207 protein-coding genes and 3 pseudogenes (1 of these 210 cut by a window edge) are annotated in these 223,033 nt (G+C 74.8%); 94 read left to right on the forward strand and 116 right to left on the reverse strand.

Features of this window, described 5'->3' with window-relative positions:
• Both ACWDD9_RS11905 and ACWDD9_RS11910 read right to left on the reverse strand, forming a co-directional pair.
• A pseudogene (locus tag ACWDD9_RS11905) lies at positions 1-186 on the reverse strand (NmrA family transcriptional regulator); the annotation flags it as partial.
• 336 nt (positions 187-522) lie between these two features.
• A complete protein-coding gene (locus ACWDD9_RS11910) occupies positions 523-1,356 on the reverse strand; it encodes an NAD(P)H-binding protein (protein WP_449811503.1) in 834 nt (277 codons plus the stop codon).
• Between the two features lie 222 nt (positions 1,357-1,578).
• Here ACWDD9_RS11910 and ACWDD9_RS11915 point away from each other — a divergent pair, with 222 nt between their 5' ends.
• Positions 1,579-2,061, forward strand: coding sequence for a DUF7919 family protein (locus ACWDD9_RS11915; protein ID WP_117493066.1), 483 nt, complete (start codon positions 1,579-1,581; stop codon positions 2,059-2,061).
• A gap of 56 nt (positions 2,062-2,117) precedes the next feature.
• Here the strand turns inward: ACWDD9_RS11915 and ACWDD9_RS11920 are convergent, their stop codons facing one another.
• The 8 genes from ACWDD9_RS11920 to ACWDD9_RS11955 all read right to left on the reverse strand — a co-directional run bounded on the left by ACWDD9_RS11920 (position 2,118) and on the right by ACWDD9_RS11955 (position 17,429).
• Complete coding sequence (locus ACWDD9_RS11920) at positions 2,118-4,952, reverse strand: condensation domain-containing protein (RefSeq protein WP_449811504.1); 2,835 nt, start codon at positions 4,950-4,952, stop codon at positions 2,118-2,120.
• Entirely contained in the window at positions 4,949-6,874 is a 1,926-nt protein-coding gene (locus tag ACWDD9_RS11925) for a non-ribosomal peptide synthetase (RefSeq protein WP_449811646.1), read from the reverse strand. Before ACWDD9_RS11925 ends, ACWDD9_RS11920 begins: the two co-directional genes overlap by 4 nt.
• 76 nt (positions 6,875-6,950) lie before the next feature.
• Complete coding sequence (locus ACWDD9_RS11930; RefSeq protein ID WP_449811505.1) at positions 6,951-8,801, reverse strand: amino acid adenylation domain-containing protein; 1,851 nt, start codon at positions 8,799-8,801, stop codon at positions 6,951-6,953.
• Between the two features lie 54 nt (positions 8,802-8,855).
• Positions 8,856-11,948, reverse strand: a complete 3,093-nt coding sequence (locus ACWDD9_RS11935; RefSeq protein WP_449811506.1) for a non-ribosomal peptide synthetase — start codon at positions 11,946-11,948, stop codon at positions 8,856-8,858.
• A gap of 328 nt (positions 11,949-12,276) precedes the next feature.
• Positions 12,277-13,614 (reverse strand): non-ribosomal peptide synthetase, encoded by a 1,338-nt coding sequence (locus ACWDD9_RS11940; protein WP_449811507.1) that lies wholly within the window; start codon positions 13,612-13,614, stop codon positions 12,277-12,279.
• Positions 13,615-13,738: 124 nt separating this feature from the next.
• Positions 13,739-15,064 carry an MFS transporter gene (locus ACWDD9_RS11945; RefSeq protein WP_380778027.1) on the reverse strand — a complete coding sequence of 442 codons (1,326 nt, stop codon included), beginning with the start codon at positions 15,062-15,064 and terminating at the stop codon, positions 13,739-13,741.
• Positions 15,065-15,475: 411 nt separating this feature from the next.
• Entirely contained in the window at positions 15,476-16,600 is a 1,125-nt protein-coding gene (locus ACWDD9_RS11950) for a PP2C family protein-serine/threonine phosphatase (RefSeq protein WP_449811508.1), read from the reverse strand.
• Between the two features lie 163 nt (positions 16,601-16,763).
• Complete coding sequence (locus tag ACWDD9_RS11955; RefSeq protein ID WP_449811509.1) at positions 16,764-17,429, reverse strand: maleylpyruvate isomerase family mycothiol-dependent enzyme; 666 nt, start codon at positions 17,427-17,429, stop codon at positions 16,764-16,766.
• A gap of 71 nt (positions 17,430-17,500) precedes the next feature.
• On the opposite strand from ACWDD9_RS11955, the gene ACWDD9_RS11960 reads away from it, so the two are divergent.
• Positions 17,501-18,622, forward strand: coding sequence for a LysR family transcriptional regulator (locus ACWDD9_RS11960; protein ID WP_449811510.1), 1,122 nt, complete (start codon positions 17,501-17,503; stop codon positions 18,620-18,622).
• Here the strand turns inward: ACWDD9_RS11960 and ACWDD9_RS11965 are convergent.
• Positions 18,535-19,689, reverse strand: coding sequence for an erythromycin esterase family protein (locus ACWDD9_RS11965; protein WP_049654184.1), 1,155 nt, complete (start codon positions 19,687-19,689; stop codon positions 18,535-18,537). The two genes, ACWDD9_RS11960 and ACWDD9_RS11965, sit on opposite strands and share 88 nt — an antisense overlap.
• Before the next feature lie 146 nt (positions 19,690-19,835).
• Between ACWDD9_RS11965 and ACWDD9_RS11970 the strand changes: the two genes are divergently transcribed.
• Complete coding sequence (locus ACWDD9_RS11970) at positions 19,836-20,555, forward strand: TioE family transcriptional regulator (RefSeq protein ID WP_449811511.1); 720 nt, start codon at positions 19,836-19,838, stop codon at positions 20,553-20,555.
• Between the two features lie 25 nt (positions 20,556-20,580).
• Complete coding sequence (locus ACWDD9_RS11975) at positions 20,581-21,084, forward strand: SgcJ/EcaC family oxidoreductase (protein ID WP_449811512.1); 504 nt, start codon at positions 20,581-20,583, stop codon at positions 21,082-21,084.
• A gap of 125 nt (positions 21,085-21,209) precedes the next feature.
• On the opposite strand, the gene ACWDD9_RS11980 is transcribed toward ACWDD9_RS11975, so the two are convergent.
• Both ACWDD9_RS11980 and ACWDD9_RS11985 read right to left on the reverse strand, forming a co-directional pair.
• A complete protein-coding gene (locus tag ACWDD9_RS11980; RefSeq protein WP_449811513.1) occupies positions 21,210-22,064 on the reverse strand; it encodes an AfsR/SARP family transcriptional regulator in 855 nt (284 codons plus the stop codon).
• A gap of 292 nt (positions 22,065-22,356) precedes the next feature.
• The gene (locus tag ACWDD9_RS11985; protein WP_449811514.1) at positions 22,357-23,046 is read right to left on the reverse strand and encodes a ScbR family autoregulator-binding transcription factor; all 690 of its coding nucleotides are present in this window, start codon (positions 23,044-23,046) and stop codon (positions 22,357-22,359) included.
• 461 nt (positions 23,047-23,507) lie between these two features.
• Between ACWDD9_RS11985 and ACWDD9_RS11990 the strand changes: the two genes are divergently transcribed.
• Both ACWDD9_RS11990 and ACWDD9_RS11995 read left to right on the forward strand, forming a co-directional pair.
• Complete coding sequence (locus tag ACWDD9_RS11990; protein WP_375873844.1) at positions 23,508-24,503, forward strand: ScbA/BarX family gamma-butyrolactone biosynthesis protein; 996 nt, start codon at positions 23,508-23,510, stop codon at positions 24,501-24,503.
• A 264-nt stretch (positions 24,504-24,767) separates the two neighbouring features.
• Positions 24,768-25,298 carry a DUF5959 family protein gene (locus tag ACWDD9_RS11995; protein WP_449811515.1) on the forward strand — a complete coding sequence of 177 codons (531 nt, stop codon included), beginning with the start codon at positions 24,768-24,770 and terminating at the stop codon, positions 25,296-25,298.
• A 362-nt stretch (positions 25,299-25,660) separates the two neighbouring features.
• Here ACWDD9_RS11995 and ACWDD9_RS12000 read toward each other — a convergent pair whose 3' ends face one another.
• Together ACWDD9_RS12000 and ACWDD9_RS12005 are read right to left on the reverse strand one after the other, a co-directional pair.
• On the reverse strand, positions 25,661-27,106 hold the full coding sequence (locus tag ACWDD9_RS12000; protein ID WP_449811516.1) for an MFS transporter: 1,446 nt from the start codon (positions 27,104-27,106) through the stop codon (positions 25,661-25,663).
• Complete coding sequence (locus ACWDD9_RS12005; protein WP_449811647.1) at positions 27,106-27,534, reverse strand: MarR family winged helix-turn-helix transcriptional regulator; 429 nt, start codon at positions 27,532-27,534, stop codon at positions 27,106-27,108. Before ACWDD9_RS12005 ends, ACWDD9_RS12000 begins: the two co-directional genes overlap by 1 nt.
• Positions 27,535-27,722: 188 nt before the next feature.
• On the opposite strand from ACWDD9_RS12005, the gene ACWDD9_RS12010 reads away from it, so the two are divergent.
• Positions 27,723-28,391, forward strand: a complete 669-nt coding sequence (locus ACWDD9_RS12010; protein ID WP_380737742.1) for a response regulator — start codon at positions 27,723-27,725, stop codon at positions 28,389-28,391.
• A gap of 51 nt (positions 28,392-28,442) precedes the next feature.
• Here the strand turns inward: ACWDD9_RS12010 and ACWDD9_RS12015 are convergent, their stop codons facing one another.
• The 4 genes from ACWDD9_RS12015 to ACWDD9_RS12030 all read right to left on the reverse strand — a co-directional run bounded on the left by ACWDD9_RS12015 (position 28,443) and on the right by ACWDD9_RS12030 (position 33,101).
• Positions 28,443-29,717 carry a sensor histidine kinase gene (locus ACWDD9_RS12015; RefSeq protein ID WP_449811517.1) on the reverse strand — a complete coding sequence of 425 codons (1,275 nt, stop codon included), beginning with the start codon at positions 29,715-29,717 and terminating at the stop codon, positions 28,443-28,445.
• A gap of 231 nt (positions 29,718-29,948) precedes the next feature.
• Entirely contained in the window at positions 29,949-31,340 is a 1,392-nt protein-coding gene (locus ACWDD9_RS12020; protein ID WP_449811518.1) for an FtsX-like permease family protein, read from the reverse strand.
• 5 nt (positions 31,341-31,345) lie between these two features.
• Positions 31,346-32,110, reverse strand: a complete 765-nt coding sequence (locus ACWDD9_RS12025; RefSeq protein ID WP_074004966.1) for an ABC transporter ATP-binding protein — start codon at positions 32,108-32,110, stop codon at positions 31,346-31,348.
• Between the two features lie 97 nt (positions 32,111-32,207).
• Positions 32,208-33,101, reverse strand: a complete 894-nt coding sequence (locus ACWDD9_RS12030; protein WP_449811519.1) for a hypothetical protein — start codon at positions 33,099-33,101, stop codon at positions 32,208-32,210.
• A 254-nt stretch (positions 33,102-33,355) separates the two neighbouring features.
• On the opposite strand from ACWDD9_RS12030, the gene ACWDD9_RS12035 reads away from it, so the two are divergent.
• The 4 genes from ACWDD9_RS12035 (at position 33,356) to ACWDD9_RS12050 (ending at position 35,898) form a co-directional block, all read left to right on the forward strand.
• Entirely contained in the window at positions 33,356-33,598 is a 243-nt protein-coding gene (locus ACWDD9_RS12035; protein ID WP_449811520.1) for a hypothetical protein, read from the forward strand.
• Positions 33,595-34,500, forward strand: coding sequence for a ketopantoate reductase family protein (locus tag ACWDD9_RS12040; RefSeq protein WP_449811521.1), 906 nt, complete (start codon positions 33,595-33,597; stop codon positions 34,498-34,500). Before ACWDD9_RS12035 ends, ACWDD9_RS12040 begins: the two co-directional genes overlap by 4 nt.
• A gap of 180 nt (positions 34,501-34,680) precedes the next feature.
• A complete protein-coding gene (locus ACWDD9_RS12045; RefSeq protein WP_049658815.1) occupies positions 34,681-35,076 on the forward strand; it encodes a hypothetical protein in 396 nt (131 codons plus the stop codon).
• Between the two features lie 162 nt (positions 35,077-35,238).
• On the forward strand, positions 35,239-35,898 hold the full coding sequence (locus tag ACWDD9_RS12050) for a thiaminase II/PqqC family protein (protein ID WP_220450154.1): 660 nt from the start codon (positions 35,239-35,241) through the stop codon (positions 35,896-35,898).
• Positions 35,899-35,933: 35 nt separating this feature from the next.
• Here ACWDD9_RS12050 and ACWDD9_RS12055 read toward each other — a convergent pair whose 3' ends face one another.
• Both ACWDD9_RS12055 and ACWDD9_RS12060 read right to left on the reverse strand, forming a co-directional pair.
• Positions 35,934-36,476, reverse strand: a complete 543-nt coding sequence (locus ACWDD9_RS12055) for a hypothetical protein (RefSeq protein WP_449811522.1) — start codon at positions 36,474-36,476, stop codon at positions 35,934-35,936.
• A 229-nt stretch (positions 36,477-36,705) separates the two neighbouring features.
• Positions 36,706-37,929: an ROK family protein gene (locus tag ACWDD9_RS12060; RefSeq protein WP_449811523.1), complete on the reverse strand. Its 1,224-nt coding sequence runs from the start codon at positions 37,927-37,929 to the stop codon at positions 36,706-36,708.
• 321 nt (positions 37,930-38,250) lie between these two features.
• On the opposite strand from ACWDD9_RS12060, the gene ACWDD9_RS12065 reads away from it, so the two are divergent.
• Positions 38,251-40,023 (forward strand): SpoIIE family protein phosphatase, encoded by a 1,773-nt coding sequence (locus tag ACWDD9_RS12065; protein ID WP_449811524.1) that lies wholly within the window; start codon positions 38,251-38,253, stop codon positions 40,021-40,023.
• An 89-nt stretch (positions 40,024-40,112) separates the two neighbouring features.
• On the opposite strand, the gene ACWDD9_RS12070 is transcribed toward ACWDD9_RS12065, so the two are convergent.
• Together ACWDD9_RS12070 and ACWDD9_RS12075 are read right to left on the reverse strand one after the other, a co-directional pair.
• Entirely contained in the window at positions 40,113-41,321 is a 1,209-nt protein-coding gene (locus tag ACWDD9_RS12070; RefSeq protein WP_449811525.1) for a trans-sulfuration enzyme family protein, read from the reverse strand.
• A 214-nt stretch (positions 41,322-41,535) separates the two neighbouring features.
• On the reverse strand, positions 41,536-41,919 hold the full coding sequence (locus ACWDD9_RS12075; RefSeq protein WP_049659163.1) for a hypothetical protein: 384 nt from the start codon (positions 41,917-41,919) through the stop codon (positions 41,536-41,538).
• Positions 41,920-42,167: 248 nt separating this feature from the next.
• Here ACWDD9_RS12075 and ACWDD9_RS12080 point away from each other — a divergent pair, with 248 nt between their 5' ends.
• On the forward strand, positions 42,168-43,853 hold the full coding sequence (locus ACWDD9_RS12080) for an LCP family protein (protein ID WP_449811526.1): 1,686 nt from the start codon (positions 42,168-42,170) through the stop codon (positions 43,851-43,853).
• Between the two features lie 96 nt (positions 43,854-43,949).
• On the opposite strand, the gene ACWDD9_RS12085 is transcribed toward ACWDD9_RS12080, so the two are convergent.
• From ACWDD9_RS12085 to ACWDD9_RS12100, 4 genes are all read right to left on the reverse strand, one after another.
• Positions 43,950-44,609: a double zinc ribbon domain-containing protein gene (locus ACWDD9_RS12085; RefSeq protein ID WP_375873830.1), complete on the reverse strand. Its 660-nt coding sequence runs from the start codon at positions 44,607-44,609 to the stop codon at positions 43,950-43,952.
• Between the two features lie 95 nt (positions 44,610-44,704).
• Positions 44,705-44,926: a hypothetical protein gene (locus tag ACWDD9_RS12090; protein WP_375873829.1), complete on the reverse strand. Its 222-nt coding sequence runs from the start codon at positions 44,924-44,926 to the stop codon at positions 44,705-44,707.
• 210 nt (positions 44,927-45,136) lie between these two features.
• Positions 45,137-46,150, reverse strand: a complete 1,014-nt coding sequence (gene lepB / locus ACWDD9_RS12095; RefSeq protein ID WP_380737771.1) for a signal peptidase I — start codon at positions 46,148-46,150, stop codon at positions 45,137-45,139.
• A gap of 62 nt (positions 46,151-46,212) precedes the next feature.
• Positions 46,213-46,809 carry a helix-turn-helix domain-containing protein gene (locus ACWDD9_RS12100; protein ID WP_049654612.1) on the reverse strand — a complete coding sequence of 199 codons (597 nt, stop codon included), beginning with the start codon at positions 46,807-46,809 and terminating at the stop codon, positions 46,213-46,215.
• Positions 46,810-46,932: 123 nt separating this feature from the next.
• Between ACWDD9_RS12100 and ACWDD9_RS12105 the strand changes: the two genes are divergently transcribed.
• Positions 46,933-47,289 (forward strand): hypothetical protein, encoded by a 357-nt coding sequence (locus ACWDD9_RS12105; protein WP_449811527.1) that lies wholly within the window; start codon positions 46,933-46,935, stop codon positions 47,287-47,289.
• A gap of 19 nt (positions 47,290-47,308) precedes the next feature.
• Here ACWDD9_RS12105 and ACWDD9_RS12110 read toward each other — a convergent pair whose 3' ends face one another.
• The 4 genes from ACWDD9_RS12110 to ACWDD9_RS12125 form a co-directional block, all read right to left on the reverse strand.
• Positions 47,309-47,470 carry a hypothetical protein gene (locus ACWDD9_RS12110; RefSeq protein WP_158077757.1) on the reverse strand — a complete coding sequence of 54 codons (162 nt, stop codon included), beginning with the start codon at positions 47,468-47,470 and terminating at the stop codon, positions 47,309-47,311.
• A 133-nt stretch (positions 47,471-47,603) separates the two neighbouring features.
• Positions 47,604-49,169, reverse strand: coding sequence for a hypothetical protein (locus tag ACWDD9_RS12115; RefSeq protein WP_449811528.1), 1,566 nt, complete (start codon positions 49,167-49,169; stop codon positions 47,604-47,606).
• A 336-nt stretch (positions 49,170-49,505) separates the two neighbouring features.
• Positions 49,506-50,366 carry an SDR family NAD(P)-dependent oxidoreductase gene (locus tag ACWDD9_RS12120; protein ID WP_449811529.1) on the reverse strand — a complete coding sequence of 287 codons (861 nt, stop codon included), beginning with the start codon at positions 50,364-50,366 and terminating at the stop codon, positions 49,506-49,508.
• Between the two features lie 426 nt (positions 50,367-50,792).
• On the reverse strand, positions 50,793-51,956 hold the full coding sequence (locus ACWDD9_RS12125) for a magnesium and cobalt transport protein CorA (RefSeq protein WP_049654602.1): 1,164 nt from the start codon (positions 51,954-51,956) through the stop codon (positions 50,793-50,795).
• A gap of 473 nt (positions 51,957-52,429) precedes the next feature.
• On the opposite strand from ACWDD9_RS12125, the gene ACWDD9_RS12130 reads away from it, so the two are divergent.
• Positions 52,430-53,764: an NAD(P)/FAD-dependent oxidoreductase gene (locus ACWDD9_RS12130; RefSeq protein WP_049654604.1), complete on the forward strand. Its 1,335-nt coding sequence runs from the start codon at positions 52,430-52,432 to the stop codon at positions 53,762-53,764.
• 141 nt (positions 53,765-53,905) lie between these two features.
• Here the strand turns inward: ACWDD9_RS12130 and ACWDD9_RS12135 are convergent, their stop codons facing one another.
• Positions 53,906-54,820, reverse strand: coding sequence for an ATP-grasp domain-containing protein (locus tag ACWDD9_RS12135; RefSeq protein WP_449811530.1), 915 nt, complete (start codon positions 54,818-54,820; stop codon positions 53,906-53,908).
• A gap of 258 nt (positions 54,821-55,078) precedes the next feature.
• Between ACWDD9_RS12135 and ACWDD9_RS12140 the strand changes: the two genes are divergently transcribed.
• Entirely contained in the window at positions 55,079-56,680 is a 1,602-nt protein-coding gene (locus ACWDD9_RS12140) for an ABC-F family ATP-binding cassette domain-containing protein (protein ID WP_449811531.1), read from the forward strand.
• 50 nt (positions 56,681-56,730) lie between these two features.
• Here the strand turns inward: ACWDD9_RS12140 and ACWDD9_RS12145 are convergent, their stop codons facing one another.
• On the reverse strand, positions 56,731-57,492 hold the full coding sequence (locus ACWDD9_RS12145; RefSeq protein WP_449811532.1) for a class I SAM-dependent methyltransferase: 762 nt from the start codon (positions 57,490-57,492) through the stop codon (positions 56,731-56,733).
• Positions 57,493-57,756: 264 nt separating this feature from the next.
• On the opposite strand from ACWDD9_RS12145, the gene ACWDD9_RS12150 reads away from it, so the two are divergent.
• From ACWDD9_RS12150 to ACWDD9_RS12160, 3 genes are all read left to right on the forward strand, one after another.
• Positions 57,757-58,119: a hypothetical protein gene (locus ACWDD9_RS12150; RefSeq protein WP_049653423.1), complete on the forward strand. Its 363-nt coding sequence runs from the start codon at positions 57,757-57,759 to the stop codon at positions 58,117-58,119.
• Positions 58,120-58,318: 199 nt separating this feature from the next.
• Positions 58,319-58,921, forward strand: coding sequence for a carbonic anhydrase (locus ACWDD9_RS12155; protein ID WP_449811533.1), 603 nt, complete (start codon positions 58,319-58,321; stop codon positions 58,919-58,921).
• Positions 58,918-60,489 carry a SulP family inorganic anion transporter gene (locus ACWDD9_RS12160; protein WP_449811534.1) on the forward strand — a complete coding sequence of 524 codons (1,572 nt, stop codon included), beginning with the start codon at positions 58,918-58,920 and terminating at the stop codon, positions 60,487-60,489. The genes ACWDD9_RS12155 and ACWDD9_RS12160 overlap by 4 nt, the downstream gene beginning before the upstream one ends.
• Before the next feature lie 141 nt (positions 60,490-60,630).
• Here the strand turns inward: ACWDD9_RS12160 and ACWDD9_RS12165 are convergent, their stop codons facing one another.
• Both ACWDD9_RS12165 and ACWDD9_RS12170 read right to left on the reverse strand, forming a co-directional pair.
• Positions 60,631-61,020: a DUF4259 domain-containing protein gene (locus ACWDD9_RS12165; RefSeq protein WP_380737130.1), complete on the reverse strand. Its 390-nt coding sequence runs from the start codon at positions 61,018-61,020 to the stop codon at positions 60,631-60,633.
• A gap of 188 nt (positions 61,021-61,208) precedes the next feature.
• Entirely contained in the window at positions 61,209-62,138 is a 930-nt protein-coding gene (locus ACWDD9_RS12170; RefSeq protein ID WP_449811535.1) for a LysR family transcriptional regulator, read from the reverse strand.
• 98 nt (positions 62,139-62,236) lie between these two features.
• On the opposite strand from ACWDD9_RS12170, the gene ACWDD9_RS12175 reads away from it, so the two are divergent.
• Both ACWDD9_RS12175 and ACWDD9_RS12180 read left to right on the forward strand, forming a co-directional pair.
• Complete coding sequence (locus tag ACWDD9_RS12175) at positions 62,237-62,728, forward strand: GNAT family N-acetyltransferase (protein WP_449811536.1); 492 nt, start codon at positions 62,237-62,239, stop codon at positions 62,726-62,728.
• Positions 62,729-63,013: 285 nt separating this feature from the next.
• A complete protein-coding gene (locus ACWDD9_RS12180; RefSeq protein ID WP_449811537.1) occupies positions 63,014-63,460 on the forward strand; it encodes a tetratricopeptide repeat protein in 447 nt (148 codons plus the stop codon).
• A gap of 269 nt (positions 63,461-63,729) precedes the next feature.
• Here the strand turns inward: ACWDD9_RS12180 and ACWDD9_RS12185 are convergent, their stop codons facing one another.
• Positions 63,730-64,044 carry a hypothetical protein gene (locus ACWDD9_RS12185; RefSeq protein WP_449811538.1) on the reverse strand — a complete coding sequence of 105 codons (315 nt, stop codon included), beginning with the start codon at positions 64,042-64,044 and terminating at the stop codon, positions 63,730-63,732.
• A 190-nt stretch (positions 64,045-64,234) separates the two neighbouring features.
• On the opposite strand from ACWDD9_RS12185, the gene ACWDD9_RS12190 reads away from it, so the two are divergent.
• The 3 genes from ACWDD9_RS12190 to ACWDD9_RS12200 all read left to right on the forward strand — a co-directional run bounded on the left by ACWDD9_RS12190 (position 64,235) and on the right by ACWDD9_RS12200 (position 66,384).
• On the forward strand, positions 64,235-65,008 hold the full coding sequence (locus ACWDD9_RS12190) for a class I SAM-dependent methyltransferase (protein ID WP_449811539.1): 774 nt from the start codon (positions 64,235-64,237) through the stop codon (positions 65,006-65,008).
• Positions 65,009-65,086: 78 nt separating this feature from the next.
• Entirely contained in the window at positions 65,087-65,749 is a 663-nt protein-coding gene (locus tag ACWDD9_RS12195) for a TetR/AcrR family transcriptional regulator (protein WP_449811540.1), read from the forward strand.
• Positions 65,746-66,384 carry a VC0807 family protein gene (locus ACWDD9_RS12200; RefSeq protein ID WP_449811541.1) on the forward strand — a complete coding sequence of 213 codons (639 nt, stop codon included), beginning with the start codon at positions 65,746-65,748 and terminating at the stop codon, positions 66,382-66,384. The genes ACWDD9_RS12195 and ACWDD9_RS12200 overlap by 4 nt, the downstream gene beginning before the upstream one ends.
• A gap of 34 nt (positions 66,385-66,418) precedes the next feature.
• On the opposite strand, the gene ACWDD9_RS12205 is transcribed toward ACWDD9_RS12200, so the two are convergent.
• The 4 genes from ACWDD9_RS12205 to ACWDD9_RS12220 all read right to left on the reverse strand — a co-directional run bounded on the left by ACWDD9_RS12205 (position 66,419) and on the right by ACWDD9_RS12220 (position 70,116).
• Positions 66,419-67,636: a glycosyltransferase gene (locus tag ACWDD9_RS12205; protein ID WP_449811542.1), complete on the reverse strand. Its 1,218-nt coding sequence runs from the start codon at positions 67,634-67,636 to the stop codon at positions 66,419-66,421.
• Positions 67,633-68,430, reverse strand: a complete 798-nt coding sequence (locus tag ACWDD9_RS12210) for a MerR family transcriptional regulator (protein ID WP_375873813.1) — start codon at positions 68,428-68,430, stop codon at positions 67,633-67,635. Before ACWDD9_RS12210 ends, ACWDD9_RS12205 begins: the two co-directional genes overlap by 4 nt.
• Before the next feature lie 115 nt (positions 68,431-68,545).
• Complete coding sequence (locus ACWDD9_RS12215) at positions 68,546-69,661, reverse strand: DUF6745 domain-containing protein (protein WP_259317017.1); 1,116 nt, start codon at positions 69,659-69,661, stop codon at positions 68,546-68,548.
• A gap of 128 nt (positions 69,662-69,789) precedes the next feature.
• On the reverse strand, positions 69,790-70,116 hold the full coding sequence (locus ACWDD9_RS12220) for a hypothetical protein (protein ID WP_049652826.1): 327 nt from the start codon (positions 70,114-70,116) through the stop codon (positions 69,790-69,792).
• Between the two features lie 201 nt (positions 70,117-70,317).
• On the opposite strand from ACWDD9_RS12220, the gene ACWDD9_RS12225 reads away from it, so the two are divergent.
• From ACWDD9_RS12225 to ACWDD9_RS12265, 9 genes are all read left to right on the forward strand, one after another.
• Positions 70,318-71,295 carry an STM4015 family protein gene (locus ACWDD9_RS12225; protein ID WP_388046565.1) on the forward strand — a complete coding sequence of 326 codons (978 nt, stop codon included), beginning with the start codon at positions 70,318-70,320 and terminating at the stop codon, positions 71,293-71,295.
• Between the two features lie 82 nt (positions 71,296-71,377).
• Positions 71,378-72,319, forward strand: a complete 942-nt coding sequence (locus ACWDD9_RS12230; RefSeq protein ID WP_049652830.1) for an STM4015 family protein — start codon at positions 71,378-71,380, stop codon at positions 72,317-72,319.
• A gap of 16 nt (positions 72,320-72,335) precedes the next feature.
• Positions 72,336-73,460, forward strand: coding sequence for an STM4014 family protein (locus ACWDD9_RS12235; RefSeq protein ID WP_449811543.1), 1,125 nt, complete (start codon positions 72,336-72,338; stop codon positions 73,458-73,460).
• A 29-nt stretch (positions 73,461-73,489) separates the two neighbouring features.
• Positions 73,490-74,332 carry an STM4013/SEN3800 family hydrolase gene (locus tag ACWDD9_RS12240; protein WP_449811648.1) on the forward strand — a complete coding sequence of 281 codons (843 nt, stop codon included), beginning with the start codon at positions 73,490-73,492 and terminating at the stop codon, positions 74,330-74,332.
• Positions 74,329-75,663 carry an STM4012 family radical SAM protein gene (locus tag ACWDD9_RS12245; protein ID WP_449811544.1) on the forward strand — a complete coding sequence of 445 codons (1,335 nt, stop codon included), beginning with the start codon at positions 74,329-74,331 and terminating at the stop codon, positions 75,661-75,663. Before ACWDD9_RS12240 ends, ACWDD9_RS12245 begins: the two co-directional genes overlap by 4 nt.
• A gap of 11 nt (positions 75,664-75,674) precedes the next feature.
• Complete coding sequence (locus tag ACWDD9_RS12250; protein WP_449811545.1) at positions 75,675-76,577, forward strand: STM4011 family radical SAM protein; 903 nt, start codon at positions 75,675-75,677, stop codon at positions 76,575-76,577.
• A gap of 284 nt (positions 76,578-76,861) precedes the next feature.
• The gene (locus ACWDD9_RS12255) at positions 76,862-78,019 is read left to right on the forward strand and encodes a methyltransferase (protein ID WP_449811546.1); all 1,158 of its coding nucleotides are present in this window, start codon (positions 76,862-76,864) and stop codon (positions 78,017-78,019) included.
• A gap of 101 nt (positions 78,020-78,120) precedes the next feature.
• Entirely contained in the window at positions 78,121-78,501 is a 381-nt protein-coding gene (locus ACWDD9_RS12260; RefSeq protein ID WP_380737163.1) for a VOC family protein, read from the forward strand.
• A gap of 274 nt (positions 78,502-78,775) precedes the next feature.
• Positions 78,776-79,663 carry a YhjD/YihY/BrkB family envelope integrity protein gene (locus ACWDD9_RS12265; RefSeq protein ID WP_079272594.1) on the forward strand — a complete coding sequence of 296 codons (888 nt, stop codon included), beginning with the start codon at positions 78,776-78,778 and terminating at the stop codon, positions 79,661-79,663.
• Here ACWDD9_RS12265 and ACWDD9_RS12270 read toward each other — a convergent pair.
• Positions 79,624-80,463 (reverse strand): rhomboid-like protein, encoded by an 840-nt coding sequence (locus ACWDD9_RS12270; RefSeq protein ID WP_449811547.1) that lies wholly within the window; start codon positions 80,461-80,463, stop codon positions 79,624-79,626. The genes ACWDD9_RS12265 and ACWDD9_RS12270 overlap by 40 nt on opposite strands.
• Positions 80,464-80,704: 241 nt before the next feature.
• On the opposite strand from ACWDD9_RS12270, the gene ACWDD9_RS12275 reads away from it, so the two are divergent.
• From ACWDD9_RS12275 to ACWDD9_RS12285, 3 genes are all read left to right on the forward strand, one after another.
• The gene (locus tag ACWDD9_RS12275; RefSeq protein ID WP_241853085.1) at positions 80,705-81,364 is read left to right on the forward strand and encodes a rhomboid-like protein; all 660 of its coding nucleotides are present in this window, start codon (positions 80,705-80,707) and stop codon (positions 81,362-81,364) included.
• A 212-nt stretch (positions 81,365-81,576) separates the two neighbouring features.
• The gene (argG, locus tag ACWDD9_RS12280) at positions 81,577-82,989 is read left to right on the forward strand and encodes an argininosuccinate synthase (RefSeq protein WP_049652841.1); all 1,413 of its coding nucleotides are present in this window, start codon (positions 81,577-81,579) and stop codon (positions 82,987-82,989) included.
• A gap of 210 nt (positions 82,990-83,199) precedes the next feature.
• Positions 83,200-83,868: a GAP family protein gene (locus ACWDD9_RS12285; RefSeq protein ID WP_449811548.1), complete on the forward strand. Its 669-nt coding sequence runs from the start codon at positions 83,200-83,202 to the stop codon at positions 83,866-83,868.
• A 69-nt stretch (positions 83,869-83,937) separates the two neighbouring features.
• Here ACWDD9_RS12285 and ACWDD9_RS12290 read toward each other — a convergent pair whose 3' ends face one another.
• The 3 genes from ACWDD9_RS12290 to ACWDD9_RS12300 all read right to left on the reverse strand — a co-directional run bounded on the left by ACWDD9_RS12290 (position 83,938) and on the right by ACWDD9_RS12300 (position 86,145).
• Positions 83,938-84,450, reverse strand: coding sequence for a hypothetical protein (locus tag ACWDD9_RS12290; protein ID WP_449811549.1), 513 nt, complete (start codon positions 84,448-84,450; stop codon positions 83,938-83,940).
• A gap of 323 nt (positions 84,451-84,773) precedes the next feature.
• Complete coding sequence (locus ACWDD9_RS12295) at positions 84,774-85,346, reverse strand: RNA polymerase sigma factor (RefSeq protein ID WP_049658113.1); 573 nt, start codon at positions 85,344-85,346, stop codon at positions 84,774-84,776.
• Positions 85,347-85,671: 325 nt separating this feature from the next.
• A complete protein-coding gene (locus ACWDD9_RS12300; RefSeq protein ID WP_049658111.1) occupies positions 85,672-86,145 on the reverse strand; it encodes a MarR family winged helix-turn-helix transcriptional regulator in 474 nt (157 codons plus the stop codon).
• Positions 86,146-86,379: 234 nt separating this feature from the next.
• Between ACWDD9_RS12300 and ACWDD9_RS12305 the strand changes: the two genes are divergently transcribed.
• Positions 86,380-86,790, forward strand: a complete 411-nt coding sequence (locus ACWDD9_RS12305) for an organic hydroperoxide resistance protein (RefSeq protein WP_049658109.1) — start codon at positions 86,380-86,382, stop codon at positions 86,788-86,790.
• Positions 86,791-86,910: 120 nt separating this feature from the next.
• Here the strand turns inward: ACWDD9_RS12305 and ACWDD9_RS12310 are convergent, their stop codons facing one another.
• Positions 86,911-87,282 carry an SHOCT domain-containing protein gene (locus ACWDD9_RS12310; protein ID WP_449811550.1) on the reverse strand — a complete coding sequence of 124 codons (372 nt, stop codon included), beginning with the start codon at positions 87,280-87,282 and terminating at the stop codon, positions 86,911-86,913.
• A gap of 152 nt (positions 87,283-87,434) precedes the next feature.
• On the opposite strand from ACWDD9_RS12310, the gene ACWDD9_RS12315 reads away from it, so the two are divergent.
• A complete protein-coding gene (locus ACWDD9_RS12315) occupies positions 87,435-87,974 on the forward strand; it encodes a hypothetical protein (RefSeq protein WP_388046547.1) in 540 nt (179 codons plus the stop codon).
• Positions 87,975-88,024: 50 nt separating this feature from the next.
• On the opposite strand, the gene ACWDD9_RS12320 is transcribed toward ACWDD9_RS12315, so the two are convergent.
• The 3 genes from ACWDD9_RS12320 to ACWDD9_RS12330 form a co-directional block, all read right to left on the reverse strand.
• A complete protein-coding gene (locus ACWDD9_RS12320) occupies positions 88,025-88,675 on the reverse strand; it encodes a beta-glucanase (protein ID WP_449811551.1) in 651 nt (216 codons plus the stop codon).
• Positions 88,676-88,837: 162 nt separating this feature from the next.
• Positions 88,838-89,464, reverse strand: a complete 627-nt coding sequence (locus ACWDD9_RS12325) for a CBS domain-containing protein (protein WP_241853098.1) — start codon at positions 89,462-89,464, stop codon at positions 88,838-88,840.
• 313 nt (positions 89,465-89,777) lie between these two features.
• Positions 89,778-90,719, reverse strand: coding sequence for a substrate-binding domain-containing protein (locus ACWDD9_RS12330; protein ID WP_449811552.1), 942 nt, complete (start codon positions 90,717-90,719; stop codon positions 89,778-89,780).
• Between the two features lie 140 nt (positions 90,720-90,859).
• Between ACWDD9_RS12330 and ACWDD9_RS12335 the strand changes: the two genes are divergently transcribed.
• The gene (locus ACWDD9_RS12335; protein WP_449811553.1) at positions 90,860-92,869 is read left to right on the forward strand and encodes a hypothetical protein; all 2,010 of its coding nucleotides are present in this window, start codon (positions 90,860-90,862) and stop codon (positions 92,867-92,869) included.
• Between the two features lie 40 nt (positions 92,870-92,909).
• Here the strand turns inward: ACWDD9_RS12335 and ACWDD9_RS12340 are convergent, their stop codons facing one another.
• Complete coding sequence (locus ACWDD9_RS12340) at positions 92,910-94,109, reverse strand: FAD-dependent monooxygenase (protein WP_117493018.1); 1,200 nt, start codon at positions 94,107-94,109, stop codon at positions 92,910-92,912.
• A gap of 137 nt (positions 94,110-94,246) precedes the next feature.
• Here ACWDD9_RS12340 and ACWDD9_RS12345 point away from each other — a divergent pair, with 137 nt between their 5' ends.
• Positions 94,247-94,960, forward strand: coding sequence for a TetR/AcrR family transcriptional regulator (locus ACWDD9_RS12345; RefSeq protein ID WP_449811554.1), 714 nt, complete (start codon positions 94,247-94,249; stop codon positions 94,958-94,960).
• Between the two features lie 96 nt (positions 94,961-95,056).
• Positions 95,057-95,857: a HEAT repeat domain-containing protein gene (locus ACWDD9_RS12350; RefSeq protein ID WP_449811555.1), complete on the forward strand. Its 801-nt coding sequence runs from the start codon at positions 95,057-95,059 to the stop codon at positions 95,855-95,857.
• Positions 95,858-95,917: 60 nt separating this feature from the next.
• On the opposite strand, the gene ACWDD9_RS12355 is transcribed toward ACWDD9_RS12350, so the two are convergent.
• On the reverse strand, positions 95,918-96,283 hold the full coding sequence (locus ACWDD9_RS12355) for a hypothetical protein (RefSeq protein WP_049651510.1): 366 nt from the start codon (positions 96,281-96,283) through the stop codon (positions 95,918-95,920).
• A 271-nt stretch (positions 96,284-96,554) separates the two neighbouring features.
• On the opposite strand from ACWDD9_RS12355, the gene ACWDD9_RS12360 reads away from it, so the two are divergent.
• Positions 96,555-96,824, forward strand: coding sequence for a GlsB/YeaQ/YmgE family stress response membrane protein (locus tag ACWDD9_RS12360; protein WP_049651509.1), 270 nt, complete (start codon positions 96,555-96,557; stop codon positions 96,822-96,824).
• Positions 96,825-96,888: 64 nt separating this feature from the next.
• On the opposite strand, the gene ACWDD9_RS12365 is transcribed toward ACWDD9_RS12360, so the two are convergent.
• The gene (locus tag ACWDD9_RS12365) at positions 96,889-98,790 is read right to left on the reverse strand and encodes an APC family permease (protein WP_387826484.1); all 1,902 of its coding nucleotides are present in this window, start codon (positions 98,788-98,790) and stop codon (positions 96,889-96,891) included.
• A 406-nt stretch (positions 98,791-99,196) separates the two neighbouring features.
• Here ACWDD9_RS12365 and ACWDD9_RS12370 point away from each other — a divergent pair, with 406 nt between their 5' ends.
• Positions 99,197-100,792, forward strand: coding sequence for a N,N-dimethylformamidase beta subunit family domain-containing protein (locus tag ACWDD9_RS12370; protein WP_449811556.1), 1,596 nt, complete (start codon positions 99,197-99,199; stop codon positions 100,790-100,792).
• 10 nt (positions 100,793-100,802) lie between these two features.
• Here ACWDD9_RS12370 and ACWDD9_RS12375 read toward each other — a convergent pair whose 3' ends face one another.
• Positions 100,803-101,639: a hypothetical protein gene (locus ACWDD9_RS12375; RefSeq protein ID WP_449811557.1), complete on the reverse strand. Its 837-nt coding sequence runs from the start codon at positions 101,637-101,639 to the stop codon at positions 100,803-100,805.
• A gap of 158 nt (positions 101,640-101,797) precedes the next feature.
• Between ACWDD9_RS12375 and ACWDD9_RS12380 the strand changes: the two genes are divergently transcribed.
• Together ACWDD9_RS12380 and ACWDD9_RS12385 are read left to right on the forward strand one after the other, a co-directional pair.
• Positions 101,798-102,532 (forward strand): polyprenol monophosphomannose synthase, encoded by a 735-nt coding sequence (locus tag ACWDD9_RS12380; protein ID WP_074004851.1) that lies wholly within the window; start codon positions 101,798-101,800, stop codon positions 102,530-102,532.
• Between the two features lie 131 nt (positions 102,533-102,663).
• Positions 102,664-103,917, forward strand: a complete 1,254-nt coding sequence (locus ACWDD9_RS12385) for an FUSC family protein (RefSeq protein ID WP_074004852.1) — start codon at positions 102,664-102,666, stop codon at positions 103,915-103,917.
• Between the two features lie 37 nt (positions 103,918-103,954).
• On the opposite strand, the gene ACWDD9_RS12390 is transcribed toward ACWDD9_RS12385, so the two are convergent.
• The 6 genes from ACWDD9_RS12390 to ACWDD9_RS12415 all read right to left on the reverse strand — a co-directional run bounded on the left by ACWDD9_RS12390 (position 103,955) and on the right by ACWDD9_RS12415 (position 109,536).
• Positions 103,955-104,404: an SRPBCC domain-containing protein gene (locus ACWDD9_RS12390; protein ID WP_049651504.1), complete on the reverse strand. Its 450-nt coding sequence runs from the start codon at positions 104,402-104,404 to the stop codon at positions 103,955-103,957.
• A gap of 4 nt (positions 104,405-104,408) precedes the next feature.
• Entirely contained in the window at positions 104,409-104,882 is a 474-nt protein-coding gene (locus tag ACWDD9_RS12395; protein ID WP_049651503.1) for a VOC family protein, read from the reverse strand.
• Between the two features lie 85 nt (positions 104,883-104,967).
• On the reverse strand, positions 104,968-106,971 hold the full coding sequence (locus ACWDD9_RS12400) for a phosphocholine-specific phospholipase C (protein WP_380737197.1): 2,004 nt from the start codon (positions 106,969-106,971) through the stop codon (positions 104,968-104,970).
• A gap of 44 nt (positions 106,972-107,015) precedes the next feature.
• Positions 107,016-108,452 (reverse strand): endonuclease/exonuclease/phosphatase family protein, encoded by a 1,437-nt coding sequence (locus ACWDD9_RS12405; RefSeq protein ID WP_449811558.1) that lies wholly within the window; start codon positions 108,450-108,452, stop codon positions 107,016-107,018.
• A 363-nt stretch (positions 108,453-108,815) separates the two neighbouring features.
• Positions 108,816-109,082, reverse strand: a complete 267-nt coding sequence (locus tag ACWDD9_RS12410; protein ID WP_049651499.1) for a metal-sensitive transcriptional regulator — start codon at positions 109,080-109,082, stop codon at positions 108,816-108,818.
• A 106-nt stretch (positions 109,083-109,188) separates the two neighbouring features.
• A complete protein-coding gene (locus tag ACWDD9_RS12415; protein ID WP_449811649.1) occupies positions 109,189-109,536 on the reverse strand; it encodes a PRC-barrel domain-containing protein in 348 nt (115 codons plus the stop codon).
• A gap of 254 nt (positions 109,537-109,790) precedes the next feature.
• Between ACWDD9_RS12415 and ACWDD9_RS12420 the strand changes: the two genes are divergently transcribed.
• Entirely contained in the window at positions 109,791-110,606 is an 816-nt protein-coding gene (locus tag ACWDD9_RS12420; RefSeq protein ID WP_416873962.1) for an SAM-dependent methyltransferase, read from the forward strand.
• 39 nt (positions 110,607-110,645) lie between these two features.
• Here ACWDD9_RS12420 and ACWDD9_RS12425 read toward each other — a convergent pair whose 3' ends face one another.
• From ACWDD9_RS12425 to ACWDD9_RS12435, 3 genes are all read right to left on the reverse strand, one after another.
• A complete protein-coding gene (locus ACWDD9_RS12425; protein ID WP_117493012.1) occupies positions 110,646-111,323 on the reverse strand; it encodes a response regulator transcription factor in 678 nt (225 codons plus the stop codon).
• Entirely contained in the window at positions 111,320-112,699 is a 1,380-nt protein-coding gene (locus ACWDD9_RS12430) for a sensor histidine kinase (RefSeq protein ID WP_449811559.1), read from the reverse strand. The genes ACWDD9_RS12425 and ACWDD9_RS12430 overlap by 4 nt, the downstream gene beginning before the upstream one ends.
• 255 nt (positions 112,700-112,954) lie before the next feature.
• On the reverse strand, positions 112,955-115,156 hold the full coding sequence (locus tag ACWDD9_RS12435; RefSeq protein ID WP_049658035.1) for an MMPL family transporter: 2,202 nt from the start codon (positions 115,154-115,156) through the stop codon (positions 112,955-112,957).
• Between the two features lie 380 nt (positions 115,157-115,536).
• Here ACWDD9_RS12435 and ACWDD9_RS12440 point away from each other — a divergent pair, with 380 nt between their 5' ends.
• The 3 genes from ACWDD9_RS12440 to ACWDD9_RS12450 are packed head-to-tail and all read left to right on the forward strand — an operon-like array spanning position 115,537 to position 118,733.
• On the forward strand, positions 115,537-116,661 hold the full coding sequence (locus ACWDD9_RS12440; RefSeq protein ID WP_449811560.1) for a DegT/DnrJ/EryC1/StrS family aminotransferase: 1,125 nt from the start codon (positions 115,537-115,539) through the stop codon (positions 116,659-116,661).
• 22 nt (positions 116,662-116,683) lie between these two features.
• Positions 116,684-117,628, forward strand: coding sequence for an NAD-dependent epimerase/dehydratase family protein (locus ACWDD9_RS12445; RefSeq protein ID WP_049658039.1), 945 nt, complete (start codon positions 116,684-116,686; stop codon positions 117,626-117,628).
• A gap of 13 nt (positions 117,629-117,641) precedes the next feature.
• A complete protein-coding gene (locus ACWDD9_RS12450; protein ID WP_449811561.1) occupies positions 117,642-118,733 on the forward strand; it encodes an MGDG synthase family glycosyltransferase in 1,092 nt (363 codons plus the stop codon).
• A gap of 48 nt (positions 118,734-118,781) precedes the next feature.
• On the opposite strand, the gene ACWDD9_RS12455 is transcribed toward ACWDD9_RS12450, so the two are convergent.
• From ACWDD9_RS12455 to ACWDD9_RS12465, 3 genes are all read right to left on the reverse strand, one after another.
• A complete protein-coding gene (locus ACWDD9_RS12455) occupies positions 118,782-119,537 on the reverse strand; it encodes a polysaccharide deacetylase family protein (protein ID WP_449811562.1) in 756 nt (251 codons plus the stop codon).
• Positions 119,538-119,545: 8 nt separating this feature from the next.
• Complete coding sequence (locus ACWDD9_RS12460) at positions 119,546-120,397, reverse strand: SDR family NAD(P)-dependent oxidoreductase (protein ID WP_449811563.1); 852 nt, start codon at positions 120,395-120,397, stop codon at positions 119,546-119,548.
• 78 nt (positions 120,398-120,475) lie between these two features.
• Positions 120,476-121,363, reverse strand: coding sequence for a DMT family transporter (locus tag ACWDD9_RS12465; protein ID WP_449811564.1), 888 nt, complete (start codon positions 121,361-121,363; stop codon positions 120,476-120,478).
• Between the two features lie 194 nt (positions 121,364-121,557).
• On the opposite strand from ACWDD9_RS12465, the gene ACWDD9_RS12470 reads away from it, so the two are divergent.
• Positions 121,558-122,265 (forward strand): DUF981 domain-containing protein, encoded by a 708-nt coding sequence (locus ACWDD9_RS12470; protein WP_375873785.1) that lies wholly within the window; start codon positions 121,558-121,560, stop codon positions 122,263-122,265.
• 29 nt (positions 122,266-122,294) lie between these two features.
• Here ACWDD9_RS12470 and ACWDD9_RS12475 read toward each other — a convergent pair whose 3' ends face one another.
• Complete coding sequence (locus tag ACWDD9_RS12475) at positions 122,295-123,098, reverse strand: SAM-dependent methyltransferase (protein WP_449811565.1); 804 nt, start codon at positions 123,096-123,098, stop codon at positions 122,295-122,297.
• 235 nt (positions 123,099-123,333) lie between these two features.
• Here ACWDD9_RS12475 and ACWDD9_RS12480 point away from each other — a divergent pair, with 235 nt between their 5' ends.
• Both ACWDD9_RS12480 and ACWDD9_RS12485 read left to right on the forward strand, forming a co-directional pair.
• Positions 123,334-123,984 carry an RNA polymerase sigma factor gene (locus ACWDD9_RS12480; RefSeq protein ID WP_449811566.1) on the forward strand — a complete coding sequence of 217 codons (651 nt, stop codon included), beginning with the start codon at positions 123,334-123,336 and terminating at the stop codon, positions 123,982-123,984.
• The gene (locus ACWDD9_RS12485) at positions 123,981-124,712 is read left to right on the forward strand and encodes a hypothetical protein (protein WP_449811567.1); all 732 of its coding nucleotides are present in this window, start codon (positions 123,981-123,983) and stop codon (positions 124,710-124,712) included. Before ACWDD9_RS12480 ends, ACWDD9_RS12485 begins: the two co-directional genes overlap by 4 nt.
• A 29-nt stretch (positions 124,713-124,741) precedes the next feature.
• On the opposite strand, the gene ACWDD9_RS12490 is transcribed toward ACWDD9_RS12485, so the two are convergent.
• From ACWDD9_RS12490 to ACWDD9_RS12510, 5 genes are all read right to left on the reverse strand, one after another.
• Positions 124,742-126,496 (reverse strand): condensation domain-containing protein, encoded by a 1,755-nt coding sequence (locus ACWDD9_RS12490; protein WP_449811568.1) that lies wholly within the window; start codon positions 126,494-126,496, stop codon positions 124,742-124,744.
• Positions 126,497-126,619: 123 nt separating this feature from the next.
• The gene (locus ACWDD9_RS12495; RefSeq protein WP_449811569.1) at positions 126,620-127,297 is read right to left on the reverse strand and encodes a 4'-phosphopantetheinyl transferase family protein; all 678 of its coding nucleotides are present in this window, start codon (positions 127,295-127,297) and stop codon (positions 126,620-126,622) included.
• The gene (locus ACWDD9_RS12500; protein ID WP_449811570.1) at positions 127,294-128,079 is read right to left on the reverse strand and encodes a hypothetical protein; all 786 of its coding nucleotides are present in this window, start codon (positions 128,077-128,079) and stop codon (positions 127,294-127,296) included. The genes ACWDD9_RS12495 and ACWDD9_RS12500 overlap by 4 nt, the downstream gene beginning before the upstream one ends.
• 4 nt (positions 128,080-128,083) lie before the next feature.
• Positions 128,084-128,374, reverse strand: a complete 291-nt coding sequence (locus ACWDD9_RS12505; RefSeq protein ID WP_049653836.1) for a phosphopantetheine-binding protein — start codon at positions 128,372-128,374, stop codon at positions 128,084-128,086.
• Positions 128,375-128,501: 127 nt separating this feature from the next.
• Positions 128,502-129,434, reverse strand: coding sequence for a 3-oxoacyl-[acyl-carrier-protein] synthase III C-terminal domain-containing protein (locus tag ACWDD9_RS12510; protein ID WP_049653834.1), 933 nt, complete (start codon positions 129,432-129,434; stop codon positions 128,502-128,504).
• 142 nt (positions 129,435-129,576) lie between these two features.
• Here ACWDD9_RS12510 and ACWDD9_RS12515 point away from each other — a divergent pair, with 142 nt between their 5' ends.
• The 4 genes from ACWDD9_RS12515 (at position 129,577) to ACWDD9_RS12530 (ending at position 133,052) form a co-directional block, all read left to right on the forward strand.
• Positions 129,577-129,876, forward strand: a complete 300-nt coding sequence (locus ACWDD9_RS12515) for a hypothetical protein (RefSeq protein ID WP_449811572.1) — start codon at positions 129,577-129,579, stop codon at positions 129,874-129,876.
• Positions 129,873-131,075 carry a glycosyltransferase gene (locus ACWDD9_RS12520; protein WP_449811573.1) on the forward strand — a complete coding sequence of 401 codons (1,203 nt, stop codon included), beginning with the start codon at positions 129,873-129,875 and terminating at the stop codon, positions 131,073-131,075. Before ACWDD9_RS12515 ends, ACWDD9_RS12520 begins: the two co-directional genes overlap by 4 nt.
• Positions 131,076-131,192: 117 nt before the next feature.
• Positions 131,193-132,167: an ATP-binding cassette domain-containing protein gene (locus ACWDD9_RS12525; protein WP_049653828.1), complete on the forward strand. Its 975-nt coding sequence runs from the start codon at positions 131,193-131,195 to the stop codon at positions 132,165-132,167.
• A gap of 120 nt (positions 132,168-132,287) precedes the next feature.
• The gene (locus ACWDD9_RS12530) at positions 132,288-133,052 is read left to right on the forward strand and encodes an ABC transporter permease (protein WP_074004870.1); all 765 of its coding nucleotides are present in this window, start codon (positions 132,288-132,290) and stop codon (positions 133,050-133,052) included.
• A 63-nt stretch (positions 133,053-133,115) separates the two neighbouring features.
• On the opposite strand, the gene ACWDD9_RS12535 is transcribed toward ACWDD9_RS12530, so the two are convergent.
• The 4 genes from ACWDD9_RS12535 to ACWDD9_RS12550 form a co-directional block, all read right to left on the reverse strand.
• Positions 133,116-134,435 carry an aminotransferase-like domain-containing protein gene (locus ACWDD9_RS12535; RefSeq protein ID WP_449811574.1) on the reverse strand — a complete coding sequence of 440 codons (1,320 nt, stop codon included), beginning with the start codon at positions 134,433-134,435 and terminating at the stop codon, positions 133,116-133,118.
• Positions 134,432-135,367, reverse strand: coding sequence for an alpha/beta hydrolase (locus ACWDD9_RS12540; RefSeq protein ID WP_074004872.1), 936 nt, complete (start codon positions 135,365-135,367; stop codon positions 134,432-134,434). The genes ACWDD9_RS12535 and ACWDD9_RS12540 overlap by 4 nt, the downstream gene beginning before the upstream one ends.
• A 38-nt stretch (positions 135,368-135,405) precedes the next feature.
• On the reverse strand, positions 135,406-136,182 hold the full coding sequence (locus ACWDD9_RS12545; protein ID WP_074004873.1) for a class I SAM-dependent methyltransferase: 777 nt from the start codon (positions 136,180-136,182) through the stop codon (positions 135,406-135,408).
• 186 nt (positions 136,183-136,368) lie between these two features.
• The gene (locus tag ACWDD9_RS12550) at positions 136,369-137,469 is read right to left on the reverse strand and encodes an alpha-hydroxy acid oxidase (RefSeq protein ID WP_449811575.1); all 1,101 of its coding nucleotides are present in this window, start codon (positions 137,467-137,469) and stop codon (positions 136,369-136,371) included.
• Positions 137,470-137,649: 180 nt separating this feature from the next.
• Between ACWDD9_RS12550 and ACWDD9_RS12555 the strand changes: the two genes are divergently transcribed.
• The 11 genes from ACWDD9_RS12555 (at position 137,650) to ACWDD9_RS12605 (ending at position 149,649) form a co-directional block, all read left to right on the forward strand.
• Positions 137,650-139,074 carry a class I adenylate-forming enzyme family protein gene (locus ACWDD9_RS12555; protein ID WP_449811576.1) on the forward strand — a complete coding sequence of 475 codons (1,425 nt, stop codon included), beginning with the start codon at positions 137,650-137,652 and terminating at the stop codon, positions 139,072-139,074.
• Between the two features lie 93 nt (positions 139,075-139,167).
• Positions 139,168-139,443 (forward strand): acyl carrier protein, encoded by a 276-nt coding sequence (locus tag ACWDD9_RS12560; RefSeq protein ID WP_049653814.1) that lies wholly within the window; start codon positions 139,168-139,170, stop codon positions 139,441-139,443.
• On the forward strand, positions 139,440-139,706 hold the full coding sequence (locus ACWDD9_RS12565) for a hypothetical protein (RefSeq protein WP_074004875.1): 267 nt from the start codon (positions 139,440-139,442) through the stop codon (positions 139,704-139,706). Before ACWDD9_RS12560 ends, ACWDD9_RS12565 begins: the two co-directional genes overlap by 4 nt.
• The gene (locus ACWDD9_RS12570) at positions 139,703-140,860 is read left to right on the forward strand and encodes a beta-ketoacyl synthase N-terminal-like domain-containing protein (protein WP_449811577.1); all 1,158 of its coding nucleotides are present in this window, start codon (positions 139,703-139,705) and stop codon (positions 140,858-140,860) included. Before ACWDD9_RS12565 ends, ACWDD9_RS12570 begins: the two co-directional genes overlap by 4 nt.
• Positions 140,857-141,426 carry a beta-ketoacyl synthase N-terminal-like domain-containing protein gene (locus ACWDD9_RS12575; protein ID WP_449811578.1) on the forward strand — a complete coding sequence of 190 codons (570 nt, stop codon included), beginning with the start codon at positions 140,857-140,859 and terminating at the stop codon, positions 141,424-141,426. The genes ACWDD9_RS12570 and ACWDD9_RS12575 overlap by 4 nt, the downstream gene beginning before the upstream one ends.
• 329 nt (positions 141,427-141,755) lie before the next feature.
• Positions 141,756-143,372, forward strand: a complete 1,617-nt coding sequence (locus ACWDD9_RS12580) for a class I adenylate-forming enzyme family protein (protein ID WP_449811579.1) — start codon at positions 141,756-141,758, stop codon at positions 143,370-143,372.
• Positions 143,369-144,667: a beta-ketoacyl-[acyl-carrier-protein] synthase family protein gene (locus ACWDD9_RS12585; RefSeq protein WP_449811580.1), complete on the forward strand. Its 1,299-nt coding sequence runs from the start codon at positions 143,369-143,371 to the stop codon at positions 144,665-144,667. Before ACWDD9_RS12580 ends, ACWDD9_RS12585 begins: the two co-directional genes overlap by 4 nt.
• Before the next feature lie 123 nt (positions 144,668-144,790).
• Positions 144,791-146,725, forward strand: coding sequence for a 4-hydroxyphenylpyruvate dioxygenase (gene hppD / locus ACWDD9_RS12590; RefSeq protein ID WP_449811581.1), 1,935 nt, complete (start codon positions 144,791-144,793; stop codon positions 146,723-146,725).
• Entirely contained in the window at positions 146,722-147,810 is a 1,089-nt protein-coding gene (locus ACWDD9_RS12595) for a thiamine pyrophosphate-dependent dehydrogenase E1 component subunit alpha (RefSeq protein WP_449811582.1), read from the forward strand. Before hppD ends, ACWDD9_RS12595 begins: the two co-directional genes overlap by 4 nt.
• Complete coding sequence (locus ACWDD9_RS12600) at positions 147,807-148,775, forward strand: alpha-ketoacid dehydrogenase subunit beta (RefSeq protein ID WP_416873816.1); 969 nt, start codon at positions 147,807-147,809, stop codon at positions 148,773-148,775. The genes ACWDD9_RS12595 and ACWDD9_RS12600 overlap by 4 nt, the downstream gene beginning before the upstream one ends.
• A gap of 88 nt (positions 148,776-148,863) precedes the next feature.
• A complete protein-coding gene (locus ACWDD9_RS12605; RefSeq protein ID WP_074004880.1) occupies positions 148,864-149,649 on the forward strand; it encodes a DUF3050 domain-containing protein in 786 nt (261 codons plus the stop codon).
• Between the two features lie 116 nt (positions 149,650-149,765).
• Here ACWDD9_RS12605 and ACWDD9_RS12610 read toward each other — a convergent pair whose 3' ends face one another.
• Positions 149,766-151,115, reverse strand: coding sequence for an acyltransferase (locus tag ACWDD9_RS12610; protein ID WP_074004881.1), 1,350 nt, complete (start codon positions 151,113-151,115; stop codon positions 149,766-149,768).
• 179 nt (positions 151,116-151,294) lie between these two features.
• On the opposite strand from ACWDD9_RS12610, the gene ACWDD9_RS12615 reads away from it, so the two are divergent.
• The 5 genes from ACWDD9_RS12615 (at position 151,295) to ACWDD9_RS12635 (ending at position 156,282) form a co-directional block, all read left to right on the forward strand.
• Complete coding sequence (locus ACWDD9_RS12615; RefSeq protein ID WP_449811583.1) at positions 151,295-153,700, forward strand: FHA domain-containing protein; 2,406 nt, start codon at positions 151,295-151,297, stop codon at positions 153,698-153,700.
• 18 nt (positions 153,701-153,718) lie between these two features.
• A complete protein-coding gene (locus tag ACWDD9_RS12620) occupies positions 153,719-154,294 on the forward strand; it encodes a hypothetical protein (RefSeq protein ID WP_449811584.1) in 576 nt (191 codons plus the stop codon).
• The gene (locus ACWDD9_RS12625) at positions 154,291-155,334 is read left to right on the forward strand and encodes a serine/threonine-protein kinase (protein WP_449811585.1); all 1,044 of its coding nucleotides are present in this window, start codon (positions 154,291-154,293) and stop codon (positions 155,332-155,334) included. The genes ACWDD9_RS12620 and ACWDD9_RS12625 overlap by 4 nt, the downstream gene beginning before the upstream one ends.
• Positions 155,331-155,705: a DUF1304 domain-containing protein gene (locus ACWDD9_RS12630; protein WP_449811586.1), complete on the forward strand. Its 375-nt coding sequence runs from the start codon at positions 155,331-155,333 to the stop codon at positions 155,703-155,705. Before ACWDD9_RS12625 ends, ACWDD9_RS12630 begins: the two co-directional genes overlap by 4 nt.
• Before the next feature lie 70 nt (positions 155,706-155,775).
• Entirely contained in the window at positions 155,776-156,282 is a 507-nt protein-coding gene (locus ACWDD9_RS12635) for a hypothetical protein (protein WP_449811587.1), read from the forward strand.
• Positions 156,283-156,306: 24 nt separating this feature from the next.
• Here the strand turns inward: ACWDD9_RS12635 and ACWDD9_RS12640 are convergent, their stop codons facing one another.
• A complete protein-coding gene (locus tag ACWDD9_RS12640) occupies positions 156,307-157,647 on the reverse strand; it encodes a streptophobe family protein (protein ID WP_449811588.1) in 1,341 nt (446 codons plus the stop codon).
• Positions 157,648-158,280: 633 nt separating this feature from the next.
• On the opposite strand from ACWDD9_RS12640, the gene ACWDD9_RS12645 reads away from it, so the two are divergent.
• A complete protein-coding gene (locus ACWDD9_RS12645) occupies positions 158,281-159,555 on the forward strand; it encodes a DUF6777 domain-containing protein (protein WP_449811589.1) in 1,275 nt (424 codons plus the stop codon).
• Between the two features lie 66 nt (positions 159,556-159,621).
• Here the strand turns inward: ACWDD9_RS12645 and ACWDD9_RS12650 are convergent, their stop codons facing one another.
• Positions 159,622-160,065, reverse strand: a complete 444-nt coding sequence (locus tag ACWDD9_RS12650) for a winged helix-turn-helix transcriptional regulator (protein ID WP_049658043.1) — start codon at positions 160,063-160,065, stop codon at positions 159,622-159,624.
• Between the two features lie 135 nt (positions 160,066-160,200).
• Here ACWDD9_RS12650 and ACWDD9_RS12655 point away from each other — a divergent pair, with 135 nt between their 5' ends.
• Positions 160,201-161,481 (forward strand): MFS transporter, encoded by a 1,281-nt coding sequence (locus ACWDD9_RS12655; protein ID WP_449811590.1) that lies wholly within the window; start codon positions 160,201-160,203, stop codon positions 161,479-161,481.
• Between the two features lie 42 nt (positions 161,482-161,523).
• On the opposite strand, the gene ACWDD9_RS12660 is transcribed toward ACWDD9_RS12655, so the two are convergent.
• Positions 161,524-161,958: a DUF4259 domain-containing protein gene (locus ACWDD9_RS12660; protein ID WP_049658045.1), complete on the reverse strand. Its 435-nt coding sequence runs from the start codon at positions 161,956-161,958 to the stop codon at positions 161,524-161,526.
• 121 nt (positions 161,959-162,079) lie between these two features.
• On the opposite strand from ACWDD9_RS12660, the gene ACWDD9_RS12665 reads away from it, so the two are divergent.
• Positions 162,080-162,889 (forward strand): nucleotidyltransferase domain-containing protein, encoded by an 810-nt coding sequence (locus tag ACWDD9_RS12665; protein ID WP_449811591.1) that lies wholly within the window; start codon positions 162,080-162,082, stop codon positions 162,887-162,889.
• 204 nt (positions 162,890-163,093) lie between these two features.
• On the opposite strand, the gene ACWDD9_RS12670 is transcribed toward ACWDD9_RS12665, so the two are convergent.
• The gene (locus tag ACWDD9_RS12670; protein ID WP_449811592.1) at positions 163,094-164,743 is read right to left on the reverse strand and encodes an LCP family protein; all 1,650 of its coding nucleotides are present in this window, start codon (positions 164,741-164,743) and stop codon (positions 163,094-163,096) included.
• Complete coding sequence (locus tag ACWDD9_RS12675; RefSeq protein ID WP_074004891.1) at positions 164,736-165,359, reverse strand: DUF6542 domain-containing protein; 624 nt, start codon at positions 165,357-165,359, stop codon at positions 164,736-164,738. Before ACWDD9_RS12675 ends, ACWDD9_RS12670 begins: the two co-directional genes overlap by 8 nt.
• Before the next feature lie 290 nt (positions 165,360-165,649).
• Between ACWDD9_RS12675 and ACWDD9_RS12680 the strand changes: the two genes are divergently transcribed.
• Positions 165,650-165,856: an antitoxin gene (locus ACWDD9_RS12680; RefSeq protein ID WP_049660325.1), complete on the forward strand. Its 207-nt coding sequence runs from the start codon at positions 165,650-165,652 to the stop codon at positions 165,854-165,856.
• Positions 165,857-165,927: 71 nt separating this feature from the next.
• Complete coding sequence (locus ACWDD9_RS12685) at positions 165,928-166,617, forward strand: transglycosylase SLT domain-containing protein (RefSeq protein ID WP_074004892.1); 690 nt, start codon at positions 165,928-165,930, stop codon at positions 166,615-166,617.
• Between the two features lie 13 nt (positions 166,618-166,630).
• Here the strand turns inward: ACWDD9_RS12685 and galE are convergent, their stop codons facing one another.
• From galE to ACWDD9_RS12705, 4 genes are all read right to left on the reverse strand, one after another.
• Positions 166,631-167,647 (reverse strand): UDP-glucose 4-epimerase GalE, encoded by a 1,017-nt coding sequence (galE, locus tag ACWDD9_RS12690; protein WP_449811593.1) that lies wholly within the window; start codon positions 167,645-167,647, stop codon positions 166,631-166,633.
• A gap of 130 nt (positions 167,648-167,777) precedes the next feature.
• Positions 167,778-168,428, reverse strand: coding sequence for a hypothetical protein (locus tag ACWDD9_RS12695; RefSeq protein WP_449811594.1), 651 nt, complete (start codon positions 168,426-168,428; stop codon positions 167,778-167,780).
• A gap of 1,044 nt (positions 168,429-169,472) precedes the next feature.
• Positions 169,473-169,934: a hypothetical protein gene (locus ACWDD9_RS12700; protein ID WP_117492977.1), complete on the reverse strand. Its 462-nt coding sequence runs from the start codon at positions 169,932-169,934 to the stop codon at positions 169,473-169,475.
• A gap of 52 nt (positions 169,935-169,986) precedes the next feature.
• Positions 169,987-170,751, reverse strand: coding sequence for a sigma 54 modulation/S30EA ribosomal C-terminal domain-containing protein (locus tag ACWDD9_RS12705; protein ID WP_449811595.1), 765 nt, complete (start codon positions 170,749-170,751; stop codon positions 169,987-169,989).
• Positions 170,752-171,092: 341 nt separating this feature from the next.
• On the opposite strand from ACWDD9_RS12705, the gene ACWDD9_RS12710 reads away from it, so the two are divergent.
• Positions 171,093-173,585 carry a cytochrome P450 gene (locus ACWDD9_RS12710; protein ID WP_416873806.1) on the forward strand — a complete coding sequence of 831 codons (2,493 nt, stop codon included), beginning with the start codon at positions 171,093-171,095 and terminating at the stop codon, positions 173,583-173,585.
• Between the two features lie 19 nt (positions 173,586-173,604).
• Here ACWDD9_RS12710 and ACWDD9_RS12715 read toward each other — a convergent pair whose 3' ends face one another.
• The 5 genes from ACWDD9_RS12715 to pdxR (ACWDD9_RS12735) form a co-directional block, all read right to left on the reverse strand.
• On the reverse strand, positions 173,605-173,796 hold the full coding sequence (locus tag ACWDD9_RS12715) for a DUF6126 family protein (RefSeq protein ID WP_049656767.1): 192 nt from the start codon (positions 173,794-173,796) through the stop codon (positions 173,605-173,607).
• A gap of 43 nt (positions 173,797-173,839) precedes the next feature.
• Positions 173,840-174,181 carry an ArsR/SmtB family transcription factor gene (locus ACWDD9_RS12720; protein WP_049656769.1) on the reverse strand — a complete coding sequence of 114 codons (342 nt, stop codon included), beginning with the start codon at positions 174,179-174,181 and terminating at the stop codon, positions 173,840-173,842.
• A 250-nt stretch (positions 174,182-174,431) separates the two neighbouring features.
• On the reverse strand, positions 174,432-174,899 hold the full coding sequence (locus tag ACWDD9_RS12725) for a hypothetical protein (RefSeq protein WP_449811596.1): 468 nt from the start codon (positions 174,897-174,899) through the stop codon (positions 174,432-174,434).
• 301 nt (positions 174,900-175,200) lie between these two features.
• Positions 175,201-176,376: a glycoside hydrolase family 3 N-terminal domain-containing protein gene (locus tag ACWDD9_RS12730; protein WP_449811597.1), complete on the reverse strand. Its 1,176-nt coding sequence runs from the start codon at positions 176,374-176,376 to the stop codon at positions 175,201-175,203.
• Positions 176,377-176,472: 96 nt separating this feature from the next.
• Positions 176,473-177,996 (reverse strand): MocR-like pyridoxine biosynthesis transcription factor PdxR, encoded by a 1,524-nt coding sequence (gene pdxR, locus ACWDD9_RS12735; RefSeq protein WP_449811598.1) that lies wholly within the window; start codon positions 177,994-177,996, stop codon positions 176,473-176,475.
• A gap of 29 nt (positions 177,997-178,025) precedes the next feature.
• Between pdxR (ACWDD9_RS12735) and ACWDD9_RS12740 the strand changes: the two genes are divergently transcribed.
• Positions 178,026-178,892: a methyltransferase domain-containing protein gene (locus ACWDD9_RS12740; protein WP_449811599.1), complete on the forward strand. Its 867-nt coding sequence runs from the start codon at positions 178,026-178,028 to the stop codon at positions 178,890-178,892.
• 114 nt (positions 178,893-179,006) lie between these two features.
• On the opposite strand, the gene ACWDD9_RS12745 is transcribed toward ACWDD9_RS12740, so the two are convergent.
• Positions 179,007-179,504, reverse strand: coding sequence for a MarR family winged helix-turn-helix transcriptional regulator (locus ACWDD9_RS12745; RefSeq protein WP_074004989.1), 498 nt, complete (start codon positions 179,502-179,504; stop codon positions 179,007-179,009).
• A gap of 111 nt (positions 179,505-179,615) precedes the next feature.
• On the opposite strand from ACWDD9_RS12745, the gene ACWDD9_RS12750 reads away from it, so the two are divergent.
• The 3 genes from ACWDD9_RS12750 to ACWDD9_RS12760 all read left to right on the forward strand — a co-directional run bounded on the left by ACWDD9_RS12750 (position 179,616) and on the right by ACWDD9_RS12760 (position 182,986).
• Entirely contained in the window at positions 179,616-180,539 is a 924-nt protein-coding gene (locus tag ACWDD9_RS12750; protein ID WP_387826352.1) for an EamA family transporter, read from the forward strand.
• Between the two features lie 55 nt (positions 180,540-180,594).
• Positions 180,595-181,236 carry an NAD(P)-dependent oxidoreductase gene (locus ACWDD9_RS12755; RefSeq protein WP_387826349.1) on the forward strand — a complete coding sequence of 214 codons (642 nt, stop codon included), beginning with the start codon at positions 180,595-180,597 and terminating at the stop codon, positions 181,234-181,236.
• Between the two features lie 130 nt (positions 181,237-181,366).
• Positions 181,367-182,986 (forward strand): alpha/beta hydrolase, encoded by a 1,620-nt coding sequence (locus ACWDD9_RS12760; protein ID WP_449811600.1) that lies wholly within the window; start codon positions 181,367-181,369, stop codon positions 182,984-182,986.
• 13 nt (positions 182,987-182,999) lie between these two features.
• Here the strand turns inward: ACWDD9_RS12760 and ACWDD9_RS12765 are convergent, their stop codons facing one another.
• Both ACWDD9_RS12765 and ACWDD9_RS12770 read right to left on the reverse strand, forming a co-directional pair.
• Complete coding sequence (locus ACWDD9_RS12765; protein ID WP_380777468.1) at positions 183,000-183,308, reverse strand: hypothetical protein; 309 nt, start codon at positions 183,306-183,308, stop codon at positions 183,000-183,002.
• An 18-nt stretch (positions 183,309-183,326) separates the two neighbouring features.
• On the reverse strand, positions 183,327-183,737 hold the full coding sequence (locus ACWDD9_RS12770; RefSeq protein WP_143204668.1) for a hypothetical protein: 411 nt from the start codon (positions 183,735-183,737) through the stop codon (positions 183,327-183,329).
• A 547-nt stretch (positions 183,738-184,284) separates the two neighbouring features.
• Here ACWDD9_RS12770 and ACWDD9_RS12775 point away from each other — a divergent pair.
• On the forward strand, positions 184,285-185,688 hold the full coding sequence (locus ACWDD9_RS12775; RefSeq protein WP_416873800.1) for a lytic transglycosylase domain-containing protein: 1,404 nt from the start codon (positions 184,285-184,287) through the stop codon (positions 185,686-185,688).
• A 188-nt stretch (positions 185,689-185,876) separates the two neighbouring features.
• On the opposite strand, the gene ACWDD9_RS12780 is transcribed toward ACWDD9_RS12775, so the two are convergent.
• Entirely contained in the window at positions 185,877-186,464 is a 588-nt protein-coding gene (locus ACWDD9_RS12780; protein WP_049656177.1) for a TerD family protein, read from the reverse strand.
• 379 nt (positions 186,465-186,843) lie between these two features.
• Here ACWDD9_RS12780 and ACWDD9_RS12785 point away from each other — a divergent pair, with 379 nt between their 5' ends.
• Entirely contained in the window at positions 186,844-189,087 is a 2,244-nt protein-coding gene (locus ACWDD9_RS12785) for a hypothetical protein (RefSeq protein WP_449811601.1), read from the forward strand.
• On the opposite strand, the gene ACWDD9_RS12790 is transcribed toward ACWDD9_RS12785, so the two are convergent.
• Positions 189,084-190,184, reverse strand: a complete 1,101-nt coding sequence (locus tag ACWDD9_RS12790) for a TolB family protein (protein WP_449811602.1) — start codon at positions 190,182-190,184, stop codon at positions 189,084-189,086. The two genes, ACWDD9_RS12785 and ACWDD9_RS12790, sit on opposite strands and share 4 nt — an antisense overlap.
• A gap of 95 nt (positions 190,185-190,279) precedes the next feature.
• Positions 190,280-190,963, reverse strand: a complete 684-nt coding sequence (locus tag ACWDD9_RS12795; RefSeq protein WP_449811603.1) for a class I SAM-dependent methyltransferase — start codon at positions 190,961-190,963, stop codon at positions 190,280-190,282.
• Positions 190,964-191,265: 302 nt separating this feature from the next.
• On the opposite strand from ACWDD9_RS12795, the gene ACWDD9_RS12800 reads away from it, so the two are divergent.
• Positions 191,266-193,620, forward strand: coding sequence for a glycosyl hydrolase family 18 protein (locus ACWDD9_RS12800; RefSeq protein WP_449811604.1), 2,355 nt, complete (start codon positions 191,266-191,268; stop codon positions 193,618-193,620).
• A 112-nt stretch (positions 193,621-193,732) separates the two neighbouring features.
• Here ACWDD9_RS12800 and yidD read toward each other — a convergent pair whose 3' ends face one another.
• Complete coding sequence (gene yidD, locus ACWDD9_RS12805; protein WP_449811605.1) at positions 193,733-194,290, reverse strand: membrane protein insertion efficiency factor YidD; 558 nt, start codon at positions 194,288-194,290, stop codon at positions 193,733-193,735.
• Positions 194,291-194,438: 148 nt separating this feature from the next.
• The gene (locus ACWDD9_RS12810) at positions 194,439-195,206 is read right to left on the reverse strand and encodes a bestrophin-like domain (RefSeq protein WP_049660896.1); all 768 of its coding nucleotides are present in this window, start codon (positions 195,204-195,206) and stop codon (positions 194,439-194,441) included.
• Positions 195,207-195,446: 240 nt separating this feature from the next.
• Between ACWDD9_RS12810 and ACWDD9_RS12815 the strand changes: the two genes are divergently transcribed.
• Positions 195,447-196,124 (forward strand): hypothetical protein, encoded by a 678-nt coding sequence (locus tag ACWDD9_RS12815; protein ID WP_449811606.1) that lies wholly within the window; start codon positions 195,447-195,449, stop codon positions 196,122-196,124.
• Between the two features lie 899 nt (positions 196,125-197,023).
• Here ACWDD9_RS12815 and ACWDD9_RS12820 read toward each other — a convergent pair.
• The 4 genes from ACWDD9_RS12820 to ACWDD9_RS12835 form a co-directional block, all read right to left on the reverse strand.
• Positions 197,024-198,430, reverse strand: coding sequence for a family 2B encapsulin nanocompartment shell protein (locus ACWDD9_RS12820; protein ID WP_074004908.1), 1,407 nt, complete (start codon positions 198,428-198,430; stop codon positions 197,024-197,026).
• 648 nt (positions 198,431-199,078) lie between these two features.
• Entirely contained in the window at positions 199,079-199,594 is a 516-nt protein-coding gene (locus ACWDD9_RS12825; RefSeq protein ID WP_063780349.1) for a hypothetical protein, read from the reverse strand.
• 162 nt (positions 199,595-199,756) lie between these two features.
• A complete protein-coding gene (pdxR, locus tag ACWDD9_RS12830) occupies positions 199,757-201,211 on the reverse strand; it encodes a MocR-like pyridoxine biosynthesis transcription factor PdxR (protein ID WP_049658329.1) in 1,455 nt (484 codons plus the stop codon).
• Between the two features lie 139 nt (positions 201,212-201,350).
• Positions 201,351-201,944: a universal stress protein gene (locus ACWDD9_RS12835; protein ID WP_449811607.1), complete on the reverse strand. Its 594-nt coding sequence runs from the start codon at positions 201,942-201,944 to the stop codon at positions 201,351-201,353.
• A gap of 483 nt (positions 201,945-202,427) precedes the next feature.
• On the opposite strand from ACWDD9_RS12835, the pseudogene ACWDD9_RS12840 reads away from it, so the two are divergent.
• Positions 202,428-202,814: pseudogene (locus ACWDD9_RS12840) on the forward strand (transglycosylase family protein); the annotation flags it as partial.
• 142 nt (positions 202,815-202,956) lie between these two features.
• On the opposite strand, the gene ACWDD9_RS12845 reads toward ACWDD9_RS12840, so the two are convergent.
• Positions 202,957-203,541: a pyridoxamine 5'-phosphate oxidase family protein gene (locus ACWDD9_RS12845; RefSeq protein ID WP_380670690.1), complete on the reverse strand. Its 585-nt coding sequence runs from the start codon at positions 203,539-203,541 to the stop codon at positions 202,957-202,959.
• Between the two features lie 151 nt (positions 203,542-203,692).
• On the opposite strand from ACWDD9_RS12845, the gene ACWDD9_RS12850 reads away from it, so the two are divergent.
• Entirely contained in the window at positions 203,693-204,640 is a 948-nt protein-coding gene (locus ACWDD9_RS12850) for a hypothetical protein (RefSeq protein ID WP_449811608.1), read from the forward strand.
• Positions 204,641-204,793: 153 nt separating this feature from the next.
• Here ACWDD9_RS12850 and ACWDD9_RS12855 read toward each other — a convergent pair whose 3' ends face one another.
• The gene (locus ACWDD9_RS12855; RefSeq protein WP_375873736.1) at positions 204,794-205,228 is read right to left on the reverse strand and encodes a CBS domain-containing protein; all 435 of its coding nucleotides are present in this window, start codon (positions 205,226-205,228) and stop codon (positions 204,794-204,796) included.
• Positions 205,229-205,497: 269 nt separating this feature from the next.
• Here ACWDD9_RS12855 and ACWDD9_RS12860 point away from each other — a divergent pair, with 269 nt between their 5' ends.
• The 3 genes and pseudogenes from ACWDD9_RS12860 to ACWDD9_RS12870 all read left to right on the forward strand — a co-directional run bounded on the left by ACWDD9_RS12860 (position 205,498) and on the right by ACWDD9_RS12870 (position 207,920).
• A complete protein-coding gene (locus ACWDD9_RS12860) occupies positions 205,498-205,932 on the forward strand; it encodes a VOC family protein (RefSeq protein WP_388046455.1) in 435 nt (144 codons plus the stop codon).
• A 137-nt stretch (positions 205,933-206,069) separates the two neighbouring features.
• Positions 206,070-206,939, forward strand: a pseudogene (gene ligD, locus ACWDD9_RS12865) (non-homologous end-joining DNA ligase); the annotation flags it as partial.
• Positions 206,940-207,065: 126 nt separating this feature from the next.
• Positions 207,066-207,920 (forward strand): ATP-dependent DNA ligase, encoded by an 855-nt coding sequence (locus ACWDD9_RS12870; RefSeq protein ID WP_449811650.1) that lies wholly within the window; start codon positions 207,066-207,068, stop codon positions 207,918-207,920.
• A gap of 21 nt (positions 207,921-207,941) precedes the next feature.
• On the opposite strand, the gene ACWDD9_RS12875 is transcribed toward ACWDD9_RS12870, so the two are convergent.
• The 4 genes from ACWDD9_RS12875 to ACWDD9_RS12890 form a co-directional block, all read right to left on the reverse strand.
• Positions 207,942-208,526, reverse strand: a complete 585-nt coding sequence (locus ACWDD9_RS12875) for a type 1 glutamine amidotransferase domain-containing protein (protein ID WP_449811609.1) — start codon at positions 208,524-208,526, stop codon at positions 207,942-207,944.
• An 11-nt stretch (positions 208,527-208,537) separates the two neighbouring features.
• Positions 208,538-208,834, reverse strand: coding sequence for a hypothetical protein (locus tag ACWDD9_RS12880; protein ID WP_049660555.1), 297 nt, complete (start codon positions 208,832-208,834; stop codon positions 208,538-208,540).
• A gap of 4 nt (positions 208,835-208,838) precedes the next feature.
• Positions 208,839-209,255 carry a DUF3040 domain-containing protein gene (locus tag ACWDD9_RS12885; protein ID WP_159028706.1) on the reverse strand — a complete coding sequence of 139 codons (417 nt, stop codon included), beginning with the start codon at positions 209,253-209,255 and terminating at the stop codon, positions 208,839-208,841.
• A 66-nt stretch (positions 209,256-209,321) separates the two neighbouring features.
• Positions 209,322-209,798 carry an HAD family hydrolase gene (locus tag ACWDD9_RS12890; RefSeq protein WP_143204671.1) on the reverse strand — a complete coding sequence of 159 codons (477 nt, stop codon included), beginning with the start codon at positions 209,796-209,798 and terminating at the stop codon, positions 209,322-209,324.
• A 310-nt stretch (positions 209,799-210,108) separates the two neighbouring features.
• Here ACWDD9_RS12890 and ACWDD9_RS12895 point away from each other — a divergent pair, with 310 nt between their 5' ends.
• Positions 210,109-210,810: a DUF4328 domain-containing protein gene (locus tag ACWDD9_RS12895; protein WP_053112414.1), complete on the forward strand. Its 702-nt coding sequence runs from the start codon at positions 210,109-210,111 to the stop codon at positions 210,808-210,810.
• A 35-nt stretch (positions 210,811-210,845) separates the two neighbouring features.
• On the opposite strand, the gene ACWDD9_RS12900 is transcribed toward ACWDD9_RS12895, so the two are convergent.
• The 6 genes from ACWDD9_RS12900 to ACWDD9_RS12925 all read right to left on the reverse strand — a co-directional run bounded on the left by ACWDD9_RS12900 (position 210,846) and on the right by ACWDD9_RS12925 (position 217,835).
• Positions 210,846-211,445, reverse strand: a complete 600-nt coding sequence (locus ACWDD9_RS12900) for a GNAT family N-acetyltransferase (protein ID WP_053112412.1) — start codon at positions 211,443-211,445, stop codon at positions 210,846-210,848.
• A 111-nt stretch (positions 211,446-211,556) separates the two neighbouring features.
• Positions 211,557-212,213 carry a TNT domain-containing protein gene (locus tag ACWDD9_RS12905; RefSeq protein ID WP_074004920.1) on the reverse strand — a complete coding sequence of 219 codons (657 nt, stop codon included), beginning with the start codon at positions 212,211-212,213 and terminating at the stop codon, positions 211,557-211,559.
• Between the two features lie 212 nt (positions 212,214-212,425).
• Positions 212,426-213,751 (reverse strand): geranylgeranyl reductase family protein, encoded by a 1,326-nt coding sequence (locus ACWDD9_RS12910; RefSeq protein WP_449811610.1) that lies wholly within the window; start codon positions 213,749-213,751, stop codon positions 212,426-212,428.
• Positions 213,752-214,246: 495 nt separating this feature from the next.
• The gene (locus ACWDD9_RS12915) at positions 214,247-215,347 is read right to left on the reverse strand and encodes a calcium:proton antiporter (RefSeq protein ID WP_449811611.1); all 1,101 of its coding nucleotides are present in this window, start codon (positions 215,345-215,347) and stop codon (positions 214,247-214,249) included.
• 89 nt (positions 215,348-215,436) lie between these two features.
• Entirely contained in the window at positions 215,437-217,077 is a 1,641-nt protein-coding gene (locus ACWDD9_RS12920; RefSeq protein WP_449811612.1) for a protein kinase domain-containing protein, read from the reverse strand.
• On the reverse strand, positions 217,074-217,835 hold the full coding sequence (locus ACWDD9_RS12925; RefSeq protein ID WP_449811613.1) for a serine/threonine protein kinase: 762 nt from the start codon (positions 217,833-217,835) through the stop codon (positions 217,074-217,076). Before ACWDD9_RS12925 ends, ACWDD9_RS12920 begins: the two co-directional genes overlap by 4 nt.
• A gap of 299 nt (positions 217,836-218,134) precedes the next feature.
• Here ACWDD9_RS12925 and ACWDD9_RS12930 point away from each other — a divergent pair, with 299 nt between their 5' ends.
• Together ACWDD9_RS12930 and nagB are read left to right on the forward strand one after the other, a co-directional pair.
• A complete protein-coding gene (locus tag ACWDD9_RS12930) occupies positions 218,135-218,542 on the forward strand; it encodes a hypothetical protein (RefSeq protein WP_449811614.1) in 408 nt (135 codons plus the stop codon).
• A gap of 311 nt (positions 218,543-218,853) precedes the next feature.
• Complete coding sequence (nagB, locus tag ACWDD9_RS12935; RefSeq protein ID WP_049652442.1) at positions 218,854-219,636, forward strand: glucosamine-6-phosphate deaminase; 783 nt, start codon at positions 218,854-218,856, stop codon at positions 219,634-219,636.
• 199 nt (positions 219,637-219,835) lie between these two features.
• On the opposite strand, the gene ACWDD9_RS12940 is transcribed toward nagB, so the two are convergent.
• The 3 genes from ACWDD9_RS12940 to ACWDD9_RS12950 all read right to left on the reverse strand — a co-directional run.
• A complete protein-coding gene (locus tag ACWDD9_RS12940; RefSeq protein WP_449811615.1) occupies positions 219,836-220,966 on the reverse strand; it encodes an aminotransferase class I/II-fold pyridoxal phosphate-dependent enzyme in 1,131 nt (376 codons plus the stop codon).
• Positions 220,963-221,619 carry a helix-turn-helix transcriptional regulator gene (locus ACWDD9_RS12945; protein ID WP_380782912.1) on the reverse strand — a complete coding sequence of 219 codons (657 nt, stop codon included), beginning with the start codon at positions 221,617-221,619 and terminating at the stop codon, positions 220,963-220,965. The genes ACWDD9_RS12940 and ACWDD9_RS12945 overlap by 4 nt, the downstream gene beginning before the upstream one ends.
• A 100-nt stretch (positions 221,620-221,719) precedes the next feature.
• Positions 221,720-223,033: the 3' portion of a beta-propeller fold lactonase family protein gene (locus ACWDD9_RS12950; RefSeq protein ID WP_449811616.1), read on the reverse strand. It continues 297 nt past the right edge of the window; the window shows 1,314 of its 1,611 coding nt (coding positions 298-1,611); its start codon lies beyond the right edge, outside the window; the stop codon is at positions 221,720-221,722.

Raw genomic sequence — 223,033 nt, forward strand, 5'->3', positions numbered from 1 at the left:
CTCCAACGCCCCCTCCCACGTCCCCTCGTCGTGCCAGTCGAACGGCACCGCACCCGAACGCGACCCCACCCGCACCCCGTACCCCAGGGCCGTCAACCGGTCCGCCACCCGACGACCCGTCTTCCCCGTCCCACCGACCACCAGCACGACACCGGACTCGACCGCGAGATCCACCACACCAGCCATCACACACACCCTCACTCGGAGTAGGAGCCTGTTCGGATCGGCGGACCCGCCGGTGTTCGTGAACCCTGCGCGTCCGTCCTTGTGCTCACCAGTCAAGGCCACTCCGGGCCGGCGAACCATAGCCTCCGCACTCAGTTCCATGCGCGAGCGTCTACACCCCCGCCGCGCCCCCTCCGCCCTCCACCAGAACACACCCAAGCCCCCACGAACCACCCGTCTCGACCCCTCCTCCAGCAGCCCTTGAGCATCCGGCCGGACACTCCGCCGGAGTGGGCCCGGGTGGTGGCCATGGGTTGAGCACCCGGTGCCGGGCAGGGGCGAGGCCGGGGAGGCGGCTCAGCGGAAGGCGGCGATGTTCTCGGAGACCCAGCGGTGGAAGGGCCTGGCGGGGGATCCGGTGACCGTTTCGACGGTGTCGCGCACCTCCAGCAGCTCGTCGTTGACGTCGCCGCCCGTCACGTCCAGCACCGCGTCCGCGGCCTCGGCCCCCAGGAGCGCGGACAGTTCCCGGTGGGCCTCCGCGCGGCCGGTCTCCGCGACGGGCACCTCCCGCCCCAGGGCCGCCGCGACGGCCTCCAGCTGCTGCCGGGCAGTCACCAGCCGCGGGCCGGTCAGCGCGTAGGTCCGTCCCCGGTGGCCGGGTTCGGTGAGCGCCACGCGCGCCACCGCCGCGATGTCCGCGGGGTGGACGGTAGGCAGCCCCGTGTCCGCGTACGGCACGCGGACCGTCCGGCGCTCGCGGATCGCCGGCGCCCACCACAGGGCGTTCGAGGCGAACTGCGTCGGCCGGAGCACCGTCCACGCCATGCCGCTGTCCGTGAGCAACCGCTCGACGGCGGCGTTCTCACGGGCGGGGCCCAGGTGCGGATGCGTCTGGACGGTGATGGACGACACCAGCACCACGTGCTCGACACCCGCCCGGCGGGCGGCGGCGAGGATCTCGGCGTCGGAGCCGATCCGCGACACCAGGAACAGCGAGCGCACCCCGTCGAGGGCGGACGCCAGGGCGTCCGGGTCGGCGAAGTCGCCTTCGCGCACCTCCACCCCCTCGGGGAACCCGGCCCGGGCGGCGTCACGGGTGAGGGCTCGGAGGGGACCCGCTCCGTGCGCCCGCAGGTCCTCCAGCAGGGCGCGTCCGATGTTCCCGGTGGCTCCGGTCACAAGAATCATCCGCCTTCTCCTGTCATCTGACGACTGGTCGGAGGGAAGGCTAGGAATTCAAGCGGGCTTGAGGTCAAGCAGATCGCCGAGGAGGCACCCGGCAGCAGCCGTGCGAGGTCCTGAGCCTGCCCACCGAACGCGACCGCGCACGGCGCACCCGCGATGTCGCCACGGCCCGGCTACGGCAGGTCCGGTAGGGGGCGGACGAGACCGGTCGGGCATGATGCCTCGGTGTTCTACGAAGATCTGACCGAGTACACCTACAACGCCAAGGACTATTTCGACGAGCCGGAGCCCGGGTTCCGCGCCCTCTGGTACCGCCCCGCCTACACCCGGTTGAACGTCGGCTGGCTGGAGGCCGGCCAGCCCTATCCGACCGGGACGGTGCCCGCCGAGTTCACGGCGAAGCTGAGGGCCGTCCAACAGGTGCAGTGGATGAACGTCTGCCTCGGGCTGCACGACTGCGACCTGTGCCCGCCGGGCGACGAGTACCCGGAGGGCAACGGCGAGATCCGGATCCCGGGCGCGCCGCCGATCGCCTATGCGGCACCGTTCCTGATCACCCACTACATCACCGCGCACGACTACCGGCCGCCGACCGAGTTCATCGACGCCGTCATGGCGGTCGACCTCGACGCCTGGGCGGCGGCACAGTGGCCCGAGGTGCCCTTCCCGTGGGTGCCGGAGGAAGGGGTCGAGTGGCTGCTGGAGTAGCAGCGCCGCGGGCGGAGGAGGCCGGATTGCCGGACTCCTCCGCCCGCGGCGGGGGCTCAGCGGACCATGGCCGCCAGGACGCTGCGCCAGTCCTCGCCGGGTTCGGGGGCGAGGGGAGCGGCCAGGGTGTCCGCGCGGTAGTGCCAGGGGCGGCGGAGGTCCTCGTCGGCGTCGGGGGCGGTGGTGATGGGGCTGTCGGAGCCGAGCAGGCGGACCAGTTCGGCGGTGAACTCGGGCCAGGAGACGTGTCCGCTGACCGCGTTGACGACCCGGCCGGCGGCGGGGTGGTCGGGGGTGAGGCAGGCGGTGAGGGCGCGGGCCAGGGCTGCGGCGTGCACCCAGGACGCGCCGTACCACTCGTCGTCGGAGGGGAGGCCGATCGGGTGTCCGGCCAGGGCGGCCTGGTAGAGGGCGCCGGTGGAGCCCCAGCGGAGCTGGTCGCGCAGGCGGTGGTGCGGGCCCCAGACGATCGGGGCGCGGACGGCGACGGCCTGGCCGCGGCCGGTGGCGGCCTCGAAGAGGATCCGCTCGCTGTCCAGCTTGGCCTGCCCGTACGGGGTGACCGGCGCACCGCTGGGGCCGCCCTCGGGGACCTCGGTGCCCGGCGGGCGGCCGTACGCGTCGATGCTGCTGACGAAGACGAACGGGCCGCCCCGCCAGCCGTCGACCAGCGCGCGCATCGCGGCGAGGTCGGTGGCGTGGTCGGTGAAGGTGCAGGCGGAGTGGATGACGGCGTCGACGCCTTCGACGGCCCGGCGCAGGCTGTCGAGGTCGCCGAGGTCTCCCTCCGCGACCTCGGCGCCGTTCAGCGCGGGCAGGTGCGCGGACTCGGGCCGGACCAGCACCCGGACCGGCCGGCCCTGGGCCATCAGCTCCTGGAGCACGGCCGCGCCGACCCCTCCGGTGGCGCCGGTGAGCAGGACGGTGCCGGTGCGGGCACCGGTGGTCCGCGGGCGGGCGCCGGCCTGGGCGAGGGCGGCGCTGCGCTCGTCCGCGCGGGTGGCGAGCAGGGCGGCGAGGGCGCGCGGGGTGCGCTGCTCCAGGATGTCGAGGCCGGTGAGCGGCAGCCCGGTGCGGGTGCGCAGGCGTTCGGCGAGCTGGACGGCGATGAGGGAGTGGCCGCCGAGGGCGAAGAAGTCGCCGTCGGCGGTCGGGGTCGCGCTGAGCAGTTCGCCGAACGCCTGCCGGACGACGTCCAGCGGGCCGCCCTCCAGCGGGTCGCCCTTCAGCAGGGCGGTGCCGGGCAGCGGGCCCGCGCCGGGCAGCCGGTCGCGGTCCGGGGTGCCGTCGGGGAGGCGGGGCAGCCGGTCCACCAGGGTGACCGCGCGCGGCAGTTCGGCGGCCGGCAGGCGCCCGCGCAGGGCGGCCCGCAGGGCGCTGCCGGTCGGCGCGACGGGCCCGCGCACCACCGCGTAGGCGAGCGGCGGGCCGTCGGGGTGCTCGACGACGGCCGCCTCGACCACCGCGGGATCGGCCGTGAGGGCAGCCACCACCGGGTGTTCGGCGGCGGCCAGCCGCTCGCCGGGCAGTGCGGACAGCGCCAGGTCCGGGTTGCCGGCCACGGCGGTGAGCAGCACGGCGAAGGCGTCGGTGAGCCGGGCGGCGGTGGTCGCGTCCAGCGCGTCCCGGTCGTGCTGGACCAGGACGCGCGGCCGCGGGCCGTCCTCCAGCAGCAGGGTGAGGCCGAACTTGGCCAGTCCCAGGTCGAGTTCGACGTTCTCGGTGTCGAGGCCGGGCAGCACCAGCGGGTCGGCGATCCGGAGCAGGTCGCAGCTGACCGAGAGCAGCGGGGTGCCGTCCGCCCCGCGCGAGGCCGCGCCGAGCCGCTCGACCACGAGGTCGAACGGCACCTCGTGGTGCTGCTGGGCGTCGAGCAGGGCGGTGCGGACGAGACCGAGCAGTTCGGCGAACGACGGGTCTCCGGACGGATTCGTCCGCACGGCGAGGGTGTTGACGGCGAGGCCGACGGTCCGGCGGAACTCGGGCCGCGCGCGGTGGCCGCTGGCGCAGCCGAGGACGAGGTCGTCCTGCCCGGAGGCGGTGCGCAGCACGGCGAACGCGGCGGCCAGCACGACGGTGTACAGCGTGGCGCCGTGCCGCGCGCCGAGGACGCGCAGCCCTTCCACCACGGCGGGGTCCACCGGGGCGGTGTGCAGGGCGGCGCGGCGCTCGCGGGCGCCGGGTGGGACGGGCCGCAGCAGCGACAGCGGTCGGGCTCCGGACAGGCCGGCCGCGAGGGTGTCGGCGGCGGCCGTCAACTCGGCCTCCCGGGCTCGCTCCTGGCGGGCGTAGTCGGCGTACGAGGGGGCCACCGACGGGAGTTGGGCCGGAACCCCCTCGCATTCGGCGCGGTACAGCGCGGCGATGTCCGAGGCGATGAACGGCAGCGAGCCGCCGTCCACCGCGATGTGATGGATCGTCAGCAGCAGTGTGTGGTCCTCGGGACGGTGCCGCAGCAGCAGGGCGCGCAGCACCGGGCCGGCGGCGAGGTCGAACGGGCGGGCGGCCTCGGCGAGGAGCTGCTCGGGGCCGGTGGCGTCCAGCACCGGCAGCGGCACCGGGGCGACCGGGTCGGTCTGCTGGTAGGGCTGGTCGCCCCGGCGCGGGTAGCGGGTGCGCAGGACGGCGTGCCGCTCGGTCAGGCCGGTGATCGCGGCGGCGAGGGCGGCCTGGTCGAGCGGGCCGCGCAGCCGGGTGGCGATCGGCACGTTGTAGAGGGCGCCGCCCTGGCCGAGGTGGTCCATCAGCCACATCCGCTGCTGGGCGTGCGAGAGCGGGGCCGGCTCGGCGGGTACGGCCGGGCCGCCGGGCGCGACGGGTCGGGCGGGGGCGGTGGCGGTGCGGCGGTCGCGGGCGCGGCGCAGCAGGTCGGTCTGGTCGACGGTGCTCATCGGTCGGCTCCGGGGGTGTCGTCGGCGGCCCGCAGGGCGCGTTCCAGCAGGTCGGCCTGGGCGGCGACGGTCGGGTGGGCGAGGAAGTCGGCGAGCGACAGCTCGACCCCGAGGTCCTCGCGCAGGTCGTCCACCACCCACATGGCGAGCAGCGAGTGGCCGCCCTCGGCGAGGAAGTCGGCGGCCGGGTCGGTGATCGGGCGTTCCAGGGCCCGGCTCCACGCCTCGGCGACGACCTGCTGGATCGGGCCGAGCCCGGCGCCGGTGGCCGGGTGTGCCCCGGTCGGCCCGCCTCCGGCCGGGTGCGCGTCGGCTCCCTCGTTCACAGGCGGGTGCGTGTCGGCCGCCCCGTCGACGGCCGTCTCGTCCCCGGCCGGGTGCGCCCCGGTCCGCTCGTCGGCGGCCAGTGCCCGCCGGTCCACCTTCCCGCTGCCGGTCAGCGGCAGCGCGGCGAGCACGGTCCAGGCGGTGGGCACCAGGTGGGCGGGCAGCTGCTCGGCCAGCCGGGCGCGCAGCGCCTCGACGGCCGGGCGGGCGCCCTCGGCGAGCACCAGGCAGGCGGTGAGCGCGGCGTCGGGCTGCCCGGCCCGGCGGACCACGACCGCCGCCTCGGCGACCTCGGGCAGCTGGAGCAGCGCGTGCTCGACCTCGCCGGGTTCGATCCGGTAGCCCCGTACCTTGACCTGGTCGTCGGTGCGCCCGTGGTACTCCAGGGAGCCGTCCGGCAGTTGGGCGACCCGGTCGCCGCTGCGGTAGGCGCGTCCGATGCCCGGCAGTTCACGGAAGCGCTCGGCGGTCAGCTCCGGCCGGTCGAGGTAGCCGAGGGCCAGCCGGTCGCCGGCGATCCACAGTTCGCCGACGGCGCCCGGCGCCACCGGCGCGAGGCCCTCGTCCAGGACGTAGGCGCGGGCGCCTCCGAAGGTCCGGCCGATCGGGACGGCGCCGGCGCAGTCGGCCGGGGTGACCCGGTGGACGGTGGTGAAGGTGGTGGCCTCGGTCGGCCCGTACCCGTTGACCAGTTCGAGCCAGGGGAAGGCCCGCAGCACGGCGCCCGCGTGCTCGGCGGAGATCGCCTCGCCGCCGACGACCAGGGTGCGCAGCACGCCGAAGATCCGGGAGCGCCGGGCGACCAGGTGGTGGAAGAGCGCGGTGGTGAGGAAGACGGTGGTGACGCCGAAGCTCTCGACGTCGCGGACCAGGTCCTCGGCGCTGGGCCGCTCGCTCGGGGAGACGGCCACGGCGGCGCCGCGGGCGAGCGGGGCCCACAGTTCGAAGGTGGCGCCGTCGAAGGAGACGGTGGAGTGGAAGAGCACCCGGTCGCGCGGGCCGAGGACGACCGCGTCCTCGGCGGTGACCAGGTCGGCGACGGCGCGGTGCGGGACGAGGACGCCCTTGGGGCGGCCGGTGGAGCCGGAGGTGTAGTAGAGCAGGGCGGGCGCGGCCGGGTCGGCGGCGTCGGGCGCCGTGCCGTCGGTGGCCTCGGTGCCGCGCTCGGTCAGCACCAGGGTGAGCTCCTCGGGGAGCCCGGCCTCGGCGAGCAGCCCCTTGTCGCCGAGGACGAGCCGGAGGTCCGCGTCGGCGGTCAGTTCGGCGATCCGCGGGCGCGGGTAGGCCGGGTCGATCGGGACGGCCAGGGCGCCGGCCCGCCAGACGGCGAGCTGGGCGACGACGTACCGGGTCGAGCGGGCGCACAGCAGGCCGACGGCGCTGCCGGGGCCGATCCCCCGGGCGGCCAGGACGGCGGCCAACCGGCCTGCGGCGTCGACGAGTTCGCGGTAGGTGAGGACGGTGGAGCCGTCGGTCACGGCGAGCGCGTCGGGGCGGCTCTCGGCCTGCCGGGCGACCAGGGCGGGCAGATCGGTCAGGGTGGGCAGGGCCGGCGGGTCGGTCACAGCAGACCGGGCCGCGGCGGGCGAGGACATGGTGGTCACGGTGGTTCCCTTCCGGGCGCCCCGGCCGGGTGGGCCGGGGCGCCCCGCTGAGGAGGTTCGGACGGGGTCAGGCGGTCGCGGCCAGATCGGCCACCCGTTCCTCGATCAGCCGGGCGACGGCCCGCAGGTCGGGCTGGCGCAGCACCAGGGGGGCGCGCAGCCGGACGCCGTACTCGTTCTCCAGGGCCTCCAGCAGTCTCGCGGCGGCGAGCGAATTGCCGCCCGCGGCCAGGAAGTTGTCCTCGGGACCGAGGTCGGCGCGGCCGATCAGCTCGCGGCAGAGCTTCAGCACGGTCTGCTCGACCGGGCCGCACCCTTCCTCCACCGCGTCCGCCACGACCGCGTCCGGCACCGCCACGTCGGCCAGCAGGGCCTGGCGGTCCACCTTGCCGTTGGCGTCCAGCGGGAAGCGCTCCACCAGGTGGACGGCGGAGGGCACGGCCTGCTCGGGCAGCCAGGGCCGGACGGAGTCGAGCAGCGCCGCCGGGTCGGCGCCGTCCTCGGCGTGGACGAAGGCCAGCAGTCGGACCCCGCCGGTCGGCGCCTGTTCGGCGGCGACCACCGCCCGGCGCACCTGCGGGTCGCGCTCGAAGGCGGCCTCGACCTCGGCGGGTTCGATCCGCACGCCGCTGACCTTGACCTGGTCGTCGAGGCGGCCGTGGAACTCCAGTACGCCGTCCGGCCGCATCACCACCCGGTCGCCGGTGCGGTAGACCCGGTCGGTGCCGACCACGCCGGCGGGCGCGTCGACGAAGCGGCGGGCGGTCAGCTCGGGGTCGAGGTACCCGGCGGCCAGGCCGCGGCCGCCGATCCGCAGCTCGCCGGCCGTGCCGCGCGGTACCGGGCGGCCGTCCTCGTCGGTGACCAGGACGACGACGCCGTCGATCGGCAGGCCGATCGGCGGGGCGCCGGCGCCGTGGTCCCCGCCGGGGGCCATGGTGTGCATGGTGGTGGTGACGGTGGCCTCGGCGGGGCCGTAGGCGTTGTGGACGGTCGCGGTGACGTCGGGCCCGGGGGCGCGGCGCAGCCGGTCGCCGCCGATCACCAGGTGGCGCAGCGCCAGCCCGGCGGGCCAGGGCCGGCCGAGGACGGGCTCGGCCAGCGGGGTGGGCAGGATGGACACGGTGATGCCGGCCTCGCGCCACCAGTCGGTGAGCGCGCCGGTGTCCCAGCGGACCGCCTCGGGGGCGACGACCAGGGCTGCGCCGGAGGTGAGGCCGGCCCACAGCTCCTGCACGTGCGGGTCGAAGGCGACGCCGATCAGCAGGCTGTGCCGCTCCCCGGGGCCGAGGCCGGTCGCCCCGCGGTACCACTGCAGCAGCGCGCCGAGCGCGGGCTCGGTGACGGCGACGGCCTTCGGGGTGCCGGTGGAACCGGAGGTGAGCACCGCGTAGTGGGTGCCGACCGGGACGCGCACCTGCCCGCCGGTGGTCAGGGCGGCCACCACGCCGGCGGTGGGCAGGTCCAGCGGCAGCCGCTCGCCGCCGGGCGGCAGCAGGTCCGGCTCGCCGACCAGGCAGGCCGGGCGCAGCTGCTCGGCGACGGCGCGCAGCCGGCGCTCGCCGGGGCGCGGGCCGAGCGGCAGGTGGACGGCGCCCAGCTTGGCGGCGGCCAGGGTGACGGCGACCAGCGAGACCGAGTGGGCGAGGCAGACGCCGAGCAGGTCGCCGGGGCCGACCCTGCCGCGCAGCGCCTCGGCCACGGTGTCGGCGAGGCGGTCGAGTTCGGCGTAGCTGTAGACCTGCTCGCCGTCGATCAGGGCGGGGGCGTCGGGGGTGCGGTGCGCCCAGGCGGTGAACAGGTCGAGCACCGCGCCGTCCTGGTGCGGGCGGCCGCAGCCGATGCTCAGACTGCCCGTACCCGGGTCGTCCGCGCTCAGAGTGTCCGTGCTCCGGAGTTCCGTGCCAAGGTGTTCCATCATCATCTCCACAGAAAGTGACGGGCCGTCAGTTCGATGCCTTGGAAGGCGCGTTCACTTGGCATCCGCGGCGAGGGCGCGGGCCTGGTCGGCCAGCACGGCGTGGCGGAACAGGGTGCGCAGCGGCGGGCGGCTGCCGAGGTGGGGCTCCAGGTACGCGGCGAGTTGGGCGGCGAGCAGCGAGTGGCCGCCGACCTCGAAGAAGTGCGAGTCCGCGGTGAACCGGTCGTGGCCGAGCACCTCGCGCCAGGCGGCGGCGATCAGCTGCTGGCCGGGGTCGGCGAACTCGCCCGGCGCGTCCTCCTGCGGCTCCGGGGCGTGCTCCACCAGGCGGGCGAGGGCGGCGCGGTCGGGCTTGCCGCCGGGCAGGGTCGGCATCGCGGCGACGGCCGTCCAGCTGGCCGGGACGAGTCCGCCGGGCAGCCGGCGGGCGAGCGCCTCGTGCAGGGCGGCCTGGTCGGGGCGGTCGGCGCCCTCCAGGAAGCCGACCAGGCGGGGGCCGGTCCGCGGGTCGGTGTGCAGCAGCACCGCGCAGGAGCGGCCGCCGAGTTCGGCGGAGGCGGCGGCCTCGATCTCCTCCAGCTCGATCCGGTGGCCGCGCAGCTTGACCTGGTTGTCGGCGCGGCCGAGGAAGCACAGCCGCCCGTCCAGGTCGCGGTAGCCGCGGTCGCCGGTGCGGTACACCCGGGCGCCGCCAAGCGCGGGGACGGTCGTGAAGCGGGCCGCGGTGGGCTCCGGCAGGCCGAGGTAGCCCTCGGCCAACAGACCGCCACTGACGACGAGTTCGCCGACGCAGCCGGGGGCGAGCGGGCGCAGGGTGTCGTCCAGGACGTGGACGCTCACGCCGTCGAGTTCGGCGCCGAGCGGGATCTCGCCGTCCTCGGCGACGTCGGCGTCGGTGATCTCGTACACGGTGGAGGTGACGGTGGCCTCGGTGACGCCGTAGGCGTTCAGCACGGTGGTGGCCCCGGTCAGGCCGGTCAGCGCCCGGGCGGGCAGCCGCTCGCCGCCGAGCACCAGCAGCCGGGGCGCCCAGCGGCCGTCGTCCAGCGCCGCACGCAGGTCCTCGCGGACGGCGAGCAGGTAGCTGGTCGGCAGGTTGGCGACGGTCACGCCGCGGGCGGCCAGCACGGCGACCAGCTCGGGCCCGGTGGGCACCTCGCGCTGCGGCACGACGAGGGCGGCGCCGGCCGCGAGGGCGGGCAGCACCTCCTCCAGGGCCACGTCGAAGGACGGCCGGGCGAACAGCAGCGCCCGGTCGGCGGAGGTGAGGCGGTAGCGGTCGACGATCGCGGCGACGTACCCGGCGAGGGCCTCGCGGCCGACCAGGACGGGCTTGGGGACGCCGGTGGAGCCGGAGGTGTGGATCACGTACGCGGCGCCGTCCAGCACGGCGGCGGGCTCGGCCTTCGGGAATTCGGGACCGTCCAGCAGCGCCGGGGTGACGCCCTCCTCCGGCAGTGCCGACGCGCTCTGCCGGGTGGTGAGGACGAGCGCCGGGCTCAGCCGCTCCAGCAGCAGCCCGAGCCGGGCGGCCGGGTCCTCGGTGGACAGCGGCGCGTACACGGCGCCGTGGCGCAGGCAGGCGAGCAGCGCGACCACGCTGTCCGCGCCGCGCGGCAGCACGGCGGCGACCGGCTGGCCGGGGGTGACGCCGGCGGCGCTCATTCGCTCGACCAACTCGGCGACCCGGCGGTCGAGTTCGCCGTAGCTGATCCGCTCGGTGCCGGCCAGCAGGGCGAGCGATGCCGGGTCGTGGGCGGCGGCCGGGTCGAGCACGGCGGGGGTGACCGCGGCGACCGGGGCGGCCTGCGCGGCCTCGGGTGCGGGGGCCAGGTCGGCGATCGGCGTCTGCGGGCGGTCCAGGTAGCAGCGCAGCAGCTCCAGCAGCCGCTCGGACAGCAGCACCGCGTCGGACTCGCGGAACAGGTCGGCGTCGTAGTCCCAGACCAGGGTCATCCCGGCGGCGCCGTGCTTCTCGCCGACCACCCGGCGGTCGTCGGGCAGCAGCACCAGGTCGAGGTCGAAGCGGGTGGTGCCGGTGTTGAAGCCCTCGTACAGCGAGACCTCGAGACCGGGTGCCTGGACGTCGGGCAGCGCCGCGTCGTGCGCGCTGAACATCACGTTGAACAGCGGGTTGTCGGCGCCGCTGGTGTGCAGTCCGAGCCGGCGGGTCAGCTCCTGGACCGGCAGGTCCTGGTAGGGCAGCGCGCGCAGCAGGACGTCGGTCACCTCGTCGACGGCCTCGGTGCCGGGGACCGTCGGGTCGAGCCGCAGGCGCAGCGGGACGGTGTTGACGAACATGCCGACGGTGCCCTCGAAGCCCTCCGGGCGGTTGCCGACGGCGGTGCCGATCACCAGCTCGCGGTGGCCGCTGTGCCGGCGCAGCAGTTCGGCGAGCAGGGCGAGCAGGGTGCTGAACGGGGTGTGGCCGTCCGCCTTGCTGCGCTCGCGCAGCCGCCCGGCCAGGTCGGCGCCGATCGACTGGCGCAACTGGCCGCCGTGGTGGCGCCGTTCGGCGCGCGGCCGGGCCAACCCGGGCAGGGTGACCTCGCGCGGCGCGTCGGCCAGCTCCCTGGTCCAGAAGTCGAGGCTGCGGTCCCGGGGGAGGTCGGCGGCGGCGCGGGCGTGGTCCTCGTACGAGGGGGCGACGGGCAGTTGGTACGGCTCGCCGAGGACGGTGGCGCGGTAGACGGTGAACAGGTCGCGCAGCAGGATCGCGAAGGAGTGGCCGTCGTGGACGAGGTGGTGCTCGACGTGGATCAGCCGGTGGTGGTCCTCGCCGAGCCGGACCAGGTGCCAGCGCAGCACCGGCGCCCGGCCGGTGTCCAGCGGCTCCTCGGCCTCGGCGGCGAGCAGCCGCTGGAAGGCGGCCTCCGGGTCCTGCTCGGCGGCGAAGTCGCTGTGGCGCAGCTCCGGTTCGCAGTCCTCGGCGACCCGCTGGCCGGGCAGGCCCTCCGGGCTGGGCACCAACTCCAGCCGCAGGCCCGGGTGGTGGGCCAGCACGGCCGCCAGGCCGGTGTGCAGCGCGTCCCGGTCGAGAGCGCCCCACAGGTCGAGGACGGCGGTGAAGTTGTAGGCGCGGCTGCCCGGCAGCATCTGCTCGTGCAGCCAGACGATCTCCTGTGACGGAGAGAGTGCGAACATCGTCGATTCCCTTGTGTGGTGGGCTGTGTCGGCACTGCGGTGGCCGGAAGCGGGCGTGGGGTGTTCCCGTACCGGCCGGTGGCCGGGCCGCACCGGGGTGAGGTGCGGCCCGGGGCCCGGGGGTCCCGTCCGGGGGCGTGTCGGACGCGGACGGGCATGGCGGATCCGCCGTTCGGGATCCTGGGTGGGAGTTCGGCGCCCGCGGTCTCGGGCGTACGGTCCCGGGCGGGTGGTTCCGGGCGTACGGTCTCGGGCGGGCGGCGTCGGAAGTACGGTCTCGGACGTACGGTCTCGGACGTGCGGTGTCGGGCCTGCGGGGCAGGCGGGTTCAGGCCTGCGGTGCCGGGCTCGGCCGGGCGGGCAGGTGGTGCCGCAGCACGGCAAGCAGGTCGTCGAAGGCCGCGTGGGCGTCGGCCTCGGGGAAGCGGTCGCGGTCCCAGGCCAGCCGGATCAGCAGGTCGTCGCCGTGCGAGGCGGAGACGGCCATCGGCGCGGCGAGCGGGCGCCCGTCCAGGGGGGTCTCCCGGCCGGGGGTGCCGCCGAGCACCAGCGGCGGGCGGCGGTGCAGGTCGTCCAGGGTGAGCAGGCCGTCCAGGGCGCCCGACCACGGGGCCCCGGCGGTGCGGGCGGCGCGGACCACCTCGTCGAAGGGGGTGCCGGCCTGGTCCAGGTCGTCCCACCAGGCGTCCGCGAGCGCGTCCAGGTCCGCGACCGGCCCCGGAGTCGCCGGGTGCACCAGGGTGTTGAGGAAGCAGCCGAGTGCGGCGGGAGCGCCCGCCGGCCGTCCGCCCCACGGGTAGCCGAGCGCGAGCGCCCCTCCCCCGGTCTCCGGCCGGGAGGGCCCCTCCGTCCGGTGCAGCCGGTGCAGGGCCGAGCCGACCGCGTCCAGCAGGGCCGGGAAGACGGCGCCGCGGGCGGCGCCCTCGGCGGCGGGCAGCCGCTCGGTGAGCATGCCGGTGGACGTGGCCGCGCTGCCGCCCGCCCCGGTCAGGCCGCCCAGCCGGCGGCCCCAGTAGGCCTGGGCGGCGGGGCCGCCGGCGGCGTCCTCGGCGTCCAACTGCAGCTCGACGGCCTGCCGGTAGTCGGCCAGCGCCTGGGGGGTGGGCCCGGCCGCGGGAGTCTCGTCCTGCTCGTACGCGGTGCTGAGCTCGGCGGTGAGCACCCCGAGCGACTGCTCGTCGCAGGCGGCGTGGTCCAGTGCGACGACGAGCAGTTCCTCGGCCCCGGACGGGTCCGCGGACGGCTCCCCGTCCGGGTCCGCGGCCACCAGCAGGCGCAGCGCGGGCCCGTCGGCGGGCCAATCCAGCAGGGCCTCGCGCAGCGCGGCGCGGGCGGTGCCGCCGGGGGCGACGGGGATCCGGGCGGCCTCGGCGGAGGGGCCGCCGGCGCGCAGCACGGGTGTGCCGCGCACGGTGGCGAAGCCTCCGCACAGCGCCGGGTGGTGGGCGGCCACCGCGGTGGCGGCGCGGGCCAGCCGCTCCAGGTCGAGGGTGCCGCGCGGGTAGGCGAACATCAGCGGGACGATGTCGCTGCGGCTCTGCGGCGTGAGCCGGCGGGTGATCAGGAACCGTCGCTGGGCGCCGGTCAGCGGGAGCAGCTCCACCGGGGATTCGGCGGCGGCGGAGCGGTACCGGGCGAGGTAGGCGGCTGTGATGCTGGCGTGCACGGGAACGGTCTCCGGTTTCCGGTCGCGGCTCGGGTCGGGGATCGGTCGGGATCGGTCGAGGTGATCGATCGGGGCGTTGCTCAGGTCCGGTTGCTACGGGCAGGCGGGCAGACGGGCAGGCGGGTCAGGACACCCCCGGGCTCACGGCGCTCTCCTCCTCGCTGACGTCCGCGCCCTCGCCCGCGCCCGGCCCCGCCGTACGGTCCGGGTCCGGCAGCTCGCGCATCCGCCGCAGCGGGGAGAGCAGCAGCGGCAGCGGCACCAGCAGGAAGCCGACGGCGCAGACCCAGAGCGCGGCGCGCGGCCCGGCCGCGTCGGCGACCACGCCGCCGACCAGGGCGCCGATCGGCAAGGTGCCCCACACCAGGAAGCGCATGGTGGCGTTCATCCGGCCGAGCAGCTCCGGCGGGCAGAGGCTCTGCCGGAAGCTGACCTGGGCGACGTTGTAGGCGACCGCGCCGAACAGCACCACCCCGGAGGCCAGGCCGAACAGCACCACGCCCGCGCCGCCGCCGGACAGCGGCCACAGCATCGCGAACGGTGCCGTCACCAGCGTGGAGAGCCAGATCAGCCGGGCCTGCCCGATCCACCGGGCGAGCTGCCCGGCGCACAGCGCGCCGGCCAGTCCGCCGAGGGCGGAGACCGACAGCAGCACGCCGATGGCGCCCGGCGACAGGTCGAGCACCCGTACCCAGAACACCGTCTGCACGGCGGTCAGCACGGCGGAGAACAGGTTGGACGTGGCGGTGGCGGTCGCGATCGCCCGCAGCAGCGGGTGGCCGAGCACGAACCGGACGCCCTCCCCGACCTCGGCGCGCAGCGAGCGCCCCGGCTCGGGTTCCGGTCGCTGCTCCTCGACCTTGATCCGGCCGAGCAGCAGCGCGGAGACGAGGTAGCCGCAGGCGTCGGCCACGATGGCGAGCGGCGCCCCGAGCAGTTGGACCAGCCCGCCGCCGAGGCCCGGCCCGGCGATCTGCGCCGAGGAGCGGACCGTCTCCAACGCTCCGTTGCCGCCGACCAGTTGCTCGCGCGGCAGGACGGCGGGCAGGAAGGACTGGTGGGCGACGTCGAAGAACACCGTCGCCACCCCGGTGACCAGTGCCACGAGGTAGAGCTGCGGCATGGTCAGCACGCCGAGCGCGGCGGCCGGCGGGATCGACCCCACGGCCAGGCAGCGCACCACGTCGGCCCTGATCAGCACCGGCAGCTTGCGCATCCGGTCCAGCCAGGCGCCCGCAGGGAGGCCGATGAGCAGGAAGGCGGCGGTCTCGGCGGCGGTCAGCAGGCCGACTTCGAACGGCGTGGCGTCGAGCACCATCACCGCCACCAAGGGAAGGGCCACCAGGGTGACCTGAGTGCCCGTCTGGGCCGCCGCGGCTCCGGTCAGCAGGAGCCGGAAATCGCGGTGGCCGAGCAGACGGGCCTGGCGGGAGCTGGGCTTCTCGTTCATTGGTGCGACTCTCGGTCACCCCTTCGACACCGGGCAAGCACCGGGTCCGTTTCCGGACGGACCGCAGGTCGGCCGAATCCCGCCACTCGCCCGCCGGACCCTTGCGCGCTCCTTATGGACGCGTCCCGCGCGGCCGCGCCGCCGACGGCGCCCCTCGGCCAAGGCGGCGCGGCCCGACGGGCACCTTGATCACCCCGGGGCCCGCCGGTCCATTTCGACGTCCGCTATTCGGACGGGACCTTTCCGGCCACCGGACGGAGGCGCTCAACTTGGCCGGATTCCATGGAGTGCAGCCCTACCGTCACCTCATCGTGATACCGGCGTGACCGAAGCGAGCCGTAGAAGGGGATCACAGGGCGGATACGAGCCGCCCCCGGCGCGAACCGGTCCACCGGCCGCCGCCCTCGACCCTCAGCGCCGACTGTCCGCCCCCGGCTCCGCACGGCGGGTGATCGCCAGCACCGCCATGTCGTCGTCCCGGGGCCCGCCCGTCCACCGCTCGACGTCCGCCACCAGCGCGTTCAGCACCTCCCCCGGCCCGGTGAACGGCCCCAGCGGGGCCAGGCCGAGCACCGGGTCGTAGAACTCCCCCGCCGCGTCCCGGGCCTCGGTGACCCCGTCGGTCACCAGCAGCAGCGTGCACCCGGCCGGGAACGGCCGCCCCTCCGGCAGCGGACGCGCCACGCCCAGCCCGCCCATCCCCAGCGGCAGCCCCGGGTCCGCCGCGTCCAGCCGGCGCACCCGGGGCGCGGCCCCGCCCGGCGGGTAGGGGCCCAGCAGGTACGGGCCGGGGTGCCCGCAGTCGAGCGTGCGCACGCTCTCCTCCCCCGGCGGGAACTCCACCAGCAGCGCGGTGATGAACCCCTCCAAGCGCAGCTCCTCGCTCATCCGCTCGCTCTCCCGCAGCAGCGATTCCTCCAGGGCGTCCGCGAGCGCGACCAGGTCCGGCAGCCGGTGCGAGCCCTCCCGGAAGGCGCCCAGCAGCACCGACACGGCGCCGACCGCGTGCAGCCCCTTGCCCCGCACATCGGCGATCAGCCCGCGCACGCCGTACGGGGTGACCTGCAGCGCGTACGCGTCCCCGCCGATCAGCGCCTCGTCCTGGGCGGCCCGGTAACAGGCCGCGACCGACAGCCGCCCCACCCGCGCGGGCGGCTCCGGCAGCACCGCCCGCTGCGCCGCCTCGGCCACCGAACGCACCCGCTCCAACCGCCGCCCGTGCCGGGCCACCACCCGGTTCACCGCGATCCCGAGCAGCGCCGCGAACACCGTGTTCCCCAGCTCCAGGAAGCCGGCCCGGGTCCCGAGCGACCCGTCCCGGGCCGACAGCACCAGGATGCCCAGCGCGTTGGCCGCCCCCACCGCGACGGTGTCCCCCAGCACCAGCAGCGCCCCCGCCAGCACGGCGGCCGCCGCCAGCATCGGATCGCCCCAGTAGTCAGTCGGGTCCAGCGCGTTCCACACCAGCCCGCCGACGGTCAGCAACCACGGCGCGACCCGCACGTACGGCGGCCACTGCACGGACCTCGGGGCCATCGGCGACCTGGCTTCCGTCTCGCCACCATCCGGAAGTACTCCTTCCGATCGTAGCCACGGGCCCCGGAGGCCCGCATGACGGCCGCCCTCGCCGGTGGCCGAGAAACACCTCCCGCCGATGGGGCACCGCTCACGTGCCCGCTACGCACCGCTCAGGTGCCCGCTACGCACCGCCCGCCGTGAACCGTCCCGCGCCGGACCCGGCCAGCAGCCCCTCCGGCACCCGGCGCCCGTACGCCACCAGCAGCAGGTGCTCCGCCCGCCCCTCCACGGCGAGCCGACCGTGCCCGTAGGACCACTCCGCGTCCGTCGCCTCCAGCCGGACCCCGTCCACCCGCGCCCCGAAGAACCGCAGGGTGCGGGGTGAGACACCGGCCAACAGGGCGGTCGTACGCGTCACCGGCAGCCGGGCCGGCAGCCCGAGCGCCACGGTGATGTCGAGACCGTGGACGGCGTCGTGGGCGAGCGCCGCGATCCGGCCGCCGACCGGCGGGCGCCAGGGGTGGTCGGCGTGATCGGCCATGGCGGCGACGAGTTCGCGCTCGCTCAGGGCGGCGGCGTCACGGCGGGCGATCCGGTCGGCCATCCGGTGGACGTTGCCGCCGGAGCGGGCGAGTTCGAGGAGCGTGCGCACCGTCGAGTGCCGGAAGCCGGTGCTCAGGTGCGCGGCCACCTCGCGGACCCGCCAACCCGCGCACAGCGAGGGCGAGTTCCACTGCTCCCGGGTGAAGGCGGCGAACACGGCGGCGAGTTCGCGGCGCTCGGCCGCGATCTGCGCACGGATCCACCGGATCTGCCCGGCGTCCTGGTCCTGCGGCACGGTTTCCATGCGTCCAGCCTGCGGCCGGAACCGTACGCCCGTCCAAGACCGGGAAGTTCTGGCACCTATGATCAGGAGTTATGGAACTGCGGCAGCTCCAGTACTTCGTCACCGTCGCCCAGCACGGCAGCTTCACCCGGGCCGCGCAGCTGCTGCACCTGAGCCAGCCCGGGGTGAGCTCCCAGATCCGGCAGCTGGAACGGGAGCTGGGCCACCCGCTGTTCGACCGCTCGGGGCGCACCGTGCGGCTCACCCCGGTCGGCGAGGCGGTACTGCCGCACGCCCGGGCGGCGCTGGCCGCCGCGGCCGCGGCCCGCCGCACGGCCCAGGAGTTCGGCGGGCTGCGGCGCGGGCACGTGCGCCTGGGCATGGTCGCCGGGGCGGCCCTGACCCCGCCGGCCGAGCTGGGGACCTTCCCCGGACTCGCCACCACGCTCGCGGCGTTCCGCCAGGAGCACCCCGGCATCGACTTCTCGCTCACCGAGGACACCACCGCGCGGATGCTCGACGCCCTGCGCGACGGCCGGCTGGACCTCGCCGTCGTCGGCCTGCCCGCCCCGGCGAGCGGGCGGGAGGGCGACGACGGCTGGTCGGCGCTGACCGGGCTCGCGCTGCACACCGTGCTGGAGGTCCCGCTGGTCGCGGCCTGCGCGTCGGAGCACCCGCTCGCGGCGGGTACGGGCCCGGGTTCCGCCGATAGTCCGGGCTCTGGCTCTGACTCTGGCGCCGGTGTCCCCGGTGCGGGCGGGAGCGCGCTCCCGGTCGCCGAGCTGGCCGGGCACGCCCTGGTCAGCACCCCGCGCGGCACCGGTCTGCGCACCGCGCTGGAGTGCGCCCTGGCCGAGGCCGGTGTCGATCCGGCGGTCGGCGTCGAGGCGGCCGCGCCACCGCAGCTGGCCGAACTCGCCGCACACGGGCTGGGCGTCGCCGTCCTGCCGGACCCGGGCCCGCTGCCCGGTCTGCGGGTGCGCCCGCTCACCGGACCCGTCCCCCGGGTCCGGATCGCGCTCACCTGGCCGACCGGGCAGCCCGCCTCACCGCCGACCGCCGCCCTGGTGGCCCACCTGCGGCGGGCCTACCCGGGGCCGGCCGCCGCTCAGGCTCCGGCCCCCGTTCAGGCTCCGGCCGGTACCGCCGCGCCGTCGGCGATGTGCAGCAGCGCGGCCGCGCCGTCGAGCACCTCCCGGTCGAGCGGGAAGTAGCCCTGCCGCGGGACGGTGTCGGTGCGCGTCCGGACCCCGGCCGGCAGCGCCGTGTCCGTCAACTCCCAGGCCGCGCCCCGCCCCTGTAGGTGGGCCTCGTACGTCCCCGGCGCCGGCTCGGCCAGCCCGATCGCCTCGCTGCGCCCCAGGCTCCCGGCGACGAAGGCGTACCGGTCGCCCAGCAGCGTGCCCACGATGTGGCCCGCGCCGATCCAGCGGCAGTCCAGCTCGCCCGACGACCAGGCGCTCGGGTTCCGCCGCAGGTGCAGGTTGTGGGAGAAGACCAGGGTCGGTCCGCGCTCGGCCTCGATCGCGCGGATGTCGAGGAGGTTCTGCGCCATCAGCGCGTCCCGCACGCCGGACAGGGCGCTGATCCGGGCGCTCTGATCGAGGCCCCGGACCGCCGACTGCGCGTGGTAGCGCAGCAGTCCGATCCCGGCGGTCAGCCGGGTGCGGGCCGCGTACCACTCGGCGGACGAGGTCTTGGCGATCAATGCCGGTGCCCGCATGTGGAGTTGGAGGAGGAGGTCGTCGGCGAGGCAGCGCAGCCGCACGGCCTCGGCACTGTCACCCGGCGACCGGGCCGGATCCGTCACCGCCTCCGTGCGGCTCCAGCGCTCGTCCTCGCCCGCCACCCCGGCGAGGTCGAGGTCGAGCCCCAGGTAGTCGCGGGCGTGTTCGAGGTAGCGGCGCGGGCTGGGGGCGCTGGTGTTCTCGGTCGGGATGTCGAAGCCATGGAAGGACAGCTGCGCACCGGACGCCCGGTCCCGGTTGAACTCCCGTATCCAGGCGACGAGTCGGCGATTTGGCTCGAGCTCCCCGAAGCCGTGGGTGAAGCCCTCCTCCAGCGCCGAGTCGAGGGTGCCGACACCCTCCCGGACGTAGGCGTCCACGGCGAACGCGGCCACCCGGTCGGTCTCCAGGGCGATCGACCGGAAACCCCGGTCGACCAGCCGGGCGAACAGTTCGTTGCGGACCCGCCCGAACGCCGGCTCCTGGTGCGTCGGCTCACCGAGGCCCAGAAGCTCGCACGCCGGGGGGACGAAATCGTTGATGTCCTGGTTCATGAACCTCAAGCGTATCCTTGAAAGAACGGTTGAAACTTTTCCCTCCAGCGCCGCCCAGGCATTGCCCAACTGTGGCCGAAAGCCTCAAACGGCCCTGAACCATCGGCCGACTCCGAACGCCCGCCCGACCCCGAACGGAGACGACCATGCGACCCGCCGACCTCGCTCGCGAGCACGGCATCTCGACCCAGGCCATCCGCAACTACGAACGCGACGGCTACCTCCCGCCCGCCGACCGCACACCCACCGGGTACCGGATCTACACCGAGCCGCACGCGGCCGCCCTGCGCGCCTACCTCGCCCTCGTCCCGGCGTACGGGCACGCGACCGCCGGCTCGGTCATGACCGCCGTCCACGCCGACCGGCTCGGCGACGCCCTCGCCGAACTCGACCGGGGCCACGCCCAGTTGCTGCGCGACCGGGAGACCCTCGCCGCCGTCCGCGCGGCCGTCGGCCACCTGACCGACGGCGCCACGCCCGGCCCCGCCCTTCCCGCGCTGCCCGGCCCCCGCTCCGTCGGCGAGGTCGCGCACCGGCTCGGCGTCACCCCCGCGACCCTGCGGACCTGGGAGGCCGCCGGCATCCTGACCCCCGCCCGGGACCGCGCCACCGGCCACCGCCGCTACCTCCCGGCCGACGTCCGCGACGCCGAGCTCGCCCACCTGCTCCGCCGGGGCGGCTACCTGCTGGACCGCATCGCCACCGTGCTGCGGCAGATCCGCACGGCGGGCGGCACCGGCGAACTGGCCGCCGCCCTCGACGGCTGGCAACAGCGCCTCACCACCCGGGGGCTCGCGATGCTCACCGCCTCGGCCCGCCTCGACACCTACCTGGCGCTGCGCCCGGAGGTGCCCCGACGGGCTTGACCTCAAGGGAACTTGAGGTCCCAGAGTGATCCTCATGAACACCGAATCCGCAACGCCCGCGCCCGCCGACACCGCCCTTTCTGGCAGCGCCCCCTCCGACGCCGCCCTGTCCGATGCCGCTCCCTCCGACACCGAGCTCGCGGAGATCGCGGCCATCGAGCAGGTCGTGGCCGCCGTCGAGCGCGCCCAACGCGCCAAGGACCCGGACGCCTTCCTCGCCCTCTTCCACCCCGAGGCGCTCTGGACCACCGCGCACGGCAAGGTCCTCCTCGGCCTGGACGCGATCGCCGAGTTCACCCGAGCCGTCCTGCCCGCCGCGACCTGGGACGGCCGGGTCACGTACGAGCCGGTGCACATCCAGTTCCTCCGCCCCGACGTGGCCGCCGTCAAGGTCCGCCAGGTCTACCACTCGGCGAGCGGCGACGCGGACGGCGGCTCGGAGGGTGCACCGCTGTACGTCATGACCAGGCAGGACGACGGGCGGTGGCTGCTGCACGCCTGCCAGAACACCGGCGTGCTCACCGACTGACCGACGCCGCCCGCCGGCCGGCCACCGGTTCCACCGCCACCCCGCGCCGCCCGTCACTGCCCGTCGCTGCCCGTCGCCGCCCGGTGTGGTCGGGAGCGGTCGGGCGGCGACGTCGCGGGCCGGGCTCAGCCGACCCGGGTGAGGCGGGCGGTTCGGGCGACTGCTCCCTCGGCGAGCGCGCCCGGCTGCTCCTGGTCCGGGCGTTCCGGGCTGGCGAGCAGGATGGAGCGCTGGAGTCGCCGCAGTGTCGCGGACGGCTCCATGCCCAACTCCCGTACCAGGGTGTTCCGCAGGCGCTGGTAGGCCTCCAACGCCTCGCCCCGGCGGCCGGAGCGGTGCAGCGCGATCATGTACTGGCCGTGCAGGCTCTCGTGGGTGCGGTAGCGGTCGACCAGGACGGTGAGTTCGGCGAGCAGTACGCGGTGCCGGCCGAGGCGCAGGTCGGCCTCGATCCGCTGGTCCAGCGCGCAGAGCCGGGTCTCCTCCAACCGCCTGACCTCGACGGCGAGTTGGCCGCCGACCGGGACGTCCGCGAAGGCCGGGCCGCGCCACAGCGCGAGCGCCTCGCCCAACTGGCGGGCGGCGAGCGGGAAGTCGCCGCCGTCCATGGCGCGGTAGCCGTGCCCGGCGAGGCGGTCGAACTCCTGGAGGTCGACCAGCCCGCCACCGCTGTTCAGCATGTAGCCGCCGGCCGAGGTGACCAGGACGTCCTTCGCGCAGGAGGCTCCCGGGCCGCCGTCCCCCTGGGCGAGCGCCCGGTCGATGAGGTCGCGCAGTTGGAGCACATAGGTCTGCACGGTGGTGCGGGCGCTGCGCGGCGGACGGCCGGACCACAGCTCCTCGGCGAGGACGCTCGCCGGGACGACCTGGTCGGCCCGTAACGCCAGCAGGGCGAGCACCTGTCGAGGCTTCGGCGCCGAGGGCACCACCGAAACCCCGCACAGTCGGACCCCCAAGACCCCCAGCACGCGGATCTCCACGACGACCACCCCACATCCAGACGGATCGGCGGCCCCGACGGCCGCCGGTCGGGCGGGCGCTCCGCTGCTCACCGTCCGCGCAGGTCCGCTGGAAGGTCGGTCGAGCACCCGACACCTATCCAAAAACAGGACAGACGGTTTGTCAATACAAAACCGAACGCGCTGTTTGTTTCTGGGCGGAGCAAGCCCGTGGGAGTAGGACACCGGACCGCCGGTCCGGCCTCGAACGGCTTCGCCCGAGACCCCCGCGGACCACTCGGACCCGCCCGGAACCCGCCCGGATCACCCCGGCTCAGGCCGGACCGGCCCCGCCCGCAGCCGCCCCGGCCTCCGCCTCGGCCGCCCGGGCCGCCGCCAGCTCCGCGACCACCCGGCCGCCCCGGTCCGCCGCGAGGTCGAGCGTGGCCAGCACCCCGGGCACCGCGATGCTGGGCATCACATGCTGGTACAGCGAGGCGACCCGGCGCTCCAGGTCCGACCGGCCGGACATCTTCTGGGACTGTATCTGCACGCCCGTCCAGGCCCCGGTGACCAGCCACGCCGTCTCGGCGGGCACCACCTGGGGCAGCAGTTCGCCGCGCCGGCCGGCCGTCTCCAGCACGGTCTCGGCCCGCTGGATCCAGCCGGGCGCCGCGCCGCCGCTGAAGTCGCCGAACACGTCCTGGCCGAGGGAGAGCCGCGCGCCGGCGCTCAACACCGGGTCGCGCGGCATGAGATGGGCGACCACCATCCCGAGGTCCACGAACTCCTGGAGCTTGCAGTGCCGTTCGGGAATCTCGTCCCGGCCGAACTGCTCCTCGACGACCCCCTGGGCGAGCTCCCGCTTGGAGGCGAAGTGGAAGTACACCGCGCCCCGGGTCACTCCGGCGCGAGCCACGACCGCACCGATCGTCGCCCCCTCGTACCCGTACTCGTCGAAGACCGACGCCGCCGCCTCCAGGATCAGCCGACGCGTCCGGACCGCCCGTTCCTGTCGCACCACCGCAACCACCCCACCCGAAACGCTCGGCAAACAAAACCAAACACCCCGTATCTTACCCGCCGAGGTCGGCGGGGATCCCTGCGTCCCAGGTCACATAGGGCCGTTCTCGAGCGGACTAAAACCGCGTAGACGGTATGAGACGAACAGATGGCCGACATCTCACCGCCAGCCCCCTTAACCGGAACACCAGCTCTCACTTGTGGCCGGGATGGCAACGAACGACCACATAATGGCCATGAACCTGTCAAGCCCATGCGTCGATATCCCCACAGGTCAAGGAGGTTCACCCGCCGGAGCCGATCTCCGGGCAGTGATCGACACCCACCCACCGTGCCCGTCCGACCACGCTCGGCCGCCGACGAACCTTTGTTCTGGCTCCTTGAAAACCAAACCGGTAGGTACGTATCTTACGAGCCCTGAGCAGCCCACCCCGCCCGTCACGGCCTTTCGGAGCGCTCCCCATGACTCTGCTTGCCTTCCGTACGCCCGCATCCGTCCTCACCACCGGCACGGACTCCGGAACGATCCCCGGCCCGGCCGCAGCAGCCCCGGCGCCTCGCCTGACCAGCACCGTCGCCAAGGAGTACGTCCACCGGGCCTGCCACGCCGAGGTCTTCCTCACCGGCAGCGAACAGCTCACGGACACCACCTTCGCCGTCACCGCGCAGTGGCCGCGGGCGCACACCTTCTTCAGCACCCCGGACGGCACCCGGCACGACCCGATCCAAGCTGCTGAAACGATCCGCCAAGCCGGGCTCTACCTCGCCCACACCCGGTTCGGCGTACCGCTCGACCACAAGTTCATGATGTGGAACCTCGACTACACCACCCGGTCGCGGCAGTTGCTGATCGGTGCGGCGCCGACCGACCTCACCCTGGAGGTCCAGCTCCTCGCCCAGCCGCGCCGCTCCGGCACCACCGTCGACTTCACGCTGGAGACCGTCGTCCGACGGGGCGCCCAGCTGGCCGCCACCGGCTACGCCCGCTTCACCACCGTTCCGGACTCCACCTACCAGCGGCTGCGCCGGGGCCGCCACTCCGCCGAGCTCCCGGCGGCGCCGATCGTGACCGCCGAGCCGCTCCCGCCGGCCCGGGTCGGCCGGCTCCGCCCGTGCGACGTCCTGCTGGCCCCGGCGGACGCCCCCGGCACCTGGCACCTCACCCCCGACTTCTGGCACCCGATCCTCTTCGACCACGCCAACGACCACATCCCGGGCATGGTGCTGCTGGAGGCGGCCCGGCAGGCGGCCAACGCGCTGAGCAGCCCGGCCACCGTCACACCGACCGCCGCGGCCACCACCTTCCACCGGTACGCCGAGCACGACGCGCCCACCACGATCACCGCCCAGCACACCCCCGGCGGGGACCCGGACGCCCTCACCACCACCGTGACCGGCCACCAGCACGGCGAACCGATCTTCACCACCGTGCTCACCGGCCACCCGGACCACCGCTGACCCGACGACCGCCGCCGCACCGGCCGCACCATCCTCCGCGACACCCTTCGCAGCACCCGAACGGCCCGCCCGACCCTCCCGGTCCGGCGGGCCGTCCGCGTGCCGACGACGCCCGCGGGGGCTGCGGCCACGGGCACCAGCCGATTCCCGGGGGCCCACCACGGGCCGGCCCCGGCCGGAACGCCCCGCTCCCGGACTGGCACCGGGGCGAACACCTGCGCGAGGATGTCACCCCCTGGATCCCGCTGCCAACAGGAGTCCGCCGTGAGTGAAGTCCCTTCGCAGCAGAACGAGTTGATAAGACTCGCCGACCGCCCCGGCACCGACGACGCCCCCGGCTGCGACGGACGGACCGGCGGCCGGAACGTCCGCGTACGCGTCCTCGGACGGCACGCGCCGGGCTCACTGCTCGGACACGACTGGCTGGACTGCGAGATCACCGTCACCGCGGACTCGGTACGCGGGCAGTTCGTCACCCTGGTGACCGACCGCCACCTCAGGCAGTGGGAAACCGCCCTGGACCGACTCGGCCGCGGCTCCGCGGTCCGCTGGCTGGACGAGGAACACGGACCGGAGCTACGCATCGAACCCGGCCGCCCCGGCGGCCTCTGGGTGACCGTCTCCGACGCGGAGGAATCCGGCGTCACCCTCCGGGTCGTACTCTCCCCCGCACCGAACTGGCTGGCCGAGCAACGCACCCTGCTCCACCTCGTCCGCAGCGCCTACCCGGCCGAGGTGGTCGAACTCTCCCCGGGCATCCGCGCCTGGCGCGGAAACCTGCCCGACGAGAGTTGATCGATCGTCACCTCTTACTACTGCACCAGCGTTCCAAGCCGCACGGACGATCAGTCGGGAACAGCGAGAAGGAAGACCAGGGCCGCACCGCCGACCATGACCAGCGCGAGCTGGTGCAACCCGACCGTCTCACCCGGTGCGGCGCGTTCGTAGCGCCGCACCGGGTGGCCGGTGGCGCGGTCCGGGCGTGGGAGGTCGGCAAGGCGGCAGCGTCCGGTGAAGGTCAGCGGTGGTCACGGTGTGGCGTGAGGGCCTTCCGGGTGCCGGTGCGGGTGTCACAGTCCGCACCGAGCCGGAAAGGCCCTCACTGAACCCCGTCACCCACCGTCGCGGTCAGTACGTCCAGGCGAACGGATCGGCCGTCACTTCTGCTGCCGCGGAGGCGTTCCCAGTCGCCCCAGCGAACGGTCGGGCACGGTGAGGAGGAAGAGCAGGGCCGCGCCGCCGAGCATGAACAAGGCGAGGTGGTGCAGCCCGGCCGTGGTGGCGCCGTGCGGGAAGAAGGCGGCGTTCGCGGCGGAGGCCGCCATGGCGCCGAGGTACATGAAGGTGCGCAGCAGCCCGGCCGCCGAGGCGATGGCGGCGGGGTCCGCCTGGTGGTAGAGGGCGGTCTGGGTGCCGAGCCCGATCAGCCCCTGTGAGACACCCGCCAACACGCCGACTCCGATCAGCAGGGCGCCCGGGCTGTGCGCGTGGACCAGCAGCAGGGCGGCGCAGGCCGCGATCTGGCAGGCGGAGCCGACCAGCAGTTTGCCGCGGACGCCCGGGCTGCGGCCGCTGGCCCCGGCGGCCGCGAGCGCGGTCAGCGAGAGCGGCAGCAGCACCAGTCCGGCGGTGGCGGCGGACAGGCCGCGCCCCTCCTCCAGCCACTGGGTGTAGCCGTAGAGGAAGGCGTAGATGGCGGTGTAGCCGAGCACCTGGCGCAGGTAGGTGGCGATCAGCGGGCGGTTGCCGGCGAGCGCCCGCAGGTCGATGAAGGGGGCACGGGCCCGCCGCTCGCGGAGGGCGAAGGCGACGGCTGCCAGGAGGGCGAGCACCGGCAGGTACCAGCGAGCAGGGCCGGGCTTCATCAGGAACAGCATCAGGGCGAGCAGGAGGACCGCGAACAGCGCGATTCCGAGATGATCGAGGCGTTCCGGACGCCCGGGGCGCTCCCCGCCGTCGGCAGGGTCCGGGCGGCGGGCGGTGACGGGCAGCCGGGCCGCACCGAGTGCCAGGCAGGCCAGTGACAGTGGGACGTTGACGGCGAAGACCGTCCGCCAGCCGCCCGCGCCAATCAGCAGACCACCGAGGGTGGGGCCGACCACCGCGACGGTCTGGTTGGCGACGACCAATACCGTCAGCACCCCGGTGGGGCTGGACCGCCCGGTCCGCTCGGCCTCGCTGCGGGTCAGGTGCATCGCGGCGGGGTAGGCCGCGGAGGTGCCCAGTCCGAGCAGCACCCGGGCGGTGATCAGCAGCCCGAGCGACGGGGCGAGCGCACCGAGCAGTCCGGCGAGGCCGACCAGGGCCGTCCCGGCGAGGTAGAGCCGGCGCGGGCCGTGGGTGTCCACCAGCCGCCCGATCACCGGCTGGCCGATGGCGGTGGCCAGGTAGAGCCCGGTGACCAGCCAGGCGGTCTCGGCGGGCGGCGCGCCGAAGGCGGCGCCGACAGGCACCAGGGCCACCGCGATCATCGACGAGTTGATCGGGTTGAGCACCGAGCCGAGCACCATCGGCGCGATCAGCCGGCGGTTGAACCCGTCGTCCGGAGCGGGCTGCCGGCGGCGCGGCCGGAGTCGGGCGAGCAGGGCGGCCGGGCCGGTCATCACCGGTTCAGCCGGTCTATCAGGGCCAGCGCCTCCAGCACGGTGGCGCGCTCGGCCTCGGTGTAGTGCTCCGCCATGGCCCGGGTCAGCCACTCCTCACGGGCCTGGCGGCTGTCCGCGACCCGGGCCAGGCCGACCTCGGTGAGGCTGACCACCTGACGGCGGCCGTCCTCGGGGTCGGGGCGGCGCCCGAGCAGTCCGTGCTGTTCCAGCGCGGCGAGGGTGGCGGCCATCGACTGCGGACGGACCCGCTCGGCGGCGGCCAGCGCGCTGGCCGAGGCCGGACCGTCGTTGATCAGCCGGCTGAGCACGGCGGTCTGGGAGGGCGTCAGGTCGCTGGTGCCGCTCGCCTCCCGGAGGGTGCGGCGCAGCCGGCTGAAGACGGCGCGCAGTTCACGGGCGGCCAGCGCCGCGCTGTCGGGAACCACGGTTTCGGCGGACCCGGCGGGCCCGGCGGGGTCGGCCGGGGCGGTACGGGCGGTTCGCTTCTCGGTCACGGTTCCACGGTAATTTCATCAGTCTGGACTGTCCAGTCTGAACTGAAGATTTCCTGAGAGCGGACCGGGCCCTCCACCACCCGTGCCCCGGCCCGGCGGCGGGCCCGGATAATGACGGCATGATCGACAAGCAGCTCCGCGTCGTCCTCGCCGAGGACTCGGTGATCCTCCGGGACGGCATGGTCGAACTCCTCACCGCCCGGGGGTGCGCGGTGGTCGCCACCGCCGGGACGGCACCCGAGCTGATCGCCGCCGTCACCGGGCACCGGCCCGACGTGGCCGTGGTGGACATCCGGATGCCGCCCACCCACACCGACGAGGGCATCCGAGCAGCCGTGGAGATCCGGGCCACCCTGCCCGAGGTGGGCATCCTGGTCTTCTCCCAGCACGTCGAGACCGCCTGGGCGGCCCGGCTGCTGGCCGACGGCGCCTCCGGCATCGGCTACCTCCTCAAGGAGCGGGTGGCCCGCACCTCCGAGTTCGTCGACGCGCTGCACCGGGTCGCCGCAGGCGGCACGGCCCTCGACCCGGAGATCGTCAACGGTCTGCTGCACGGCGGACGGCGCAGCCGGGTGGACGCGCTCACCCCGCGCGAGCGGGAGGTGCTGGAGCTGATGGCGCAGGGGCACTCCAACCGCTCGATCGCCACGCTGCTGGTGGTCTCGGAGCGGGCGGTGGAGAAGCACGTGGCCGCCGTGTTCGGCAAGTTCGACCTGCCCGCGACCGAGGCCGACAACCGGCGGGTCAAGGCCGTGCTCGCCTACCTCGCGGAGAGCGGCGCCTCCTGAGGTAGCACCTCCCGGGACGGCGACCCCGACCGCCCGGGCCGTGGCCGCCCGTCAGAGCCGGCCGGGCAGTTCGGCGCTGACCGCCGTCGGCCCGCCGGGCGGACTGTCCACCCGCAGCGTCCCGTCCAGCACCGCGAGCCGCTCGGCCAGGCCGGTGAGCCCGGTACCCGCACCGATCACGGCGCCGCCGTGCCCGTCGTCGCGCACGGTCAGCCGGACCCTCCCCTCGGCGGCGCTCACGCTCAGCTCCACCGACCGCGCGCCACTGTGCTTGGCCACGTTGGTCAGCAGTTCGGCCGCACAGAAGTAGACGGCCCGCTCGATCACCTCCTCCGGACGCTCCCGAAGGTCCAGCCGAACGTCGACCGGCACCGGCGAGGTGGCGGTCAGCCCCGGCAGCGCCTCGGCCAACCCGCCCTCCAGCGCCACCGGGTGGATGCCCCTGGTCAGCCGGCGCAGACCGGTGATGGTGTCCTCGGCCTGCCCACGGGCCCGGTCCACCAGGGTCCGCAGCCGCCCGAGGTCGAGCCCGTCCGAGCCACCCTCGGCCGGAAGGCCCACCGGCGGAAGGCCCACCGGCGGCGCGCCCGCCCCCAGCACGTCGTCGGCCAGCGACAGCGTGATGGCGAGCGCGACCAGCTGCGCCTGGGTGCCGTCGTGCAGGTCGCGTTCCAGGCGCCGCAGTCGGTCGGTGCCCTCGGCCAGCAGGATGGACCGGGCCTTCTCCAGCTGACGCACCCGCTGGTCCGAGCGCACCGGCCCGAGCAGCGTACGGGCCAGCGTGCGGTTCGCCCCTCCGAGCGCCTGCACCGCCGCTGGTACGGCGACCAGCACCGCGAGGCCGATCGGGATCGCGCCCAGGTCCAGCAGGCCGATCGACCTCGGGCCCGGCTCCATCATCCGCACCCAGAGCGGGAAGCCCACCAGCCAGACGCTTCCGAGCGGGAGCCCGACCACGGCCAGGAAGCCGAGCACGCCCAGCGGCAGCCGCAGGAAGAGGTAGAGCAGCGCCCGCCAGGCCACCGGATCGGTCAGCACCACCCGGCCGCGCGCTATCACTCCGGCCGGGCGCGCCCGTGGCCGCGGTGCGGGCACCTCCTCCCCGAGCAGCCGCCCGACCAGCCACCGGTGCAACCCGCCGAGCCTCCTCGCCCCGAGCAGCGCGGCCGCCACGAACGGCAGGCCCAGCACGGTGAGCGAGAGCAAGGCCCCCGCGTAGAGGACGGCGACGGCGTACACGCCTCCGAGCACCCCGAGCGGCAACCCGAGCACCGCGAAGGCCAGTTCACCACCGCGCACCGACCGGTACCGCCGCCGCTCAGCCACCGTCCACCTCACCACTCGCCCACCGACACCCACCGACAATCACTGACCAGCACTCACCGACCGGCATTCAGCCGCCGACCGGCCCCCAGCATCCACCAGGACCCGCCCGGACCACCGCATCCACCTGCCCTTCCGTCCGCACGGCCCCTCGGACAGCCATGGCACCGACCCCGCGCCCACCCGCCGTGGACGCCGGCCTCCGCCTCCTCCGCCTCCTCCGCCTCCTCCGCCTCACCCCCGTTCCCCGCCCGTCGTCTCCACCGCCGAACCGCCGACCGCCCACAGCCCCGTGCCCACGATCCCCGGCACCGTGAGCACCACCGCCCCCAGCACCACCCAGGCGCACGCCGCGCCCGGCACCACCGGCACCACCGAGCCCGTCACCGCCAGGCTGAACGCGCCCGAGGCCGCGGCCGCCACCGCCGCACCCAGCAGCACACCGATCGCCGTGGTCAGGACCGCCTCCACTCCGAGCATCCGCAGCAGCTGCCGCCGCGTCGCCCCGACCAGGCGCAGCAGCGCGAACTCGCGGCGCCGGTCAGCGGTCAGCGCCACCAGGGTGTTGACCGTGGAGACCGCCGCGAAGCAGACCAGCATCCCGAGCTCCGCCTCGCGCAGCCAGATGTCGCTCTGCTTGGTGACGCTGGTCGCGGCGCCCGTCGCCCGGACGACGTGCTCGGCGGTGCCGGTCAGGACCAGCAGGGTGCCGGAGAGCCCGACGAGCAGCGCGACCGGCACCACCGCCGAGGAGAGCCGGGCCGCGTAGCCGCGCAGGTTGGCGTCCGCCAGCCAGCCCGCCCGGGGCGCGAGCACCCGCGCCGGGGCGCCGAGCACCGCTGCCAGGACCCGCGCCGCCACCGGCCCCAGTAGTCCGACCGCGACCAGCAGCACCAGCGAGCCGAGCAGCGCGGCCTGCCCCGCCTTGTCCAGCTCTCCGGCCGGCCGGCTCGCCGCCAGTCGCAGCAGCAGCCCACCACCCGCGAGCACCGCCAGCCCGGCGAGCACCCGCGGCACGGGCGTCCGCCGTGGCCCGCCCGCGCCCTCGGTCAGTGCGGCGGCCGGGGCGGGCCGGGTGATCCGGCGGGCCGCCACGGCACTGGCCGCCAGGCCCACCAGCAGCGCCACCGCGAGCCCGATCAGCGCCGGCACCGGCGCCCCGGCTATGCGCAGCCCGGGTGCGGCCATGCCGCGCCGCTGGAGTGCGGCGAGGAAGGCCCGGGCGGCGAGGAAGCCCACCAGGCCGCCCGGCCCGGACACCAGCAGGGTGGTCGCCACCACCTGCGCGCGCACCACCCGCCGGACCTGACGGGGTGTCGCCGCGACGGTGCGCAGCAGCGCCAGGTCGCGGTGCTGCTGGCGCAGGGTGAAGCCGAGGGCGTTGACCACGACGAACAGCGCGACCAGGACGGCGATCTCGCCGAAGGCCCCGGCGATCAGCACCAGGCCGGGCCCGGACACCGCCGTGCGCGCCACCGCGGCCGGTGCCGTGACCTGTGCGGCGACCAGCGACCCGAACAGCGTCACCGCCGCCACCGCCAGGAACAGCGCCGTCCCCAGCCCGGCGAAGGAGGCCGGGCGGCGGCGGATCTGCCCCGCCGAGAGGCTCAGTACGGGACTGCTCATCGTGCTCACCCGCCCAACCGGCTCAGCCGCTCGGCGACCTGCGCGGCCGTCGGCGCGGTCAGCTCGTCCACCAGCAGGCCGTCGGCCAGCAGCAGCACCCGGTCCGCGTACCCGGCGGCGACCGGGTCGTGGGTGACCATCACGCAGGTCCGTCCGTCGGTGTCGACGCCCGAACGCAGCAGGCCGAGGACCTCCTGCCCGGTGGCCCGGTCCAGCGCGCCGGTCGGCTCGTCGGCGAACAGCACCTCCGGCCGGGAGACCAGCGCCCTGGCTATCGCCACCCGCTGCTGCTGACCGCCCGACAGCTGCCCGGGCCGGTGCCGCTCCCGCCCGGCCAGCCCGACCCGGGCCAGCGCCTCCCGCACCGCGGCCCGCTCCGGCGGCCGCCCGGCGAGCCGGCCGGGCAGCTCGACGTTCTGCCCGACCGTCATCGCGGGCATCAGGTTGAAGGCCTGGAACACGAACCCCACCCGGGTGCGGCGCAGCTCCGCCAGCCGCCGCTCGGGCAGCCCGGACACCTCCGTGCGGCCCCACCGCACGGTGCCCCCGGTCGGACGGTCCATCCCGGCCAGGCAGTGCAGCAGGGTGGTCTTGCCGGAGCCCGACGGCCCCATCACCGCCGTGAACGTCCCCGGCGCGAAGGCCACCGAGACCCCGCGCAGCGCCTGTACGGCCGCCGTGCCCCGCCCGTACTGCCGGTGCAGCCCCACCGCGCTCAGGGCCGCGTCCGTCACCCCGTCGTGCGCCGCCGTGGCGGCGGCTGTCGTCATCCCGTTCATGCCCTCCATCGTGGGCGTCCGGGGCCGGGAGATCGATTGTGCTGGCACCCGAATCCGGGGTTCGGAAAACCGAACCCCGCAGGTGGTGCTACGTCCCCTCGGGCGGGTTGCGGGCCTCCCAGGCCCGGGGGGCGAGGCCGTCGGTCGCCTCCAGGCGCACCAGCCGGTCGTCCACGTCCAGCAGTGCCGCCAGGGCGTCGGCGACCTCGGGCGTCCGGTCGGCGGACGGGGCCAGGACGGACGCGGCGGCGCGCCGCACCCCGACGGCCTCCTCCTCCGGGCACTCACGACCGCCCAGGGCCCGGAGGACCTCGGCGAGCACCCCGCCGTCCTGCTCGGCCGACGCCCAGGCGACGAGCAGCTCCGTCTCCTCCGCCTCGTACTCGACCGCGTGCCCCATCCGCAGGAGCGGGGCGTCGCACAGGAAGGCCGCGACGAAGCGGCGGTGCGCGGGGTCGGGGTGCCGGTGGTGGGCCGTCAGGGCCGACCACGTCTCCCGACTTCGGCGTTCCCCGAGCACGAACCGGACGGCCTGCTGCCCGACGTGCCCCGGCTCCCGGTGCCGGACGGCCCTGGCCACCAACTCGTCGACCGGGGTGAGGACGCGGAACCGCCACTCCAGCCCGGTCAGCACGGCCCCGTGCCCGGCGCGCACGGTCAGCCCGCCGAGGGAGACCTGCTCGACGTCCGCGTACTGCTCGGTCACCCACACCCGCTCCGCCGGCCCCACGGCCCCGGTCCGTCGCCGCAGCTCCTCCTCCGTCCCCGTCTCGTGCCAGGCCCTGGCCAGGGCGAGCAGGTGCTCACGGGCGTCGGCGGGCAACCGCAGCGCCGGGTCCTTCCCCAGCACCGCCCCGACCAGCGCCGACGAACCGAGGTCCACCGCGCGCAGCAGCGGGGTCGTCCCGTCGGGCAGCGGACGGTCCGGATCGGCACCGTGGTCGACCAGGACACCGGCGACCTCGTGGTCGAACCCGTTCACGGCCGCCCACAGCAGGGGCGGCCCCGTCCGCATCGCGGGCGTTCGGATCCGCGCCCGCGGCGAGTGCCTCCCACACGCCGTCGACATCCCGCGCCCGTACCGCCGCCACCAGCCGCCCGTCCGTCGTCATCCGCCGACTCCCCCTCGCCGCACAGCCTCCACCGGCGCACCCTAAGCCCGCCGGAGCCGGGCACGCCCTCCCCTTTTACGCCCCCGCCTCCCGCCGGGCCCGCCCGACCGGGAATCATGATCCGGTGACCACCGACCTGCTGCCCGAGCCGCGCTTCGGCCCCACCGAGGCGGAGGTGTGCGGGCTGCCGGCCCCGGCACGGCGGGCTGCTGCCCGGCGGGGTGCGCGGCACCTTCGTCCGCGGCTGCTCCCGGGCGACGGCCTGCTCCTCCAGCCGGGCGGGCGCATCCCGCCGCTCGCCGTAACCGCACCCGGCCCCCGCTTCCCCATCCCTCACCACGCCACCCACCCACAGGAGTCACCATGACCACCACCCCCCTGACCGTCGCCGTCCTCGGCCCCGGAGGCGTCGGCGGACTGATCGGCGGGCTGCTCGCCCGCGACGGCCACCGGGTCGTCTGCCTGGCCGGCGAGGCGACCGCGGCCGCGATCGCGCGGGACGGACTGCGGGTCCGCAGCGCCGAGTTCGGCGAGTTCACCGCCCGGGTGGAGGCGGCGACCGAGCTGCGCGAGCCGGTCGACGCCGTCTTCGTGACGGTCAAGGAGACGGCGCTGGCCGCCGCGCTGGACCGGTTGCCCGCGGAGGTGCTCGGCACCGGGATCGTGGTGCCGCTGCTCAACGGTCTGGACCACATGGCCGTGCTGCGCGAGCGCTACCCGGCCGCACGGGTGGTGGCCGGCACGATCCGGGTCGAGGCCGCCCGGACGGCGCCCGGGCTGATCGAGCACACCAGCCCGTTCGCCGCCATCGAGCTGGGTGCGAACGCCGAACCCGACTCCCCCGTGGCCGAGTTCGCCGAGCAGCTGCGGCACACCGGTCTGGACGTCGCACTGCGCGAGAATGAGACGGCGATGCTGTGGAGCAAGCTCTCCTTCCTCGCCCCGTTCGCCCTGCTGACCACCCGCCACGCGAGCGGGATCGGCACCGTACGCACCGAGCACCGGGCCGAACTCCTCGCCGTGCTGGACGAGATCACCGCCGTCACCCGGGCGGTCGGCGCGCCGGCGGACGCGCAGACGCTGCTCGCCTCCTTCGACCGCATCCCCGGGACGATGAGGTCCTCGATGCAGCGCGACGTGGAGGCCGGACGGCCGACCGAGTTGGACGCCATCGGCGGCGCCGTGCTGCGGGCGGCCGACGCGCACGCGGTGGCGGTGCCGACCATCGCCCGCCTGGTGCACGACCTGACCGAATCCGCCAACCGGTAGCGCCTGCCCGGGCGTTCACCCCGCGGACGGCACCGCGGGGTGAACGCCCGGATCCTTCCCGCACAAAACTGACGGAACATCACATTCCGCTGGAAGCAAAGACTTTCCCAACGGTTCACGCAGTCTTCCGGAACCTCCGCACGACGGACCGGCGTTGATAGGGGCGGGAGGGATAGAGACATGACAAGGAAGCCGTACCGTCTGGCCGCCACCACGCTCGCACTGCTGCTCGCGGCCCCGTTGTTCACCGCGTGCGACGCCGACCAGGCCCTGGACTGTGGAAAGCGGGCGATCAGCCTCACCGGCGACGTCCAAGACCTCGCGGATTCGGCGATCAACGTCGGGCAGATCACCGACGAGAGCCGCCGCAACCACACCGTCGAGGCCTTGCGGAAGGTCGCCGACGACACCAAGAAGATCCGCGAGGGCAACGGGGACAAGATCGACGCGGCCGCCGACCGGCTCTCCAAGGCCGTCAACGACGCCATCGACCGGGTCTCCAAGGGCAAGCAGCCCGACTTCAAGCCGATCACCGACGCTGCCGGCGAGATCGGGAAGGCCTGCGCCGACTCCTGACGCACGGGGGGCACCCCCCGTCTCCCCACGCCATCAGCTCCCGGCCCGGCGCCGCCCCGGCCGGGAGCTGGTCCCCGCCTCGGGCCCCGGCCTGTCGCCGCCGCACCGGCACCGCCAGGCGGTAGGAATGGCACCGGACCGAACCGCACCTCGGAGGCACCGGTGAACCACCCGATCCTCGACCAGATCCAGCACCTGCGGGCCGAATTGGCACCCGGCGACACCGCCCCCGCGCTGGTCACCGCGCTCGCCGACGGCACCGCGCCGCGCTCGGCACTGGCCGAACTCGCCGCTCAGCAGCACCGGATCATCCGCTCCGACCGCCGCAGCCTGCTGCTGCTCGCCGGCCGCACCGCGGACCGGCCGGTCAGCGCCTGGTTCGCCACCCTGGCCGAGGGCGAGAGCGCCGCGCTGCGCACCCTGCCCGCGCTCGGTGCCGCCGTCGGACTCGACCACGGCGCGCTGGAGGCCCACCCGCCGCTGCCCGGGTGCCAGGCCTATCCGCACTACCTCGCCTGGCTCGCCCTGAACGGCGAGCCCGCCGCCGCAGCCGCCGCGCTCGTCGCCAACTTCGCGGCCTGGGGCGGCTACTGCGCCACGATCGCGCAGGCGCTGCGCCGCCAGTACGGCTTCTCCGACGAGTCCTGCGCGTTCTTCGACTTCTTCGCCCAGCCCGCGCCCGAGCTGGAGCAGCAGGCCGCCGACGCCCTGGGCCCGGACCGGCTGGACGAGCCGACCCTGGCCACCGCACACGAGTACGGGCTGCTGCTCCAGGCCTACGAGCACCTGTTCTGGGACACCCTGGGCGTCATCGACGCCTGAGGGCGAACCGTCCCGCCCTCAAGCATCGGGAGGCCTCAGGCCTGCCAGTGCGGCTTCCCGCTGACCATCCGGCAGTAGATCACCCGGCCGCCGGCCTCGTGGGTGCTCTTGCCCAGGTCGGCGTTGCGGCAGAACTGGCCCGCCTCGTAGCAGTTGCCCGCGTTCGAACGGATCTCGCATCCGGCGCCGGCACCGGCCGCCGCCGCGGGGGGCTCCGGGTCCTTCGGCGGCTGGGCCGTGGTCACCTTCGGCTGCGGCGCCTTGGTGGCGGGCGGCTGCGCGGGGGCGCTGGGCTGGCCCGGAGGGGCCGCGGGCGGGGGCGTGGCCACCGGTGCCGCGGGTGCCGGCTGGGCCGGCGGGGTGCCGGCCGGGGCCGCCGGCGGGACCGTCGCGGCGGGCGTCGCCGGCGGGGTGGTCGCCGCGGGGGTGGTGGCGGCGGCGGTCGGCGTGGCCGAGGCCGTGGCACCGCCGTCGGCCGCCGACGGGTCGCAACCCGTCAGCGCCAGGCCGACGGTGAGCACGAGTCCGGCGAATCCGGCCAGGCCGGCCCGACGGCGACCGGGTATCCGTGAAGGCATGGGAGGAGAACGCTCCGTTCCGTTTGGATGAGTCGTGCGATTGAAGCAGGAATCGCACACGTACCGTCCACCGAATCCCCACTCGTTGGCAGATCGAGACCTTCCGGTCACCGACCGTCGCCACCCCGCCCGAACCCCGCCCGAATCGCGTCCGCCGACCGGCCGCCCACCGGCCGCTCCCGCCCTGTTCGACCGTCCGACCAGACCGGCCGTCAGCGCGGCCCCGCCGTCAGCGCAGCCCCGCCGTCCGGCGCTCGAACACCGCGGGGCGGGCGGTCTCCAACGCCGTGGAGACCGCGCCGAGGAGCACCGCCTCCTCCCCCAGGAGGCTCGGCGCGAGCGTCGGCCGCATCGGGGCGAGCCCGTGCAGGGCCCGCTCCAGCGGCTCCAGGAGCAGGTCCGCGCTACTGCCGATCCCGCCGCCCAGCACCACCAGGTCCGGGTCCAGGACGGCCGAGAGCACGGCCACCGCGTAGGCGAGCCGCTCGGCCTCCCGCTCCACCGCCCGGACCGCCGCGGGCTCCCCGGCCCGGGCCCGCTCGAAGACCTGCTTCGCCGTCAGCTGCCGCGCCGCGGACTCCCCGTCCAGCCCGAAGTCCCGGGCGGCGCGCACCACGGCGTCCGCGGCGGCGTCCTGCTCGATGGTCGCGGGCGGCTCGCCGGGCCGCCCGGACAGCGGCACCAGGCCGATCTCGCCCAGCCCGCCATGTGCGCCGAGCAGCAGTTCGCCGTCCTTCACCACGCCCAGCCCGAGCCCGGTGCCGACCAACAGGTAGGCGAACATCCGGCTGCCCCGCCCGGCGCCCAGGGTGTACTCGCCGAGCGCCGCCAGGTTGGCGTCGTTGGCCACCGAGACGGCCGTCCCCAGGCCCTCGCCTATCCGGTCGAACAGTCCCGGCCTGTCCCAGCCCGGCAGGCTGTTGGCGTAGCGCACCCCGCGCCGCTGCTCGTCCCACACCCCCGGGGTGCCGATCACGGCGTGCACGATGTCCCCGGCCGCCAGGTCCGCCTCGGCGATCGCCTCGTGCGCGGCGGCGACCACGGCGTCGGCGACGGCGTTCGCCGAGCGGCCCCGGTTGGCCACGTCCCGGCGGGCGACCACCGTGCCGGCCAGGTCCGCCACCGCCACCCGCAGCCGGGCCCGGCCGATGTCCACGCCGAGCACGTGCCCGGCCGTCGGGTCGACCTCGTACAGCACGGCGGTGCGGCCGCGCTCGGGGGCCAGCCGCCCGGCCTCCCGGACCAGTCCGGCCCGCTCCAGCTCGGCCAGCGCGGCCGAGACGGTCGGCTTGGACAGACCGGTGTCCCGGGCCAGCTGGGCGCGCGTGGAGCCGCCGCCGGTGCGCAGCAGCTCCAGCAGCAGCCACTCGTTGTTGCTGCGCAGCCGCTGCCGGTTCCACGGCACCCCGGGGGCCCCGGCCGCCGGGCGACTGGTCGGCTGGTGGGGGCTCATCGGGTTCCTCCGGTCTGGATCTTCGGGCGCGGGTCGGTACGGCCGGGTCGTACGTCCGGGCCGGTACGGCCGGGTGGGCCCGGCCCGGGCCGCGGCGTCCGGGGCGGGCGCCGCCGCCCAAGTATGACCGGTGATCATCCGGTGTTCGCCTGCCGTATCCCCCGGTCCCACCCACGCCTACCCACCACCTCCCCACTCCCCCACGGCCTCGCCGCCGGCTCCGCGCGGAGCCGGCCGCACCCCGTTACAGCACCGTCTCCGACCGGTCAACGTTTCACCCACTTGTGGGCGTGCCGCGCCCGGGCGCGTGATCATGGGCGTATGCACTTCCGGCACGGCAACCGAGCAGAGGGGCCGCGGCCCGCGTCACCGGACTCCCGGTCCCTGGCGGCGACCGCGGCGGCCCTCGCCGCACGGCTCGGCGCCTTCACCAGTGGTGACAGCGCCGGCGGTGGCAGCGCCGGCGGCGAGGGCCCGGGCGACGATCCGGAGCGGCTCCGCGAGGTCCTCGCCGCCGCCCCGGTCGGCGTCGCGCTGCTCGACGAGCGGCTGCGCTGGCAGTACCTGAACGCGGCCTTCACCACCGCCACCGGGCTGCGCCGCGCCGACCTGCTCGGCCGCGCCGCCGGGACCACCGCCTTCGCCGGGGCCCTCGGCATCCTGCGCCGGGTCCTCGCCGACGGGCTCGCCCGCGAGCACGCCACCGGCGGGCCGGACGGCGCGGGCGCCCCCGTACCGCCCGGCCTGCGGGTGCGCTATCGGGCCCTGCGGCACTCCGGGCGGACCACCGGCGTGATCGTCGTCGTGCTGGACGACCCCGACCCGGCCCGCGAGCAGCTGCGCGAGCTGGAGCGGGCCCGCGCCCGGCTCGCCCTGCTGGACGCCGCCACCGAACGGATCGGCACCACCCTCGACGTCGGCACCACCGGCACCGAGCTCGCCGCCTTCGCCGTCCCCCGGCTCGCCGATCTCGCCACCGTGGACGTGCTGCCGCCCGCGGTCGAGCCGGCCCGGGTCGGCCACGGCGCGTCCCAGCGGCTGCACCGCGTCGGTGCCCGGGCCGTACCCGCGCTGGCCGACGCCCTCGCCGAGCTGCCCCGGCCCGGCGAATCGATCCGCCACCGGGAGGGCTCGGCCGCCGCGCGCAGCCTGGCGGGCGGCGTCGCCGTGCTCACCGAGCCCGGGCCCGAGGACTCCTGCCCGGCCGGGACCGCCTCACTGCTGGTCCTCCCGCTGGCCGCCCGGGGCCGCCTGATCGGGCTGCTCACCCTCGGCCGCACCGCCGCCGGCCCGGCCTTCACCCCCGACGAGGCCGCCCTGCTCGGAGATCTCGCCGCCCGCGCCGCCACCGCCCTCGACAACGCCCGCAGCTTCGCCCGGTCCCAGGGCATCGCCCTGGAGCTCCAGCGGGCGCTGCTGAGCGAGCCCGGCAACCCCCACCAGAACCTCTCCCTCGCCTCCCGGTACCTTCCGTCCGGGAGCTCCTCGGTGGTCGGCGGCGACTGGTTCGAGACGGTCCGCCTGCCGTTCGGGCGCACCCTGCTGGCGATGGGCGACGTCATGGGGCACGGCGTCGAGGCCGCCGTCGACATGAGCCATTACCGCTCCGCGCTGCGCGACCTCGCCGGGATGGACCTGCCCCCGCACCGGATCCTGCGCCAGCTCGACAACGTCATCTCCGCCGACGACTCCGCCCGCCCGGCGACCTGCCTGCTGGCCCTCGCCGACCCGGGCCGGGGCCGCTGGACCCTCTCCAGCGCGGGCCACCTGCCGCCCGCCCTGATCGCCCCCGGCCGTCCGACCGAGCTGCTGCGCGTCCCCACCGGGCCGCCGCTCGGCACCGGCCTCGGCGGCTACGAGCAGACCGCCCACCCGCTCCTGCCGGGCCAGACCCTGCTGCTCTACACCGACGGCCTGGTCGAGCGGCGGGACGAGGACATCGACGCCTCCCTGGAGCGGCTCGCGGCCCTGCGCCTGCCCGCCACCGGGAACCTCGACGAGCTGCTCGACGCCGTCCTCCACTCCCTCGCCCCGCCCCCGGCCGCCGCCGAGGACGACATCGCCCTGCTGGTGGCGCGCCCCCGGCAGCGCTGACGGGCCGCCGCGCGCCGGTCCTCACCGCGACAGCCGCCCGGCCCTGACGGCCCCTCGGCCCACATCTCCCCCCGCCCCCGCACCTCCGCTCACACCTTCGCCAGCGCCCGCCGGACGTCCGCCCAGATGTCCTCGGGGTGCTCGATGCCCACCGACACCCGCACCGTCCCCGGGCCGATGCCCGCCGCCGCCAACTCCTCGTCCGACAGCTGCCGGTGGGAGGTGCTGGCGGGGTGCAGCACCAGGGTGTGCACGTCGCCCAGCGACGGGGCCAGTGAGGCGAGCCGGACGGACTCGGTGAACGTCGCGGCCGCTTCCCGGCCGCCGGCCAGGTCGAAGGCCAGGACTCCGCCGTGGCCGTCGGGCAGCAGGCGGCGGGCGAGGTCGTGGTCGGGGTGGGTGGGCAGCCCCGGGTAGTGGACGGCGGTGACCGCGGGGTGGGCGGCGAGCCGGCCGGCCAGGTCGAGCGCGGTCTCGCACTGGCGGCGGACCCGCAGGGCGAGGGTCTGCATCCCGCGCAGGGTCAGCCAGGCGGCGAACGGGTCGGCGGCGGCGCCGAGTTCGAGCGAGCGCCGCCAGACCCGGTGGTGCAGCGCCGGGTCGGCGAAGACGGCGATCCCGCCGAGGACGTCCGAGTGTCCGCCGAGGTACTTGGTCACGGAGTGGATCACGATGTCCGCGCCGTGCTCGATCGGGCGGCACAGCAGCGGGGTCGCGAAGGTGTTGTCCACCACGCTCACCACCCCGGCCCGCTTGGCGACGGCGATCAGCCCGGGCAGGTCGGTGACCCGGGTGGTGGGGTTGGAGACGCTCTCCAGGAACAGCACCCGGGTGTTGGGGCGCAGTGCGGCCGCCACTCCGGCCGGGTCGTCGCCGTTCACGTAGCCGACCTCGACGCCCCAGCGCTCGGTGAGGTCGGTCAGCGCGCCGACGGTGCCGCCGTACAGGCTGCGCTGGGCGATCACGTGGTCGCCGGCGCGCAGCAGGGCGAGCAGCGCGGTGTTGATCGCCCCCATGCCGGAGGCGGTGGCGAGGGCTCCGGTGCCGCCCTCGAGTCCGGCGACGGCCTGCTCCAGCGAGCGGACGGTGGGGTTGCCGAAGCGGTTGTAGAAGAAGGCGCCGTCCGGTCCCCCGTGGGCTCCGGCGAGCGCGTCGCCGGTGTCGAAGGCGAACAGGTGGCCCTGGTGCAGCGGGACGCCCAGCGGACGGCTGCCGGTGACCTCGGTGAGCGGCGGGTGGACGACCCGGCTCTCGGGGCGCAGCTCGTCGGGGGCCTCGTGGGAGTGGTGGTCGCTCATGGCGTTCATCCTCGGGCGGTCCCGGCGCCCGGGCCATGGCCAATCGCCGTCGAGTGGCCTGCCCGGGCGGTCGTTCCGGCCCACCGCCCGGAGGCGGTGGCGACGCCCGGGTCGCGGCGGCGGGTGGTTCCCCTCTACGACGGGTGGCTGCCGACCACGGCGGGTGGCTCCCGGCGGCGGCGAGAGACTCCCGACGCCTCGCGGCTACTTGCGGCTACTTGCGGCGGCTGAAGATCCGCTTGGCCGCGTAGACGATCCCGACGATCAGCAGCACCACGAACAGGATGATCAGGATCACCACGACCAGCAGGAACTTGCCCAGCTTGGCGAAGAAGCCCGACTTCTTCTTCTCCTCCTTGGCGAGGTTCGCGGCCTCGGCGGTGGAGGCGCCGGAGGCGACCGTGGTGACGGAGGCACCGGAGGCGGCGCTCGCCCCGGTACGGACCTCCGTACCGGCGTCCGCGGCGGAGGCCCCCACGGCCGCCCCCGGGTTCGCGGCGGCGGCCGCGACGGTTCGGGGTGCGGCCACCGCCGCCGCGCCCGATGCCACGGCGGTGAGGCCGGTGGCGGCCAGCAGGGCCACCAGGGCGCCAGCCATCGAACGTATGATCCGACTAGTCATCGTGCTCCTCAAAGCGGTTCCGGAGCAGCGCGGACCCCGCCGATCTGACCAATTTCTCATGGTCTGACCAGCTGGTTTTCCCATCCGCGCCTAGTATGCTCCACTGAAGTTCTACAGCGGTGTAAAAGTTTAGCGACGGGCCCTGCCCGGATCGGCTCCGGCCCCCGGCCACGCGAACCCGCCGCTTCGACGGGGGGCGCGTGGCAACTGTGGAGGATGACGACGTGTCTGGCCGCAAGGGTTCCCCCGGAGCCGAGAATTCGCCGCACCGGGCGGGCGGGCGCCGGAGCACCGGCCGGAGGGCCGACCGGACCGGAACCGGTCAGAACCCGGACAGCTCGGACATAGCGGAGGGCCCGGCGGAGGGCCGCGCGGCAGGCCGGGCGAAGAAGAAGCCCAAGCGCAGCACCAAGGAGAAGGTGCTCTGGGCGACCGCCGGCTGCACCGCCCTCGCCGTCCTCGGCGGCGCCGCCCTCTACTACCGGCTCAACAGCAACATCAGCACCTTCGACGGCGACGCCCTCAGCAAGGACCGCCCGGAGGCCGCGGCCCCGGACTCCCAGGGCCGCACCCCGGTCAACGTGCTGATGATCGGCTCGGACAGCCGCGGCAACGGCAACAGCGACCTGGGCGGCGGCGGGGACGGCGGCGCCCGCTCGGACACCGCGATCCTGCTGCACGTCTACGCCGACCACAAGCACGCCGTCGGCATCTCCATCCCCCGTGACTCCCTGGTCACCATCCCGCCGTGCAAGCTCCCCAACGGCAAGTGGACCAAGGAACAGACCAATGTGATGTTCAACAGCGCCTTCTCGGTCGGCGACAGCGACCAGGGCAACCCGGCCTGCACCCAGAACGCCGTCGAGAAGCTCACCAACCTGCGCGTCGACCACACCATCGTGGTGGACTTCAACGGCTTCGCGTCGATGACCAAGGCGGTCGGCGGCGTCGAGGTCTGCCTGCCGAACGACATCCACGAGGGGGACCTCAACCCCAACCTCGGCCGCAAGGGGAAGCTGCTCTTCGCCAAGGGCAAGCAGAAGGTCGAGGGCCAGAGCGCGCTGGACTACGTCCGGGTGCGGCACGGCATCGGCGACGGCTCCGACATCGGCCGCACCAAGCGCCAGCAGGCCTTCCTCTCCTCCCTCATCAAGGAGGTGAAGTCCCACGGCATGGACCCGACCACGCTGCTGCCGCTCGCCGACGCGGCCACGAAGTCGCTGACCGTCGACCCCGGCCTCGGCTCCGCCGCCAAGCTGCTCTCCTTCGCCATGGAACTCAAGGACGTGGACCTGCACGACATCAAGTTCCTGACCGTGCCGTGGCGTTACGAGGGCCCGCGGGTCGCCCTGGTCCACCCGGACGTGGACCAGCTGTGGGCCGCGCTCAAGGCCGACCGCACCATCGACGGCCAGGACGCGAGCGCCCCGGCCGAAGCCGGCTCCGCCTCCCCCGCCGCGGATCCCGCCACCACCCCCGCGGCCGCTCCGGCCCCGACGGCCGCCCCGGACGCCAAGGCCGCCGAGGTGAAGGTCTCCGTGCTCAACAGCACCGGCGAGACCGGGCTCGGCGGCCGGGCCGCGGAGACCGTCAAGGGCGCCGGCTACACCGTCACCGGCGTCGGCAACGCGGTCGGCAAGCCGCGCAGCACCACCGTCGTCGAGTACGGCACCGGCGAGCGCACCGCCGCCGAGTCGGTCGCCAAGCTCTTCCCCGGCGCGACCGTGCAGCCCGGCGGCCGGGGCGTCAGCGTCGTCCTCGGCCACGACTTCGCCGCCGCCAACCCGGCGGGCCCCGCCACGCCGGCCCCCGGCGGCGCCGCCACCGCACCGGCCCCGCTGCCCACCAGCATCAGCGGCGCCGCCCGCTCGGCCGACGACGACCCCTGCGCCAACCTCTCGTACGGCTGAGCCCGGCCCGCTCGCACAGCGGTCCCCCCGTACGACGGCGGGGCGCCCCCGGATCATCGCCCCGGGAGCGCCCCGCCGTCGTGCGTCCGAGGGGTGTCAGCGCCTCGTCCCGCAGGACGGACAGAACGCGGCGCCGTCCGGGACGTCCTGGCGGCAGCCCGTGCACTGGACGGGCTGCGCCAGCCGGAAGCCGCAGCCCGGGCAGAACGGCGTGCCGTGGGTCTCGGTGTGGCACTGCGGGCAGACCAGCTGCCGCGGCGTGTTGACGTCGTACCCGGCCCCGGACTGCTGCCCGGCCTTGAACGCGCGCTCGGTGACCGCGTCGTTGAGACCGCGGTGCTGCGCCGCCACCGCCTCGGCCGCGGTGTCCGGGGCGCAGTTGTGGCACAGGCCCTGGGCCGGGTCGAAGCAGCGCCCGCAGGTGTATTGGGTGCACCGGGCGCAACGGTTGAAGTGGGACTGGGCGTTGGTGATGGCCCGCTGGAACGCGGCGTCCCGCGAGGTGCCCCAGGTCTGCCCGGCCAGCCCGTCGGCGGCGTTGCTGATGGTGTTGGCGTTGCCGCCGATCAGGTTCCAGGCCGCACTGACGCCCTTGCCTATCCAGCCGGCCATCTGGCCGGTCCGGAACGGTTCGAACGTCGAACGCCAGGTGTCCGAGCAGCGGTAGCAGTAGAACTCGAACTGGAAGCCCGCGCCGGTGCCGTGCTGCTCGCACATGTCGCGGTAGTTGCTGCTGAAGTAGATCTCCGAACTCACGTCGTCCCCGGTCGCTCAATGGCCTGTCAGCGGTCGCTCCCAGGGACGATAGGGCCCATCGAACGGTTCCGCCAACAACGTTCGACCGTCCCCGATCAGAGCCCGGTGGCCGGCAGCAGCAGCACCCGTGCCGGATCGAACGGCTGCCAGCGCGCGGGCTGCCCGCTGCGGCCGATCCGCAGCCGGCACCAGCGCTGCCCGGCCGCGTCCTGCCACCACCCGCTGATCCGGCCGAGCGCCCAGGCACCGCCCCCGAGGTCCACCTCGACCGGCTGGTAGACCCACTGGACGTCCCGGTCCGCCGGTTCCGTTCCCACCGGACCTCCGGCGCCCACGGGACTGCACTGACTCTCCATCACGGCTCCGTCTCCCGACCCGGACCCGGCCGCCGGACGCCCCGCTCGGGGGCGGCCGACGGCCGGGGTGCAGCTCACCTCCTGAACTCTACAGGCGTGTAGAGGTCAGCGGGAGGAGTTCCGTCGAAGACGATCGACCCGGCCGGGTCGGGGTGCCGGGGCGAGCCGGCCTCAGCGGTCCTTCCGCATCGAGGACTCCTGCACCGACGGCGTGCGCGCCGACGACCTGCGCGCCGACCGCCGCCGCTGCCACAGGGCCAGCGGCACGATCCCGGCCAGCGCGGCGGCCTCCGGCGCCGGCGGCGCCTCGAACGGCGCGCCGGCCGCGCCCGCCGCCCCGGCCGGCACCTTGTCGAAGGTGTCCGGGACCGGCAGGGTGGACCAGTCGGACAGCGGCCAGGCGACCACGAAGGCCCGGCCGACCACGTTGTCCACCGGCACGAAGCCGTCGCCGGTCTCGTTGTGGTGCCAGCGGGAGTCCCGCGAGTTGTTGCGGTGGTCGCCCATCACCCACAGCTTGCCCTTGGGCACGGTGACGGTGCCCACCGGGTCGTTGTCGCAGGGCGTCGCACCGGGGAACAGGTACGGCTCGTCCAGCGCGACGCCGTTCACCCTCAGCGGCGCGCCCGCCTCGCAGTCGACGGTGTCCCCGCCGACCGCGATCACCCGCTTGATCAGGTCCTTCTCGTCCGCCGAGGGCATCAGGCCGACGGTGCTGAGCACCTTCTGGACACTGCCCATGACGGAGTCGCCGGAGCTCGCCGGCGTGCCCTCCAGCCAGCCGCCCGGATCGCGGAACACCACCACCTCGCCGCGCTCGGGCTTGGCGCCGAACCACGGGGTGAACTTGTCGACCAGCACCCGGTCGCCGATCGCGAGGGTCTGCTCCATCGAGCCGGAGGGGATGGAGAAGGCCTGCACGAAGAAGGTCTTGATGCCGAGCGAGAGCAGCAGCGCGATCACCAGCAGGATCGGCAGCTCCTGCCAGAACGGGCGCTTCTTCCGGGGGCGCTCGGCCTCCTCGTCGGCCTTCCCGGGAGCGTCGGCGCCCGCGTTCACCGCGTCCGCCCCCTCCGCCACCGCGGTGCCCGTACCCGCCTCCGCCCCCGCCCGGCCGTCCCCGGCCCCCTCGCGCTCCGCGGCTCCGCCGCTCTCGCCGGACTCCGCGCTCTGCTGCACAGTCATTTCCTCGGCCCCTCCGACGGCCTGGCGGGAGCCGGTAGGAAGACCCCCTGTCAGGAACGAACCTACCGAACAGAGGTTCCCGGGCGCGCCCTGACGTGGATGCGCTCGCCCTGCGGACCGAACAGGCTGAGGAACTCCACCGGCTGCGGGCCCGCGTTGCCGAAGGCGTGCGGGGTGCGGGTGTCGAACTCGGCGGCCTCACCGGCCGCCAGCACCAGGTCGTGGGTGCCGAGCACCAGCCGCAGCCGACCGGACAGCACGTACAGCCACTCGTACCCCTCGTGGACCTTCAGCTCCAGGTCCGGCCCGGCGTTCCGGCCGGGCGGCACGATGTGCTTGTAGGCGTGCAGGCCTCCCAGGTGGCGGGTGAGCGGGACGATGGTCTGGCCGTTCCTGGTCACCGGGCGCGGGTGGATCCGCGGGTCTCCGGTGGCCGGGGCGCCGACCAGTTCGTCCAGCGGAACCCGGTACTCCCGGGCCAGCGGCAGCAGCAGCTCCAGCGTCGGCTTGCGCTGCCCGGACTCCAGCCGGGACAGCGTGCTGAGCGAAATGCCGGTGGCGGCCGCCAGTTTGGCGAGCGTGGTGCCGCGCTCCCTGCGCAGCGCCCGCAGCCGCGGGCCCACCGTGGTGAGGACGTTCTCGAACTCTTCGTCGGCCATGCCTGCCATTTGCCGGTACGGCAAGGACCCTTGTCAATCCGGCACACGGGTGAGGACCCCTCCGCCACCCCTGCGGGTCACGCCCCGGGGCGCGTCCACGGCCCCGACGCCTATCCTCGCGTCATGCGCATCCACCTCACCCGGGACAGCGTCGCGGCCGGCGACGACGCCGACGCCCCGCACGCCGGGACCGCCACGCTCCCCGACGGCCTGGACGCCCCGGCGGCGCTCACCGCCCTCGGGCTCCCCCGGCCCCGGCTCCCGCTGATCGGGGGCGGCCTCGCCACCTGGGTGGTGCGCGCCGCCGACGGCACCCCGCTGGCCGTCCTCGCCCAGCAGTGGCCGCGGCCCCGCCCGCTGCCGGCCTGGCAGGGCCCGCTCGACCGCCTGGCCGGAGCGGACGGCACCGTCCGGCTGCACGTCGAGTACCGGCGCCAACTGGACCCGGAGGCCGAGTACCAGCGGCTGCTGCCCGGCTGAGGCCCACGGGTCCGAACAGCTACGGCGTGCCGAGGAACCAGAAGAACGGCCCCTGCTCGTACAGCGACCGCACGATCGGCTCGGACCAGTCCGTGACGACGAACAGCACCAGGCCCACCGCCCCGCCCAACAGCAGCCCGGCCGCCACGGCCGCCGTCATCATCCCCGCGATCGCCCGCATCCGGGCCTCCTCCCCCGTCGCCGGGGAGACTCCCCCGCCGGCCCCGCACCGGCACCGAACGTCCTTGGACCGAGGCCGAGTTGTCACCGAGCAGTGAGCAACGGTGAGCAACGGGGGTGGGAAGCGCGGCCCGCTACCGGTACTCGCGCAGCCTGGCCCGCACCCCGAACGCGGTGAGGCCGAGCGCCAGCAGCAGCGCCCCGCCGGCCAGCGCCGCCGTGGTGCCGTCGAGGTCGTCGTCGGTCGCGGCGACCGCCCGGTCCATCGCACCCGCGTTGATCGCGATGGTGTCCCCGATCGCGGTGCCCAACTGCCCGAAGTCGTAGTCGGACTGGCCCTTCGACAGCCCGGTGTTGAGCGTGACCGCCTCCTTCAGCCTCCCGGCGTCGCGCAGCTCGCGGATCCCGCGGTCGGTCCGCTGGTACTGCTGGAAGGCGTCCAGCACCCGCTCAGCGGCGTCCTGCTCGCCCGCGAAGGTGATGTTGTGCAGCTCGCTCCCCAGGTAGCCGCCGAAGGGGACCGCCGTGCGGTCCGCGCGGTGCCGGGCGGCGGCGTCGGCCAGCCGGGCGCCGTAGTCCGGCAGTGCCGCCCCGTCGAGGCGGACGATCGCCTGCGCCTTGTCGAGGAAGCCCTGCTCGTAGGCGGCGGCGCGGCTCGGGTCGGTGAGGTAGCGGCTCTCGTCGGCGTTCATGTCGTACGCCACGGCGCGGGCCCGGCTGAGCGCGATCACCGAGTCGTAGGCGTTGCTCTTGGCCGTCACCAGGCGGTCGTCCGCACGGCCCGCCAGGGCGAGCGCGGTCACCAGCGCCACGCCGGTCAGCACGGTGACGGCGGCCAACGCCGGGCTGAGGACCCGCCGGTAGCGCACGGCGAGGGCGCGCTGGAGGCCCAGCAGCGCGGCCAGCGCGAGCAGGCCGACGGCGAGCAGCCACCACCAGCCGCCGCCGAGCGCCCGGCGCTGCCCGGAGTACACCTGCTCGACGGTGGCCTCGTTGGCGGCGGTGACCTGGTCGGCGGCGGGCAGCAGCTGTTGGCGCAGCAGGTCGGTGGCCTGCCGGTAGGTGTCCAGGGCGGCCGGGGAGGGCTGTCCGGCCGGTGCCTTGGCCTGCTCCTCCAGCAGCCGGGCCTGGGCCACCAGGGCCTCGTAGCCGCCCAGTCGGCCGAGCACCAGCTGGACGGCGCGCTGCCCGGCCGGATCGTCGGCGGCGGCCTGGGCGGCCTGCTGGAGGTCGTCGTCGGCCTGGGCGCGGCGCTGCTCGTAGGCGTCCAGGGTCTGCCGGCGCAGCGCGGTGTAGTCGGGGTCGGCGCCGACCAGCAGCAGGTTGGCGGCCTGGGCGTCCATGTCGCTGAGCGCGAAGTAGAGGTCGGCGGCGCGGGTGGCCTGCGGGGCGGCCCGGTGGCCGATGGTGTCGGTGCCGTCGCGGGCTCCGCCGAGCACGGCGGTGGCGGTGGCGCCGAGGGCGAGCAGGGCGGCCAGGCTCAGTGCGGTGAGGCCGCGGACCAGGCGCGGGGTGGTCCAGTAGGCCCGGCTGCCCGTCCTGCGGACGGCCCGGCCCAGGCGGGTCGGGGCGCCCGGCGCCTTCCCGGCTCGGCCCTCCTCGGCCCGTTCCTCCCGGCCCCGGCCTTCCCCGGCGCGGCCCTCCTCGGCAGGGTCGTCCCCCTGCGGGGCGCTCGCCCGGTGCTCCATGGAGGTCGTCATGACCACCCATCCCTTCCCCCGTCGCACGGTCTGCCGATGCCCCGGCCGGAACCAAAGCACAGAACCGTTTCTCCACTTCCGCCGCGCGACGCTAGTGCCGCGTCACCGGCGACGAGGTGCTCCCTGACACCTCCTTGACGCCGCCGGGCACCGTTCTTGACGCGCTCTTGGCGCGCCCTCCCGGTGCCCGGCAGCCGTCACCCTCCGGCGAGGGCCGGGCGGCTCAGCCCTGGCCGGCCCTGCCGCCGCGATTCGCGTTCTTCTTCCGACGGGCCCTCTTCTTACGGGCGCGCTCGGACACGGCGGTTCTCCTCGTGGACGTCGGGTCGGCCCGGTTCAGGCCGCCCGGCCGACCAGCTGGTCGGCAAGCCTCGCCAGCCGCTTCAACGAACGCTCCTCCTGGGCGACCAGCGCCGTCTGCGCGACCGAACCGCCGTCGTAGTAGGCGCCGTTGGCGACCGCCACGCCCGGCAGGCAGAGCCGGACCACGGCCGCCGCCCCCTCCGCGGCCGGCGCGCCCGTACGCCCGTACAGCGGCAGCAGCGCGGTGGCGCACTGGCCCGGGTTGAGGCTGACGGCGGTGATGCCGGAGCCGGCCGGCGCCATCTCGGCGGTCGCCATGGTGAGCGCGAGCTGCGACTGGGCGTACGCGGCGACCCGCGAGTACCGCTTCGTCCGGTGCGGGTCCGCCCAGTTCATCGAGGCGGTGCGGTGCAGCGAGGAGGAGACGTTGACGATCCGGGCGTCGCCGGCCGCCGAGAGCGGCGCCCGCAGCAGCCGCGCCAGCAGGTGCGCGGCCAGGAAGTTGACCTGGAGCGAGACCTCGTTGCCGTCCTCGGTGAGAGTGCAGCGCTCGGGAGCCATCGCCGCGGCGTTGTTCACCAGCAGGTCCAGCGCCGGGTAATGCTTGACGACCGTGCCGGCCAGTACCGCTATCTCCGCGAGGTGGGTGAAGTCGGCAGCCAGTTCGACGAGTTGGTCCCGCCGGGCACCTGCGGCGACCAGGCGCCCGACGGCCGCCTCGGCCTCGTCGGCGGTCCTGGCGTGCACCAGCACGGTCGCGCCCAGCCCGGCGAGCAGCCGGGCGGTCTCCCAGCCGATCCCGGAGGAGGCCCCGGTGACCAGGGCGGTGCGGCCGGACAACGCGGCGCCGGACATTTCGGACACGGCGGAGATGGACAGGACGGAGTCGGACATGACCGTTCCCAGGGTGCGTGGCACCGCCGGCCCTGACCGGACCGGGGTGCGGGCTCAACTGGCCCGATGGAATGAGGAGAAGAGGAACGCCGAGCGCCTTCTACGGATCGCGACGGCCCCCCGGACGAGGCCCGCGCGCGCCCGCCCCCGCCCGCGCCGCGACGGCGCCGGGACGGGGTACGGCGCGCACCGTGCCCTCCGGCGGGGAGGCGCGGATCAGCGCACGGCGATGACGACCACGGCAGCGCGGACCGTCGGCCGCCTATGCGGCGGACGGTCGTGATGGCGTACCGGGCGGTTCATGCTCCTCATCCAACCGACGCTCCCCCACCCGGGCAAGCGCCGCGCCGACGCCCTGACGAATCCCTGACGCGGCCCCGCCGCGCGGTCACCGCCCCTGGGGCCCAGGACGCCCGGAGCGCCGGCCTACAGCCAGTTCCGCTTCTTGAACACCAGGTACAGCCCGGTGCACACCAGTGCCATCAGCCCGATCGCGAACGGGTAGCCGAAGGCCCACTGGAGCTCCGGCATCGTCTCGAAGTTCATCCCGTACACCGTGCCGATCAGGGTCGGCGCGAAGAGGATGGCCGCCCAGGAGGAGATCTTCTTGATCTCGTCGTTCTGCACGTGCCCCGCCTCGGCGAGCTGCTTCATCTCCTCGTTCTGCCGCTGCGAGACCAGCGTCGCGTTGACGGTCAGGATGTTCTGGAGCATCTGCCGGAAGCCGTCCACCCGCTCGGCGGCGTAGGTGGCGTGGTCGGCGACGTCGCGCAGGTAGCGCTGGAGCTCCTCGTCGGTGCCGTACTTGCCGAAGCCCGCCTCCAGGCTCTTCATGATCTCCAGCAGCGGGCGGGTGGCCCGCTGGAACTCGATCACCTCGCGGGACAGCTCGTAGATGCGGCGGGAGACCTGCGGGTCGCCCCCGAACACCTCGGTCTCGATCTCGTCGATGTCGTGCTGGAGGCCGGCGATCACCGGCGCGTAGCCGTCCACCACGGCGTCCAGCACCGCGTACAGCACCGCCTCGGGGCCGAGCGCCAGCAGCTCCGGGTCGTCCTCCAGACGGCGGCGCACCGCCGACAGGTCCGGGGCCTGGGAGTGCCGGACGGTGAGCACGAAGTCGGGACCGACGAAGAGGTGGATCTCACCGAAGTCGACCTCCTCCGCCTCGTCCAGGTAGCGGGCGGCGCGCAGCACGACGAACAGGGTGTCGCCGTAGCGCTCCAGCTTCGGCCGCTGGTGGGCGACGATGGCGTCCTCGACGGCCAGCTCGTGCAGGTCGAACCGGTCGGCGGCCTCCAGCAGCTGCGCCTCGGCGGGGCGGAACAGGCCGATCCAGGCCATCGTGCCGGGCCGGTCGGGCAGCGTGCGGTAGATGTCGGCGAGGTCGGTGGGCGCGTCTATCCGGCGGCCGTCGCGGTAGACCGCCGCGTCCACGACGGAACGCTCCAGCGTCACCGGTTCGACGGGCTGGTCGGGGCGCGGGTCCATCGAGTGCTCGGGCGCCGGCTGGGTGTCCGAGGGCCGGACGACGGAACGGGAGAACGGACGCTTGCTCGCGCGCACGGCGCGCACACGCCAGTCGGACATGGCGGAGACCTCCACGGGGGATGCCCGGCCGCCGTACGGGAACACGGCGGACCGGAGGCGCCCGGCCGGCCGCCACGCGCACGGCGCGACCGGCGGCGCCTCGCCGGGAGGACGAGGTCAGTGCCGCGCGGGAGCCGTACGGGAGGAGGTGTGCCGGGGGCTGCGAGTGGTGCGGGACAACCGGGGGCGGGGCCGACTTCGACCCGTACTACTGCACTCCACGGCTCTCACCTCCTCGGCTCCGCGCGCTCACGCACCGGGAGGGGCGCCAGCACAACCCCGCCGAGTCTAGTACCCGTACGCCCCGGCCTCCGACCAGGGCCCCGGGCCGGGCACGCGTCCACCGCCCGCACCGGTGTTCCACGGACCACCCGGCGCCGGCCCCGCTCCCTCTCAACGACCCCGCCGGGCAGGGTTGTTCGTCCACAGCGAAGCCGTCACGAATCGGCGACCACGCCACTACGCTACGTGTCATGACTTCTTCGAAGAAGGCCCCGGGGCGGGGTACGGCGGTGGTGGTCGGCGGCGGACTCGCGGGGCTGGCGGCCGCCTGGGCGCTGCGCGGGATCGCCGAGCGGATCGTCGTGGTGGAGCGCGACCGGTACCCCGCGGGGACGGAGTTCCGGGCCGGGGTGCCGCAGGGCCGGCACGCCCACCTGATGCTGGAGGCCGGGCACCGGCTGCTGGACGAGATGATGCCCGGCATCAAGCAGCAGCTGATGGACGCGGGCGCGCAGCGGGTGGCCGCCTCGGACGTCAGGTGGCTGTGCTCCGCGGGGTGGCTGGCCGAGTACCCGGCGCAGATGGCCTTCCTCTCCTGCACCCGGCCGCTGCTCGACGCGTTCGTGCTGGACCGGGTCCGCGCCCACCCCGCGATCGAGTTCCTGGAGGGGACGGACGTGGTCGGGCTGCTCGGCTCGGCGACGGCGGTGACCGGGGTGAAGGTCCGCGAGCGCGGCCCGGAGCGCGGCGAGGTCCGGGAGATACCGGCCGAGTTGGTGGTGGACGCGGCCGGGCGCTCGACCTCGGTGCCGAAGTGGCTGGCCGAACTGGGCTGCCCGCCGGTGCCCGAGGAGCGGGTGGACGCGGGCGTCGCGTACGCCTCCCGGATCTTCCACCGCCCGGCCGGGTCCGACCTCGGCGACCAGGCGGTCTACCTCCAGACCAAGGCCCCGGACGCGCAGCGGATGGGCGTCCTGCTGCCGGTCGAGGGCGACCGCTGGATCGTCAGCCTCGCCGGGATGCGCGGCGCCGAACCGGCGGCCGGCCCGGAGGGGTTCACCGAGCACCTGGGGCAGCTGCGCGACCCCCTCCTGCACGAGGTGCTGCAGGGCGCCGAACCGGCGGGCGAGGTCCGGGGGTTCCTCCCCGGCCCGGGCGTGCGCCGGCACTACGAGCGCGGCGGCCCGGACGGGCTGGTGGTGGTCGGCGACGCCGCGAGCACCTTCAACCCGGTGTACGGCCAGGGCGTCACCGTCGCCCTGTTCTGCGCCCGGGAGCTGCGCCGCTCCGCGAAGCGGCACGGCGGCATCGGGCACGCCGCGGCCCGGGCCGCGCGGCGCGCCGTCGCCGCGGCCTCCGCGGTGCCGTGGATGATCTCCTGCGCCGAGGACGCCCGCTTCCGCGCCACCGCCGGCGCGCCCTCCGGGGCCCTGGTCGGGCTCCAGCACCGGTTCTTCGACAAGGTGCTGGCCGCCAGCACCCGGGACCCGGCTGTCACCGCGGCGTTCCACGAGGTGATGTCGCTGGTGGAGCCGCCGTCGCTGCTGTTCCGGCCGTCGGTGCTCGCGGCGGTCCTGCGGGCCTGAGGGGGCACGGGGACGAGGGGCCGGCGCGGCGCTCCGGGCTTGGGGGCGCGGCGCCGGCGCGGCGCTCCGGGCGTGAGGGGGCGCGGCGCCGGCGCGGCGCTCCGGAGCGCTGCATCCCGAGGTGCGTAGCGCTCCGGAGCGCTACGCGCCGAGGTGCGCGGCGACGTACGGCAGCGCCACCTGCTCCAGGCCGCGCAGGCCGAAGGCGGGGTGGACGTTGACCTCGAAGACCACGCCGCCGCTCTCGGCGGCGAGGTCCACCCCGGCCAGGTCGAGCCCCAGGGAGGCGGCCGCCGCGACGGCCGACTCCGCGAGCCCGTCCGGCAGTTCGGCGTAGTCGAGCACAGTGGAGACGGCCCCCCGGCCCTCATTGCAGGGCGCGTCCGGGTCCGCCTGGACGTGCTCGACCACCCGGACCACGCGCCCGTGCAGCACCACCACCCGGTACTGGTGGCGGCGCCCGTCCGGGAGGATGTTGCGGGCGTCACGGGCGAGCAGCCAGGGCGCCCGCGCGTAGTGCCGCGCGGCGGCGTCCAGCTGGGCGCGGGTCGTGACGTGGAAGACATCGTCGCCGCCCATCCCGACGCAGGGCCGGGCCCAGACGTCGCCGCCGAGTTCCGCGAAGGCCTCGGCGGCGGCCTCCGGGCTCGGCTCGCGGAGCGCGATGCTGGGCATGTGCGGCACGCCGTCCCGGACGAAGCGGGCGACGGTGAGGTCCTTCTCGGTAGCCGCCCGCCACGCCTGGGCGTCGGTGCCGAGCGAGCGGGCGCCGACTCCGCGCAGCCGCCGCTGGAAGTCCTCGAACGCGCGGCGCCGGTGCGGCGGGATCTCGTAGACGATCACCGTCTCGGCGGTCACCGTCCGGCCGCCCGCCTCCAGTCGGAACCCGCCCGCGTCGTCGGCCTCGATCAGGCCGCTGCCGCCGGTCAGGAAGTGCCGGGCGTCCAGCTGTACGGGTTCCCGGCCGGTCAGCGTCCGAGCGGCGGCGGCGAGCACCTGCCGACTGCCTTCGGTCGAGCTGTGATCGGTCAGGAGTACGAGATCGCGTCGGGGCATGCGGACATGCAAGCGAGTGCGACGTGATCACGACAAGGCGGCCTCGTGCGCCATCGGCCCGGCGGGGTGGCCGAAACCGGGTATCCGCAACCGTGCCGCCCCGCTCCGAGCCGTCCGCTTCGTCGCCCGGTTAATTCGGATGCGCCCGCTCCGCCCACCCGCTAGCCTGCCCGACATGTCTACGCCCCGAATCTCCTAGCTCGCGGACCCACTTCCACGCCACCCGTGTGTCCGCAAGCTTTTTCGGAGCGTTATCCCATGATCACCACCCGTGGTGTCGACGTGCGCGTCGGCGCCCGCCTGCTGCTGTCCGACGTCACCCTGCACATCGCCCCCGGCGACCGGATCGGCCTGGTCGGCCGCAACGGCGCCGGCAAGACCACCCTGCTCGCCACCCTGGCCGGGCAGCTCGCGCCCGCCGCCGGCACGGTCACCCGGACCGGGGCCGTCGGCTACCTCCCGCAGGACTCCCGCGCCGCCGACCCGTCGGCCACCGTCACCGACCGCGTCCTGTCCGCCCGCGGCCTGGACGCCGCCGTCCGCGCCGTGCGCGCCGCCGAGGCCGCGATGGCCCGGGCCGGGTCGCCCACCGAGGAGCGCCGGGCGATGCACGCGTACGTCCGGGCCGAGGCCGGGTTCCAGTCCCGGGGCGGCTACGCCGCCGAGGCCGAGGCGGCCCGGATCGCGGCCGGGATCGGCCTGCCCACCCGGGTGATGGACTCCCCCGTCGGCACGCTCTCCGGCGGTCAGCGCCGCCGGGTCGAACTGGCCCGCATCCTGTTCGCCGACCACGGCACCCTGCTGCTGGACGAGCCGACCAACCACCTGGACGCCGACTCCGTCGCCTGGCTGCGCGGCTTCCTCGCCACCCACCGCGGCGGACTGGTCCTGATCAGCCACGACCTCGGACTGCTCGAGGAGACCGTCAACCGGGTCTTCCACCTGGACCCGCAGCGCGCCACGATCGACGTCCACAACACCGGCTGGCAGACCTACCTGAACCAGCGCGCCGCCGACGAGCGCCGCCGCACCCGGGAGCGCGCCAACGCCGAGCGCAAGGCCGCCGCCCTGCACACCCAGGCCGACCGGATGCGGGCCAACGTCGCCACCGCGACCACCGCCCGCAGCATGGCCCGCCGGGCCGACCGGATGCTCGCCGAGCTCGAACCCGTCCGGCAGGCCGAGCGCACCGCCCGGATCCGGCTGCCCGAGCCCGCCCCGTGCGGCCGGATGCCGCTGGGCGCGATCAGCCTCGCCAAGTCCTACGGCGGCCGGCCGGTGCTGACCGGCCTGGACCTCGCCGTGGACCGCGGCAGCCGGCTGGTCGTGCTCGGCCCGAACGGAGCCGGCAAGACCACCCTGCTGCGCGTCCTGGCCGGCCGGGAGGCCCCGGACGCCGGCCGCGTCGTCCCCGGCACCGGCCTGCGGCTCGGCTACTTCGCCCAGGAGCACGACACCCTCGACCCGGCGCTCAGCGTGCGCGACAACCTCGCCGCGGCTGCGCCCGGCCTGACCGACGGCGAACTGCGGCACGTGCTGGGCGCGTTCCTCTTCCGCGGCGACGACGCCGACAAGCCGGCCGGGGTACTGTCCGGCGGCGAGAAGACCCGGCTCGCCCTGGCCGCCCTGGTGCACTCCGGCGCCAACGTGCTGCTGCTCGACGAGCCGACCAACAACCTCGACCCGGCCTCCCGCACGGAGGTCCTGGCCGCGGTCGGCGGCTACCCCGGCGCGATCGTGATGGTCACCCACGACCCGGACGCCATCGAGGCGCTCCGGCCGGACCGCGTGCTCCTCCTCCCGGACGGCGACGAGGACCTCTGGCACGACACCTACCTGGACCTGGTCACGCAGTCCTGAGGGCCGGTGCCCGCCCGCCGGGCTTCCTCCCGGCGGGCGGGCCGGCCCGGCTACGGCTTGCGCGCCTCGATCAGGAAGCGCGCCGAGTGGGCGACGAACGGCCCGTCGGCGCGGATCCGCCCGTCCAGCTCGCGCAGCCGGTCCCGGTGGGCCTCGACGGTGAACCCCGGGACCATCCAGACCACCTTGCGCAGGAAGTACACCACCGCGCCGATGTCCCGGAACTCCGTCCGCAGCCGCTCGGACCGCAGGTCCACCACCTCCAGCCCGGCCGCCCGCGCCTCGGCACTCTCCACTTCGGGGCGGCGGCCCTCCCGTGCCTCCGGCTGCGGCCCGAGGAAGTACTCGACCAGCTCGAAGACCGACGCCGGGCCGACGTGCTGGGCGACGTACGTGCCACCGGGGCGCAGCACCCGGGCGATCTCCGTCCACCAGGCCCGCACCGGGTGCCGGCTGCTGACCAGGTCGAAGGCCCCGTCGGCGAACGGCAGCGGCGGCTCGTCCGGGTCCGCGACCACCACCGCGCCCAGCGGGTGCAGCAGCCGCGTGGCGCGGGCCAGGTTGGGCGGCCAGGACTCGGTGGCCGCGAGCACGGGCGGCCGCCCGCCCAGCCGTACGGCGCCCGCGAGCACCTCGCCCCCGCCGGTCTGGACGTCCAGCGCCGCCGTCGCCGCGCCCAGCCGCCCGGCCAGCAGCCGCTGGTAGCCCCAGGAGGGCCGCTCCTCGGTCGCCCGGCCCTCCAGCCAGGAGAAGTCCCAGCCGTCCACGGACACGGACTCCGCCTCGGCGATCAGCTCTTCGAAGGTACGCATGTCCGCATCATGGCGGCGGGTCCACCGCCCGGCCAGCGGATTCCCTCGGCGGGCGCCGCCGGCCACTGCATCGGCCGCGGCTTCCGAAAATTGATGACGGATCCTCATATTCCTGTGGACGAGGATCGATTGGCCCCGACAGAACCTTCACGCGATGTTGGGGAAATCTCACCTCGGCGGAGCCCGGAGCTAACGTCGTGGTTACACACCGTCGGTACGCTGGGGGACGACGGTGATCGGCAACGGACCCGAGGGGAGGCGGCGGTGACGGCACGGCGCATCTCGCGCGGCAAGCGGCTCGCCCTTCTCTTCGCCGCGCTCGTCTCGGCCCTGTTCGCCGTCCTCGGGACCGGCGCCCAGGCGTACGCCGCCGAGCCGCTGCCGAAACCCGCGGCGGCTGCCGAGGGGGACCCGACCTGCAAGGCCCACCACGCCGCGGAGGCCCTGACCGGCCGGGCCGCGGTCCGCCACCGCGCGTGCGGCGGCACGGCCGTCCGCACGGCCCTCCTCGCCCCGGTCGGCACCGGCGTAGCGGCCACACCCGCCACGGTGCCCACCGGGCCGGTACCGGAAGCGAACGGGTCGAGACCGGCCGCGCTCGCGCGCCTCCAGGTGTTCCGCTGCTGACAGCTCCCGCGAGCTGACGCTCCCCGCACGCGATCCGGCGCGCGCCCGGTACGGGCGCGCGCGGCCCCGCCATGCCCTCGGCCGGCGATCCGCGGCCCGGACCGGCGCACCGCTCCGCCGCACCCGCGTCAGCCCGCCGCTGCCCCATGACAGCAGCTCCCCGCCCGGCACCACCCGGGCGGGCAGAAGGAGACCTCTCATGCAGTCCCTCGTGACGCACGCCCGCGTCTTCCCGCACCGGCTCGCCACCAGCGGCCACGACCTCGGCCGGCTCTCGGCCGGGCAGGCCCCCGAAGCCCTGTTCATCACCTGCTCCGACTCCCGCGTGGTTCCGGCCCTGATCACCGGATCCCGCCCCGGGCAGCTGTTCGAGCTGCGCACCGCCGGGAACATCGTCCCCGCCTACGACACCACCGCCCCCAGCGGTGAGGCGGCCACCATCGAGTACGCCGTCGACATCCTCCGGGTCCCCGACATCATCGTCTGCGGGCACTCCCACTGCGGGGCCATCGGTGCCCTCGTCCGGGCCGAGGACCTGGCCCCCGTCCCCGCCGTGCGGACCTGGCTCGAACACGCCGCTCCGCCGACCCGCCACCTCACCCCCGTTCCGGCCCACGACCAGGAGGCGGACGTCGCGGGGCCGGTGCAGCGCAACGTGCTCGCCCAGCTCGACCGGTTGCACACCTACCCGGGCGTGACCCGCCGCCTGGCGGAGGGCACCCTGCGCCTGCACGGCTGGTACTACGAGGTACACACCGGCACCGTCCTGGCCGGCTCGGACCGGGGGTTCCTGCCGCTGTGAACACGCCCGACCGCAACCGCATCCCCGACCGCTCCGGGCTCCGTGGCCGCAACCGGGTTCCCGACGGCTCCGACCGTTCCGCCGCGTCCGCGCCGCGCGGCCCCTTCGCGCACTGGCGCCAGGACCTGCCCGCCTCGCTGGTCGTCTTCCTGGTGGCCGTCCCGCTCTGCGTGGGCGTCGCCGTCGCCTCCGGCGTGCCGGCCGAACGCGGCCTGATCACCGGCATCGTCGGCGGCCTGGTCGTCGGCCTGCTCCCCGGCAGCAGCCTCCAGGTCAGCGGGCCGGCCGCCGGACTGACCGTTCTCGTCTACGACGCCGTCCAGCAGTTCGGGCTCGCCTCCCTGGGGCCCCTCGTCCTCGCCGCCGGGGTCCTCCAGGTCACGATGGGCCTGCTGCGGATGGGCCGCTGGTTCCGCGCGATCTCCCTGTCGGTCGTCCACGGCATGCTCGCCGGGATCGGCCTCATCCTGATCCTCGGCCAGCTGTACGCCGTCTCGGGCCGGTCCGCGCCGGGCACCGGCCCCGCCAAGGTGGCCGGGCTCCCCGCGCTGCTCGGCGACTGGCTGACCGGCCGGGCCGCGATGACCGCCGTCCTCATGACCGCCGCCACGGTGGCCCTGCTGATGTGCTGGAAGAAGCTGCCCGGCCCCGTCCGCGCGGTGCCCGCCCCGCTGGCGGCGGTCGCCCTCGCCGCCGGTGCGACCGCGCTGTTCGACCTGGACGTCCCCAGGGTGGACGTGGACGGCCTGCTCGGCGCCGTCGCCGTCCCGACCGCGGACGGCTTCGGGGCCGTCGCGAGCGCGGCGGGCCTCGGCACCGTGCTCGCGTTCGCCGTCATCGCCTCCGCCGAGAGCCTGTTCAGCGCCGCCGCGGTCGACCAGATGCACGACGGACGCCGCACCGACTACGACCGGGAGCTCACCTCCCAGGGCGTCGGCAACGCCCTGTGCGGGCTGCTCGGCGCGCTGCCGATGACCGCCGTGATCGTCCGCAGCGCCGCCAACGTCCAGGCCGGCGCCCGGACCAGGACCTCCCGCGTCCTGCACGGTGTCTGGCTGCTGCTGTTCGCCGCACTGCTGCCCGCCGTCCTGGGACTGATCCCGCTCGCCGTCCTCGGCGGCGTCCTCATCCACGCCGGCGGCAAGCTGATCCCGCTGCGGCAGGGCGCGGACCTGTGGCGGGCACACCGCGGCGAGGTCGTGGTGCTGACCGCCACCGCCGGCGCGATCGTCGTCACCAACCTCTTCGAGGGCGTGCTGCTCGGGGTGGCCCTCGCCGTCGCCAAGAGCGCCTGGCAGACCTCCCGGTTGCACATCGATCTCACCGACGACGGTGACGGTCGACCGCTGCAGGTCCGGCTGAGCGGCAACGCCACCTTCCTGCGGCTGCCCCGCCTGCTGGACACGCTGGAGTCGCTGCCGACGGACCGCGCGGTCGACCTCGACTGGAGCGAACTGCGCCACCTCGACCACGCCTGCCGCAGCGCCCTGCTCACCTGGGCCGACCAGCACACCGCACGGGGCAGCACCGACGTGCGGCTGAAACCGCCACTGGTCATGAGCGCCTGACGATCGGACGGACGGCGGGTGGGCGGTTCACGGAGCGCCCCGCCCACCCGCCGACGCGCCCTCGCGGAGCAGGCCGCGGCGGTTCACGGAGCCGGCCGTCGACCGTCGCGGTGTCCCGGCCGACGCCGCCCGGGCGTTCCGCTACCGTCCGGACTCCTCCGCCCCGACCCCGGCGGTGACCTCGGCCAGCTGGTCGAACGTGCGGTTGAGTACCGACCGGCGTTCGTCCTTATAGCCCGGGGAGGGTTCCAGGTCGTCGACGGTCCGCTCCCAGACGGCCATGAACGCCGTCTTCCAGCCCGTGATCACGTCGGTTTCCGGCAGCTGGTGGACACCGTGGCCGGCCCGCGCCATGACGTGCAGCAGCTCCAGGTTGCACGGCACGGCGACGCCCCAGTACTCGTCCGGTTCGAGCTCGACGGGATCGCCGGCCATCGCCTCGGCGACCTCGGTGACGAGCCGGTCGATGAGGACCGACAGGTGGTCCAGCGCCGTGTCGCTCTCGAAGTTCCCACTGCCCCACGTGCCCACGAGGTCTCCTCTGAAGGGTGCCGCCGTCTGTCCCCGCCATCGAAGCAGGCGGCACTGACACCGCCGGGCGGCCCGTCCGGTCGCGGCGACGGCGAGAGCGACGGCTCGGGCTCGGGCGACGGCTCCGGCTCCGGCTCCGGCTCCGGAGACACCGACAGGGCCTTCCGGCGGCCGAGGGGCCGGACCGCTCAACGGGCCCACGCTCCCCCGTCGTTCGACCGTTCACCCCGGCCCGCCACGGATTCGGACACCGCGACGAAGGCCCGCACGAGGGGGCGGTCGTCTCCTCGGCGGGTGGCCAGGAAGACCCGGCTCACGGCGGAGGGCCCGTCGAGTTCGAGGCTCCGGGCGCCCTCGGGAAGCAGCGTGGTGACGCCGTGGGGGGCGATGGTGACGCCCAGGCCGGCGGCGACCAGCATGATGATGGTGTGCCAGTTCGAGCACTCCTGCGCGACCCGGACCTCGTTGCCGGTGTCCCGGATCGGCCGAGTGTTCACGTCGAAGGCGCGGGCCCCCGCCGAGCGCGGGAAGAGGATCAGGGGGTCGGCGGCCAGCGCCGCCGGCTGCACCCGCTCCCCCCGCGCGGCGGGGTGGTCGGCGGGGACGACCGCGACGAACCGTTCCGTCGCCAGGAGCGCGAGGTCGATGTCGTCGCGCTCCTCGGCGTCCCGGACGATCCCTATGTCGGCCGTGCCGCGTTCCAGGGCTGTCAGGACGTCGACGGTGAAGCCGTCGTGGAGCCTGACCTGGACGTCCGGGCGGCGGAACGAGAAGGCGCGGAGCCGTTCACTGACGATCGCGGTGGCGGAGGTGATGAAGGCGACGTCCAGGCGGCCCGCCTCGCCGCGGCCGACCCGGCCGGCCTCGTCCAGATCGGCGGCCAGCCGGCCCAGGATGTCCCTCGCCCGCGGCCGGAACGTCACCCCGGCGTCCGTGAGGCGGACGCTCCGGGAGGTCCGCCGGAACAGCTCGACACCGACGATCCTCTCCAACTGCCTGATCTGCTGGGACAGGGCCGGCTGGGCGATGTGCAGCAGCCGCGCGGCACGGCCGAAGTGCAACTCCTCGGCCAGCGCCAGGAAGTACCGCAGGTGCCGGAGCTCGATTCGCTGATCCATATCTCCAGCCTATGGATGGCAGCCGGCGTACGTATTGGACACCTGGGTGGGCACGGCCGCAGGCTGACGTGGTGCCATCCAGGGAAGGAAGCCGCCCCGTGCCGTACGCCTCAACCCCGCCCGTGGTCTCCTCGATCGCCTCGCCGAGCGACGCCGAGGCGTTCCGCACGCTGAACGAGGAATGGATCGCGCGACTGTTCACCCTGGAGAAGGCGGACCGGGCCGTGCTCGGGGATCCGTTCAGCCGCATCGTCGCCCCGGGCGGCGACGTGCTCCTGGCCCGCGAGCCGGGCAGCGGAACCGTCGTGGGCTGCGTGGCGCTCCTGGTCCACCCCGACGCCGTGTTCGAGCTGGCGAAGATGGCCGTGGACCCCGACGCGCAGGGGCGTGGCATCGGCCGCCTGCTCGTGGCCGCCGCGATCGACCGGGCCCGCGAACTCGGCGGGACCAGGCTGTTCCTCGGCACCAACAGCAGGCTGGCCCCCGCCATCCACCTCTACGAGGACGCCGGGTTCGTCAGGATCACCCGCGACCGGCTCCCGGTGGCCGACTACTACGCCCGCGCCGACATACTGATGGAACTGGGCTGAGGCCCGTGCCGCCCGTCCGTACCGCCCGCGCCTGTGCCCGCGCCCGCGGTGCGGACGGACGCGTGAACGGAGGAGGTCGGCATGGACGGTGGTCACCACGGTCGTGACGGCGGTGACTCGTGGCCCAGCGGTGCCGTCGTCGGCAGCGACGGGCCCTTCGGTAGCAGCGGCGGCCGTGGCAGCGGCCCGGCAGCCCACCGGTACGATCACGGCCCGGGGTTCGGGAGCATCGAGGAACGTGACGCGCCCGGTACGCGCGAAGCACCTCAGGACGGGGGGACGGCCATGGAGTTGCCCGACGGGATTCGTACGGAGATCAGGGCCCTGTGCCAGGAGGGTGATGCGCTGGTCGGACTGGGAGAGTTCGCCGAGGCCAAGCAGCGCTACCTCGAAGCCCTTCGGCTGCTGCCGGGCGACCACCGCGCATGGGCGGCCGCGACCTGGATCTACGTCGCGATCGGAGACGTGCACTTCCGACTGGGCGTCCACGACAGGGCCTACAAGTGCTACCACAACGCGGTCCAGTGCCCCGACGGACTCGGCAATCCGTACGTCCACCTACGGTTGGGCCAGACCGCCTTCGAGCTGGGCGACCACGGCCGCGCCGCGGACGAGCTGATCAGGGCCTTCATGGGAGGCGGGCCCGAGATCTTCGAGGAGGACGACCCCAAGTACCTCGGGTTCCTGCGGACTCGGGCCGACCTGAACCGCCCGGGCGCCGTCACCTCCTGACAGCCTGCCACCGGGCGAGCCACCCGGAACCCCATCCCTGACCGCCCGGGGCCGGGCAGGTGCCACGGCGTCGAGCCCGGTCCGAGCCCCGCTGCGGCCGCTACGCGCCCGGTCGACGCCGTCGGCAGCTCCTCGGACCTGGGCCGGCCGCCGCCCGATCTCGCCTGGCACCCGGGCCCGGTGGGCCCGGCGTCGGCCGGCCCCACCGGCTCACGGTCCGACGCTTCCTGCTACGCGGTCAGCTCATCAGCACGCTGAACGCCCTCCCGCTACGCATGCTCGGCAGCCCCCGCGCCCAGCGGGTTCAGCAACCACGTGGCGCGGTCCGGGTTGGGCGACCAGGGCTCGGTGGCGACGAGCACGGACGGGCGCCCGTCCAGCCGCCCGGTGCCCGCAGGCACCTCGCCGTCACCGGTCTGGACGTCCAGGGTCCCTGCCGCCGTGCCCAGCCGCCCGACTGGCACCACCGGTAGCCCGCCGGGGCCTCCCAGCCAGGAGAAGTCCCAACCGTCCACGGACACGGCCTCGACCTGGGCGTCTACGACCAGCTGGTCGAAGGCGCACTCGTCCGCATCGGTCCGCATCACGGCGGCGTAGGCACCGTCCTGCCGGCGGATCGGCCGGCCGTCCAGCGGCCACCGTTCCCCGCCCCCGCCTCTCGGCGGTTCCGTGACAGCCCCGAAAAACGGGTACTCGCCGCCGGTACGGCCGCGCCATGATGGCGCCGCGCGAACCGTTGCGCTCCCGCCGACGCCCCCTGGAGGTCCTGACACCATGAGCCAGTCCGCCCTCGGCCGCTTCTACGACGATTTCGCCGACGACTACCACCTCCTCTACACCGACTGGAACGCCTCGCTCGCCCGTCAGGGCTCCGCGCTGGACGCCGTGGTCCGCGCGGCTCTCGGCGACGGCCCCACCGAGGTGCTGGACTGCGCCTGCGGTATCGGCACCCAGGCGATCGGTCTGGCCGCCCTCGGCCACCGCGTCACCGGCACCGACCTCAGCCCGGTCGCCGCCGCCCGCGCCACCGCCGAGGCCGCCGAGCGCGGACTCCGGCTGCCCACCGCCGCCGCCGACATGCGGGAACTCCCCTTCCCGGACGGCCGGTTCGACGTCGTCGTCTGCGCCGACAACGCGCTGCCCCACCTGCTCACGGCCGAGGACGTCCGCGCCGCGCTCGGTGAGATGCGACGGGTCCTGCGCCCGGGCGGACTGCTCCTGGTCACCACCCGCCCGTACGACGAACTGCGCCGCACCCGGCCCGCCTCCACTCCGCCGCAGACCGCCGAGCACGGCGGCCGGCGGTCGGTCCTCTTCCAGCTCTGGCAGTGGCACGAGGACGGCGAGCGGTACGACCTGGAGCTCTTCCGGCTGCTGCCGGACGAGGCCGACGAGTGGCGGGTCGCGGTCCGCCGCTCCACGTACTGGGCGCTCACCCAGGACGAGCTGAGCGCCCTCGCCGCCGAGGCCGGCCTGGCCGGCATCCGCTGGGAGCAGCCCGCCGACACCGGCTTCTTCCAGCCCGCCCTGATCGCCCGGACGCCCTGACCTGCGCGGACGCGGCGGCCTGCCGTGGCAGGGCCCTTTTGCGCCTCCACTTTTGCCGATCCATGTTAATTTTTACTCATGCGAGTAAAATCTGACTCCTCTCCTGCCGCTCCCGCCTCCGGCCGGAGCGTCACCACTGATGCCCGACGCGCCCAGATCGTCACCGCCGCGATCGGGACCGTCGCCGAACTCGGCTACGCCCGGGCCTCGTTCGCTCAGATCGCCAAGCGGGCGAAGCTCTCCAGCGTGCGGCTGATCTCGTACCACTTCCAGGACAAGGAGGACCTCTTCCAGGCCCTCGTCGACTCCGTCCAGGAGTCGGCGCAGGCCTTCATGCAGCCGCGCATCCATGCCCGGCCCGCGCCCGCCGCGCAGCTGGCCGCCTACATCGAGGCGAACCTGGAGTTCCTGGCGGAACACCCGGTCGAGGTACGGGCGCTGGTGGACGTCCTCGCCAACGCCCGCCGGGAGGACGGCAGCCCGCTGGTCAGCTCCGCCGGCTTCGACACCCCCGTCTCGCTGCTGGTCCGACACCTGCGGGACGGACAGCTCAGCGGTGACTTCCGGCCGTTCGACCCCGAGGCGATGGCCCTGGCGATCCGCGCCTCGATCGATGCGGCCGCCAACCGGCTGTCCGCCGGGGACGACTTCGACGTCCGCGCCTACGGGCGCGAGCTGGTCACCCTCTTCGCCCTCGCGACGGGGACCGAGGCCGAGGCCGGGACCGAGGAGACGAAGTGACCCTCCACGCCGCCCCGCGCCGAACCGCCCTCCTCTTACCCTTGCTGATCGATCTCGTCCTTCCTCTCGCCGTCTACTACGGGCTGCGCTCGGCAGGCGCGGACCAGTGGTGGGCCCTGCTGTGGTCCGCCGCCGTACCTGCGGTCACCGTGGTGGTACGGCTGGTCCGAACCCGCCGCGTCGACTTCCTGGCCCTGCTGATCCTCAGCATGATCGCCCTCGGTCTGGTGCTCTCGATTCTCACCGGGGACGCCCGCACCCTGCTGATCCGCGAGGCCTGGACGGGCATGCTCGGCGGGCTCCTCGGGATCTGGCTGCTGGCCTCCGTCGGCTACGGGCGCCCGGCGCTGATGGTGGTCTTCCGCTCCTTCGTGCAGGCCAAGGCGGGCGAGGACGGGCTGCGTGCCTGGGAGGGACGCTGGGAGCAGGACTCCGCGTTCCGTCACGGCGTCCGGGTGCTCACCGCGGTCTGGGGCGCGGCCAGCCTGCTCAACGCCCTTGCCCAACTGGCCTTCGCGTACCTCCTTCCCATCGACACCGCCCCGGCGGCCATGAACCTGTGCTGGCCGGTGATCGCCGCGCCGCTGCTCGTCTTCCACCTCCGGTACACCAAGCGCCACGGCCTGCGGGCCTGACCGGAACGGGGCCGGGCCGTCCGCGCTTCCTCCGCTACCCGCCCAACGCCACCACCGCCTCCGCGACCCGGCCCGCGCCGTCCTCCTTCGCCAGGGCGCGGGCCGCCTCCTGCGCCCGTTCCCGCAGTCGCCGCTCCTCGACGGCCTGACGGATGGCCTGCGCCAGACGGTCGGCGGTCAGGTCGGTGAACCGGACGGGAGCGGTGGCGGCACCGAGCCGGTGGAGCCGGTCGGCCCAGAACGGCTGGTCCGCCGTCACCGGGACCGGGACGCTCGGCACGCCCGCGCGCAGCGTCGCAGCCGCCGTGCCCGCACCCGCGTGGTGCACGACCGCCGCCATGCGCGGGAAGAGCCGGGCGTGCGGCAGTTCGCCGACCGTCAGCACGTCGTCGCCCTCCCCGGCGATCCCGGCCCAGCCGGCCTGCACCACGCCCCGGACTCCCGCCCGCCGCAGGGCCTCCACCGCCAGGGCGCTCAGCCGCTCGCCCTGCCCCGCCGCCATGCTGCCGAAGCCGATGAACACCGGCGGCGGCCCGGCCCGCAGGAAGTCCTCGACCTCGGCCCGGAGGCCGTAGTCCTCCGCCACGTACGGCCACCAGTTGCCGACCACCCGCAGCCCCTGCCGCCAGTCGGCCGGGCGCGGTACGAGGGTCGGGCTGAAGCCATGCAGTACCGGCCAGTGCGCCCGCTCCACAGCCCGCCGGCGCGCGGTCTGGGAGAGCGCCGGGAGGCCCAGCCGCGACCGCAGGCGGTGTGCGGCCCCGGTGTGCAGGCGGTCGACGACCCGTTGGCCGAGCGCTCCCGCCGCCCGGTTGCCCCAGCTCCCCAGCGAGCGGCCGCCCCCGACGACCGGCGGGAACTCCCGCGTCGGCAGCGTGGGTTGCAGGTAGACCCCGATGCTGGGGACGCCCATCGCCTCCGCGAGGTGCCAGCCCAGCGGCGCGGTGGTGGTGCTCAGCAGGAGTAGATCGGCTCCGGGCGCGGCGGCGTCCGCGAGCCCGTCACCCAGTTTCCCGATGAACGCCGCGGCCCGCGCGAGCAGTTCGGAGCGCCCGCCCGTCGGACCGGTGCCCGCCCCGCGCGGATCGACCGGGAGCGGACGGAAATCGAGGCCGCTGCCGGCCACCAGCTCGCGGAAGGTCTCGGGCGCCGCGAGCGCGACCTCGTGCCCCGCGCCGCGCAGGTACGCCCCGAGACCGGTGTAGGGGGCGACGTCGCCGTGCGATCCGGCGGCCGTGACGAGGATTCTCATCGGGCCGCCTCCTCGGGGTCGCTCCCGCTGCGCCGCTCGGCGTTGGCGCCGATCGCCGCACGGAGGTAGCCGGCCAACCCCGGGCGCTGCTCGGCCGGCGGGACGACGAGGGCGAAGGCGCGGGCGTCCGCCTCGTAGTCGTCGGCGATCCGGCAGTGCATCTCCGGCGGGCAGGGCGTGAACCACCGGGTGATGTGCTGCCGGTGCTGCTCGGCGAGGTCCAGCACCGTCCGGTGGTCGACCGGCAGTGCCCGGTCGAAGGCCTCCAGCAGTCGGCCGCGCCACTCCGCGGCCTCCGCCATCAGCTGCCGCCAGTCCTCCTTGGAGTGGGTGGCGGCGCGGGCCAGGGCCTCCTGGTGGCTGTCCCGCTCGCCCCACTTGAGGTGGGCGTCGGCCGCGTAGCTGAGGTCGAAGACGACGTCCCCGAAGACCTCGAAGCGCTCCTCCGGACTCAGCTCGACCCCGGTGCGCTGGACCTCGATGGCCCGCTCGGCGACGTCGACCAGCTTCTGCAGCCGGGCGATCTGCTCGGTGAGGGCGTGTCGTCTCGCCAGCAGGTGGTCGAGGGCGTTGGCCTGCGGGTCCGCCAGGATGTCGGCGATCTCGTCGAGCGGGAAGCCGAGTTCCCGGTAGAACAGGATCTGCTGGAGCCTGGCGAGGTCCGCGCCGTTGTAGAGCCGGTAGCCGGCCGGGCTTCGCTCACTGGGCGTGAGCAGCCCGGACCGGTCGTAGTAGTGCAGGGTCCGGATCGTGACCCCGGCGAAGCCGGAGACCTGGCCCACCGACCAGCTCATGCGTCCCTCCGATCATCCGTGCGTTCGCTGCGCCCCCACCGTGCGGCCTGACGTGGGGTAAGGGTCAACACGCGCAGCTCAGGGGCCTGCTCCGGATGCCGGACGGCGTCCTCGGTCAGGTCTCGCGCTGCGGGTGGTAGGCGGTCTCGGGTATGCCGAAGGTCCAGGCGACCCCGGCTCGCGCGGTGCGGGTGCTCGGGGGGACGCGCAGCCAGTAGGTGCGGTGGGTGCCGTCCGGCTCGGGCGTGGAGTTGACCACCTCGACCATCACCACCGGCTCGTCGTCGGGCAGGACGATCCGCCAGAGAACGCCGGTCTCGTCCCGGTGGACGGGCTCGGCGCCGGAGTCGGCCAGGTAGCGCTCGTAGCCGTAGTGCTCCAGCAGGACGCGGCGCAGCTCGGCGTTCTCCTCGGTGCGGATCCGCTCGGCCGTCACCTCGGCCAGGCCGGCCAGGAACTCCGGCGGGACGGGCATGCCGCGCCAGGCGTGCAGGGCGAAGCCGTCGGCGTACTCCAGGGCGGGCCCGTCCGCCCGGTCGAGCCGCCCGGCCTCGTCGCGGTGCAGGCCGGTCGGCCGTTCGCTGAGCAGGGCCACGTCCCGGTACGGCCACCACCAGCCGACCTCCCGGGCCAGCTCGGCCAGTGGTGCGGCGGCGGCGCTCGCCCCGGCGGCCTCGAAGGCGGCGAACCACGGCGCGTCGTGCTGGCCGCGCACGGCGTCCAGCAGGGCGAGCCGGACGGTGGTGCGACGGGCCCGGGCCTCCTCGGCCACGGCGGCGTCGGCCTCCCGGTCGGCCTCGGGGGCGAGCCGGTCGAGCACCGCGTTGCGCAGCCGGTCGGCGAGCGGGGTGGTGACCGGGCCGAGCTCGCCCCCGGTGAGCGCCCAGTGGCCCGCCCACCCGGCGGCGCCGACCTGCTCGACGGCCCGCCGCCTGGCCTCCTCCCAGGGCTTGGTGCGCACGGCCTCGCGCACGCTCTCCGCCCCGGCGGCCCGCAGCTCCAGCGCCGCCCCGGTCGCGGCGAGCGGCGAGCCGAACCACCGGATCGCCGCGGGCTCGGGCAGCCCGGCCGCCCGGTAGGCGGCCCGGACGGCGCGCTCGGCCGCCGCCCGGTCGCCCGCTCCGGTGGCCGCCGCGGCCGCCCGCCAGCGGGCCGTCACCTCGACCGGCCCGGGCAGCTCCCGCGCCTGCGCCCGGTCGCCGTGGACCTCGTCGTGGATCACCGTCTCCATCCCTGCTCCGTTCCCGGCCGGGCTCCCCGCCCGGCCGTCCGTTCCCGTTCCGTGCCGCGGCCACGGCCGCGCTCCACCCTCGTGTCCGCACCCGCCCGCCGACCCCCGTACGGCGGGCGGAGCGGTCGTCAGTCCGCGACCATCCGCACCGCACCCGGCACGTACTCGCGCTGGCGGACCACCCGGTACCAGCCCTTGGGCAGCGGTATCGCCGCGTGCTCCTCGTGCACCACCCGGCCGCCCTCGGGCAGGTGCAGCCAGCCCGCGCCGAACGGCCCGGTCTCCCGGCGCAGCTCGCCGGGGCCGACCACGGCGTGCGCGTGCCCGGTGACCTCGCCGAGCGCGAGCACCATCCGGCCCCGCGCGTCCCGGGGCTGCACGGCCAGCTCCACCACCCTCGGCGGCACCGCGCCCTCCTCTACCGGCACGATCAGCACATCGCCCTGGCGGTACATCAGTCCTCCCTCGCCGTACGGAGGGGCTCCGGCGGACGCCGGAACCCATGGCTCCGCCGCGTCCGCCGCGGTCACTCTCCGGAGCCAGGACCCGAACATAGAGCAAGGGTCTGACAACGCGCCCGGACGGCGACCCGGCCGCCGGATTGTCAGTCCCGGCTGGTAGACAGTTGTTCGGCCCAGACCCCAGAGGAGCAGCGCATGACTGTCAACGACCACATCGAGCGGTTCCACGGCCTTCCCGTCTTCGACTTCGTGGAGGCCTTGGAGGAGGCCGAGGAGAAGGGCGGATCGGGCGCCCTCGAACTGCCGGACGCGGCCTCGGCCGCCTGGCGGGTCAAGCTCGACTACGAGTCCGAGGCGACGTTCGCCGAACGCTGGGAGCAGTTCCTCGGCGCCGTCGACACCGAGCGGGTCACCGCCCTGGTGATCGGCCAGTGGTCCCCGGAGGAGCCGGAGGGCTTCCAGGAGCCGATGGAGGCGATCGTCGCCGCCGCCGGCCGGCTGCCCGCCCTGCGCGCCCTGTTCGTCGGCGACATCACTTTCGAGGAGTGCGAGATCTCCTGGATCCAGCAGTGCGACATCACGCCGCTGCTGACGGCCTTCCCGCGGCTGGCCGAGCTGGTGGTCCGCGGGGCCTCGCAGGACTGGGACGGCAAGGGCGGTCTGGCCCTGAAGCCGCTGCGGCACGAGGCCCTCGAGGCGCTGCGCTTCGAGGCCGGCGGCCTGCCGGGCTCGGTCGTGCGCTCGGTGGCGGGCTGTGACTTCCCCGCCCTGGAGCGGCTGGAGCTCTGGCTGGGCGTGGACAACTACGGCGGCGACGCGACGATGGCCGACGTCGCGCTGTTCCTGGACGGCACCCGCTTCCCCAAGCTGCGCCACCTCGGCCTCCAGAACAGCGAGTTCCAGGACGACATCGCGGCCGCCGTGGCACACGCGCCCGTCGTCGCCCGGCTGGAGTCGCTCAGGCTCTCCATGGGTGTGCTGACCGACCAGGGCGCCACCGCACTGCTGGAGGGCCAGCCCCTCACCCACCTGCGCTCCCTCGACCTGCACCACCACTACCTCACCGAGGAGATGCAGCAGCGCCTGCGTCAGGCCCTGGCCGGTGTCGAGGTCGACCTCTCCGAGCCCGGCAAGCCCGACGACCAGTGGCGCTACGTGGCCGTGGCCGAGTAGTCGTCAACGCCCCGCGCCCGCCTGATCGCCCGACAGCCCGACCGCCCGCGTACTCGCCCACCCCGACCGACCAGGATCCGACATGTCCATCTCCCGCCACATCGAACGCTTCCACGAGCTGCCGATCCACGAGTTCGCCCCCGACGACACCCGGCCGCGGCCCGCCGCCGACAGCGTCGCCTGGCGGCTCGCCCTCGCGTACCGCTCCGAGCAGGACTTCGCCCAGCTCTGGCAGTCCTTCCTCCAGGACGTCGATCCGGCGAGCGTCCGTGCCCTGGTGATCGGTCCCTGGTGGAACGGGGCCGAGGGCTACGGCTCCGTCGGCCCGGTGATCGAGGCCCTCACGGCCGAAGCCGGGCGCCTGCCCGCCCTGGAGGCGCTGTTCCTCGCCGAGGTGACCTACGACGAGTGCGAGGTCTCCTGGCTGGTGATGGACGACGTCACCCCGCTGCTGGCCGCCTTCCCCGCGCTGAAGTCGCTGGCCGTGCGCGGCGGTACGGACCTCGGCCTGGATCCGGTCCGTCACGACGCCCTGACCAGCCTGCGCTTCGAGTCCGGCGGACTGCCGGCCACCGTGGTGCGCGCGGTGGCCGCCTCCGAGCTGCCCGCACTGGAGCGTCTGGACCTCTGGCTCGGCGTGGACGAGTACGGCGGTGACGCCACGATGGACGACCTGGCACCGTTCCTGGACGGCTCCCGGCTGCCGGAGCTGCGCCACCTCGGGCTGTCCAACAGCGAGTTCCAGGACGAGATCGCCGCCGCCCTCGCCCACGCCCCGATAGTGGCCCGGTTGGAGTCCCTCGACCTCTCCATGGGCGTGCTGACCGACGAGGGCGCCACCGCCCTGCTGGAGGGCCAGCCCCTCACCCACCTGAACTCCCTCGACCTGCACCACCACTACCTGAGCGACGCGATGCAGGAGCGTCTGTCCGAGGCCCTGCCCGGGGTCGGGCTCGACCTCGACGAGGCCGAGGGTGACGACCCGGACGACGAGGACGACCGCTACGTCTCGGTCTCCGAGTAGGCGGGCGGCGGAGGCGATGACCATGCGACTGACCGTCCTGGGCAACCCGGGGCACCGACGGGTGACGCTGTTCGCGGCCGCCGCCCGGGCCGCCGGGCTGCCCGAGCCCGCCGTCCTGCCCTGGCTGGACGTGCTGCGCGGCCGGTACCGGCTGCCCGAGGGCGGTCTGCTGCGCATCGAGTCGCCCGGCGAGGAGCCGGAGGTCGACCGGCTGCTGCGCGGCCCGGCGCTCGGCCCCGGCTACGCCCCGACCAGGGTCGAGGGCACGGCCGTCTGGTACGCGGGGGTCATGGCCGCGCTGCGCGGGCTGGCCGCCCGGCCCGGCGTACGGCTGCTCGGCGATCCGGAGGAGATCGCCGTGATGTTCGACAAGCGCCGTACCCACGCGCTGCTCGCCGGGGCCGGGGTGCCGGTGCCCAGGGCGCTCGGCGGCGAGGTCACCGGCTGGGAGCACCTTCGCGGGCGCCTCGCCGAGGCCGGCCTGCACCGGGTCTTCGTCAAGCCGGCGCACGGCTCCTCCGCCTCCGGGGTGATGGCCCTGGAGTTCGGACCGCGCGGGCAGCTGCAGGCCACCACCTCGGTGGAGCTGGCCGACGGCCGGCTCCACAACTCGCTGCGGGTGCGCCGCTACCGCGGCGAGCGGGAGGTCGCCGCGATCGTCGACGGCCTGGCACCGGACGGGCTGCACGTCGAGCAGTGGATCCCGAAGGCCTCGCAGTCCGGGCGCTCGGCGGACCTGCGGGTCGTGGTGGTCTCCGGCCGCGCCACCCACGCCGTGGTGCGCACCAGCGGCCAGCCGATGACCAACCTGCACCTCGGCGGCGCCCGCGGCAGCCTCGACCAGGCCCGGGAGGCGGCCGGGCCGGCCTGGCCGGCCCTGCTGGAGACGGCCGAGCGCGCGGCGGCCTGCTTCCCCGGCTCACCGATGGTCGGCGTCGACGTGCTGCCCACGACCGGCTGGCGGCGCGCCCTGGTCGGCGAGGTGAACGCCTTCGGCGACCTGCTCCCCAACCTCACCGGCCTGCCCGGCGGCCCCGCCGAGGGCCTCGACACCTACGGCGCCCAACTGGCCGCGCTGACCGCCCCCTCCCCGTCGTCGCCCGCGCCGACGGACCACCAGATCACGGAACCCGCTCGATGAACCACCCGACCACCCTCCCGTCCCCCGACATGAACGCCGTCGTGGGCAGCCACGACCTGCTGCTCGTCACCCTCGACACGCTCCGCCTCGACGTCGCCGAGGAGCTGGCCGCCGCCGGCCGCATCCCGAACCTCGCCGCCGTCCTCCCCGGCGGCCGCTGGGAGCACCGGCACGCGCCCGGCAGCTTCACCTACGCCTCCCACCAAGCGATCCTGGCCGGCTTCCTGCCGACGCCCGCCTCCCCGGACGGCCCGCACCCGCGCCTGTTCGCGGCCCGCTTCGCCGGCTCCGAGAGCACCGCCCCGCGCACCTGGGTCTTCGACGCCCCCGACCTGCCGACGGCCTTGGCCGCGGCCGGGTACCGCACGGTGTGCATCGGCGGTGTCGGGTTCTTCAACAAGCAGGGCCCGCTGGGCTCGGTGCTGCCGGGTCTCTTCCAGGAGAGCCACTGGGCGCCCGAGTTGGGCGTGGCCTCGCCGACGTCCTTCGAGGAGCAGGTCACCCGGGCCGAGCGGGTCGCCGCCGAACAGTCCGCCGACCAGCCGCTGTTCCTCTTCCTGAACGTCTCGGCGCTGCACCAGCCGAACTGGTTCCACCTGCCCGGAGCCACCCGCGAGCACGGGGACTCCCGGGCCACCCACGCCGCGGCCCTGGAGTACGTGGACGCGCACATCGGCCGGCTGTTCGCCGCGATGAGCGCCCGCCGCCCCTGCTTCGCGATCGTCTGCTCCGACCACGGCACCGCCTACGGCGAGGACGGCTACACCGGCCACCGGATCGGCCACGAGGTGGTCTGGTCGGTCCCGTACGCGCACTTCACCCTCCCCGCCCGAGCGGCGGGCACCGCCACGACCTCCGAGGAGCGCGCATGACCACCGCACCCCCGCGCGCGGACTCGCCGTACCAGTCGTACGTCTACGCGTACCCGCACAAGACGGCCTACCGCCCGCTGCCCGAGCGCCCGCCGCTGCGCGAGCTGTGGGCCGGCGAAGCGCAGCACGCGCTCTCGCTCTACCTCCACATCCCGTTCTGCGAGGTCCGCTGCGGCTTCTGCAACCTGTTCACCCGGATCGGCAGCCCCGAGGGCCTGACCACGGCCTACCTGGACGCCCTGGAGCGCCAGGCCACGGCGGTGCGCGCGGCGCTGGACGACGGGGCCCGGTTCGCCCTGGCCGCGTTCGGTGGCGGCACGCCCACCTATCTGACGGCCGCTGAGCTGGAGCGGCTGTGCGACATCGCCGAGCGGCGGATGGGCGCCGACCTGCGGGCGATACCCCTCTCGGTGGAGGCCTCGCCCGCCACCGCGACCGCCGACCGGCTGGAGGTGCTGGCCGCCCGGGGCACCACCCGGCTGAGCCTGGGCGTGCAGTCCTTCGACGACGCCGAGGCGCGCTCCGCCGTCCGCCCGCAGAAGCGGTCCGTGGTGGAGGCCGCCCTCGGCCGGATCCGCGCGGCCGGGCTCCCGGTGCTCAACATCGACCTCATCTACGGCATCGACGGCCAGACCGAGGCGAGCTGGCTCCGCTCGTTGGACACCGCACTCGCCTGGCAGCCCGAGGAGCTGTACCTCTACCCGCTGTACGTCCGCCCGCTGACCGGCCTGGCCCGGCGCGGCGAGCAGGAGAGCCGGGCCGCCTGGGACGCGCGCCGGCTCGCGCTCTACCGGGCCGGCCGCGACCACCTGCTCGCCCACGGCTACCAGCAGGTGTCGATGCGGATGTTCCGCCGCGCCGCCTCCCCGCAGGCCGGCGCGGGCGAGTACGCCTGCCAGACCGACGGCATGGTCGGCCTGGGCTGCGGCGCCCGCTCCTACACCTCCCAGCTGCACTACTCCTTCGACTACGCGGTGAACGCCACCGAGGTGCGCGGCATCATCGACGACTACGTCGCCACCGAGGACTTCCACCGTGCCGAGGTGGGCCACCGGATGGGCGGCGCGGAGCCGCGCCGGCGGCACCTGGTGCAGTCGCTGCTCCAGGCCGAGGGCCTGCCGTTGGCGGACTACCGCGCCCGGTTCGGCGGTTCACCGGCCGAGGACTTCCCGGCGGAGCTGGCCGAGTTCGCGGAGCGCGGATGGCTCGACGACGGCGACGCGGAGTTCCTGCGCCTCAGCCCGGAGGGGCTGGCGCACTCGGACGCCGCCGGGCCGATGCTGTTCTCGCCCGAGGTCCGGGCCCTGATGGCGGCGTACGAGGCGAAATGACCTTCCTCGGCATGCCTTCCGCCTCACCGCTGCCGGAGGACGGGGCGCGGAGCCTCACCCTGCTCTACCGCGGCCCGCTCGCCTCCTGCGACTACGACTGCCCGTACTGCCCGTTCGCCAAGCGGCGCGACAGCCCGGAGCAACTGCGCTCCGACCGGGCCGCGTTGGAGCGCTTCACCGGCTGGGCCGCCGGGCGCGCGGGCACCGGCGACACCCTGTCGCTGCTGTTCACCCCCTGGGGCGAGGGGCTGGTGCGGTCCTGGTACCGCCGCGCGCTGGTCGAGCTGAGCCGCCTGCCGCACGTCCGCCGGGTCGCGATCCAGACCAACCTCAGCTGCCGCACGGGCTGGCTCGCCGAGGCGGACCTCGACACCCTCGCCCTCTGGGTCACCTTCCACCCCGGCCAGGTCACCCGCGAGCGCTTCCTCGCCAAGTGCCAGGAGTTGGACGCACTCGGCGTGCGCTACAGCGTCGGCGTCGTCGGCCAACCCGAGCACCTCGCCGAGGCCCGCCGGCTGCGCGCCGAGCTCCCCGAGGGCGTCTACCTGTGGGTCAACGCCGCCGAGGGCCTCGGCTACACCGACGCCGAGGCCGCCCAATGGGCCGCCGTCGACCCGCACTTCGGCTACAGCCGGCACGCCCACCCCAGCGCCGGGCTGCCGTGCCGCACCGGGGAGTCCGTGCTGTCGGTGGACGGCGACGGCACCGTGCGCCGCTGCCACTTCGTCCGGGACGTCCTCGGCAACCTCTACGACGGCAGCTACCGCACGCAACTGCTGCCGCGCGCCTGCCCGTTGCCGGTCTGCGACTGCCACATCGGCTACGTCCACCTGGAGACGCTGCCGCTGTACGAGCTGTTCGGCGCGGGTGTGCTGGAGCGCGTGCCGCACGGCTGGTCCGGGGGCCGGTCATAAATCGGTTGCCAGTCGGCCACTCTGTGTGAAAGCGTACGAACAACCGCGCAGGACCAGCTGGTTCGGAAGGGAGGCCCGCAGATGATCAGTGGCATACGGCTCGCCGTCGTGCCGGGCCTCGTGCTCGGTGACACCCCGGCTCGCGCTTCGACGCGCGAGCCGCACCCGGCCTGACGCCCGCGCCCGCCCTCCCGGCGGCGCCACGGCCCGACGCGCCTGCTGCTCGCCTCCTCGTCGAAGTGCTCTTCGTGTCCCCTTGCACGTTCGACCACGAGGAACCCCTGGTGTCCGACACCCACCGGCCAAGAATCGTCACCCTGCCCACCACCTCCGTCCTGCCCGCACCCTGGCACAGCGAGAACGGCACGCCCCTGCCGCGCCGCCTGATCGCCGCCGACGACACCCTGCGCGCCGAGGCCGCCTACCGGTCGGCCTGCGAGGGCACCGCCCTGCTCTGGCAGGGCGACTACCCCGGCGCGCTCCGCCTCCTGCACGCCATGCGCCGCCGCGCCGAGCGGCGCCGGCCCCGATCCGCCCCCGGCTCCTCGGCCGAGGCCTTCCGGCAGCACCGTCGAGAGCGCGCCCGCCTCGCGCGCGTCCTGGGCATGCTGCTGGTACCGCTCGGCGCGGATCATCGCGTCCGGCTCCACCGGGCGCCCGACGTCCGCGAGGCCTGCCGGGCGGCCTACGGACCGCTCCTTGACAACAGAATCGTGTCCCTGCGCGAGCTCCTGGGTGTGATCGGCGCCCACCAGTGGCGCACCAGAGGCGTCGAGGTCCCGGCCCTCGGCGCCCGCATCCACCCGCACTACGGGGTCTTCTCACCCGTCCGCGGCGAGTACGTCGACCTCGTCGCCCGGGCGCCGCTGCCGCCGGCCGCCCATGACCGCCCCACCGCCTACGACCTCGGCACCGGCACGGGTGTGCTCGCCGCGCTCCTCGCCCGGCGCGGCCTGCACGAGGTCCTGGTCACCGACGCCAACCCGCGCGCCCTCGCCTGCGCCCGCGACAACGCCCGCCGGCTCGGTCTCGCCGACCGCATCGAGACCGCGGGCACCGGCCTCTACCCTCCCGGCCGCGGCCGGGCCGCCCTGGTCGTCTGCAATCCCCCGTGGCTGCCCGGCCGGCCAAGCTCCGCACTCGACGAGGGCGTCTACGACCCGGGCAGCCGCATGCTCTGCGGCTTCCTCGACGGCCTGGCCGACCGCCTGCTGCCCGGCGGCGAGGGCTGGCTCGTCCTCTCCGACCTCGCCGAACACCTCGGCCTGCGCTCCCGCGCCGATCTGCTCGGTGCCGTCTCCGGAACCGGGCTGCGCGTCACCGGGCGCCTCGACACCGTCCCCCGCCACCCGAGGGCCACCACCCCCGACCGGGCCGACCCCCTCCTCCACACCGCCCGCGCCGCGGAGGTCACCTCGCTCTGGAGGCTGGCCCCCGCATGACTCCCGGCGACCTGCCGCACACAGCCCGAAGCAGCCCTGCGCCCACCGGGCGACCCGGCCCGCACGTCCCTAGCCTGGTGACAGAGAGGAGGCGAAACACCATGCTTGGAGACGCTCCGCTGCAAGCAGTCATCCCCGCCACCGATCTCGCCCGCGCCAAGGCCTTCTACACCGACACCCTCGGCCTCAAGCTCGCCGAGGAAGGTGAGGAGGAGTTCGTCTGCGACTGTGGCGGCACCCAGTTCACCGTCTACCGCACTCCCAGCGGTGGACAGGCCGCCCACACCCTCGCCAGTTTCAAGGTCGCCGACCTCGACGGCGAGATGGCCGGCCTCCGCGACCGCGGCATCACCTTCGAGGAGTACGACTTCCCCGGTCTGCAGACCGTCAACGGGGTCGCCGAGGGCGAGGGTATGCGCGCGGCCTGGTTCAAGGACAGCGAAGGCAACATCGTCTGCATGTCCCAGCGGGTCGGCCAGTAGCCGTCCCGCACCCGGCCCACCCGTCAAGCGCTGCACCGCACCCGTCGGACACGGCGCCGCTGCCCGGCCCGCTCGTACGGAACAGGCCGGGCAGCAGCGGCAGGTGTCGGATGGCCATCCCAGGCTGGACCCGCCCGAACACGAAGAACGGCCACGCCGATGGAGCGGCCGCCCCCGGGTCGCGGCCGCTCCGGACGCCTCGCTCCGGTGGCGGCCCGCCACCGCCTCGCCTTGACTGGTGCGGACCGCCGCCCGGATGCGGGAGGACCGAGGGATGAGATTGCCGAGGGGCACCCGCGGCCGCCGGAAGGAACAGCTGCTCCTGGCCCGCATGCGGGTCGTGCGGGCACGGAGTGAGGCCGAGCGGCGCTTCCCGGTGATCACCGAGCTGACCGCCCGCCTGTTCTCCCCCGGCCTACTGGACTCCGCCACCCGGATGGCCTCCCAGCTGTTCCTGACCTCCATCCCCCTCCTGTTCGCCGTGGCCGCCTTCGCCCCCGAGGGCGTGCGGAACCAGATGAACTCCTCACTGCGCTCGCTGTTCGGCATCTCCGGCGCCTCCGCCGAGCAACTGCGCCAGGCGCTGTACAGCCCCGGCGACCTGCGGCAGACCACGGGGATCATCGGCCTGCTGATGGCACTGCTGTCCGGCACGAGCTGCAGTCGGGCGGTCGCCCGGGTCTGCGAACACGCCTGGCAGCTGCCGAAGTCCGGCACCAGGGTCGCGGCCTGGCGGTGGCTGCTGTGGATCGCCTGCTGGGTGGTCGTGCTGCTGTTCCAGGGCGTGCTGCGGAACGGCTTCGGCGCCGGGCTCTGGCTGGGCCTGCCACTGACCTTCACGGCCTCCTTCCTGGTCTGGTGGTGGACTGCCCGTCTGCTGTTGAGCGCACGGATCCGTTGGTTGTCCCTGGTGCCGGGAGCGCTGCTCACCGCCATCGCGTCCACCGCGATGTCGCTGACCGCCCGGATCTACATGCCGATCGCACTGAACCGCTCACTGGCCCAGTACGGCTCGCTGGGCCTGGTGCTGATGGTGCTGTCCTGGCTGATCGCCTTCTGCATCGCCGTCACCTTCGCCATCACGGCCGGCGCGGTACTGGCCCAGGAGAGGCCGCTCAGCGCCTACCTGGGGCCGACCGGCCCCGAGCGGCGCGGAACCTGACCAGCCGCCCCGGCACCGGTCACCCGCCACACCCGCCATACCCGCCATACCCGCCACACCGACGAACGCGCCGACGGCGTCGGACGGCCCGCCCGCCCGCGCACCCGCCGACAGACCGCACGGACCGAGGCGACCGGGTCGAAGGAGCCCGGGCGGTCCCGGGTCAGCGGGTAGCAGGCGAACCCGATCAGCGCCGCGCTGAAGTGGCCGATGCTCGTGTAGTCCCGGCTCTGCTGCACGCCCAGCCCGTAGACCGCCAGCACTCCCACCGCGTACAGGTACCGCCAGGGCCGCACGATCAGGTAGGTGAGGACCGCGACCACGCCGGCCAGCGCGTAACTGACGCCGTAGTCCAGGGTGTAGAGGGCCCTCGGCGAGGCCAGCCCCCGGTGGATCGCCCAGCCGAGCACGCCCTCGCTGAGGTAGGTGGCGCCGACGTGCGCGAGCGCCGCCACCGAGATCCAGCGCAACGTGCCGAGCCATCGTTCGGCGGGCACGTGGAAGAGGTTGTACAGCAGGAAGTAGAACGGCCAGCCGCCGCCCGCGATCCACAGGGCGCTGGTGACCAGGACACGCACCGGCGACACCTGGAGGTGGTGGAGGTTGGTCGAACGCCGCTCCAGGATGCGGTCCGCGGTCGCCGGATCGACGTGCCGGATCACCTGCGTGGTGACGAGCAGGACCGCCAGCCAGGTGTAGGTACCGGGCGCGCGCCGGACATAGGCCCACACCGCGTGGACGGCACGCGCCCACCAGGGCCGCCGGTGCGCCTTGGCGCCCCTGGCTGTGCTGCCGGCCATCGGCGCCTCCTCGACACTCCTCCCCCTCACCCTCGCCCCCGCCCGACCTCGCCGCCACCCGCCACCCGCCGTCCCTGTGCAGCCCGCGGGAATCCGCCCACCTCACACGCCCCGCCGCCGGCCCCGACGGCCTCCACGGCGCTCGCGTACGCTGGCGCTCGGACCGTCCCGGTCGCCGCCTTCCCTCCACGTACCGGGCGGGGCCGGTACCGGGAACCGCCGAGCAAGGGCACCAGGCACGATGAGCGATCGCCTCGCGACGAGGACACCGACCAGCACCGCTGCTCCCCGGCACCCGGCGCTGAGAGCCGCCGTCCGCCTGCGCCTCACCACGGCGTACGTCCTACTGCTGACGGTGACGGCCTCCTGGTTGGCGAGCCAGGGCCATGCCGAGCGGGCCCGGTTCGTCCGGCACAACAGCAGCAACGTCCATCACATGGAAGTGGGCAAGTGGTGGACCCTGTTCACCAGCGGCCTGGTGGTCGACGGGGTTCCGGCCTGGGCGGGGATCGCGGCGGTCGCCGCCGTCCTGGGCCTGGCCGAGTGGCGCTGGGGTCCGGCCCGGGCCGGTGCGGTCTTCGTCTTCGGGCACCTGGGCGCCACGCTGCTCACCGAGGGCGCCATGTGGGTGATGCTGACCGCCCGCATCCCGGGCGCACTCTCCCGCGCCCGGGACGTGGGCATCAGCTACGGCCTGGTCGCCACCGGCGCCTGCCTTCTCGCGCTCGGCCCGCGCCCGCTGCGCCGTTACGGCCTGCCGGCGCTCGCCCTGGCCCTCGCCGGCGCCTGGGCGCTGGACCAGCAGCTGGCCGACGCCGGCCACCTCGTCGCCCTCGGGCTGGGCGCCCTCGCCTCCCGCACCGTCTGGATGCGCACCCGAGCGCCCGCACCGGCCTCCTGATCCACCCCAACCACCCCTCCAGTCAAGCAAGTTGACCAACGGGCCAGTCGACGCGCAGCAGTCGGGAGAACCCTCGTCGCCACCCGGGGCTCCGTATGCTCTTGCATTACTCTGCAAATCTATGCCAGAGTTCGGGCATCGGATCGATTACGCCGAATCCCGTCACACATCGCTAGATCAGGGGCCCGCTCACGCGGGTCAAGGGTGCATCCATGTCGAAGGTCTTGAGCAAGCTGCCGGTCGGTGAACGGATCGGCATCGCATTCTCCGGTGGGTTGGACACCTCCGTCGCCGTAGCGTGGATGCGCGAACACGGTGCCTTCCCCTACGCCTACACGGCCGACATCGGCCAGTACGACGAGCCGAACCTCGCCGACGTCCCGGCCCGGGGCCGCGCGTACGGCGCCGAGCAGGCCCGGCTGGTGGACTGCCGGGCCGCGCTGGTCGAGGAGGGCCTGGCCGCCCTCGCCTGCGGCGCCTTCCACATCCGCTCCGCCGGGCAGACGTACTTCAACACCACCCCGCTCGGCCGTGCTGTGACCGGCACGCTGCTGGTGCGCGCCATGCAGGAGGACGGCGTCTCCATCTGGGGCGACGGCTCCACCTACAAGGGCAACGACATCGAGCGGTTCTACCGCTACGGCCTGCTCGCCAACCCCAACCTGCGGATCTACAAGCCGTGGCTGGACCAGGCGTTCGTCGACCAGCTCGGCGGCCGCAAGGAGATGTCCGAGTGGCTCGCCGAGCGGGACCTTCCGTACCGGGACTCCGCCGAGAAGGCCTACTCCACCGACGCCAACATCTGGGGCGCCACCCACGAGGCCAAGCGGCTGGAGTACCTGGACGCCTCCCTGGAGATCGTCAGCCCGATCATGGGCGTGGCCTTCTGGGACCCGGCGGTCGAGATCCAGACCGAGGACGTCACCGTCGAGTTCGAGTTCGGCCGCCCGGTCCGGATCAACGGCCAGGAGTTCGCCAGCGCCGTCGACCTGGTCCACGAGGCCAACACCATCGGTGGCCGGCACGGTCTGGGCATGTCGGACCAGATCGAGAACCGCATCATCGAGGCCAAGAGCCGTGGCATCTACGAGGCCCCCGGCATGGCGCTGCTGCACATCGCCTACGAGCGGCTGCTCAACGCCATCCACAACGAGGACACCATCGCCACGTACCACACCCAGGGACGGCGGCTCGGCCGGCTGCTGTACGAGGGCCGCTGGTTCGACCCGCAGTCGCTGATGCTCCGGGACAGCATCCAGCGGTGGATCGGCCACCCGGTCACCGGCAGCGTCACCCTGCGGCTGCGGCGCGGCCAGGACTACTCGGTCATCGACACCCAGGGCCCCAACTTCAGCTACCACCCCGAGAAGCTGTCGATGGAGCGCAGCGTCGACGCCGCGTTCGTCCCCGACGACCGCATCGGCCAGCTGACCATGCGCAACCTCGACATCGCCGACTCGCGCAGCAAGCTGGAGCAGTACGCGGTGCACGGCCAGCTGGCACCGTGGAGCGGCCTGATCGGCGAGCTCGCCCCGGGCGGCGCGGCTCCCATCGCCGCCGGCAACGGTGACGAGGAGGACCCGAACGCGCTCGACCACGCGGCGCTCGAGTCCGGCACCGACTGACGCACCTCACGCCCGCGGAGGGCCGTCGCACCCCTACGGTGCGGCGGCCCTCGGCCGCTCTCCACCCCTCCGCTCCGCCCGCTCCCACCCCCAGCCCCGACCCCCGACCCGTCCCCGCCCTCACTCCAACGGCGGCACTGGCCGTGCGCCGCCCGCCCGACGGGAGCTGAATGGCGGACGGCGCCCGGCGACGGGAAGGCAGGTCCGGGGATGGGTGAAGCGATCGGCCCGATGCTGGCCTCCGCAGTGGCGGTCGCGCTCAGCCCGCTGCCGCTGATCGCCGTCCTGCTGGTCCTCGCCTCACCGCGCGGCCGGGCCAACGGGCTCGCCTTCACGGCCGGCTGGCTGCTCGGCCTCGCCGCGGTGTCGGCCGCCGTCGTGGCCGCGGGCACCGCGTTGAACCCCGCCCGCACCACACCGACCTGGTCGTCCTGGCTGAAGCTCGCCCTCGGCACCGTACTCGTCCTGCTGGCCGCCCGGCAGTGGCGCGAACGACCGCGACCCGGCCGGGTGACCGCGCCACCGGCCTGGCTGCTCTCGATCGACCGGCTGACCGCCGCCCGGTCCGCCGGTCTCGCCGTGGTCCTGGTCATCGCCCACCCGAAGACCCTGGTCCCGGCCGTCGGCGGCGCCGCCTCCATCGCCGCCGCGCCGACCGGCGGCGGGGAGAAGACGGTGGCCGCCGCCCTGATGGTGCTGCTCGGTTCGTTGGGCACCCTGCTGCCGCTCGTGGCGCACCTCCGGGGCAGCGCCCAGGCACGACACACCCTCGGCGAGTGGCGCGCCTGGACGGCCACGCACAGCGCGGCGATCATGATCACCGTCCCACTGCTGCTCGGCGCCGAGTACCTGGGCGACGCCGTCTCCGGGCTCACGTGAACCCCCGCCTACCCGACCCCGACCGGCCACCCCTCGGGCCGGCCCGCTTCCCTACCAACCCCGTCTCCGTCACCGGATCCGTACCACCCCCCGCCCCCGCACGGCCCGGACGCCCAACCGCCCAGGGTCGGCCGTCGGCCGCGCCGCCACCGCCTCCCGTACCGTCAGCAGGATCTCGCCGTCATAGCGCTCCGCCAGCACCCGCGCCAGCTCCGCCGCCCCGCCCGGCCGGACGTCGGGCGCCAGCTCCGGCAGCCGGCCCGGAGCGCTGAGGTCCTGGGCCTGGGCGGCCCAGCGGGCCGCGTCGCACCGTTCGCCCTCGGCGGTGTAGTGCACGGCCAGGCAGTGCACGGCCAGCTGGTCCCCGTACTGGGCGGCTATCCGCCACCAGAAGACGCCGTCCGCCGCACGGCCCATGCCGTACAGCAGGCAGCCGAGGGTCCGGAAGGCGGTCTTCTCGGCGAGTTCGAGGTCCAGGGCCAGCTCCCCCGGCTCGACCGCGCCCGCCACCCCCGCGCACAGGTGCCGCAGGTCGCGCCGCAGCTCCGCCCGTCCCCCGGCCCACCGGGACTGCCCCGGCACCGACCCCGGACCGGAACCCGAGCCTGGACCGGATCCCGCCCCCGAACCGGAGCCCGACCGCAGGCCGGGACCGGCTCCGGCCCCCGCTCCCGCGCCGAGCCCTGAACCCGCCCCCGCTGCCGCCCCCGGGCTCGGCCCCGAAAGCGGAGCGTGCGGTGGCCGGGCCCCGGCGGGCGGCCTGGCGGGGCGTTCGCGCACCGCCGGGGCGGTCCGCCGGGCGGCGGCGAGCCGCTCGGCCAGCCGGCGGGTGAAGTCCACCGGATCGTGGTCGTCAAACTCCCGCTCCAGCTCGACGGCGTGCGCACGCAGCAGGTCCACGACCCTCATGTCTGCGCCCCGCCGTCGTCCTGGTGCTCCAGGAGGTACTCCAGGTGACGCCGCCCGAGGCTGTAGTAGGTACGGGCGGTGGTGTGCGCGATGCCGAGGGACCGTCCGATGTCGTGGTACGACAGCCCCGCCTGGCGCAGCCGGACCACGTCGGCCTGGACGGGTGCGGCCCGCGCGAGTTCCTCCATCGCCCAGTCCAGGGCGTCCAGCTCGGCGAGTTCGTTCAGCTCGTCCTGGCTGGTGTCGGGGCGGCGCTGGGCGATCACCCGCAGCCGCTTGCGTTCGGTGCGCCGGCGCTCGCGCATGACGTCCACCACCGCGTCCTTGACGATCTTGAAGGCGAAGGCCTGCGGATCGGGGCTGGCCAGGGCCCGGCGCCAGTTCTTGTAGAGCGTGGTGCCCGCGTTCTGGACGGCGTCCTGGGCATCCTCACGGTGCCGCAGGCGCTGCTGGGCGTAGCGGAGGTAGCCGGAGTTCTCGCGGGTGAAGAAGGCCTCGAAGTCGTTCGGCAGGTCGCCGAGCGGGTCGGCTCGCAGACCCCGCTCCTCGCCCGGCCCGGGAGTGCTCACGCGACCCCCCTTTCGTGGTCGGCTGGCCGGCCCGCCTGGTGGCACGCCGACGGCCCCTTGGGGCTCGTGGTGTAACCGTCCGGGAGGTCCGGGATGTTGACCGGATCGGGCAGACAATTGCCGAACGTTTCCGTTCACTTTTGAACAGTGCGGCTGACCTGCCGCTTCACCCTCGCGCACCCAGCCGGAAGACTCGCAACGTGACCCAGATCACAGTGTGCGAGGGTGCCGCTTGACAAGCCCTACGGCACCACCCGCACCATCCCCGCAACCCTGCGGACCCCACCCCGCAAAGCGGCCCCCACTCCCTCAGGAGCCAAACCCCCTACGGCGCCGGCTCCACCTCCGCCGCATCCAGCGTGGCGGTCACCCGCTCCAGCAGCCCGCGCAGTGCGACCAGATCCTCGACCGGCAGCCCGGTCGCCGCGAGCAGCCGACGCGGAACCTGCCCGGCCCGCTCGCGCAGCGCCGACCCCTCGGGGGTCAGGCGGACGGTGACCGACCGCTCGTCCTCCGGGCTCCGCTCGCGGCGCACCAGCCCGGCCGCCTCCAGGCGCTTGAGCAGCGGGGAGAGCGTCCCGGAGTCCAGCCGCAGCCGCTCGCCGATCCGCTTGACGGGCAGCTCGCCCTCCTCCCACAGCACCAGCATGACCAGGTACTGCGGATAGGTCAGCCCGAGGTCCCGCAGCAGCACCCGGTACACGCCGCCGAAGGCGCGGGAGGCCGCGTTGAGCGAGAAGCAGATCTGCTGGTCGAGGCGGAGCAGCTCCTCGTCCGCCATGCCGGGGTGAGTCGTCATGAGCCCATGGTACCGATCACCATCGCGCCATTTAGTTGTGCACAATTGAATTGCGTGCTCTACTTGTCGCAACGCACCACCGCACCACCGCACCACCGCACCACCGCACCACCGCACCACCGCACCACCGCACCACCGCAGCAACGACCGAGCGGCCGCCGCCCAGCACACCGGGCCGGCAACCGACCGGACAACCGACCGCAGGAACACCCAGGACCCGAAGGGGAAGCCACCATGGACGCGCTCTACACCGCAGCCGCCACCGCCAACGGCCGGGAGGGCCGCGCCGTCAGCTCCGACGGACAGCTGGACCTCGCGCTGGCCATGCCGCCCGCGCTCGGTGGCAGCGGCCAGGGCACCAACCCGGAGCAGCTCTTCGCCGCCGGCTACGCCGCCTGCTTCGCCAGCGCCCTCGGCCTGGTCGGCCGCCAGGCCCGGGTGGACACCAGCGAGGTCTCGGTGACCGCCGAGGTGTCCATCGGCAAGGACGAGGCCGGCTTCGCCCTCGCCGTCGTACTGCGCGTCGAGCTGCCCGAGTCCCTCGCGGGCGAGACCGGCGAGCTGCTGGTCAAGCAGGCGCACCAGGTGTGCCCGTACTCCCGTGCCACCCGGGGCAACATCCCGGTCGAGCTGGTCGTCGAGTAAGCACCCCCGAGAAGGAGCGCCCCGGGGGAAGAGCACCCCGAGCGCCCTCCGACCGCCCCACCGACGGACCGGGCCCGCCGCACGCGAAACTGCGGCGGGCCCGGTCCGTCCTCCCTGGGCTCAGTCGCCTCCCGGCCCGTTCGCCGAACGCAGCGTGTCCAGTCGGTGCCGGTACTCCTCCGCGTCGATCTCACCCCGCGCGAACCGCTCCGCGAGCAACTGCTCCGGGGACACCCCCTGACCTCCCTGCCCTCCCTGACCCCCTTGGCCCCCTTGCCTCAGCGGGCCCCAGCCGTGCGGACCGCCCACCCCGGATCCACCGGCGCCGGGTGCCGCCCGCCCGGGCGGGATCGGCTGCCGCGAGCGCGCTACGTAGCGGAACAGGGCCACGGTGAGCAGGACGACGATCACCAGGAACATCAGCGTCCCGAACGCCATCAGCCCCATGCCCCAGCCACCCACGTAGTGGCCGTGCCCGTGCCAGTACCTCATCAGGACCTCCTCCTCCGGCCCCGTCGGGGCCCGCCGAGGTGAGCAGCGCCTACCACCATCGTGCTCCCGTCGGTGGTGAAAGCGGTGTGAGGGCGGGCTGAGAAAACGTTCCGGCAACCGTTCCCCGGCCCCACCGGGGTAGCGTGCCACTGGTGACCCACCATCCGCCGCCCGCGTTCCACCCCCAGCGGCCCACGGCTCACCAGCCGTCCATGGCCTTCCACCCGCCGGAGGACGACCGCTCCCCCGAGCAGCTCGTCGCCGCCGGGGTGCTGCGGCGCCACCCGGACCCGCGCCCCCACCCGGCGCTCGGCCACTCCCCGATCGGCTACGTCGCCACCGCGCTCTGGGCCGAGCTCACGGCCCTCGCCATCGCGCCGGCGGCCGCCGAGGCCACCGCCACCGCACTGCTGCGCGCGATCGCCGACCGCGCCGTGGACGCGGCGCTCGCCCCGGGCAACGAGCGCGCCCCGCGCGACGACCTGTACGTGGCCGACCCGGCCCACATCGGCCCGTACCGCCGGGCGATCTGGTTCCAGCGTTCCAACCCGCACGCCCCGCACACCCCACACGACGCACACAACCCGTACGGCTCGCAGGGCCCCCGCGGCCTGCTCACCCCGGTCGACGCACGCGGCGGTTACGCCCCCCGCGGCCCGATCACCGCCTCCTTCGCGCCCCACGAACCGTAGCCCCGGGCGCCCCCGCCCGCCCTCGCCCGCCCTCGCCCGCCCCGCCTCCCTCAGCGCTCGACCTGGAGGCTGTGGCACACCCAGCTCAGCCGGTCCGGCCCGCCGTACGGCGGCCGGTCGTGATACGTCCCGTCCGCCACCGACATGTTGACGATCAGGTACGCGTGCCACGCGGCCCCGACCCCGTGCAGGTCCGCGTAGACCAGCTCGTCCTCCACGTACCAGTCCACCGAGTTCGCGCCGAGCACCACCCGCAGGCCGAAGGTGGCCCCCGGCCCGATCCCGGCGCTCGCACCGTGCCAGTACCGGAAGCCGCCGCGGACGTGGTTGGAGATCTCCAGCAGGTCCGGGTTGTCGGGGTGGTACTCGAAGACGTCCACCTCGTTGCCGCCGTCCCGCCAGGTCCAGATCGCCGGCCAGGCACCCAGCTCGACCGGCAGTGTCACGCTCGCCGACAGCACGTCCCCGGCGCGGATCTGGAAGCCGTCGGGACTGCCCTCGGTGGTCAGCAGACTGCAGCTCCACAGCCCGCCACTGTGCCGCCTGACCGCCGTGAACTGCCCGTCGGGGCAGTAGTCGCGGCTGAGGTAGTCGAGTTTGTGGTCGCTCCGGTTGGTCGGCCCCATCCGGGGATAGGCGCTGCTGCGCCCGGCGATCCACTGCCTGGTCGAAGTGAAGTCCGCGTCGAACACGACTGCCACGGCCGCCTCCCCGGAGCGCTGGCGTCCCGGCAGTCCGCACCGCCAGGCACACAGGGTGAGTTACCCGATACCCTCCGCAGTATGCGAAGTGGATCGTTCGGGTCCGGGACGAACGTGCGATTCGGGACCGGTACGGCCGGTCAGGGGTCGGCGCCGAGCAGGTCAGCCGACCGGAGCCGCGCCTCCGGCCCCGAGCCGGTCGGTCACCGACACCACCCCGTCCACCGAGCGGCAGAGGTTGAGCACGATCGGCACCAGGTGCTGCTCGGGCACGGTGCCGCTGAGCACCACCCGCCCCTGGGTGACCTCCACCCCGATCTCCGCCGGGCTGACCCCGTCGATCCGGCCGAGCACCTCCTCGACGATCTCCCGCCGGATCACCATGTCCTCGCGCAGGAAGACCCGCAGCAGGTCACCGCGGCTGACCATGCCGACGACCCGCCCCTCCTCGTCCAGCACCGGCAGCCGCTTCAGGCCGTGCCGGCTCATCAGCCGGGCCGCCGCGACCACGCTGGTGCCGGGCGTGGTGCAGACCGGCTGCGCCGTCATCAGGTCGGCCGCGGTCACCTCGCCGTCCGGGCCCGCCTGCGCCGACTCGGGCGCGGGCAGCAGGCTGGCCGGGTCCTCCTGCGCGGCCAGGGTGCGCAGCAGGTCGGCCTCCGAGACCACGCCGAGCGGTCGCCCTTCCGGGTCCACCACCGGTACGCCGGTGATGTCGTACTCGCTCAGCAGCGTCACGATCTCCCGGAATCCGGTCTCGGGCGAGACCAGGACCACGGGGCTGGTCATCACGGATTCGACGGTGGCATGCCGCACGCCGGTTCACCTCGTCCAACGATGCTGGTCCGACCGGACGCGGATCGTCCCGGCCGGTACCGGCAGCATCGCCCGTAACGGCCGCGACCGCCAGGGGCCAAGGGGCCGAACGGGCGGGACCTTGTGCCCCGACCTGCTGACACGGCCCCGACACCACGCCCCGACCAAGCCCCGACCGAGCCCCGGCACCATGCCCCGACCGGACACCGGCACCACAGCCCGGCACCACGCCCCCACTGGGCACCGGCACCACGCCCCGACCGGGGCAGCCGTGGGAACGACGCCGTCAGGCGTGCGTGGTCGCCCCGCAGACGAAGACGGGCACCCGCAGGAACCCGTGGCTCCGGACGGCCGCCGCGGCCGCCGGGGAGGTGCAGAACCAGCCGTTCCGACCGAACACGGCCCGCAGCGCCCGTCCCTGCGCGTCGACACTCGTCCAGTCGCCGTCCCGCACCCCGAGGTAGAGGGTCCGGCCGTGCCAGGTCGTCAGGAAGGCCGGGTTGGTCCCGCCGTCGACCGTGGGCGCCGTTCCGTCCAGGGACTGCGGCACGAGCACTCCCGGGTCGTCGCCCGGCTTCCGGTGACCGCCGGTGACCTGTCCGACCCAGCGGCCGACCGAGTACGGGACGATCGCGTTCGGGTCGTGCAGGACCGCGTCCTCCCCCTGGTCCTCGGCGACGCCGGAGGTCACGCACGGGCCCGCGTAGAAGGTGCCCGGATCGCCGTTCGGGGAGGCGGCGGCCGCGAAGGCGGTCATCTCGTCGGAGAGGTAGGACGACCGAAGCGTGGCGGGGTCCGAGACGTGGACACCGGGTACCACGGGCCTGATCGTCGCGTCCGGAAGGCTCGGGTCGATCTGCCGCCAGTTGGTGATATCGCAGGAGTAGATCCACCGCAGATCGGCGGTCGTCAGGTTCTTTGGTGCGTTGCCGCCCGCCGGGGCCGCCCAGGTCACCGCATCCCTCACGAACGGGACGAAGTCGATCCAGGTCGGGTCGCCCTGCTGCGGCGGCCTGCTCAGCCGGGCGAAGTCGACCGTTCCGCTGGTGTTGAACGCCAGGGCGTTGAGGGCGCTCCGGGTGTTGGTCGGCCGGAAGATCTCGGAGGCCCCGGTCTTAGGCGTGATCGTGCTGGATCCCCGGGCGTCCCAGCTGTAGAGCCGGGGCGCCCACGCCGACCAGGTCGGCGGCGGCCGGCGTCGGCGGGTCGGCACCGGGCGGGCCGCCATCGCTCGCCGGACGTTCTTCCAGCGGTGGCGCGCCGCACGTCCGTCATATGCCCGCCGATCACCCCGGACGGCGCAACCATCACATGATCGACTCGTTGGACCGTCCACCACGACAGCGGTACGGCTCCCGGGAGGGCCCCTTGGCAGTACGGACGGTGAGCACGGCCGCGCTGCGCCGGGATGTCGCGGCGCGCCCGGTGGCCCTGGCGGAGGCCTCGCTGGTGCGCCATTACCGACGGCTGGTCCGGCTCGCCTACCTGGCGCTGCCGGCCGACCGTGACCGGCACACCCGGGTGCTCGCCGCCCACTGCGCCGTCCAGCGCGCCCTGCCCACCCGCTGGGCCCGCACGGACCGAACCGCCGTCCGACCGTCCGCGCCCGGGCCCGGGCCCTCCGACGCTCCGGAAGGCACGGACGCCGCAGACGACCCGGCCTACGCCGCGCTGCGCCTGCGGGTGCTGCGCGCCGCGCTCCGGCCCCGCCCGGCCGCCCGTCTCCTCACGCCCCGGGTCTGGGGCCTGCGGCTGTTCACCCCGCACGGCGGCGAGGGGGACGCGGAACTCGACCACGCGCTCGCCGCGCTCTCCGCCCCGGCCAGGGCGGCCTTCGCCCTGCGGACGGTCGAGGGGCTGAGCATCGAGCGGGCCGCCGAGGTGCTACGGCAGGCCGGAGTGGCGCACCCGGCGGTGGCGGTGGCCGTGGCCGGGCAGGTGCCGTCCGGTCCGGATCCACTGCCGCCCGCCTTCGACCCCTGCGCCGTCCGGGTGCAGCCCACCGACCTGCTGCGCCGGCGCCGTACGCTGACGGCCGCGCTCGCGGTCGGCGTGCTCGGCCTCACCACCACGGCGGGCGTGCTGGGCGGTTCGCACCCGGCGGCGCCCGGCCGTCCGACGACGGTGCCGCTCGCGGGCGCCGACCCAGACCCGTCCCACCTGGTCCGGGTCACCCCCGACGCCTGGCAGCACACCAGCCGGGTCGACTTCACCGCCTGGCCCGCCCGTGGCGAGCGGCGCGAGGACGGCGCGCTGCTCGGCCGCGCCCTGGCCGCCTGGGCCCGGCCCGGCAGCCGGACCCATGCCGAGCCGGGTACGGACGCCGGCCCGCCCGCCGCGCCCGCGCCGCACCTGCTGTTCGCCGGGACGGTGGACGGCACCGGTGTGGTGGTGTTCTCCGACGGCGAGCGGATCGCCCGCTACACCGACAGCCAGAACGGTCAGGGCGGTCGGGACAGCGGAGACCTGGACCTCGCCCGGGCCGACGACGCGGACCCGACCACGGCCGGCGCGGTGGTCCTGCGCCGTCAGGGCGCCACCGTCCGGTACCTGCTGGCGCCCTGGGTGGACTCCGCCGAGACCCGCCGGATCGACCGGCCCGACACCCCCGCCCGCCCGTTGGACCACCCCGACGGCCTCACCTCCCCGGCCCCGGCCGGCGGGCCCGCCGACTGCCAGGGCGCCACCCTGCTCCAGCTGCACTCGTCCCCCGTGGTCGCCGAGAAGGCCGAGAGGTCCGCCTTCCTGCTGGCCGACCTGGGCGGCCTGATCCCCGCACACCTCACCTACGCCCCGCCACCGGAGCGCCCCCTGCCGGACGGCTCACCACCCGACCGAGCCCAGGCCGACCGCACGCAAGCCGACCGCGCCCAGGCCGACCGCGAACCGCGCGAGGCGACCGCCCAGGACGCGCTGCAGGCCTGGTCCCGGGCCGGCTGCGCCGTTCCCGACGGCACACCGGGCGTCAAACAGCTGAACCTCTGGGCCTTCGCCGTCCAGCCGCTGCCGCAGAACGCGGGCTCGGCCTCCTGGGTCTGCCTGCGCGCCGACCGCTGGGACGGCGCGGGCAGTGCGGCCACCGCCGTCGTCCTGCCGGGCGCCCGCGGCGCGCAGCGCACCGGCGGCGGACCGGGCCGGGCCTGCGGCCGCTTCGAGCGGGACGCCGTGGCCTGGACCTGGTGGCGTTCCCCGCACGGGACGGAGTTCGTGCTCGCGGCGGGCAGCCGCCGGGTCACCCGGCTCACCGTCAAGGGTTCGGGCTGGTCCGCCGACCGGCCCGCGCCGGACCGCACCCTGGCCGTCGAACGCCCCGCCCGCGCGGCCGTCCAGGTGGAGGCGCTGCTCGACAACGGCGCCCGGATCGACCCACCGCACTGAGCCCCGCGCCCCGTCTCCGTTCCACCCCGAGCGCTCCCGTTCAGGCCGCGGCCCGCGGCCGACGGGACAGCTCCCGCTCGTAGTCGGGCAGTTCGACGCTGCTGACCTGCTTGCCCAGCTCCAGCATCTTCTCCAGCGCCCAGCGCCGGTTGAGCAGCGCGTTGCGGAACCGCAGCCCGGTGGCCGTGCGCGGCGCGAGGAACGGACCGGTGCGGTCGCCGCCCTTCTGGCAGCCCTGCGCGTAGCCGCGCAGGAGGTGCTCGTACCGCGCGAAGGCGGCCCGGTGGTCGCCGCGGGCGCGGGCCAGCTCGCCCGCCAGGACGTACGCGGCCACCACCGCCGTCCCGGTGCCCATGCCGCCGATGGTCGCGCCGCAGGCGGCGTCGCCGATCAGGGCGATCCGACCGGTCGACCAGGCGGGCACGTCGGCGCGACTGATCGAGTCGAAGTACGGTTCGGGGGCGGCGTCCAGGCTCTCCAGCAGCTGCGGCACCCGCCAGCCGAGGCCCGCGAAGGCGGCCCGGACCAGTTCCTTCTGCCGCGCCGGGTCGTGGCGGTCGTAGCGCAGTTCGGGCGAGGCGAAGAGGCAGAACGCACCGGCCCGGCTCGGGTCGCGATGGTCGGCGCCGACGGACATCAGCCGGCCGGGGACGTTGAGGCCGACCCCGCCGACGGGCAGTCCGAGGTCGTTGGGCAGCTGCCAGGTGGCCGCGTAGTAGCCGAGGTGGCGGACGTAGCGCTGCTCGGGGCCGAAGGCGAGCCGGCGGACGGTGGAGTGCAGCCCGTCGGCGCCGATCACCAGGTCGAACTCGCGCGGCGCCCCGTGCCGGAAGGCGACCCGGACCCCGTCCGGGGTCTCCTCCAGCGCCGTGATCGAGTCGCCGAAGACGTACTCGGCGCGGGCGCTGCTGTGCCGGTGGAGCAGCTGGGCCAGCTCCCCGCGCGGGACCTCCAGGTCACCTCCGGCGAACTCGGCGGGCAGGTGCAGCAGTTGGCGCCCGTCGGGGCCGACGAAGGTCATCGGACTGCCGCCGGTGCCGAGCGTACGCAGCTCCTCCAGGACGCCCATCCGCTCCAGCACGGTCAGGTGGGTGCGGCCGCGGAAGTCGACGTCCTGGCCGCCGTCGCGCAGCGCGGGGGCCAGCTCGACCACGGTCACCTCGAAGCCGTACCGGCCCAGCCAGTGGGCGAGCGCGGGGCCGGCGATGCTCGCGCCCGAGATCAGGACCTTGGTGCTCATGGGAATCCACTCCGTCCGAGGATCGTGAAACTGTGTCTGGCGGACACTGTTTGTTGCTGTGTACGGTAGACACAGTTGAGCGGGAAGGGCAACCCCCCAGGCGGCAAGCCCCGAACGGAACCCCAGAACGGGAGCGGATGATGGCCGAGGCGGCGAACGACACGGTGCGGCTGCTCTGGGGCCCGGCCCCCAAACCCACCCGCGGGCCGAAGCCGGCCCTCAGCCTGGAGCGGATCGCCGCGGCCGGGGTCGAGGTCGCCGACGCGGAGGGGCTCGGCGCGGTCTCCATGCAGAAGGTGGCCGGGCTGCTCGACTTCACCAAGATGTCGCTCTACCGCTACGTCCCCGGCAAGGCCGAACTCGTCGCCCTGATGGTCGAGTCGGCCGTCGACGCGCCTCCGGACGCACCGGAGGGTGCCGACTGGCGGGAGCAACTCACCGCCTGGGCCCACCACTTGGCCGAGTCCTTCGCCAGGCACCCGTGGCTGCTGGACGCCACCGTCGGCGCGCGGGCGCTCGGTCCGAGGGAACTCGCCTGGCTGGAGCGGGTGGTGGCGGCGCTCGACGGCCACGGGCTGACCGGCCCCGAACGGATGGACGCCGCCGTCCTGCTCACCGGGCACGTGCGCGGAATCGCCGCGCAGTCCCGCGCCGCCGGCCCCGCCGACACCCCCGAGGCCGAACTCCTCGCCGCCCTCGGCACCGTGGTCCAGGAGAACGCCGACCGCTTCCCGGCGGTCGCCGCCGCCATGGCCGACCCCGACGGCCGCGACCAGGCGCTGGAGTTCGGCCTGGAGCGCATCCTGGACGGGCTGGCCGCCCTGATCGACCGCCGCACGGCCGGCGCCTGACCCGCGGCAGCACCCCGGATCGCCCGGTGGCGAGGAACCGGAGGCCCGGGAAAACCGCTCGGCCGGCCACCCGGTCGCTCGCTAGGATCGCGCCCCATGGCGATGTTCGTGCACCTGACCGCCGCGGCGAACGCGCCGCGCATCCGCCGCGCCGGGATCCGCGCCGACAGCCGGGGCCAGGGCGGCGCACGCGGGGTGTACTGCTTCCCCGTGCTGCCCTCGTACACGCTGACCCACCAGTGGCTGCGCGAGCTGGCCCGGTTCGGCCCCAAGGGCGCACTGGTCGCGGTGCACCTCCGGCTGGACGACGGGCAGGAGGTCCTGACCGGGCACTACCGCGACCGCGCCCTGGACGCCCAGCGGCCGGTGCGGGCCGCCGAGGCGGTCCGGCGGATCGGCGCCCTGCCCGACCCGCGCGGCTGGGAGGTCTTCCTGCCGCGCGCGGTGGGCGCCCGCGAGGTGCACCGGGTCCGCGCCGTGCCGCAGGCCACCGGCTGGCGCTACGTCCCGGACGCCCACGGCACCCGGCCCTGCACCTGTTTCGGCTGCCGTATCCGCGGCGAGTACGGCAGCCGCCGGCTGCGCGAGCGCCACCCGCACCCGCTGGACGGCCCGCCGCCGCCCGTCCCGGTGCTGCTGGCCCGGATCGCGGCGGCCGGCGAACCCGGCGACCCGTACGAACTGCGCACCGCCCTGCACTGGTTCGGGCTGCGCCGCCGCGGCCCGGTGGACCTGCTCGCCCGACTGGCCGACCACCCGCACCCGGGCGTGCGGACGGACCTGGTCTGGGCCGTCGGCGGCTGGTCGACCCCGGGCGTCGCCGAGCTGCTGGACGGCCTGGCGGACGATCCGGACCCACTGGTCCGCGGGGCCGTCGAGGCGGTCAGGGAGAGCTGAGCCCCGGCCGGCGGCCCGCCCCGGACGGGCAGCAGCACTCCGCCGGCCGGTGCGCCGCCGTCAGGAGACGCGCTTGAGCTGCCAGGAGTTCTTCTCCAGGCTCGGCACCGCCGAGTAGTTGCAGCCGGAGCCGTAGTAGGTGCTGACGATCGTCCAGCCGGCCGGCGGCCAGGTGGAGGCGCAGGCGTTGACCACGGTGCCGACCGGGTAGCCGGTGAGCTGCATGATCTTCTTGGTGTTCGGGGTGAACCCGGAGCCGCAGCCGGCGCTGTTCCACCACTGGACGTCCACGAAGCCGCCCGGCGTCAGCGAGGAGGAGCAGCTGGTGCTGGTGTCACCGGGCGCGGCCTGGGCCGTCCCCATGGTCAGGGTCAGCGCGGCGGCGGTACAGCCCAGGGTCAGGACGGCGGAACGAAGGCGTATCACGGGGCGGCTCCTCTCGGTGACGCGGCGCGTCCGCGTCCCGCCCATTCCTATCCGTGCGGAGCCGATGACGGACAGCGACTTTCCGGCCCGACCTGCGGCGCGTTCTCGCCCATTCCCCGCCGGGAGCGCTCCACCGGTACGCGGCTGACCTGCGCACTCTCCCGTCGACATGCCCGTTCGCCGGATCCGGGTGATCATGGGACGAACCGCGTCATCGGCGATTCGGCGCACCGGGCCGTCGGCCCCGGGAGCGCCCGGAAGGTGGACTGCGATGTTCCAGCTCCTGTGGATTCTGCTCATCGGCTTCGTGCTGGGCGTGCTCGCCAAACTGATCCTGCGTGGACCGCAGTCGATCCCCTGGTGGCTGACCATGCTGCTCGGCGCGGCCGGAGCCTGGCTCGGCAACGCCGTCTCCGGCTGGATCGGCGTCCGCCACACCTCGGGCATCGACTGGATCCGGCACATCCTGCAACTGGCCTTCGCCGTCGCCCTGGTGGCCTTCGTCGCGCCCGCGTGGACGAAGTCCCACCAGAACCGCTGACCGGCCGACCCCCGGCACCCGGACCGGCCGACCCGCCGGCCGACCAGCCGGCCGGGCCGCCCGCTCAGCCCACGTGGACGGCCGGCCGGCGGGACCGGTCCGGTTCGGCCTCGCGCAGCACCTCGCGGGTGACGGGGGCGATCTCGCCCTGTCCGAAGAGGAAGAACCGCAGGAACTGGGCGAAGGGGTTGCCCTCGGTCCACTCGAAGTAGATGTGCGGCTGCTGCCCGGTGCGGTCGCGCACCTCGAGCAGCAGCGCGGCCAGCGCGTTGGGCACGCTGGAGCTCTCCAGCGCCAACACCCGGTAGCGGTCGTGCAGCACCTCGCCGCGGACCGTCAGTACGGCCTCGAAGTCGGACGGGTCGAGCACGGTGACCTCGACGAACACCAGGTCGTCCTCGGCCGGGATGTCGTTGTCCCGCCGGATCTGGTGGATCTTGTCGCGGTACTCGGCGAGGTCCCGGCTGTTCGGCTCGTTGGCGATCAGCCGCAGCGGGCGGTGGGTGTAGTCCCGGACGAACCGGTCCGCGACGTCGTCCAGCACCACGTCGGTGACGCGCAGTTCGAAGGCCCGCTTGAGCCGGGACAGGAACGAGAGCAGCATGATGCCCGCGATGAAGCAGGCGCCGATCTTGACCCCGTCCGGCCGCTCGGCGATGTTCACCGCCGTGGTGTAGAGGAACACCCCCGCGATCACCGCGAAGCCGGTGCGCCAACGGCGCTGCCCGGCCTTGTGGGCGGCGATGGTCACCGCGATGGCGGCGGAGCTGATCAGCACCAGCACGCCGGTGGCGTAGGCGCCGCCCTGGGCGTCCACGTTGGCGTCGAAGATCCAGGTGACCAGGAAGGCGATCAGGGTGAGCACGATGACGGTCGGCCGCACCGCGCGGGCCCAGTGCGGGGCCATGCCGTAGCGGGGCAGGTAGCGCGGCATCAGGTTGAGCAGCCCGGCCATCGCGGAGGCCCCGGCGAACCAGAGGATGGCGATCGTGGACAGGTCGTAGACGCTGCCGAAGGTGCTGCCCAGGTACTCGTGGGCGAGGTAGGCGAGCGCCCGCCCGTTGGCCTGGCCGCCGGCCTTGAACTGGTCGGCCGGGATGAGCAGCGTGGTGATGAAGCTGGTGGCGATCAGGAACACGCTCATGATCGCGGCGGCGGTGGTCAGCAGTTTGCGGGCGCCGCGGATCCGGCCGGTGGGCTTCTCCTCGGTGTCGTCCGGGTCGCCCTCGATGTGCGGCATCACGGCGACGCCGGTCTCGAAGCCGGACAGGCCGAGCGCCAGCTTCGGGAAGACGATCAGCGCGACGCCGATCATCGCGATCGCGTTGCCGTGCTCCACGGTCAGCGCGTGCGTCCAGTCGCTGAACACGTGCGGGGCCTTGAGCACGTGCCACAGCCCGTTGGCGACCACCACGACGTTCAGCGAGAGGTACACCGCGACCAGCACCACCGCCAGGCCGATCGCCTCGCTGAAGCCCTTGAGGAAGACGGCACCGAGCAGCGCGATCATGATCAGGGTCAGCATCACCTGCTTGCCGGTCAGGGCGCTGTGCAGGTGCGGGTTCTCCACCAGGTGGGCGCTGGCGTCGGCGGCGGACAGGGTGATGGTGATCATGAAGTCGGTGGCCGCGAAGCCCAGCAGGGTGAGCACGAAGAGCTTGCCCTGCCAGAAGGAGAGCAGCCGTTCCAGCATCGCGATCGAGCCCTGGCCGTGCGGGCTCTCCTGGGCGACCCTGCGGTAGACGGGCAGCGCGCCGAGCAGGGTGACGACCACCAGCACGATGGTCGCCAGCGGCGAGACCAGTCCGGCCGCGAGCGCGGCGATGCCGGGCTGGTAGCCGAGCGTGGAGAAGTAGTCCAGGCCGGTCAGGCACATGACCCGCCACCAGCGCTGGCCCTTCTCGTGCGGCGCCTCGGCGTGCGGGCCTGGGTGCTGTTTGGCCAGGTCGGCCAGGCCTTCCAGCATCCACTCCCGGAACCGCCCGCGCCGGGTGACCGGCCCCGCCCCTGCTTCGGCCGACCCCGACGACACCACGGGCACCCCTGTCCACGACTCGGCCGGCCTCGTACGGCTCCGGACCCCCTGTGGCCGCCGGACGGCGGGCCTGGTCAGGCTAGGGGACCGGCCCGCCGGGGCCGGTCAACCGCGCGGGCCGACACGCCCGGGTGCGCCCGTACGGCCCTCCCCGGTGGCGGGCCGTCCCGAGACGGGTGCGGCCGCGCCCGGTCCGGTGTGCCAGGCTGCACGGACCTCGCGGAACACGCGAGGATGTCCGCGCGCACCGACGCACCGGGCCGGCGCTCCACAGCGCGCCACCGGCCGGGCCGGCGCGCCCACGGACCGGGCAGGGACAGGAAAAACGGAGGAAGCGGTGGCGGAGCCGAGTCGGCGGAGGATCCTGGGCCTGGGCCTGATGGCGGCCGCCGTCACTTCCTGCGGCCCCCGTCGCCCGGATGCGGCCCCCGCCGCGCACCCGTCCGCCGGGGCCGCGGGCGCGCCGGCCGCCCCGGCGTCCACGCCACCCGGCACCGCCGGCCCGGCCGCCGACGGCCACACCGGCCCGACGAGCGAGCGCTCCCGCCCCGGCAACGCCGACTGGGAGATCACCGACCCCGGCCCGGACGGTGCCATCGAGGGCTTCGCCGACCGGGTCAGCGTCCTGCCCGGCGAACCCTTCGGCCTGCACGTCTCCACCCCCGCCACCGCGTTCACCGTCTCCGCCTACCGGATGGGCTGGTACGACGGCGCCCGCGCCCGGCTGGTCTGGCGCCGCGAGCACGTCCCCGGCGGCAAGCAGGCCGCGCCGCACGTGGACCCGGCGACCCGCACCGTCCTGACCGGCTGGCAGCGCACCCTCACGGTGGACACCGCCGGCTGGCCCGAGGGCGCCTACCTGCTGCGCCTGGACGCCGAGGACGGCTCCGGGCGGCGCTACGTCCCGCTCACCGTCCGCTCGGCGAGCACCGCGGGCCGGACCGTGGTGATGAGCGCCCCGGCGACCTGGCAGGCCTACAACGAGTGGGGCGGCTACAGCCTCTACAACGGCCCGACCGGCGGCCTGGCCACCCGCTCGCTGAAGGTCGTCTTCGACCGGCCGTACGACTACGACCACGGTGCCGGGCTGTTCCTGGTCTACGAGGCGCCGCTGGTCGCCCTCGCCGAACGGCTCGGCCTGCCGCTCGCCTACACCACCGGCGTCGACGTGGCCCGCGAACCCGGCCTGCTGACCGGGGCGAGCGCCGTCCTGTCGCTCGGCCACGACGAGTACTGGTCGCCCGAGCAGCGGGCCAACGTGGTCGCCGCCCGCGACGCCGGGACCAACCTGGCGGTCCTGGGCGCCAACTGCTGCTACCGCCGGATCCGGTTCGAGCCGTCCGACCTCGGGTCGGACCGCACGGTGGTCTGCTACAAGGACGCCTGGGCGCAGGACCCGGGCCACCTGGCGGGCGCCCCGGCGACCACCGACTTCCGGACCGGCCCGGGCGCCGACCCGGAGAGCTCGATGCTCGGCGTCATCTACGACGGCTACCCGGTGGACGCCCCGTACGTGGTCACCTCGCCCGGGCACTGGGCGTACGAGGGGACGGGCGTCGCGGCGGGGGCCTCGTTCCCGCACCTGGTCGGAGTGGAGTACGACCGGGTGCACACCGGCTTCCCCACCCCGCGCCCGATCGAGGTGATCGCCCACTCCCCCGTGGTGTGCGACGGCCGGCGCTCCCACTCCGACACCGCCTACTACACCGTGCCGAGCGGGGCCGGGGTGTTCGCCACCGGGACGATGCGCTGGGTCGAGGCGCTGGAGGCCCGCGGCCCCGGCGGCGGCCGGGCCGACCACGGCATCGACTCGCACGCCGGGGACCTGGTCCGCCAGGTCACCGAGAACGTCCTGCGCGCCTTCGCCGCCGGCCCGGCCGGCCGGACCCACCCGGCCCAGGACAACCTCGACGCCGTCTACGGCCCGGCGTAGCCGCCCCGGCTCAGCCCGCGGACGGCGCGGTGAAGGTCTCCGCGGGACCGAAGTCCGAGAGGCGTTCCCTCGTCACGACGGGCCGGCCGGCCACCACCGTCGAGTGTTCGACCCGGACCGTCCGGCCGAGCCGGTCGATCCACAGCTGGACGTCCGCCGCGTCCGTGCCCTGGTTCTGCCGTCCGTCCCCGTACGTCGGGTCCGCACGGCGCAGCTCGGCCGGGGAGAGCCGGGCGGCCAGGTGGAACACCGGCACGCCCGCCTCGGTCTCCATGCCCTTGCGGGCGGCGGGCCCGGCGTCCAGCAGGACCTTGGCGTAGCCGTCCGTGTCCTGCGCGCCGGTCCCGGCGCTCGCCGGGGGCTTCTGGTCCGTCGTCCAGCCGGTCCCGCCGTTCTCCTTGTCCCGCCGGTAGACGGCCTGGTCGACGACCACCTTCTCCTCCCAGGCCAGGACGGAGGACCCGCGGACCATCTTGGTCTCCAGGCGGGATCCCTCGGCCGGGGTGTTGTGGTTCGCCCGGCCGGTGACGGTGAGCACGTCCTTCTCGGCGCCCTCGCCCGTCTCGACGGTCATCTCGGAGGTCGCCGCGTACGACTCCCGGGAGCGGTGGGCGACCGCGACCGCGGGGTCGAAGGCCCCGGTCGGGTCGGCGGGCGCCCCGGTGGCCTCCGTCGGTGCCCCGGTGGCTTCCGGTGGTGCTCCGGTGGTGGCGCCGGCGGGCACCCCGCCCACGGACGTCCCGGCAGCGGGCGGCGGCGCGGCGGCGTCGGAGCCGCAGCCGGTGAGCGCGGCCAGCGCGACGACGAGGGCGGTGGCGGGCAGGACAGTGGTGCGACGGATCGTCATGGGAGGTCTCCGGGGCTACTGTTCCGGGCGTTCGCGGCCCGTCACGGTACCGCATCGTGATCGAACGGGCTTCCGACCTCCGGCCGGGGCAGGAGGCGGTCGGAACGCCCGATACACTCGCACGGTCTCATCCGGAGCAGGCACGAGGGAAACAGAACATGGTCGAGGCCTCCCCCAAGGTCGTTGTGGTCGTCCCCACGTACAACGAGCGGGAGAACCTCCCGGTCCTCGCGGGCCTGCTCGCGGAGCTCCCGGTGCCCGACCTGCACCTGCTGGTGGTCGACGACAACTCCCCCGACGGCACCGGCGAGATCGCCGACAAGCTCGCCGCGGACTCCGGCGGCACCGTGGGCGTGCTGCACCGCACCGAGAAGGACGGCCTCGGCCGCGCCTACCTGGCCGGCATGGCCAGGGCCCTGGACGAGGGCGCCGACGTCGTGGTGCAGATGGACGCCGACCTCTCCCACCCGGCCTCGGCGATACCCGCGATGGTCGAGCTGCTGCTCGGCGACGACACCGCCGTGGTGCTGGGCTCCCGCTACGTCCCCGGCGGCTCCACCGCCGAGGAGTGGCCCTGGCACCGCAAGGCGCTCTCGGCCTGGGCGAACTTCTACGTCAACACGATCCTCAGCCTCGGGGTCAGGGACGCCACCGCCGGGTTCAAGGCCTGGCGGGCGGACACCCTCCGCGCCATCGACCTGCCGACCGTGCGGAGCAACGGCTACTCGTTCCAGGTCGAGATGAACTACCGGGTCGTCAAGCAGGGCATGACGATCCGCGAGGTGCCGATCCGCTTCGAGGAGCGGATCGAGGGCGCCTCGAAGATGAGCATGGGCGTGCAGGTCGAGTCCGCGCTGGCGCCCTGGAAGCTGCGCTTCAACCGCGAGGGCTGACGAGGCACCGACGGGACCGGGCGGAACCGGACGGGACCGGGCACGGCAGGACGCCGGCCCGGTGCGGTCGTACGGGTGCCGGACCGCCGCCGGAGCGGTGTGAACGGCCGCCGCGGGGAAAGAAGGGCGACATGGCCCTTCTCCCGGAGACACTCACGGACCTGGTCCGCCGCGGCGCCCGAGAACCGTTCGTGGTCCAGAGCGTCCGGGCCACCGTCGCGGCCACCATCGCCTTCGCGGTGGCGACGCGGCTGAGCAGCGAGCCCGCCCCGCTGACGGCGCCGCTGACCGCGCTGCTGGTCGTCCAGGTCACCGTCTACTCGACGCTCAAGACCAGCATCCGCCGGGTCAACTCGGTGGTGGTCGGGGTGCTGATCGCGATCGGGTTCAGCGCGGTGGTCGGGCTCTCCTGGTGGAGCCTCGGGCTGATCATCCTGGCCTCGCTGGTCGTCGGCCGGTTCGTCCGGGTCGAGGAGTTCGTCCAGGAGGTCGCGATCAGCGCGATGCTGATCCTGGGCGTGACCAAGCTGGCCTCGCAGGCCTGGGACCGGGTGCTGGAGACCCTCATCGGCGCGGCCGTCGGCCTGCTGTTCAACCTGGTGTTCGCGCCGCCGGTCTGGGTGGACACCGCCGGGGAGTCGATCGAGGACCTGGCCCGGCGGGCCCGCCAGTTGCTGCTCGACATCTCCGAGGAGCTGGGCCGCCCCACCCCGGTGGCCCGGGCCGCCGAGCGGCTGCACGAGGCCCGCCGGCTGGACCAGGCGATCGCCGACGTGGACGCGGCACTGCGCCAGGCCGAGGACAGCCTGCGGTTCAACCCGCGGATCAGCGAGGGGCTGCTGTCCCGGCTGGTGCTGCGCACCGGGCTGGACACCCTGGAGATCTGCGTCGTCGTGATCCGGGTGCTGGCCCGTTCGCTGACCGACCTGGCCAAGCGGCGCGCGCCCGGCGAACGGCTCTTCCCGCCGGACGTCGCGACGGGGCTGGAGGAGCTGCTGGCGCACGTCGGCGGCGCGATGGTGAGCTACGCGGTACTGGTGACCACCCAGGTGAGCCGCAGCGCCGAGGAGGCGGAGGAGCGGCTGACCGCCGAGCTGGCGGCGGCCTGGGCCTGCCGGGAGAACGTCGCCCAGGTGCTGCTGCGCAAGGTCCAGGAGCACCCGGAGGCCTGGCAGCTGCACGGTTCGATACTGGCCGAGGTGGACCGCATCCTGGACGAGATGGACCTGGAGCACCGCGGCCGGCGGCTGATGGAGGAACTGGACCGGGCCTCGGTGGCGAACCGGGAGCGGTTCTCCCGCTACGCCTGGCTGCGCCGCCTGCTGCGGGGCGAACGGGCCCGCGGCGGCCGGACGTCCGCTGCGGCGGACCGCCCGGCGGCGTAGCGGTGGAACACCCGGTGGTTTGGCGGGCGCCGGGGTCTCAGGGCATCAGCCAGGGCTCCTGCGGCAGCGGGTGGCCGGTCTCCAGGTAGGTCTTGAGGTTGGCGAGCACCGCCGACCAGCCCTGTTCGGCGTCCGCCCGGGCGGCCTCGTCGGCGAGGTCCACGTGGGTGACGGTGAGCCGGGTGAGGTCGTGCCAGCCCTGGAGTTCGAAGGTGACCCGGGAGGGGAAGGCGGCGCGCCCCTCCTGCGGCCCGGCCCAGGTGGTGACCAACAGGTGCGGGCGGTCGACCGCCTCGACGGTGCCGATGACGTCGGCGGTCCCGGAGCCGTCGGTCCGCTGGTGCTCCCAGGGCGCGCCGAGCAGCCAGGTGGAGACGTTGCGGTGGCCCCAGTAGAGGCCGGACTCGTCGGCGTTGGTGAGCGCGTGCCAGACCCGCTCGGGGGTGGCCCGCAGGTAGGTGATGCCGCGGTGGCTGAAGGCGGTCACGGGCTCACCCCTTCGCCGCGTCGAGCAGCGGCTGGATCTCGATCTTCTGCATCCGCAGCATGGCCGCGAAGACGCGGTCCGCCGTGGCCCGGTCCTCGCCCGAGACCAGGTCGAGCAGCACCCGGGGGGTGATCTGCCAGGAGAGGCCGTAGCGGTCCTTGAGCCAGCCGCACGGGCCGGGCTGGCCGCCGTCGGCGGTGAGTTCCGCCCAGAGCCGGTCGACCTCCTGCTGGTCGTCGCACGCCACCTGGAGCGAGATCGCCTCGGTGAAGTGGAACGCCGGGCCGCCGTTGAGGCCGACGTACGCGCGGCCGGCGAGCTCGAACTCGACGGTCATCACCGAGCCCGCCGGGCCGGGGCCGGTCTCGCCGTAGCGGGTGGTCCTGAGGACCCGGGAGTTCGGGAACAGCGTGGTGTAGAAGGCGGCGGCCTCTTCGGCCTGGTCGTCGAACCAGAGGGAGGTGGTGATTTTCTGCATGCGCCCGACGGTAACGGCGGGGTCCGTCGGGGCGGCCGAGCCACGGCCGGGGGTCACCGGATCGGCGCCCCCGGCCGTCGCCGGGTCAGTGCACCCAGCCCGCGAAGCGCCGGACGAAGCGCTGACCGGTGTGGGCGGTCACCACGACGTCGTAGCGGCCCTGCTCGTCCAGCGGCCAGGCCAGGTCGGCCTGCTTGCCGGGCTTGACCCAGACGGTCTGCGCGGTGCCCGCGAAGTCGTTGGGCGCGGCGGTGAAGGCCACGTCGGTCATCCCGTCGTTGACGAGCTGCAGGGTGAGCTTGCGGCTGCCGCGCAGGTCGACGGTGACGATCGGCACGCCGATGTCGTTCTGGCCGTCCTGCCCGTCGCGGACCACGGTGCCGGCGAAGCGCCGGACGAAGCCGTCCGGGCCGTGCACGGTGAAGTCGTAGCGGCCGTCGGTGGTGGCGGCGTCCCAGACGTACCGGGCGGTGGCGCCGGGGGCGACGGTGTACGGGGTGCCCGCGAAGGGGAGCAGGATGTTCGGGTAGACGGTGTACGGGAAGGCCACCGAGCCGTCGTTGCTCATCGTGCAGGTGACCTTGCCGGTCTTCCGGTCCACCTCGACGTCGGCCCACGGCTGGTACGGCAGCGGGCGGTGCGGGCGCTCGCCGCGCTCCTGGACGGGCATCGCCTGGGCGCCGACCGCCGGCAGCGCGACGCCGGGCAGCCTGGTGCCCGCGTCGGCCCTGGCCATCAGGGCCTTGGTGTCGGGCAGCACCGGGATCGAGAGCTCGGGGGCGGCGAAGTCGAAGCAGCTGGTGAGGTCGCCGCAGACGGCCCGGCGCCAGGCCGAGATGTTGGGCTCGGCCACCCCGGTGACCAGTTCCATGAAGCGCAGCACCGAGGTGTGGTCGAAGACCTGGGAGTTGACCCAGCCGCCGCGCGACCAGGGCGACACGACCCAGAGCGGCACCCGGTTGCCGAGGCCGATGGCCCGTCCCTGGGTGAACTCCTCGGGGGTGCCGGGCTCGGGGGTGGGCGGGACCATGTGGTCGAAGTAGCCGTCGTTCTCGTCGTACATCACCAGGAAGACGGTGTGCCGCCAGACCTCCGGGTTGGACGTCAGCGACCGCAGGGCCTGGTCGACCCAGTGCGCGCCGTAGGCCGGGCCGGCCTCCGGGTGCTCGGAGAACAGGTACGGCGCGACCAGCCAGGAGACGGTCGGCAGGGTGCCGTCCTTGCAGTGGCGGTCGAAGTCGGCGGGGTCGAACTTCGTCATCGCGTTGACGTAACGCGGGTCGTCGTGCGGGAAGTTGTGGAACTGCTTGAAGTAGGAGAGCGCGTTGTCGTCGTAGTCGCCGGTGCGCTCGTCCTTGCTGGGGTTGTGGTAGACGCGCCAGCTGACGCCGGCCGCTTCCAGGCGCTCGGCGTAGGTGGTCCAGTCGGCGACGGGGTTGTCGGTGACCGGGGTGTTGTCGATCCACGGGCCGGTGGTGCCGTCGCGGCCGGGGCCGGACGTGCCGGTCCACAGGTAGAGCCGGTTGGGGTCGGTCGGGCCGGCCAGCGAGGTGAAGTAGGCGTCGCAGACGGTGAACGCGTCGGCCAGGGCGTACTGGTAGGGGATGTCGTCCCGTGTGAAGTAGCCCATGGTGCGCTCGCCCTTGGCGGCGATCCACTTGTTCATCGCGCCGTTGTTGATGGCCTGGTGGCCGGTGGCCCAGTCGTGCGGCAGGCCGCCGGCGTTCTGCGCGTTGTACTTGGCGGTGTCCATCCGGTACGGCAGCATCACGCCGCCGTCGCTGCGCCGGCCGTCGGGCTGGCGGAAGACGTCGGTGCCGTCCGGGAACTGGAGCGCCTGCTTGTCGCCGAAGCCGCGGACGCCGGCCAGGGTGCCGAAGTAGTGGTCGAAGGAACGGTTCTCCTGCATCAGGACGACGACGTGCCTGACGTCCTTGACGGTGCCGGTCAGCGGGGTGCCGGGCTTGGCACCGGCGGCGGGAGCGGGGGCCGGGGCGGCGGCGGCCTGGGCGGCCGTCAGGCCGGACAGGGCGGTGGCGCCGGCGGCCGCGGTGGCGCCGACGAAGGTGCGGCGGGAGAGCTCGGGCATGACGAACTGGCCTCTCGGAGCTGGGAGTCGGGGAGCCTGGGAGCTCAGAGCTGGAAGGTGGCGACCGCGGCGGCGGTGTCGGAGGGCCACTCGTTGGCGGCGGAGCCGGGCTCGGGCTGCGGCCAGCCGACGGCCAGGATGTGCGCCTCGACCAGCTTCAGCGGGCCCGCGTACTGGACGTAGTCGGTGCGGTCCTGCGGCTCGGGGCGGTCGCCGCGCCGCTTGCGGGTGGGCGACCAGGTCGCACCGGGGGCCTTGACCGGGTCGCGGTTCTCCTCGCGGAAGGTGTCGGTCAGTCCGGCGCCCTGGAGGGCCACGGTGACCGGCCAGGCGAGCGCGCCGACCCCCTGGTGGGCGGCGGCGGTGGCGGTCGTCCAGTCCCGGTGCGAGGGCGAGGAGAGCGCACCGGCCAGCACCACCGGGGTGCGCCGGGCGATGTCCGCGCGGACGGCTGCGGCCAGCGCCTTGGCCTGCCTCAGCCGCAGCGAGCCGTTCTCGGCGGCCTCCACCTCGGCGGCGGTCCGGCCGTCCTGGACGGCGTACGGGCCGTAGCCCGCCTCGTCCAGGTGGGCGGCCCAGAAGCGGACGGTGCGGCCGCCGGGCAGCCGCAGGGTGGCCGCGGCGGCGGGCAGTTCGGCGGTCGGCGGGGTGACGTCGGTGAGCGGGTGGCGGCTGAGGATGCCGACGCTGCCCGGGCTCTGGTAGGCGTACCAGCCGAGGGCGTCGGCCAGGGTCCTGGCCCGCTCCCCCGCGGTCTCCTGGAGGGCGAGCACGTCCAGGCCCTGGGAGAGGACCACGCGCAGCTGCTTCTCCAGTGCGTCGGTGTGGGCCGAGCCCGCGTCGTGCAGGTTCCAGCTGGCGGCCTTGAGGCGCGGCGGGGCGGCCGGGTCCGCCACCGGGACGAGGACGGTGACGGTGTCGGTGGCACCCGCGCTGTCCCTGACGCCGACGACCACCGGCTCGGGGTTCCGGCCGGGGGTGGCGGGGGCGGTGCCGGTGAGCGTCCCGTCGGCGCCGACCGAGGCCCAGGCGGGGCCGCTCACCTTGCGGTAGGTGGCGGAGCCGGCCGGGTTGCCGGCCGGACGGGACCAGAGGCCGCCGAGCCGGACCGTCACCGCGGCACCCGGGGCGACGGGCGTGGCGGTGAACGCGTCGACGGCGGCGTGCGGGCGGACGACGGCGGGCTTGGGGCGGAAGGTGAACGGCCCGGTGCGGGCCAGGATGCCGTAGCCGTCCTTGGCGAGCAGGTAGGCGGTGTACGGGCCGCCGGTCAGCGCGGAGGTGTCGAGCTGGACGTCGCCCGAGGTGCCCGCGGTGTACTTCCACAGCAGCGAGCCGCCGTTGCCGGGCTGGCGGTCGCCGTCGTAGATGCCGACCCAGTTCTTGGCGTCGGGGGCGTCGGTGCTCCAGTGGAAGGTGAGCCGGTCGCCTTCGGTGGGGTTGGTGGAGGAACTGAACGTCAGGGCGCTGCCTGCGGCCACGGTTGTCCTGTCCGCCGCCCGGGGCCGGACCGCCGGGGGACGGTTCGCCGGGGCCGGGTTCGGCTGGTCACGGAGGCTGGGAGGAGGGGAGCGCCCGCAGTTGGCTGTACAACTGCGGGCGGCCCTCATTCACCCGAAGGCCGGCGACCGGCGCGTGAACGACGCATGACGGAGCGTCGGGCGGTACGGGAACTTCGCTGGGCGGGGCCGTCGGCCCGCGGCGCGGGTGCGGTCGCGGGTGCTTCGGCGGGCAGGTTCGCGGATGCTTCCTCCGGTGTTTCCGCCGACATGCCGCGAGGGCCGCGGCGGGAGGATCCGCCGCGGCCCTCGTCGGACCGTACTGTCGAACCGGGTGCCGCCCGGTCAGGCCAGGGCGAGGAAGAGCTTCTCCAGCTCGGCCTCGCTCATCGGCGCGGCGTCCTGGTCGGCGGCGGCCATGCACTGGCGCATGCCACTCGCGACGATCTTGAACCCCGCCCGGTCGAGCGCGCGCGAGACGGCGGCGAGCTGGGTCACCACGTCCTTGCAGTCCCGGCCCGCCTCGATCATCGCGATCACTCCGGCCAACTGGCCCTGCGCGCGGCGCAGCCGGTTCAGGACCGCGCCGACCGCTTCCTCGTCCACCTGCATGTCGGGGCCGCCTTTCACATCGACTGTCGATGGACAAGTGTACCCGGCGGGGTATTCATTCCCGGCTGGCGAAAGCCGTGCCCGGCGGCCCCGGGCACAGCTCGGCTCAGCGGCGGGCCAGGCGGCGCTCCCCGCCCGCGCCGGTCGCGTACGGCAGCTCGTAGTGCGCGAACACGGCGGGCTCGTCCTCGGCGGGCAGCACGTCGTCGGTGCCGATCGCCGGGGCCTGCTTGACCTGGTTGCGCGGGTAGGCCACCCGGAGGTAGTCCGGCCCGGCCACCGCCCCGTCCAGCGGGACGAACACCAGGCGGCGCCGGCCGGCGAAACCGACCGTGACCGTGCCGAAGAACGGCTCGTCGCTGGCCGTCTCGACGTAGACCGACTCCAGCGACCCGATGCGGTGGCCCTTCTCGTCGACCACGGCGTGGCCGCGCCACTCGCGGACGTCCGCCATCGCGATACCCACGGGCCTGACCTCCCGTCCCCGGCTGTTCCCCCGCCCGGACCTCCATCCTCCGCCGGGAGCGGCAGGGGCGCGCGGCGAGCCCGGGAGCCCGCCCCGCCCGACGAAAAGGGACATACGGGGGTGACCCGACCAACCGGCACCCGGGCCGTGACCTGGGCTTTAGGCTGTCCGCCAACAGGGCCGCGAGTGGATCGTCCGTGGCGCCCGGGGCAGAGGAGACGGCAACCGTGGGATACGAGAACATGTGGGAGTCCGGCGGGGCCGGGATCCCGGCCGACCTGCGGCCCGACGTGCCGCACCCGGCCCGGATGTACGACTACTACCTCGGCGGGAAGGACAACTTCCCCTCCGACCGCGCCGCCGCCGAGAAGGCGCTCGCCGCCAACCCGGAGTTCCGCTCCACCGCCCGCGCCAACCGCGGCTTCCTCACCCGCGCGGTGCGGTGCGTCGCCGAACTCGGCATCGACCAGTTCCTCGACATCGGCACCGGCATCCCCACGGCCGGCAACACCCACGAGATCGCCCAGGCGGCCCGACCGGGCGCGCGGACCGTCTACGTGGACAACGACCCGATCGTGCTCAGCCACGCCCGCGCCCTGATGGCCGGCTCGGGCCCCGGCCACACCACCGTCATCCGGGCCGACCTGCGCGAGCCCGCCGCGCTGCTGGACGCCGTCCGGGCGGCGGACCTGCTCGACTTCTCCCGCCCGGTCGGACTCGTCCTCGCCGCCGTCCTCCACTTCCTGCGGGACGAGGACCAGCCCCACCAGGCCCTCGCCGCCCTGCTGGACGCCCTGCCCTCCGGCAGCCACCTGGTCCTCTCGCACGGCACCGCCGACTTCATCCCGGCCGAGATCCGCGACCGGGTCACCGGTGTCTACGACAAGGCCACCGCACCCCTCGTCGGCCGCTCCCGCGAGGAGGTCCGGGCCTTCTTCGACGGCCTCGACCTCCTCGACCCCGGCGTGACCACCGTCCCCCTCTGGCGCCCCGACACCACCCCCGCCCCCGGCGCCGACCGCGTCAGCATGTACGGCGCCGTGGCCCGCAAGCCCTGAGCTGCGGGGCCGGACCGGCCACCGCCGGCCGGGCGGGCCTCAGTTCGGGCGGCCGGGCGGGACCAGGCCGGTCTGGTAGGCGATGGCGACGAGCTGGGCGCGGTCGCGGGCGTCGAGCTTGGACATCGCCCGGTGGACGTGGGTGCGGACGGTGAAGGGGCTGACGAACATCCGCTCGGCGATCTCCTCGTTGGTGAGGCCGGTGGCGGCCATCGACATCACCTCGCGCTCGCGGGCGGTGAGGACGGACAGCCGCTCGCTCGTGGAAACGGCGGAGGCCGGCTCGGGCTGGGCCAGGAACTGGTCGATCACGGCCCGGGTGGCGGCGGGCGAGAGCAGTGCCTCGCCCGCCGCGACGGTGCGGACGGCGGCGAGCAGCTCCTTCGGGTCGGCGCCCTTGCCGAGGAACCCGCCGGCGCCCGCGCGCAGCGCCTGGGCCACGTACTCGTCGATCTCGAAGGTGGTGAGGATGAGCACCCGGGTGCCGGACAGCGCCTCGTCACCGCAGATCTCGGCGGTGGCGCCGAGGCCGTCGGTGCCGGGCATCCGGATGTCCATCAGTACGACGTCGGGCCTGGTGGCCCGGGCGAGTTCGACGGCCTCCCGGCCGTCGGCGGCCTCGCCGACCACCTCCATGTCCTCCTCCGCGTCGATCAGCAGCCGGAAGGCGCCGCGCAGCAGGGCCTGGTCGTCGGCGAGCAGTACCCGGATGGTCATGCGTGGTCCCTCTCCTCTCGGACCGCGCCGTCCGCTCGGGCGGCGCCGTCCTGTCCTTCGGCTGGTGTCGGGCGATCGGCTTGTGCCGGGCGACCGGTAGGGGCGGCGCGCGCGGCCCTGGCGGCCCGGGCGACGTCGGCGGCGGTGAGGGCGACCGCGGACTCGGGGCCGTCGTCGCGGGCGCCGGTGCGCAGCGGCAGTTCGGCGGTGACCAGGAAGCCCCCGTCGGGCCGCCGGTCGGCACTGAGCCGGCCGCCCACCGCCCCGGCCCGCTCACGCATGCCGATCAGGCCGAAGCCGCCCTCGCTCGGCGGGTGCTGGGGCAGCGGCACCGCGCGGCGGCGGCCGGTCGCGGTCGGGCGGCCGTTGGCGACGCTGACCGCGACCCGGCTGCCGCTGTAGGCGAGGGTGATCTCGGCGTCGGCGCCGTGGGCGTGCTTGGCCACGTTGGTGAGCGACTCCTGGACGATCCGGAATGCGGTGAGGTCCACGCCGGGCGACAGCGGGCGGGCCTCGCCCTCGACGGAGAGCCGGATCGGCAGACCGGCCCGCTCGAAGGTGTTGATCAGTTCGGGCAGCCGGTCGAGGCCGGGGGCGGGTTCGAGCGGGGCGCGGTCCTCGGCGCGGCGCAGCAGGCCGACGGTGGCGCGCAGTTCCTGGAGGGCCGAGCCGGTGGCGTCGGTGATGTGGCTGAGCACCTCCCGGGCCTGGACGGGGTGGTTGTCCATGAGGTGGACGGCGATGGCGGCCTGGGCGTTGGCGAGGGCTATGTGGTGGGCGACGACGTCGTGGAGGTCGCGGGCGATCCTGATCCGCTCGTCGGCGACCCGCCGGCGGGCCTCCTCCTCGCGGGTGCGCTCGGCGCGTTCGGCGCGCTCCTCGATGGCCGCGAGGTGGGCGCGGCGGTTGCGGATGGAGTCGCCGAGGGCGCCGGGCAGCAGGGCCCAGGCGAGCACGCCGAGCCGTTCGCTGATCGGCCCGCCGGGGCCGAGCAGCAGGGTGATCCCGGTGAGCAGGACGGCGGTGACGACCGAGGCGCGCAGCGCGGTGGCACGGTCGGTGCGGATGGCGAGGAAGTAGAGGGCGAGCAGCAGCGGCGTGGCCACGGTCGGGGTGAGCCGGGGGCTGACCATGGCGAGCGCCATCGTGCAGAGCAGCGTGACGGCGACCACCGCGCGCGGGTGGCGGCGGTGGGCGAGCACGGTGACGGCGGAGAACAGCGCGATGGCGAAGGTGGGCGCGGCGAACGGGGTGAAGTGGCCGCCGTTCTGGTCGATGGTGGCACCGAGGCCGGTGACCGTGATCACGCCCGCGCCGCCTGCCGCGTCGAGCAACCGGGGATGGTCGCGGCGCAGGCGCTGCCAGATGTCGCTCATGCTCGTGCTCTCCGGTCGGGGGACGCTGGCCGCGCCCGCGCCCGGGCATCGCCAGTTCGTGCCGCGCCGCTCCCGGTGGGAGCGGCGGGCGGGGTCGGGGGCTCCGGACGTACGGCGGTCCCCGACAGCAACGGTAACGGTTGGGGTTCGAACCGCTGTCCGAGCCGTACGGGATCGGGCCGCGCGGGGTCGGGCCGAGGGGCGGTGCCCGGCCCGGGCCCGCGCGATGGCGGGACCGGGCCGGGCGGCAGCGCCCTAGACGGTGACGGACTCCCGGGCCGGGGCCGGCTCCGGGGCGGCGGTCACGAGCTTGCTGCCCTCGACGTCCACGTCCGGTATCAGGCGGTCGAGCCAGCGCGGCAGCCACCAGGCGCGGCGGCCGAGCAGGGCGAGGACAGCCGGGACGATGGTCATCCGGACGATGAAGGCGTCGAAGGCGACGGCCGCGGCGAGGCCCAGGCCCATCATCTTGATCATCGGCTCGCTCATCCCGATGAAGCCCGCGAAGACGGCGATCATGATGAACGCGGCGGCGGTGACCACCCGGGCGTTGTGCCGGAATCCGGTGACGATCGCCTCACCGGGCTCCTCGCCGTGGACGAAGCCCTCGCGGATGCGGGTGACCAGGAACACCTCGTAGTCCATGGCGAGGCCGAAGACCACACCGATCATGAAGATCGGCATCATGCTCATCACCGGGCCGGTCTGCTCCACGCCGATCAGGTTGGCCAGCCAGCCCCACTGGAAGACCGCGACCACGGCGCCGAGCGCGGCGACCACCGACAGCAGGAAGCCGAGCGCCGCCTTCAGCGGGACGAGGAGCGAGCGGAAGACGATCATCAGCAGGATGACGGCGAGGCCGACGACCACGGCGAGATAGGGCACCAGCGCGTCGGACATCTTCTGCGACACGTCGATGTTCATCGCCGTGGTGCCGCTGACCAGGACCGTCGCCCCGGTGGCCGTCTTCAGGCCGGCCGCGTCGTGGCGGATGGCGTGCACGATGTCCTTGGTCTCGGCCTCGCTCGGGCCGGTCGCCGGGACGGCGTTGAGCAGGGCCGTGTCGCCCGCCTGGTTGAACATCGGCGGGGTCACCGCGATGACCCCGGGCAGACCCGAGACCTTCTTGGCGACCTCGTCGGCGGCGGCCTTCGGGTCGGCGACGCCCTTGGCGTCCACCATGACCGTCAGCGGGCCGTTGAAGCCGGGGCCGAAGCCCTCGGAGAGCAGGTCGTACGCGCGGCGCTGGGTGGTGGAGGTGGGCTTGGACTCGTCCCCCGGCAGGCCGAGCCGCAGGTCGAGCGCCGGGGCGGCGAGCACCCCGAGGCCGATCACGCCGCCGAGCAGCACCGCGAGCGGGCGGCGCAGGATGAAGCGGGCCCAGCGGGCACCGCCGTTCTCCTTCGCGCCCGGGGCCGCCGCACCGCGGGCCTTGCGGGCCTTGCGCGGCAGCACCTTGCGGCCGAGGAAGCCGAGCAGCGCGGGCACCAGGGTGAGCGCGACCAGCACGGCTATGACGACCGTCCCGGCGGCGGCCATGCCCATCTTGGCCAGGATCGGGATGCCGACCACGGAGAGGCCGGCGAGCGCGATCACCACGGTGAGGCCCGCGAAGACCACCGCGGACCCGGCCGTGCCGACCGCCCGGCCCGCCGCCTCCTGGGGCGTCCGGCCCTCGGCGAGCTCGGCGCGGTAGCGGGAGACGATGAACACCGCGTAGTCGATGCCGACCGCGAGGCCGAGCATCATCGCGAGCGTGCCGGTGGTGGTGGAGAGCCCGAGCGTGCTGCCGAGCGCGGTGATCAGCGCCATGCCGAGGCCGACGCCGATGACGGCGGTGAGCAGCGGCAGGCCGGCCGCGAGCAGCGAGCCGAAGGTGATCACCAGGACGACGGCGGACAGCGCCATGCCGATCGCCTCGCTGCTGCCGCCCGCGTCGGGCTTGGCCATCAGCGCGGTGCCGCCGATCTCGACCTTGAGGCCGGCGTCCCGCCCGTGCTGGGCGGCCTGCTCGAGGGTGTCGGTGGCGGTCTTGGAGACCTCGCCGGCCTTGGCGGAGTAGCTCACCGTGGCGTAGGCGGTGGTGCCGTCCGCGGAGACGGCGCCCTTCATCTTGAACGGGTCCACCGCGCTGGTGACCTGCTCGGAGCCGGCGAGCTCGCCGACCGTGCGCTCGACGGCCTGCTGGTTCGGCGCGGCGGTGATCTTCTGGCCGGAGGGGGCGACGAACACCAGGCGTGCCGAGGCCCCGTCGGCGTGGCCGCCGGGGAAGCGCTCGTTCATCAGGTCGAAGGCCTTCTGCGCCTCCGTGCCGGGCATCGCGAAGCCGTCGTCGGGTGCGGCGGGCGCCTTGGCCGCGAGGACTCCGACGGCCGCCAGCACGGCGACCCAGAGGAAGGTCACCAGCCGGCGCCGGACGAAGGTCCATCGGCCCAGACGGTAGAGGAACGTGGCCACGGGAGAGCGGACTCCTTCGGATGCGGTTCTCGGGATCGGGAGGTGCCGCGGCCGGCCGGACGTCCTGGTGGACGCGGTCCGCCGCAGCATGACCAATCCTTGATCGCCGACCCCTACTCCGTCGTCGTCCCTGCGCAGGCCGTTTGCGTACTGCGGACGCAGTAGTGCCCTCCCCCGTACGGAGGAGGGCGCGTCCTACCCCGGAAGCAGCCCCTGGACCTGCGGCGGAAGCAGATCCGGTCACCCGTGCGGTCCGCGGCGGCGGGCCGCGGGCCGGTGGGCGAAGTAGCGTGATGTGCCTGACCCGTCCGCTGACGTGCGGTTCGGGAGGATCCGACCCGATCGGTGCTGCTTTCGCAGCCCGCCGCCGGAGGTGCCCCATGGGCGTTCCAGCCGCCCGCATCGTGTTCGACGAGAGCGACCGTGCGGCCGTCGCCGAAGCGGTGACCGAGATGCTCACCACCGGCGCGCTGACCCTCGGTCCGTGGACCGAGCGCTTCGAGCAGGCCTTCGCCACCGAGCACGGCGCCTCGCACGCCGTCGCGGTGAGCAGCGGCACGGCGGCGCTGGAGGTGATCCTGCGCGGCATCGACGTCCGGGGCCGCGACGTGGTCGTCCCCGCCGTCACCTTCTACGCGACCGCCGGCGCGGTGGTGCACGCGGGCGGGCGTCCGGTCTTCGCCGACGTCGACCCGGCCACCCTCGCGCTCTCCCCCGAGACCCTGGAGGCGGCGCTCACCCCGGACACCGCCGCCGTCGTCCTGGTGCACATCGGCGGGCTGGTCGGCCCGCAGGTCACCGCGGTGCGGGCGCTGTGCGACCGGCGCGGTATCCCGCTGGTCGAGGACGCCGCGCACGCCCACGGCAGCAGCTTCGACGGGCGCGCCGCCGGGACCTTCGGCCTGGCCGGGGCCTTCTCCTTCTACCCGACCAAGGTCACCACCAGCGGCGAGGGCGGGATGATCCTCACCGAGTCGCCGGAGCTGCGCGACGAGGCCCGGATCTACCGCGACCAGGGCAAGGGCTCCTTCACCACCAACCACCACGTGAAGCTCGGCTACTCCTGGCGGATGAGCGAGCCGCACGCCGCGATCGGGGCGGTGCACCTGCGCCGGCTGAAGGAGTTCATCGAGACCCGCCGGGCCGTCGCCCGCCGCTACGACGCGGCGCTGGCCGAGCTGGACGGCCTCGACCCGGTGCTCGAACCGCCCGGCTGCCGGGGCAACTACTACAAGTACGTGGCGCTGCTGCCGCCCGGGGTGGACCGCGCGGAGTTCAAACGGGCGGTGGCCGAGGAGCACGGGGTGCGGCTGTCCGGCGAGGTCTACGACCTGCCGCTGCACCTCCAGCCGGTGCTCGCCCCGTACCGGCGCGGGCCGCTGCCGGTGGCCGAGGACGTCTGCGCCCGGCAGGTCTGCCTGCCGGTGCACTCCGACATGACCGAGGACGAGACGGAGCAGGTGGTCGACGCCGTCTCCGCGGTGTACCGGCGCCTGGCCGGGTAGCCGGAGCGAAGGGAGCAGGATCGTGCGGATAGCCGTCACCGGAGGCTGCGGGTTCATCGGTTCACACGTCGTGGACCACCTGATCGCGGCCGGCCACGACGTCCTCGCGGTGGACACCACCGACAAGTACCTCAACCCGGACGCCGAGCACGCGCGGCTCGACATCCTCGACCTCGGGGCCCTCACCGCGGCGCTGGCCGGCAGCGAGGTGGTCTACCACCTGGCCGCCATGGCCGACGTCGAGCAGGTCTCCGCCGACCCCGTCCGCGCGGTGCGGACCAACATCGACGGCACCGAGGCCGTCCTGGAGGCCGCCCGGCGCAGCGGCCTGAGCCGGACCGTGCTGGCGAGCACCGTCTGGGTCTACGGAGCCGCCCTCACCGACGGACAGATCGACGGCGGCGAACAGGAGCTGGACGAGCACGTGCCGATCGAGCTGGAGCACAGCGGCCATCTGTACGTGGCCACCAAGCTCGCCGCCGAGATGCTGGTGCACAGCTACCGCGAGCTCTACGGGCAGCACTTCACCATCCTGCGCTACGGCATCCCGTACGGCCCCCGGATGCGGGACGAGCTGGTCGTCGCCCGGTTCGTCCAGGCCGCGCTGACCGGTCGGCCGATCACCATCGCCGGGGACGGCCGGCAGAGCCGCAACTTCGTCTACGTCGAGGACCTCGCCGACGCCCACGTCCGGGCCCTCTCCCCCGCCGCCGAGGACCAGACCTTCGCGTTGGAGGGCTCGGCGGCCGTCTCGGTGCGGGACATCGCCGACACCGTGGACGCCCTGCTGGGGCCCGTCACCATCGAGCACATCGACGGGCGGAAGGCCGACTACGCGGGGCGGCGGATCTCCTCAGCGCAGGCGAAGCGGCTGCTGGGCTGGTCGCCGAGCACCAACTTCACCGCCGGCGTGCGGCAGTACGCGGACTGGTACCGGGCCGCCGTCGGCTCGGCCGCCGGCGCCTGACGGGGGCCGCCCGATGCCGCACGCCCTGCTGGTCTCCGGCTCGCTCGGGCAGGGCCACGACGTGATGGCGCAGGCCTGCGCGGACACCCTGCGGGAACGCGGCTGGACCACCGGCACGGTCGACGCCATGGCCCTGCTCGGGCAGCGCTCCGGCGCGGCCGGGGAGGCGGTGTTCCGCCGGCTGCTCGACCTGCCCGGGGTGTACGACGCCTTCCACTTCTCGGCGCTGCGGCCGGGCGCCCGGCTCGCCCTGCTCGCCGACGCGGCGGCCCGCGCCCGGCTGGTCCCGGCGCTGCGGGAGCTGATCGCGGCGCAGCGGCCGCAGCTGGTGGTCTCGGTGTTCGCCACCGCGACCTCCGCGGTCAACCGGCTGCTGCGGCAGGCCCCGGAGCGGGAGTTCCGGCACTTCGTGTTCTGCACCGACGTGACACCGCACCGGCTCTGGGTGCAGGAGGGGACGGACCTGTTCCTGGTCACCTCGGAGGTCGCGGCGTGCGCGGTGCGGCGGTACCGGCCGGACGCCGACGTCGCCGTCGTGCCGGCGCCGCTGCGGCAGCCGTTCTACCGGCCGCCCGAACGGGCCGTGGCGCGCGCCGAGTTGGGCGTGCCGGCGGGCGCCGCCTGCGTGCTGCTGATGTCGGGCTCCTGGGGGCTCGGCCCGCTCGCCCGCACCGCCGCCTCGCTGGCCGCCGCCGGGCCGCACGTACTCGCGGTGGCCGGGCGCAACCGGGAGCTGGAGCGCCGGCTGCGGACCGCCGCACGCCGGGAGCCCCGGCTGCACCCCTTCGGCTACACCGACCGCGTCCCCGCGCTGATGGCCGCCGCCGACCTGGTGGTCACCAGCTCGGGCGACACCTGCAGCGAGGCCCGGGCGCTGGGCCGGCGGCTGCTGCTCCTCGACGTGGTGCAGGGGCACGGGCGCGACAACCTCCAGCACGAGCTGGAGCTCGGCCACGCCGACGTCGCCACCGCCCGCCCCGCCGAGGTGGTCCGCAACGCCCTGGCCGCCCTCGGCCGCCCCGAGCCCCCACCGTCCGCCGGCGCCACACCGGAGGCCTGGCAGGCCGGGTTCGGGGCGGCGCTGCGACGGGTGGGGCTGGGCTAGCCGCGCGGGGGACGTGGTGCGGCACGCGGGTGGCGGCCGGTGCGTCCGTCACCCCGGACGGTTCCCCGCGCCCGACGGCACCCGGTGGTCGCGGAGGGGGCCGAGGGTGAGGCGGTGGGTGCGGCAGTGGGCGGCGATCAGTGGGAGGGCGGCGAGGGTGGCGCGCCAGGAGCCGGGGGCGGAGGTGCAGTCGGAGTCGTGCAGTAGGAGGGTGGCGCCGCCGGTGAGGCCGGGGCGGGCGGTCGCGTAGACGGACTCGCCGGTGGCCTCCGCCGTCCAGTCGCGGCCCCAGGCCGTCCACAGCACGCTGCGCAGGCCGAGCCGGCGGGCGGCCAGGGCCGGGCCGGCGGTCAGGACGCCGTACGGCGGGCGGTACCAGCGCGGGCGGGCGCCGCAGAGTTCGGTCACGGCCTCGCTGGCGCGGCGCAGTTCGCGCAGGTCGCGGGCGGGGGCCGGGTACCACTGCTGCCGGTGGTGCCAGCCGTGGACGGCCACCTCGTGGCCGCGCAGCACCAGCTCGCGGCCGAGCCCGGGGGCGCGCTCCAGCATCGCGCCGAGCAGGAAGAAGGTGGCGCGGGCGCCGAGTTCGTCCAGCGCGTCGAGGACGTACGGGGTGCTGGCCGGATCGGGGCCGTCGTCGAAGGTCAGGGCGACGTGGCCGGGCGCGGCGCCTTCGCCGGCGGTGCGGCGGGCCAGGGTGCGGCGCAGTGGCGGCAGGCGGACGGCGGCCGGGGCGAGGTGCAGGAACTCCGCGCCGACGGCGAGGGCAGTGGCGGCGACGGCGGCGGTGCCCGTCCGGTGCACGGCGGCGCTCACTCGAAGCGCGCGGCCATCCGGCGGAACACGCCCGGTGCCACCCCGTGGAGGCGGGACGGGAAGCCGAGCCAGTGCGGGACGTAGAGGCGGTCGCGTTCGGTGGTGATGGTCGCCACCACCGCGTCCGCGACCCGGTCCGCCGGGACCAGCCTCGGCCAGTCGCGCTCGTACGGGGTGCCGCGCCGCTCGAAGAACGGGGTGTCCACCGCGCCGGGGAGCACCAGGCGTACCCCGACGCCCGTGCCGCGCAGCTCGTACCAGAGGCTCTCGGCGAACATCGTCAGCGCGCCCTTGGTGGCCGCGTAGCCGGACTCCTCCCGCGAGCCGACCTGGCCGACGATCGAGCCGAGCAGCACGATCCGACCGCGGCGGCGCTCCAGCATGCCGGGCAGCAGCAGGCGGACCAGGCGCAGCGGGGCGGCGAGGTTGACCTCGATCATCCGGTCCAGGATGTCGGAGGGCGTCTGCGCGTACGGGCCGCGCCAGCCCAGGCCGGCGCTCGCGACCAGGGCGTCCACCCGGCCGGTGTCGGCCAGGGCGGCCTCGGCGAGGCGGGCCGGGCCGTCCGGCTTGCTCAGGTCCTCGGGCAGGGCGCGGCCGCCGGTGCGGTCGGCGAGTTCGTCGAGGCGGGCGCGGTCGGTGCCGGAGAGCAGGGTGAGCCAGCCGGCGTCGGCCAGGCGGGTGGCGGTGGCGCGGCCGATCCCGGAGGAGGCGCCGGTGATCAGCGCGACGGGGCGGCCGGCCGGGTCCGGCGGGGGCTTCAGGGCCTTCCGGTCCACGGGAGCCGCGGGGTCGGTGACGTCCTTCGGGTCCGACCGCCGGGGTCGGGAGTGGGGCTCCTCCGCCATCGGGCACCTGCCGCTCTGTGACCGCCTAGCCGTCCGTTTTGTCCGGCAAGTCACCTTCGCACGGCGGAGCCGTCCGGGCTACCGGGGCGGTACGGCGGGCTCCGCCTCGGCGTCCCGGTGCGGGGCGGACGGCTCCGTGGACCCGCCCTCGGGCTCCCCGAAGCGGGAGAGCACGAAGGTGCCGCCCACCGCCACCGCGAAGCCCGTCAGCGCGCACCACTCGAACCCGGGGCGCGCGGCGTCCCCGAGCACCGTCACGCCGACCAGCGCCGGGCCGAAGGTCTCGGTCACCGTCCCGGCGGCGGTCGCGGCCGTCACCGTGCCGCGCTGCAGGGCCAGGGCGTAGGCGAGGTAGCCGCCGAGGCCGCCGACGGCGAGGGCGTAGGCGGCCGGGTCGGTGAGCACGGCGACCGGGCCGGAGGCGTCCAGTACCCGTACGGCCAGGCTGGTCACGCCGAAGCCGGCCCCGGCCAGCAGTCCCAGGCCGGCCGCGGCCGCGTTGCCCTCCCGCCGCACCAGGACCAGGGTGGCGAGCAGCAGGACGGCGGTGGTGGCGAGCAGCGCCCAGTGGAAGGCGGGCGCGGCGTGGTCACGGCCCTCCCGGCCGGAGCCGAGCGCCAGCAGGGTCAGGCCGACGACCACGGCGAGGATGCCCGCGAGGTCGCCGCGGCGCAGCCGCGCGCCCAGCAGCCAGACGGCGGCCAGGGCGGTGACGGCCAGGCTGGCGTTGGTGACGGCCTGGACGAGGAAGAGCGGGAGGGTGCGCAGGGCGACGATGCTCAGCGCGAAGCCGACGATGTCCAGCAGGGTGCCGAGGAGGAACTGCCAGGACCGCGCCAGCGCGGCGAGCAGGCCCGCCCGGACCCGGTCGGCGCGCGGGGCCGACCGCGCCCCGCGCGCCTGGAAGACCGCCCCGAAGCCGAAGCAGACGGTCGCGACCAAGGCGGTGGTGAGTCCCAGCAGCATGCCTCTCCCAGCCTCCCGGGGCAGCGTCGATCCACCACCAGTCTGGGGCCGGGGGAACGGGGTCGCACGGGTGGAGCGGGTGGGACGGGCGCGGGGTCGGACGGGATCGGCTGGGCCCGCCGGGTGGACCCGGGCGGCGCGCGGTTTGCCGGCGGACGGTGCCGCGTCATCCCTGATCCATGATTCAGCACGCCATGCCACTCGCCGCATCCGGTCTGAAGATCGACTGGGCCAGGATGCCGACCTACAACACGATCATGTCGGTGGCCGCCGGCGCCGGACTCCTGCTGGTGGTCGCCCTGGGGCGCCGACTCCTCGTCCAGGGGCGCAGCACCACGCTCGAGGGCTGGGCGCTGGCGTTCGGGGCCCTCGGGTTCACGCTCGTCACCACCGGCCTGCACATGACCCTGACCTGGCCGCTGGCCGGGCAGGGGTTCCCGTTCGACAACGTCATCTTCGGCGAACCCGCCCTGGCGTTCGGCGTCTTCCTGCTGACCGCCTCCTTCTACCTCTGGAAGCGCGGCAGCGAGCTCCTCGCCGCGGACGGCGTCGACCGGACGGTCCGGGTGGCCGCGCCGATCTCGGTGTTCGTCTTCGGCATGGGGCTGGCCTGCTTCGGCATCGCCGCCGCGGGCTGGAAGTACACGCTCTTCGCCGCCCCGCCGGAGGAGCCGATCTCCGGGGAGTTCTCGGACTGGCCGTGGCTGGAGGCGAGCTTCATGTCCGGGTTGTACGTGCTGGTCGGCATCGGGGCGCTGCTCTTCCCCTTCGCGCTGCGGGACCCCCGGCGGTGGATGAGCCCGGTGATCGGCGTCGTGTGGGGGCTGGCCGGCCTCGCCTTCCTGGCGTTCGGCGGGCTGAACTACTTCACCCACATCGGGCTCATCGTCAACACCATGTGACCGGCCGCGGGTGTGGCCGGGGCGCCCCGTCACGGCCGGACGGCCACCCCCGCGTACAGCGAGACCTCCTCGGCGGCGACGGGCGCCTCGTCGGGGGACGGCCGCCACTGCGCGATGGGGACGAGCCCCGGCTCCAGGAGGGTCCAGCCGTCGAAGAAGCGGGCGATCCGCAGCCGGGTGCGGGCCTGGGCCGCGGTGCCGGCCGCCTCGTAGATCCGGGTCAGTGTGGCGATGTCCTCGGGTGCGAACTCGGGGCTGACGTGGGTGATCACCAGGGCGCTGCCCGGGACGAGGGCGGACTTGAGGTGCTCGACCAGCTCGTACGCGCCGTGGGCGTCGGGGACGAAGTGGAGCAGGGCGTTGAGGGAGAGCGCGACCGGCCGGGACAGGTCGAGGGTCTCCCGCAGTCCGGGGGCGGCGAGCAGCCGGGCCGGGTCGGTGGCGTCGGCCTCGACGTAGGCGGTGCGGCCCTCGGGGGTGCCGGTGAGCAGGGCCTGGGCGTGCGAGAGCACGATCGGGTCGTTGTCTACGTAGACCACCCGGGCGTCCGGCCGGACGCCCTGGGCGACCTCGTGCAGGTTGGGCGAGGTGGGGATGCCGGTGCCGATGTCGAGGAACTGGTCGAAGCCGAGCTCGGCGAGGGCACGGGTCGAGCGCTGCATGAAGGAGCGGTTGACGCGGGCGGCGGCGCGCAGCCAGGGCGCGACGGCGAGGGCGTGTCCGGCGGCCTCGCGGTCGGCGGCGAAGTTGGTGAACCCGCCGAGGAAGTAGTCGTACATCCGCGCCGAGTGCGGAACGTTGAGCCGCAGGTCCACCCCGTCGTAGAGACCCATCCGTGTTCTCCCCCCGATGCCGTGCCCGATCGATCCTCCCCGCCCACGATAGGCGCGGCCCCTCGTGTTCCGAACAGCTTCCGGGCATTCCAACCAACCGCTGGTTCCCATGAGATGACAATCTGTATTCGGATTGCAGCCTGGAGTGACAGGCCTGATGGAATGAGGATGGGCGCAGACAGCCCGACCCTCGGGTGGCCCGGTGCGCAGCCGGCGGCCACGGAAAGCAGGCCCGATGACGATCGACAGGGGCGCCCCGACGCGCAGGCACCGGGGCGGAACGGCCGTGGCGTACCTCCGCGGGACGGTGGCGGAGCCGACGGCCGACACCGACCCCGGACTCCGCTCCGACCCCGAACTTCGCCTGGGCCTCCCCTACGCGGCCTTCTGCGAGACCCACGAACCCGCCTGGCGCGCCCTGGCCCTGACCCGGATAGGCAGCCAGTCCGACGCGGAGCTGGTGGTCTCGGCGGTGAAGGCCGACCTGGCCCGCTGCTGGTCGCAGGTGCTCCGGTTCGAGGAACCGGCCGCGTACGCCTGGCGGTTGGCCAATCGGCACGTCGCGGACTGGGTGGCCTCCGAGGAGCCGGTCGAGGTGGAGGCGGTCACCTTCGCGGCGGTGATCGGCGCCTTCAAGCAGGTGGCGAAGGGGCTGCTGCACAGCGAGGCGGACGAGGTGCGGCTGTACGCGGCGATCCTCGAACTGCCGGACCGGCAACGGGACGTGGTGATCCTGCGGTACCTGCTCGGCCTGCACGTCAAGGTGATCGCGGCGTACCTGGGGCGGCCGGTGGCGACGGTGCACTCCAACCTCCGGCACGCCCGGGAGAGGCTGGCCCGACGGCTCGGGGTGGGCGAACTCCCGGACGGCGGCGGCGAGCTGTGACGGCGACACCGGAGGACCGGGCCCCGGACGGACCGGGCCGGGCCGACGGCGGGCGCACGGTGTTCCGCGTCCCGCGGCCCGAACGCGCCCATGCGGAGCGGATCGCCGCCGTGCGCCGGGCGCGGCTCACGGCCGCGCCCGCGCACCTGCCGTCGGAGCACGAGCAGGCGGCGTTCGAACTCGGCCTGGTGGTAGCCCTGGTGCTGGGCGCGCCGGACGCCTCGCACGGACTCGACCTGCTGGTGAACGCGCGCCGGATCCAGCCGGAGGGGGCCGAGGTGTTCGGCGCGCTGCTGTACGCGACCGGCAAGGAGGAGGGCGCCGAGTTCTGGTGGCGCTTCGCGGCCGGCTCCGGCAGCGGGACGGCCGCGTACTGCCTGCACCTGCACCACCTGATGCTCGGCGAGACCGACGACGCCGACTACTGGCGGGCCTGGTCGGACCAGCTGGCCATGGCCGAACGGCCGCCCGGGCCACGGGCGTTGCGGATGAACCGGCCGCTGCTGCCGGACGACGTGCGGCGCGACATCCTCTCCCGGGTGCACCACGGGCTGGCCCCGCAGCTGCCGCCCGCCCTCGTCGCGGTGATCGACCGGCTGCCGGTGCAGGACGGCGGCGAGGAGGAGGTGCCGAGCCCCTGGGGGCTCACCTCGGGGGCGACCTCCGCCTGTTCCTGGGAGGACCTTCCGTGGGACCCGGTGGATGATCACGACGACCCGTGGGGGTGAGCGCCGTTGGGGCCGCCGTGATCATCCCTTCAGGTGAGCACGGACAGCCGGGCGGCGACGGCCGGGTCGCGCCCGCTGCCCGCCTCGGTCCGCTCCCCCGCCGGAGCGGCGTACCGGACGACGTAGTGGTGCGGCGCCATCGCCGTGTCGCGTCCGGGTAGGGCGGCGACCACCGCACGGTGGGCCTCGACCGGGCCGAACGAGGGGTCAACGGTCGCCAGTTCCACCACCAACTTCCCCTCCTCCTCGGAGAGTCGGTGCTCCCCGAGGGCGGTCCGCAGCAGTTCGCGGACGGCCGCGAGGTCGATCCAGGCACCGTCGACCAGCCGCCATTCGCCGCTAAGGCCACCCCCCGGCGGGCCGAGCACGGCGGGCAGGTCGGACAGCAGCACCGGCCCCTCGGCGGCGGCCGCGAGCACGGCCGGCAGGGCCCGGGCGAAGCCCTCGGTCTCCTCGGGGTCGAGCACCTGGGGGCAGGCGATCAGGGCGAAGTCGAGGCTGCCGGTGATCCGCAGGATGGTGAACATCAGCCGGACCGGCAGCGGCGGGGCGGGCAGGACGGTGAGTTCGGGGTCGACGGCCGGGGGCGGCTGGGCGTCGGCGACGGCGGCCGGGATGGTGAGGCTCAGGTCGTTGACGACCACCTGGCGGGAGAACCGGGCCCCGCGCAGGTGGGCGGCGTCGTCCACCAGCTGCCAGACCTGCTGGGCGTCCAGGGTGCTGTGCCAGTAGGCGCTCAGCGAGGCGGACTTGGCGCGGCCGATCAGCTGGTCGAGGTCGGCCGCGCCGGTGTCGAGCAGGACCAGCGCGTCCTGCGCGAGGGTGCCCACGTGGTCGATCAGGGCGGCGCGCTGGCGGTTGGCGGAGAGCGCCGAGAACACCAGCTCGCGGCGGCCGGAGCGGTGGGCGACCAGCGCGGCGAAGGCGGCGAGCAGGACGACCGACGGACTGGCGCCGGTGCGCCGGCAGACGGCGGCGAGGTGGTCCGCGGCGGTGCGCGAGCGGACCAGCAGGGCGCTGTGGTCGCCGGGCGGGCCGGTGATCCGCGCGTCGGCGAAGACGACCTGCGGGCCGGCGGTCAGGACCCGGGCCCAGTGCCGCAGCGCGGCCGCGGCCCTGCGGCGGCCCTGGGCGCTCTGCTCCGCGACGGCGACCTCCAGCGGGGTCGGAGCGGTGACCGGCGGCAGCTCCTTCCCGGCGGCGAGGGCGTGCCAGTCCTGGATCAGCACCGCGGTGGCGGCGCCGTCGGCACCCGCGTGGCAGACCACGGCGACCAGCCGCAGCAGCCGCTCGCCCGCGGCGAGCATGGTGAACCGGACCCGCGGCGGAGCGTCGAGGGGCACCGGGACGGCGACATCCGCCCGGCCCAACTCGGCGGCCAGCACGTCCAGTTCGGCCTCGCTCCGACCGCCGGCCTCGACCACCGTGACGGCGAACCGGCCGTTCCGGTGCACCACCTGGCGGTCCGGGAAGCCGTCCGGGCCGGGGCCCGCGGGGAAGGAGGTCCGCAGCGACTCGTGGCGTTCGACCAGCAGGCGCAGGGCGACCAGCCCGGCGGGGACCGAGACGCCGTCGGGCACCGGCCAGACGGAGTCCTTGTTGATCCCCTCGGGCGGGTCGCGCCGGATGCAGAGGACCATGTTGCCCTGGCCCCGGGTGAGCGGGCCGGAGCCGCCGCCCTCGACGGCGTACCGGACGGTGATCCGCCTGGGGGTCGCTGTCGTGCCGCGCGGTGTCGCGCCGAGTGACGTCGGATCGTTCGGTGGGGCGTCCTGCGGTGTCACGTCGTACGCGCCTTTCGGCTCGCCGGGGAGGGCCGGGGAGGGTTCGACAGGGGGTGTGACCGGGACGCTACCAGCGCCCTCGCGAGCTGGTCCAGACCAAACCTCGACGGGCCCGATCCATCGTCAATTTTCTTTCCACACACGGCAGTTGACATGTATCGGCGATTCCCCGAGGGCCGCCACGGCAGCCCGGAACGGCTCCGCCACGGGAACGTCGCGGAGCCGGGACGGACCGGTGCCGAGCCCGCCCGGGTCGGCCACCAGCACCGGCGAGGGGCCGCCCACGGGCACGCCGAAGGACTGCGCGAGCCGCCCGCCGTACGCCTTGACGCAGGCCTCGCGGCGGCACCACAGGGCGGTGAACCGCGCCGCCCGCGCGGCCGGTTCGACGGGCTCGGCGACGAACCGCGCCTCCTCGGACGGGAACCAGCGGGCGGCCATCCGCTCGGCCGTCCGGGGGTCGTGGAGCCGCTCGACGTCGACGCCGACCGCCCGCCCCTCGGCGAGGGCCAGCGCCGCGAACGCCCCCGAGGCAGACCAGCTGACCCGCAGCCCACCGGCCGCCACGGGCTCGGGCTTGCCGTGCGGACCGTACCGCCAGACCAGTGCGGCCGGGGGCACGCCGAGCCGGGCGGCGACCAGCCGCCGGACGGCGCCGCGCACCACGGTGAAGCGCTCGCCCGCCCCTGGGTCCATCCGCGCCGCCCGGGCACGTTCGTCCGGGTCGAGCAGCGGCCACAACTCAGCGGCCGGCACAGCTGGTTGACGCGTATCGATCAGCCAGAGGTCGATCGGCGTCACGGCAGGGCCAGCGTGCTGAGCACGCCGAGCCGGCGGTCGTGCCCGGCCAGCAGCGCGGGCCGGCCGTCCGCCCGCCAGCGCGGGAAGTGGTCGGCCAGCTCCGCCCAGAGGCCGGTGAACGGCTGGGCCGGCGGGGGCTCCCCGGCCCCGAAGCCGGGGCCGAGCAGGAGCGCCGCCTCCGGCCCGAGCTTCTCGGCCTCGGCCCGGACCGCCTCCGCCGGGGAGGCCTCGCCCCGGGTCTGCCGGACGGCCAGACCCTCGCCGGGGGCCTCCTCGCAGACCAGCACCACCACCGCGTGCCGCTCCGGCAACGGCACCGGCCCGGACGGTTCGTAGTGCAGCGCGCTCTGTTCGGCGAGCACCACCACGGCCCGGCGGCAGGTGCCGGTGCGCTGGTGGGCGGCGGCCAGCCGCAGCGCGGTGAAGGCCGCCGCGCCGCCCTGGTCGCAGACCGCGAAGGAGAGCGGGCTCCCCGGGACGGACCGGCTGAGCGCCAGCGAGGACGGCGCGCCGGGCCGGACGTCCGGGGTGTCGAAGGCCAGGATCAGCAGGTCCGCCGGCTCGTCCTCGGCCAGCGCCTCGCGCAGCGGTCCGGCGGCCAGCTCCTCGTAGGAGTGGCCGACGCCCTCGCCCAGCAGGTCCTCGCGCAGCGGCAGGCCGTAGGGGCGGACGAGGTCGGAGACGAAGACCCGCAGGTCCGGGTCGAGCGAGGTCTCCGAGCGGCCGTCGGAGCGGCGGGCGAGCACCCGGGTGATCCGCAGGCCGGTGGGACCGGGGGCCACCCGGTCAGTCCTCGGGGATGACGTGCCCGGCGACGTAGTCGGCCAGCCTGGTGACCGACCGCAGGTCGTCCTCGGTGATCTGCTCGACGTCCACCTGGATGTCGAGCGACTCCTCCAGCTCCAGGATCAGCTCGATGGTGCCGGCCGAGGTGAGGCCGAGGTCGTCGAAGAGGCAGGCGTCCTGCGGGATCTCGGGCAGTTCGCGCTTGAGGACGCGCGGCAGGAGCTCGCCGATGCCGTGCAGGATGCGCTCGCGCAGTTCGGGGTCGGTGGTCTGGACCGCGGCTTCTGACATGGGTGTCCCGTCCCGTCGTACGTGGGATGTGTGCTCCGGGGCTTGCAGGCGCCCCGGGGCTCTGGGGTGGTGTGGGAAATGCGGCGTCGCTGTGCGGACGACGGCCGCCGGAGGAGTCGGCGGGCCGTCAGTACCGCATGGCCATCGCGGAGAACGTGGCTCCGACACCGGCGGCGGCGATCAGGTAGTGGTCGCCGCGGCGGAGCAGCCCCCGCGTGGTGGCGGTGTGGAGATTGATGAGGCTGTCTGAGGCGAAACTGTGCCCGACCGACCGCACGTTGTCCAGCACGACTTTCTCGACCGGATAGCCGATCCGGCGCGCGATCATCCGCCAGGACGCCTGGTTGACGTTGTGCGGCAGGATCGCGGCCAGGTCGGAGAGGTCCAGACCGGCCTGGTCCAGGGCGGCCTCGATCGCCTCCACCATCACGTTCGGGTACTCGCGCTGGTAGCGGGCGAGCAGGTCCGGGTCCTCGGCCAGCCGGCCGTCGAACTCCGGGCGCTGGCGCACCGCGAAGGAGAGCATCCGGTGGCGCTCGCCGTCGGCGCTGACCAGGCAGGCGGCCGCTCCCTCGGCGAAGATCCCGGTCTCGGGCACCACCTGGGCGTCCCTGGTGAAGGTCTTCTCGCCGGTCAGCACCAGGGCGAGCGCCGCCGGGTCGGGTTCGGCCGCGAGCAGCCGGCCGGCCAGGTCGATGGCCAGCAGGCCCACCGCGCAGGCGTGGTGGGTCACCGTGAAGGCGTCGGCGTGCGCCAGGCCACGGGTTTCGAGCAGGTCGTGCAGCGGGTTGAGCGGATGGGGCACCGCCACCGGCATGCTGCGGGCATGGATCACGAAGCGGACGTCGCGTTCGCGTCCGCGCAGCTCCGGCAGGTTGTCCAGGGCGGCTTCGAGCAGGTCGGGCAGCGTCCCGGTCGGATCCAGACGTAGCTGGTCCAGGCCGTGGAAGCGGCGGAAGAGACGGAGTTGACGTGGGGTCAGGCCGATGCGCTCGCCCACCGCCTCGATGGGAACGGCGTGTGGGGGGAGGTGGACGGCCACTGCCTCCAGTGCGGTCACCCGGGCTAGTATTCCGACGCCCGCCGGGTCGCACAAGTGATCCCGGGCCCCTCCACCGTCGCCGCCGCTCCCCGGAAGCCGCCAACTGCGCTCCGGTGCGGCCGCGTTCACCCCGTGCCGTCGAGCAGGTGGGAGATCTCTCATGCCGAACCCTGAACCCCTCCACCCCGACGCCCCGTTGGACCCGGAGCTGGTGGCCCTGCTGGTCGAGGCGGCCGGCGCGCCGCCCGACTGGGCGCGCCACGTCACCCCGGACGCCCGACTGGACGGCGACCTGCTGCTGGACGAGGCCGAACTCGCCGACCTGTCGCTACGGCTGCGCGAGCGCTTCGGTCCGCGGGCCGACCTGGCCGCGCTGCGCACCGGGCTGGACCTGGCCGCCCTGGAGGCCCTGACCGTCGCCGACCTGCGGCGACTGCTCCCCGAGGAGGACGCGCGATGACCCGGTTCCTGCTGGTGATGCCGCCGTTGACCGGCCACGTCAACCCGGCCGCGGGCATCGCCGCCGAGCTGACCGCACGCGGCCACCAGGTCGCCTGGACCGGCACCGAGTCCGTACTGCGCCCACTGCTCGGCCCGCACGCCGAGGTGCTCGGCACCGGCACCCGGGCGTTCCGGGCCCAGGGCGGGCACGGGCTGGCCGCGCTGCGCACGCTCTGGGAGGGCTTCATCGTCCCGTACGCGCGGTTCACCGCGAAGCCGCTGGACGCGATCGTGCGGGAGTGGCGGCCGGACGTCCTGCTGGTCGACCAGCACACCCCGGCGGGCGCGCTGGTCGCGCACCGGCACGGGCTGCCGTGGGCGTCCTTCGCGCCGGGGGCGATGGAACTGGGGCGCCCCTACCGGGCGTTGCCGCAGGTCGAGGCCTGGATGGCCGGGCTGCTGCGCGGGCTGTGGGAGCGCGCCGCGCTGCCTCCGGAGGAGTACCTGGACCCGCGCTTCTCCCCCGCCCTGGTGCTGGCGACCACCGGTCCGGCGCTGACCGGTTCGGCCCCGCCGCCGGAGCACGCGCTGGTCGGGCCGGTGCTGTCGGTACGGCCGCACGACCCGGACTTCCCGTGGGAGCGGCTGCTGCCCGGCCGGCGGCGGGTGCTGGTCACCATGGGCACGCTGGCCGGCGAGCTGGGCGCGGACTTCCTGGCCCGGTCCGTCCGGGCGCTGGAGCTGTGCGGCGACGACGTGCAGCCGGTGTTCGCCGCGCCGCGCGGGCTGCTGCCCGAACTCCCGCCCCGGGCCGTGGCGGTGGACCGGGCGCCGGTGCTGGAGCTGATGGCGCGCGGCGAGCTGGACGCGGTGCTCTGCCACGGCGGGATGAACACCGTGGGCGAGGCGCTGGCGCACGGCCTGCCGCTGGTCACCGCGCCGATCCGGCACGACCAGCCGGTCGTGGCCGGCCAGGTGGCGGCGGCCGGCGCGGGGCTGCGGGTGCCGTTCGCGCGCGTCGCGCCGGAACGGCTGGCGGGCGCGCTGCGGGCCGTACTCGACTCCACGGAGTACCGGCGGCGGGCGGTTCAGGTCGGCGCGGAACTGCTGGCCGGGGGCGGTGCGGTGGTCGCGGCGGACCGGCTGGAGGCGCTCGGCCGAACGGGCCCGGGCCGGCGCCCTGTAGCAGACCGGGAGACCGCACGTCCATTGGTCTAGGCCATTGTTTCCGGGGCGGGGTTCGCCCTAGGGTGTCGCAGCGGCACCGCCCTCCGCAGGTGCCGGGCCCCGCCTTCCCAGGTGCCGTGGCAGCCCATCCCCGCACGGGAGTTCCCGTTGATCGAGACCACGGGACTGCGCAAGTCCTACCGCAAGAAGACCTCCCGCCGCGGCGGCGACGACACCACCGTCGACGCCGTCCGCGGCATCGACCTGTCGGTCGCCGCCGGCGAGATCTACGGCTTCCTCGGCCCCAACGGCGCCGGGAAGACCACCACCCTGCGCATGCTGGCCACCCTGATCCGCCCCGACGGCGGACAGGCCGTCATCGCCGGGGCCGACCTGTTCACCGACCCCGCCGGGGTCCGCCGCCGGATCGGCTATGTCGCCCAGGGCGGCGGCACCACCGACAACGTCAGCGCCCGCGAGGAACTGGTGCTCCAGGCCCGGATGTACGGCGCGGCCAAGGCACAGGCCGGCCAGGCCGCCGCCGACGCGCTCAAGGCCTTCGACCTGACCGGGTTCGGAGACCGCCCGTGCGCCACCTACTCCGGCGGCCAGCGCCGCCGGGTGGACATCGCGCTCGGGGTGATCCACCAGCCGCGGGTGCTGTTCCTGGACGAGCCCACGGTCGGGCTGGACCCGGCCAGCCGGGCGTACGTCTGGGAGGAGATCCGCCGGCTGCGCACCGAGGGCATGACGGTGGTCGTCACCACCCACTACCTGGACGAGGCCGACGCGCTCTGCGACCGGGTCGCCATCGTCGACCACGGCCAGGTGGTGGCCGAGGGCACCCCCGAGGCGCTCAAGCGCGAGATCTCCGGCGACGTCGTCCTGGTCGGGCTGGACGCCGCGGAGGCCGCCTTCGAGCGCGCGGCCGCGGTGCTGCGCCCGCAGCCGTACCTACACCGGCTGGAGCAGAACGGCGACGAGGGGCTGCGGCTGTACCTGGAGGACGGCGCCGCCGCCATCCCCCAGCTGCTGCGCGCGCTGGACGCGGCGGGCCTGACGCCCGGCACCGTGCAGCTCCAACGGCCCAGCCTGGACGACGTGTTCCTGGCCCGCACCGGGCGCTCGCTGCAGCAGTCCTGACCCCGCACCGGGCGCCCGCCGCAGCAGTCCCGGCCCGCAGCGGCCGCCCGCCGCAGCAGTCCCGACCCCGCACCACCCGGACCCGCACCACCCGGCCCCGCACACCTCCCTGGGGAGACCGTGAAGCTCGCCCGCGACACCTGGCTGGTCTTCCAGCGCCAGCTGCTGCTCATGATCCGCACCCCGATCTGGATCGCCGTCGGCATCATCCAGCCCGTGTTCTACCTCCTGCTGTTCGCCCCGCTGCTGAAGAAGGTGCTCGCCTCGGAAGGCGCGCGCAGCTACGCCGACGTCTACCAGGTGTACGTACCGGGCCTGTTGGCGGTGCTGTGCATCTTCGGCGGGCTGTACACCGGCTTCAGCCTGCTCGGCGAGCTCAGGTCCGGCATCATCGAGCGCTCGCGGGTGACCCCGGTGAGCCGGCTGGCGCTGCTGCTCGGGCGGGCGATGCGGGAGATGGTGGCGCTGCTGGTGCAGGCCGTCCTGATCACCCTGATCGCGCTGCCGTTCGGGCTGCGGGTGAGCCCGCTGAACCTGCTGCTCGCCTACCTGCTGCTGGGCCTGCTGGCGCTGATGACCTCGGCGATCTCCTTCGGCATCGCGCTGATGGTGCCGACCGACGCGGCGATGTCGCCGGTGGTCAACACCATCGCGCAGCCGATCGCGCTGCTGTCCGGGGTGCTGCTGCCGCTCACCCTGGCGCCGGAGTGGCAGCAGCAGGCGGCCAGGTGGAACCCCTTCTACTGGGCGGTGGAGGGCATGCGCGCGCTGTTCTCCGGGCACGCCGGGGACGACGTGGTCTGGCAGGGGCTGCTGGTGGTCACGGTGATGACCGTCCTGGCGGTGTACTGGTCGGCCCGGCTGTTCTCCACCCGGGTGCGCTGACGGACGGCACGGAGGGGCCCGGCTCGCGATGAGCCGGGCCCCTCCGTCGTCCCCGTCGCGACCTCAGGCGGTCAGGAAGGCCGCCAGCTTCGCCACGCCGTCGATGATCTGCGCCTGCGTCAGCGAGCTGACGGACAGCCGCAGCCGGTGCTCGCCGCCGCCCGCCGGGTAGAACGGCGCCATCGGCGTCCAGAGCACCCCGTGGTCGCGCGCGCAGCGCTCCATGGCCGCCTCGTCGGCGACGAACGGCACCGTCAGCACGGCGAAGAAGCCGCCGTCCGGCCGGGTCCAGGAGATGCCCAGCCGGCGCCGCACGGAGGCCGGGAAGTGCCGGTCCAGCTCCCGCAGCAGGGTGTCCATGCCCGCCGCGTAGTGGGCCGTGGCAGGGGCGTTGGCGGCCCGCAGGCGGCAGTCGTGGGTCAGCAGCATGCCGCCGATGACGGCCTGGCTGAGCGCGGGCGTGTTGACCGTCGTCATGCTCTTCAGCTTGGCCAGCTCGTCCGCGAGCAGGCTGCGCCGCCCGTCGGGGCCGGCCACCTCCTGGTCGGCGACCACGTAGCCGAGGCGGGCCCCGGGGAAGCAGGTCTTGGCGAACGAGCCCAGGTAGACGACCTGGCGGCGGCGGTCCAGCGCCTTGAGGGTGGGCCGCTGCCCCGGGGTGCGGGAGAAGAAGCCGTACGGGTTGTCCTCGACGACGAGCACGCCCTCCTCGGCCGCGGCCTCCAGCAGCCCGGTGCGGGCCGCGACCGGCATGCTGGTGCCGGAGGGGTTGGCGAAGTCCGGGACGACGTAGAGGGCGCGCGGACGGCGCCCCTCGGCCCGCACCGCGCGGGCGGCGGCGCGGACCGCCGCCGGGTCGGGGCCGCCGTCCGGGCCCTCGGGGACGGGGCGGACGGTCAGGTCGAGCAGCCGGGCGGCGCCGGTGACGCCGACGTAGCAGGGCGAGCTCACCAGCAGGACGTCGTCCGGGCCGGCGCACAGGGCGCGCAGCGTCAGCAGCATGCCCTCCTGGGCGCCGACGGTGACCACCACGGACCCGGGGTCGACGGTCAGGCCCTCGTCGTTGGCCAGCGCGCGGGCGACCAGGTCGTTGATGAGGCCCTTGGTCGGGCCGTACTGGAACAGCGCGGTGCGCACCGCGTCCCGGCCGAGGCCGCGGTCGGCCAGGTGGGCGAGGTAGGTCTCCAGGTAGGCCGGGACGTCCTCGGGCTCGAAGAAGCCCTCGTAGGGGCGGCCGGGGGCGAAGGAGACGGCGTCCGGGTAGCGGGTGGTGACCTCGTTGAGGAAGGTCATCGCGTCCAGCAGCGGATCGGCCAGGGAGGCGTGCAGGTCGTCCAGTCGGAGGTCCGCCGCGGCGCCTCCCGGAGCGGGCGGAGCCGTCACCGCAGCGCCTCCCGGAGACAGCCGGCCGCGAAGGCCTGGGCCTCGGCGGCGTCGTCCAGGGTGCCGGTCATGGCGAAGAAGCCGTGCGGCATGCCCGGGTAGCGGCGCAGCTCGACCGGGACCCCTGCCGCGCGCAGCGCCTCGGCGTACTGCTCGCCCTCGTCCCGCAGCGGGTCGTACTCGGCGGTCAGCACGGTCGCGGGCGGCAGGCCGGCCAGGGTGGCGGCGCGCAGCGGGGAGGCGTACGGGCTGGCGCCGTCGCCCCGGTCGGCCAGGTAGTGCCCCCAGTACCAGTCCACCGAGCGGCGGTTGAACAGTGCCGGGTCGTCGTGGTCGCGCAGCGACGGGGTGTCGGCGCCGTGGTCGGTGTTGGGGTAGACCAGCAGCTGGTGGCGCAGGGCGGGGCCGCCCTCGGCACGCAGCAGGAGGGTGAGCGCGGCGGCGAGGTTGCCGCCGGCGCTGTCGCCGGCGACCGCGATCCGGTCCGGGTCGACGCCGAACTCCTCGGCCCGTTCGACGAGTTGCAGCAGTGCGGCGCGGCTGTCGTGGAGCGCCGCGGGGAAGGGGTGCTCGGGGGCGAGCCGGTAGCCGACGGAGGCGGTGACGCAGCCGACGGCGTTGGTGAGCCGGCGGCAGATCGCGTCGCTGGTGTCGGGCGAGCCGAGCGTCCAGCCGCCGCCGAACAGGTAGAGCAGGGCGGGCAGTCGGCGGCCGGGCGGCTCGGGGCGGTAGAGCCTCAGGGCGAGTTCGCCGCCGGGGCCGGGGACGCGGTGCTCCTCGACGGCGGCGACCGGCTCGGGCGTGCCGGCCGCCGCGCGGATGTCCGCGAGGTCGGCGGCACGGGCCTCGGCGAGGGTGAGGGTGTAGAGCGGCGGGGTCCCGCTGCTCGCGCGCCGGGCGCGCAACGCCTCGGCCTGGGGGTGCAGGGGCATGGGCGGATCCGTTCGGTGCGCGGGGCTCGGCGGCGGGTTCAGCAGTCTGCCTCGACGTACACGGTCTCGTCGGTGCGGAAGGCCGTGTCGAGGTCGGCGACGTCCGGACGGGCGCCCTGCCGGTAGGCGCACGGACGGATGCCGTCGGGGTCGAAGCCGGCCCGGGTGAGGACGTGCCGCAGCTCGTCCAGGTCGTAGATCCACTGGTGCCCGAAGTACCGGAAGATCTGGTTCACCAGGAAGGCGGGGCGCTCGGGCATCGGCGGGCCGAAGCCGAGGGTGGTCAGCCGGCGCCGGTGCTTGCCGAGGAAGCCGTCGCCGGTGGCGTAGCCGACCAGGTAGCGGGCGAGGTCGGGGGTGGTCAGGCGCAGGACGCCGCCGGGGCGCAGCACCCGGCGGGCCTCGCGCAGCCAGCCGACGGCGACCGGCATGGTGACGTGCTCGATCAGGTGCTCGGCGTACACCCAGTCGACGCTGGCGTCGGCGAAGGGCAGCGGTTCGGCGATGTCGAGCTGCGTGAACCAGCGGTCGCCGTCGACCCGGTAGAGGGTGCCGGGCGCGGTGGCGGCGTCGGGGCTGCGCAGGGTGGCGAGGTCGGTGCCGAGGCCCTCCGGGTGGGCGGTCCGGAAGGCGGCGAACTCGATTCCGGTGATGCCGAGTTCGCGCAGGCCCTGGTGGTCGCGCGGCAGCCCGCCGGGGTGCGCTTCGAGCGTGTCGCAGGTGGCGACCTGCTCGCTGAAGGCGTCCAGCCGGGGAGCCAGCCCGTCCGGGTCGTCCCAGTCCCAGCCCGGGAATCGTTCGTTCTGCTCGGTCATGTGTCGGACCTCCATGGGGGAGAACGCGGTTCGGGTACGGCGCGGTTCAACGGCGGTGCGGTTCAACTGCCGCGTGGTTCAACGACTGCGTGGTTCAACAGCCGCGCGGTTCAATAGCCGTGCGGGGCTCGGGCCCGGCCGGTCGCGCGGGGGTACGGGTTCAACGGCCGCGCGGGGGGCCAGGGTTCAGCGGGCCGGGCAGGGCCAGGGCACGAGGACCGTACGGTCCAGGTCGGCGAGCCGGGGGCGGCCCAACAGAGCCATGGTGTGCTCCAGTTCCTCGCGCAGCAGGTCGAGCACCCGGTGCACCCCGGCCTCGCCGTCGGTGGCCAGGCCCCAGAGCGCGGGGCGGCCGACCAGCACGGCGCGGGCGCCGAGGGCGAGGGCGATCGCGAGGTCGGTGCCGCTGCGCACGCCGCCGTCGAAGAGCACCGGCAGTTCGGCGGGAACGGCGTCGACCACCTCGGGGAGGGCGGCCAGGGCCGGCATCGCACCGTCGAGTTGGCGGCCGCCGTGGTTGGAGACCAGGACGGCGTCGACGCCGTGCTCGACGGCCAGCCGGGCGTCCTCGGCGGTGAGGATTCCCTTGAGGACCAGCGGCAGCCGGGTGCGTTCGCGCAGCCAGGCCAGGTCGGTCCAGCTCAGTGCGGGGTCGAACTGTTCGCGGGCGTGCTCGGCGATGCCCGAACGTCCGGCGGTGGCGCGGTGGCTGGCGGCCGTCAGGGCCTGGTCCAGGTTGACCGCGCGGACGGCCGACGGGACGGCGAAGCCGTTGCGCAGGTCGCGCAGCCGGCGGCCGATCCTGGGGGCGTCCACGGTCAGCACGAGCGCGCCGTAGCCGGCCGCCTCGGCGCGTTCCACCAGGGCGGCGAGGACGGCACGTTCGCGCAGCCAGTACAGCTGGAGCCAGAGCGGGCCGGTGGCGGCCGCGGCGATCTCCTCCAGCGTCCGGCTGGCGAACATGCCGGCGACCAGCAGGGCGCCGGCCCGGCCGGCGGCGCGCGCGGTGGCGGTCTCCCCCTCCGGGTCGACCAGCCGGTGGTAGGCCATCGGGGCGATGCCGAGCGGGAGGCTCAGCGGTGCGCCGAGCAGGGTCAGCGCGGGGTCGCAGGCGGAGACGTCGACCAGGGTGCGCGGGCGCAGCGCATGGCGTCCGAACATCTCCCGATTGGCCGTCAGGGTGCGTTCGGCGCCGCTGCCGCCTTCGATGAAATCCCAGATTTCCGGTGGGAGTTGGGCGTGCGCCGCACGCTCGATCCCGGCCAGCGTGAGAAGTCCCACGGGCATTCCTCGTTCCAGGACGGCCACACGCGGGCCGGTCCTGCTTCGGCAGCGTAGGAGCAACGACCACATTGGTATAGACCTTGATTTGACCAAACGTCTGTGCCATGGTCTGGCCACGGAATTGGCCGTTCGGATTTGTTAACGGCGTTCATGTCAAAATCCCCTCACTTGTGTGGAGCCGCGTTGACCGGCTTTCTCCCCTCCGTACTTCCGCCTGCCCTCCTGCCGCACTCCGACGCCCCGGACTCCTGGGTCGACCGGCTGCTGCTGGCCGGACCCGGCGGCGAGGAGTGCCTGCGCCTCGGCGCACCGCTCGACCGGGACGCCCTGCGCGCCCTGGTCGAGGAGCAGTCCGAACGGCTGTCGGCCGCCGGGCTCGGCCCCGGCGGGACGGCGGCGCTGCGGCTGCCGCCCTCGGTGGCGTTCGTCGCGGTGCTGCTGGCGTGCTGGCGCCTCGGCACCCAAGTCGCCCTGCTCGACCACCGGTTGACCGACCACGAGATCGACGCGGCGGTGGCCCGGCTGGCCCCGCAGGTGCTGGTAGGCTCCGCCCATCGGTCGGCGGCGGCCCTGCGCGGCTTCTCCGAAGTCGAGCCGGTGGCCGTCCCGCTGGCGGACGGGCACCCGGCCCGCACCGGACACGCGTTGATCCAGCTCAGCTCCGGATCCACCGGTCCGGCCAAGGTCATCGCCCGCACCGCGGCCGATCTGCTGCGCGAACTCGACTGCTACCGAAGGCTGGTGGAGTTCCCCCGCGAGGGCGAGCGGGTCGTCCTGCTCTCCTCGGTGGTGCACGTGCTCGGCCTGGTCGGCGGGCTGCTCAACAGCCTGCACGCCCGGGTCGCGCTCACCGTGCCGGAGCGGATGACGGCGGCGGGCATCCTCGCCGAGGTCGCCGCGAGCGACCGGCCGACCACCGTGATCGGGGTGCCCTTCCACGCCGAACTGCTGGCGGGGGCGGTCGCTCCCCCGCCGCTGCCCCGGCTGCGGCGGATGGTCGTGGCGGGCGAACTCGTCCGCCCGGGACTGCCCGCGCTGTTCACCGAACGGTACGGCGTCCCGCTCGGCACCATGTACGGCATGACCGAGACCGGGGTGATCGCCACCGACCTCTCCGGTACGCTCCACCCTGCCAAGCGGCCCGTGCACGGCATGCGACTGCGCCTGGTGAAGGGCGAGTTGCAGATCGGCACGGAGTCCTCCCCGTACCCCGGACTGGACGATCCGACCCGCTGGTCCGACGGCTGGCTGCACACCCGGGACGCGGCCGAGCTGGCCGCCGACGGCCCGGTCACCGTGCTCGGCCGACTGGACTCCCAGGTCTCGATCGGCGGCCTGAAGGTCGACCTCACCGAGGTCGAGCAGACGCTGACCGCGCTGCCCGACGTCCGCGAGGCCGTGGTGGTCTTCGACGGCGGCGCGATCGAGGCCTACCTGGCCACCGAACCCGGGACCGACCTCTCCTCCGTCCAGGACGGGCTGGCCCGCCGCCTGGCCGCCTACAAGCGGCCGCGCCGGCTCGCCCGACTGGACCGCCTCCCCCGCACCGCCACCGGAAAGCTGCTGCGCGACCCGGCCGCCCTGCGCGCGACCGCGACCGCCGGCTGACCGCGCCCACCGGCGCGCGGGCCGCACCCGGCCGCGCCCCGACCCCTTCGCGCCCCGACCCCTTCGCACCACCACCCCGACAAGGAGCCCACCATGCAGGACCGCATCCGCGCCTTCGTCCTGGCGGCACTCGCCGAGATGCAGTACGACGTCTCCGAGGTCACCGGGGACACCGACCTCGGCCCGGCCGGGCTGGACCTCGAATCGCTCGCCCTGGCCGACCTGTCGGTGCAGGTCGAGGACGAGTTCGGGATCAAGTTCGACCTGGACGAGATGGAGACCACCGCACTGATGACGCTGGACGAGTTCACCGGCGACGTCGCCCGCCGGGTCGACGCCCTCGCCGCCACCTCCGGCAGCGCCGCGTGACCGGCTCCCCGCTCCCCGACGCCCTGCCGGACCGGGCCGAGGTCCTGACCATGCTGGCGGCGTTCGGGCAGCGCGCCGTCGACACCGTGCCCGAAGACCTCGGGTCGCTCGAACTCACCTGGCTCGTCGCCGAGTTCGAGCAACGGTACGGACTCCAGCTGGACCTGGACGACGACCGCTTCGGCGCGGTGCGCACCGTCGACGACGCCACCGGGCTGCTGCGCGAGGCCGTCCTCGCCGACCGCGCGGGCGCCCGGCCGTGATCCCCGGGGGCACGGGCTCCGGCCCACCAGGCCGGGCGGCCGACCGCCCGGTGGTCACCGGTGTCGGGGTGCTCAGCGCCGCCGGGCGCGGGCTCGCCGCGCTCACCGAGGCCGCCACCCACGGCAAGGCCCTGTCCGGCCCGGTCACCCGCTTCGACGTGAGCGCCCGCCGCACCACCCGGGCCGCGCTGTTCCCCGACACCGTGCCCCTGGCCTGCACCTTCCCCCTGGCCAGGGCCGTGCTCGACGCGATCAGCCAGGCCTGCGGGCAGGCCGGGCTGACCGCCGCCGAGGGCGCCGGACTGCCCGTCCTGCTCGCCCTGCACAGCGACGAGCGCACCCGGGCGACCGCCGACGCGGTGGCCGCCGGGGTCCGTTCCGGGTGGGGCGCGCCGGGTGTCACCCGGGTGTACAACGGCGCCTGCGTGGCCGCCTCGACCGCCGTCGCCGACGCGGCCGCCCTGGTCGCCGCCGGGCGGCACGAGCGGGTCCTGGTCGCGGCCGGGCACCTGGTCGGACCGGGCGTCTTCGCGGTCTTCGACGCCGGACGGGCGCTCGCCCGGGACGGCGAGGCCCGCCCGTTCAGCGCCGGCCGCACCGGCACCCTGCTCGCCGACGCGGCCGCCGCCGTCCTGGTCGAGTCCGCCCCGGCCGCCGAACGGCGCGGCGCGCCCGCGCTCGCCCGGCTGGCCGGCTGGGGCCGGGCCGGGGACGCCCACCACGTCTGCCGCCCGGAACCGGAGGGCGACGGGACGGCCCGGGCGATCGGTGCCGCGCTCACCCGCGCGGGCGTCGATCCGGCCGAGGTCGGCTACGTCAACGCCAACGGCACCGGCTCGACCCTCGCCGACCGGGCCGAGGCCCGCGCCCTGCGGCGGGTGTTCGGCCCGCACACCGACCGTCTGCCGGTCAGCTCCAGCAAGTCCGTGCACGGGCACGCCCTGGAGGCCTCCGCACTGCTCGAACTCGCCGTCACCATCGGCGCGTTGGGAACCGGCCTGCTCCCGGTCAACGCCGGCTGGCTCGGCCCCGACCCGGACCTCGCGCTGGACCTCGTCCTGGACGGCCCGCACGCCGCCAGGCCGCCGTACGCCCTCAGCCTCAACTCCGCCTTCGGCGGCGCCAACACCGCCCTCCTGCTGGCCCCGGGATGACCGCCACCGCCATGACCACCGCCGAGAACACCCCTGCCGACCACACCCACGGACTGCGGATCCTCGCCGAGGCCCGCCGCCCCGCACCCGGCCTGGACGGGCCGCCGCCACCGCTGCCCGGCTTCGCCTCCTCCGCCTTCAACCCGCTGGTCGCCGACACCGCCGAGCACTGCCTGCGCGCCCACCACGGCGAACCGCCCGCCCCCGGACGGACCGCCCTGCTGCTCGCCAGCGCGAGCGGCGACCTCGACACCGCGCGGGCCATCGAGCGCAGCGCCGAACCCGGACAGCGGACCGGCCCGCTGCTGTTCTTCCAGTCCAACCCCAACGCCGTCCTCGGGCACGTCTCCGCGCGCTGGGGCCTGACCGGCCCGATCGTGGCGATCTGCCCGGCCGAGGCCGAACCCGGCGTGGTCCCGGCCGAGGCGTTCGAACTCGCCGCGCTGCTGCTCCAGGACGGCGACGCCGATCTGGTGCTGGCCGTGGCCGTCGAGCAGACGCCCGACGGGGACCTGGCCGCGGCCGTCCTGCTCGCCGGTCCGGCGGCGGGGAACCGGCCGGACTGACCCCTCCGAACCCTCCGACCGGACCGAACCGCCGCCCGAACCGCCACCCGGACTGAACCCCGCGACCGCCCCCGGCCGTAGGAACCATCGAGGCCCGGCGCCTGACGCAGCCGCACCCGGCACACCAGCGCCCCCGCCCGTCCCCGCCTCGCTCCCGGCACCCGCCGCCCGAGCGACCGACCGCACGCAGCCCGCCACTCGCCGCACGCCATTCGCCGCACGCCGCCCGAGCAGCCGACCGCACCCGCCGCCCCCGCGCGGCCGACCGACCCTGCCACCCGATCAGCCGCCCGGGCCGTCCATCGGCCCCGAGGGAGGGATCCACCCCCGTGACCATCCGCAGCCTCCGCACCCAGCTCGCGGACGACCCCGACGTGGGCGCCGGCAACGTCCTCACCGCCCGGATCGCGCTCGGGCTCGACCTGGACGTACCGCTGCTCAGCTTCGACACCCCGGTGGACGACCACCCCGCCTGGCAGCCGTTCACCCTGCGCGAGCTGGACCGCGCCGTCCGGGCCCGCGCCGCCGCGCTGCACGGCCTGGGCATCACCCGGCGCGACCCGGTGGTGGTGTACGCGAGCGACGCCGCCGACCACGTGCTCGCCTTCCTCGCCCTGGCCCGGCTCGGCGCCGTCCCCGCGCTGCTCAACCCCAACCTGGACGGCGAGCGCGCCGCCCGCTACATCGCCCGCCTCGGCGCGGCCGGCGTCCTCGCCGACCCCGCCCACCTGGCCGCACTGGCCGGCCACGACCCGGGCGCGCCGCTGCTGCCCGAGATCGCCACCCTCGGCGCCGGCGACCCGGACGCCGCCCCGGAGCCGTACCGGCACTGGTCCGGCGACCCGGTGGCGATCACCCACTCCTCCGGCACCACCGGCATGCCCAAGGCCGTCGTCCACTCCCACGCGAGCCTGTACGCCGCGATCCGCCACCGGCTGCGGCTGCCCCGCCCGCAGGGCCAGGACCGGATGCTCAGCGCGCTGCCCGCCCCGCACGCCGCCACCCTGATCGCGCTCAACCTCGCGCTCAGCTCGCACACCGAACTCGCCGTGCTCTCCCGGCAGTCCGGCGACGGCGTGCTGGAGGCCGTCGAGCGGTGGCGGCCCACCGGGGTGATCGGCTTCGCCGCCACCTGGGCCGACCTCGCCCGGCACGACCTCGCCACCCGCGACCTGACCTCCGTGGCGCTCTGGTGGAACACCGGCGACTGCGCCCACGAGGTGCACATCCGCCGCCTGATCGCCACCGGCAGCCGGGAGACCGTCACCCGGGCCGGCCGCACCCGGCTGCCCGGCTCGCTGTTCGTGGACGGCCTCGGCTCCACCGAGATGGGGCACTCGCACTTCTTCATCACCCACGGCCCCGGCACCGAGCGCTACGGCCGCTGCGTCGGCCGCCCGCACGCCTTCGTCGACTGCGAGGTGGTCGGCCCGGACGGCGAGCCGCTCGGGCCCGGCGAGGTCGGTGAACTCGCCACCGCCTCACCGACCCTGGCGCTCGGCTACTGGAACGACTCGGCCACCACCTTCCGCACCCGGCTGCGCGGCCGCTTCCTCACCGGGGACCTGATGTACCGGGACGAGGAGGGCTACTACTACCACGTGGACCGGGCCGTCGATTCGGTCGAACTCGGCGGCGGCAAGCGGCTGTTCACCGCGATGTCGGAGGAGCGGGTGCTGGCCGCCTGCCCGGACGTGCTGGACTGCACGGTGGTCGCGGTCCGGGACGGCGAGCGCGTCGTCACCGACGTGCTGCTGCTCCTCGTCTCGGACGCCGACCCGGCCGCGGACCGCACCGGGGCGGTCGTCGCCGCCCTGGACGAGGCCGCCGCCGCGACCGTCCGCAAGGTGCTGGTGGTCTCCCCCGACGACATTCCGCTCGGCCCGACCGGCAAGGTCCGCAAGGTCCTGCTGCGGGAGACCCACCTCGCGGCGGTGGGCGCATGAGCGAGCGGAGTGTGCGAGCAGGCGAGCGGGGCGGGCGCACGACCCCGCGCCCCGGCGCCGTCGTCACCGGCATCGGCCTGGTCTCCCCGCTCGGCCGCAAGCCCGCCGAGGTGTTCGAGGCGCTCACCGCCGGCCGCTCCGGCCTGCGCGCCGTCCCCGAGGGCCACGCCGCACACGGCTGGCTGCCCGCCGCCGGGCTCGCCCCCGCCGTGGACGGCCGGGAGGTGCTGCCGCCGACCGAGACCCGCTGCGTGGACCGCTTCGTGCTGCTCGCCCTGGCCGCCGCCGACGACGCGCTCGCCGACGCCGGACTGGCCGTCGGCCGGGACGCCGACCCGCACCGCACCGCCGTGGTGCTGGCCACCGGCGGCGGCGGACTGGAGACCTTCGAGCAGCAGTCGCACCGCCGGCTGGAGCGCGGCCGCCCCGGCGTCAGCCCGTACCTGCTGCCCGGCATGCTCTCCAACATGGCCGCCGCCCGGATCGCCATCAAGCACGGCATCCGGGGCTACAGCTCCGCCGTGGTGACGGCCTGCGCGGCCGGCGCCCAGGCGATCGCCGAGGGGCTGCGGCTGATCCGGGCCGGCGACGCCGACGTGGTGGTGTGCGGCGGCACCGAGTCCTCGCTGCACCCGACCATCGCCGCCGCCTTCACCAACGCCCGTGCCCTGGCGCAGGGTTGGGACGACCCCGAGCAGGCCAGCCGGCCCTTCGACGCCCGCCGCAACGGCTTCGTGCTCGGCGAGGGCAGCGCCGTCCTGGTCCTGGAGCGGGCCGAGCACGCCGAGGCGCGCGGCGCCGCCGGCTACGCGGACGTCCTCGGCTGGGGCGCCTCCACCGACGCCCACCACCCGACCATGCCCCGCCCGGACGGCACCGGCGCCGCCGACGCGATGCGCGCCGCGCTCGCCAACGCGGGCCTGGCCCCGGGTGACATCGACTACGTGAACGCCCACGGCACCGGCACCAAGCTCGGCGACGTGGCCGAGACCGCCGCGCTGCGCGCCGTCTTCGGCGCCGAGCCGCCCGCGGTCAGCTCCACCAAGGGCGCCACCGGCCATCTGCTGGGCGCCGCGGGCGCGTTGGAGGCGGCGGTGACCGCCCTGGCGGTGGCCCGGGGGACGCTGCCGCCCACCCTCAACCTGACCGACCCCGACCCGGCCTGCGACCTGGACCACGTCCGGGGCGCCGCCCGGACCGTCCCGGTGCGCGCCGCGCTGAGCAACGCCTTCGCCTTCGGCGGCCACAACCTCAGCCTGATCCTCGGCCCGGCCTCCACCCGGACCGCCCGCTAGCGGTACCGCCGACAGCCGCCGTCCGACTGCCGCCACCCGACCGCGGTCGCCCGCCGCGCACCGCCGCGCGGCGCCGGCGCGCCCCGATCCTCGATCCACCATCCCTCCCGGGGGGAGATCCCGTTGTCCATCCAGACCATCACCCACGTCGAGTTCCACTGCGCGGACGCCGACAAGACCGCGGCCGGACTCAGCGCCGACCTCGGCTTCACCGCCGACGCCCCGGCCACCGCCCCGGACGGCTCCCGCACCATCGGGCTGCGCCAGGGCACCATCCGGCTGCGGCTGACCTCCGCCGCCGACCCGGAGCACCCGGTGGCCGAGTACGTCACCCGGCACGGGGACGGCGTCGCCGTCCTCGCCCTCGGCTGCGCCGACCCGGCGGCCGCACTGGAGCGGGCCGAGCGGCACGGCGCCCGGGTGCTCGACCGGGCCGGCGCCCTGATCGAGGGCTTCGGCGACACCGCGCTGCGCCTGGTCCCGCTGCCGGACGCCGAGGCCACCCCGGAGCCCCGCCTGCTGGACGGCCTCGACCACGTCGCGATCTGCCTGCCGGCCGGCACGCTCGCGGAGGCCGTACGGTTCTGCGAGGACGCGCTGGACTTCCGCACGATCTTCGAGGAGTACATCGAGGTCGGCGAGCAGGCGATGGACTCCAAGGTGGTGCAGAGCGCCTCCGGCGGCGTCACCTTCACCCTGATCGAGCCCGACACCGCCCGCCGCCCCGGCCAGATCGACGAGTTCCTCGCCGCCCACGGCGGGGCCGGCGTCCAGCACCTCGCCTTCAGCACCCGCGACATCGCCGGCGCCGTCCGGACCGCCCGGGAGCGCGGCGTGGAGTTCCTGACCACGCCGGACGCCTACTTCGACGCCCTGGCCGACCGCTTCGGCGAGACGGCCATCCCGGTGGCGACCCTGCGCGACCTGCACGTCCTGGTCGACCAGGACCACGGCGGCCAGCTGTTCCAGATCTTCGCCCGCTCGACCCACCCCCGGCGCACCTATTTCCTCGAACTGATCGAACGGCAGGGAGCGGGCACCTTCGGCACCGCGAACATCAAGGCCCTCTACGAGGCCGTCGAACGGCACGGCCCCGCCGCCGAGGACCGGCCCGCCCCCGCACAGCCGAAGCAGGCCCGGCCGACGGCCGCCGCCCCCGCGTTCCGGCTCACCGAGGCCGAGCGCGCCCTGCTGCCCACCCCCGACGAGGTGGCGCACTACCGCGAGCACGGCTGGTACCTCTCCCGCAGGCTCTTCAGCGACGAGGAGCTGGACACCCTCCAGGCCGCCACCGAGGCGTACTACGCCGGCCACCGGGACCGCGAACTGCCCGTCCGGCCGCCCCGGTTGGCCTCCTGGCGGCCCGAGGACGGGCCGGTCCAGCGGCACAACGACTACGTGCACTACGAGAGCGACGCGATCGGCGCGATCCTGCGCAAGCCGCTGGTCGGCGCGGTGGCCGCGCTGCTCGCCGGCTCCGCGGAGATCCGGGTCTTCCAGTCGACGCTCATCTACAAGCCCCCGGTGCCCGAGGAGCCCAGCAACCGGGTGCCGTGGCACTTCGACAAGCACTACTGGCAGACCTGCGGCTCCGAGGAGATGCTCACCGCCTTCATCCCGTTCCACGACTGCCGCGAGGAGAACGGCACCATCACCATGGTCGACGGCAGCCACCGCTGGCGGGAGCTGCCCTCCGGCGAGGACTCCACCCGGCACTTCGCCGACCGCGACGGCTCCGAGCTGGAGTCCATCCTGGCCGCCAACGCCGCCCACAACGGGCAGCGGGTGCGCAAGGTCCCGATGCTGATCCCGCGCGGCCACATGTCCTTCCACCACTGCCGCACCTACCACGGCAGCGGCCCCAACCTCGCCTCCTTCCCGCGCCGGGCGGTCTCGCTGCACCTCCAGGACGGCGCCAACGAGTACCGCCGACACGACCGGCCGGACGGCGAGCCGGTGGTGTACAACCACGACGTGCTGGTGGGCCGGACGGACGACGGCCGGCCGGACTACGCCGACCCGCGGTTCTGCCCGACGGTCTGGCGGGGACGGCCGTGACCGCTCCCGCGCACCCGGCCGGCGAGGGCGCCGCACTGCCCGGTGGCCCCGCCCCGTTGGACACCCCCGCCGAACGCTACCGGATGCTGCGGCTGATCCGCGGCTTCGAGGAGCTGGCGCTCGGCCTGGTGAAGTCCGGCGCGATCCCCGGCGGCATCCACCCGTACATCGGGCAGGAGGCCGTCGCGGTCGGCGTCTGCTCGGCGCTCGGCCCGGGCGACCGGCTCGCCAGCACCCACCGCGGCCACGGCCACGTGCTCGCCCGGGGCACCGCGCCGCACCGGCTGCTCGCCGAGCTCCTGGGGCGGGTCGGCGGATCGAACGGCGGCCGGGGCGGCTCCATGCACGCCGCCGACTTCTCGCTGGGCATCCTCGGCGCCAACGGCATGGTCGGCGCCGGTGCCCCGATCGCGGTCGGCGCGGCCTGGGCGGCTGTCAACCCCGGACGGACGACGGCCGAAGGGCCGGAAACCGAAGGGCCGGGAACCGACGGCCCGGAGGTCGGCCGGTGCCCGGTCGCGGTGGCCTTCTTCGGCGACGGCGCGCTCAACCAGGGCGTCCTGCTGGAGTCGCTCAACCTCGCCGCGATGTGGCGCCTGCCGGTGCTGTTCGTCTGCGAGGACAACGGCTACGCCACCACCCTGCCCGCCGCCACCGCCGTCGCGGGCAGCGCCACCGGCCGGGCCGCCGCCTTCGGCATCCCCGCCGAGGAGGTGGACGGCATGGACACCGAGGCCGTCCGCACCGCCGCGCTGCGCGCCGTCGAGCGGGCCCGCCGCGGCCGCGGCCCGGGCTTCCTGGCCTGCCGCACCTACCGCTACGAGGGCCACCACACCATGGAGCGCCGGATGAAGCTGCGCTACCGCTCCCCCGAGGAGGTCGACGCCTGGCGCGAGCGCGACCCGCTCCCCCGGGCCGCCGCCCTGCTCGACCCGGCGACGGTCGCCGAGCTGGACCGCTCGGTGGCCGAACAGCTCGCCGCCGCCGAGGAGTTCGCGCTCGCATCGGAGCACCCGGACCCGGCGGGCGCACTGGACCACCTGTACGCCGACGGGCTGCGGCCCCGGGCGGGGGCGACGCCGTGACCAGGCTCTCGTACACCAAGGCGCTCAACCGGGCGCTGGCCGACGAACTCGCCGCCGATCCGGCGGTCTGCGTCTTCGGCGAGGACATCGGCGCCGGTCTGGCCGGGCCGACCCTCGGCCTGCTGGACCGCTTCGGGCCGGGCCGGATCGTCGACACCCCGCTCTCCGAGCAGGCCTTCACCTCGATGGCGGTCGGCGCCGCGCTGGCCGGCCGGCGCCCGGTGCTGGAGTTCCAGATCCCGTCGCTGCTGTTCCTGGTCTTCGAGCAACTCGTCAACCAGGCCCACAAGTTCTCGCTGATGACCGGCGGCCAGGCCACCGTCCCGCTGACCTGCCTGGTGCCCGGCTCGGGCTCCCGGGACGGCTGGGCCGGGCAGCACTCCGACCACCCGTACAGCCTGTTCGCGCACGCCGGGGTGAAGACCGTGGTGCCCGCCACCCCGACCGACGCCTACGGGCTGCTGCGCTCGGCGATCCGCGACCCGGACCCGGTCGTGGTGTTCGCGCCCGCCGCCGCGATGCCGGTGCGCGAGACCGTCACCTGGGACCTCGTCCCCGTCCCGCTCGGCCGGGCCCGGATCCACCGGCCGGGCAGCGACGTCACCGTGGTCGCCCTCGGGCACCTGGTGCACGACGCCCTCGCGGTGGCCGAGGAACTGGCGCCGGAGGTCTCGGTGGAGGTCCTCGACCCGCGCACGGTGTACCCCTTCGACTGGCAGGCGCTCGCCGACTCGCTGGAGCGCACCGGCCGCCTGGTCGTCCTGGACGACTCCAACCGCAGCTGCGGCTTCGGTGCCGAGGTGCTGGCCACCGCCGCCGAGGAGATGCGCCTGGTCGCCCCGCCCCGACGGATCACCCGCCCGGACGGCGCCGTGCTGCCCTTCGCCCCCGCCCTCGACCGCGCCGTCCAGCCCGGCCGCGAGCAGCTGCGGCACGCGCTGGACCTCGTGCTGAAGCACCGCTGACCGACCGCGCCCCGACGCGGCGCAGCCCCCGCGCACCTCGCGCACCCCGAACACGTCGATCGCCCAACAGCCCGACCAAGGAGCCCCGTTGTCCACGAACCGCTACCACTGGGACCGCTCGCACCCCGGCCTGACCAGCCTCCAGCAGGCCATCGACCCGCTGCGCCGCGAGGTGGTCGAGCACTCGGTGTACCGCTCGCTCACCGGCATCGAGCGGGTCCGCACCTTCCTCGGCAGCCACGTCTTCGCCGTCTGGGACTTCATGTCGCTGCTCAAGAGCCTCCAGCGCGACCTCACCTGCGTGGACGTGCCGTGGGTCCCGAACGGCCCGACCGCCAGCCGCCGGCTGATCAACGAGATCGTGCTGGTCGAGGAGAGCGACGAGCTCGGCGAGGGCTACACCAGCCACTTCGAGCTGTACGTCGAGGGCATGCGGCAGGCCGGTGCCGACCCGCGCCCGATCGAGGAGTTCCTGGCCCTGCTGGGCTCCGGCACCGCCGTGCCGGACGCCCTGAAGAACGCCGGAGTGCCGCAGCCCGCCCTGGACTTCACCTCCACCACCTGGTCGATCGTGGAGAACGCGCCGGTGCACTGCCGGGCCGCCGCCTTCGCCTTCGGCCGCGAGGACCTGATCCCGGACATGTTCACCCAGGTCATCCGGATCGACGACCCCGAGGGCGCGCTCACCGTCTTCAAGGACTACCTGGCCCGTCACATCGAGGTCGACGGCGAGCAGCACACCCCGATGGCGATGCAGATGCTGATCGACCTGTGCGGCGACGACCAGGACAAGTGGGACTCCTGCGCCGAGACGGTCCGCACCGCGCTGCGCGCCCGGCTCCAGCTGTGGACCGCGATCGAGCGGTCCTTCTGAGGCCTGCCGGAGGACGTCCGTCGTCACGGCGGAAGGGCGCCCACGGGGAACCGGCCTCCCCGTGGGCGCCCTTCCGCCGCCGGGGCCTGCCTTCGCACCCGCGCCGGCGGGGCGGGTCAGAGCACCTTGGGCAGCACCCCGGCCGAGGCGGGCGGCCGGTCCCCGGCCCTGCGGAACCGGTGCAGCGCCGCCCGGCCCTCGGCCCCGCGCACCCGGGCGGCGAGCCGGGCCGGCAGCACCACGGTGGCCAGCCGGCCCTCGCCCCGGAACCCCTCGACCGTCCAACAGACCCAGGGAATCGGATAGTTGGCCGCCGGACTGAACAGCACGGGCCGCTTCCCCTGGAAGCTCACCGCATAGGCGCCGAAGCCGCTCCAGTTGGAGAAGCTGAACCGGCGCGCCGCCGGGTCGAAGCCCAGCGGCACGCAGTCGCGCAGCCGGGAGCGGCCGAGGGTGGCCAGGAACCACAGGTTGGCGCGGAGGTTGAGGTGCGCGGTCGGGAACTCCTCGACCGCCGTGCGCAGTGCGCCCGCGAGCACCGCCGGTCCTTCCTCGGGCCGGTGCGGCAGATGGACCTCGCTGAGGAGGTTGCCGAGCAGCGCGGGCGACAGGCCCAGCCAGCGGCGCGCGTTGACCGGCACGGTCAGCATCCGCTCGGCGTCGTCCCCGTCCAACTCCCGCAGGGTGCTGAGGAGGTGGGCGCAGAGCACGTCCCCGGAGGAGAGCCGGCGCCCGGCCGCCAGTCCGAACTCCTCGCGCATCCGGGCCAGTTCGGCGTCGGTGAAGGCGATCTGGACGATCCGGTTGGCGCGTGGCCCGACCGCCACCTCGCGGGCCAGCAGCTCCGCCTCCGCCGCCGAGGGCAGCCGGAAGCCGGGCCGGCCGCAGTCCTCGTCCGGGAGTACCTCGGCCAGCAACTCGTCCTGGTCGTCGACGAGTTCGGCCTTCGGCAGCGGTTCGCCCTCGACCGCCGCGGACCAGGTCCGCAGCAGCAGCATGAAGCTGTGCAGGTCGCCGATCGCATGGTGCCAGGAGCAGCCGAGCACCGTGCCGCCGTCGGCCGTGCGGGTGAGGCGCACGGTGAGCAGCGGGACGCCGCCGTCGCGGGCGGCGGGGGCGTCCAGCGGGGCGACCAGTTCGGCGCCGGCCGCCGTCGCCCGGCCCATCGCCTCGGCGAGCGTGCCCTCCACGGTGTAGACCTCGAACGGCACGCCGGTGTCGTCGCAGACGGCCTCCAGGACGCCCTCGACGGTGCGCAGCCTTCCGGCGAAGACCGGCACCCGCTCCAGCGCCCGGGCCAGGCCGGCGGCGAGCCGGTCGTCGTCCAGCGGGTGCTCGAAGCAGAGCACGACCGAGACGGCGAGGTCGGCGAGCATGGTGTCCATCAGCCCGCAGCGCAGCACCCGGCCGGTGGCGTGCCCGGCCCGGACGGTCCGGGATCTTCGCAACTGCGGCCAGATGCTCATGGGTTCCGTTCCGAAGCACTCGACGACTCCCGGTGACGCGCGGGCGCGTTCCGGCGGCGCGCGATCCGCGGGCACGCCGAACGATAGTGGCGCGCGGAGGCAGTGGTCCAGTCCAATCCCGCACTCCGGCAGGGCTCTTCGGCCGGTGCGGCGACAGCGACGGCGATAGAATGCGCAGCATGGGAGAGCGCCCCGGCGCACCCTCCGCGCCGCCCCTCGTCCTGGTCACCGGCACCGCGTCGCGGGTGATCGACCCGAGCCGGGCCTACCACCTCGGCCGCGACCCGACCAGCGAGATCGTCCTGGACGACCCCCGGGTGTCCTGGCACCACGCGATCCTGCGCGCCACCGGAGGGCACTGGCTGCTGGAGGACGTCGACAGCACCAACGGCACGTACGACGAGGGCCGGCGGGTCAGCCGCGAGGAGGTCGGCCCGGGCACCCGGCTGCGCTTCGGCGACCCGGCCGACGGCCCGTCCGCGGCCTTCGCCGGCCTTCCGGCACCCACCGCGCACAAGCGGCCGTCGCTGGTCGCCCCGCACCTCTCCGGCACCTTCCGCCGTCCGAGCGCCGTCCACCGGCTGCTCGGCCGCACCGTCCGGATCGGCCGCTCCCGCGACAACGACCTGGTCCTGGACAACCTGGTGGTCTCCCGGTACCACGCCGAACTGCGCGCGCTGCCCGACGGCGGCCACGAGATCGTCGACCTGGACAGCCACAACGGCACCTACCTCAACGGCCGCCCCGTCCAGCGCGCCCCGGTCGGCCCGGCGGACATCGTCGGCATCGGCCACTCCGCGCTCTGCCTGGCCGACGGCCGGCTGGTCGAGTACACCGACACCGGCGAGGTCTCCCTGGACGTCCGGCACCTGGTGGTCCGGGTCGGCCCCGACCACCGGGTGCTGCTGGACGACGTCGGCTTCCCGCTCGCCGAGAAGGCGCTGCTCGCGGTGGCCGGGCCGAGCGGCGCGGGCAAGTCCACCCTGCTCAACGCGCTCACCGGGCTGCGCCCCGCCGACCAGGGCACGGTGCTGTACGACGGGCGCGACCTCTACCGCGACTACGCCGAGCTGCGCCGCCGGATCGGCCTGGTGCCGCAGGACGACATCCTGCACACCCAGCTCACCGTCCACCGCGCCCTGTCCTACGCCGCCGAGCTGCGCTTCCCCGGCGACACCGACCCGCACGAGCGGGAGGCCCGGGTCCGCGAGGTGATCCACGAACTGGGCCTGGACGGCCGCGCCGACCAGGTGATCGCCAGCCTCTCCGGCGGCCAGCGCAAACGGGTCAGCGTCGCGCTGGAGCTGCTCACCAAGCCGTCCCTGCTCTTCCTCGACGAGCCGACCTCCGGGCTGGACCCGGGGATGGAGCGCTCGGTGATGCGGATGCTGCGCGGGCTCGCCGACGACGGCCGGACGGTGGTCGTGGTGACGCACAGCGTGCTGAGCCTGAGCGTCTGCGACCGGCTGCTGGTGCTGGCCCCGGGCGGGCGGACGGCGTACTACGGGCCGCCCGGCGAGGCGCTGGGCTTCTTCGGCTACGAGGAGTGGCCGGAGGCCTTCGAAGCCTTCGAGGACGAGGACCACGACAGCTGGCAGCAGCGGTTCCGCGGCTCCCCGCAGTACGCGCGCTACGTGGCGGCCGAGGGCGTGCCGACGCCGTCGCCCCGTCCGCGCGCCCATCCGCACCCGACCCCGCACGAGCCCGCCGCGTCGGCCACGCCCGCCCTTCCCGCCGCTCCCGCCGCTCCCGTGATCGACTGGGACAAGCCGCAGGGCTGGTTCTCCCAACTGGGCACCCTGGTACGCCGGTACACCGCGGTGCTGGCCGCCGACCGGCTCTTCCTCACCATCATGGTGGTGCTGCCCTTCGTGATCGGCCTGATGTGCCGGGCGATGGCCGGCTCCCGGCTCTCCCCCGACAACGCCGTCAACTGCCTGCTCACGCTCTGCATCGGCGGGCTGCTCACCGGCGCCGCCAACTCGGTGCGCGAGCTGGTCAAGGAGCGCGCGATCTACCGGCGGGAGCGGGTGGTCGGGCTGTCCAGATCGGCCTACCTGGTCTCCAAGGTGGTGGTGCTCGGCACCGTCACGGTGGCCCAGGCCGCGGTGCTGACCGTGGTCGGCCTGGCCGGGGTGGACCTCTCCTTCGCGGTGCCGACCGGGGTGGTGATGCCGCAGCTGCCCGAACTGATCCTCGCGGTCGCGCTGCTCGCCTTCTCGGCGATGATGCTCGGCCTGGTGGTCTCGGCGCTGGTGGGCAAGGAGGAGGCCACCATGCCGCTGCTGGTCCTCCTCTCGGTGGTGCAGATCGTCTTCAGCGGCCTGATGCTCAAGCTGCACGGCGTCCCGGGGCTGGAGCAGTTCGCCTGGCTGGTCCCGTCGCGCTGGGGCCTGTCGGCGATGGCGCGCACCGTCGAGCTGCACGGCATCTTCCCGAACGCGATCACCGCCGACCCGATGTTCCGGCACCAGCGCTCCGGCTGGCTGGTTGGCATCGCGCTGCTGCCCGCGCTCTCGCTGCTGTACGGCCTGGTGGTGCTGGCCCTGCTGCGGCGGCACGAGCCGAGCATCATGCGGCGCTAGCGGAAGGGCGACCGCCGCATGGACGAGTTCGCGTTCCGCCCCACCCACGTCGCCCCGCCGGACGGGATGGCCTCCTGGGCGGCACCCGACCCGGCCCGGCCCGACGCCCGGCTCGACGCGCTGCTGCCGCTGCAACTGGTCGACCGCCGGGGCGACTGGGCGCGGATCCTCTGCTCCAACGGCTGGACCGCCTGGGTGGACGGCCGCCTGCTGGTCGCGCTGCCGCAGCCACCGCCCGCCGCCGGCGGCCCGCCCGCGCGGACCGCCGACCCGCGGCCGGCGCTCGCCGAGGCCGGGGGCGCACTCGACCGCTACCGCGCCCTGCTGGAGGACCTCGCCGGTGGCGCCCTCGACCTGGGGGCCTTCCGGGAGCGCACCCGGGGCCTGCGGATCGGCCTGGTGGTGGACGGCGAGGCGGTCTGGCTGTTCGACCCGGTGTACGACCGCTGGTGCTACGGCGACGGGCTCCAGCTCCAGACGTACGCGGCCACCGACCGGCCCAGCCCCTCTCCCGCGCCGTCGCCCGCGCCCGCGCCCGCGCACGGCCCGTCCGCGGAGGGCCCGTCCGCCCCCACCCGGACCGGTGAGCCGTGACCTCCGCCGAGCCGGATGCCACCGAGCGGGACGCCACCGGTCTGCCCGCCGGGCTGGTCGGGCGGCGGGTCGCCGGCTACCGGCTGGAGAACGAGATCGGGCGCGGCGGCATGGCCGTGGTCTACCGGGCCAAGGACCTGCGGCTCGGCCGGACCGTCGCGGTCAAGCTGCTCGCCCCCGAGCTGGCCCGCAACGAGGTGTTCCGGCAGCGGTTCATGCACGAGTCGGAGGCCGCCGCCGCGATCGACCACCCGCACATCATCCCGGTGTTCGAGGCGGGCGAGCAGGACGGCATCCTGTACCTCGCGATGCGCTACGTGGAGGGCGGCGACCTGCGCGCCCTGATCAACCGCTCCGGCCCGTTCCCGGTCGGGCGGGCCGTCCGGTTCGCCCTCCAGATCGCCTCGGCACTGGACGCCGCGCACGACCACGGCCTGGTGCACCGGGACGTCAAGCCGGGCAACGTACTGGTCGCCGCCGGGACGGACAGCGAGCACCCCGAGCACCTGTACCTGGCGGACTTCGGCCTGACCAAGAAGTCCCTCTCGCTCAGCGGGCTGACCACCGTCGGCCAGATCGTCGGCACGCTCGACTACGCGGCGCCCGAGCAGATCTCCGGCAGGCCGCTGGACGGGCGCTGCGACCAGTACGGCCTCGGCTGCGTGGTCTTCGAGATGCTCGCGGGCGCCCCGCCGTTCCGCCGGGAGAGCGACCTCGCGCTGCTCTGGGCGCACCTCAACGACCCGCCGCCCGCGCTGCGCGACCACCGGCCCGACCTGCCAGCCGCCGTCGGGGCGGTGGTCGCCCGGGCGCTGGCCAAGACGCCCGGGGAGCGGTACCCGAACTGCCTGGACTTCGTCGCCGAGCTGCGCGCGGCGAGCACCGCCGCCGCGCCGGAACCGTGGCGCGCCGACGGGCCGCCCACCCGGGTCGTCCCCGCGCTCACCCCCGACCCGCCCCCGGTGCCCGGGCCGCCCGCCTGGGCCGCACCGGTCGTCCACCCGCCGCCGTCGCCGCCCGCAGGGAGCCGTCCGTCATGAACGCCGTGAGCCAGGTCTTCGCCGTGGTCGCCGCGGCGATCCACCTGATCGTCTGGCCGCTGGAGAGCTTCCTGTACGGGCACCCGCGGGTGCGCCGCGTGCTGACCGGCAGCACGGCGGACGCCCCGGAGGTCCGGCTGTGGCGCGTCAACGTCGGTTTCTACAACCTCTTCCTGGCCCTCGGCCTGGTCACCGGCCTGGTCCTGCTGCACACCGGACACCCGGGGGCCGGGCGGGCGGTGGTGCTCTACGTCGCCGCGTTCATGGTCGCGGGCGGGATCACCCTGTTCACCTCGGAACCGAAGCTGTGGCGCGGTGCACTCGGCCAGGCCGTCCCGGCGGCGATCATCCTTCTGACGGAGGCTTTCTGACGTTCCATCACCATCTCTTCAGGCGTACGGCTAAACTCCGCCTACCCCGCGACGGTCGCGGAGGCTGGGGGTGGCAGCAGTGGCGAAGATCCCGATCACCGACCGGTACGTCGTCGGCCTCGGCTGTCGGGTGAGCGTCCAGCAGGGCCTCACCTCGACGAAGGTCAGATGGAGCGTCGCACACCTGCCGGAGGGCGGCTCGCCCCGGCCCACCGGCGGGAACAAGGAGATCGGCGTCATCTGCCCACGCTGCCGGCGTTCCTTCTCCGTCCGGGTGGAGACCGCCACCAGGGCGCGGGTCAAGCGGCTGGTCCACCGGACGGTGGGCTGGCTGCTGGTGCTCTCGCTGCTGGCCCTCGTCCCGATGCTGGTCCAACTGGGCGGCCGGACCGTCGAGGAGGGCGACGACCAGGCCGTCGACAACATCGGCCTGCTCTTCACGCTGGCCGCCGCAGGCGTGGTCGTCGGACCGTCGCTGCTGCTCAGTGCGGGCATCCACGACGGCATCGGGAAACTCCGGCTCATCCGGGCCGACGGCCGCAAGACCATGTGGGTGCGGGGCCACCGGCTGTTCTGAGCCGGGCCACGCCCCCCGCGCCCGTCACTCGGCGTCCGCCGGTACCTCGCCGCGGTGCCGCACCCGGGTGGCGAGCAGGGCGCCGAGCGCGCCGGTCACCAGCCCCCAGCCCGCCGCGAGCGGCACCGCCGTCCAGAGCACCGGGCGCAGGGTGAGGCTCCCGCCGCCCAGACCGGCCAGCGGGTTGCCGCCGCCGAGCACGGCGCCCAGCAGGTCGCCCAGGCCGCCCTGGCCGAGGCCGACACCGAGCACGGAGAGCCCGTAGTCGGCGTCCACCCGGGTCCACAGGCCCACCAGCAGCACGGTGACGGCGGTGGCGAGCGCGAACCGGACGGCGTGCCGCCAGAGCCGGACGGTGCGCGGCGCGCGGCGGGCCGCCAGGAAGGCGGCGGCGAGCAGCAGGACGGCGGCCAACGGCAGCAGCCACCAGCTGCGGGCGTCCTGCTCCGCGAGGGTGCCGAGGTCGATGGTCGCCGGCCCGCCCCCGGGGGTGCGCAGCACGGCGCTGAGCGGCTTGGGGACGGGCAGGCCGAGCCCGCCGACCAGCCGCCCGTGCCACGTGGCGCCGAGCCCGATGCCGAAGGCCAGCCAGACCAGGTCGGGCAGCGCGAGCAGCACCACGGCCAGGGTCTGCCGGGGGTTCCCGTGCACGACCGCGGTCAGCACCCCGGCCACCGCACCGATCGCCAGGTACGCCAGCAGCACCAGCCAGAGCGCGAACGCGGGCGGGCGGACCGCGAGTTGGTAGCGCACCAGGGCGGGCGGCAGCGGGGCCCGCCGGGACACCGCGAAGGTGACCGCGAGCACCACCAGCAGCCAGGCCAGCCCGATGCCCACGGTGGTCGGGCCGTCCGCGCGGAAGCCGACCTCCGGGGTCAGCCCGAGCGCGCCGCCGATCGACTGGGCCAGGTCGCCGCCGAGCGGGACGACGAAGCCGTGCCGGGCGCCGAGGGTGAGCAGCACCAGGGCGAGCACCCAGAGCAGCAGCGTCCGGCCGATCCGCCCGAGCAGCTCACCGCCGCCCGCGACCGCGCGGAAGCGCAGCTGGCGCAGGAACACCTCGGCCATCGCGACCGCGCCGACCACCGAGACGCTCAGCGGCATCGCGCTGATCCCGGCCCCGACCGCCGCGAAGTCCCCGGCGCCGCCGTCGAGTTCGACGGTGCCGCCGACGGCGAGCGCGAGCGTCGCCGCCAGCACGGCGGGAAAGCCGCCGTCCGGGAGGTCGTCGGCGCCGGCCAGCCAGAGACCGAGCGCGGCCACCGCCGCCATCGCGACCAGCCCGGCCAGCACCACGGCGAGCGCGTCCAGCCAGCCGCGTACGGCGCCGGGCGGGCCCGCGGCCCGGGTGGTGGGCTGCTGCATGCCGCCTCCTCGTCGCTCGCGGGGTGCACAGGGGTCCGGCCCGGGCGCGGCGCGATCGATCTCTGATCTACGCCCGATCTACGCCCGATCGGCTCCCGGCCGGGTTCCGGCCGGGTTCCGGCCGGGTTTCCAGGGTGGCCGACGGTCGGCGGGCACGCTCGGCGACGCCCCGGCACCTGCTGTTGCGGCGAACGGGGCAACGGGGGAGAAAGGGAAGCCACTGGCAGGAGCCTCCCGAGCCGGCCCCGGTCGGCCGACCGCCTGCGAAACGGAGCCTCGATGACCTCCCAACCGCCTCCGTCCGGCCTGCCCGGCCCGCCTGGTGAGCCTCCGCACGGTCCGCCGTCCGGTCCCCCGTCCGGGCCGTTGGCCGGTCGACCGTCCGGCGGCGGTACGGCCGGTTCGCCGTCCGTGCCCCCTCCGCCCTCGGGCCCGTCCGGGGCCGCCGGGGCGGGTGGCGCCGGGAGTGCGAGTGGTCCCGGCGGCGCGAGCGGACCGGGCGGGCCGACCGGACCGGGCGGCGCAGGCGGGCCCGGCGGGCCGTCGTCCGGCGGGCCCGGACGCGGGGCGCGCACGCCGTGGTGGCGCTCCGGGAAGGGACTGGCGCTGGCGGCGGGCACGGTGGCGGTGGCCGTGGTGGCCACCGTGCTGATCGTCAACAACCAGGGCGGCAACCACCCGGCCGTGCCGACCGCGAACGAGGTCGCCCTGCAGGCCCCGGCCGATCCCGGGCCGGACCCGTTCACCCCGTCGGTGGAGACCCAGGGGGTGAGCGCCCCCGCACCCGGCTCCGCCGTCCCGACCCCCGCCCCGACCGTCACCCCGACGGCGCAGCACCCGGGCGGCGCCTCGTCCCGGAGCGGTTCGCCGACCGCGCTCCACAGCGTCGAGGGCAGCTCGGCCGGGCTGTACGCCGGGTCGATGGGCAAGCCGAGCTGCGACACCGAGCGCCTGGTCAGGATGCTCTCAACCGGGGACACCGGGCGCGCCTGGGCCTCCGCCGCCGGCATCGCGCAGGCCGACGTCCCCGGCTACCTGCGCTCGCTGACCTCCGCCTACCTGCGGGTGGACACCCGGGTGACCAACCACACCTACAAGAGCGGCGCGGTGGTCGAGTACCAGTCCGCACTGGAGGCGGGCACCGCCGTCCTGGTGGACGCCCAGGGCGTGCCCCGGGTGCGCTGCTCCTGCGGCAACCCGCTGAAGCCGCCGGCGCTGGTGAGCAACGCGAGGTACACCGGGAAGGCCTGGGCGGGCTTCCAGCCGTCCACGCTGATCATCGTGGTGCCGGCAGCCCGACCGGTGACCGAGATCATCCTGGTGAACGTCGAGACCGGCGGGTGGTTCTCCCGGATGACCGGGCGGGTCGAGGTCGTGGACCGACCGGCCGAACCGCCGAAGGGGCCCCTGGTGCCCGGCATCCCGCCGCCGGGCCCGTGGACGCCGTCCACACCCTCGGCCACCTCCTCGACCTCGCCCGGTGCAACGTCGCCGGGTGCAACATCACCGGGCACGACCCCACCCGGCACGCCATCGCCCGGCACGCCGACGAGTTCGGGTGCCACCCCCTCAGGCTCCACAGGCGCCGGAGTCACCTCCTCGGGCCCGACGACCCCCGGAGCCACGTCCCCGACCAGCTCGGGTCAGCCGCCGGGGACGGCCACGACGACCAGCACCCCGCCCCCGTCCACGGTGACCACCGGCACACCGACTCAGACTCAGACACAGACGCCGACACCGATCACCAGGACGCCCTCCCCCGCGACGACGACCACCGCCGTCACGACGGCAACCGGGACCACGACGGCGACCACCACCACCGCCCAGGCGCCGACCGCGACCTGCGCGAGCACCGCGCCGTCCACCCTGCCGCCCTGCCCGACCGCGAGCGCCGCCACGCCGAGCTGACCCGGCACACGCCCCGCTCCGCCCCGCTGCCATCGACCCTCACCCGGCCAGTGGCAGCGGCGCACCTCAGGGCAGCAGCACCTTCGCGTCCTCGGGCCCGAGCACCCGGCCGTCCGCCGAGCGCACCTCGACCGGCGCGACGGGCGCACCGGACTCGCGGTCCACCAGGCGCGCCCGGGGCTCGCCCTCCTCGAAGAACCACTGGTCGCCCCACTGCCGCAGCGCCGTGATCACCGGGAACAGCGCACGGCCCTTCTCGGTGAGCACGTACTCCTGGTACGGGCTGCCGTCGGCGGCCGGCGCGAGCTCGAACACGCCGTTGGCGACCAGGCCGGCCAGGCGGGAGGACAGGATGTTCTTGGCCAGGCCGAGGTTCTTCTGGAACTGCCCGAAGCGGCGCAGTCCGTCGAAGGCGTCACGGACGATCAGCAGCGTCCAGCCGTCGCCGACGACGTCGAGCGGACGGGCGACCGGGCAGGCCGATTCCTCGTGCGTGGTGCGTTTCGGCACTTCTCCCACCTCTCAGCTCTCACCGGTCGGCGCCCAGCGTACCGATCAGAGCGTGGTTGCTTATTAAAACCAGGGTATGCCATGGTGTCGCGGTAGCACTTTGAAACCACCATGCCCCTTCGAGGGAGTCCGCCCATGACCTCACCCGCCCGCGCGTCCGCCGAGGACCCGACCGCCGCCGACCCGACCGCCGCCGACCCGACCGCCGACGCCCTGGCCAAAGCCCCGGCCGACACCCCCACCGGGGCCCCGCCGCGCGGCCTGTCACCGGCCATCGCCTGGCTGCTCTCCGTCGCCTGCGGCCTCGCCGTGGCCAACGTCTACTACTCGCAGCCACTGCTCGACCTGATCGCCCGGGACTACGGCATCGCCCCGGCGACCATCGGCCTGGTCGGCACCCTCACCCAGACGGGCTACGCCCTCGGCCTGCTCCTGCTCGTGCCGCTCGGCGACCACGTCAACCGCCGCACCCTGATCACCTCCCAGCTCGGCTTGTCCGTCCTCGCCCTCCTCGCCGTCGCACTCGCCCCCTCCGCTCCGCTGCTGCTCCTCGCGATGGCCGCCGTCGGCGTCCTCGCCGTCGTCGCCCAGGTGGTCGTCGCCTACTCCGCCCAACTCGCCGCCCCGGGCGACCAGGGCCGGGTGGTCGGCACCGTGACCAGCGGCATCGTGGTCGGCATCCTGCTCGCCCGCACCGTCGCCGGGACCATCGGCGACCTGGCCGGCTGGCGCGCCGTCTACGTCGTCTCCGCCGTCGCGACCGCCGCCATGGCCCTCGCCGTCGCGGCCGCCGTCCCGTCCGAGCGGCACCGGGCGGCCGAGCGGATCGGCTACCCCCGGCTGGTCGGCTCGGTGTTCACGCTCTTCGCCCAGGAGCGCGTGCTCCGGGTCCGGGCCGTCCTCGCGCTGCTCGGCTTCACCTCCGTCACCGTGCTGCTCACCCCGATGGTGCTCCCGCTCGCCGCGCCTCCCTTCAACCTCAGCCACACCCAGATCGGGCTCTTCGGCCTGGCCGGCGCCGCCGGAGCGCTCGGCGCCGGGTACGCCGGCCGCCAGGCCGACCGCGGCCGGGCCGAACGCACCGCCGGCATCGGTCTGCTGGCCATGCTGGTCGGCTGGCTCCCGGCCGCGCTGCTGCCGCACTCGGTCTGGTGGCTGGTGCTCGCCATGGTGGTGATCGACTACGGCCTGCAGTCCGTCCATGTCGCCAACCAGCACCTCCTCTACCAGGTCCGCCCGGAGGCGCAGAGCCGCCTGACCGCCGGCTACATGCTGCTCTACTCCGCCGGGTGCGGCGCGGGCGCGATCCTGTCCACCGTCGTCTACGACCACGGCGGCTGGACGGCCGTCTGCCTGCTCGGCGCCGCCACCAGCCTCACCGCGCTCGGCTACTGGTGGACGGCGGCCCGCCGCTGACGGCCGATCGGCCACCGGCCCCAGCGCCTACGCGTACGTCACCTACGCGTCCGCCACCGGCGCCTCCGCCGACGACGCCGCGGCGAGGACCTCCCGCAGCGTCCGTATGCCCTCGCGCCAGGCCGCCGCCTCCCCCGACTCGTCCCACAGCTCCGCGAGCTCCGACTCCTCCGCGACCACCCGGTCGAGCGCCGCCACCGCGAGCGGGCGCAGCTCGGCGGAGAGCGGCGGGACCGGCTCCTTGGGCCCGTAGGCGCTGGTCACCGCCGCCCCGCCCGGGCACTGCGCCGCCACCAGTGCGGCGGAGGCGACCGCCTCCACCGCCTCGTCCGAGTCCAGGAACTCCTCCGCCCGGACGGCGTACAGCAGCGCCGACCGGAGCAGCGCCTCCCGCTCGCCCGGCGCCGCGTCGTCCAGTCCGCCGCAGAAGTCCGCCGCCGAGTCGTTGTCGAAGTGCCCGATGTCCCAGGTGCCCATGCCGATCCCCTCACGCCGTTCGTGTTCGTGTGCGACGGATGCTTGCACACGGCACTGACAATCGGCCGGGCCGAGGGATATTCGCTGGTCAGGGCCGACCGCGGTGGGGCAGAGTGCCCCCATGACCACGATTCAGGGGCTGGACCGGGACGGGTACATCGCACGGGAGGGCTCGCTCGACCGCGTGCCGCCGGCGTTCGCGCCGGTGGTCACCGCGGCCCGGGAGCGGATCGCCGCGGCCTTCGCCCCCGACCGGCTGCACAGCGCCTACCTCTACGGCAGCCTCCCGCGCGGCACCGCCACCCCCGGCGTCTCCGACCTCGACCTGCTGCTCGCCCTGCGCCACGAGCCCACCGCCGCGGACCGGGCGGAGGCCGACGCCCTCGAGGCCGCGCTCGACGGGGAGTTCGCGCAGGTGAACGGGGTCGGCGTGGTGCTGGCCGGCACGGACACTCTGCTGAGCGAGCTCGAACGCCACGACCTCGGCTGGTTCGTCGCCTGCCTCTGCACCCCGCTGCTCGGCGAGGACCTCGCCGCCCGGCTCCCCCGCTACCGCCCCACCTCGCTGCTCGCCCGGGAGACCAACGGCGACCTGGCCCTGGTCCTCCCGCTCTGGCACGAGCGCCTGGCCGCCGCCACCACGGAGGCCGAACTGCGCGGCCTCACCCGCGCCGTCTCCCGCCGCCTCGTCCGCACCTGCCTCACCCTGGTCATGCCCCGCTGGGGCGGCTGGACCAGCGACCTCGCCGCTTCCGCCGAGATATTCGCCGGCTACTACCCCGAGCGCGCCGCCGAAGCGCGCCTGGCCGCCGCCCTCGCCCGCGGCCGCACCCCCGACCGGGCCGCCCTCACCGTGCTCGTCGACGACCTGGGCCCCTGGCTCGCCGCCGAGTACGCCGCCGTCCACGGCGTGAAGGCGCCGCGCCCGTGACGGCAGCACGCCCGTGACGGAACCGCACCCGGACGGCCGGCCCTACGGCCCGGACCACCGGTGCGTCCCGCTCCCGCCGGCCCACGGCATGCTCGTCCCGGACGTCGTCGGCGGGCGGACCGGGTACGTCGAGGTCCTCGACCCGGCGGCCGCTCCGGGACACCAGTCCCGGCCGGGGCTGAACTCCCCGCCGCCGCAGGGGCTTCAGTCCACGCACGGGATCCCGCCCGCCTTCACCGCCGGCCCCTGCATCGGCAGCCCCGCCGCCGAGTCGGCGGAGGTCTCACCCGGCGCGGCCGACGGCACGGCCGTCGGGCTCGGGGTGCGGGAGACGGCGAGGGTGAGCAGGACGCGTCCCGCGGGGATCCCCGACGAGAAGACCGCGTTCACCCCGTAGCGGGCGGCGAGGCGCTGCGCCTCGGCCTTGGCCCCGGCTCCGTACCCGACCGCGGTGGCCCGGGTCCTGGCCGGGGCGTCGCCGATCCGGCCCGTCTGGTAGCCGAGTTCGGCCAGCGCCCGGGACTCGTTGGCCGCCGCCCCCGCCCCCGCGACCGCGTTGATGTCGACCACCGCCTTGGGCGTCGCGCTCGGCGTCGGGGTCGCGGAGGGCGACGGGGCCGGGTCGCCCGGCGCGTCCCCGGACGGCGCGACGGGCACGACGGCGGGGACGGCCGGCGCCGGCTCGTGCTTGAAGAGCTGCCGGACGATCTTCCTGATCAGGTCCGGGTTGACGGTGTTGACCTCCTGCCCGCCGACCGTCTTGAAGCCGCTGATCGGCAGGGTGTTGAACTCCACGTTGCCGCCGGTCAGGTTGGGCGCCTGCTGGGCGAAGTCGAGGATGTTCCACTCGTTGTCGATGACCACGTCCTTCTTCACCACCGCGAACAGCTTCTGCATCTGCCCGAGGTCGTTCAGGATGCCCTGCTGCTTGAGCCGGTACTCGACGGAGGAGAGGAACGCCTGCTGCCGGTGGGTGCGGTCGAGGTCGCCGTTGGTGAGGTGGTGGCGCTGGCGGACGAAGGAGAGCGCCTGCGCGGCGTCGAGGGAGCTGATCCCGGCCGGGAGCTTGAGGCCGGTGCCGCCGCCCTCGTGGGTGGCGGTCCGGGCGATGATCGGGTCGTCCACGGGGTGGTTGAGGCAGACCTGGACCGGCTCGACCGCCTTGGCGATGTCGTAGAAGCCGATCAGGTTCACCTCCGCGAAGTGGTCGATCGGGACGTCCAGGAAGCTCTGCACGGTCCGGATGGTGGCCGAGCGGCCGGCCTCGCGGCTCTGCCGTTCCAGCGCCGCCTTGGAGAGCCCCTTGCCCGCCAGCTTCTGCTCGGCGGCCTCCTTGGCGATGCCGTACGCCTCCTTGATCTTGTGCATCTTCCCGTCCGCGCCGACGGTCTGCACGTAGTCGTCGCGCGGGACGGAGAGCGCGGTGACCTTGCCGCCGTTGGCCGGGATGTGGAGCACGATCAGGGCGTTGGTGTTGTACCCGCCGATCTCGCTGGAGCCGGCGTGCAGTTCGTCCTCCACGAACTGCCGGGGCAGGTCGTTGCCGTCCATGTCCTTGCGGCTGTCCAGGCCGATCAGCAGCAGGTTGACGGACTTGTCGAGGTGCGGCGGGGCGTTCTTCCTGGCCTCGCTCAGCGCGGTGGACTTGATCATGCCGTCGTCCAGGCTGCGGTACTCGTACCAGGTGAAGCCGCTGGCGCCGAGCACCGCGACCGAGACGGTGCAGGCCAGGGTGCGCCCGGCGACGGTCAGCGGGGCGGCGGCGCGGCGCGGGTCGTAGCCGCGCCGGCCGCGCAGACCGCGCTGCCCGTGTTGGCCGCGGCCGCCGGTACGGCTGTTGCCGCGCTCAGCCACGGCGGCCCCTTCCGGCCGGGACAGCCGTCCTGCCGGTCCGCCGGCGCTCCGGCACCGCCCGGCGGCGGGCCGCCGTGACACGGACCGCGACCACGACGAGCGCCACCGCCACGGCCGCGGCCATCACCGGGAACGCCCCGACCACCCAGCGCAGCGCGCCGGTGCCGAGGTTCCTCCCCTGGTACTTCCCGGGGTGCGCCAGGTACTCGACGCCCGAGGCGGTGAGCAGCACCACGACCGGAGCGGCCGTCACCACCCACCACCGGCCGGTGCGGCTGCAGAGCAGCGCCGCGGCCGCCGTCCCGAGCACCGAGCCCACCGCGAAGAGGAGGCCGACGCCCGGCCCGTCGAGTTCGTCCGCGACCGCTCCGAGCAGCGGCAGCCCGACCGCCGAGAACGCGGCCGCCGTCCCGCCGCGCCGGCGCGCCTGCTGCCTGCGGCGGGCCGCCCCGGGGCGCGGCGACCGGACCTGCCGGGGCGCCGCGGTGTCCGCGCGCCTCCCGGGGGCGCCTGCGGCTCCCGCACCGGCCGGCCAGGAGCGCTGGGCGGGCAGGGCGCGGTCCTCGGTGCGGGGCCCCGCGTCCTGGTACGGCGTTCTCGCCCGCTGACCGGCCATGCGCACTTCCCTCGATCGTTGCGGCTGCGGCGGCGCGATCGCACCACCGCGCGTGCCGGGACGCCGTCGGTCCTGCCGGGGCCCTGGCGGCGCCCTGGTGACGTCCTGGTGGGGACCAAGCCTCTACATTGCTGTAGAGGTTGGGCTGGAGCATACAAAACCCATTTCAGCAAAGTCATCCGCTGCCACCCGGCAGCGACCGACCGCCTGGTGGACCGTCGTTAGGATGGTCATGATCCCCGCCACGTCGGCACACCATCAGGAACGCATCAGAGGAGCAGAGCGTCACCATGTTTGAGAGTCTGAAGAACCTCGCGGGCAAGGCCACCGACCTCGCCCGTGACCACGGCGACGTGATCGGGCAGGGCCTGGACAAGGTCGGCGACGCGATCGACGACCGCACGGACGGCAAGTACAGCGGGCAGATCGACACCGGCGTCGAGAAGGCGAAGGACTTCCTGCGCAACCTCGACGGCGACCAGAAGCCCGCCGAGTAACCTGCCGCAGGACACGATCGGCCGCACGACGGTCGAACGACCGCACGGGCGAACGGGGAGGGGCGGCAGCGGTGAGCGAGGAGAAGAAGGGGCCGGGCTGGGGGCAGTGGCTGGTGCTCACCGTCGCGGTCGTGGTCGGGCTGGGCCTCCTGCGCGGCAACGACCACGACGGCGCGGCCTCCGCCGACCCCTCCCCGACCGCCGCCGCCCCGTCCGTCCCCGGGTCCGGCGGCGCGCCGTCGGCCGGCGGCTCCGCGAAGCCGTCGAAGCCCTCGGGCCGCTACGACCCGGCCGACTACGCGGAGCCGGTCCGCCGGTACGCCACCGAGGCCGGGGTCAACCCGCAGCTGCTGATGGCGATCCTCTACAACGAGTCGTACAAGCCGCACGACCCCGAACTCGAACGGGCCTGGCAGCGCGGCAAACCGGACGCCTCCTTCGGCATCGCCAACATGCACCGGGCCGCCTTCGACGACACCAAGCCCGGCCGCCCCTTCGCCTCCCGGCAGTGGGAGGAGCTCCCGGACGACCGGGACCTGGCCGTCCAGGCGGCCGCCTGGCACCTGCACGACCTCGCCGCCCAACTTCCCGCGCGCCCGGGCGTGTCGCTCAGCCGGGACGAACTGGTCGCCCTCGGCTACAACGCGGGCGCGGGCAACATGCTGGCCTTCGCCCGGGGCGTCAAGATCGGCTCCCAGGCGCAGTCCTACCTCGACCGCCTGCGGGACAACTGGTCGAAGTCCGGCGAGGCCGTGAAGTAGCGCCTCCGGGCGGTCAGCTGACGGCGATCCGGGCGGACCAGACCCTCCGCCAGGCCAGCGCGTCGGCGACCCCCTCGGCGATGCCGCGCCGCGGCTGCCAGCCGAGCAGGTCCCGCGCGGTGTCCACGACGGCGTAGCAGCCGATCACGTCCCCGGGCCGCGGCCCGGCCTCCCGCACATCGAGGCTGGCGCCGACGGCCTGTTCGAAGGCGGCGATCAGCTCCCGCACGGTGGTCCCGTCGCCGGTGCCGACGTTGATCACCCGGTAGCGGTCCGCCACGCCCGGGGCGATCACCTCGTCGAACCGGAGCAGCGCCGCGACGTGCGCCTCGGCGAGGTCCTGGACGTGGACGTAGTCGCGGATGCCGGAGCCGTCGCGGGTCGCCCAGTCGGTGCCGGTCACGGTGAACGGGGTGCCGGTGGTGTGCGCCTCGATCAGCTTGCCGAGGGCGTGGGTGGGCCGGAGGTCCTGGAGGCCGGTGCGCAGCTGCGGGTCGGCGCCGATCGGGTTGAAGTAGCGCAGGGCGATGACGCGTTGGCGCTCGGCACCCTCGCCCCGGGTCCAGTCCTGGAGGACCTGCTCCATCATCTGCTTGGTGCGCGCGTACGGGCTGCCGGCGTCGACCGGGCTGCTCTCGTCGACCCGGGCGTCGGGGGTGGGGGCGTAGATCGAGGCGGAGCTGCTGAAGACGACCCGGGTGCAGCCGTGGCGCTGGAGGGCGTCCAGGAGTTCGACCGTCTTGGCGACGTTCTCCCGGTAGTAGTACAGCGGCTTGGCCACGGACTCCGGTACGACGATCTTCGCGGCGCAGTGCACGGTGGCGTCGATGTCGGGGTGCTCGGCGAAGATCCGGTCGAGCAGGGCCGCGTCGGCGATGTCGCCCCGGTAGAAGAGCCGGTCCGCGACGAACTCGGTCCGCCCCCGGGAGAGGTCGTCCAGCACGACCGGGGTGATCCCCCGGTCGAGCAGGGCGGAGGCGACGGTGCTGCCGATGAATCCCGCGCCGCCGGTGATCAGGACCTTCTTCATGCGCGAGCGCTCCCTTGCGGTCGTCCGGGCGCCCAGTGGCGCCCGGTGACCGGAAGGGACGTCGGTTCGCACCCGGCCGGTTCCACGACGGGGCCGCTCCCCCGGAGACGGCCGGCCCGCGCCGGGCGGCTCAGCCGCGGTGGCGGCGCAGCCAGAGGCCGGTGGCGACCAGGACGACGGCCGCGCAGGCGGTGCCGATGGCCGCCCAGGCGGTGGCGTCGGAGGTGGTCGCGTGGACGCGGCCGGGCGCGGCCTCCCGGGCGGAGACGGGGGCCGCGGTGGTCCCCGTCCCGGCGGTGGTCTCCCGGAGCGGGGCGGGGGTCACCTCGGCAGACCGTGGCGAGCCGTCCCCCGGCTGGGCCTCGGCGAGCGGCGAGCCCCCCGTCCCCGCGGGCGCCGGGTCGGTGACCACCGCGGTGTCGATGTCGAGCTCGCCCTCGCCGTGCCCGGGGGCGGGGGAAGAGCAGTCCACCGTCACCCGCCAGTGCCCGACGGGCAGGATCTCCCGGGTGGTGTACGTCCCGGGACGGCCGGGGGCGGTGACCAGGCGCCAGGGGCCGACGGCGCGCCCGTCGGTGGCCGTCGCGGAGAGCGTGCCGGCGAACTCCCCGGTCACCGGGTCGTGGTCGTTCTCCCAGGTGGCGACGGTGCTGACGCGACCGTTCTGCTGGCCGGTGACGTCCAGGTGGACGCTCTCGCCGTGGGCGGCGGCGGGTGCGGCGGCGGCGAGCAGGGCCGCCGCGGCGAGGGCGAGGGCGCTGAGGTGGGGGCGGGTTCGCATACGGGAGGGTCCTCGGGGCGGTGTGGGGGCAGGGACGCTGGGAACGGCCGGCGCCGGGAACGGCCCGCCACTGGGTGGGCGGCGGCCGGTCCCGGCGCGACGGACCTTCGGGCCTGCGGGTCTTGGGGTCCGCGGGCGTCGGCGGCTCGGGTCGGAGGGTGCGGCCGGCGTACGGGCCGACCGGTTTTACGGGCTCACAGGAACAGCCTTACCCCGTTCGGCACACGAGGACTTCAGCAACGAACAGTTCTGGTAAGAGAGGCCGCCGTTCGACTGCGGAGACTCCGGCCGCCGCCCGCGTCGAGGGTGAACCCGCCTCCGTCAGCGGCGAGTTGACACGTCCGCGCGGCCGCTTCGGGGTGCGGCAGCCGGGCGGTGCGCCGGACCGGGGCCGCCGTGCCGCCAAGCACGGCGCGGCGGCCCGGGTCGGCGGAATTCGGCGTGATCTGACTGATGGCCGCCTCGGGAGCCGGTCCTCCCCGGGGTCGGGGGCGGGGCCGGGGGCGGGGCCGCGGCGGCCAGGGCGCCCTGCGGGTGGGCCGGCGGCGTCGGCGCGGCCCGCTGCTCCGGTGTCCCATCGCGTTCCTCTCCTCGCGCGACGGCCCGTGCCCCTGCGACGGAGGGGCTCGGGCCTTCCGACACTCCGGAGAGCGGGAAGGGCGAGCGGGAATAACAGAAACCTCTTGCGAAAATCCCCGGGCCGTTCGATCGAGTGGCGGCCGGGGACGCCGAACCGGCCCTGGGCGCAAGGCGCAACCGCGCAGGGCGGAGCCGGGGAGCGAGCAGGGGGCGGAGCCGGGGAGCGAGCAGGGGGCGGAGCCGGGGAGCGCGAGCAGGGGGGCGGGCGCTCCCCGGCAGGCGGTGGTGGCGGCCACCCGGCCGGAGTCCCGGGGCGTGCGACTCCGTCGGCCGTGACGGAATGCTAGACCCGTCGGCAGGTGCTGACCAGTGCTCTGACCAGCGGATTTTCCGCCCCGGACATGCCATCGCCAGCCAGGGTGCGACGTACCGTCAGATCCGACGTACCGTCACATCGCCGGACGGTCAGGCCGCGGCCTTCACCGGCTCCGCACCGAAGGCCGCCGCGCCCGCCCAGGGCCGTACCGCCGCCGTCGCGCCGGTGCCGCAGCCCCCGTGCAGCCGGGCCAGCCCGGCCGCCAGGACGACCCGGTCCCCGCCGAGCCAGAGCCGCAGGGCCGCCGAGAGCGCGGCGCTGGCCGGCCCGGCCGCGGGGCCGCCGGTCCGCACCAGCCGCTCGCCGAGCAGCGGCAGCAGGTCCGCGACCGCCGCGGGCAGCCACAGCGTGAGCGCGAACGGCGCCGGTCTGGCCAGAACGCGTAGCAGCGGCAGGACGCAGGCGTCGTCGTGCAGCGCGGGGATGACCTCCAGCAGCCCGTCCACCGCCACGTCGGAGACGTCGCCGCCGTGCCCGCGCGCGAGGTCGCGCAGCAGCGCGCGCTCGGCGGCGGTGATCCGGACGGTCAGCATGACCTCGTCGCAGTCCATGGTCCCGGCCCCTGTCGTGGAGAGTTGGTGGTGTGGTCGTCGGGTCGTGGTGTCAGTCCTGTGCCGACAGGGTTCCTGCCCCGATCCGGCCCTCCGATACCGGCGCTATCAGGCCGTAGTGGCCGTCGAAGCGGCGGTAGAGCACCCGGGCCCGGTGGTCGCCGGGGTCGGTCCAGCCGACGAACGGGCGGCCGGTGAGCCAGAGCCGGCGGGCCGCCTCGGCGAGGTCGAGCGGGGGCATCGCGCTGGTGCCCGCGGCCCACAGTTCCACCGTGCCGCCCGGCGTGCAGCGGTGCACCAGGCCGTCCCGTCCGGTCGCGGCGTCCGCGAAGAGGTGGAACCGCCGGTCGAGGGCGAGCAGTTCGAGCACGGCCTGCTCGGGGCCGCGGCGGGCGAGCACGACCGCCTTGTGCCGGGCGATCCGCCGCTGGGCGAGCGGACGGTCGGCGAACTGCGGGCGGTAGGCGCTCTCGTACGCGACGGCGAAGCCGATGTCGCCCTGCTCGCGCAGCCGGACGGCCCGGCCGGCCAGTGTGCCGAGCACCAGGTCGACGGACTCCCGCGCGGTGCCGGTGGCCAGCTGCACCCGGACCGGGCCGACGCCCGCCAGCTCGACGTCCGCCTGGGCCAGCGCGGGCCGGGTCACCGAGCGGTTTCGCGAGCGGGTCAGCCGCAGTCGCAGCGCGTGGGTGTCGGGGCCGAGCGCCGCGGCGGTGGCCAGTGCCCGGGCCCGGGCGTACTCGGCCTCCTCGCGGGGCAGCTCACCGCGGATCTCCACCCGGACGTCGAGGGCCGGCCGGTGGCGCAGACGGGTCATCAGGTTCCTCCTTCTTCGCATCCATGCTGTCCCTCGTACGCCCGTGCGGCGAGGGTCCAAAGACCCTGCCCCGCGGGCGAGCCGCCGACCGCCCGGAGGGTCGCATCGGCGCAGGTCAACACCGGATTTCGAGCACGCACGAAAGGGTCGATCCACTCGGCCGTTGGAGTGATCCCCGCACATTCGGCGCAACGCTCGGGAAACCGGCGCGTTTGTTCAACGTGCGCCCTCCCGCCGGGGGCGCGCGCGGGGCCCGCGCTGGGCGGACCCCCGGCTCCCGGCCGGCCCGCCGCTGCCACCCGGCATCGCCCGCACCGGCCCCTCTGGTGAGAGGTAGTGTCATGTCCCTGCTGACCGAGACGCGGAAGCTGATCGTCCCCCCGAGAACCGCACCCGGCCCGTCCCCGCTGGCCCGCGCCGCCGTCCCGCCGCTGGCCCCCGGCGCCCTGCCCGGCCTCGGGCACGCCGGCGCCCTGCTGCGCGACCCGCTCCGCTTCCTCGGTTCGCTCTCCCGCCACGGCGGGGTGGTCCGCATCCGCCTCGGCCCGCGCACCGTCTGCGTGGTCACCGACGCCCGGCTGGTCCACACCCTGCTCGTCGCGCTGGCCCACGACTGCCCGCGCGGCGCCGTCCAGGACACCCTCAAGACGGCCTTCGGCGACGGCCTGCTGATGTCCGAGGGCCAGGCCCACCGGGACCGCCGCCGGATCATCCAGCCGGCCTTCGGCCCGGACCGGATGGGCGAGTACCTGGCCGTGATGCAGCAGGTCACCGAGGAGCGGGCCGGACGCTGGCGCCCCGGGCAGGTCCTCGACGTGGCCAAGGAGATGAACCACCTGGCGCTGGAGATCGTCACCCGCACGCTGTTCGACGCCCGGCTCAGCGAGGACGCCACCGTCGCCTTCCACCGGGCGCTGCCGGACCTGGTGAAGGGCCAGATCGTCCAGTCCCTCTACCCGAGCCCGGCGCTCGCCCGGCTGCCGCTGCCCGTCAACCGGCGCTTCGACGACGCCGTCCGGGTGCTCAACCGGGTGGTCGACCAGGCCGTCAACGGCCGCGCCGCGGGCGCCGAGGAGGGCCGCCGCACCCTGCCCGCCCTGCTGCGCGCCGCGACCGACCCGGCCAGCGGGTGCCCGCTCACCGAGGCCGACGTGCGGTCCGAGGCGATCGCCATGTTCGGCGCGGGCACCGAGACCGTCTCCACCACGCTCACCTGGCTGCTGGACGAGCTGCTGCGCCACCCCGAGGTGGAGGCCCGGATCCTCGCCGAGCTGGACGAGCACCTGCCCGCGGGCACCGTCCCCACCCTCGAGGCGCTGGCCCGGCTCACGTACACCCGCAGCGTCACCCAGGAGGTGGTGCGGCTGCACGCGCCGAACGCCTTCCTGATGCGCACCGCCCGGGTTCCGGTCGATCTGGGCCCGTACCGCGTCCCGGCCGGCACCGAACTGCTGTACAGCCTCACCGCGCTGCACCGCGACCCGCTGCGCTACCCCGAGCCCCTGAGCTTCCGGCCCGAGCGCTGGCAGGACGCCGGCGGCACCGGACGGCCGTCCTTCCTGCCGTTCGGTGCGGGCAAGCACAAGTGCATCGGCGAGGCCTTCGCCTGGGCGGAGCTGACCGTCGCGGCCGCGGCGATCCTGCGGCGCTGGCGGCCGGTGGCGGTGCCGGGTGCCCGGGCCCGCGAGGTGGTGTGGACGACGGTCCAGGCGCACGGCCTGCGGGTGCGGCTCGCGCCGCGCGGCGCGCGCTCCCCACGCAGGAGCTCCACCGCGGCCTCCCGCGAGGGTGATACCGGCTCCTCACCGGGGGACACAGTGCCCTCCTCCCCTGGTGAGCCGCCGTCCGGCCGGTGCCCGTTCACCGGCGCCAGCCGTGCGACCGCCCCCGCCGACCCGGCCGCCCCGGCGGACCTCCGGTCGCGTGCCGACCTGCTCCTCTCCGCCGACCGGCACGCCGACTGGGCGGTCCGCCGCGGCCTGCTCACCCCGGCGGAGCTGCCCCGCTACCGGGGGTACGCGCTGCACGAGCTGATCGGCTACGCCTATCCCCGCGCCCGGGGCACCGAACTCGACCTCCTGGTGGACATGCTGGGCTGGTTCACCATCCTGGACGACCGGTTCGACGGCCCGCCCGGCCGCCACCCCGTCCAGGCCCGCGCCGTGGTCGACCCGCTGATCGCGGTCCTCGACGGCGCCCGCGGCGGGAGCCCTTCCGAAAGTCGACTACTGCTCTCCTGGAGGGAGTTGTGGGAGCGCCAGACCGCCTCGATGTCCCCCGAGTGGCGCGCCCGGGCGGCCCGGGAATGGCGGGCCTGCCTGGCCACCTTCCCCGCCGAGGCCGACCACCGCGCCAACGGCACCGTGCCCGCCCTCGGCCTCGACCTGACGGACACCATGTGGCTGCGCCGGCACGGCAGTTGCCTCTACCCGTTCATGAACATAATGGAACGGGTCCACGGCACCGACGCCCCGGCCGCGCTGCACGCGGAACCCGCGCTGCACCAGCTGCGCGCCAACACCGCCGACGCCGCCACGCTGATCAACGACCTCTACTCGCTGAAGCGCGAGGAGCGGCAGGGCGGGACGGCGTTCAACACCGTGCTCACCCTCGAGCGGGCCCACGGCTGCACCCGCGACCGGGCGGTCCACGCGGTGCGCACCCGGGTGGCGCAGCTGCAGCAGGAGAGCGAGGAGCTGCGCCGCGACCTGCTGCGCCGCCACCCGGCCGGGCGCTGGTACCTGGACGGCACCCGGGAGCTGGTCGCCGGCGTGCAGGCCTGGACCAGCACCAGCCACCGCTACCGCGTGCGGGACCGGGAGGCGCGCCAGTGAGCGGCCCGGTCCGGGAGCGCTACTTCCGGCCGCCGAGCGCGAACAGCAGCAGCACGAAACCGGCGAACAGGTGGGTGGCGAAGATGTAGATGCCCGCGCGGATCAGCATCGCCTTGCGGCGCCGCTTCTCCTCGCTCGTACCGTCCCCGCCCGTACCGCTCCCGCTGGTACTGCCCTCGCTCACGCTGTCGTCGCTCGTGCTGGCGCTCATGGTGGTGCTTCTCCTCGGATCGGGCGGACGGGCCGGGCGCGGCTCAGCGGGGCCGACCGCCGGGGGCGCGCAGCTCGGTGAGCAGCGCGCCCTGGTCGGTGATCAGCTCGGTCAGGATCCGGCGGGCCGCGCGCAGCAGTTCGGCGACGTCCGGGGTGCTGAGCGCGTACACCACGGTGTTGCCCTCACGGGTCGCCGTGACCAGCTGGGTGCGGCGCAGCACCGCGAGCTGCTGGGAGAGGTTGGACGGCTCGACCTCGATCTCCGCCAGCAGCTCGCGCACCGGCCGGGGGCCGTCCTGGAGCAGTTCCAGGACCCGGATCCGTACGGGGTGGCCGAGGGTGCGGAAGAACTCCGCCTTGGCCTGGTACAGCGGCACCGGCATCGTCCGCGCTCTCCCTCGGGTCCGGCTGGATGGTCGTCCGGCCGGGCGGGGATCTCCGCCGCGGCCGGTAGGCATCATCGCGACAGATGAAGATTTCTTCAAGTCGTCACCGCGCGTCGCCGGGGTGCGCCGGAATCCGGAAGGCCCCGACCGGGCGCTCCGCCGGGCGGTCGCGATCGGGTCGGGGCATGCGAAAGCCGAGCCCGGGACGCTGCCAACTCCCGGGCTCGGCAGTCATGGTGATGAGCCGTCAGCAGACTACAGGCACATCGACCGTGGCCGGGACCTGCCCGCTCCAGAAGCCCTCGACGTCGAAGGAGACGTGCACGGTGGACCCGCACGGCACCGTGCTGGAGACGCCGTCGACCCGCACGGTGGAGACCTGGAACACGGTGCGGCCGTTCACGGTGCCGAGCGAGGCCCCGCCGGTCACGTTGGCCGACAGGTGGGTCACCAGCTCCTTCGGCGCCGGCGGCCACGGGGTGCCCGGGGACGGCGGGCCGGCCAGGCCGATCTTCCCGTAGACCGCGACGCTGTCACCCGTCACGTCGGCGCAGGCGTAGGTGGCCAGGCCGGCCTGCAGGCTGGAGTAGCCGCAGGTGGTGACGGTGGCGGTGGTGGTGGCGGCGGCCGGGGTCGCGGCGATGGCCGGGACGGGGGCGGCGAGCAGGGTGACGGCGCCGGCGGCGATCCAGGTGGCGCGAATCATGCGGTTCATCGGTGCCTCCTCCTTCGGAGGGTATGAGGACGGACTGGGAACAGGTGACGTGGTACATATGACATTTCATAGGCCCACGACAGAAACTTTGACATGCGATTCCTCGGCCATGAGGCGGATTTACCCTCGGAAGTCAGGTGTCGACCGAAACTGAACCTTCGATGGCGCAATCAGCGCCGGACAGTCGAACGGGTGCCCCCGTCCAGGGGACGCCCGCGTGGAGCCCGGGTGAACCGTTTCCGAACGCCCCCGGAGCCGCCTTCGAAGCCGCCGCCGAAGCCACTGCCGAGCCGCCGCCGGCTCAGCCCAGCGAGCCGCGCAAGGCGTCGACCCGGGCCACCGCCTCGCTGAAGGCGTGCCGGTCCAGGCGGCCGTCGTCCAGGGCGGCGGCCAGCGCCTCGGTGGCCTCCTCGCCCTGCCGGGGGTCCCGCCCGGAGCAGAGCATCAGGTCCATCCCGGCCGCCGCGGCGGCCAGCGCGCGGTCACCGGGGCCGCCGTACGGGGCGAGCGCGGCGGCCTCCATGGCGTCGGTGACGGTCACGCCGTCGAAGCCGAGCCGGCCGCGCAGCTCGCCCTGGATGATCGCGTGCGAGAACCCGGCCGGGTGGTCCGGGTCCAGCGCCGGGTAGATCGCCCAGGAGGCCATCACCAGGCGCACGCCCGCCGCGATGGCCACCCGGTACGGGGCCTCGCCGCGGGCGCGGAGCTGCGACAGCGGGACGTTCAGGGTGACCGGGCTCTCGTCGGTGTTCGCGCCCCGGGGCGCGGCGCCGAGACCGGGGAAGTGCTTGGCGGTCGCGGCCACGCCGAGGCCCTGCTGGGCGGTGAGGAAGGCGCTGCCCAACTCCGCCACCTTGGCCGGGTCCTGGCCGAAGGAGCGCTCGGAGTGGTCGATGAAGTTGTCCGGCGTGTCGTAGACGTCGAGCACCGGGGCGAGGTTGAGGTTCAGCCCGGCGTCGGTGAGGGTCCGGGCGGCGCCCGCCCCGGACTCCGCCGCCGCGGCGACCGGGTTCGCCGCCAACCCGACGCGGCGGGCGGAGAGTTCGGGCGCACCGGGCAGCCGGCGGACCTTGCCGCCCTCCTGGTCGGTCATCAGCAGCAGCGGGCGCGGATCCGGCGCCTCGGCGGCGGCCTGCTTCAACTCGGCTATGGCCTCGGCGAGTTGCTCCGGGCTGGTGATGTTCTCACCGAACAGGATCACCCCGGCGGCCCGGCCCTCCCGGATCGCCTGGAGCGTCGTGGCCGACGGTATCGGGCCCGGGTACGACAGCACGACCCGCCGCCCGGCGAGCACCCGGGAGTCCTCCTGCGCCAGGCCGGCCATCGCCGCGGTCCTCTCGTCCGGTGCGCCCGGGGCACCCGGAGCGCTCGGGGCACCACGCGGCGGGGCGGGCGAGCCGAGCGGCACCGGCCCGAGCGCGGCGCCCATGACGGCCAGCACCACCCCGAACTGGGCGACACTTCGGAACAGGGCCATCACGCCTCCCGGTCGACAGGTGACTTCGGCATGTCAACGTACCCAGGGGTGCGGCGCGGCATTCCCCCATACACCGTATTCATCCGATAATCCGACTCAATCTCCGCGAGGTGACGCCGCCCCGCCGACCAGCCGGCCCAGGACGGCCACGCCCTCGGCGATCTCGGACACCGAGCCCGCCGCGTAGCCGAGGACCAGGCCGGGCGAGTGCGGCAGCCGGGCGTGCCAGGACAGCGGCTGCACCTTGACCCCCTCCGCCAGGGCGGCGGCGGCCAACCCCGTATCGGTACGGCCGCATCCCTCCGGGAGCGTCAGCATCAGGTGGAGGCCGGCCGCCGCGCCGTGCACCGTGGCCCCCGGCAGGTAGGTGCGGATGGCGTCGATCATCGCGTCCCGGCGGCGGCGGTGGCGGCGGCGCAGCAGCCGCAGGTGCCGGTCGAGGTCGCCGGACTCCATCAGCCGGGCGAGGACCAGCTGGGGCAGCACCGGGTTCCCGAGGTCGGCGAACCGCTTGGCCTCCAGGACGGCGTCCCGCAGCCGGTCCGGGACCAGCAGCCAGCCGGTGCGCAGCGCGGGGGCGAGCAGCTTGGAGACGCTGCCCGCGTAGCAGACCCGATCCGGCAGGACCGCCCGCAGGGCCGGGACGGGCGGACGGTCGTAGCGGTGCTCGGCGTCGTAGTCGTCCTCGATGACCAGGCCGCCCTCCGCCGCCCAGCGCAGCAGTTCGCGGCGCCGTTCGCCGCCGAGCACGACACCGGTCGGGAACTGGTGGGCCGGGGTGAGCAGGACGGCCGGGGCGCCGGTGGCGCGCAGCGCGTCGACCCGGACGCCCTCGGCGTCGACCGGGACGTACGGGGTGGCGGCGAGCCAGTGGGCGAGGTGCTGCCGGACGCCGACCGAGCCCGGGTCCTCCACCGCGACCTCGTCGATGCCCGCCCGCCCGAGCGCGCGGCCGAGCAGGGCGAGCGCCTGGGCCGTACCGGCGACGATCAGCACCTCGTCGGGGTCGGCGCGGATGCCCCGGTTGCGGGCCAGCCAGTGGGCGACGGCCCGGCGCAGGGCCGGGGTGCCGCGCACGTCGCCGTAGCCGAGGTCGGACGCGGCGAGGCCGTCGAGGACGGCCCGTTCGGCGCGCAGCCAGGCGGCGCGGGGGAAGGCCGCGAGGTCGGGCACGCCGGGGGTGAGGTCGATCCTGGCGGGGGCGCCGCGCAGCCGCTCGAAGACCTCGGGGTCGGGGTCGTCCCGGAACAGCGCGGGCGCCTGGCGGGGCGGCCGCGCCGCGGGCACCTCCCCCGGTACGACGACGGCCGTGACCGGTACGGCGGTGGCCGCGACCACGACTGTGCCGCCCCGACCGCGGCCGGCGACCTGCCCCTCCTCGGCGAGGCGCCGGTAGGCGTCGGTCACCACCCCGCGGGAGACGCCGAGTTCGGCCGCCAGCACCCGGCCGGCGGGCAGCCGGGCCCCGACCGGGAGCCGCCCGTCGGCGACGGCCTCGCGCAGCCGGCGGGCGAGCCAGTCGGTGAGGCCGCCGGGCGGGGCCTCGGCGGTGTCGAGCTGGAGGAAGTCGGCGCCGGCCTCTTTGGACCGGTCGGATGCCTCGGCTTTGGACCTGTTCACCGGACCATAGTGGCGGCGAGGGTGGGGCCATGACCACGGAAACGACGGCGCCCGCGAACGCGGCGGCGCCGGAGCACGGGCTCGACCACGGCCCCGACTACGTCCACGGCTACTCGGAGACCGAGGCCCGGCGCCTCGGCGACCAGGCCGACACCCTCGCCGAACTGCTGCACGCCGGCACGGCCTACCCCGCGGGCAGCCGGGTGCTGGAGGCCGGTTGCGGGGTGGGGGCGCAGACCGTGCACCTGCTGGCCGCCAGCCCCGGCGTGCGGCTGACGGCGGCCGACCTCTCGGCGGACTCGCTGGCCCAGGCCCGCTCCCGGGTGGCCGCGCAAGCACCCGCCGCGGACGTCACCTGGCACCACGGCGACCTCCACCGACTGCCGTTCCCGGACGGCTCCTTCGACCACGTCTTCCTCTGCTTCGTGCTGGAGCACCTGGCCGACCCCGCCGCCGGGCTGGCGGCGCTGCTCCGGGTACTGCGGCCGGGCGGGACGATCACCGTGATCGAGGGCGACCACGGCTCGGCACTCTTCCACCCGGAGACCCCGGCGGCCCGCCGCACCGTCGACCACCTGGTCCGGCTGCAGGCCCGGGCGGGCGGCGACGGCCTGCTCGGCCGCCGCCTCCACCCGCTGCTGACGGAGGCCGGGTTCGCGCGGGTGACGGTCCGCCCGCGCACGGTCTACGCCGACGACGCCCGGCCCGCCCTGGTGGAGGGCTTCACCCGCCGGACCTTCGTCGCGATGGTCGAGGCCGTCCGGGCGGAGGCGCTGGAGGCCGGACTGAGCACCCCGGAGGCCTTCGACCGGGGCATCGCGGAGCTGCGCCGCGCGGCCGAGCCGGGCGGGACGTTCCACTACACCTTCTTCAAGGCGGTGGCGGTCCGGCCGTAGCGCGGGCCCGCCGGGACCTGCTCCTGCCGGAGCGGGCCCCGCGGGCGGGGTCGTGGACGGGGGTCACGATCGCGCCCGCGGGGCCCGCCTGGGAGCCAAACCCCGACCGGGGCACTACTCCGGGCTGTCCCCGAGGTCCGCCAGCAGGGTGCGCATCGCCTCGACGAGCGCCGTCCGCTGCGCCTCGTCGAGGCCCGCCAGCATGCGGTACTCGGTGGCGAGGTGGTCGGGCAGCGCGCGGTCGATCAGGTCCCGGCCCTCGGGGGTGAGGGCGACCTCGCGGCTGCGGCCGTCCTGGTCGCTGCGGGCGCGGGTGACCAGTCCGCGCGCCTCCAGCCGGTCCAGCCGCTGGGTGATGGCGCCGGAGGTGACCATCGCGGACCGCATCAGGCCGGTGGGGGTGAGGCGGTAGGGCGGGCCGCTGCGCCTGAGAGTGGCGAGGACGTCGAAGGAGGCGGCGTCCAGCCCGTGCTCGGCGAAGGTGCGGTTGAGCGCCGTGTCCACCAGCCGGTAGAGGCGTTTGAGCCGGCCGAACACCTCCATCGGGGAGACGTCCAGGTCGGGGCGCTCGGTGCCCCATTGCGCGACGACGCGGTCCACATGATCTGCCACGGGTTCAGGGTAGGCGATCCCGACCATATTCCTTAGCGCTGAGGTAACTGTGAGCCACGTCACTCACTCGATGCGGTGAAGAATGCCTTAGCGCTGAGATACATTGCCTTAGTGCTAAGAAATCGCCTCGCCCTCGTCCTGGTGACGGCCCTCGCCCCGGCGGTCTGGGGCACGACCTACCTGGTCACCACCGAACTCCTGCCGCCCGGGCGCCCGCTGCTCGCCGCCGTCATCCGCTGCCTGCCCGCCGGACTCCTCCTGATCGCCCTCACCCGCCGCCTGCCGCAGGGCAGTTGGTGGTGGCGCTCGCTGATCCTCGGCGCGCTGAACATCGGGGTGTTCCAGGCGCTGCTGTTCATCGCCGCCTACCGTCTGCCCGGCGGCATCGCCGCCACCGTCGGCGCCGTCCAACCCCTGGTCACCGCCGGGCTCTCGGCCCTGGTCCTCGGCGACCGGCTCACCCTGCGCACCGTGCTGGCCGGGATCGCGGGCGTCGCCGGCGTCAGCCTGCTGGTACTGCGGGCCGACGCCGAGCCGGACGCGGTCGGGGTGGTCGCCGCGCTCGGCGGTGCCGTGGTGATGGCCGCCGGCATCGTCCTCTCCAAGCGCTGGGCCTCCCCCGCCCCGATGCTCGCCACCACCGGCTGGCAGCTCACCGCCGGCGGACTGCTGCTGGTGCCGGTCACACTCCTCACCGAGGGCGCCCCACCGTCCCACTACAGCCTCGCCAACGTGCTCGGCTACACCTACCTCTGCCTGATCGGCGCGGCCGTCACCTACGTGCTCTGGTTCCGCGGGCTCCGCGCCCTGCCGCCGACCTCGGTCTCCTTCCTCGCCCTGCTCAGCCCGGTCGTCGCCACCCTGCTCGGCTGGCTGGCGCTCGGCCAGGACCTCAGCCCGCTCCAGGCGCTCGGCGCCCTGGTCGTGCTCGGCTCGCTGCTCGCCGCCCAGATCCAACGGCCGCGCACCGCACCGGAGTCCGCGCCCGGAGCCGGGCCGACGGCCGCCCCGCGGCCCGTCCGCGAGAACGCCTGACCCCGCCCTGCCCCACCCTTCCCACCCCTTTCCCACCACCTCCAGGGAGTACCCCATGCGCATCACCGTGTTCGGCGCCACCGGCAACGTCGGCCGCCGGGTCGTGGCCGAGGCCCTGTCCCGCGGCCACCACGTCACCGCCGTCGTACGGGACCCGGCGAAGCCGCACGACCTGCCGCCCGCCGTCACCCTGGTCGTCGGCGACGCCCGGGCGCCCGAGGACGTCGCCCGGATCGCGGCCGGACAGGACGCGGTGGTCACCGCCACCCGCCCGGCGCCCGGCAGCGAGCACGAGCTGGCCATCGCCACCAAGGGCCTGCTCGCCGGGATCGCCGGCACCGGCGTGCGGCTGCTGGCCGTCGGCGGCGCGGGCAGCCTGCTCGTCCCGGGCGGCGGCGGGACCACCCTGGTCGAAAGCCCCGGCTTCCCCGACGCGATCCGGCCCATCGCCCTGGCCTGCGGCGAGCAGCTCGACCTCTACCGCGCCGCCGGCCCGGACACCGACTGGACGTACCTGAGCCCGGCCGCGCTGCTGGAGCCCGGCGTGCGCACCGGCCGGTTCCGGACCGGCCGCGACGAGCTGCTGGTCGACGCCGACGGCACCTCGGCGATCTCCATGGAGGACCTCGCCGTCGCACTCCTCGACGAGACCGAGCGGCCCGCCCACCGCCGGTCCCGCTTCACCGCCGCCTACTGACCACCTGCCCATCCACCTGACCACCCGAGGCCCTGGCACCCCCGCCCCGGCGGGGGTGTACTCAGCACCACCCTGAAGACGGCAGTGGGGGTGATCGATCGTCAGACCGGGGCCGGACATGATCGTTCCTGTGACCGAGACCGTGACCAAGACCCCGGCCCAGAACCAGAACCAGACCCGGAGCAAGGCCGGGAGCCGGCCCGCCGAGACCGCCCCGCGGCGCGCCCGGCGCAGCCGCCGTGCCGTGCTGGCCGTCGCCGCCGCCGTGCTGGCCGGCCTGGCGGCGCCCGCCACCGCGGGGGCCGCCAGCGGGCGTGACCCGGGCGACGCCGACCCGGCGCCCGCCCGGTACACCCACCAGAGCCTGAACTGGCAGCCCTGCGCCCAGCAGCCCGCGCTGGACTGCGCCGCCATGACCGCCCCGCGCGACTGGCACCACCCCGGCGTCGGGGCCGACCTGACCATCGCCGTCTCCCGGCACCGCGCCACCGACCCGGCCAAGCGCAAGGGCACCCTGCTGATGGCGGCCGGCGGCCCCGGCGGCTCGGGCCTGCTGCGCCCGGCCGGGCTGGCCGGCGCCGCCCCGGCGCTCGGCGCCGCGTACGACGTCGTCGGCTTCGACCAGCGCGGGGTCGGCGAGAGCACCAAGGCGGTCTGCCAGACCCCGGAGGAGTTCCAGGAGTTCCTGGCCGGCGACTACCGCGACCAGTCCCCCGCCGCGATCGACCGGGTCATCGCCAACTCGAAGAAGCTGGTCGCCGATTGCCAGGAGCGCAGCGGGGACCTCCTCCCCTACCTGACCACCGAGCAGACGGCCCACGACATCGACCTGTTCCGCGGCCTGCTCGGCGAGCGCAGGCTCAGCTACTACGGCCCGTCCTACGCCTCCATGATCGGCGCCTACTACGGGACGCTCTTCCCGCACCGGGTCGAACGGATGGTGCTGGACAGCAACATCGGCTTCGACGGCACCTGGGAGGCCTTCGAGCTGGGCCAGCCGATGAGCTTCCAGCGCCGCTTCGACGAGGACTTCGTGCCCTGGCTCGCGGCCCGGGACGCCACCTACCACTGGGGCGCCACGCCGGAGCAGGTGCGGGCGCACTGGGAGCAGCGGCGGGCCGCGCTGCACGACTCCCCCATCGTCGAGGGCCCGGTGACGATCGGCCCGAACCAGCTGGACAGCCTCACCATGTCGGCGATCTACCGGGCGGCCAACTTCCCCGACCTGGCCGGGATCCTGGCCACCGTCGACGACTGGCAGGGTGCCGCTCCGGCGACCAGGGCGGCGGCCGCGAAGGCCTTCAACAGCTACCTCAGCCCGGAGTTCCTCGCCGAGTACTTCGCGGTGACCTGCAACGACACCCCGTGGACCAGGGACCTGGGCAGCTGGATCGAGCGCGGCGCCGAGAACACCGCCCGCTGGCCGCTGGCCGGGGCCCGGACGCTCGCCTTCAGCGCGGTCTGCGCCGCCTGGCCGGTCGCCCCGGCGCCCAAGGTCACGGTGACCGGCGCCCACCTGCCGACCACGCTGATGCTCAACTCGGTGCACGATCCGGCGACCTACTACGAGGCGGCGCTCGGCGCCCACCGCGCGCTGCGCGGCTCCAGGCTGGTCACCGTCACCGGGAGCGGCGACCACGGCCAGTACCCCACGTCCAACACCTGCGTCAGCGCGGTGGTCGAGCGCTACCTGCTGGACGGCACCGCACCGGGGCGCGACCTCACCTGCCCTTCCCCGCAGGCCGGTTGAGACCGGCCGCCGGTCAGTTCCGGGGCCGCGCCCGCAGTCTGCCCCGGAGCCAGGCGAAGCCGACGGCCAGCCCGGCGAACCCTCCGACGGCGAGCTTGATCCCGGCCTTGGCGACGATCCAGCCGACCCACGGGACGCCCCACCCCAGCCAGTGGAACACGGCCAGCAGGACCGCGGCGCCGAACAGCGCCGCGAGCAGGGTGACCACGACGGCGGCGGCCCGTGAGAGCTCCCGCGGGCCGTCGGCGTGCTCCCCCGCGGCCGTGCCGTCCGGGTCGGCGGTCGGGTCCTTCGTCATCTCGTTCGTACCCCCCTCGGTCATGAGGGCGATGATACGGCGTCAGCGGTAGGCGTGGTGGGTGTCCCCGACGTGCTCGCCGGTCTCGTCGTCGGGGAAGCTGACGGCCATGGTGACGCGGTACTCGTGGACGTCCTCGCGGTGTCCCGGCACCCGCGCCCAGGCCAGCGAGTGCACCTCGGCCTCGGGGGCCTGCCGGCACCAGGCGGCGGCCTCCTCCAGGACGCCGGCGGGGGACCGCCCGGTGCACACCACGGCGGTGTACGCGGCGACCGCGACGTCCCCACCGGAGCGGCGGGTGCGCGACACCGCCCGGACGGCCGCGGCGGCCTGGGTCAGGTCACGGGCCAGGTCGTCCACCACCCGAGGGGGAGCCGGCAGGACGACCGTCCCCTCGGCGAGGGTCTCCGGCAGGTTCGGGCTCACGGTCTGGACCTCCATCCGCATCATCACGCGGCACAGCATGCCGGGCAGTCATTCCTGGCATGCCCATTTTCACCAGAACGTCACCCGTCCAGGGCCGAGTCGGGGTCGCGCCCTGGCGTCCCGACGTCCTTCCTGGTAGTGGCGCCACCGACGCCCTCCGACGTTCCAGCAGGTCAGCAGGGGCGGCAGCGGGCGGCGCCGGGGGGCCCGAAACGCCGCGGACGCACCACCCCCGTGCCCCGAACCGCCGGTCCGGCGCCCGGGAGCGCCCGTCCCACCGGTGTTGGCCTCCCGGTCAACTCTCCGTACCGGAACGGGAGTTGCCGCCGGGTCGCGGTCGGGAGGCGGTAGGCGGCGCAGGCGGCCGGACGGCACGGCGCCCGGCCGCACCCCCGCTGAGGTGCCGAGTTAACCCCTCGGAGGGCTCCGGTCCGCCTCCCGGTCACCCTGTCCCTGTCAGATCGTCGTGATACTAATCGTGGCGGCGGCGGGCCCGGTCCTCGGCTGGACGGGCACGATGACGACAGCTCAACCGTTCCGGAAGGGTCCGGACGGCAACGGGGAGGGGCAGCGGATGACTGTGCGGATCGGCAAGGCCAAGGACGGGCGGAAGGTCCGGATAGGCAAGCGGGTCACGGGGACGGCGGCGGCCTTCGCCGCGCTGGCCGCGCTGACCGGCTCTCAGGTGACGGGCATCGGGCTCGCCCCGGCCGCGGTCGCCGACGCCGGTCCGGCGAACGGCGCCGCCGATCAGGGCGCCGGCCGCTACCTGCCCGGCGGCGGCCCCTCGACGGACCTCCCCGGCACCTTCGGCACCGGCGTGCCGGCCGACGGCGGCGGCACCGTCCAGCTCCCGCAGCCTCCCGGCACCCTGCCCGGCCTGCCCTCGGCCGGCCCGTTCGCGGCCACCGGCCCCGCGCTGCCCGCCACCGTGCTCGCCGCCTACCGCCAGGCCGAGGCCTCGCTGGCGCAGCGCTCGCCGGGCTGCCACCTGCCGTGGCAGCTGCTCGCCGCGATCGGCCAGGTCGAGTCCGGCCAGGCCAACGGCGGCCAGGTGGACGCCGCCGGCACGACGCTGACGCCGATCCTCGGCCCGGCCCTGGACGGCAACGGCTTCGCCGCGATACCCGACAGCGACGGCGGCCGCTACGACGGCGACGCCCGCTGGGACCGCGCCGTCGGGCCGATGCAGTTCATCCCCTCCACCTGGGCCTCCTGGGGCGTGGACGCCAACGGCGACGGCAAGGCCGACCCGAACAACATCTTCGACGCCGCCGAGAGCGCCGGCCGCTACCTGTGCGCGGGCGGACGCGACCTCGCCGACCCGGCGCAGCTCGACCGGGCGATACTCAGCTACAACAACTCCGGCGAGTACCTGCGGACGGTGCGCAACTGGATGGCGCACTACGGCAGCGGCACGGTGACCACCGTCCCGAACCGTCCGGGCTCCCCGGTGCCGCCCGCCCCGCTGCCCTCGCCGTACCTCCCGGGCCTGCCCACCGGCGGTTCGGGCACGGGCACCGGCGGCACGCCCAGCACGGAGCCGCAGCCGCCCGCACCGGTCACGCCGACGCCGGACCAGTCGCCGAGCCCCCAGCCGACGACGACCCCGAGCGCCACCGCCACGCCCACGCCCGGCGGTTCGACCTCGCCGTCGGCGACGCCGACGACCACCCCGAGCGGCGGCGCCTCCCCGACGGCGACGCCGACCGGCACGCCCACCACGACTCCGACCGGTACGCCCACGGGTACCCCGACCGGTACGCCCACCAGCTGCCCGGACCCGACGGCCACCCCCACCGGCACGCCCACCCCGACGGGCTCCCCGTCCCCGGCCGCCACGCCCACCGGCACCCCGACGGCGACGCCCCTCCCGGGCTGCCCCACCCCCACCCCGACCGCGACGGACACCCCGAGCGGCGCGCCCAGCACCACTCCCAGCGCCGCCTTCTCGCCGTCGGCCGCCCCGACGAAGTGAGCAAAGGGGCGCGGTTCCTCCTGAGGAACCGCGCCCCGCTCAACCGGCGCTGCCGGTCACTGCCTCACGGCCGCGCGCCGTTGTCCGACCCGACCGCCCGGAAGCGCTGGGCGACGACCGGCGTCCCGTCGTCGACGACCGGGACGCGCCCCATGACGCCGGCAGCGCCGGGCACCCGCCGCAGCGGGTCAGAGGTGCTTGACCAGCTCCGGCATCAGGTCCTGGAAGGTCCGCCCGCTGGCGGGCTGGCCGATCGCGGTCATCTGCCAACCCGTGGCCGTGCGCTGCACCTTGGCCATGACCTGGGCGGTGTACGGGCCGCCGGCGGTGAGCGTGTAGCGGGCCAGCTCGACGCCGGTGGTCTCGTCCACCAGCCGGCAGAAGGCCGCCTCGACCTCCTGGAAGGTCTGCCCGGTGAAGGAGTTGACGGTGAAGACGATCTGGTCGACCTCCGCGGAGACGGCGGTCAGGTCGACCGTGATCGACTCGTCGTCGGTCGCGTCGCCCGCGCCGCCGACCAGGTTGTCCCCGCTGTGCCGGACCGAGCCGTCGTTGCTGTTGAGGTGCTGGAAGAACACCACGTCCACCGGACGCCCCTGGGCGAACAGCACCGCCGAGGCGTCCAGGTCGATCTCCCGGCCGGCGGCGAGCAGCTTGGCGAAGAAGCCCTTGCGCTCCGCCGCCTTCCAGCCGAGGCCCATCCGGACCAGGCTCAGTTGTCCACCGCCCGGCTTCTCCAGGCTGATCTTCTGTCCCTTGGCCAGCGAAACGCTCATCGCGTCCTCCTCGTTCTGCCACCGCCCGTGCCGCGAATCTACAGCACTGTAGAGAATTTATGATCATCGACGGCGCCCTGCGAGCACCCCTACCCCGAACTCCCCCGGACCTCACCCCGACAACGGTCCGCACACTGAGGGAACCGGCGGTCAGACGTCTGGCGTAGCCGTGGACCGCGACCGGACGACCGGGGCGGCGCACGGTCTAGGGTCGGCCCCGGGACCGCCGCCGGCAACCACGGCGCGCCATCCGCGCACCGATCGCCGTACGCCACGATCCACCGTGCTCACGACCCACCGTGCTCACCACTCGCAGTGCTCACGACCGTTCCCGGGCCAGGCCGACCCGCGCCGGCCCGCTCACGCTGGGGGGACCACCATGCCCGAGCAGCACGAAGGAACCGAACAGCACACCACCCCCGAACGCCCGGGGGGATCCCGCCTCGGCCGCCGCAGACTGCTCCGGGCCGGCCTCGGCGCCGGCGGCGCGCTGGCCACCGTCCGGCTGCTGAACGGCGGCGCCGCCTGGGCCGCCGGGCCGCCGCCCGCACCGGCCGCGGCCGAGGACTACGGAAACTCGGAGTACCAGGGCCAGTGGCCCACCTCCCACCTGGCCGCCACCCCCGGGGCCGCCGCGCAGACCTGGCCGGACTGGGCCCGCTACGCCCGCATCGCCGACGGCACCTTCAACGAGCCCGCCGACATGCAGAGCGCCGTGGACGCCCTCAAGGCGCAGGAGGTCAGCGTCATCGAGCTGGACACCCTGCTCTCCGACTGGCTCACCGACGCCCAGTTCGCCGCGCACATGGCCGAGGTGAAGCAGTTCACCGGCCTGGCCCACGCCGCCGGCCTCAAGGTCGTCATGTACTACCCGTCGCTGGAGCTGATCTCCCCCGGCGGCGAGAAGGGCCGCTCCTTCTACAAGAACGACCAGGGCAAGAACTGGGTCCAGCGCGACCTCGCCGGCAAGCCCAACGTGTTCTACGGCAGCGTGGTGGTCTGGGTCGACCCGGGCGACGAGAGCGTCTGGCTCAGCCCCAACTCGCCCTGGCGGGACTACTACCTCAAGCGGATCAAGGGCGTGGCCGCGACCGGCGTGGACGGCATCTGGCCGGACGTCCCGATCTACTTCGACGGCGTGCAGACCTGGTGCGACGCCTCCACCTGGGGCGCCGCCGCGTTCAAGGCCGACACCGGCCTCGCCCTGCCCACGGCCGCGAACTTCGCCGACCCGGTCTTCCGCCGCTACGTCGAGTGGCGCCACCGCAACCTGCTCCAGTTCCAGCTGGACATCGCCGACGCGGGCCGCTCGGTCAACCCCGACCTGGTCACCTTCGTCGAGACCGTGTCGATGGACTACCGCTACGCCACCTCGATCGGCCTGGACGGCGGCTACCTGCGCCAGGCCCCCGGCGCCGTCAGCCAGGTCTGGGAGGTGGACATCCTCGGCAACTACGACGGCATGCGGCACGCCACCGCCTCCGACTGGGTCTGCCTGATCTCCATGTACAAGTACGCCCGCGCCGCCAGCGGCACCAAACCGGCCTGGGCGTTCTCCTACGGCTGGCAGGCCGACGACGCCTCGCTGGTGATGTCCCAGCTGATCGCGGCCGGCTGCAACCCGTACGAGGTGAAGACCCCGTTCAAGAACGACACCGTGGACGCGGCGATGCGCACCCGGATGTACCGCTTCGTGCGCACCAACCAGACGAAGCTCTACGATCCGGCCTCGATCGCGCAGGTCGGCGTCTACCACTCGGCGCCGTCCCGGGACTACGTGGCCCCGGGCGAGGGCAACGGGATGTACGTCAACGCCAAGGCCCCGGCCGGGATCGCCGACTGGTGGGGCGGCGACGACCCGCAGATGAGCTGCGCCTCGCTCCCCTGGCTCGGCGAGTTCCGGGGAACCGTCAAGGCGCTGGTCTACGCCCACGTCCCGTTCGACACGGTGTCCAGCCCCGGCCTGACCGCCGACGACCTGGCCCGGTTCAAGGTGCTGCTGCTGCCCAACCTCCAGGCGGTCTCGGACACCGAGGCGGCGCTGCTGCGCGGCTTCGTCTCGGCCGGCGGAACCATCGTGATCACCGGCCCGGCACCCACCGCGCTGGACGAACTCGGCGGCCAGCGCACCGAGTTCGCGCTCTCCGACGTGCTCGGCCTGCGCAGGGCCGACCCGCTTCCCACCGGCAAGCGGAACTCCTACGGCAGCGGAAGCTGTTGGTACGTCAAGGCACTGCCCGGGCTGAGCTACCTCACCAAGACCGACCAGGCCTCGGCGGACCAGCTGCTCACCGCCGTCCAGCAGGCCGCCCCACCGGCGGTCACCCTCGCCGGGGACCGCCGGATCTTCCTGGACGCCCGGCGGCTCGGCGCCGACACCGTCGTCCACCTGGTGAACTTCACCAACTTCGGCGACACCCCGGCGGCGTTCCGCAGCGCACCCGCCAACTGCACGCTCTCCTACGCCCTCCCGGCCGGGGCGGGCGTCACCGCCGTCACCGTCGCGAGCCCGGACGGCACCGACCCGGCGCCCAAGGCCGTCCCGTACACCGTCACCGGCGCGACGGTCAGCGTGCCGCTGACCGTCGCCCAGTACTCGGTGGTGACGATCACCACCGCCTAGCGGTTTCCAGGGGCCTGGATGCGCCAGAGGGCGGCGGGGTTGGCCTCGCCGCCCGGGGCGGACTCGAAGGCGATCCACTGCCCGTCCGGGGACCAGCTCGGCGCGCCGTCGTAGGCGGTGTCGTCGCGGGTCACCCGGACGGGAGTGCCGCCGCCCGCGTCCACCACGAAGACCTGGGCGTTCGGCAGGTCGCCGAGGTTGGAGGAGAAGACCAGGAAGCGGCCGTCCGGGGACCAGCTCGGGTCGGTGTGCTCGCCCGGAGCGTCGGTGACCCGCCGCAGTCCGCCGCCGTCCGCGTCCACCGTCCACAGCGACCAGTCCTCGCGGCCCGCGCTCCGCCGCTGGAAGACGATCCGGTCGCCCTTCGGGGACCAGTTCGGCTGCCGGTTGTCGGATCCGGTGCCCCGGCCGTCCACCAGCAGGACGGGCGCGCCGCCGCCGCGGCGGACCTTCCAGAGCGAGTCCTGCTCGGCCGCGTCGCCGTGCACCGCGGCGTGCTCCGGCTCCCAGCTCTGCTGGAAGACGATCCACTCGCCATCCGGGGAGAAGCTCGGTTCGCTGTAACCGCTGCCGTCGGCGTGGCTGGTCACCCGCTCGGGGGCGCCGCCCGGCTTCATCAGCCAGACCTCGTCGTGCCCGGACTCCCGGTCGGTGGCGAAGGCGAAGGCGTCGGCGGCGGCGTTCCAGCTGCTGCCGGGGAGGTTGACGGCCGCCTTGTCGGGATCCTCCAACACCGTACGCGGCGCGCCGCCGTCCAGCGGCAGGACGCCGAGGGCGGCGGCGCCCTTGTTGTAGCCCCCGCTGAACTCGGTCAGCAGCACCGAGCGGCCGTCCGGGGCGAAGGCCGGGTTCTGCGCGCTGTGGCCGCCCCCGGCGCGGTAGAGCAGCCGGGCACCGTCGGCGCGGCGCTCGGCCCCACTCGGGGAGGTGCCGCTCGGGGCCGCGCCGGTCGGGGCCGCGCCGGTCGACGACCCGCCGGCCGACGGCGCACCCGTCGGTCCGGGCGCCGGCTCCTCCTCGGAACCGGAGCCCGAGCTGCCGCAGCCGGCCAGGAGCACGACGGCAGCCAAGACCGCCGGGAGCATGCGAGTCCTCATGCCCCACAAGCTAGTTGACGAGTCGTCAGTTGTCGTACGCCGCCAGGCGGATCAGGGCGCAGCCGTCCGGCAGGCCCCGCCGGCGCCCCCGCCCGTCAACCGCCGCTCCGCTCCAGCCGCACCAGCGCGTCCACCGCGACCCGGCCGCCCTGGCCGCCCCCGTTCGCCTCGGCGCCCTCGGCGCTCCCGGCGCCCGCAGCGCCCTTGTGGCCCGGCTCGCCGCCGACCGTCCGGTGCACCCGCTCGGCGCGGACGGTGCGCAGCCCGCGGTCGGCGAGGTCCGCCAGGACGTCCTCCGGGGTGAAGAGCACGGCCGGGTCCTGCGGGCCGCCGACCCCCTCGGTGAGGTTGCTCAGGTCGTGCCCGATGACCAGCAGGGTGCCGCCGGGGCTGAGCGCGTCGGCGGCGCGGCGCAGCGCGGCCCGGCGCTCCGCGGCGGGGATCTGCAGGTAGGCGACCAGGACGAGGTCGTAGCCGGCGGCGGGGGCCTCGTAGGCGCGGGCGTCGCCGTGGCGCCAGGTGAGCCGGTCGGCGACCTCGTCGGGCAGCTCGGCGGTGAGCCGTTCGGCGCGCTCCAGGGCGACGGCGGAGAAGTCCAGTCCGGTGACCTCCCAGCCCTGGGCGGCCAGCCAGATCGCGTTGCGGCCCTCTCCGGCGGCCAGGTCCAGCGCGTGGCCGGGAGTGCGCCCGGCCAGTTCACGGACCACCCACCGGTTGGGCGCGGCACCCCACACCAGCTCGCTCGCGGCGTAGCGGTCGTCCCAGTCCTGGCTGTCCATCGCGCGTCCTCCGTTCGACGGGCCTGCTCGTACCGGCCAACCTACCGGGCCGCCGCCGACCCGGCAGGGAACGGTCCAGCGGGCGGACACCCTTGACGGCGAATATTGGTCCAGTCCAATCTGTTCAGTCGTGACGTGCACGGGTCGGCCGCCCGTCGCGTCCGCACTCCGCTCGTCAGCACACCGCTCGTCAGCACGCGTCACCAGCCCGCGCGCCCCCACCGCGCCCGGGCCGGCTCCCCTCGGCCCGTCCCGGGCCACCGCACCGCCGGAACCCCCCACACATCCGGAGGACCCACCGCATGCACGACCGCGTCACGCCCGCACGGCCCGCCCACCCCGCCGGGGAGCGCGCCGACCGCCGGGCCGCCCAGCGCAGAAGAGCCACCGCACTGGCCCTGGCCGCCACGCTGACCACCAGCGGCGCCGCCATCGCCCTCACCTTCGGTTCCGCCTCGGCCGCCCCGGTCAACCTGCTGACCAACGGCGACTTCGAGACCGGCACCCTGGCCGGCTGGACCTGCTCCAACGGCTCGGTCGTCACCACCCCGGTGCACGGCGGGAGCCGCGCGCTCGCCGGCGCCGCCTCGGCCGGCGACACCGCGCAGTGCCAGCAGACCGTCACCGTCCAGCCGAACACCACGTACACCCTGGCCGGCTGGGTGCAGGGCAGCTACGTCTACCTGGGCGCCACCGGCACCGGCGTCAACTCCTCGGCCTGGACGCCGGGCGCGACCGGCTGGAACCAGCTGAGCACCACCTTCACCACCGGTGCCACCACCACCTCCGTCACGGTCTTCACCCACGGCTGGTACGGCACCGGCACCTACTACGCGGACGACCTCACGCTGACCGGCCCGGCCGGCCCCACCTCGTCCACCAGCCCGACGGCCACCGGCAGCCCGACCGCCACGGCCAGCCCGACGGCCACCGCGAGCCCCACCGCCACCGGCAGCCCCACCGGGAGCCCGACGGCGACCGGCAGCCCGACGGGCACCCCCACGACCACCACCCCGACCCCGACGGCCACCGCGAGCGGCCCGGCCGGGGACGGCAAGGTCACCACCCCGACCGGCTTCGCGGTCACCAGGACCACCTCCAACGCGGTGGTGCTCACCTGGCAGCCGTCCACCCTCACCAGCGGCGACGGCCCGGTCGCCTACAAGGTGTGGTCCAACGGCCAGCTGGTCGCCACCTCGATGGGCACCTCCGTCGCGGTCAGCTCGCTGCTGCCGGGCAGGAGCTACACCTTCAGCGTCCAGGGCTACTCCGGCGGCCACGCCTCCGCCCAGTCCGCGCCGGTGAGCACCACGACCGCAGCCGCCCCCGCCCAGCAGCCGATCCGCTCCGCCTACTTCGACCAGTGGGGCGTCTACGAGAACGCGTACAACGCCAAGAACGTCGACACCAGCGGCGCGGCGGGCAAGCTGGACGTCGTCCACTACGCGTTCGCCAACATCGACCCGACGAAGTTCACCTGCTTCCAGGCGGTGAAGGCCTCCGACTCGGCCAACGAGTCCAACCCGAACGCCGGTGACGGCGCGGGCGACGCCTACGCCGACTACCAGGCCGACTACGGCTCCGCCACCAGCGTGGACGGCAGCAGCGACACCTGGGAGCAGCCGCTCAAGGGCAACTTCAACCAGCTGCGCCAGCTGAAGGCCAAGTACCCGAACCTGCGGTTCACCATCTCGATCGGCGGCTGGACGTACTCCAAGTACTTCTCCGACGCGGCGGCCACCGACTCCTCCCGCAAGGCCTTCGTCTCCTCGTGCGTCGACATGTTCCTCAAGGGGAACCTGCCGACCGGCGTGGCCGGTGACGCCTCCGGCGGCGCGGCCTCGGCGGCGGGCCTCTTCGACGGCGTCGACCTCGACTGGGAGTACCCGGGCTCGGCCGGCGGCCACACCGGCAACCACTACTCCGCGGCCGACAAGCAGAACTACACCCTGCTGCTCAAGGAGTTCCGCACCCAGCTGGACGCCCTCGGCGCCGCCCAGGGCAAGCGCTACCTGCTGACCGCCGCACTGCCCAGCGGCCAGGACAAGGTCGCCCAGCTGGAGACCGACAAGATCGGCGCCTACCTGGACTACGCCGACGTGATGTCCTACGACATGCACGGCGCGTGGGACGCCACCGGCCCGACCAACCACCAGGACCCGCTGCACGACAGCCCGGCCGACCCGACCACGCCGATCACCCCGGGCACCCGCAAGTACAACGTGGACACCACGCTCGCCGCGTACACCACCGGCCTGCCCGAGTACGGCATCCCCGGCGGCTTCCCCGCGAACAAGATCGTGCTGGGCATCCCGTTCTACTGGCGCGGCTGGACCGGCGTCCCGGCCGGCTCCAACTACGGCCTGTACCAGAGCGCGACCGGCCCGACGGCGAAGAAGCCGCTGAGCCAGGAGGCCGGCCTGGCCGCCTGGAAGGAGCTCAACCCGACCGCGGCCCAGACCCACTGGGACCCGGTCACCGAGAGCAGCTGGGTCTACGACGGCACCAACTTCTGGACCGGCGACACCCCGCAGGCCGTCCAGGCGCGCGGGGCCTACGCCAAGGCCAAGGGCCTGGGCGGGCTGTTCGCCTTCTCCCTGGAGAACGACGACGCCGCTGGCACCATGCTCAACTCGATGGACAGCAGCCTTCGCTGACGTTTCGTCATGCTTCGTCAGGAATGAGCGATGGCCCGCGCGGAGACTCCGCGCGGGCCATCCGCGGTCTTCCCGTCCCGGGCTCGGCCGTCGCGACCCGGCCGGCCGCGGCTCAGCGCGGCGGCACCGGGTCCGCCCCGCCCGCGCCCGGGCGGCAGCGCAGCAGCCGCCCGGCGGTCAGCCGGGCCCCGCGCAGCGCACCGTGCCGGTGCAGCGCCCGCACCGCGTAGGTCGAGCAGGACGGCGTGTACGGGCAGCAGGCCGGACGGCGGGGGCTGACCTCGGCGCGGTAGTAGCGCACCGCGCCGTACAGCACCCCGGCCGCGAACCCGCGCGGGGCGGGGGCGGACGGATCGGCCGCCCGGCGACCGCGCGCCCCGGTGAGGGCGAACCGGACGCCGGAGGCCATCATCACCGGGATCAGGGCGATCAGGCAGGGGTCGGCGAACTCGCAGCAGCCGTCGACGCAGCAGTCCGCGCCCTCGTCCCGGGCGCGCTTGCGCCGCTGGACCTTGGCGTGGTCCTCCTTGCGGTAGCGCTCCCGGTAGTCCTCCCAGGCCCGGCGCTGCTTCTTCCGCCGGAGCCGTTCCGAGGCGGGCAGCCACCACCAGGCGCGCTCCGGGCGGGCCGGCGGGAAGTGGGCGCCGAGATCCGGCGTCGGGTCGGACACTGCTGACGATCTCCTCGTTCTCTCCGCCGGGGGCCGACCCCCGACGATCCGGGCAAGATTATCCGAAGATCATCTGCCCGGATCCGCCCTGCGGCCGACGGCCCGCAAGCAGCGGCCCGCGACCGGCGAGCAGCGGCCGGAGACCGGCTCAGCCGCCGAGGTTGAGCGAGGGGAAGAGGTCCTCGAACGGCTGGGTGGTCACCGAGACGCTCCGGGAGAAGGGGTTGTCGAAGTCCCAGATCATGAACAGCAGGAAGGCGATCAGCACGCTGAAGCAGAGCGCCAGGGTCAACTCCCTCGGCGTGCGCCGGATCTGGAGCGCGAAGAGCATGCCGACGGTCACCACCGCACCCCCGATCAGGCCGAACCAGACCACCCCGGGCATCGTCGGCCCGGCGTTCTGTCCGCGCGAGTTGCGGGACTCGGACGCCTGGCTGACCCGGTCCATGATCGGCTGGTAGCCCTGCGACTCCAGGTCGGAGGCAGGCGAGCGGGTGGCGATGTCGTTCTGGAGCTTCTGGAGCAGCTGGTCGCCCTTCTCGGTGATGCCACCGGTCTCCTGCATGTAGGACCACTCGGTGTTCACCACGTACGAGACGTAGGTGTCCACGTCGGCCCGGACCTGGTCGCGGAACTCCGCCGGGTAGATCACCGCACGGTCGCTGATCTCGCGCAGCGACTGCGCCTCGCGGAACAGGTCGTCCTGGGCGGCGCCGCGCGCCTCCCAGACACCCGCGATGGCGAGACCGAGGACGATCGCGTAGACCACCCCGATCATCATCGTGATGTACTCGATGACATCCGGGGTCTCGTCGGCACTCTCCTCGATCGGTCGGCGCTGCCTCAGCACCACCACCGCCATCACGACGGCACAGGCCGACGCCATGGCGATGATCAACGCCACCCACTCGGACATGGGAACTCCCTTCTCTGGCTTGGCTTGTGACGGAACGGAAAGCTCACGGGGGCGGCCCCCGACCGCTTCGGCCCGCTCGGGTTCGGTTCGGTTCGGGACCGCGCGGTAGGACGGGCCCCCGCCGACCGGTAACCGGTCGGCGGGCCCTCAGGGGACGGTCAGGACGGGCCCGAACGGCCGCCGCGTCCTCGGCCACCACGGCCCGGGCGCAGGGCCGCCGCCGCGAGCACACCGGGGACCATGATCACCAGCAGCATGGTGGTCATCGAGGTGCCCTGGTGCTGCCGGGCCATGGGCGCGGGCTTCGCCCTGGGGGCGTGGAACACCGGCTGCGCCGACGGGGTCGGCCACAGCGGGCTCGGACGGGCCGAACTCGGCGAGGCCGCGGGGCTGGGGGCCGCCGGACCGGGCGCGGCCGGGCTCGGGACCGCGGGCGCGGGAGCCGCCGGAACGGGGAGCGGCGGGGCCTGTGCGGGGGCGGGCGCCGCCGGGGCCGGGGTCGCCGGCGCGGGGGCGGCCGGGGAGGGCCCCGGAGCGGGTGCCGACGGCGGCACGGAGGGCGGGACCGAAGGAGCCGGGGACGCCGAAGGTGCGGGCGACGCGGGCGACGGGCTGGGGGACGGCGTCGGGCTGGGAGACGGTGAGGTCGGCGACGACGTGGCGGTAGGGCTCGGACTCGGGCTCGCGCTCGGACTCGGACTCGGGCTCGCGCTCGGCGTGGGGCTCGGAGTCGCGCTCGGACTCGGCGTGGGGCTCGGAGTCGGTGACGGCGTGGGAGTCGGCGACGGCGTGGCGGTCGGTGTGGGGGTGCGGGTCGGGGTCCGAGTCGGCGTCGGGCTGGGCGTGTGGGTGAGGGTCGACGTCGGGCTCGGTGTGGGCTTCGGACTCGGGCTCGGGCTCGGGCACGGGTGGTGGTGATGGTGGTGATGGTGGTGCCAGCCGTGGTCGCCGTACTCGTCGTCGCCGTACCCGTCGTCGTACTCGTCGTCATCGCCGTCGTCGTGGCCCGGCCCGAGCTGCCCGGGGCCACCCTGCCCCTCGACCGGCCGTCCGGGCTCGCTCCGCAGCCCCGCCGGACGCGAGGGCGAGGAGAAGGGCGGCGAGGACAAGGACGGCGCCGAGACGGACGGCGCCGGAAAGTGCGCCGAGGGGAACTGGGGCGGGGGGAAGTGCGGCGCGGTGGGCTTCGGGGCGGGCTTGGGTGTGCGGCAGGGGTGGTGCCCGTGCGGGGGCTTGGGCCCGTGGTGCCCCGGACCGACGCCCGGCGCGGCGCCGACGCCGACCTGGACGTCCACGTCCACGTCCACGCCGACGGTCACCTGTCCGCCCGGCCGCACCGACATCGAGAGGTCGGTCTCGTCGCACACGCAGACGTCCACCACCGGGCCGTGCGGGTACCCCCCGGGATGCCCGGCGCCGGACGCGGTCGCACCGCCGACCAGCGCGCAGATCGCGACCACGCCGGCCGCCGCGCCGATCAGCCGCACCCGCCGCCCGGGGGCCGCACCCCCAGCGACGCCGGACGGTATCCGGCAGATCTGCCGACGCTGGGGCATGGGCTCCACACACCTCTCGGATCGTCCGGGGAGGACGGAACGGGCTCGGGCCGACCGGCCGCGAAGGAACGGGCAGGACGGACGGAACGGGCGGAAAGGTCGAATACGGTCGCGTTCCCGACGGAAGTTCCATCGAGTACGACCAGAAGTGATCAGACACGGTCAGGCGGACGGCCCGCCTTCAGGGGGCGGGCCGTCCGTCATCAGGTCAAACGATCATCGAGCCGACCGGTAACGGCCCGCGCTCACCGTTCTGCGCGCTCAGCTGCGGCGGTGGGCGATCTCCACGTTCTCCAGCACGCCGACCGCGTCCGGCACCAGGATGGCGGCCGAGTAGTAGGCGCTGACCAGGTACGAGATGATCGCCTTCTCGTCGATGCCCATGAATCGGACCGACAGCGAGGGCTGGTACTCGTCCGGGAGGCCGGTCTGGTGCAGGCCGATGACGCCCTGGTTGTCCTCACCGGTACGGATCACCAGGATCGAGCTGGTGTTCTCCTTGGTGATCGGGATCTTGTTGCACGGCAGGATCGGCACCCCGCGCCAGGCCGGCACCTGCTGCCCGCCGAGGTCGACGTGGGTGGGGTACAGCCCGCGGGCGTTGAACTCCCGGCCGATCGCGGCGATGGTCCGCGGGTGGGCGAGCAGGTAGTCGGGGTCGCGGCGACGGTTGAGCAGCTCGTCCAGGTCGTCCGGGGTGGGCGGGCCGGAGTGGGTCTGGATGCGCTGGTCGAAGTCGGCGTTGTTGAGCAGGCCGAACTCCGGGTTGTTGACGATCTCGTGCTCCTGGCGCTCGCGCAGGGCCTCGATCGTCAGCCGCAGCTGGTGCTCGGTCTGGTTCATCGGCTGGTTGTACAGGTCCGCGACGCGGGTGTGGACCTTCAGGACGGTCTGCGCGACGCTCAGCTCGTACTCGCGCGGCTTGAGCTCGTAGTCCACGAAGGCGCCGGGCAGCTCGTACTCGCCGTGGTGGCCGGCCGACATGGCGATCTCGGCCTCGCCGCGCTCGTTCTGCGCCTGGAGCGGCAGGGCCAGGAAGCCCTGGAGGTGCTCCTGGAGGCTGGGCGCGTTGTCCCGGATGGCGGCGAAGTCCGCCCGGGTCAGCGTCAGGGCGACACCGGAGGTGGCGGTCTTGGCCGTGAACTCCCAGACGGCGTCCGGGTTCAGCAGCGCGTCGTCACCGAAGCGGTCGCCGTCGCCGGCCACGCCGACCACGGTGTCGTCGCCGTACTTGCCGGTGCCGATCTTGTTGATCTTGCCGTGCGCGATCAGGAAGATCTTGTCGGCGGCCTCGCCCTGGGTGGTGAGCACCTCGCCGGGGCCGAAGTCCCGCTGCTGGCAGCGGTCGGCCAGGGCGGTGAGGACGTCCTCGTCCTCGTAGCCGCGCAGCAGGGCCAGCTCGCCCAGCTCGGCCGGGATCACCCGGACCTGGGAGCCGGTCTTGATGAACTCCACCACCCCGTTGCCCACGGCGTAGGTGAGCCGACGGTTGACGCGGTAGGCGCCACCGGCCGCCTGGACCCAGGGGAGCACCTTGAGCAGCCAGCGGGAGGTGATCTCCTGCATCTGCGGTGCGGACTTGGTCGTGGTGGCAAGGTTCCGGGCAGCAGCCGTCGCAAGGCTCTGCTGCTTGGCCTGCACTGCCTCCGGGCTCGTGTCCACGGTCATCGGCAGGGCTCTCCATTCCTGTGATCGGGTCACACGTCCAGGGGCACAGCGGCCCGCCCTGACGCATGCCATGACGGATCATCAGATCCGTTTATCGGTGGGGGCGTTGGCGATTTACGCGAGAAGGCGACCACCGTCTCCCGGCGGCCCACCCGGAACCCTAGATCATCAGGACCCGACGGAGCCCGAACGAAGGCTCACTACCCCCCGATAGGGTGAATCTTGCCCGGTCCGCCCCCATCTCCCCGCAAACTCCGGGAACATCCGTTCGCCCCGGCGATCCCCCTGCGGCCAACGGCCTTTCCACCCCGGTCGGGGCCCGGCCGGACGGCCCGGAGACCACCGTCCGGCGTCAACCCGACGCACCGTCCCGGCGGTTCGGACACCCGCGCGCCGCCGGGCTCCGACCGCCGCTCCCCGCGGCCGACCACGGGAAACGCGAACGGCCCGTCAGGTGCCGGCACGGGGGAGGCCGGCACCTGACGGGTGAACGGGGGGTGTGCGGTGGGCGTCCGCGCCGGAGAGGACGGTGCGCGCCTGTGGTGCTCCGCCGATGACACCGGTGGGCCGGTCGGACCATTCGGGTCAGCCGGGTCATTCAGGTCAGGCGGACCAGGCCGGTGAGGAAGGCCGGTCGAGGCGGGCGGGTCAGGCGCAGGCGACCTGGGTGCCGGGGACGCCGACGATGCCCGAGTTGTTGGCCTCACCGCCCTTGTACTCGTAGTACAGGTAGGAGTAGAGGTCGATCCGGGTGCCGGGACCGCAGGCCGAATCGGGGGCGACGGCGTACGTCACCGTGAAGGCGCTGCTGGCACCGGGGGCGAGTGGGACGTTGTACCGGGCGATGCCGCCGTGGACGTTGTCACTGCACCCGTTGGTCTGGGTGCCGCAGGCGGTCGCGGTGAACTTCAGCCCGGTCTCCAGACTCGTGGCGTAGGTCTCCTGGACGCTCTGGTAGACGAACTGGATCGGGGTGTCGTACGGGTTGGTGAGCGTCAGGGTGACGGTGAACTCGCTCCCCCGGACCGTCGTCTGCTTGTCGGAGACGGCCGTGAGGGGCAGTTGTCCGTCGGCCCGGGCGGCAGGGGCGGCGGAGAGGAGCAGACCGACGACGAGGGCCGGACACGCGGCGAGCGCGGCGCGACGCGGATGTGTTCTGCGCATGACCAAGGAGCGTAGGCCCCGCCTCCGCCGGGGTTGTGCTCCTCGGCCCGGGTCCGTACCGACGCAGGAGCGGCGAGCGGACACCGCGCACCGGCCGCTCTCGTTCCGCCCCCACGGGCGCACCCGGGGGCCTATCCTTCGCCGCTGCTCCCGGGGCGGCCCTCACCCGCACGGCGGCAGGATGTCGCAGAGCGCGCCGAGCGCCGCCGGGTAGGCGTGGTCCGGCGGCGTGGCGTAGCCCACCACCAGGCCGTCGACGGCGGGCATCGCCTCCTCGCCGACCGCCGGGTGCCGGTAGTCCGCGAGCCCCTCGACGGCCAGGCCCCGGTAGGCGGCGGCCTTGAGCACCGAGCGCTCGGTGCCCGGCTCCAGGCGCAGCACCGCGTGCAGGCCGGCCGCGATGCCGGACACCTCGACGTGCGGGGCGCGGGCCGCGAGGGCGGCCACCAGCTCGTCCCGGCGCTCGCGGTAGCGGCGGCGCATCCGGCGCACGTGCCGGTCGTAGCCGCCGGAGTCGACGAACTCGGCGAGGGTCAGCTGGTCGAGGGCGCTGGCCCAGCCCTCGCGCTCGCCCTTGGCGGCGAGCACCCGGTCCACCAGGTGGTCGGGCAGCACCATCCAGCCGAGCCGCAGCGCGGGGGTGAGGCTCTTGCTGGCGCTGCCGAGGTAGACCACCCGTTCGGGGTCGAGCCCCTGGAGGGCGCCGACCGGCTGGCGGTCGTAGCGGAACTCCCCGTCGTAGTCGTCCTCCAGGACCAGCCCGCCGCGCCCGCGCGCCCAGTCCACCACGGCGGCGCGGCGCCCAGGGTGCAGCGGGCCGCCGGTGGGGAACTGGTGGGCGGGGGTGAGCAGCGCCGTCCGGACGTCCGGGTGGTTCGCCAACTCGCCGGTCCGCGCGCCCCGTTCGTCGATCGGCAGCGGAACGGTGGTGACGCCGGCGGCGGCCAGCAGCCCGCGGTGGAAGCCCAGCCCGTACGCCTCGACGGCCAGCGGGCCGTGCTCGGCGGGCGGCAGGACGGGCGCGGCGCCGTCGAAGAGCAGCCGCAGCGCGTGGGCGAAGCCCGAGCACACCACGATCCGGTCGGGGTCGGTGCGCACGCCCCGGGCGCGGGCGAGGTAGTCGGCGAGGACGGTGCGCAGTTCGCGCCGGCCCTGGGGGTCGCCGGGCCCGAAGGCCTCGTTGGGGGCGGCGGTGAGGGCCCGGCGGGCGGCGGCGAGCCAGGCGGTGCGCGGGAAGGAGGAGGCGTCGGGCTGGCCCTGGCGCAGGTCGTGGGTGGGGCCGGGGCGGCGGGAGGGCCGGCGGGCCCGGCCGCTCGGAACGGGCTCGGCGCGTTCGGCGACGGTGGTGCCGGAGCCCTGCCGGGCGGTGAGCCAGCCCTCGGCGACGAGTTCGGCGTAGGCCTCGGCGGCGGTGTTGCGGGCCAGGCCGAGGTCGGTGGCGAGGGCGCGGTAGGGCGGCAGCCGGGTGCCGGGGGCCAGTCTGCCGCTGCGGATCGCCTCGCGCAGGGCCGTCATCAGCGCGGCACGCCGGCCCCCGGTGGCGGGGAGGTCGAGGTGCAGGTCACTGCCGGTCGGGTGGGCGGGCTCGGAGGGGTGCGTGCCCCGCGTGTCCGTCATGGTCACGCACCCTACCGGCCGCCGCTCCGGCCCCCTTCGGGCGGCTACCCGGCCCCGGGCCGGGCACGCGCCTCAGGCCCGGGGCACGCAGCTCAGGGCACGCGCCTCAGGCCGGGGGCACGCAGCTCAGGGCAGGCGCCTACGGGACGACGGTGACCGGCCAGCGGCCGGCCTTGACCAGCCGGACCGCCACCGAACCGATCACCTTGTGCCCGGCCTGCTCGGAGACGCCGACCACCACGGCGTCGGCGCGCAGCTCGTCCGCGAGCTTGGCGAGGCCGGTGTACGGGTCGCCGCGCATGGTCAGGAAGCGCCACTCCACCTTCCACACCTCGCGCACCCGGTGCTCGGCCTCGCGCAGGGCGGCCAGCAGCTCCTCGGCGATCTCCTGGGTGGTCTCCTCCACCGCGGCCCCGGCCAGGGCGGTCGCGGCGCCGAGGATCGGCTGGACGTACGCCACCGCGAGGACGGCGCCCTGCCGGCGGGCCAGTCCGGCGGCGTAGGCGGTGGCGCGCCAGGAGGAGTCGGAGCCGTCCAGGCCGGCCAGCACCACGCTGGGGCCGTCGGTGCCGAGTTCGAAGCCCGCGGGCGCGGCCGCGGCCTCGTGCCCCTCGGCGCCGATCGGCACCCCCGCCGCGGCGGCCCGTCCCGCACCGGCGTCGGCCGCCCCTCCCGCACCGGCGGCCGCCTCTCCCGCGTCCGCCGTGTCCGCTGCATCGCTGTCGTTGCTCATGGGGCCGAGGCTATGCCCGCCACCAGGAGTGACGGCAGGGGGCACTCCGGGTGAGGGCTGTGGCGCGGGCCACCCGGGCGGGCGGCCGCGGCGGTGGAACCGGCACCGGCGGCTGGCCGACCGTCACGCGCCGTCGACCGTGTGGGCGGCCTCACACCGGTTCCGGAGCGGGTTCGGAGTGGCGCGGGCCACTTCCCGGGGCTTTTTGATCTTGGAAATGGTGGCAAATCGGGCGAAATCGCCATATTTCCTTGATCCTTACGCGCGGTAACACCCCTCTGACGTGGCTAAACCTTCGGATCCTTGAAACCGCCCCGTCCACCCCCGTAACTTCGAACCCGTTGCACCGAGCGATCCGCTCCGGCCGGGCCAACCGCCCCCGGGCAGAACGGTGCAGGACCACGCGAGTGACGTGTCCCCGAAACCGACGGCCTTCCGAGGGCCTGGTTCCGCGCGCTCGCAGACCCCTCCGAAAGGAACTCCATGACCTTCCGTAACGAGACCGCCGCTGCCACCACCACTGCCACCCCGAAGCGCCGCAACCGCGTCCGGATGGCTCTGATGGCCGGGGCGATCACCGCCCTGCCCGTGGCCGGCCTCGTCACGGCCACCAGCGCCTCCGCCGCGCCGGCCACGGTCTGGGACAAGGTCGCCGCCTGCGAGGCGACCGGCAACTGGGCCATCAACTCCGGCAACGGCTTCTACGGCGGCCTGCAGTTCACCCAGAGCACCTGGGCCGCCTTCGGTGGCACCTCCTACGCCGCGCAGGCCCACCAGGCCACCAAGGACCAGCAGATCGCCATCGGCGAGAAGGTCCTCGCCGCCCAGGGCCCCGGCGCCTGGCCGGTCTGCTCCGTCAAGGCCGGTCTGGGCAAGTAAGACGTAGGCCACGAGGCCGCCGCACCCCACCCGGGGTACGGCGGCCTCGTCGCGTTCCCGGCCGGAGCCCCGGCTCCCGGCCCCTCGGCCCCCGGATCCCGGCCACCCCGGTGGAACGGGCCGGTCAGGACGGTCAGGACGGCCGGGGCGGGAGCGGCAGCGGAACGGCCGGCAGCCCGTCGATGCTGCTGCCGACCAGCGGCTTGCGCTCGCAGTAGGCGCCGAACTCCTCCTCGTCCTTCCGGTCGAAGTACTGGGCGTGCAGGTCGCGGTCGGCCCGGTAGTCCATGAACGGCACCGCGTACCCGCAGGAGTCGCTGACCCGCTCCGCCCGGACCAGCACGATCGCCCGCAGCCCGGAGCCGTCGGCGGACGGGTCGAAGTGGCCGAGCAGTTCGGCGAACCGCGGGTCGTCCCGGAACACCGGCTCCCCGTGCCCGTGCACCCGCACCACGGTCGGCGGGCCCTCGAACGCGCACCACATCAGGGTGATCCGGCCGTTCTCCCGCAGATGGGCGACCGTCTCGGCCTGCGAGCCGCCGAAATCCAGGTAGGCGAGGGTGAGTTCGTCGATCACCGCGAGCGTCCCGGAGCGGCCCTTGGGCGAGAGGTTGACGTGCCCGTCGGCGGCCAGCGGGGCGGTGGCCACGAAGTAGACCGGCTGGCGCTCGATGAACCGGCGCAGCCGACCGTCGATGGCTTCGTACTGCTTTCCCATGCCCGCCAGTCTGCCCCCATCTCGGCTGGCAAGAAACCGGATTCCGCTTCCTGAGACGCCCCGCACCGCCCGGGCCCTCCCGGGGGCCGGGCGGTGCCGCCTACGATGGCCCGTGCGCGTGTCACCCGCCGGACCGAGCTGGGGAGTTGCGATGATCCGGAACACCCCTCCCGGGACGGTCCTCGGCGCGCCGGCCGCGCCGCTGCGCGGGTACGTGCTCGGTTACCGGGGCTACCGGCTGGCGCTGCGGCAGCCGCTCCGACGGCTGGAGGTGCCGACGGACGTGGTCACCGTGGCGCTCGCCTTCGAGGGCACCATGAGCCTCACCGACGCCGTCTCCCCCGCGGCCGCGGCCTCCTTCGGCTCGGTCGCGGCCGGGCTGCGCCGCACCGCGACGGTCGCCGAACACGCGGGCGCGCTGCACGGGTTGGCCGTCTCGCTCACCCCGCAGGGCGCGTTCCGGGCGTTCGGGCCGCTGGCCGGCGAGCTCGGCGGGCACTGGGCCGAGGCCGGGGACGTCCTGGGCCCGCGGCTGCGGGCGCTGACCGACCGGCTGGCCCACGCGCCGAGCTGGCCGGCCCGGTTCGCCATGCTGGACGGGTACTTCGGCGCACTGTTCGCGTACGGGCCGGACTGGGACCCGTCCGTGCACTGGGTCTGGCGGCAACTGCGGCACTCACACGGGCTGGTGCCGATCGGCACCCTGGTCGAGGGCACCGGGTGGAGCCGCCGCCGACTGGAGCTGCGCTTCCGCGAGCACCTCGGGCTGGCCCCCAAACAGGCGGCCGGCATCCTCCGGCTCCAGCGCACCCTCAACGCCCTGACCGCGCACGAGGACCACCCCTCCGAGGACCACCCCTCCGAGGACCACCGCCCCGGGCACCGGCCCACCGGCGCCGACCTGGCCACGCGCTGCGGCTACTACGACCAGTCCCACCTCGACCGGACCTTCCGCGCCATGGTCGGCTGCTCGCCGCGCGCGTTCCTGGCCGCCCGGCGCACCGCCGCCGCCCTGCCCGGGCCCGCCGAGCGGGTCACCGACCGGGTCAGCGGGCGGGTGACCAGCACCGTCCTGGACCCAGGGGGTTCCGGGAGCTGAGGCGTGCGCATTCGTACAAGACGCACCGCTGCCCCGCCCGGCACGCTCGAAGGGCCCGGCCGGTACGGGGGGCCGGCCGGTCACCGGAGCGGGCGGGGCGGGGCAGGGCAGGGCGGAAACGGGGCGGGGCGGGCCGGGCGGGGTGTCAGCCGGTCAGTGCTTCAGGTACACGCTGTCCATGAACTCGATGATCTGCTGATCGGTCAGCCGCTGGCCTTCGCGGTGGCCCATCGCCAGATCGGCCTCGCTGATCATGCCCACCAGCCGGTCCCCGTCGATCACCGGGATGCGCCGGATCTGGTGCTGCTCCATCTTGCGCAGCACCGCCTCCATGCTGTCCTCAGCGCGTACGCAGTGCAGGTGGCCGCCCAGTTCGATGGCCGTCATCGTGGCCGGGTCCTTGCCCTCCGCGATACATCGCAGCACGATGTCGCGGTCGGTGATGATGCCCTTGAGCTTCTGGTCGTCGCCGCAGATCGGCAGCGCGCCCACGTGCTTGTCGCGCATCATCCGCGCGGCCTCGGCGAGCGTCTGGTGGGCGCCGATGCACTGGGCGCCGGTGTGCATGATGTCTCGGGCAGTGGTCACGGGGACTCCTTCGTCGGTGGTTCCCCCCGCTGGTCCCCCCGCGTCCCCCCGGCGGTGCTCCCGGGCTCCCGCCGTCGGGGCGGAAGGGGGCTGTGACCGCGCCCTCACCATAAGCAACCCCGCCTCCGCCCGCGACCCCGCGCAGCCGGAGCGGGCGAGTCCGCGCGACCTTCGAGGCGGGGCCCGGGGCGCGGCCGCAGAGTGGAGGAGAACGCGACCGGCCCGGCTCCCGGCCCGGCCACCCGCACGTCCCGAGGAGTGAGCGAGCGATGGACACCACCGAGACCCCCGCCCCGCAGGTCTGGCCCAACCTGCGCGCCACCGACGCCCGGGCCCTGATCCGCTTCCTGGTCGACGCCTTCGGCTTCCAGGAGGTCGTCGCCTACGGTGAGGGCGACTTCGTCGCGCACGCCGAACTCGCCTGGCCCGAGGGCGGCGGCGTGATGCTCGGCTCCGACCGTCCGACGCCCGAGGACGCCGAACCGTGGCCGGGCCGGCCGGGCGGCTTCACCGCGTACGTGGTCACCGCCGACCCGGACGGCGTGCACGCCCGCGCGGTGGCCGCCGGGGCCCGGATCATCACCGGGCTGTACGAGACCGACTACGGCTCGCGCGACTTCGCCGCCGCCGACCCGGAGGGCAACCGCTGGTACTTCGGCACCTACCCGGGCGCGCCCCGGCCGGCCGGCCGCCCACGGGGGTGAGGCGGTCCGCGGTCACGGACGGCCCGGAGCGGCGGCGCCGAGGCGGTGGCCGCCGGACCGGGGCAGACTGACAGCGGGGGCCACCCCACCGGAGGCATCGAAGGCACCGGAGGCATCGGAGGCGGACCGTGCCGCAGATGACGGTGGACGGGCACACCCTCGCCCTCTCCCACCTCGACAAGGTGTACTACCCGCGCACCGGCACCCCCAAGGGCGAGGTGCTGCGCTACTACGCCGCCGTGCACGCCGCGCTGCTCCCGCACCTGCGCGACCGCCCGGTCTCCTTCCTCCGCTGCCCGGACGGCGTCGAGGCGGAGGTGTTCGTCGCCAAGAACCCGCCGCCCGGCACCCCGGACTGGGTGCGCACGGTCGACGTGCCGAGCAACACCGGCGAGCTGCGCCAGGTGGTGCTGGAGAGCGGCGCGGCGCTGCTGGCGGTCGCCAACCTGGGCTGCCTGGAACTGCACGTCCCGCAGTGGCACGCGGCCCGACCCGCCCTCGCCGACCGGCTGGTGCTGGACCTGGACCCCGGCGAGGGCGCCGACGTGCTCACCTGCCGCACGGTCGCGCTGCTGCTGCGCGAGCGGCTCGCGGCGGACGGCCTGGCGGCCTGGGTGAAGACCTCCGGCTCCAAGGGCCTGCACCTGCTGGTCCCGATCGAGCCCACGCCGAGCGCCCGGGTCTCCGGGTACGCGAAGGCGCTGGCCGCCGCCCTGGAGGCCGAGCACCCGGAGCTGGTGGTGCACACCATGGCCAAGGCCCGCCGCCGGGGCCGGGTGCTGGTCGACTGGTCGCAGAACAACGCCAAGAAGACCACCGCCGCGCCGTACACCCTGCGGGCCAGGCCGCTGCCGACCGTCTCCACCCCGCTGGCCTGGGCGGAGCTGGAACGGGCCGCCGACGAGCGGGACCTGGTCTTCACCCTCGCCGAGGTGCCCGACCGGCTGGCCGCCCACGGCGACCTGCTCGCCCCGCTGCTGGACCCGGAGCGGGCCCGGCCGCTGCCCGGCGCACCGGCGGCGCCACCGCCGACGGGGTCACCACCGACGGGGTCACCGCCGCCGGGGTCTCCACCGACCAGGCGGGCGGAAGGAGCGCGGCCGGCCCAGGTGCTGCACCCGCCCGTCGAGGTGATGCGCCCGGCCGCCGTGGCCGCCGTCCCGCCCGCCGACGGCCTGGGCGGCGGGGGCGTGCAGTACGAGCTGAAGCTGGACGGCTTCCGCTGCGTCGCCTTCGCCCGGGGCGGGCGGCCCGCGTACCTCCAGTCCCGCGGCGGCCGCGACCTCGCCCCCGAGTTCCCGCCGATCGCCGCCGCCGTCGCCCGGCTGCCGGAGGGCCTGGTGCTGGACGCCGAGCTGGTCGCCTGGCGCGACGGCCGGTTCGCCTTCGGCGAGTTGCTGCGCACCCGCCGGGCCCGCGCCGCCGCCACCGGGGTCGCGCTCGGCCTGATCGCCTTCGACCTGCTGGCGCTGCCCGGCCGCGACGTACGCGCCCTTCCGCTCACCGACCGCCGCCGGCTGCTGCTCGCCGCCCTCGCCGACGTCCCGCCGCCGATCCGGCCGGTCATGGCCACCACCGACCGGGCGGAGGCGCTGGAGTGGACGGAGCGGCTCGCCGATACCGGGGTGGAGGGACTGGTCTGCAAGGCCGCGGCGGCCCCGTACCGCCCGCGCGGCGCGGGCCGGGTCTGGGTCAAGTACCGCCGCGGCGACACCCTCGACGCCACCGTCCGCGCCGTCACCGGCCCGGCCGCCCACCCGCACGCGCTGATCCTCCAGCTGGACGACGGCCGGGTGTTCCTGACCACCCCGCGGCTCACCCCGGTCCAGTCCCGCGAGGTCGCCGAACTCGCCCGCCCCCTGCTCGGCCCGCCCGCCACCGACCCGGACCACGGCCCGGTCCACCCGCTGACCGCCCCGCTCCGCGCCGAGTTCACCCTCACCGGCCGCCCGCCGTCCGCCGCCTTCCTCCGCCTACGCGGCGACTGACCCCGCCCTCGCTCCCCTTGCTCACCGCCTTCGTTTCGCCGCCGCGTGGGCGAACTCCGTCACGAAGGCGTCGTCGAAAAGCGGCAGGTCGCCCGGCTTGCGGCTGGTGACGAGCGGGCCGGGGCCGTCGTGGCAGACGTGGACCGGCTCGTCCACCCAGTGGGCGCCGGCGTTGACCAGGTCGGTGCGCAGGCTGGGCCAGGAGGTGAGAGTGCGGCCGCGGACGGCGTCGGCCTCGATGAGCGTCCAGGCCGCGTGGCAGATCGCCGCGACCGGACGGCCGGCGACGCAGTAGGCGTGCACGAAGGCGACCGCCGGGCGGTCCAGGCGCAGCCGGTCGGGGTTGGCGACGCCGCCGGGGAGGACCAGCCCGTCGTAGGCCGCCGGGTCGGCCTCGGCGACCAGGGCGTCCACGGCGAAGGTGTCGCCCTCGGCGTGGTGGCGGACGGTGCGGACCCGGCCCTCGGCGGTGGACAGCAGCCGCGGGGTGCCGCCGGACTCGGCGACGGCCTGCCAGGGGTCGGTCAGTTCGACCTGTTCGGCCCCGTACGGCGCGACCAGGAAGGCGATCACGCGTCCGGTGAGCGTGGTGGACGGCCAGCCCATGGCGTGGTCGCTCAGCGCGGGTGCGGGGCGGTCAGGTCGACGGCCGCGGGCGGGGCGGAGCTGAGCCTGGCGCGCGGGCAGTCGAGGTGGACGGCGCGGTCGAGGTGGTCGAGCCGGGCGACCAGCCCGGCCGGGACGAGCACCCGGGTGCCGGGCACCCAGGGTTCGGCGTCGACCAGCAGGTGGTCCCCGGCGTCCTGTTCGACCCGGCCGACCGGGCCGTCGGTGGCGAGCACCTCGTACCCGACCAGCGTGAGGTCGGCGGCGGGATGGGAGCCCGGGCGGTACTCCCACAGGTCGGTGGTCATGGTGTCACGCCTCCGGACGGTCCCAGGGCCGCCGTTCGCGGCGCTCCCGGCGTTCCCGGGCCTCCGCCGGGTCCACCGCTTCGGTGCGGCCGCGGCCGGCGCGGCGGCGGCGGCGCAGCAGCTCGGAGGCGGCGAACGCGGCCGCCACGGTGGCCGCCCAGACCACGCCGAGCGCGACCAGTACGGCGGTGGCCGGGGTCCGCAGGCCCACGCCGAGGCAGATCATCGTCATCACCAGGGCGGTCAGCACGACCCCCGCCGAGAACCTGCGCCCGATGCCGCGGAGCACGCCCCGGACCCGGCTCGGCGGCTCGGCGCCCATGGTGCTCAGCTTCCGGTCGAGCCGTGTGTCCTGGCGCAGATCGGACTCGATCTCCTCGAGGAGCCGCCGCTCCCATCCGCTCAACGCGGGTCCGTCCATCTCGGTCACCTCCGACACTTCGGGTGACGTGCTCGCACCCGGGCGGTTGCCCGGTACGGGCTCGCGCTAACCGTTCCGGGCACCGCCTGTTCCGGCGCCGACGGGCCCGAACGCCCGGGGGCGGGCGAGCAGGCTGTCGTCCAGGACGCTCAACAGGGCGGCGGCGTCGCGGTGGACCTCGGCCGCACCCGCCGCCCGCAGCTCGGGGCCGGTGTCCCGGCCGGCCGCCAGGGCGACGCACGGCACCCCGGCCCGCCGCGCCGCCCGGACCTCGCGCACGCTCCCGGCGACGGCCACGGCGTGCGAGGGCCTGCCGTCCACCAGGTCCAGCGCGGCCCGCACCGGGTCGCCCCCGGGGTCGGCCACGGCCAGTGCCGGAGCCCCGGCCGGCCCGGGGCCGGTCAGCACGACCGTCCAGCCCCGTACCGCGCACTCGCGCAGCAACTCGGCACCGCCGGGCAGCGCGGGCTGCCACCAGTCGGTACCGAAGAGAGCCGCCGAGACCACCGTCATGACCACCGCTTCCGTTCGCGGGCGACGCACCGAACGCTCTCCTCCAGGTTAGGTCGCTCCCCCGCCGCGCGCGCAGCCTGCGCCCCGTGGATCCGCGGCGGGGGGCCGTGGCAAGGAGCCATGGCGGGGGGCCGCGCGGCCGTCGGTTCGCGCCGCCCGGGCCGCCGCTCCGCGCGTGCGCCGTCGCTCCGGAGCGCGGGCCGGGGCCGGGGCGGGGGCGGCGGCCGCGCGCCGGGGCCCGTCGTGCGGTGCGGTCCGCGAAAAGCCGCTGGTCCGGGGCTGCCCGCAGGCCCTAGGGTGTCGCCCCGTCACATTGGTCCAGTCCAGGAGTCCGTCCCCGATGCCTTCGCCCGCCCTGTACCGCTCGCCCAGACCCAGCTCCACCGCCGCCACCGTCCTGCTCGCCGTGTGCGGCACCGCGACCCTCGCCTCGCTCGCCGCGGGCTTCCGCCTGTACGGGGAGGCGGGGGAGTTCGCCGCCGACTCCGACCTGGCCGACGAGTCCGCGCTGACGGACGCGGCCCTGCTCTACGACAACGTCAGCCTGGTCCAGACGCTCACCCTGCTGGCCTCGGCGGTCGCCTTCATCACCTGGTTCCACCGGGTGCGGGTGAACGCGGAGGTCTTCGAGCCGAGCGGGCACCGGTTCAAGCGCGGCTGGGCGATCGGCGGCTGGTTCACCCCCGTGGTCGCCCTCTGGTTCCCGTTCCGGATCACGGTCGACACCTGGACGGCCAGCGCCCGGCCGGACGCCTCCGGGGTGCGCCTGCCGCACCCCCAGCCGCTGGTCAACCTCTGGTGGGCCACCTTCTGGCTGGCGAACGCGACCGGCCGGTTCGGCGCCAACTACCTGAACTCGGCGAAGTACCCGGACGACTACCAGACCGCCCTCGGCTGGCTGCTGGCCTCCGACGTGCTGGAGGTGGTCGCCGCCGTCCTCGCCGTCCTGGTCGTCCAGCGGCTGACGGCCATGCAGGAGGAGCGCTTCGCCGAGTCCACCGCCCACGCGTACGCGGTCCGCGGCGGGACCGTCCGGGGCTGAGCCGTTCCGCCGGCCGCGGGCCCGCGGGCGGGCGCTCAGTCCGTGAACGGGTCCGAGGCCAGCCGGGCGTGCAGGTGCTCGTCCGTGTAGACGCCCCCGCCGTAGGTGTAGGAGGCGCGCAGGGTGCCCTCGTACGGGAAGGCGGCCCGCTCGGCGACCCGGCAGGAGGCCTCGTTGCCGACGGCGTGGTAGAGCTCGATCCGGCGGGCGCCGGCGTGCTCCACCGCCCAGCGGGTGACGGCGGTGGTGGCCCGGGTGGCCAGGCCCCGGCCGCGGGCCGCGGCGAGCAGCCAGTAGCCGACCATGGCCACGCCGTCGTCCCGGTTGCTCCACCCCAGGTAGGCGTTGCCGCAGAGGCTGCCGTCGGCGGCGTCGATCACGGCGAAGGAGGCCGCGCTGCCGTCGGCCCAGCCTGCCTCGCAGCGCTCCAGGTAGGCCTGCGGGTCGACCGGGCCGGTGGCGCTGAGCGGGTTCCAGCGGGCGACGGCCGGGTCCGCCGCGGCGGCGAGCAGGGCGGGCACGATTCCGCCGGACACGTCGAGGCCGGGCCCCCACGGGCGCAGCACGGCGTCGCCGAGGTCGAGGACGGTGGGGCGGAACAGCCGCTGGGCGGTGCCGGGATCGCTGATGGTCATCCCGTCTTCCTATCCCCCGCTCCCGGGGGCCCGCCAGCGAATATTCCGGTGCCCGACTTCGCACGCCCGCTCCGCCCTGGTGGACGGAGCGGGCGTGCGGACGGAGCGCGGTCAGATCCGGGCCAGGTAGCCGTTCTCCACCAGCCAGAGCACGTTCAGCTTGGCCGGGCCGCCGGGCAGCAGGGTGGCGTCGAGCTGGTACTGGAGGCCCCAGCCGGGCTGGTTGAACCAGGGAGCGATCGGGCCGGCGTGCACCGTGAAGGCCTTGACCACCTTGTAGTCGTGGTAGTTGCAGGCGGCCGGCGGGGTGCCGTCCAGGCTCTGCGGCGGGAGCGCGCGGCTGGCGTAGGGCAGGCCCTCGGGGGCGAGGTAGGCGCCGTACTCGCTGCCGTAGCGGTCGATGTTCTGGTTCGGGTAGAGGGTGAGGTCGAACTCGATCGGGCTGCCGTCGGGCAGGGTGACGTAGCCGTCGGCCGGCGGGTATATCCAGCCGCCCTTGCCGCCGTTGCCGGCCGGGTCGTAGTACTTGGCCAGGAAGTCCTGCTCGCCCGCGCCGCCGGTGCGCTGGTAGCCGACGAGCTGGCGGCCGACCGGCCCGGCGGTCGGGAGGTCGGCCGGGCCGAGGCGGGCGTCGTCGTGGCGGAAGGCGGCGGAGCACTGGTCGGCGGGGGTGGCCGCCGGGGCCGCGACGGCGGCGGGGACGGTCACGGCGGTGAGGGCGGCGGCCGCGGCGAGCGGCGCGACGAGCAGGCGAAGGCGAAGGCGCACGGTGTCTCCGTCGAACGGGTCAGCGGTCGAAAAAGGAGCCACGGAGGAGCGTTGTGCTCACCCTCCGTGGCTGGTTCGACACCAGGCAATCGGATCATCTGATCATTCGTCAACATGATCCGTGCGACTGCGCGTTCGACTCAGCGGATTCGGCCAAAGCCGGGACACCGGGACCGCCCGTCCGCGAGGATGAGCGGTCCGGCACGCCCGGGTCACTTCCCCGGGGCGACCCGCCCGAGCAGGTGGAGCAGCCGGTCGAGGGCGTCCTTGGAGTTCGGCTCGGTCAGGTTGGCCATCAGCCGGAACGCCGCCTTCAGCAGCGCCGGGTGGCCGAGCCCGGCCGCCCCGGCCGCGCCGCGCAGCTTCGGGCGGCCCAGCATGTCGGCGGCCAGGCGGCCGAGCGCGAAGTAGCCCGCGTAGGCGGAGCGCAGCGCCTGCGGGTAGGCGCGCAGGGCGAGTTCGCGACCGCGGTCGGTGCGGCGGGCGAGGGCCTGGACGATGGTCTCGGCGGCGTAGCGGCCGGACTCCATCGCGTAGGCGATGCCCTCGCCGGTGCCCGGGCTGACCGTCCCGCCCGCGTCGCCGATCAGCAGCAGGCCGTCGGCGTAGTGGGGCGCGCGGTTGAGGCCCATCGGCAGGGCGGCACCGCGGATCGGCTCGGTGACCGCGTCGGGGGTGTAGCCGTACTCCGGGGGCAGGCCGTCGCACCAGCGCCGCAGCACCTCGCGCCAGTCCGCCTCGGTCCCGGCGGTGTCGAGGACCCCGAGGCCGACGTTGGCGGTGCCGTCGCCCATGCCGAACACCCAGGCGTAGCCGGGCAACTGGCGCCGGGCCCGGTCGTCGGGGTCGCGCAGGTCGAGCCAGACCTCCAGGTAGCGGTCGTCGTGCCTCGGGGTGGTGAAGTACGTCCGGTAGGCGACGCCCATCGCGCGGTCGGTGCGGCGGTAGCGCCGCATCGCCACCGACAGCCGGGTGGAGTTGCCGTCGGCGGCGACCACGACCGGGGCCCGGTAGGCGACCGGCCGGCGCTCCTCGCCCAGCTTGGCGGTGACGCCGATGATCCGGCCGGTCCGCTCGTCCAGCGTCGGGCCCGTCACATTGGCGCGTTCGACCACCCGGGCTCCGAGCGAGGCGGCCTTGCGGGCGAGCAGTTCGTCGAAGTCGGCGCGGCGCCGGACCAGTCCGTACCCGGGGTAGGCGGAGAGCTCGGGCCAGTCGAACTCCACCGAGCGGTGCCCGGAGATCAGCCGCAGGCCCCGGTTGTGCAGCCAGCCGGCCTCCTCGGAGACGTCGATGCCGAGGTCGGTCAACTGCTTGACGGCGCGCGGGGTGAGGCCGTCCCCGCAGACCTTCTCGCGCGGGAAGGCGGACTTCTCCAGCAGCAGGACGTCCAGTCCGGTCCGGGCGAGGTGGGCGGCGGCGGTGGAGCCGGCCGGTCCGGCGCCGACCACGATGACGTCGGCGCTCCCCCCGTCCTGGACGGCCTCCCCGCCACTGACGGTCTCCTCGGGCCGGACGGTCTGCTCTGGGCCGGGCATCGCACTCTCCCACGGGTCGGATCGGCTGTCCGCGCGACGGAGTCCTCGGACTGGGCGGTTCCGGACGGACGATAGAGAACCCCGGCGCCCGCCCGCCGCCCCGACACGCAGGCCGCCCCGCGAACCGGCCAATACCGGCCACCCCTGCCGTACGGGTCCACCCGCCACGCCGGATCCCGGACGCAACCGAGCCCCCGGCCCGCGAGCAGCAGCGGGACCAGGGGCTCTCCGTCGTTCCGCGGCGCGGACCCCTCGGGGGGATCAACGGCGGTCGCGCCGGGTTCGACGAGGGCCCCGACCACGGGGGCGGACCGGGGCCCTCATCCGGTACCACGGCCGGCACCGCCTCCCGGGTTCACCACCAGTCCCACTGGTCTCACTAGTCCCACTGACACCACCGACACCACCCGATCCGGCCCCGGGAACGGCGGAAGCCCCTGACCGCACGGGGGAACGTGGCAGGGGCTTCCACTGTCGACTACGGCCGGCGGGCCCTCACGGGTTCAGCGCCAGCACCACGTACCCCGCCAGCACCGCCAGGTGCACCGCGCCCTGCAGCGGGGTCGCCCGGCGCGGGATGACGGTGAGGGTGAGCAGCACGATGGTCAGGCTCAGCAGCACCATGTGCGCCGGGTCGAGGCCGAGGACGAGCGGGCCGGACAGCCAGGTGGAGGCGATCGCGACCGCCGGGATGGTCAGGCCGATGCTGGCGAGCGCCGAGCCGAGCGCGAGGTTGAGGCTGGTCTGCACCCGGTTGCGGACGGCCGCGCGCAGCGCCGCGATGGTCTCCGGCAGCAGCACCATCATGGCGATCACGACGCCGACCACGGCGTGCGGCAGCCCGGCGTCGTCCACCGCCTTCTCGATGGTCGGCGACACGCCCTTGGCCAGGCCCACCACCGCCACCAGGGCGACGGCGAGCAGCAGCAGGCTGATCCCGGCGGCCCGGAGGGTGGGCGGGGAGGCGTGCTCCTCCTCGGCCAGCACCCGGCCCTCGGGGGTGACGGGCAGGAAGTAGTCGCGGTGCCGGACGGTCTGGGTGGCCACGAACAGGCCGTAGACCACCAGCGAGGCGGTGGCCGCGAAGGTGAGCTGGGTGGTCGAGAACTGGGGGCCGGGCGAGCTGGTGGTGAAGGTCGGCAGTACCAGGCTGAGGGTCGCGAGGGTGGCGATGCAGGCCAGCGCGGCGCCGGTGCCCTCGGCGTTGAAGACGGCGGTCCGGTACTTGACGGCGGCGACCAGGATGGACAGTCCGAGGATGCCGTTGCAGGTGATCATCACGGCGGCGAAGACGGTGTCCCGGGCCAGGGTGGAGGACTTGTCCCCGCCGTCGGCCATCAGCGTCACGATCAGCGCGACCTCGATCACGGTGACCGCCACGGCGAGGACCAGCGACCCGAAGGGCTCCCCCGACCAGTGCGCGATCACCTCCGCGTGGTGCACGGCCGACAGCACGGCGCCCACCAGGAAGCAGGCGACCACCGCCACCACCCAGCCGGGGAGTTCCTTGTGCCAAGTCAGGGCGAGGACGAGGAACGACACCACCGGGACGACGACGGTCCATTGCGCGAGAGGCGCGCGGAGCTTCGTGATCATGCCGCCGAGGATCCCAGACCGGAGGCCCGTCACCCGGGTGCCCGCGCCGGATACATAGGGATGTGGCATAACTCATCCCAATTCGGCAGTCACCCACCGTAGCCATGAAGGTACTGAAGCACTTTGTCGACATGTTGCCGAAGCCGTTCCGGGACGCCCCCGGCGGTCGCCACGGTCTTGTCGCTGGTCCGGTAGGCCGCCGCGACCAGGGCGGGCAGGTCGTGGGTGAAGCCGTGGCGCTTTATCTGCTGGTCGAGCCAGCAGGCGTAGTTGCCCATCGCGGCGATCGCGTCGCCCGGGTCCCAGTACGACTTCGGACCGGCGTGGGTGGCGGCCTTGCCCCAGGCCTCGAAGACGGAGGGCGTCCACAGGGCGATGCCGTACTCGCCGGTCTCCGGGCGGGCGGCCTTCGGGTCGAAGCCGCTCTCGGCCTTCAGCATGGCGGCCAGCAGCACCGGGGTGACCTCCGGCTCGGGGCAGCGCCGCGCCGCGGTCTCGATCATGCCCCGGTAGGCCACCGGGACGTCCGATCCGGCCGGGATCGCGCCGGGCGGCGGGGGCGCCGCGCGCTCAGCCGCGCCCGGACCGCCGGGCTCCGGGCCACCGGCCAGGGCGAGGACGGCGAGCCCGCAGGCGAGCAGGCCCGCGCCGGACCGGACGGCGGCCTGGACGGCGACCGGGACAGCGGCCCGGACAGCGGCCCGACGGCCCCGGCCCGGAACGGCGGCGGCCCGGGCGACCAGGGCCGCCAGCCCGGCCGGCCCGGTCCGGGTCCGCTCCTCCCGCCCGGGGGCGAGGCAGGCGGCGACCACCGGCCGCCAGCGCACCGGCAGCGCCTCGTGCAGCCGGAGCGGCGCGGCGCCCCGCGCGTACGCCTGGGCGGCCAGCGAGCGGGCCCGGCTGGTGGCGCCGAGGAAGGGGTGCAGGCCGCCGGTGAGCACCTGGTGGGCGATCACCCCGAAGGCCCAGACGTCGGCACTGGGGCGCACCGCGATGCCGCGGGCGCCGGTGCGCTCGGACCACCACTCGGGCGGGACGTGGTCGGGTGAGCCCAGCGGCGGGGCGTAGGCGTGGGTGCCCTCCAGCTCGGCGGTGAGGCCGAAGTCGGCGATCTTCGCGGTGCCGTCGGGCATCAGCAGGACATTGGCCGGTTTCAGGTCCCCGTGCACCCAGCCGACCCGGTGCATGTGGCTCAGCCCGGCACAGACCTCGGCCAGGATCCGCTCGGCGCCGGGCACCGCGGCACCGGGGCGGGCCTCGCCCAGCAGGTCCTGGAGGCTGCCGGCGGCGCGTTCCATCACCAGGGCGACGGCACCGTCGAGCGCCGGGTGGTCCGGGTCCTCGACGGTGGCCACGGCGAGGGTTCGGATCAGGTGGGGGTGGTCGGCGCGGCGGCTGAAACACTGTTCACTGCGGGCCATCCGGGCCACGGTCCGGCGCTGGCCGGGGGCGAACCGGGCCGCGCCGAGGATCTTGACGGCGGCCTGGCTCCCGTCGGGGCCCTCGGCGGCGTACACGCTGCCCCAGGCACCCGCGCCGAGGAAGGCGCCGAGGCGGTAGCCGGCGATCGGGTAGCCCTCCGGGACCGCGAAGGACGGGCCCCCGGACGGCCCGGGGTCGGAACCCGGCTCGGGCTCGGGGTCGGAACCCGGCTCCGGCCCGGGCTCAGACCGCGGCGACGGCTCCGGCTCGGACCGCGGCGACGGCTCGGACGGGGCGCCGGGCGTCACGGCCGGGCGACCGGGCGCCGGGGCGGGAGCAGGGCCAGGTGCTCCTCCCGGACGAGGTCGAACTTCAGCGCCAGCGCCACCAGTTCCTCGCGCTTGCCGCCGGCCGACCCTTCCTCGTACGGCTCGCGCAGCCGCAGCTTGGCCTCCACCAGGTAGTCGATGTGGTAGTTGACCGCCGAGCGGCTCAGCCCGCGGCAGCCGGGCAGGGCGCGCAGCCGGGCGAGCACCTCGGTCACCCCGGGGACGGCGGCGGCGGAGGGCGAGCGCAGCCGGGGCTCGCAGAGCGCGAGCAGGACCAGGAAGTACTTGGCGGTCGGGTCCAGGGCGAACGGGCTGACGGTGTGCTCGCCGTCGGCGCCGCCGGGCCGCCCGTCGAGGTAGGCGTGCTGCGGGGCGAAGACCTTGAAGGCCGCGGGCTCGCCGAGCGCGGGCAGCAGCACCCGCGAGAGCTCGAACGGGACGGGGGCGCCGAGCCGGCCGGGCGCGACCTTGACGTGCTCCCCCGCGCCCTCCAGGTTCTCCACCACGTAGGTGGCCGAGGTGCTGAAGTTGGACAGCCGCCAGTAGTCCTCGGCTGCGACCACCTCCCCCGCCCGGCGGGAGACGCCCTGGTCGGGCAGTGGGATGGGGACCGGCCGGCCGGGCTCCCCGCGCCCGAACACCGCGGTCTCGCCCGGGCCCATCCGCAGCAGGCCGGGGGCCCCACCGGGCCTCATCCCGGGCCCGAGGCCGGGCAGTTGGACGATGACCGTGTCCACGCGGCACCTCCGTGGGATCGGGTCGATACCTCCGTGGGATGGGGTCGATGGTATCCGTCCTATTCGCCCCGGGGGCAAACCCGCCACCCGGACGGGTGAGGAACCGCCCTCTTCCACCCATGAACTGATCATCCGTCAGGACTGGAGTTGTCCGTGTGCTGAACAGATGAGGAATGGTTGCAGGATGTAGTTGAACGGTCACCATGAGTGTGACGCAACGCACACACAACACGTTCACGATGTGTGCAAGACTCATCTCAAGGAGTGAGATTCCCTTAATTTCCAAGGAGGTTCGTATCATGCGCGCTCGGATCGCAGCTGTGGTGATGGCGGCGGCAGGGATCGCCGGCCTGACGGCGGCCCCGGCCATAGCGGCCACCGCGACGTCCGACACCGACACCGCGCTCTGCGCCACGGTGCTCAACCAGCCCTGCATCTCGCACCAGGCCGACGGCTCCGGCATCGTCGGCGTCGCCCAGGTCAGCGCGGACCCGAGCCAGTTGACGCTGGTTCGGGTCGAGGTCCGCACCCAGTCCGCCTGGGGCAGCCCCTGGGAGGCGGTCGCCTCCGCGACCACCATCCGGTTCGGCTCCGCCAAGGCGGTCACCCCGCGGGTGACCGCCGGCGCCCCCCGCATGATCTGCGCGACCGCCGGCCCCGCGCTGGACGTCGCCAAGCAGGTCACCACCTGTACCCGCCCGTTCTGATCGCGGGGCCGCCGAGGCGCCGCACCCGCCACCCCCACGCCGTCCGTACGACCGGGCAGCCGTCCGGACGACCAGGGGGCGGGAAGCAGTAGAGGACACCACCACCGGGGCCGGCCGCCGGGACATCCCGTCCCGACGACCGGCCCCGGCCATGCCGATCGGGCGGCAGCCGTCCCGATCAGGCAGAAGAGGCGGTGGCGGAGATCATCCGGAACGCGGACCCGGGTGGACCTGGGGCACCCCTTCACGGCAAACTGGTCTAGACCTTGGAGGTCTAGACCTCAGCCTCGCCTCAGAACGGTGGACCCAGTATGGAAATCGTGATCGTCCCTGACGCCCGTGCGGCCGGCGAACTCATCGCCGCGGCGATCACCGATCTGCTGACCGACAAGCCCGACGCCCTGCTCGGCGTGGCCACCGGCTCGACCCCGCTGCCGATCTACCAGGCCCTGGCCGAGCGGGTCCGCGACGGCCGGCTGGACGCCGCCGAGGCGCGCATCTGCCAGCTGGACGAGTACGTCGGCCTGCCCGCCGGCCACCCGGAGTCCTACCGCTCGGTGGTGCTGCGCGAGGTCGTGGAGCCGCTCGGCCTGACCGAGGACTCCTTCCTGGGCCCGGACGGCAACGCCTCCGACATCGCCGCGGCGGCCACCGCCTACGACCGCGCGCTGGCCGAGGCCGGCGGCGTCGACCTCCAGCTGCTCGGCATCGGCACGGACGGCCACATCGGCTTCAACGAGCCCTGCTCCTCGCTCTCCTCCCGGACCCGGATCAAGACCCTGACCCGGCAGACCCGCGAGGACAACGCCCGCTTCTTCGACAGCCTCGACGAGGTGCCGCACCACGTCATCACCCAGGGCATCGGCACCATCCTGGAGGCCCGCCACCTGGTCCTGCTCGCCACCGGCGAGGCCAAGGCCGAGGCCGTCGCGCTCGCCGTCGAGGGCCCGCTCTCCGCGGTCGTCCCCGCCTCGGCGCTGCAGCTGCACCCGCACGCCACCGTCGTGGTGGACGAGGCGGCCGCCTCCCGCCTCAAGCTCGCCGACTACTTCCGCGACACCTACGCGGCCAAGCCTGCCTGGCAGAAGCTCTGAGCGCTCCCGGGCAGCGGCCTTGACGGCCGTGACGGCCGGGGCGCCGACCACCGACTCCCCTCGGTGGCCGGCGCCCCGGCCGTTTCGCCGTACGGAGACGCCGCTCAGCACCGCGAGCACCGCTCAGCGCGGGGAGCACCGCTCAGTTCCGCGAGCACCGCTCAGCATGGGGAGCACCGCTCAGCGCGGGGAGCGCCGCTCAGCGCTTGCGGAGCCAGTCGGCGAAGGCCGCCAGGCCCGGGCCCGGGTCGCGGCGGCCGACGCCGATCCGGAACCGGTCGGGCGGGGTCGGGGTCAGCTCCGAGCGGAAGATCCCGGCGGGCAGCAGCAGCACGCCCGCCTGCTCGACCAGCGCGGTGCAGAACTCCTCCACGCCGTCCGGGCCCAGGTAGCGCGGGAAGGCGACGCAGCCGCCGTCCGGCGCGCGCCACTCGAAGAGGTCGGCGAACTCGGCGAAGAAGGCGTCGAACAGCGGCAGGTTCCCGGCGATGATCGCGCGGTTGCGGGCCAGGATGCGGTCGCGGGCGGTGATCGCGATCCGGGCCAGCACCTCGCTCGGCGCCGAGTTGCAGATCGTGGTGTAGTGCTTGGCCCGCTCCAGGCGCGAGCGCAGTTCCTGGTCCCGGCAGGCGATCCAGCCGATCCGCAGGCCGGGCAGGCCGAGCGACTTGGAGGTCACGTTGAGCGAGAGGGCCCGCGCGGAGAGGTCGGCGGCCTGCGGCAGGGCGCGGGCCGGGTCGCGCTCCAGGCCGCGGTAGACCTCGTCCGAGAACAGCCGGATGCCGCGCTCGTCGCAGAGCTCGGCCAGCCGGACGAAGTCGGCGGCGTCGATCACCGTGCCGGTCGGGTTGTTCGGGAAGTTGACCGACAGCACCCTGGTGTTCGGCCGCAGCGCCGCCTCGACCGCGTCCAGGTCCAGCGCCCAGTCCCGCTCCGGGTCCAGCGCGACGCCGGTGACCTCGCAGAGCGAGAGCGGGACGGTCTCGGCGGACTGGTAGTTCGGGGTCAGCACCACCGCGTGGTCGCCCGGTTCGAGCAGGACCTGCATGGCGAGGTTGAGCCCCTCCTGGGCGCCGCCGAAGCAGATCACGTCGTCCTCGCCGACCCGCTCGTACATCCCGGCGACGGCGCGGCGCAGCCCGGGGTCGCCGAAGGTCTCGGTGTAGCCGAGGGCCAGGGTGTCCCAGGCCTCGCGGTCCTCGGGGCCCGCCAGGGCGAGCAGCTCGGCCATCGTCATGGTCTGCGCGTCGGAGGCGGTGAGGTGGTGGCGGGCGGTGAACTCCCAGCGCGAGAAGTGGGTTTCGAGCCGGAAGTCGGGGAGCCGGGTCACTGGTGGTCCTCCTCGGTGGGGCCCGCGGGGTGCTGCTTGAGCTCGGCGAGCAGGCTGTAGGCGCTGGAGCGGGAGATCCGCAGCGCGGTGGCGACGACGGGGACGGCGCGCCGGACGGCGAACACGCCCGCCCGGTCGAGTTCGCCCAGGACGGCGAGCCGGTCCTCGCGGGTGAAGCGCTCCAGCGGGCGGCCCTGGGCACGGACGTACCCGCCGACCACGTCGTTGATCCGCTCGGTCCAGTCGCGCTCGAAGAGCGGTTCGGGGCGCGGCGCGGTGGGGGCGGCGAAGCCGGCCAGCAGGGCGGCGGCCTGCTCCAGCGGGCCCCGGTCGAGGTTGACGCAGAGCACCGCGGTGGGCTTCCCGTCGTCGTCGCGCAGCACGGCGCTGACGGAGGAGAGCCGGCGTCCGTCGGGCAGCAGCTTCGCGTACGGGCCGTAGACGTCGGGGGCGGAGGGGTCGATCCCGTCGAGCTCGCCGAGCAGCGAAGGGTCGCCGGGGGCCCGGGGGGTCATCGGGTTCCAGACGGCGAGGACCCGGTCGGTGGCGGTGTCGTGCAGTACGACCTCGGCGTACGGGCCGAGCAGCAGGGCCACCGCGCGGCAGACCGGGGACCAGGTCCGTACGCGGGGGTCGGGGTTTTCCGAGGACATGCCTGGACTGTACGTCCGGATCGGACACTTGGTCCAGGGCTTTTCGCGTCCCGGGCCCCGCCGGAGGGTTCCGGCGGGGCCCGGGGCGGCTGCCCGTGCGCTACTTGCAGGTGATCAGCAGCCCGAGCACCGCGGAGCAGCTGCGGGTGGCCCGGCTGGTGGCGGGCGACGGGTCGGCGGGCGCCCCGGCGGTGCGCGCCACGGTGACGTCCCAGCTGCGGAGCAGGGTGAGCAGGCCGACGCCGACCGAGAAGTGCCGGGTGGTGCTCGCGCCCTTGGCCAGCGGCGCGGTCAGCGCGCAGCTGAGCTTCCCGGCGGCGACGGTGCAGTCGCCGGAGGTCGTGGTCAGCCCGGCGGGCAGGTCGGCGGCGACGGTGGCCGTGGTCACCGGGTCGGGGCCCTGGCCGGTGAGGGTGACGGTGTAGTCGACCCGGCTGGAGAGCAGCCCGGTGACCGGGGTCGCGGTGAGCGCGACGCCCAGGTGGGCGGCGGGAGCGGTGTAGGTGAAGCGGTCGGCGGCGACGGCCGCGCTGGTGCCGCCGGGCCCGGTGACCCGCACGTCCACGGCTCCGGCGACGGTGGTGGCGGGGGCGGTCGCGGTGCAGCTGGTCTTCGTGCAGCTGAACGAGGTGGCGGCACCGGCCGCGCCGAAGGTCACGGCGGTGGCGCCGGCCAGGTCGGTGCCGGTGATGGTCACCGCGGTGCCGCCCGTCCCGGAGCCGCCGTTCGGGCTGATCGCGGTCACGTCCGGCACCGGCAGCGGGAAGGTCACCACATCGACGGCGCTGCCGGTGAAGTCGGCGAGGTAGCCGTGCCGCCCGTCGGCGGTCAGGGCCAGGCTGTACGGACTGGCGCCCACCGGGACGGTCGCGGTGACCGTCCGGCTCGCGGTGTCCACCACGCTCAGGGTGTTGTCGGCGTAGTTGGAGACGTAGGCCGCCGTGCCGTCCGGGGAGACGGTCACCGCGTAGGGGCCGGAGCCGACGGCGACGGTGCCGAGGACCGCACCGGCCGCGGTGTCGATCACGGCGGCGGTGCCGTCGTCGCCGTCGGCGGTCCACAGCCGGGTGCCGTCCGGGCTGAGCGCGAGGCCGAAGACGCCGTGGCCGACCGGGACGGTGCCGCTCACCGTGCCGCTCGCGGTGTCGACCACGGTGACGGCCTTGGCGCCGGACGCGGCGACGTACAGCCGGGTGCCGTCCGGGGAGACGGCCAGGCCGTGCGGCTCGGCGCCGACCGGCACGGTCGCGGTCACGGTGTCGGACGACGTGTCCAGCACGCTCACGGTGTTGGCGGCGGCGTTGCTCACGTAGGCGCGGGAGCCGTTCGGCGCGAGGGCGAGGCCCCAGGGCTGGGCGCCGACCGGGACGGTCGCGGTGACGGCGTCGGTCGCGGTGTCCACGACGCTGACGGT

This window comes from Kitasatospora sp. NPDC001119, from assembly GCF_053598475.1.

Excerpts from the sequence above, each read along its gene's own strand:
- ACWDD9_RS11910 (WP_449811503.1), bottom strand. The coding sequence starts at position 1,356 with ATGATTCTTGTGACCGGAGCCACCGGGAACATCGGACGCGCCCTGCTG.
- ACWDD9_RS11920 (WP_449811504.1), bottom strand. The coding sequence starts at position 4,952 with ATGAGCACCGTCGACCAGACCGACCTGCTGCGCCGCGCCCGCGACCGC.
- ACWDD9_RS11925 (WP_449811646.1), bottom strand. The coding sequence starts at position 6,874 with ATGTCCTCGCCCGCCGCGGCCCGGTCTGCTGTGACCGACCCGCCGGCC.
- ACWDD9_RS11930 (WP_449811505.1), bottom strand. The coding sequence starts at position 8,801 with ATGGAACACCTTGGCACGGAACTCCGGAGCACGGACACTCTGAGCGCG.
- ACWDD9_RS11935 (WP_449811506.1), bottom strand. The coding sequence starts at position 11,948 with ATGTTCGCACTCTCTCCGTCACAGGAGATCGTCTGGCTGCACGAGCAG.
- ACWDD9_RS11945 (WP_380778027.1), bottom strand. The coding sequence starts at position 15,064 with ATGAACGAGAAGCCCAGCTCCCGCCAGGCCCGTCTGCTCGGCCACCGC.
- ACWDD9_RS11950 (WP_449811508.1), bottom strand. The coding sequence starts at position 16,600 with ATGGCCCCGAGGTCCGTGCAGTGGCCGCCGTACGTGCGGGTCGCGCCG.
- ACWDD9_RS11955 (WP_449811509.1), bottom strand. The coding sequence starts at position 17,429 with ATGGAAACCGTGCCGCAGGACCAGGACGCCGGGCAGATCCGGTGGATC.
- ACWDD9_RS11960 (WP_449811510.1), top strand. The coding sequence starts at position 17,501 with ATGGAACTGCGGCAGCTCCAGTACTTCGTCACCGTCGCCCAGCACGGC.
- ACWDD9_RS11965 (WP_049654184.1), bottom strand. The coding sequence starts at position 19,689 with ATGAACCAGGACATCAACGATTTCGTCCCCCCGGCGTGCGAGCTTCTG.
- ACWDD9_RS11970 (WP_449811511.1), top strand. The coding sequence starts at position 19,836 with ATGCGACCCGCCGACCTCGCTCGCGAGCACGGCATCTCGACCCAGGCC.
- ACWDD9_RS11990 (WP_375873844.1), top strand. The coding sequence starts at position 23,508 with ATGACTCTGCTTGCCTTCCGTACGCCCGCATCCGTCCTCACCACCGGC.
- ACWDD9_RS12000 (WP_449811516.1), bottom strand. The coding sequence starts at position 27,106 with ATGACCGGCCCGGCCGCCCTGCTCGCCCGACTCCGGCCGCGCCGCCGG.
- ACWDD9_RS12010 (WP_380737742.1), top strand. The coding sequence starts at position 27,723 with ATGATCGACAAGCAGCTCCGCGTCGTCCTCGCCGAGGACTCGGTGATC.
- ACWDD9_RS12020 (WP_449811518.1), bottom strand. The coding sequence starts at position 31,340 with ATGAGCAGTCCCGTACTGAGCCTCTCGGCGGGGCAGATCCGCCGCCGC.
- ACWDD9_RS12025 (WP_074004966.1), bottom strand. The coding sequence starts at position 32,110 with ATGACGACAGCCGCCGCCACGGCGGCGCACGACGGGGTGACGGACGCG.
- ACWDD9_RS12040 (WP_449811521.1), top strand. The coding sequence starts at position 33,595 with ATGACCACCACCCCCCTGACCGTCGCCGTCCTCGGCCCCGGAGGCGTC.
- ACWDD9_RS12045 (WP_049658815.1), top strand. The coding sequence starts at position 34,681 with ATGACAAGGAAGCCGTACCGTCTGGCCGCCACCACGCTCGCACTGCTG.
- ACWDD9_RS12055 (WP_449811522.1), bottom strand. The coding sequence starts at position 36,476 with ATGCCTTCACGGATACCCGGTCGCCGTCGGGCCGGCCTGGCCGGATTC.
- ACWDD9_RS12060 (WP_449811523.1), bottom strand. The coding sequence starts at position 37,929 with ATGAGCCCCCACCAGCCGACCAGTCGCCCGGCGGCCGGGGCCCCCGGG.
- ACWDD9_RS12065 (WP_449811524.1), top strand. The coding sequence starts at position 38,251 with ATGCACTTCCGGCACGGCAACCGAGCAGAGGGGCCGCGGCCCGCGTCA.
- ACWDD9_RS12070 (WP_449811525.1), bottom strand. The coding sequence starts at position 41,321 with ATGAGCGACCACCACTCCCACGAGGCCCCCGACGAGCTGCGCCCCGAG.
- ACWDD9_RS12075 (WP_049659163.1), bottom strand. The coding sequence starts at position 41,919 with ATGGCTGGCGCCCTGGTGGCCCTGCTGGCCGCCACCGGCCTCACCGCC.
- lepB (WP_380737771.1), bottom strand. The coding sequence starts at position 46,150 with ATGACTGTGCAGCAGAGCGCGGAGTCCGGCGAGAGCGGCGGAGCCGCG.
- ACWDD9_RS12100 (WP_049654612.1), bottom strand. The coding sequence starts at position 46,809 with ATGGCCGACGAAGAGTTCGAGAACGTCCTCACCACGGTGGGCCCGCGG.
- ACWDD9_RS12105 (WP_449811527.1), top strand. The coding sequence starts at position 46,933 with ATGCGCATCCACCTCACCCGGGACAGCGTCGCGGCCGGCGACGACGCC.
- ACWDD9_RS12110 (WP_158077757.1), bottom strand. The coding sequence starts at position 47,470 with ATGCGGGCGATCGCGGGGATGATGACGGCGGCCGTGGCGGCCGGGCTG.
- ACWDD9_RS12115 (WP_449811528.1), bottom strand. The coding sequence starts at position 49,169 with ATGACGACCTCCATGGAGCACCGGGCGAGCGCCCCGCAGGGGGACGAC.
- ACWDD9_RS12120 (WP_449811529.1), bottom strand. The coding sequence starts at position 50,366 with ATGTCCGACTCCGTCCTGTCCATCTCCGCCGTGTCCGAAATGTCCGGC.
- ACWDD9_RS12125 (WP_049654602.1), bottom strand. The coding sequence starts at position 51,956 with ATGTCCGACTGGCGTGTGCGCGCCGTGCGCGCGAGCAAGCGTCCGTTC.
- ACWDD9_RS12130 (WP_049654604.1), top strand. The coding sequence starts at position 52,430 with ATGACTTCTTCGAAGAAGGCCCCGGGGCGGGGTACGGCGGTGGTGGTC.
- ACWDD9_RS12135 (WP_449811530.1), bottom strand. The coding sequence starts at position 54,820 with ATGCCCCGACGCGATCTCGTACTCCTGACCGATCACAGCTCGACCGAA.
- ACWDD9_RS12140 (WP_449811531.1), top strand. The coding sequence starts at position 55,079 with ATGATCACCACCCGTGGTGTCGACGTGCGCGTCGGCGCCCGCCTGCTG.
- ACWDD9_RS12145 (WP_449811532.1), bottom strand. The coding sequence starts at position 57,492 with ATGCGTACCTTCGAAGAGCTGATCGCCGAGGCGGAGTCCGTGTCCGTG.
- ACWDD9_RS12155 (WP_449811533.1), top strand. The coding sequence starts at position 58,319 with ATGCAGTCCCTCGTGACGCACGCCCGCGTCTTCCCGCACCGGCTCGCC.
- ACWDD9_RS12170 (WP_449811535.1), bottom strand. The coding sequence starts at position 62,138 with ATGGATCAGCGAATCGAGCTCCGGCACCTGCGGTACTTCCTGGCGCTG.
- ACWDD9_RS12180 (WP_449811537.1), top strand. The coding sequence starts at position 63,014 with ATGGAGTTGCCCGACGGGATTCGTACGGAGATCAGGGCCCTGTGCCAG.
- ACWDD9_RS12185 (WP_449811538.1), bottom strand. The coding sequence starts at position 64,044 with ATGCGGACCGATGCGGACGAGTGCGCCTTCGACCAGCTGGTCGTAGAC.
- ACWDD9_RS12190 (WP_449811539.1), top strand. The coding sequence starts at position 64,235 with ATGAGCCAGTCCGCCCTCGGCCGCTTCTACGACGATTTCGCCGACGAC.
- ACWDD9_RS12195 (WP_449811540.1), top strand. The coding sequence starts at position 65,087 with ATGCGAGTAAAATCTGACTCCTCTCCTGCCGCTCCCGCCTCCGGCCGG.
- ACWDD9_RS12205 (WP_449811542.1), bottom strand. The coding sequence starts at position 67,636 with ATGAGAATCCTCGTCACGGCCGCCGGATCGCACGGCGACGTCGCCCCC.
- ACWDD9_RS12210 (WP_375873813.1), bottom strand. The coding sequence starts at position 68,430 with ATGAGCTGGTCGGTGGGCCAGGTCTCCGGCTTCGCCGGGGTCACGATC.
- ACWDD9_RS12215 (WP_259317017.1), bottom strand. The coding sequence starts at position 69,661 with ATGGAGACGGTGATCCACGACGAGGTCCACGGCGACCGGGCGCAGGCG.
- ACWDD9_RS12220 (WP_049652826.1), bottom strand. The coding sequence starts at position 70,116 with ATGTACCGCCAGGGCGATGTGCTGATCGTGCCGGTAGAGGAGGGCGCG.
- ACWDD9_RS12225 (WP_388046565.1), top strand. The coding sequence starts at position 70,318 with ATGACTGTCAACGACCACATCGAGCGGTTCCACGGCCTTCCCGTCTTC.
- ACWDD9_RS12230 (WP_049652830.1), top strand. The coding sequence starts at position 71,378 with ATGTCCATCTCCCGCCACATCGAACGCTTCCACGAGCTGCCGATCCAC.
- ACWDD9_RS12235 (WP_449811543.1), top strand. The coding sequence starts at position 72,336 with ATGACCATGCGACTGACCGTCCTGGGCAACCCGGGGCACCGACGGGTG.
- ACWDD9_RS12240 (WP_449811648.1), top strand. The coding sequence starts at position 73,490 with ATGAACGCCGTCGTGGGCAGCCACGACCTGCTGCTCGTCACCCTCGAC.
- ACWDD9_RS12245 (WP_449811544.1), top strand. The coding sequence starts at position 74,329 with ATGACCACCGCACCCCCGCGCGCGGACTCGCCGTACCAGTCGTACGTC.
- ACWDD9_RS12250 (WP_449811545.1), top strand. The coding sequence starts at position 75,675 with ATGCCTTCCGCCTCACCGCTGCCGGAGGACGGGGCGCGGAGCCTCACC.
- ACWDD9_RS12260 (WP_380737163.1), top strand. The coding sequence starts at position 78,121 with ATGCTTGGAGACGCTCCGCTGCAAGCAGTCATCCCCGCCACCGATCTC.
- ACWDD9_RS12265 (WP_079272594.1), top strand. The coding sequence starts at position 78,776 with ATGAGATTGCCGAGGGGCACCCGCGGCCGCCGGAAGGAACAGCTGCTC.
- ACWDD9_RS12270 (WP_449811547.1), bottom strand. The coding sequence starts at position 80,463 with ATGGCCGGCAGCACAGCCAGGGGCGCCAAGGCGCACCGGCGGCCCTGG.
- ACWDD9_RS12275 (WP_241853085.1), top strand. The coding sequence starts at position 80,705 with ATGAGCGATCGCCTCGCGACGAGGACACCGACCAGCACCGCTGCTCCC.
- argG (WP_049652841.1), top strand. The coding sequence starts at position 81,577 with ATGTCGAAGGTCTTGAGCAAGCTGCCGGTCGGTGAACGGATCGGCATC.
- ACWDD9_RS12285 (WP_449811548.1), top strand. The coding sequence starts at position 83,200 with ATGGGTGAAGCGATCGGCCCGATGCTGGCCTCCGCAGTGGCGGTCGCG.
- ACWDD9_RS12300 (WP_049658111.1), bottom strand. The coding sequence starts at position 86,145 with ATGACGACTCACCCCGGCATGGCGGACGAGGAGCTGCTCCGCCTCGAC.
- ACWDD9_RS12305 (WP_049658109.1), top strand. The coding sequence starts at position 86,380 with ATGGACGCGCTCTACACCGCAGCCGCCACCGCCAACGGCCGGGAGGGC.
- ACWDD9_RS12310 (WP_449811550.1), bottom strand. The coding sequence starts at position 87,282 with ATGAGGTACTGGCACGGGCACGGCCACTACGTGGGTGGCTGGGGCATG.
- ACWDD9_RS12325 (WP_241853098.1), bottom strand. The coding sequence starts at position 89,464 with ATGACCAGCCCCGTGGTCCTGGTCTCGCCCGAGACCGGATTCCGGGAG.
- ACWDD9_RS12330 (WP_449811552.1), bottom strand. The coding sequence starts at position 90,719 with ATGGCGGCCCGCCCGGTGCCGACCCGCCGACGCCGGCCGCCGCCGACC.
- ACWDD9_RS12340 (WP_117493018.1), bottom strand. The coding sequence starts at position 94,109 with ATGAGCACCAAGGTCCTGATCTCGGGCGCGAGCATCGCCGGCCCCGCG.
- ACWDD9_RS12345 (WP_449811554.1), top strand. The coding sequence starts at position 94,247 with ATGATGGCCGAGGCGGCGAACGACACGGTGCGGCTGCTCTGGGGCCCG.
- ACWDD9_RS12350 (WP_449811555.1), top strand. The coding sequence starts at position 95,057 with ATGGCGATGTTCGTGCACCTGACCGCCGCGGCGAACGCGCCGCGCATC.
- ACWDD9_RS12360 (WP_049651509.1), top strand. The coding sequence starts at position 96,555 with ATGTTCCAGCTCCTGTGGATTCTGCTCATCGGCTTCGTGCTGGGCGTG.
- ACWDD9_RS12365 (WP_387826484.1), bottom strand. The coding sequence starts at position 98,790 with ATGCTGGAAGGCCTGGCCGACCTGGCCAAACAGCACCCAGGCCCGCAC.
- ACWDD9_RS12375 (WP_449811557.1), bottom strand. The coding sequence starts at position 101,639 with ATGACGATCCGTCGCACCACTGTCCTGCCCGCCACCGCCCTCGTCGTC.
- ACWDD9_RS12380 (WP_074004851.1), top strand. The coding sequence starts at position 101,798 with ATGGTCGAGGCCTCCCCCAAGGTCGTTGTGGTCGTCCCCACGTACAAC.
- ACWDD9_RS12385 (WP_074004852.1), top strand. The coding sequence starts at position 102,664 with ATGGCCCTTCTCCCGGAGACACTCACGGACCTGGTCCGCCGCGGCGCC.
- ACWDD9_RS12395 (WP_049651503.1), bottom strand. The coding sequence starts at position 104,882 with ATGCAGAAAATCACCACCTCCCTCTGGTTCGACGACCAGGCCGAAGAG.
- ACWDD9_RS12400 (WP_380737197.1), bottom strand. The coding sequence starts at position 106,971 with ATGCCCGAGCTCTCCCGCCGCACCTTCGTCGGCGCCACCGCGGCCGCC.
- ACWDD9_RS12410 (WP_049651499.1), bottom strand. The coding sequence starts at position 109,082 with ATGCAGGTGGACGAGGAAGCGGTCGGCGCGGTCCTGAACCGGCTGCGC.
- ACWDD9_RS12415 (WP_449811649.1), bottom strand. The coding sequence starts at position 109,536 with ATGGCGGACGTCCGCGAGTGGCGCGGCCACGCCGTGGTCGACGAGAAG.
- ACWDD9_RS12420 (WP_416873962.1), top strand. The coding sequence starts at position 109,791 with ATGTGGGAGTCCGGCGGGGCCGGGATCCCGGCCGACCTGCGGCCCGAC.
- ACWDD9_RS12425 (WP_117493012.1), bottom strand. The coding sequence starts at position 111,323 with ATGACCATCCGGGTACTGCTCGCCGACGACCAGGCCCTGCTGCGCGGC.
- ACWDD9_RS12430 (WP_449811559.1), bottom strand. The coding sequence starts at position 112,699 with ATGAGCGACATCTGGCAGCGCCTGCGCCGCGACCATCCCCGGTTGCTC.
- ACWDD9_RS12440 (WP_449811560.1), top strand. The coding sequence starts at position 115,537 with ATGGGCGTTCCAGCCGCCCGCATCGTGTTCGACGAGAGCGACCGTGCG.
- ACWDD9_RS12450 (WP_449811561.1), top strand. The coding sequence starts at position 117,642 with ATGCCGCACGCCCTGCTGGTCTCCGGCTCGCTCGGGCAGGGCCACGAC.
- ACWDD9_RS12460 (WP_449811563.1), bottom strand. The coding sequence starts at position 120,397 with ATGGCGGAGGAGCCCCACTCCCGACCCCGGCGGTCGGACCCGAAGGAC.
- ACWDD9_RS12465 (WP_449811564.1), bottom strand. The coding sequence starts at position 121,363 with ATGCTGCTGGGACTCACCACCGCCTTGGTCGCGACCGTCTGCTTCGGC.
- ACWDD9_RS12470 (WP_375873785.1), top strand. The coding sequence starts at position 121,558 with ATGCCACTCGCCGCATCCGGTCTGAAGATCGACTGGGCCAGGATGCCG.
- ACWDD9_RS12475 (WP_449811565.1), bottom strand. The coding sequence starts at position 123,098 with ATGGGTCTCTACGACGGGGTGGACCTGCGGCTCAACGTTCCGCACTCG.
- ACWDD9_RS12480 (WP_449811566.1), top strand. The coding sequence starts at position 123,334 with ATGACGATCGACAGGGGCGCCCCGACGCGCAGGCACCGGGGCGGAACG.
- ACWDD9_RS12505 (WP_049653836.1), bottom strand. The coding sequence starts at position 128,374 with ATGTCAGAAGCCGCGGTCCAGACCACCGACCCCGAACTGCGCGAGCGC.
- ACWDD9_RS12515 (WP_449811572.1), top strand. The coding sequence starts at position 129,577 with ATGCCGAACCCTGAACCCCTCCACCCCGACGCCCCGTTGGACCCGGAG.
- ACWDD9_RS12520 (WP_449811573.1), top strand. The coding sequence starts at position 129,873 with ATGACCCGGTTCCTGCTGGTGATGCCGCCGTTGACCGGCCACGTCAAC.
- ACWDD9_RS12540 (WP_074004872.1), bottom strand. The coding sequence starts at position 135,367 with ATGCCCCTGCACCCCCAGGCCGAGGCGTTGCGCGCCCGGCGCGCGAGC.
- ACWDD9_RS12545 (WP_074004873.1), bottom strand. The coding sequence starts at position 136,182 with ATGACCGAGCAGAACGAACGATTCCCGGGCTGGGACTGGGACGACCCG.
- ACWDD9_RS12550 (WP_449811575.1), bottom strand. The coding sequence starts at position 137,469 with ATGCCCGTGGGACTTCTCACGCTGGCCGGGATCGAGCGTGCGGCGCAC.
- ACWDD9_RS12560 (WP_049653814.1), top strand. The coding sequence starts at position 139,168 with ATGCAGGACCGCATCCGCGCCTTCGTCCTGGCGGCACTCGCCGAGATG.
- ACWDD9_RS12575 (WP_449811578.1), top strand. The coding sequence starts at position 140,857 with ATGACCGCCACCGCCATGACCACCGCCGAGAACACCCCTGCCGACCAC.
- ACWDD9_RS12585 (WP_449811580.1), top strand. The coding sequence starts at position 143,369 with ATGAGCGAGCGGAGTGTGCGAGCAGGCGAGCGGGGCGGGCGCACGACC.
- ACWDD9_RS12610 (WP_074004881.1), bottom strand. The coding sequence starts at position 151,115 with ATGAGCATCTGGCCGCAGTTGCGAAGATCCCGGACCGTCCGGGCCGGG.
- ACWDD9_RS12615 (WP_449811583.1), top strand. The coding sequence starts at position 151,295 with ATGGGAGAGCGCCCCGGCGCACCCTCCGCGCCGCCCCTCGTCCTGGTC.
- ACWDD9_RS12620 (WP_449811584.1), top strand. The coding sequence starts at position 153,719 with ATGGACGAGTTCGCGTTCCGCCCCACCCACGTCGCCCCGCCGGACGGG.
- ACWDD9_RS12630 (WP_449811586.1), top strand. The coding sequence starts at position 155,331 with ATGAACGCCGTGAGCCAGGTCTTCGCCGTGGTCGCCGCGGCGATCCAC.
- ACWDD9_RS12640 (WP_449811588.1), bottom strand. The coding sequence starts at position 157,647 with ATGCAGCAGCCCACCACCCGGGCCGCGGGCCCGCCCGGCGCCGTACGC.
- ACWDD9_RS12655 (WP_449811590.1), top strand. The coding sequence starts at position 160,201 with ATGACCTCACCCGCCCGCGCGTCCGCCGAGGACCCGACCGCCGCCGAC.
- ACWDD9_RS12660 (WP_049658045.1), bottom strand. The coding sequence starts at position 161,958 with ATGGGCACCTGGGACATCGGGCACTTCGACAACGACTCGGCGGCGGAC.
- ACWDD9_RS12665 (WP_449811591.1), top strand. The coding sequence starts at position 162,080 with ATGACCACGATTCAGGGGCTGGACCGGGACGGGTACATCGCACGGGAG.
- ACWDD9_RS12675 (WP_074004891.1), bottom strand. The coding sequence starts at position 165,359 with ATGGCCGGTCAGCGGGCGAGAACGCCGTACCAGGACGCGGGGCCCCGC.
- ACWDD9_RS12680 (WP_049660325.1), top strand. The coding sequence starts at position 165,650 with ATGTTTGAGAGTCTGAAGAACCTCGCGGGCAAGGCCACCGACCTCGCC.
- galE (WP_449811593.1), bottom strand. The coding sequence starts at position 167,647 with ATGAAGAAGGTCCTGATCACCGGCGGCGCGGGATTCATCGGCAGCACC.
- ACWDD9_RS12695 (WP_449811594.1), bottom strand. The coding sequence starts at position 168,428 with ATGCGAACCCGCCCCCACCTCAGCGCCCTCGCCCTCGCCGCGGCGGCC.
- ACWDD9_RS12700 (WP_117492977.1), bottom strand. The coding sequence starts at position 169,934 with ATGGACTGCGACGAGGTCATGCTGACCGTCCGGATCACCGCCGCCGAG.
- ACWDD9_RS12705 (WP_449811595.1), bottom strand. The coding sequence starts at position 170,751 with ATGACCCGTCTGCGCCACCGGCCGGCCCTCGACGTCCGGGTGGAGATC.
- ACWDD9_RS12710 (WP_416873806.1), top strand. The coding sequence starts at position 171,093 with ATGTCCCTGCTGACCGAGACGCGGAAGCTGATCGTCCCCCCGAGAACC.
- ACWDD9_RS12715 (WP_049656767.1), bottom strand. The coding sequence starts at position 173,796 with ATGAGCGCCAGCACGAGCGACGACAGCGTGAGCGAGGGCAGTACCAGC.
- ACWDD9_RS12720 (WP_049656769.1), bottom strand. The coding sequence starts at position 174,181 with ATGCCGGTGCCGCTGTACCAGGCCAAGGCGGAGTTCTTCCGCACCCTC.
- ACWDD9_RS12725 (WP_449811596.1), bottom strand. The coding sequence starts at position 174,899 with ATGAACCGCATGATTCGCGCCACCTGGATCGCCGCCGGCGCCGTCACC.
- ACWDD9_RS12730 (WP_449811597.1), bottom strand. The coding sequence starts at position 176,376 with ATGGCCCTGTTCCGAAGTGTCGCCCAGTTCGGGGTGGTGCTGGCCGTC.
- ACWDD9_RS12740 (WP_449811599.1), top strand. The coding sequence starts at position 178,026 with ATGACCACGGAAACGACGGCGCCCGCGAACGCGGCGGCGCCGGAGCAC.
- ACWDD9_RS12755 (WP_387826349.1), top strand. The coding sequence starts at position 180,595 with ATGCGCATCACCGTGTTCGGCGCCACCGGCAACGTCGGCCGCCGGGTC.
- ACWDD9_RS12765 (WP_380777468.1), bottom strand. The coding sequence starts at position 183,308 with ATGACCGAGGGGGGTACGAACGAGATGACGAAGGACCCGACCGCCGAC.
- ACWDD9_RS12775 (WP_416873800.1), top strand. The coding sequence starts at position 184,285 with ATGACTGTGCGGATCGGCAAGGCCAAGGACGGGCGGAAGGTCCGGATA.
- ACWDD9_RS12780 (WP_049656177.1), bottom strand. The coding sequence starts at position 186,464 with ATGAGCGTTTCGCTGGCCAAGGGACAGAAGATCAGCCTGGAGAAGCCG.
- ACWDD9_RS12785 (WP_449811601.1), top strand. The coding sequence starts at position 186,844 with ATGCCCGAGCAGCACGAAGGAACCGAACAGCACACCACCCCCGAACGC.
- ACWDD9_RS12790 (WP_449811602.1), bottom strand. The coding sequence starts at position 190,184 with ATGAGGACTCGCATGCTCCCGGCGGTCTTGGCTGCCGTCGTGCTCCTG.
- ACWDD9_RS12795 (WP_449811603.1), bottom strand. The coding sequence starts at position 190,963 with ATGGACAGCCAGGACTGGGACGACCGCTACGCCGCGAGCGAGCTGGTG.
- ACWDD9_RS12800 (WP_449811604.1), top strand. The coding sequence starts at position 191,266 with ATGCACGACCGCGTCACGCCCGCACGGCCCGCCCACCCCGCCGGGGAG.
- ACWDD9_RS12810 (WP_049660896.1), bottom strand. The coding sequence starts at position 195,206 with ATGTCCGAGTGGGTGGCGTTGATCATCGCCATGGCGTCGGCCTGTGCC.
- ACWDD9_RS12815 (WP_449811606.1), top strand. The coding sequence starts at position 195,447 with ATGATCACCAGCAGCATGGTGGTCATCGAGGTGCCCTGGTGCTGCCGG.
- ACWDD9_RS12820 (WP_074004908.1), bottom strand. The coding sequence starts at position 198,430 with ATGACCGTGGACACGAGCCCGGAGGCAGTGCAGGCCAAGCAGCAGAGC.
- ACWDD9_RS12825 (WP_063780349.1), bottom strand. The coding sequence starts at position 199,594 with ATGCGCAGAACACATCCGCGTCGCGCCGCGCTCGCCGCGTGTCCGGCC.
- pdxR (WP_049658329.1), bottom strand. The coding sequence starts at position 201,211 with ATGACGGACACGCGGGGCACGCACCCCTCCGAGCCCGCCCACCCGACC.
- ACWDD9_RS12835 (WP_449811607.1), bottom strand. The coding sequence starts at position 201,944 with ATGAGCAACGACAGCGATGCAGCGGACACGGCGGACGCGGGAGAGGCG.
- ACWDD9_RS12845 (WP_380670690.1), bottom strand. The coding sequence starts at position 203,541 with ATGGGAAAGCAGTACGAAGCCATCGACGGTCGGCTGCGCCGGTTCATC.
- ACWDD9_RS12850 (WP_449811608.1), top strand. The coding sequence starts at position 203,693 with ATGATCCGGAACACCCCTCCCGGGACGGTCCTCGGCGCGCCGGCCGCG.
- ACWDD9_RS12860 (WP_388046455.1), top strand. The coding sequence starts at position 205,498 with ATGGACACCACCGAGACCCCCGCCCCGCAGGTCTGGCCCAACCTGCGC.
- ACWDD9_RS12870 (WP_449811650.1), top strand. The coding sequence starts at position 207,066 with ATGCGCCCGGCCGCCGTGGCCGCCGTCCCGCCCGCCGACGGCCTGGGC.
- ACWDD9_RS12875 (WP_449811609.1), bottom strand. The coding sequence starts at position 208,526 with ATGGGCTGGCCGTCCACCACGCTCACCGGACGCGTGATCGCCTTCCTG.
- ACWDD9_RS12880 (WP_049660555.1), bottom strand. The coding sequence starts at position 208,834 with ATGACCACCGACCTGTGGGAGTACCGCCCGGGCTCCCATCCCGCCGCC.
- ACWDD9_RS12885 (WP_159028706.1), bottom strand. The coding sequence starts at position 209,255 with ATGGACGGACCCGCGTTGAGCGGATGGGAGCGGCGGCTCCTCGAGGAG.
- ACWDD9_RS12895 (WP_053112414.1), top strand. The coding sequence starts at position 210,109 with ATGCCTTCGCCCGCCCTGTACCGCTCGCCCAGACCCAGCTCCACCGCC.
- ACWDD9_RS12900 (WP_053112412.1), bottom strand. The coding sequence starts at position 211,445 with ATGACCATCAGCGATCCCGGCACCGCCCAGCGGCTGTTCCGCCCCACC.
- ACWDD9_RS12910 (WP_449811610.1), bottom strand. The coding sequence starts at position 213,751 with ATGCCCGGCCCAGAGCAGACCGTCCGGCCCGAGGAGACCGTCAGTGGC.
- ACWDD9_RS12915 (WP_449811611.1), bottom strand. The coding sequence starts at position 215,347 with ATGATCACGAAGCTCCGCGCGCCTCTCGCGCAATGGACCGTCGTCGTC.
- ACWDD9_RS12930 (WP_449811614.1), top strand. The coding sequence starts at position 218,135 with ATGCGCGCTCGGATCGCAGCTGTGGTGATGGCGGCGGCAGGGATCGCC.
- nagB (WP_049652442.1), top strand. The coding sequence starts at position 218,854 with ATGGAAATCGTGATCGTCCCTGACGCCCGTGCGGCCGGCGAACTCATC.
- ACWDD9_RS12945 (WP_380782912.1), bottom strand. The coding sequence starts at position 221,619 with ATGTCCTCGGAAAACCCCGACCCCCGCGTACGGACCTGGTCCCCGGTC.